The 215,179-nt window shown below is 53.7% G+C and carries 212 protein-coding genes, 1 tRNA gene, 1 rRNA gene and 1 riboswitch (1 of these 215 running past the window's edge); of the genes, 73 read left to right on the top strand and 141 right to left on the bottom strand.

Annotated elements, in window-relative coordinates; all coding sequences use genetic code 11:
- Positions 1-84: 84 nt before the first annotated feature.
- Positions 85-154: transfer RNA gene (locus tag ACLTX1_RS02955), tRNA-Arg, on the bottom strand.
- Positions 155-526: 372 nt separating this feature from the next.
- Here ACLTX1_RS02955 and ACLTX1_RS02950 point away from each other — a divergent pair.
- The 4 genes from ACLTX1_RS02950 to ACLTX1_RS02935 are packed head-to-tail and all read left to right on the top strand — an operon-like array spanning position 527 to position 5,762.
- Positions 527-1,948, top strand: a complete 1,422-nt coding sequence (locus ACLTX1_RS02950) for an MBOAT family O-acyltransferase (protein ID WP_412264952.1) — start codon at positions 527-529, stop codon at positions 1,946-1,948.
- Positions 1,949-1,966: 18 nt separating this feature from the next.
- Entirely contained in the window at positions 1,967-3,658 is a 1,692-nt protein-coding gene (locus ACLTX1_RS02945) for a DHHW family protein (RefSeq protein ID WP_412330440.1), read from the top strand.
- A gap of 13 nt (positions 3,659-3,671) precedes the next feature.
- Positions 3,672-5,468, top strand: a complete 1,797-nt coding sequence (locus tag ACLTX1_RS02940) for an HAD-IIIC family phosphatase (RefSeq protein WP_412330439.1) — start codon at positions 3,672-3,674, stop codon at positions 5,466-5,468.
- Positions 5,469-5,516: 48 nt separating this feature from the next.
- Positions 5,517-5,762, top strand: coding sequence for an acyl carrier protein (locus ACLTX1_RS02935; protein WP_176819776.1), 246 nt, complete (start codon positions 5,517-5,519; stop codon positions 5,760-5,762).
- A 69-nt stretch (positions 5,763-5,831) separates the two neighbouring features.
- Here the strand turns inward: ACLTX1_RS02935 and ACLTX1_RS02930 are convergent, their stop codons facing one another.
- From ACLTX1_RS02930 to ACLTX1_RS02890, 9 genes are all read right to left on the bottom strand, one after another.
- A complete protein-coding gene (locus ACLTX1_RS02930) occupies positions 5,832-6,824 on the bottom strand; it encodes a TPM domain-containing protein (RefSeq protein ID WP_412330438.1) in 993 nt (330 codons plus the stop codon).
- Between the two features lie 169 nt (positions 6,825-6,993).
- On the bottom strand, positions 6,994-9,363 hold the full coding sequence (locus ACLTX1_RS02925; RefSeq protein WP_412330437.1) for an endonuclease MutS2: 2,370 nt from the start codon (positions 9,361-9,363) through the stop codon (positions 6,994-6,996).
- 51 nt (positions 9,364-9,414) lie between these two features.
- The gene (gene recO, locus ACLTX1_RS02920) at positions 9,415-10,161 is read right to left on the bottom strand and encodes a DNA repair protein RecO (protein ID WP_308449844.1); all 747 of its coding nucleotides are present in this window, start codon (positions 10,159-10,161) and stop codon (positions 9,415-9,417) included.
- 257 nt (positions 10,162-10,418) lie between these two features.
- Complete coding sequence (gene era, locus ACLTX1_RS02915) at positions 10,419-11,327, bottom strand: GTPase Era (RefSeq protein WP_412330436.1); 909 nt, start codon at positions 11,325-11,327, stop codon at positions 10,419-10,421.
- A gap of 65 nt (positions 11,328-11,392) precedes the next feature.
- Positions 11,393-11,899 (bottom strand): diacylglycerol kinase family protein, encoded by a 507-nt coding sequence (locus ACLTX1_RS02910; RefSeq protein WP_316686728.1) that lies wholly within the window; start codon positions 11,897-11,899, stop codon positions 11,393-11,395.
- Position 11,900: 1 nt separating this feature from the next.
- On the bottom strand, positions 11,901-12,395 hold the full coding sequence (ybeY, locus tag ACLTX1_RS02905; RefSeq protein ID WP_176819770.1) for an rRNA maturation RNase YbeY: 495 nt from the start codon (positions 12,393-12,395) through the stop codon (positions 11,901-11,903).
- 24 nt (positions 12,396-12,419) lie between these two features.
- Positions 12,420-13,373 carry a PhoH family protein gene (locus ACLTX1_RS02900; RefSeq protein WP_176819769.1) on the bottom strand — a complete coding sequence of 318 codons (954 nt, stop codon included), beginning with the start codon at positions 13,371-13,373 and terminating at the stop codon, positions 12,420-12,422.
- A 114-nt stretch (positions 13,374-13,487) separates the two neighbouring features.
- Entirely contained in the window at positions 13,488-14,735 is a 1,248-nt protein-coding gene (locus ACLTX1_RS02895; protein WP_412330435.1) for a sporulation protein YqfD, read from the bottom strand.
- Positions 14,732-14,977 (bottom strand): YabP/YqfC family sporulation protein, encoded by a 246-nt coding sequence (locus ACLTX1_RS02890; protein ID WP_176819767.1) that lies wholly within the window; start codon positions 14,975-14,977, stop codon positions 14,732-14,734. The genes ACLTX1_RS02895 and ACLTX1_RS02890 overlap by 4 nt, the downstream gene beginning before the upstream one ends.
- 81 nt (positions 14,978-15,058) lie before the next feature.
- Here ACLTX1_RS02890 and ACLTX1_RS02885 point away from each other — a divergent pair, with 81 nt between their 5' ends.
- Genes ACLTX1_RS02885 through ACLTX1_RS02870 form a run of 4 tightly spaced genes read left to right on the top strand, consistent with a single transcriptional unit; the run spans position 15,059 to position 18,024 of the window.
- On the top strand, positions 15,059-16,237 hold the full coding sequence (locus tag ACLTX1_RS02885; RefSeq protein WP_308449847.1) for a hypothetical protein: 1,179 nt from the start codon (positions 15,059-15,061) through the stop codon (positions 16,235-16,237).
- Positions 16,238-16,278: 41 nt separating this feature from the next.
- Positions 16,279-16,503, top strand: a complete 225-nt coding sequence (locus ACLTX1_RS02880; protein ID WP_176819765.1) for a hypothetical protein — start codon at positions 16,279-16,281, stop codon at positions 16,501-16,503.
- Positions 16,500-17,603, top strand: a complete 1,104-nt coding sequence (locus ACLTX1_RS02875) for a DUF3810 domain-containing protein (protein ID WP_412330434.1) — start codon at positions 16,500-16,502, stop codon at positions 17,601-17,603. The genes ACLTX1_RS02880 and ACLTX1_RS02875 overlap by 4 nt, the downstream gene beginning before the upstream one ends.
- A gap of 25 nt (positions 17,604-17,628) precedes the next feature.
- Complete coding sequence (locus ACLTX1_RS02870) at positions 17,629-18,024, top strand: DUF3795 domain-containing protein (protein ID WP_412330433.1); 396 nt, start codon at positions 17,629-17,631, stop codon at positions 18,022-18,024.
- Between the two features lie 59 nt (positions 18,025-18,083).
- On the opposite strand, the gene ACLTX1_RS02865 is transcribed toward ACLTX1_RS02870, so the two are convergent.
- From ACLTX1_RS02865 to ACLTX1_RS02855, 3 genes are all read right to left on the bottom strand, one after another.
- Positions 18,084-18,890, bottom strand: coding sequence for a hypothetical protein (locus tag ACLTX1_RS02865; protein ID WP_412330432.1), 807 nt, complete (start codon positions 18,888-18,890; stop codon positions 18,084-18,086).
- 168 nt (positions 18,891-19,058) lie between these two features.
- Positions 19,059-20,456: a glycine--tRNA ligase gene (locus ACLTX1_RS02860; RefSeq protein ID WP_176819761.1), complete on the bottom strand. Its 1,398-nt coding sequence runs from the start codon at positions 20,454-20,456 to the stop codon at positions 19,059-19,061.
- 176 nt (positions 20,457-20,632) lie between these two features.
- Positions 20,633-21,226, bottom strand: a complete 594-nt coding sequence (locus ACLTX1_RS02855) for an energy-coupled thiamine transporter ThiT (RefSeq protein WP_308449851.1) — start codon at positions 21,224-21,226, stop codon at positions 20,633-20,635.
- 91 nt (positions 21,227-21,317) lie between these two features.
- Positions 21,318-21,427: riboswitch (TPP riboswitch) on the bottom strand.
- Between the two features lie 354 nt (positions 21,428-21,781).
- On the opposite strand from ACLTX1_RS02855, the gene rlmD reads away from it, so the two are divergent.
- The 6 genes from rlmD (at position 21,782) to ACLTX1_RS02825 (ending at position 30,178) form a co-directional block, all read left to right on the top strand.
- Positions 21,782-22,942, top strand: a complete 1,161-nt coding sequence (gene rlmD, locus ACLTX1_RS02850) for a 23S rRNA (uracil(1939)-C(5))-methyltransferase RlmD (RefSeq protein WP_308449852.1) — start codon at positions 21,782-21,784, stop codon at positions 22,940-22,942.
- A gap of 109 nt (positions 22,943-23,051) precedes the next feature.
- Positions 23,052-23,705 (top strand): hypothetical protein, encoded by a 654-nt coding sequence (locus ACLTX1_RS02845; RefSeq protein ID WP_395506904.1) that lies wholly within the window; start codon positions 23,052-23,054, stop codon positions 23,703-23,705.
- Between the two features lie 205 nt (positions 23,706-23,910).
- Positions 23,911-24,495, top strand: coding sequence for a xanthine phosphoribosyltransferase (locus ACLTX1_RS02840; RefSeq protein WP_395506905.1), 585 nt, complete (start codon positions 23,911-23,913; stop codon positions 24,493-24,495).
- 12 nt (positions 24,496-24,507) lie between these two features.
- A complete protein-coding gene (locus ACLTX1_RS02835) occupies positions 24,508-26,532 on the top strand; it encodes a clostripain-related cysteine peptidase (RefSeq protein WP_395506906.1) in 2,025 nt (674 codons plus the stop codon).
- 152 nt (positions 26,533-26,684) lie between these two features.
- Positions 26,685-28,409, top strand: a complete 1,725-nt coding sequence (locus ACLTX1_RS02830) for an ABC transporter ATP-binding protein (RefSeq protein WP_395506907.1) — start codon at positions 26,685-26,687, stop codon at positions 28,407-28,409.
- The gene (locus ACLTX1_RS02825) at positions 28,406-30,178 is read left to right on the top strand and encodes an ABC transporter ATP-binding protein (RefSeq protein ID WP_412330431.1); all 1,773 of its coding nucleotides are present in this window, start codon (positions 28,406-28,408) and stop codon (positions 30,176-30,178) included. The genes ACLTX1_RS02830 and ACLTX1_RS02825 overlap by 4 nt, the downstream gene beginning before the upstream one ends.
- A 158-nt stretch (positions 30,179-30,336) precedes the next feature.
- Here the strand turns inward: ACLTX1_RS02825 and ACLTX1_RS02820 are convergent, their stop codons facing one another.
- The gene (locus ACLTX1_RS02820) at positions 30,337-31,206 is read right to left on the bottom strand and encodes an AraC family transcriptional regulator (RefSeq protein ID WP_412330430.1); all 870 of its coding nucleotides are present in this window, start codon (positions 31,204-31,206) and stop codon (positions 30,337-30,339) included.
- A gap of 85 nt (positions 31,207-31,291) precedes the next feature.
- Here ACLTX1_RS02820 and ACLTX1_RS02815 point away from each other — a divergent pair, with 85 nt between their 5' ends.
- The 3 genes from ACLTX1_RS02815 to ACLTX1_RS02805 all read left to right on the top strand — a co-directional run bounded on the left by ACLTX1_RS02815 (position 31,292) and on the right by ACLTX1_RS02805 (position 36,383).
- A complete protein-coding gene (locus ACLTX1_RS02815) occupies positions 31,292-33,529 on the top strand; it encodes a pyruvate formate lyase family protein (protein ID WP_412330429.1) in 2,238 nt (745 codons plus the stop codon).
- 12 nt (positions 33,530-33,541) lie between these two features.
- A complete protein-coding gene (locus ACLTX1_RS02810) occupies positions 33,542-34,369 on the top strand; it encodes a glycyl-radical enzyme activating protein (RefSeq protein ID WP_308449860.1) in 828 nt (275 codons plus the stop codon).
- Positions 34,370-34,580: 211 nt separating this feature from the next.
- A complete protein-coding gene (locus ACLTX1_RS02805) occupies positions 34,581-36,383 on the top strand; it encodes a hypothetical protein (protein ID WP_412264944.1) in 1,803 nt (600 codons plus the stop codon).
- Between the two features lie 210 nt (positions 36,384-36,593).
- Here the strand turns inward: ACLTX1_RS02805 and ACLTX1_RS02800 are convergent, their stop codons facing one another.
- From ACLTX1_RS02800 to ACLTX1_RS02755, 10 genes are all read right to left on the bottom strand, one after another.
- A complete protein-coding gene (locus ACLTX1_RS02800) occupies positions 36,594-40,943 on the bottom strand; it encodes an InlB B-repeat-containing protein (RefSeq protein ID WP_412330428.1) in 4,350 nt (1,449 codons plus the stop codon).
- A 67-nt stretch (positions 40,944-41,010) separates the two neighbouring features.
- Entirely contained in the window at positions 41,011-41,364 is a 354-nt protein-coding gene (locus ACLTX1_RS02795) for a hypothetical protein (RefSeq protein WP_412330427.1), read from the bottom strand.
- A gap of 178 nt (positions 41,365-41,542) precedes the next feature.
- Complete coding sequence (locus ACLTX1_RS02790; protein WP_412330426.1) at positions 41,543-42,856, bottom strand: AfsR/SARP family transcriptional regulator; 1,314 nt, start codon at positions 42,854-42,856, stop codon at positions 41,543-41,545.
- Between the two features lie 222 nt (positions 42,857-43,078).
- Positions 43,079-44,146: a type IV pilus twitching motility protein PilT gene (locus tag ACLTX1_RS02785; RefSeq protein WP_412330425.1), complete on the bottom strand. Its 1,068-nt coding sequence runs from the start codon at positions 44,144-44,146 to the stop codon at positions 43,079-43,081.
- 15 nt (positions 44,147-44,161) lie between these two features.
- Entirely contained in the window at positions 44,162-44,545 is a 384-nt protein-coding gene (locus tag ACLTX1_RS02780; protein WP_308449403.1) for a hypothetical protein, read from the bottom strand.
- Positions 44,542-44,967, bottom strand: a complete 426-nt coding sequence (locus tag ACLTX1_RS02775; protein ID WP_308449404.1) for a hypothetical protein — start codon at positions 44,965-44,967, stop codon at positions 44,542-44,544. Before ACLTX1_RS02775 ends, ACLTX1_RS02780 begins: the two co-directional genes overlap by 4 nt.
- Entirely contained in the window at positions 44,964-45,428 is a 465-nt protein-coding gene (locus tag ACLTX1_RS02770) for a DUF4860 domain-containing protein (protein WP_412330424.1), read from the bottom strand. Before ACLTX1_RS02770 ends, ACLTX1_RS02775 begins: the two co-directional genes overlap by 4 nt.
- A gap of 9 nt (positions 45,429-45,437) precedes the next feature.
- Positions 45,438-45,749 carry a hypothetical protein gene (locus ACLTX1_RS02765; protein WP_308449406.1) on the bottom strand — a complete coding sequence of 104 codons (312 nt, stop codon included), beginning with the start codon at positions 45,747-45,749 and terminating at the stop codon, positions 45,438-45,440.
- Positions 45,750-45,768: 19 nt separating this feature from the next.
- The gene (locus ACLTX1_RS02760) at positions 45,769-46,809 is read right to left on the bottom strand and encodes a type II secretion system F family protein (protein WP_412330423.1); all 1,041 of its coding nucleotides are present in this window, start codon (positions 46,807-46,809) and stop codon (positions 45,769-45,771) included.
- Between the two features lie 24 nt (positions 46,810-46,833).
- Positions 46,834-47,769, bottom strand: coding sequence for a transglutaminase-like domain-containing protein (locus tag ACLTX1_RS02755; protein ID WP_412330422.1), 936 nt, complete (start codon positions 47,767-47,769; stop codon positions 46,834-46,836).
- A 600-nt stretch (positions 47,770-48,369) separates the two neighbouring features.
- Between ACLTX1_RS02755 and ACLTX1_RS02750 the strand changes: the two genes are divergently transcribed.
- Positions 48,370-48,801 (top strand): MerR family transcriptional regulator, encoded by a 432-nt coding sequence (locus ACLTX1_RS02750; RefSeq protein ID WP_308449409.1) that lies wholly within the window; start codon positions 48,370-48,372, stop codon positions 48,799-48,801.
- A gap of 64 nt (positions 48,802-48,865) precedes the next feature.
- On the opposite strand, the gene cysS is transcribed toward ACLTX1_RS02750, so the two are convergent.
- The 12 genes from cysS to ACLTX1_RS02690 form a co-directional block, all read right to left on the bottom strand.
- Complete coding sequence (gene cysS, locus ACLTX1_RS02745) at positions 48,866-50,305, bottom strand: cysteine--tRNA ligase (protein ID WP_412330421.1); 1,440 nt, start codon at positions 50,303-50,305, stop codon at positions 48,866-48,868.
- A gap of 19 nt (positions 50,306-50,324) precedes the next feature.
- On the bottom strand, positions 50,325-51,014 hold the full coding sequence (gene epsC, locus ACLTX1_RS02740; protein ID WP_176820403.1) for a serine O-acetyltransferase EpsC: 690 nt from the start codon (positions 51,012-51,014) through the stop codon (positions 50,325-50,327).
- 450 nt (positions 51,015-51,464) lie between these two features.
- Positions 51,465-52,637, bottom strand: a complete 1,173-nt coding sequence (locus tag ACLTX1_RS02735) for a ribose-phosphate pyrophosphokinase (RefSeq protein ID WP_308449411.1) — start codon at positions 52,635-52,637, stop codon at positions 51,465-51,467.
- A 125-nt stretch (positions 52,638-52,762) separates the two neighbouring features.
- Positions 52,763-54,829 carry a beta-galactosidase gene (locus tag ACLTX1_RS02730; protein WP_308449412.1) on the bottom strand — a complete coding sequence of 689 codons (2,067 nt, stop codon included), beginning with the start codon at positions 54,827-54,829 and terminating at the stop codon, positions 52,763-52,765.
- A gap of 201 nt (positions 54,830-55,030) precedes the next feature.
- Positions 55,031-56,413 (bottom strand): MATE family efflux transporter, encoded by a 1,383-nt coding sequence (locus tag ACLTX1_RS02725; protein ID WP_412330420.1) that lies wholly within the window; start codon positions 56,411-56,413, stop codon positions 55,031-55,033.
- 7 nt (positions 56,414-56,420) lie between these two features.
- Entirely contained in the window at positions 56,421-57,770 is a 1,350-nt protein-coding gene (locus ACLTX1_RS02720) for an MATE family efflux transporter (protein ID WP_412264932.1), read from the bottom strand.
- Positions 57,771-57,980: 210 nt separating this feature from the next.
- Positions 57,981-58,271 (bottom strand): Dabb family protein, encoded by a 291-nt coding sequence (locus ACLTX1_RS02715; protein ID WP_176820398.1) that lies wholly within the window; start codon positions 58,269-58,271, stop codon positions 57,981-57,983.
- Between the two features lie 306 nt (positions 58,272-58,577).
- Positions 58,578-59,423 carry a peptide chain release factor N(5)-glutamine methyltransferase gene (gene prmC, locus ACLTX1_RS02710; RefSeq protein ID WP_412264931.1) on the bottom strand — a complete coding sequence of 282 codons (846 nt, stop codon included), beginning with the start codon at positions 59,421-59,423 and terminating at the stop codon, positions 58,578-58,580.
- Positions 59,420-60,355: a DUF1385 domain-containing protein gene (locus ACLTX1_RS02705; protein ID WP_412264930.1), complete on the bottom strand. Its 936-nt coding sequence runs from the start codon at positions 60,353-60,355 to the stop codon at positions 59,420-59,422. Before ACLTX1_RS02705 ends, prmC begins: the two co-directional genes overlap by 4 nt.
- 28 nt (positions 60,356-60,383) lie before the next feature.
- Positions 60,384-61,874 carry a HAMP domain-containing sensor histidine kinase gene (locus tag ACLTX1_RS02700; RefSeq protein WP_308449417.1) on the bottom strand — a complete coding sequence of 497 codons (1,491 nt, stop codon included), beginning with the start codon at positions 61,872-61,874 and terminating at the stop codon, positions 60,384-60,386.
- Between the two features lie 268 nt (positions 61,875-62,142).
- Entirely contained in the window at positions 62,143-62,847 is a 705-nt protein-coding gene (locus ACLTX1_RS02695; protein ID WP_308449418.1) for a response regulator transcription factor, read from the bottom strand.
- 39 nt (positions 62,848-62,886) lie between these two features.
- The gene (locus tag ACLTX1_RS02690; protein ID WP_308449419.1) at positions 62,887-64,236 is read right to left on the bottom strand and encodes a VCBS repeat-containing protein; all 1,350 of its coding nucleotides are present in this window, start codon (positions 64,234-64,236) and stop codon (positions 62,887-62,889) included.
- 174 nt (positions 64,237-64,410) lie between these two features.
- On the opposite strand from ACLTX1_RS02690, the gene ACLTX1_RS02685 reads away from it, so the two are divergent.
- Together ACLTX1_RS02685 and ACLTX1_RS02680 are read left to right on the top strand one after the other, a co-directional pair.
- Positions 64,411-64,899 (top strand): VanZ family protein, encoded by a 489-nt coding sequence (locus ACLTX1_RS02685; protein WP_308449420.1) that lies wholly within the window; start codon positions 64,411-64,413, stop codon positions 64,897-64,899.
- A gap of 5 nt (positions 64,900-64,904) precedes the next feature.
- Positions 64,905-65,357: a hypothetical protein gene (locus ACLTX1_RS02680; protein ID WP_308449421.1), complete on the top strand. Its 453-nt coding sequence runs from the start codon at positions 64,905-64,907 to the stop codon at positions 65,355-65,357.
- A gap of 34 nt (positions 65,358-65,391) precedes the next feature.
- Here the strand turns inward: ACLTX1_RS02680 and ACLTX1_RS02675 are convergent, their stop codons facing one another.
- Positions 65,392-65,721: a hypothetical protein gene (locus ACLTX1_RS02675; RefSeq protein WP_308449422.1), complete on the bottom strand. Its 330-nt coding sequence runs from the start codon at positions 65,719-65,721 to the stop codon at positions 65,392-65,394.
- A 123-nt stretch (positions 65,722-65,844) separates the two neighbouring features.
- On the opposite strand from ACLTX1_RS02675, the gene ACLTX1_RS02670 reads away from it, so the two are divergent.
- Complete coding sequence (locus ACLTX1_RS02670; protein WP_176819663.1) at positions 65,845-65,991, top strand: MarR family transcriptional regulator; 147 nt, start codon at positions 65,845-65,847, stop codon at positions 65,989-65,991.
- Positions 65,992-66,178: 187 nt separating this feature from the next.
- Here ACLTX1_RS02670 and ACLTX1_RS02665 read toward each other — a convergent pair whose 3' ends face one another.
- Together ACLTX1_RS02665 and rlmB are read right to left on the bottom strand one after the other, a co-directional pair.
- Positions 66,179-69,253 carry a hypothetical protein gene (locus tag ACLTX1_RS02665; protein ID WP_412330419.1) on the bottom strand — a complete coding sequence of 1,025 codons (3,075 nt, stop codon included), beginning with the start codon at positions 69,251-69,253 and terminating at the stop codon, positions 66,179-66,181.
- A 25-nt stretch (positions 69,254-69,278) separates the two neighbouring features.
- The gene (gene rlmB / locus ACLTX1_RS02660) at positions 69,279-70,040 is read right to left on the bottom strand and encodes a 23S rRNA (guanosine(2251)-2'-O)-methyltransferase RlmB (RefSeq protein ID WP_308449424.1); all 762 of its coding nucleotides are present in this window, start codon (positions 70,038-70,040) and stop codon (positions 69,279-69,281) included.
- Between the two features lie 890 nt (positions 70,041-70,930).
- Here rlmB and ACLTX1_RS02655 point away from each other — a divergent pair.
- Together ACLTX1_RS02655 and ACLTX1_RS02650 are read left to right on the top strand one after the other, a co-directional pair.
- Positions 70,931-71,641: a DUF6062 family protein gene (locus ACLTX1_RS02655; RefSeq protein ID WP_308449425.1), complete on the top strand. Its 711-nt coding sequence runs from the start codon at positions 70,931-70,933 to the stop codon at positions 71,639-71,641.
- The gene (locus ACLTX1_RS02650) at positions 71,641-72,471 is read left to right on the top strand and encodes a DNA-3-methyladenine glycosylase family protein (RefSeq protein ID WP_395506928.1); all 831 of its coding nucleotides are present in this window, start codon (positions 71,641-71,643) and stop codon (positions 72,469-72,471) included. Before ACLTX1_RS02655 ends, ACLTX1_RS02650 begins: the two co-directional genes overlap by 1 nt.
- Here ACLTX1_RS02650 and ACLTX1_RS02645 read toward each other — a convergent pair.
- Complete coding sequence (locus tag ACLTX1_RS02645) at positions 72,464-73,057, bottom strand: TetR/AcrR family transcriptional regulator (RefSeq protein WP_395506929.1); 594 nt, start codon at positions 73,055-73,057, stop codon at positions 72,464-72,466. The genes ACLTX1_RS02650 and ACLTX1_RS02645 overlap by 8 nt on opposite strands.
- 138 nt (positions 73,058-73,195) lie before the next feature.
- On the opposite strand from ACLTX1_RS02645, the gene ACLTX1_RS02640 reads away from it, so the two are divergent.
- The 3 genes from ACLTX1_RS02640 to ACLTX1_RS02630 all read left to right on the top strand — a co-directional run bounded on the left by ACLTX1_RS02640 (position 73,196) and on the right by ACLTX1_RS02630 (position 78,850).
- Positions 73,196-74,569, top strand: a complete 1,374-nt coding sequence (locus ACLTX1_RS02640) for an MATE family efflux transporter (RefSeq protein WP_308449427.1) — start codon at positions 73,196-73,198, stop codon at positions 74,567-74,569.
- Between the two features lie 95 nt (positions 74,570-74,664).
- Entirely contained in the window at positions 74,665-75,369 is a 705-nt protein-coding gene (locus ACLTX1_RS02635) for an ABC transporter ATP-binding protein (RefSeq protein WP_308449428.1), read from the top strand.
- A 22-nt stretch (positions 75,370-75,391) separates the two neighbouring features.
- A complete protein-coding gene (locus ACLTX1_RS02630; protein ID WP_308449429.1) occupies positions 75,392-78,850 on the top strand; it encodes an FtsX-like permease family protein in 3,459 nt (1,152 codons plus the stop codon).
- Between the two features lie 337 nt (positions 78,851-79,187).
- Here ACLTX1_RS02630 and hemW read toward each other — a convergent pair whose 3' ends face one another.
- Complete coding sequence (gene hemW, locus ACLTX1_RS02625; protein WP_308449430.1) at positions 79,188-80,300, bottom strand: radical SAM family heme chaperone HemW; 1,113 nt, start codon at positions 80,298-80,300, stop codon at positions 79,188-79,190.
- Positions 80,293-82,095 carry a translation elongation factor 4 gene (lepA, locus tag ACLTX1_RS02620; RefSeq protein WP_176819572.1) on the bottom strand — a complete coding sequence of 601 codons (1,803 nt, stop codon included), beginning with the start codon at positions 82,093-82,095 and terminating at the stop codon, positions 80,293-80,295. The genes hemW and lepA overlap by 8 nt, the downstream gene beginning before the upstream one ends.
- Positions 82,096-82,279: 184 nt before the next feature.
- Here lepA and ACLTX1_RS02615 point away from each other — a divergent pair, with 184 nt between their 5' ends.
- Genes ACLTX1_RS02615 through ACLTX1_RS02595 form a run of 5 tightly spaced genes read left to right on the top strand, consistent with a single transcriptional unit; the run spans position 82,280 to position 85,789 of the window.
- On the top strand, positions 82,280-83,017 hold the full coding sequence (locus ACLTX1_RS02615) for a 16S rRNA (uracil(1498)-N(3))-methyltransferase (RefSeq protein ID WP_412330418.1): 738 nt from the start codon (positions 82,280-82,282) through the stop codon (positions 83,015-83,017).
- Positions 83,014-83,736: an elongation factor P 5-aminopentanone reductase gene (gene ymfI / locus ACLTX1_RS02610; RefSeq protein WP_412330417.1), complete on the top strand. Its 723-nt coding sequence runs from the start codon at positions 83,014-83,016 to the stop codon at positions 83,734-83,736. Before ACLTX1_RS02615 ends, ymfI begins: the two co-directional genes overlap by 4 nt.
- Before the next feature lie 14 nt (positions 83,737-83,750).
- Positions 83,751-84,197: a hypothetical protein gene (locus ACLTX1_RS02605; protein ID WP_412330416.1), complete on the top strand. Its 447-nt coding sequence runs from the start codon at positions 83,751-83,753 to the stop codon at positions 84,195-84,197.
- Positions 84,181-85,245, top strand: coding sequence for a 3-deoxy-7-phosphoheptulonate synthase (locus ACLTX1_RS02600; RefSeq protein WP_308449514.1), 1,065 nt, complete (start codon positions 84,181-84,183; stop codon positions 85,243-85,245). The genes ACLTX1_RS02605 and ACLTX1_RS02600 overlap by 17 nt, the downstream gene beginning before the upstream one ends.
- Positions 85,246-85,258: 13 nt before the next feature.
- Positions 85,259-85,789, top strand: coding sequence for a histidine phosphatase family protein (locus ACLTX1_RS02595; protein WP_412330415.1), 531 nt, complete (start codon positions 85,259-85,261; stop codon positions 85,787-85,789).
- A gap of 36 nt (positions 85,790-85,825) precedes the next feature.
- Here the strand turns inward: ACLTX1_RS02595 and ACLTX1_RS02590 are convergent, their stop codons facing one another.
- The 10 genes from ACLTX1_RS02590 to ACLTX1_RS02545 form a co-directional block, all read right to left on the bottom strand.
- Positions 85,826-87,208: an MATE family efflux transporter gene (locus tag ACLTX1_RS02590; protein WP_412330414.1), complete on the bottom strand. Its 1,383-nt coding sequence runs from the start codon at positions 87,206-87,208 to the stop codon at positions 85,826-85,828.
- 335 nt (positions 87,209-87,543) lie between these two features.
- A complete protein-coding gene (locus tag ACLTX1_RS02585; RefSeq protein WP_308449436.1) occupies positions 87,544-88,068 on the bottom strand; it encodes a nitroreductase family protein in 525 nt (174 codons plus the stop codon).
- A gap of 69 nt (positions 88,069-88,137) precedes the next feature.
- Positions 88,138-88,608, bottom strand: a complete 471-nt coding sequence (locus ACLTX1_RS02580; protein WP_343284483.1) for a GAF domain-containing protein — start codon at positions 88,606-88,608, stop codon at positions 88,138-88,140.
- Positions 88,598-89,554, bottom strand: a complete 957-nt coding sequence (locus tag ACLTX1_RS02575; protein WP_343284482.1) for an NAD(P)H-dependent glycerol-3-phosphate dehydrogenase — start codon at positions 89,552-89,554, stop codon at positions 88,598-88,600. Before ACLTX1_RS02575 ends, ACLTX1_RS02580 begins: the two co-directional genes overlap by 11 nt.
- Before the next feature lie 50 nt (positions 89,555-89,604).
- A complete protein-coding gene (pgsA, locus tag ACLTX1_RS02570) occupies positions 89,605-90,198 on the bottom strand; it encodes a CDP-diacylglycerol--glycerol-3-phosphate 3-phosphatidyltransferase (protein WP_343284481.1) in 594 nt (197 codons plus the stop codon).
- Between the two features lie 14 nt (positions 90,199-90,212).
- Positions 90,213-91,535, bottom strand: a complete 1,323-nt coding sequence (gene rimO, locus ACLTX1_RS02565) for a 30S ribosomal protein S12 methylthiotransferase RimO (RefSeq protein WP_412264920.1) — start codon at positions 91,533-91,535, stop codon at positions 90,213-90,215.
- Between the two features lie 248 nt (positions 91,536-91,783).
- Positions 91,784-92,395, bottom strand: a complete 612-nt coding sequence (locus ACLTX1_RS02560; protein ID WP_176819584.1) for a regulatory protein RecX — start codon at positions 92,393-92,395, stop codon at positions 91,784-91,786.
- Positions 92,395-93,567, bottom strand: coding sequence for a recombinase RecA (gene recA / locus ACLTX1_RS02555; RefSeq protein ID WP_412330413.1), 1,173 nt, complete (start codon positions 93,565-93,567; stop codon positions 92,395-92,397). The genes ACLTX1_RS02560 and recA overlap by 1 nt, the downstream gene beginning before the upstream one ends.
- A gap of 324 nt (positions 93,568-93,891) precedes the next feature.
- The gene (locus ACLTX1_RS02550) at positions 93,892-95,595 is read right to left on the bottom strand and encodes a phospho-sugar mutase (protein WP_176819586.1); all 1,704 of its coding nucleotides are present in this window, start codon (positions 95,593-95,595) and stop codon (positions 93,892-93,894) included.
- A gap of 149 nt (positions 95,596-95,744) precedes the next feature.
- On the bottom strand, positions 95,745-96,215 hold the full coding sequence (locus ACLTX1_RS02545; protein WP_412330412.1) for a YfcE family phosphodiesterase: 471 nt from the start codon (positions 96,213-96,215) through the stop codon (positions 95,745-95,747).
- A 99-nt stretch (positions 96,216-96,314) separates the two neighbouring features.
- Here ACLTX1_RS02545 and ACLTX1_RS02540 point away from each other — a divergent pair, with 99 nt between their 5' ends.
- Genes ACLTX1_RS02540 through ACLTX1_RS02530 form a run of 3 tightly spaced genes read left to right on the top strand, consistent with a single transcriptional unit; the run spans position 96,315 to position 97,288 of the window.
- The gene (locus ACLTX1_RS02540; protein ID WP_176819588.1) at positions 96,315-96,551 is read left to right on the top strand and encodes a hypothetical protein; all 237 of its coding nucleotides are present in this window, start codon (positions 96,315-96,317) and stop codon (positions 96,549-96,551) included.
- 17 nt (positions 96,552-96,568) lie between these two features.
- Positions 96,569-96,961: a hypothetical protein gene (locus ACLTX1_RS02535; protein WP_412330411.1), complete on the top strand. Its 393-nt coding sequence runs from the start codon at positions 96,569-96,571 to the stop codon at positions 96,959-96,961.
- A gap of 15 nt (positions 96,962-96,976) precedes the next feature.
- Positions 96,977-97,288 carry a hypothetical protein gene (locus ACLTX1_RS02530; protein WP_412330410.1) on the top strand — a complete coding sequence of 104 codons (312 nt, stop codon included), beginning with the start codon at positions 96,977-96,979 and terminating at the stop codon, positions 97,286-97,288.
- Here ACLTX1_RS02530 and ACLTX1_RS02525 read toward each other — a convergent pair.
- From ACLTX1_RS02525 to rpsO, 5 genes are all read right to left on the bottom strand, one after another.
- Positions 97,281-98,522: a glutamate-5-semialdehyde dehydrogenase gene (locus tag ACLTX1_RS02525; protein WP_412330409.1), complete on the bottom strand. Its 1,242-nt coding sequence runs from the start codon at positions 98,520-98,522 to the stop codon at positions 97,281-97,283. The two genes, ACLTX1_RS02530 and ACLTX1_RS02525, sit on opposite strands and share 8 nt — an antisense overlap.
- Positions 98,523-98,546: 24 nt before the next feature.
- Entirely contained in the window at positions 98,547-99,335 is a 789-nt protein-coding gene (proB, locus tag ACLTX1_RS02520) for a glutamate 5-kinase (RefSeq protein ID WP_316687368.1), read from the bottom strand.
- A 111-nt stretch (positions 99,336-99,446) separates the two neighbouring features.
- On the bottom strand, positions 99,447-100,331 hold the full coding sequence (locus tag ACLTX1_RS02515) for an MBL fold metallo-hydrolase (RefSeq protein WP_412266660.1): 885 nt from the start codon (positions 100,329-100,331) through the stop codon (positions 99,447-99,449).
- Between the two features lie 68 nt (positions 100,332-100,399).
- Complete coding sequence (locus ACLTX1_RS02510) at positions 100,400-102,598, bottom strand: polyribonucleotide nucleotidyltransferase (protein ID WP_308449449.1); 2,199 nt, start codon at positions 102,596-102,598, stop codon at positions 100,400-100,402.
- A 189-nt stretch (positions 102,599-102,787) separates the two neighbouring features.
- Entirely contained in the window at positions 102,788-103,051 is a 264-nt protein-coding gene (gene rpsO, locus ACLTX1_RS02505) for a 30S ribosomal protein S15 (protein WP_176819595.1), read from the bottom strand.
- Positions 103,052-103,477: 426 nt separating this feature from the next.
- On the opposite strand from rpsO, the gene ACLTX1_RS02500 reads away from it, so the two are divergent.
- Complete coding sequence (locus ACLTX1_RS02500; protein ID WP_176819596.1) at positions 103,478-104,332, top strand: DegV family protein; 855 nt, start codon at positions 103,478-103,480, stop codon at positions 104,330-104,332.
- Positions 104,333-104,391: 59 nt separating this feature from the next.
- Here ACLTX1_RS02500 and ACLTX1_RS02495 read toward each other — a convergent pair whose 3' ends face one another.
- The gene (locus ACLTX1_RS02495) at positions 104,392-104,826 is read right to left on the bottom strand and encodes a hypothetical protein (protein WP_308449450.1); all 435 of its coding nucleotides are present in this window, start codon (positions 104,824-104,826) and stop codon (positions 104,392-104,394) included.
- A gap of 65 nt (positions 104,827-104,891) precedes the next feature.
- On the opposite strand from ACLTX1_RS02495, the gene ACLTX1_RS02490 reads away from it, so the two are divergent.
- Complete coding sequence (locus ACLTX1_RS02490) at positions 104,892-105,452, top strand: hypothetical protein (RefSeq protein ID WP_308449451.1); 561 nt, start codon at positions 104,892-104,894, stop codon at positions 105,450-105,452.
- A gap of 47 nt (positions 105,453-105,499) precedes the next feature.
- Here ACLTX1_RS02490 and ribF read toward each other — a convergent pair whose 3' ends face one another.
- From ribF to ACLTX1_RS02415, 15 genes are all read right to left on the bottom strand, one after another.
- Positions 105,500-106,423 (bottom strand): riboflavin biosynthesis protein RibF, encoded by a 924-nt coding sequence (ribF, locus tag ACLTX1_RS02485; RefSeq protein ID WP_308449452.1) that lies wholly within the window; start codon positions 106,421-106,423, stop codon positions 105,500-105,502.
- A 14-nt stretch (positions 106,424-106,437) separates the two neighbouring features.
- Positions 106,438-107,343: a tRNA pseudouridine(55) synthase TruB gene (gene truB, locus ACLTX1_RS02480; RefSeq protein ID WP_308449453.1), complete on the bottom strand. Its 906-nt coding sequence runs from the start codon at positions 107,341-107,343 to the stop codon at positions 106,438-106,440.
- Positions 107,344-107,355: 12 nt separating this feature from the next.
- Positions 107,356-108,189, bottom strand: coding sequence for a SagB/ThcOx family dehydrogenase (locus ACLTX1_RS02475; protein WP_308449454.1), 834 nt, complete (start codon positions 108,187-108,189; stop codon positions 107,356-107,358).
- A 46-nt stretch (positions 108,190-108,235) separates the two neighbouring features.
- Complete coding sequence (locus ACLTX1_RS02470) at positions 108,236-109,192, bottom strand: DHH family phosphoesterase (RefSeq protein WP_308449455.1); 957 nt, start codon at positions 109,190-109,192, stop codon at positions 108,236-108,238.
- 70 nt (positions 109,193-109,262) lie between these two features.
- On the bottom strand, positions 109,263-109,616 hold the full coding sequence (gene rbfA / locus ACLTX1_RS02465; RefSeq protein WP_176819602.1) for a 30S ribosome-binding factor RbfA: 354 nt from the start codon (positions 109,614-109,616) through the stop codon (positions 109,263-109,265).
- A 3-nt stretch (positions 109,617-109,619) separates the two neighbouring features.
- Positions 109,620-110,765, bottom strand: coding sequence for a M20/M25/M40 family metallo-hydrolase (locus ACLTX1_RS02460; protein WP_308449456.1), 1,146 nt, complete (start codon positions 110,763-110,765; stop codon positions 109,620-109,622).
- A 60-nt stretch (positions 110,766-110,825) separates the two neighbouring features.
- Complete coding sequence (gene infB / locus ACLTX1_RS02455) at positions 110,826-113,246, bottom strand: translation initiation factor IF-2 (RefSeq protein WP_412330408.1); 2,421 nt, start codon at positions 113,244-113,246, stop codon at positions 110,826-110,828.
- Positions 113,243-113,566 carry a L7Ae/L30e/S12e/Gadd45 family ribosomal protein gene (locus tag ACLTX1_RS02450; RefSeq protein ID WP_395506951.1) on the bottom strand — a complete coding sequence of 108 codons (324 nt, stop codon included), beginning with the start codon at positions 113,564-113,566 and terminating at the stop codon, positions 113,243-113,245. The genes infB and ACLTX1_RS02450 overlap by 4 nt, the downstream gene beginning before the upstream one ends.
- Positions 113,563-113,889, bottom strand: a complete 327-nt coding sequence (rnpM, locus tag ACLTX1_RS02445) for an RNase P modulator RnpM (RefSeq protein WP_308449459.1) — start codon at positions 113,887-113,889, stop codon at positions 113,563-113,565. Before rnpM ends, ACLTX1_RS02450 begins: the two co-directional genes overlap by 4 nt.
- Positions 113,890-113,933: 44 nt before the next feature.
- Positions 113,934-115,031 carry a transcription termination factor NusA gene (gene nusA, locus ACLTX1_RS02440; protein ID WP_176819606.1) on the bottom strand — a complete coding sequence of 366 codons (1,098 nt, stop codon included), beginning with the start codon at positions 115,029-115,031 and terminating at the stop codon, positions 113,934-113,936.
- Between the two features lie 69 nt (positions 115,032-115,100).
- The gene (gene rimP, locus ACLTX1_RS02435; protein ID WP_176819607.1) at positions 115,101-115,583 is read right to left on the bottom strand and encodes a ribosome maturation factor RimP; all 483 of its coding nucleotides are present in this window, start codon (positions 115,581-115,583) and stop codon (positions 115,101-115,103) included.
- 326 nt (positions 115,584-115,909) lie between these two features.
- Positions 115,910-117,436, bottom strand: a complete 1,527-nt coding sequence (locus tag ACLTX1_RS02430; RefSeq protein ID WP_412330407.1) for a DUF4340 domain-containing protein — start codon at positions 117,434-117,436, stop codon at positions 115,910-115,912.
- A gap of 24 nt (positions 117,437-117,460) precedes the next feature.
- A complete protein-coding gene (locus ACLTX1_RS02425; RefSeq protein WP_412330406.1) occupies positions 117,461-118,972 on the bottom strand; it encodes a Gldg family protein in 1,512 nt (503 codons plus the stop codon).
- 15 nt (positions 118,973-118,987) lie between these two features.
- A complete protein-coding gene (locus ACLTX1_RS02420; protein ID WP_176819610.1) occupies positions 118,988-119,695 on the bottom strand; it encodes an ABC transporter permease in 708 nt (235 codons plus the stop codon).
- Positions 119,692-120,732, bottom strand: a complete 1,041-nt coding sequence (locus ACLTX1_RS02415) for an ABC transporter ATP-binding protein (RefSeq protein WP_308449464.1) — start codon at positions 120,730-120,732, stop codon at positions 119,692-119,694. Before ACLTX1_RS02415 ends, ACLTX1_RS02420 begins: the two co-directional genes overlap by 4 nt.
- A 71-nt stretch (positions 120,733-120,803) precedes the next feature.
- Between ACLTX1_RS02415 and ACLTX1_RS02410 the strand changes: the two genes are divergently transcribed.
- Positions 120,804-121,148, top strand: coding sequence for a hypothetical protein (locus tag ACLTX1_RS02410; RefSeq protein WP_176819612.1), 345 nt, complete (start codon positions 120,804-120,806; stop codon positions 121,146-121,148).
- A 49-nt stretch (positions 121,149-121,197) separates the two neighbouring features.
- Here ACLTX1_RS02410 and rpe read toward each other — a convergent pair whose 3' ends face one another.
- The 40 genes from rpe to ACLTX1_RS02210 form a co-directional block, all read right to left on the bottom strand.
- Positions 121,198-121,824 (bottom strand): ribulose-phosphate 3-epimerase, encoded by a 627-nt coding sequence (gene rpe / locus ACLTX1_RS02405; protein ID WP_176819613.1) that lies wholly within the window; start codon positions 121,822-121,824, stop codon positions 121,198-121,200.
- Between the two features lie 44 nt (positions 121,825-121,868).
- The gene (locus ACLTX1_RS02400) at positions 121,869-122,180 is read right to left on the bottom strand and encodes a hypothetical protein (protein ID WP_412330405.1); all 312 of its coding nucleotides are present in this window, start codon (positions 122,178-122,180) and stop codon (positions 121,869-121,871) included.
- 249 nt (positions 122,181-122,429) lie between these two features.
- On the bottom strand, positions 122,430-122,771 hold the full coding sequence (rplQ, locus tag ACLTX1_RS02395; RefSeq protein ID WP_176819615.1) for a 50S ribosomal protein L17: 342 nt from the start codon (positions 122,769-122,771) through the stop codon (positions 122,430-122,432).
- 36 nt (positions 122,772-122,807) lie between these two features.
- A complete protein-coding gene (locus tag ACLTX1_RS02390; protein ID WP_176819616.1) occupies positions 122,808-123,764 on the bottom strand; it encodes a DNA-directed RNA polymerase subunit alpha in 957 nt (318 codons plus the stop codon).
- A 68-nt stretch (positions 123,765-123,832) separates the two neighbouring features.
- Positions 123,833-124,435 (bottom strand): 30S ribosomal protein S4, encoded by a 603-nt coding sequence (gene rpsD, locus ACLTX1_RS02385; protein WP_308449467.1) that lies wholly within the window; start codon positions 124,433-124,435, stop codon positions 123,833-123,835.
- A gap of 21 nt (positions 124,436-124,456) precedes the next feature.
- On the bottom strand, positions 124,457-124,867 hold the full coding sequence (gene rpsK / locus ACLTX1_RS02380) for a 30S ribosomal protein S11 (protein WP_176819618.1): 411 nt from the start codon (positions 124,865-124,867) through the stop codon (positions 124,457-124,459).
- Positions 124,868-124,883: 16 nt separating this feature from the next.
- Positions 124,884-125,252, bottom strand: a complete 369-nt coding sequence (rpsM, locus tag ACLTX1_RS02375; protein WP_176819619.1) for a 30S ribosomal protein S13 — start codon at positions 125,250-125,252, stop codon at positions 124,884-124,886.
- Between the two features lie 32 nt (positions 125,253-125,284).
- On the bottom strand, positions 125,285-125,398 hold the full coding sequence (gene rpmJ, locus ACLTX1_RS02370; RefSeq protein WP_004824776.1) for a 50S ribosomal protein L36: 114 nt from the start codon (positions 125,396-125,398) through the stop codon (positions 125,285-125,287).
- 47 nt (positions 125,399-125,445) lie between these two features.
- A complete protein-coding gene (gene infA / locus ACLTX1_RS02365; protein WP_176819620.1) occupies positions 125,446-125,664 on the bottom strand; it encodes a translation initiation factor IF-1 in 219 nt (72 codons plus the stop codon).
- A gap of 30 nt (positions 125,665-125,694) precedes the next feature.
- Complete coding sequence (locus ACLTX1_RS02360; protein ID WP_412264912.1) at positions 125,695-125,919, bottom strand: hypothetical protein; 225 nt, start codon at positions 125,917-125,919, stop codon at positions 125,695-125,697.
- A 32-nt stretch (positions 125,920-125,951) separates the two neighbouring features.
- Positions 125,952-126,704 (bottom strand): type I methionyl aminopeptidase, encoded by a 753-nt coding sequence (gene map / locus ACLTX1_RS02355; protein WP_176819622.1) that lies wholly within the window; start codon positions 126,702-126,704, stop codon positions 125,952-125,954.
- 2 nt (positions 126,705-126,706) lie between these two features.
- Positions 126,707-127,339 carry an adenylate kinase gene (locus ACLTX1_RS02350; protein ID WP_176819623.1) on the bottom strand — a complete coding sequence of 211 codons (633 nt, stop codon included), beginning with the start codon at positions 127,337-127,339 and terminating at the stop codon, positions 126,707-126,709.
- A gap of 38 nt (positions 127,340-127,377) precedes the next feature.
- Entirely contained in the window at positions 127,378-128,685 is a 1,308-nt protein-coding gene (gene secY / locus ACLTX1_RS02345) for a preprotein translocase subunit SecY (RefSeq protein WP_395506953.1), read from the bottom strand.
- The gene (rplO, locus tag ACLTX1_RS02340) at positions 128,686-129,126 is read right to left on the bottom strand and encodes a 50S ribosomal protein L15 (protein WP_176819625.1); all 441 of its coding nucleotides are present in this window, start codon (positions 129,124-129,126) and stop codon (positions 128,686-128,688) included.
- A gap of 14 nt (positions 129,127-129,140) precedes the next feature.
- Positions 129,141-129,320, bottom strand: coding sequence for a 50S ribosomal protein L30 (gene rpmD / locus ACLTX1_RS02335; protein WP_176819626.1), 180 nt, complete (start codon positions 129,318-129,320; stop codon positions 129,141-129,143).
- 13 nt (positions 129,321-129,333) lie between these two features.
- Positions 129,334-129,828: a 30S ribosomal protein S5 gene (rpsE, locus tag ACLTX1_RS02330; protein WP_308449515.1), complete on the bottom strand. Its 495-nt coding sequence runs from the start codon at positions 129,826-129,828 to the stop codon at positions 129,334-129,336.
- A 23-nt stretch (positions 129,829-129,851) separates the two neighbouring features.
- Entirely contained in the window at positions 129,852-130,211 is a 360-nt protein-coding gene (gene rplR, locus ACLTX1_RS02325; protein WP_176819628.1) for a 50S ribosomal protein L18, read from the bottom strand.
- A gap of 21 nt (positions 130,212-130,232) precedes the next feature.
- Positions 130,233-130,775: a 50S ribosomal protein L6 gene (gene rplF, locus ACLTX1_RS02320; protein WP_395590824.1), complete on the bottom strand. Its 543-nt coding sequence runs from the start codon at positions 130,773-130,775 to the stop codon at positions 130,233-130,235.
- An 18-nt stretch (positions 130,776-130,793) separates the two neighbouring features.
- Complete coding sequence (gene rpsH / locus ACLTX1_RS02315) at positions 130,794-131,192, bottom strand: 30S ribosomal protein S8 (protein ID WP_316687334.1); 399 nt, start codon at positions 131,190-131,192, stop codon at positions 130,794-130,796.
- 25 nt (positions 131,193-131,217) lie between these two features.
- A complete protein-coding gene (locus ACLTX1_RS02310) occupies positions 131,218-131,403 on the bottom strand; it encodes a type Z 30S ribosomal protein S14 (RefSeq protein ID WP_176819631.1) in 186 nt (61 codons plus the stop codon).
- A gap of 12 nt (positions 131,404-131,415) precedes the next feature.
- The gene (gene rplE / locus ACLTX1_RS02305) at positions 131,416-131,955 is read right to left on the bottom strand and encodes a 50S ribosomal protein L5 (RefSeq protein WP_316520631.1); all 540 of its coding nucleotides are present in this window, start codon (positions 131,953-131,955) and stop codon (positions 131,416-131,418) included.
- A 15-nt stretch (positions 131,956-131,970) separates the two neighbouring features.
- Positions 131,971-132,288, bottom strand: coding sequence for a 50S ribosomal protein L24 (gene rplX / locus ACLTX1_RS02300; protein WP_176819633.1), 318 nt, complete (start codon positions 132,286-132,288; stop codon positions 131,971-131,973).
- A gap of 16 nt (positions 132,289-132,304) precedes the next feature.
- Positions 132,305-132,673 carry a 50S ribosomal protein L14 gene (rplN, locus tag ACLTX1_RS02295; protein ID WP_176819634.1) on the bottom strand — a complete coding sequence of 123 codons (369 nt, stop codon included), beginning with the start codon at positions 132,671-132,673 and terminating at the stop codon, positions 132,305-132,307.
- Positions 132,674-132,701: 28 nt separating this feature from the next.
- Positions 132,702-132,959: a 30S ribosomal protein S17 gene (gene rpsQ, locus ACLTX1_RS02290; RefSeq protein WP_176819635.1), complete on the bottom strand. Its 258-nt coding sequence runs from the start codon at positions 132,957-132,959 to the stop codon at positions 132,702-132,704.
- Positions 132,960-132,977: 18 nt separating this feature from the next.
- Positions 132,978-133,181 (bottom strand): 50S ribosomal protein L29, encoded by a 204-nt coding sequence (rpmC, locus tag ACLTX1_RS02285; protein ID WP_176819636.1) that lies wholly within the window; start codon positions 133,179-133,181, stop codon positions 132,978-132,980.
- A gap of 5 nt (positions 133,182-133,186) precedes the next feature.
- Positions 133,187-133,600: a 50S ribosomal protein L16 gene (rplP, locus tag ACLTX1_RS02280; protein WP_176819637.1), complete on the bottom strand. Its 414-nt coding sequence runs from the start codon at positions 133,598-133,600 to the stop codon at positions 133,187-133,189.
- Positions 133,600-134,277 (bottom strand): 30S ribosomal protein S3, encoded by a 678-nt coding sequence (gene rpsC, locus ACLTX1_RS02275; protein WP_176819638.1) that lies wholly within the window; start codon positions 134,275-134,277, stop codon positions 133,600-133,602. Before rpsC ends, rplP begins: the two co-directional genes overlap by 1 nt.
- Before the next feature lie 17 nt (positions 134,278-134,294).
- Positions 134,295-134,630: a 50S ribosomal protein L22 gene (gene rplV / locus ACLTX1_RS02270; protein ID WP_176819639.1), complete on the bottom strand. Its 336-nt coding sequence runs from the start codon at positions 134,628-134,630 to the stop codon at positions 134,295-134,297.
- An 18-nt stretch (positions 134,631-134,648) separates the two neighbouring features.
- The gene (rpsS, locus tag ACLTX1_RS02265; protein ID WP_176819640.1) at positions 134,649-134,921 is read right to left on the bottom strand and encodes a 30S ribosomal protein S19; all 273 of its coding nucleotides are present in this window, start codon (positions 134,919-134,921) and stop codon (positions 134,649-134,651) included.
- Between the two features lie 25 nt (positions 134,922-134,946).
- Complete coding sequence (gene rplB / locus ACLTX1_RS02260) at positions 134,947-135,780, bottom strand: 50S ribosomal protein L2 (protein WP_176819641.1); 834 nt, start codon at positions 135,778-135,780, stop codon at positions 134,947-134,949.
- Positions 135,781-135,861: 81 nt separating this feature from the next.
- Entirely contained in the window at positions 135,862-136,152 is a 291-nt protein-coding gene (gene rplW, locus ACLTX1_RS02255; RefSeq protein WP_176819642.1) for a 50S ribosomal protein L23, read from the bottom strand.
- Entirely contained in the window at positions 136,152-136,775 is a 624-nt protein-coding gene (rplD, locus tag ACLTX1_RS02250; protein ID WP_176819643.1) for a 50S ribosomal protein L4, read from the bottom strand. Before rplD ends, rplW begins: the two co-directional genes overlap by 1 nt.
- Positions 136,776-136,793: 18 nt before the next feature.
- Positions 136,794-137,426 (bottom strand): 50S ribosomal protein L3, encoded by a 633-nt coding sequence (gene rplC, locus ACLTX1_RS02245; protein WP_176819644.1) that lies wholly within the window; start codon positions 137,424-137,426, stop codon positions 136,794-136,796.
- Positions 137,427-137,511: 85 nt separating this feature from the next.
- Positions 137,512-137,823: a 30S ribosomal protein S10 gene (gene rpsJ / locus ACLTX1_RS02240; protein WP_176819645.1), complete on the bottom strand. Its 312-nt coding sequence runs from the start codon at positions 137,821-137,823 to the stop codon at positions 137,512-137,514.
- Between the two features lie 324 nt (positions 137,824-138,147).
- On the bottom strand, positions 138,148-138,360 hold the full coding sequence (locus ACLTX1_RS02235) for a hypothetical protein (protein WP_308449470.1): 213 nt from the start codon (positions 138,358-138,360) through the stop codon (positions 138,148-138,150).
- 3 nt (positions 138,361-138,363) lie between these two features.
- On the bottom strand, positions 138,364-138,858 hold the full coding sequence (locus tag ACLTX1_RS02230; protein ID WP_308449471.1) for a hypothetical protein: 495 nt from the start codon (positions 138,856-138,858) through the stop codon (positions 138,364-138,366).
- A gap of 187 nt (positions 138,859-139,045) precedes the next feature.
- Complete coding sequence (locus ACLTX1_RS02225; protein WP_308449472.1) at positions 139,046-140,446, bottom strand: ubiquitin-like domain-containing protein; 1,401 nt, start codon at positions 140,444-140,446, stop codon at positions 139,046-139,048.
- An 819-nt stretch (positions 140,447-141,265) separates the two neighbouring features.
- Positions 141,266-142,375 carry an SGNH/GDSL hydrolase family protein gene (locus ACLTX1_RS02220; RefSeq protein ID WP_412330404.1) on the bottom strand — a complete coding sequence of 370 codons (1,110 nt, stop codon included), beginning with the start codon at positions 142,373-142,375 and terminating at the stop codon, positions 141,266-141,268.
- Entirely contained in the window at positions 142,372-143,646 is a 1,275-nt protein-coding gene (locus tag ACLTX1_RS02215; protein ID WP_412330403.1) for a M28 family peptidase, read from the bottom strand. Before ACLTX1_RS02215 ends, ACLTX1_RS02220 begins: the two co-directional genes overlap by 4 nt.
- Before the next feature lie 189 nt (positions 143,647-143,835).
- On the bottom strand, positions 143,836-146,598 hold the full coding sequence (locus ACLTX1_RS02210; RefSeq protein WP_412330402.1) for a glycoside hydrolase family 3 protein: 2,763 nt from the start codon (positions 146,596-146,598) through the stop codon (positions 143,836-143,838).
- Positions 146,599-146,800: 202 nt separating this feature from the next.
- Between ACLTX1_RS02210 and ACLTX1_RS02205 the strand changes: the two genes are divergently transcribed.
- Positions 146,801-147,598 (top strand): zinc dependent phospholipase C family protein, encoded by a 798-nt coding sequence (locus ACLTX1_RS02205; protein ID WP_412330401.1) that lies wholly within the window; start codon positions 146,801-146,803, stop codon positions 147,596-147,598.
- A gap of 148 nt (positions 147,599-147,746) precedes the next feature.
- Here the strand turns inward: ACLTX1_RS02205 and ACLTX1_RS02200 are convergent, their stop codons facing one another.
- The 6 genes from ACLTX1_RS02200 to guaB all read right to left on the bottom strand — a co-directional run bounded on the left by ACLTX1_RS02200 (position 147,747) and on the right by guaB (position 155,931).
- Entirely contained in the window at positions 147,747-148,715 is a 969-nt protein-coding gene (locus ACLTX1_RS02200; RefSeq protein ID WP_176819651.1) for an ABC transporter ATP-binding protein, read from the bottom strand.
- Complete coding sequence (locus ACLTX1_RS02195; RefSeq protein ID WP_308449477.1) at positions 148,705-149,718, bottom strand: ABC transporter ATP-binding protein; 1,014 nt, start codon at positions 149,716-149,718, stop codon at positions 148,705-148,707. The genes ACLTX1_RS02200 and ACLTX1_RS02195 overlap by 11 nt, the downstream gene beginning before the upstream one ends.
- Before the next feature lie 6 nt (positions 149,719-149,724).
- A complete protein-coding gene (locus tag ACLTX1_RS02190; protein WP_412330400.1) occupies positions 149,725-150,678 on the bottom strand; it encodes an ABC transporter permease in 954 nt (317 codons plus the stop codon).
- Between the two features lie 2 nt (positions 150,679-150,680).
- Complete coding sequence (locus ACLTX1_RS02185; protein ID WP_412330399.1) at positions 150,681-151,616, bottom strand: ABC transporter permease; 936 nt, start codon at positions 151,614-151,616, stop codon at positions 150,681-150,683.
- A gap of 424 nt (positions 151,617-152,040) precedes the next feature.
- Complete coding sequence (locus ACLTX1_RS02180; RefSeq protein ID WP_412330398.1) at positions 152,041-153,798, bottom strand: peptide ABC transporter substrate-binding protein; 1,758 nt, start codon at positions 153,796-153,798, stop codon at positions 152,041-152,043.
- Positions 153,799-154,452: 654 nt separating this feature from the next.
- Positions 154,453-155,931 carry an IMP dehydrogenase gene (gene guaB, locus ACLTX1_RS02175; protein WP_176819656.1) on the bottom strand — a complete coding sequence of 493 codons (1,479 nt, stop codon included), beginning with the start codon at positions 155,929-155,931 and terminating at the stop codon, positions 154,453-154,455.
- 577 nt (positions 155,932-156,508) lie between these two features.
- Here guaB and ACLTX1_RS02170 point away from each other — a divergent pair.
- The gene (locus tag ACLTX1_RS02170; RefSeq protein ID WP_395506962.1) at positions 156,509-157,723 is read left to right on the top strand and encodes an MFS transporter; all 1,215 of its coding nucleotides are present in this window, start codon (positions 156,509-156,511) and stop codon (positions 157,721-157,723) included.
- A gap of 647 nt (positions 157,724-158,370) precedes the next feature.
- Here ACLTX1_RS02170 and serS read toward each other — a convergent pair.
- The 4 genes from serS to ACLTX1_RS02150 all read right to left on the bottom strand — a co-directional run bounded on the left by serS (position 158,371) and on the right by ACLTX1_RS02150 (position 162,668).
- On the bottom strand, positions 158,371-159,657 hold the full coding sequence (gene serS, locus ACLTX1_RS02165) for a serine--tRNA ligase (protein ID WP_412330397.1): 1,287 nt from the start codon (positions 159,655-159,657) through the stop codon (positions 158,371-158,373).
- Between the two features lie 204 nt (positions 159,658-159,861).
- Entirely contained in the window at positions 159,862-160,731 is an 870-nt protein-coding gene (locus ACLTX1_RS02160; RefSeq protein ID WP_316687877.1) for a ParB/RepB/Spo0J family partition protein, read from the bottom strand.
- 80 nt (positions 160,732-160,811) lie between these two features.
- Positions 160,812-161,576 carry a ParA family protein gene (locus ACLTX1_RS02155; protein ID WP_316687878.1) on the bottom strand — a complete coding sequence of 255 codons (765 nt, stop codon included), beginning with the start codon at positions 161,574-161,576 and terminating at the stop codon, positions 160,812-160,814.
- A gap of 288 nt (positions 161,577-161,864) precedes the next feature.
- Entirely contained in the window at positions 161,865-162,668 is an 804-nt protein-coding gene (locus tag ACLTX1_RS02150; RefSeq protein ID WP_412330396.1) for a ParB/RepB/Spo0J family partition protein, read from the bottom strand.
- A gap of 238 nt (positions 162,669-162,906) precedes the next feature.
- Here ACLTX1_RS02150 and ACLTX1_RS02145 point away from each other — a divergent pair, with 238 nt between their 5' ends.
- A complete protein-coding gene (locus ACLTX1_RS02145) occupies positions 162,907-163,455 on the top strand; it encodes an N-acetyltransferase family protein (RefSeq protein ID WP_412330395.1) in 549 nt (182 codons plus the stop codon).
- Between the two features lie 71 nt (positions 163,456-163,526).
- Here the strand turns inward: ACLTX1_RS02145 and ACLTX1_RS02140 are convergent, their stop codons facing one another.
- The 9 genes from ACLTX1_RS02140 to rpmH all read right to left on the bottom strand — a co-directional run bounded on the left by ACLTX1_RS02140 (position 163,527) and on the right by rpmH (position 171,343).
- Positions 163,527-163,964, bottom strand: coding sequence for a GNAT family N-acetyltransferase (locus ACLTX1_RS02140; RefSeq protein ID WP_412330394.1), 438 nt, complete (start codon positions 163,962-163,964; stop codon positions 163,527-163,529).
- On the bottom strand, positions 163,961-164,704 hold the full coding sequence (gene rsmG / locus ACLTX1_RS02135; RefSeq protein WP_412330393.1) for a 16S rRNA (guanine(527)-N(7))-methyltransferase RsmG: 744 nt from the start codon (positions 164,702-164,704) through the stop codon (positions 163,961-163,963). The genes ACLTX1_RS02140 and rsmG overlap by 4 nt, the downstream gene beginning before the upstream one ends.
- 104 nt (positions 164,705-164,808) lie before the next feature.
- Positions 164,809-166,683, bottom strand: a complete 1,875-nt coding sequence (gene mnmG / locus ACLTX1_RS02130) for a tRNA uridine-5-carboxymethylaminomethyl(34) synthesis enzyme MnmG (protein WP_316687883.1) — start codon at positions 166,681-166,683, stop codon at positions 164,809-164,811.
- Positions 166,684-166,755: 72 nt separating this feature from the next.
- Positions 166,756-168,120, bottom strand: a complete 1,365-nt coding sequence (mnmE, locus tag ACLTX1_RS02125; RefSeq protein ID WP_412330392.1) for a tRNA uridine-5-carboxymethylaminomethyl(34) synthesis GTPase MnmE — start codon at positions 168,118-168,120, stop codon at positions 166,756-166,758.
- Between the two features lie 170 nt (positions 168,121-168,290).
- Positions 168,291-169,118: an RNA-binding cell elongation regulator Jag/EloR gene (gene jag / locus ACLTX1_RS02120; RefSeq protein WP_412330391.1), complete on the bottom strand. Its 828-nt coding sequence runs from the start codon at positions 169,116-169,118 to the stop codon at positions 168,291-168,293.
- Positions 169,119-169,201: 83 nt separating this feature from the next.
- Entirely contained in the window at positions 169,202-170,281 is a 1,080-nt protein-coding gene (locus ACLTX1_RS02115; RefSeq protein WP_412330390.1) for a YidC/Oxa1 family membrane protein insertase, read from the bottom strand.
- A gap of 32 nt (positions 170,282-170,313) precedes the next feature.
- Positions 170,314-170,625, bottom strand: coding sequence for a membrane protein insertion efficiency factor YidD (gene yidD, locus ACLTX1_RS02110; RefSeq protein WP_395506969.1), 312 nt, complete (start codon positions 170,623-170,625; stop codon positions 170,314-170,316).
- A gap of 20 nt (positions 170,626-170,645) precedes the next feature.
- Entirely contained in the window at positions 170,646-171,092 is a 447-nt protein-coding gene (gene rnpA / locus ACLTX1_RS02105) for a ribonuclease P protein component (RefSeq protein ID WP_176820435.1), read from the bottom strand.
- A gap of 116 nt (positions 171,093-171,208) precedes the next feature.
- Positions 171,209-171,343 (bottom strand): 50S ribosomal protein L34, encoded by a 135-nt coding sequence (gene rpmH / locus ACLTX1_RS02100; RefSeq protein ID WP_176820434.1) that lies wholly within the window; start codon positions 171,341-171,343, stop codon positions 171,209-171,211.
- A gap of 571 nt (positions 171,344-171,914) precedes the next feature.
- Here rpmH and dnaA point away from each other — a divergent pair.
- The 8 genes from dnaA (at position 171,915) to gyrA (ending at position 182,259) form a co-directional block, all read left to right on the top strand.
- Entirely contained in the window at positions 171,915-173,216 is a 1,302-nt protein-coding gene (gene dnaA / locus ACLTX1_RS02095; RefSeq protein WP_308449492.1) for a chromosomal replication initiator protein DnaA, read from the top strand.
- Positions 173,217-173,789: 573 nt separating this feature from the next.
- The gene (gene dnaN / locus ACLTX1_RS02090; RefSeq protein WP_343285327.1) at positions 173,790-174,896 is read left to right on the top strand and encodes a DNA polymerase III subunit beta; all 1,107 of its coding nucleotides are present in this window, start codon (positions 173,790-173,792) and stop codon (positions 174,894-174,896) included.
- Positions 174,897-175,076: 180 nt separating this feature from the next.
- Positions 175,077-175,298 (top strand): RNA-binding S4 domain-containing protein, encoded by a 222-nt coding sequence (locus ACLTX1_RS02085; RefSeq protein ID WP_316520741.1) that lies wholly within the window; start codon positions 175,077-175,079, stop codon positions 175,296-175,298.
- Between the two features lie 4 nt (positions 175,299-175,302).
- Positions 175,303-176,469 carry a DNA replication/repair protein RecF gene (gene recF, locus ACLTX1_RS02080; protein WP_412264877.1) on the top strand — a complete coding sequence of 389 codons (1,167 nt, stop codon included), beginning with the start codon at positions 175,303-175,305 and terminating at the stop codon, positions 176,467-176,469.
- A 26-nt stretch (positions 176,470-176,495) separates the two neighbouring features.
- Positions 176,496-176,789, top strand: coding sequence for an extracellular matrix regulator RemB (remB, locus tag ACLTX1_RS02075; RefSeq protein ID WP_176820429.1), 294 nt, complete (start codon positions 176,496-176,498; stop codon positions 176,787-176,789).
- 18 nt (positions 176,790-176,807) lie between these two features.
- Complete coding sequence (locus tag ACLTX1_RS02070; protein ID WP_412264873.1) at positions 176,808-177,269, top strand: hypothetical protein; 462 nt, start codon at positions 176,808-176,810, stop codon at positions 177,267-177,269.
- Positions 177,270-177,723: 454 nt separating this feature from the next.
- Complete coding sequence (gene gyrB / locus ACLTX1_RS02065) at positions 177,724-179,673, top strand: DNA topoisomerase (ATP-hydrolyzing) subunit B (RefSeq protein ID WP_308449497.1); 1,950 nt, start codon at positions 177,724-177,726, stop codon at positions 179,671-179,673.
- Positions 179,674-179,703: 30 nt separating this feature from the next.
- Positions 179,704-182,259 carry a DNA gyrase subunit A gene (gene gyrA / locus ACLTX1_RS02060; protein ID WP_395506992.1) on the top strand — a complete coding sequence of 852 codons (2,556 nt, stop codon included), beginning with the start codon at positions 179,704-179,706 and terminating at the stop codon, positions 182,257-182,259.
- 62 nt (positions 182,260-182,321) lie between these two features.
- Here gyrA and ACLTX1_RS02055 read toward each other — a convergent pair whose 3' ends face one another.
- Positions 182,322-183,752 carry an MBL fold metallo-hydrolase gene (locus ACLTX1_RS02055; RefSeq protein WP_412330389.1) on the bottom strand — a complete coding sequence of 477 codons (1,431 nt, stop codon included), beginning with the start codon at positions 183,750-183,752 and terminating at the stop codon, positions 182,322-182,324.
- A gap of 9 nt (positions 183,753-183,761) precedes the next feature.
- A complete protein-coding gene (locus ACLTX1_RS02050; RefSeq protein ID WP_176820426.1) occupies positions 183,762-184,307 on the bottom strand; it encodes an NUDIX domain-containing protein in 546 nt (181 codons plus the stop codon).
- 208 nt (positions 184,308-184,515) lie between these two features.
- Between ACLTX1_RS02050 and ACLTX1_RS02045 the strand changes: the two genes are divergently transcribed.
- From ACLTX1_RS02045 to ACLTX1_RS02035, 3 genes are all read left to right on the top strand, one after another.
- Positions 184,516-185,148: a hypothetical protein gene (locus ACLTX1_RS02045; RefSeq protein WP_412330388.1), complete on the top strand. Its 633-nt coding sequence runs from the start codon at positions 184,516-184,518 to the stop codon at positions 185,146-185,148.
- Positions 185,149-185,174: 26 nt separating this feature from the next.
- A complete protein-coding gene (locus tag ACLTX1_RS02040; RefSeq protein ID WP_308449501.1) occupies positions 185,175-185,642 on the top strand; it encodes a hypothetical protein in 468 nt (155 codons plus the stop codon).
- A gap of 119 nt (positions 185,643-185,761) precedes the next feature.
- Complete coding sequence (locus ACLTX1_RS02035) at positions 185,762-186,382, top strand: DUF5412 family protein (protein WP_308449502.1); 621 nt, start codon at positions 185,762-185,764, stop codon at positions 186,380-186,382.
- Between the two features lie 52 nt (positions 186,383-186,434).
- Here ACLTX1_RS02035 and ACLTX1_RS02030 read toward each other — a convergent pair whose 3' ends face one another.
- The 3 genes from ACLTX1_RS02030 to ACLTX1_RS02020 form a co-directional block, all read right to left on the bottom strand.
- Positions 186,435-187,916, bottom strand: coding sequence for an L-fucose/L-arabinose isomerase family protein (locus tag ACLTX1_RS02030; RefSeq protein WP_308449503.1), 1,482 nt, complete (start codon positions 187,914-187,916; stop codon positions 186,435-186,437).
- A gap of 138 nt (positions 187,917-188,054) precedes the next feature.
- Complete coding sequence (locus ACLTX1_RS02025; RefSeq protein ID WP_308449504.1) at positions 188,055-188,900, bottom strand: glycerophosphodiester phosphodiesterase family protein; 846 nt, start codon at positions 188,898-188,900, stop codon at positions 188,055-188,057.
- Between the two features lie 27 nt (positions 188,901-188,927).
- Positions 188,928-189,881 (bottom strand): helix-turn-helix transcriptional regulator, encoded by a 954-nt coding sequence (locus ACLTX1_RS02020; protein WP_343285334.1) that lies wholly within the window; start codon positions 189,879-189,881, stop codon positions 188,928-188,930.
- Between the two features lie 116 nt (positions 189,882-189,997).
- On the opposite strand from ACLTX1_RS02020, the gene yicI reads away from it, so the two are divergent.
- Positions 189,998-192,334: an alpha-xylosidase gene (gene yicI / locus ACLTX1_RS02015; RefSeq protein WP_308449505.1), complete on the top strand. Its 2,337-nt coding sequence runs from the start codon at positions 189,998-190,000 to the stop codon at positions 192,332-192,334.
- Positions 192,335-192,472: 138 nt separating this feature from the next.
- Here the strand turns inward: yicI and ACLTX1_RS02010 are convergent, their stop codons facing one another.
- Positions 192,473-192,676 carry a DUF1858 domain-containing protein gene (locus ACLTX1_RS02010; protein ID WP_176820418.1) on the bottom strand — a complete coding sequence of 68 codons (204 nt, stop codon included), beginning with the start codon at positions 192,674-192,676 and terminating at the stop codon, positions 192,473-192,475.
- Between the two features lie 289 nt (positions 192,677-192,965).
- Here ACLTX1_RS02010 and ACLTX1_RS02005 point away from each other — a divergent pair, with 289 nt between their 5' ends.
- Positions 192,966-193,532, top strand: coding sequence for a hypothetical protein (locus ACLTX1_RS02005; RefSeq protein WP_412330387.1), 567 nt, complete (start codon positions 192,966-192,968; stop codon positions 193,530-193,532).
- A 131-nt stretch (positions 193,533-193,663) separates the two neighbouring features.
- Here the strand turns inward: ACLTX1_RS02005 and rrf are convergent.
- From rrf to xylB, 3 genes are all read right to left on the bottom strand, one after another.
- Positions 193,664-193,780, bottom strand: a 5S ribosomal RNA gene (rrf, locus tag ACLTX1_RS02000).
- A 211-nt stretch (positions 193,781-193,991) separates the two neighbouring features.
- Positions 193,992-195,026, bottom strand: a complete 1,035-nt coding sequence (locus tag ACLTX1_RS01995) for a uridine kinase (protein ID WP_412330386.1) — start codon at positions 195,024-195,026, stop codon at positions 193,992-193,994.
- A complete protein-coding gene (gene xylB / locus ACLTX1_RS01990; protein WP_412330385.1) occupies positions 195,023-196,546 on the bottom strand; it encodes a xylulokinase in 1,524 nt (507 codons plus the stop codon). The genes ACLTX1_RS01995 and xylB overlap by 4 nt, the downstream gene beginning before the upstream one ends.
- 239 nt (positions 196,547-196,785) lie before the next feature.
- Between xylB and ACLTX1_RS01985 the strand changes: the two genes are divergently transcribed.
- The 20 genes from ACLTX1_RS01985 to ACLTX1_RS01890 all read left to right on the top strand — a co-directional run.
- Positions 196,786-198,219: an NAD(P)/FAD-dependent oxidoreductase gene (locus ACLTX1_RS01985; RefSeq protein ID WP_412330384.1), complete on the top strand. Its 1,434-nt coding sequence runs from the start codon at positions 196,786-196,788 to the stop codon at positions 198,217-198,219.
- Between the two features lie 8 nt (positions 198,220-198,227).
- Entirely contained in the window at positions 198,228-199,514 is a 1,287-nt protein-coding gene (locus tag ACLTX1_RS01980) for an NAD(P)/FAD-dependent oxidoreductase (RefSeq protein WP_412330383.1), read from the top strand.
- 13 nt (positions 199,515-199,527) lie between these two features.
- A complete protein-coding gene (locus ACLTX1_RS01975; protein WP_176819811.1) occupies positions 199,528-199,893 on the top strand; it encodes a DUF1667 domain-containing protein in 366 nt (121 codons plus the stop codon).
- Positions 199,894-200,141: 248 nt separating this feature from the next.
- Entirely contained in the window at positions 200,142-200,891 is a 750-nt protein-coding gene (locus ACLTX1_RS01970; protein WP_308449511.1) for a class I SAM-dependent methyltransferase, read from the top strand.
- Between the two features lie 320 nt (positions 200,892-201,211).
- On the top strand, positions 201,212-201,640 hold the full coding sequence (gene rplM, locus ACLTX1_RS01965; protein ID WP_308449512.1) for a 50S ribosomal protein L13: 429 nt from the start codon (positions 201,212-201,214) through the stop codon (positions 201,638-201,640).
- 16 nt (positions 201,641-201,656) lie between these two features.
- A complete protein-coding gene (gene rpsI, locus ACLTX1_RS01960) occupies positions 201,657-202,058 on the top strand; it encodes a 30S ribosomal protein S9 (protein ID WP_176819814.1) in 402 nt (133 codons plus the stop codon).
- Positions 202,059-202,500: 442 nt separating this feature from the next.
- Positions 202,501-202,665, top strand: a complete 165-nt coding sequence (locus ACLTX1_RS01955; protein WP_015535538.1) for a hypothetical protein — start codon at positions 202,501-202,503, stop codon at positions 202,663-202,665.
- A 145-nt stretch (positions 202,666-202,810) separates the two neighbouring features.
- Positions 202,811-203,659 carry a ParA family protein gene (locus ACLTX1_RS01950; protein WP_105204999.1) on the top strand — a complete coding sequence of 283 codons (849 nt, stop codon included), beginning with the start codon at positions 202,811-202,813 and terminating at the stop codon, positions 203,657-203,659.
- Positions 203,613-204,584, top strand: coding sequence for a ParB/RepB/Spo0J family partition protein (locus ACLTX1_RS01945; protein WP_015535536.1), 972 nt, complete (start codon positions 203,613-203,615; stop codon positions 204,582-204,584). Before ACLTX1_RS01950 ends, ACLTX1_RS01945 begins: the two co-directional genes overlap by 47 nt.
- A gap of 283 nt (positions 204,585-204,867) precedes the next feature.
- Positions 204,868-209,097 (top strand): SpaA isopeptide-forming pilin-related protein, encoded by a 4,230-nt coding sequence (locus ACLTX1_RS01940; RefSeq protein WP_412330382.1) that lies wholly within the window; start codon positions 204,868-204,870, stop codon positions 209,095-209,097.
- Positions 209,098-209,284: 187 nt separating this feature from the next.
- Positions 209,285-209,518: a hypothetical protein gene (locus tag ACLTX1_RS01935; protein WP_243243326.1), complete on the top strand. Its 234-nt coding sequence runs from the start codon at positions 209,285-209,287 to the stop codon at positions 209,516-209,518.
- A 4-nt stretch (positions 209,519-209,522) separates the two neighbouring features.
- Positions 209,523-209,765: a hypothetical protein gene (locus ACLTX1_RS01930; protein ID WP_195396632.1), complete on the top strand. Its 243-nt coding sequence runs from the start codon at positions 209,523-209,525 to the stop codon at positions 209,763-209,765.
- Positions 209,762-210,385 (top strand): hypothetical protein, encoded by a 624-nt coding sequence (locus ACLTX1_RS01925; RefSeq protein ID WP_195396630.1) that lies wholly within the window; start codon positions 209,762-209,764, stop codon positions 210,383-210,385. The genes ACLTX1_RS01930 and ACLTX1_RS01925 overlap by 4 nt, the downstream gene beginning before the upstream one ends.
- Positions 210,382-211,020, top strand: a complete 639-nt coding sequence (locus tag ACLTX1_RS01920; protein ID WP_216881292.1) for a DUF7007 domain-containing protein — start codon at positions 210,382-210,384, stop codon at positions 211,018-211,020. The genes ACLTX1_RS01925 and ACLTX1_RS01920 overlap by 4 nt, the downstream gene beginning before the upstream one ends.
- Entirely contained in the window at positions 211,020-211,976 is a 957-nt protein-coding gene (locus ACLTX1_RS01915; protein WP_412330443.1) for a hypothetical protein, read from the top strand. The genes ACLTX1_RS01920 and ACLTX1_RS01915 overlap by 1 nt, the downstream gene beginning before the upstream one ends.
- The gene (locus tag ACLTX1_RS01910; protein WP_177674275.1) at positions 211,973-212,281 is read left to right on the top strand and encodes a hypothetical protein; all 309 of its coding nucleotides are present in this window, start codon (positions 211,973-211,975) and stop codon (positions 212,279-212,281) included. The genes ACLTX1_RS01915 and ACLTX1_RS01910 overlap by 4 nt, the downstream gene beginning before the upstream one ends.
- On the top strand, positions 212,278-212,823 hold the full coding sequence (locus ACLTX1_RS01905) for a hypothetical protein (protein ID WP_075877510.1): 546 nt from the start codon (positions 212,278-212,280) through the stop codon (positions 212,821-212,823). Before ACLTX1_RS01910 ends, ACLTX1_RS01905 begins: the two co-directional genes overlap by 4 nt.
- 10 nt (positions 212,824-212,833) lie before the next feature.
- Positions 212,834-213,142: a hypothetical protein gene (locus ACLTX1_RS01900; protein WP_015535527.1), complete on the top strand. Its 309-nt coding sequence runs from the start codon at positions 212,834-212,836 to the stop codon at positions 213,140-213,142.
- Positions 213,143-214,007: 865 nt separating this feature from the next.
- On the top strand, positions 214,008-214,361 hold the full coding sequence (locus ACLTX1_RS01895) for a TnpV protein (RefSeq protein ID WP_105205001.1): 354 nt from the start codon (positions 214,008-214,010) through the stop codon (positions 214,359-214,361).
- Positions 214,362-214,426: 65 nt separating this feature from the next.
- A protein-coding gene (locus tag ACLTX1_RS01890) for an LPD11 domain-containing protein (RefSeq protein WP_412330442.1) crosses the window boundary here: on the top strand, positions 214,427-215,179 show its 5' portion. The gene runs 7,743 nt beyond the window's last position; the window shows 753 of its 8,496 coding nt (coding positions 1-753); it begins with the start codon at positions 214,427-214,429; the stop codon falls past the right edge of the window.

Below are 215,179 nucleotides of genomic sequence, written 5' to 3'. Positions count from 1 at the left end.
AAGGAATCGAACCATCTGCCGCTTAGGAGGCGTGTGCTCTATCCAGCTGAGCTACTGAGACATTTTTAAGATTTATGCAATTTTTACTGCTCGAAGGAATCGAACCATCTGCCGCTTAGGAGGCGGACCCTCTATCCTGCTGAGGTACAAGCGCATATTTAATTTATGAGGCAATTACCCATCTATTGGGGAACACTTTTAGGTTCTCTTAGGAGCGTGACCTCTATCCAACTGAGTTGCTGAGACGTGTTAAATTGGGGTCATAAAGTGTACTGTGTTATTGTACCGCACGGCGGCGCATTTGTCAATCATATTGGATTTTCGCGCACTGAAATATACACAGAAAAAGCTTTGAAACCCCATGCAAATTTTCCGCAAAAGGTAAGGCTCTGGGTGGCTTTTGCCTTGACGCTTTTCGCTTTTTCGTCTATACTGATATATGTATGAAAACTTATGGAAACCAAACACCGCGGGCATCGGGAAATGTGCCTGCACGGAAAAAACAAAGGATTAAGGAGCCCGATACATGGTTTTTGCCGATTTGTTCTTTATCTATGTCTTTTTGCCACTGTGCCTCATCTGTTACGGCCTCGCCAAAAAGCTCAGCACCAAAAACATCGTGCTGATTGTCTTTTCACTCATCTTTTACGCTTGGGGCGAGCCGCTTTGGATTTTGCTTTTGCTGTTCAGTTCATTCTTTAACTGGTTCATCGGCATATTGATCGGCAAATTTCGGGATACCCCGCGCGCAAAGTTAGCCGTTGGCGGCGGTATTTTGGTAGATATTCTGCTTTTGCTCATCTTTAAGTACAGCGCGTTCATTGTAGAAAACCTGAACGCTGTTTCGGGCGCGGCCATTCCCGTGCCGCAGATCACGCTGCCCATCGGTATCAGCTTCTACACGTTTCAGGCTATCTCCTACATTTTGGACTGCTACTGGGAAACGGTAGACGTGCAGCCGAAATACCACAAATTTCTTTTGTACCTGTCCCTCTTCCCGCAGCTCATCGCCGGCCCGATCGTGCGGTACAGCGTTGTGGAGCAGGAGATCGACAACCGCTCCGTCAACGCGACCGACCTATGCGAAGGTGCGCTGCGCGTGATTCTCGGCCTTGCGAAAAAGGTCATCATCGCGAACAATTTGTGGTCCATCGTCAACACGTTCTTTGGCAAGGACATCACGGGACTTTCCGTGCTCGGCACATGGTACACCATCATCGTGTATTCGCTGTATGTTTACTTTGACTTCAGCGGTTATTCCGATATTGCCATCGGCCTCGGCCGCATGTTTGGCTTCCGCTTTGACGAAAACTTCCGCCATCCGTTCGCCTGCACCACCATTGCGGAGTTCTGGCAGCGCTGGCACATCTCCCTCGGCTCCTTCTTCCGCGACTACCTTTTGTACGTGCCGTTTTTCGGCAAGCCGCGCAAGTATTTCGGCCTGTTCCTTGTTTGGTTCTGCACCGGTCTTTGGCACGGTGCCGCATGGAACTTCATTTTATGGGGCCTTTACTACGGCTGCTTCATGCTGTTCGAGCAGAAAATGGGCAAAAAGCGCATGAAAAAATGGCCGATCGTGTGGAAGCATGTGTATACGAAGCTTGTCATCATCCTCGGCTTCGGCATCTTCTATTTTGAAGATCTCGGCCAGCTTAGTCAGTTTTTCCTCAATATCACGGGCATCAGCATGATTGCGAACAGCGCGCCGTTTACGGACCCCATGACGTTCTCCTCCCTGCGCAACAATATCTTTCTCATTTTGTTCGCGATTCTCGTCAGCCTGCCGGTATTGCCGAAGATCAAGAGTTATTTTCTCGAGAGCAAAAACGATACCGTTTATACCATCGGCCGCGTCGGCTCCGTTGCGGTCTGTATGGTGTTGCTCGCCGTCGTGAGTGTTCTGCTCGTTGATACCACGAACAACGTGTTCCTGTATTTCAGATTCTAAGGGGAGGTGCTCATTGACATGAACGATTTTAAAGACCTTGACCTTGATTATTTTGCTCCCCGCAAGCCCGCCGAACCGGAAGCGAAGCCGGAGAAAACCGAAGTCGGAGATGCGCCGACTGCGGATGAAAGCGCCGAACCCGCAGAGCGCCGCCGCAAGCCGAAACCGAGCCGCCGCGAGCTTTTGAACATGCGGCTTTCCGTTTTATCCGTCGGCGTTATGGTCATTCTTTTCGCCCTGATGACGCTGTATCTGCTCCTTTTCCCGCGCTCCACCGTCTCACAGATTGAAAACCGAAACCTTGCGGAATTCCCGAAATTCTCTTTTGCATCGTATTTTTCCGGCTCGTTTACGGCGGACGTCGCCACATGGTTTGACGATACCGTGCCGAACCACGACGGCTTTAAGAATATGAGCAACTCCATTAAGAACCTGTTTGGTATGAAGATGTTCGCTTCAACGGTCAGCACCGCAAAGCCCGAGACGGACAGCACAGATAACACCGATACTTCTGCCGCAAACGGTGACACCCAGACGACCACACCCGCAAACGGCACCGTGCCAAACAATACGAATCTGCTGCAATACGCCGCAGGGCGTGTGTTCCCGGCCGTGAGCGCTGCGGATGAAAAAATGGGCCGCGATTTCAGCACCGAGGATAACAGCACACTGGAATGGGTGAACAACCTGCTTGTTGTAAACTGGGATAATCACTGGCGCTGCATGGAGGCCTTCGGCGGCGGTGGCGGCACCGCTTACGCCGATGCACTCAACGACCTGCAAAGCAAGGTCGGCAGCGGTGTGACCATTTGGTCTATGCCCGCACCCACCGCTTCCGCCATCTACACCCCGAAAAACGGCATTGATTATGTTGGCGACCAGAAAGAATGCTTTGACGGCGTTGCCGAAAAGCTGAATGCCGGCATTCAGTCCGTAAACGTTGTGGACGTAATGAAAAAGCATGCGGAAGAAGATATTTACCTGCGCACCGACCACCACTGGCAGGCACGCGGCGCTTACTATGCCGCCCGCACGTTTGCCGAGGCCGCAGGCGTGCCGTTCGCAGACCTTTCCACCTACACGGAGGAATCCATTCCGGGCTATGTGGGCACCATGTACGGCTTCTCGCAGGATACGCGTATTTTAAACGACCCGGACGACTTCCACTACTTCGTGCCGGCCTCAAACTACGTGGCTTCCTACTACGATACTTCTTTTAACTACCAGTACGAAGACGACCTCTTTGCCGATGTGGACACCGCAAACGCGTACCTGAAGTTCCTCGGCGGCGACTCCTGCATCGTAAAAGTCGATACGCAGATGAAGAACGGCCGCAAGCTGCTCGTCATTAAGGACAGCTTCGGTAACGCGGAGATTCCGTTCTACACGAATTCCTTTGAGCAGATCTACGTTGCCGACATGCGCTATTTGGAGTGCAACCTCGTCAGCTTCATCAAAGATATGGGCATCACGGACGTGCTCTTTACGATGTCCGCATACTCCGTTGTGGGCGATAACGCCGACAACATTCAGAACCTCATCGCGCAGAACGCCGGTGAGACCATCACCGATTCGCACATTGTCCCGTCTGTTACGCCGAAAACGGTCATGCCGACCGCGACAAGTGCACCAACGACGACTTCCGGCACGGATATGGCCGCTAACACCACCTCGACCGGTACAGATGATACCTCTTCCGCAAAAGAATGACAAAGGAGCGCCTATGAAAGAACTGGAATATCCCTTTGACGCCGCTTACATCATCAAAAAGCGCAAATCTTTAAAGAAAGCACTGCTCGCAGACGGCACCTCGCGCATCAGAAAGAAGATTGCCGTGTTCGGCGGCTCCACCACAAGCGACATTGTAAAAACGCTGGAGCTTTTCCTCTTAGACGCCGGTATTGAGCCGGAATTTTACGAATCCGAATACGCGCAGTATTTTCAGGATGCCATGTTCCCGGATGAAACGCTTTTAAGCTTCAAGCCGGACATTGTGTTCATCCACACCACGAATCGCAACGTGACGGACTGGCCCGAGATGACCGACACCACGGAGCAAATAGACGAAAAGCTGCACACGGAAATAAACCGTTTCACGGCGATGTGGAAAAGCATTGCGGAAAAGTTTCACTGCCCCATCATTCAAAATAACTTTGAAATGCCGCTTTACCGCCTGCTCGGTAGCCGCGACGCGTGGGACATCCACGGCCGCACGAATTTCCTCACGCGCTTAAACGAAGCTTTTTACGCCTACGCACGCGAAAATGAGAGCTTTTATATTCACGACCTCAATTTTGTTTCTGCCGATTACGGCCTGAAAGAATGGTCGAACCCGCTGTTCTGGAACATGTACAAATACGCCATGTGCTTTGAGGCGATCCCGTCCTTTGCGTTCAGTGTTTCGCACATTATCAAGTCGATTTTCGGCAAGAATAAAAAGGCGCTTGCCCTTGATCTCGATAACACCCTGTGGGGCGGCGTTGTGGGCGACGACGGCGTAGACGGCATCGAGATCGGCCAGGAGACCGGCGTTTCGCAATCCTACTACGAGTTTCAGACCTACGTAAAGCAGCTTAAAAGTCTCGGCATCGTGTTGACAGTCTGCTCTAAAAATGACCATGAAAACGCCATTGCGGGGTTAAACCACCCCGAAGGTGCACTGCGCCCGGACGATTTCGTCATCATTAAGGCAAACTGGGAAAACAAAGACCGCAACATTGCCGAGACCGCCGCAGAACTGAACATTCTGCCGGATTCCATCGTTTTTGCGGACGATAACCCCGCCGAGCGCGAGATCGTGCGCACGCAGATCAAGGGCGCGGCCGTGCCGGACATGGACGGCGTGGAAAACTACATCACGACGATTGACCGCAGCGGCTTCTTTGAAGTGACAACCTTCAGCGAAGATGACTTGAAGCGCAACGAAATGTACAAGAAAAACGCCCTGCGCGCCGCGGAAATGGCGTCGTTCGGCGATTATAACGACTATTTAAAGAGCCTGGAGATGCACGCCGTCATCGATGATTTCATCCCGGTGTACCTTGCGCGCATCACACAGCTCACGAACAAGAGCAACCAGTTCAACGTGACCACCCGCCGCTATACGCCCGCCGAAATGGAAAGCGTATTTGAGGACGACAGCTATATCCGTCTGTACGGTAAGCTCATCGATAAATTCGGCGACAACGGCGTCGTTTCCGTCGTCATCGGCAGAAAAAACGGCACGGCACTCGACATTGACCTATGGCTGATGAGCTGCCGCGTGTTAAAGCGCGATATGGAATTTGCCATGTTGGACCGTCTTGTGGAGCGCTGCCGCGAAGTGGGCGTAGAGACGATTAACGGCTACTACTACCCCACCGCAAAAAACAAGATGGTCAGCGACCTTTTCGGTCGCTTCGGCTTCACGAAGACGGAGGAGCACGAGGGCGGCAGCACCGTGTGGCAGTTGCGCGTCGCGGACTACAAGCCGCAGAACCACGTAATCGAAGTGTTCGGCAACGACCACGCAGAAGCGTGATCCTCGCTAAATTAAGTATTAAATCAAATCACAGAAAGGAATTTTACCATGGACACAAGAGAAATTTTTGAAAGACTGGACCGCGTATTTCAGGATGTTTTTGACGATGACACCATTCACGTCACGCCGAAAACGACCGCAGACGACATTGAGGATTGGGACAGTCTGGAGCACATCACGCTGATCTCCGCTGTAGAGCGCGAGTTCCGCATGAAGTTCAAGATGGGCGAAATCTCCTCCATGAAGAACGTCGGCGAAATGGCTTCCATCATCGCAGCACGCGCAAAGGGCTGATCATACCGCAAAAGAAAATGCCGCAGACAACCGGGTTTTCCCGTGCCTGCGGCATTTTTATATTTACGGTTATTTATAACGGTTCATAAAGTCGAGGTAATCGTCCTCCAGCGTGCGCTTCGGTTCTTCCTTACGCGGAGCGGTGTACGGGTCAGCCGTTTCCTGCTCGGCGGCACGGCGGCGCTGTTCCGCACGTCTGCGGCGCGCTTCGCGGCGCTTTTTGCGCACGCGCTGCCCGTGGATGTACACGATAAGCAGCAACACCACAAAGACAATGACAAGCACCAAAACAAATTTCAAAATGCCGAAAATCACCGAGCCACCCTTAGGGCCGCTCGCTTCGGAGGATGCACTGCTTTCGGCCGCAGAAGATTCCGTACCGCCGGCGGTGGACTCTGCGTTGCTTGCAGTGCCCACAGTCGCCGAGTCTGTGGGGTTGCCGGATTTATACGTTTCCGCTGCCGCTGCCACGGCGTTAAAGAGCTTTAAAACACCGGCATCATATGCGCCGGTCTGAAAATCCGCTTCCAGATTATCGTGCAGCAAAGCGCTCAGCTCCGTGCCGGAGAACGCGCCGTGCAGGCCGTCACCGGCCACCGCCATATAGTCGCCGTCCGAAACGGAAAGACCTATGATAAGCCCGTTTTTGCTGTCGCCGCCAAGCTTCCACGTGTCCATGACCTTTTTAAGGTAGGCCACGCGGCCATCATAATCGGATTTTTCGCCGGGCAAAGTGTTCATGGTGAACACCGCAATCTGCACACCATACGTCGCATTGAGGTCAGCGTTTTTATCGTTGATTACCGTTTTCGTACTGGCGGAAATCACACTCGCTTCGTCATAGACATAAAGATCCGCGGGCTGCTCCGGCACTTCGGCGTCCGCTGCCGTCGCGCTTACGGTGCTGCCCGTGTCGTCTCCGTCTTCGGAAGACGAGGTGCTCGTGTCGCCGTTTCCGACTTCATCCGCAAACGCATACAGGTTGCCGGTGGAAAACACCATCAAAACCACAAGGCATATCGCCGCAAAGCGTCCCATACCCGCTTTATATAGATTTTTCATCCAATCCCTGCCTTTCGGCAGCCCGGCTGTGCCCGGCCGCGTAAAATAATACCGCACAAAACCTGTTTCGTAGTTTTATGCGGTATCGGTTCTGTTGTACCTATTTTAAGAGAATTTTTCGCTGCTGTCAAGTAAAGCCGAGACTTTGCATCTTACGATCCTCTTAAGGCTATTTCAGCTCTACAATCGTCACGCCGCTTTCGCCCTCACCATATACGCCGAGGCGAAAGGATTTCACGGCCTTGTGGCGGCGCAAATGCTGCTGAATGCCGTTTCTCAGTATACCTGTACCTTTGCCGTGGATAATCGTCAGCATGTTGAGATTGTGCATCAAAGCGTGATCGATAAACGCATCCACTTCCATGAGCGCTTCTTCCAAATTCATGCCGCGCACATCCACTTCATTGCGCGCCGGAGCGGAATCCATCTTCTTCGTCACGGTGCGGTGACCGCCTGCGGCTTTCTTCTTTTCCTTCGGCTTCTGGTCGGTCAGGCGCAGGTTTTTCAGCGGCACGCGCGTTTTGATGATGCCTGCCTGTACCAAAATCTGGTCGCCGTTTTTCGGCACATCCAAAACGGTCGCAATCTTATCGATGTCGTAAATCAGTACCGTATCGCCGACCTGTAAGGGGCGCGGCAACACATAATCTTCGTCTATACGGCGCTCGTGCACCGGGTCACTGGCCTTTTCCATATCGCGGATGCCTGCCTTCAGGCGCGCTTTCTGTTCTGCGGTCAATAATTTCTGCTTATTGCGGCGCAGGTCTTCGAGCTCGTCTAACAGGCTCTGGGCTTCGCGGCGCGTTTTCTGCACAAGCTCCGCCGCTTCCATTCTGGCGCGCTCAATTTCGTGCTTCGCGTCCTTTTCGGCGCGGTCGCGCAGCGCTTCAGCCTCTTTTTCCATGTTCTGCGCTTTCAAACGCAGCTGCTCGGCACTTTCACGCTCATCTTCCATTTTGCGGCGGCTCTCCTCCAAGCGGGAGACGACTTCCTCAAACATAGTGCTTTCATCGGAAACGAGTTCCTTTGCGTGCTCTACGATGTTCGCCGGCATACCGAGACGTGCGGAAATGGCAAATGCGTTGGAATGACCCGGTACGCCGATGAGCAGGCGATACGTCGGGCGCAGCGTCGCCACGTCAAATTCGCAGCAGGCGTTTTCAACGCCAACGGTTTGAATGGCATATGCCTTCAGCTCTGCGTAATGCGTTGTCGCCATCACGCGCGTGCCTTTGGTGCGCATGGCTTCGATGATGGAAATAGCAAGCGCGGCACCCTCGACCGGGTCGGTGCCCGCACCGAGCTCATCGATAAGGATGAGACTCTTGTCGTCCGCAATGTTGAGAATGCGGATGATATTCGTCATGTGCGCCGAGAACGTGGAGAGAGACTGCTCAATGCTCTGCTCATCGCCGATGTCCGCCAAAACGTGGTCAAAAATCGAAACTTCGCTGCCGTCCGCCGCGGGGATCATCAGGCCGCACATGGTCATCAGCGTCAAAAGGCCCGCCGTTTTCAGCGAGACGGTCTTGCCGCCGGTGTTCGGGCCGGTGACGATGAGGGCATCAAAATCACTGCCGAGGTACAGATCGGTCGGCACGACTTTATTTTTATCGATGAGCGGGTGGCGCGCCGATTTGATGGCGATGCGCCCCTCCTGATTGAGCTTCGGCACGGTCGCCTTCATTTTGTAGGCGAGCTGCCCTTTTGCGAAAATGAGATTCAGCTCCACCGCCGCGCGGTAGCTCTGGATGATGCCGTCCGCAAACTCGCCGATCTCACGGGAAAGCTCCGTCAAGATGCGGTCGATCTCGTCCTTTTCGTCCGAGCGCAACACGCGGATTTCGTTGTTCGCCTCCACAACGCCGATCGGCTCAATAAACACGGTGGCACCGCTGCCGGAGGAATCGTGAATGAGGCCCTTGACTTCATTGCGGAACTCCGCCTTAACCGGCACAACGTAGCGGCCGCCGCGTTGGGTGACAATGGCCTCCTGCAAATACTTTTGGTAGGTCTGCGAGCGGATCATTTTATCAAGCTGCTCGCGCACGCGCAGCGATGCCGCGCGGATCTTGCGACGGATAGCCGCCAAGGCGACGCTTGCGGTATCGGCAACTTCTTCCTCGCTGACGACGGTCATCGAGATGCGATCTTCGATAAACTTGTTCGGCTGCAAGGTCTCGAAGCGGTAATCGAGCGCCGTTTTGACGCTTTCGCTTTTTTTACGCCAATCCGAAACACTGCGGATGGCACGCAATGTCGCGGCAACAGACAATAATTCCGCCAGATTCAGCACGCCGCCCGCTTCTGCGCGACGCAGCGCATTCGTGACATTCGTCATGCCGTAAAACGACGGTGCGCCGTACTTTGCCATTAAAACAAACGCGTCGTCCGTTTCCTGCAAAAGGCGCTCCACGTGGCGGATGTCGGTATCCGGCTCAATTTTCTGCGCCAGCTCCGCCGCATCCGGACAAGTGGTTTCATTTGCAAGCTGAAGCAGAATTTTATCCAGCTCCAGCGCTTTATGATCTTTCAGCATTTTGTTCCTGCTTTCTTTTCGTACCCGGTTTTGCCGGGTCAATCTCCTCTGTTAATCCAAAAACGTTTTATAAAACTCCAAGGTCTTCGGTACGGTATGTAATGTATGGACAACGTAGCTTTCCGTTGCGGCGTTCAGAATTTTCAGCGCATCCTCCGGCAGCGAGAAGTTATAGAGCTTTTCAAAATCCACATACGCAATGTGTCGCATGGCGGTCAGCACGCCCGGCGGCAGCGCAACATACGGTTCATTCGCGCCGTGAAAGCACTTGTCGCACAGAATAATGCCCCTTTGCGGCAGAAAGAACATCGTTTCCGCCTCATACGCGGCGCAGTTTTCGCACGCAACTAAATTTGGCATATAGCCAGCCGACGAGAGCATACGCAGCTCTGTCACGGACTGCAACAGCCGTATCGGCCGCGTGCCCTTTGATAAAAAATGCAGGGAATTTAAGATGAGCCGCAGGTATTCCTCGGAATCCGTATCCTCCGGCACCATTAAGTACGCCAGCTCACAGAAATACTGCGCCAGCGAAAGCGCGGCGATGTCCCGCCGAATCCCGAAAAAGACCTCGATCGGCTCGGCATCGTCAATCATGTATTTTTCCCGCCCCTTAAAAATAGAAAGGCGGGAATAGCACAAAAGCTGCGTTGCGGCGCTTTTGCTGTCCTTTAAGTTTTTGGCGCGGCGGGCAAACGCACGCACCACGCCCGCGTCACGCGTCAGCACCGTGACAAGGCGGTCGCTCTCGCCCACCGTCTGCTCCCGAATGATGAGTCCCTGGGTCTTTACCTGCATCAAAGTCTCCTGCCGTAAAATCCACGTCGGCAAGCTCCCGGCGTGTAAGCTGCACGTAGCGGATGTAATCCTCCGCCTTGCCGCTTTTATAAAAGCTGTTCCACGCGGCATACGCCGCATTCTGTATCGGGGAATTTCGCATACAAACGCCTCCTAAACCGTATGGCTGTTTTTAGCTTCTGCGGTTTTTGCGGGTTTTATCCGTGGAAACGTCTGTCAATTTCTCAAAATGTGACCGTTTTCCCGAAAATCACGGTTTATTGGTACTGGTCAAAATCGTGCTCGTTAAAGCCGAGCTTTGTGAGGATCTGCGGGCGCTGGCGCCAGTCCTCCTTCACCTTTACCCAAAGGCGCAGGTTGATCTTGCAGCCGAAAAAGCGCTCCATGTCTTCTCTTGCCTTCGAGCCGATTTTTTTCAGCATTGCGCCGCCCTTGCCGATGATGATGCCCTTGTGCGTGGCGCGTTCGCAATAGATTGTCGCATCGATCTCCGTCAGGTTGCCGAGGTCGCGCATGCTTTCCGTCACGACTGCAACGCCGTGCGGAATCTCTTTATCCGTAAAGCGCAGAATTTTCTCGCGCACGATTTCGGACGCAATGACGCGCTCCGGCTGGTCTGTGAGCGTATCTTCCGAGAAGAAGTGTCCGCCCGGCTCCGCCAGTGCGATGAGCTCCTCACGCAGCGCGTCCATGCCGTTGCCGTCCTGCGCGGAGACCGGCACCACAGCTTCAAAGTCGTAGAGCGCGGAGAGCTTCGCAATCTGCTCCATCAAAACGCTTTTGTCCTGCAAAAGGTCGATTTTATTGATGGCGAGCAGCGCCGGCACACCTAAATCTTTAAAGCGGTGCACAAGCTCTTCATCTGCTTTGGAGATTTTCGTATTTGCCTCCACAACAAGCAGGCAGGCGTCCACATCTGCGACGGACGAGGTAACGCTTTTCACCATGTAATCGCCGAGGGAGTTCTTCGGCTTGATGAGGCCCGGCGTATCGATGAACACCAGCTGCGTTTCGCCTTCTGTCCACACGCCCATAATGCGCGTGCGGGTGGTCTGCGGCTTATTGGAAACGATGGCAAGCTTCGTACCGAGCAGGCGGTTCAAAATGGAGGATTTGCCCACATTCGGTCTGCCCACAATGGCGATAAACGCCGATTTTTCGTTCATGTAGTTTTCTGTATCCATAGTTTTCCCGGGGCACGCAGCCGCGGTTTCCTTTCTGATAATTTATATCACTTTTTATGAAGCTTTTCCCGCACACCGCATGGCACTTTGAAAATGAAGAAAAAGGCCAAAATGAGCGACAGAATGAAAAGCACAAGGTAAAGCGGATTTGTGACGATTGTTATCAAAAGCGCTAAGATCGCTTCTGGACGCCACAAAACGGCTATACCGACAAAAGCGGCAAAAACGGCGCACACAAGCACCGCTCCCGCCGCGATATCTTTTGTTTTGCCGATGAGCGGATTATAGCTTTTCTGCGCGTAATCACACAGCATCTCAATGGCGGTGTTGAACGCTTCCGCCGCGATAACCATTGCGATGGTCAAAAGCAGAACGCCGTATTCGCTACGCGTTACGCCCAGAAAGGGCGAAAAAAACAAAACGTATACCGCCGCTGTAAGGTGTATACGCATGTTTCGCTCCGTTTTCACGGTATGGAAAAATCCGCGCGCGGCATCGCGAAAGCTGTCCGCCTGCGTGCGGGTCTTACCGTTTGTTTTCCAATCCGGCACCATGTTAAACGGTGTAGCTGGAAGTGCCCGGCAGGCCGAGCTGCGACATAACGTACTCTTCTTTTTCACGCATGCGCACACGCTCCATGCCGCCGTTTTCGTGGTCATAGCCGAGCAGGTGCAACATAGAATGCGCCGTCAGGTAGCCGATCTCGCGCTCTAAGCTGTGGCCGTAGCGCTTTGCCTGTGCCATTGCCATTTCCACAGAGAGCACAATATCGCCGAGAATCTTCGCGCCGGTATCGTGGTTGATGTCATACACGCCGTTCTCACCCATGGGGAAAGAGAGCACGTCTGTTGCGGCATCTTTGTTGCGGTACTGCGCGTTTAGCTCGCGGATCTGCTCGTTGTCCACGAATGTCACGCTGATTTCAGCGGAATCCTCAAACTTCTCCATCCGCAGAACCGCGTGGCAACAGCGACGGATGAGCATGCGCACGCCGGTCGGCACTTTGACCGCTTTCTGGTTGTTTGTGATGATGACTCTGATTTTTTCCATATGCTAAAATCCTTTCGATAGGGGTTATTTTGCGGCGGACGCTTTTTCATACGCCCGAATGATATCCTGCACCAAGCGATGGCGCACAACGTCTTTTTCGGTAAAACGGAAAACGGAAATGTCATCCACATTGCGCAGCACACGCATCGCGTCCTTCAGGCCCGAGCGTCTGCCGTCCGGCAGATCAATCTGCGTGATGTCGCCTGTGATGACCATTTTGGAGTTGAAGCCGAGACGCGTCAGGAACATTTTCATCTGCTCGCAGGTGGTGTTCTGCGCCTCATCCAGAATGATAAAGCTGTCGTCGAGCGTTCTGCCGCGCATGTACGCAAGCGGCGCCACCTCAATGCTGCCGCGCTCCACAAGGCGGGCGTACGATTCCGCGCCGAGCATGTCGAACAGCGCATCGTAAAGCGGGCGCAGGTAGGGGTCTACCTTCTGTTGCAAATCACCGGGCAGAAAACCCAGCTTCTCGCCGGCTTCCACGGCGGGGCGCGTCAAGATGATGCGGTTCACCTGCTGCGCACGGAACGCCGTCACAGCCATGGCGACCGCAAGGTACGTTTTACCGGTGCCCGCAGGGCCGACGCCGATGGTGATGGTGTTATTGCGAATATTGTCGCAATAATTCTTCTGTCCCACCGTTTTGGGCTTTACGGGCTTGCCTTTCGCCGTGATGCAGATGCAGCCGTCCGTAAGCGGCGCCATCTGTGCTTCGCTGTCCTCCATAACCATGTCGATGCAGTAGCCGACGTTCTGGTCGTTTAGGACTTCGCCTTTTTCGACGAGCCGCAAAAGGCTTTCTGCCGCACGCACCGCACGCGAAACACCGGGTTCTTCGCCGATGACGTGGATCTGCGAATCGCGGCAGGAAAACGTTACACCGAATGCCTTTTCCAGTCGCTTTGCGTTCACGTCAAAGCTGCCGAAAAGCTCTGCCGCGTATTCTGCTTTGTCTACATGAATGCTTCTTTCCAAATCGTTCTCCTTTTGCCGCACGGCTTTAAAAAACCGTGCAGTCTAAAAAACCGAATTTCCTGTTTTATTATAGCATAAGTGTTCCCAATGTGGTTATGAAATTTTCAACGAAATTTAGCCGTTTCCCTGTACATTTCCGACAAATACCCCTATAATCTCCGAATTTTCAGGCTCTTCAGGCAGGGTGAGCGGCGCCTCCTGCGCAATGTTTTCGAGACATACGCACCGGGACGTGACGTAAACCGCGCCGTTTTTTGTCTGATATGTGATGTTTTCCGTAAGCACACGCCCGTCTTCTCCAAGCGCAAGCTTTTGCAGCTGATGCAGATTTTCAAGCGCGCGGCGCTGCGCTTCTTCCTCCGTGAACGTAACGGGCACGGTTTCCTCCTCATATACGCGCACCGTTTCCACCCACAGCGGCAACGTGTGCCCCTGCAAAACGAACGGCGTGCGGGTGTATGCCGTCTGGCCTTTCGGCGCGCCGGAAAGCGAGAGCGGCACGCGCACGCCCAAAATATACAGCGCGCGCTGTGTACCGAGGTCCGTTTCACGCACCGTTCCGGTACTAAGCGGACAGGATGCCGTGAATGTGCGCTGTGTCTCCGCCAGAATTTCCGCACGGGCGCGGGTGTAAAAACAGCGCACGGGGTTGTATTCCGGGTCATACGGGTCGCCCACCTGTGTGATGCCGGAAACAAGCACCTGCCCCGCGGCGCAGGCAGAACCGACTTTCACGAGCACCGTGCCGTTTTGCGCCGTGATTGAATGGATGAGCCCCGCGCGTGACGCGACGATGTCCCCCGTGCCGTCGTGCTCCGCGCCCTCCGCCTTTGTGACGGACGTGCGCAGCTCAAGCTGTACGGTGCACCCCTCCGTGTTGAACGATGCCCACGAAAGCTCCGGCAGCTCCTCCAAAAGCGCGACAGAGGCCAAAGCGGTATCGGTGCTTCGCGGCGCGCCGATATACACGCCAACGCGCTTTGCTGCCGCTAAAATTTCGCTTTCGGCATACGGAATATCTTCACCGGAGATCGTCATCTCCCAGTAAAAGCCGGAAAGGAACAGCATCAGCGCCACGCCGAGCGCCGTGCCAAGCAAAAGTCCCGGTCGGCGCAGCATGCGGCGGAACCGAAACGGGAAGCCGCTTTTCTCCGCAAGCTTCACCCGCGCGTGCGTGCGTTGTTTGATCTTATGCAGCTTTTTGTAGTCCTTCGCATACAAGGTGAAAAGCACGTCTTTCCCATCCTTTTGAAGTCGAATGGGGCGCAGACCCGTTTTCACCGCAATGTTTATAAACCGTGCCGTATCGCCCGAAACACGCGCCGTTGCCGTGCCGAGCACCCAATGCGTGATTTTCTTCATGCGAACCTCACCGCCTCAATATGTCCCGTGATCACCGCGCCGTCCTCTTCAAGACACAAAAGCCGTAAGCTTTTCCCCTCAACCCACACGGCGCGCCGCCCGCAGCGCAGGCCGATCTTTTCCGTTTCGTATTCGATTACGCCGTCACAACCCTCTAAAATAAGCTTCGCCGTGCCGAGAATCTCCGTGCGGATCGTGCCGTCCTGCATGGCATAGCGCAGCTTATCTGCAAGCTCACCCATGCACCCACCCTCTTTCTTTTTACTCCTCTATACGTATGTGCGGAAAAACACGCATATACTTTTTCAAAAGGAGGGTTCGCCGTGTCGAAGCATACAGAATTTATCGCTTTTTTCATTCGCCAAAAATTGCAGCTTCCGGCGCTTTATATCCGCACCGCCGCGCTTTTACTGCTCGCCTTGCTCCTGCTCAGGCACCGCACCGCTGCCGCCGCAGGCGTTGTCAGCGGCATCCACACATGCCTCGGCACGCTGATTCCCTCGCTGTTCCCGTTTATTTTACTCGCGTGCCTATGCACGAACAGCCGCGCGGCGCAGGTGCTGTTTCGCCCGCTTTCCCCCGTAATGCGTCATGTGTTCCGCCTACCCGCCTGCGCCGCTCCCGCCGTTTTGTTGGGGCTCACCGCAGGCTACCCTACCGGCGCGAAGATCACCGCAAATTTATACGCGACCGGAAAGCTCACAAGGGAACAGGCGGCGCGGCTGTTATGCTTCTGTACCGCGCCGGGCTATGCGTTTGCGGCAGCCTATACGGGCAGTTTATTATTAAGAAGCGAGCGCATCGGGCTGAATTTATTTTTTGCCTGCGCACTTGCGCCGTTACTTCTGGGACTCACCCTGTCGCGCTTTGCCGAAAAACCCGAAAAAAGCCTAAAATCGCCAGAATCTGCTCCCGGCGGCATCGTCTCCGCTGTGCAGGACGGCATTAAGGCCACCGTTTCCCTTTGCGGGTTCGTCATTGTGTTTTCCATGCTTTTGGCCGTTTTGCACGATGCCGGCATTTTTCAGTATTTATGCGGTTTTCTCTCCCGCTTTGGGCTCACCGTGCCGCTTTCCGGCGCATTGCTGACGATGGGTCTGGAGATCACCGCCGGAGTCACACAGTGCATATATTGGCACCTGCCGGTTTATTTTTTAGCGTTCGGGCTCGGCTTTTCCGGCGTTTGCATCCACTTGCAGATCTTCTCCTTTTTCCACAAAGCGGGGCTGCCGCTGTCGAAAACGAGATATGTTCTCGCACGCTTTTTAAACGGTCTGCTTTCCGCTGCATTTTATTTGCTGCTTTCCTATTTTCTCCCGGCAAGCACCTCGGTTGCCGTGGAAACCTCGCCCCTCAACACCGCGCCCATGGCGGGCAGCGCGGCATCATCCTTGGCGCTCATCGCGCTGTCTATGTTCTTTCTTCTCACGTGTATTCTCCGCAGCGGAAAAACACCGTCGAAAATTTGTGGTGGAAATTCCACCGGGAAAATGCTACAATGAGAACAACTCTAAGAGCAACCTGAAAATCGGAGGCGACGAAAGTGTTCGGACGCAAAAAGAAAAAACAAACACCCGCTCTGTTTGGCAGCCGCATTGAGCCGGACTGCGCTTACTGCGCGTTTCATGCGGACGGCGTACAGAAAAAATGTCTTGCGGGGCAGCTCGGCGGAGAGCACTGCGCAAAATTTCAATATGACCCACTGCGCCGCGAGCCGAAAAGCGAACAAAAGCTCGGGCAGTACAGCGCCGAGGAATTCAAACTATGAAAACTTATCTTAAAGCGTTTCGTTTAAAGCGCTTTTGGCTGCTGCTTTTGCTGCCTGCGGCGTTCCTTTTGGACTTCGCCGCACGGCAGAGCGCAGATTTTGCCGAGTGGTATGCCGTGACGATCTACCCCGTGTACGCGCAGTTCTTTTCCGCCATTACGGGAGTCTTCCCGTTTTCTGTCGGCGAATTTTGTCTGATCGCGCTTGTCCTTTTCATTTTAGCGTATCTCATTCACGGCGTTTATAAACTCATTCGTCATAAAGAGGGCCGTTTTGCGTACTTTGTGCGGTTTTTGTCGGTTCCTGTTCTCATCGCCACGTGCATCGCGTTTTTGTGCGTAACGAACTACGGCACGAACCACCGCCGGTACAGCTTTGCCGCCGTCAGCGGACTTACCGTGCGGGAGTCCTCCGCCGAGGAGCTTTACGATGTGTGCGCGTATTTAATCAACGAAGCGAACACATTGCGCGAAAACCTGCCCGAAGATGAAAACGGCGTATTTCAGCTTTCAAACGATGTTTTTCTCGATGCAGACGAAGCAAAATCCTCATTCAACAGCCTTCATGATACGTATTCCACGCTCTACACAAACGGCAAACCGAAGCCCGTGCTGTTCTCGGAAGTGATGTCGTACCTTGACATCAGCGGCATTTACTGTCCGTTCACGTTTGAAGCGAACGTCAACGTCCACATGAACGACGTATTGATCCCCGTGACGATGTGCCACGAGCTTTCACACCTTTCCGGCTACATGCGCGAGGACGAAGCGAATTTCATCGCATTTTTGGCATGCCTGCAAAGTGACGACCCGGAATTCCGTTACAGCGGTGTGTATTTGGCGTCCGTCCACGCGATGAATGCTTTGCTCACTGTGGACAGCGACCTGTGGAACCAGGCGGACGCTTTAAAAAGCGACGCACTGCGCCGCGACATTCGGTCAAATAATGCGTACTGGAAGCAGTACGAAACGCCCGTTTCCGAGGTCTCCGACCGCGTGAACGACGCGTATTTAAAAGCCAACGGGCAGGAAAACGGTCTGCGCTCCTACGGCAGAATGGTCGATCTGCTTCTCGCCTACTACCGCGACAAGCTGCAATAGACATAGTTTTTTTGGGGAGTTCTCTATGTGTGAAAAAATCATTGCGGCGTGTGGAAACGACTGCGCGGTATGTCCGCGCTACAACGTGCCGCCGTACAGCAAAACCGCAGAAGAACTGCACCACACCGCCGAGCTGTGGTATAAAATCGGCTACCGCGACCACGTAGTGACAAACGAGGAGATTGCCTGTACCGGCTGCAAGGAAGAAAACTGGTGCCGCTATCGCCTTGTAAAGTGCGTGAACGAAAAGCACATCGCGCATTGCGGCCAGTGTGAAAACTACCCGTGCGACGTCATGAAAGCGTGCTTCACGGTGACAGGCTCGTTCATTTCCACCTGTAAAAAAGTCTGCACACCCGAGGATTTCGAGACATTGCGCAAAGCATTTTTCGAGAAAGAAAAGAACCTGACGCAAAATTAATACGACAAAAGGCCTTTGCACCGTCCAAAACGGAGATGCAAAGGCCTTTTTATGTACGATTATTTATTCGCGTTCATCTCGCGGACTTCTCTTAAAATGTCCTCAAGGTCATATTTTTCGGGCGCTTTCGGCGCGGCAGGCTTTGCCTGTACTGTCTGTGCAGCCGGCTTCGAGGGATTTGCCGGGCGCTGCTGCACGGGCTTCGGCGCAGGTGCGGCGGGCTTTGCAGCTCTCGGTGCGGCGCTTTGCCGTGGCGCGCGATTCACTGAGGTCTGCACCGCAGCGCGGCGCACGTTCTGTGGCTGCATGGAGACCGGCGTTTCCGGCATGATGGGGCGTTCTGCGGTGTACTCCGCCGCTACCGGCATCACCGGCAGCTCGCCGGTATCTCTATCCGGGTCAAAGGACGTGGGCACGCGGGGCTCTACCTCACGGCGCGCCTGCATCTGCTCGCGGCGCATGCGCTCTTCTTCGCGTCTTCTGCGGTTGCGTCGTTCCTCCTGCTCAATCTCATCCAGCACCTCGGCGCGGTCCGCTTCGCCGCTGTCGCGGTTACGGCTTGCACGCTGCCACAAAATGATGCTGACAATTCCGCCGACACCGAGCACGATGCACACCGCACCCGCAATGAACAGCGTGCGGCCGACGCCGTTATCGGCCTTCAGCTCATTAAAGAACGATTCCGCTCCGCTGCTGTCTTCGCCTGCGGTGTCGGTCGTGCCTTCCGTGGTGTCCACCGTTTCGGTGCTGTCTGTGGTATCAGCCGTATCGGCTTCATCCGCAAAGGTAAGCGGCGCACACAGCGCAGCGCCGAGCAAAACCGCCGCTAAAACAGCAAATATACGTTTAGAAAAAGTATTTCTCATAATCCATTTCCTCTTTCGTGATAACTTTTATGTGTCACGATTTCGAATTCATTTTTATTTAGTTTAGCATATTTTGCATGGTGTTTCAACGGCAAAATAAACAAACCCGCCGCTTCTCTGCACGGTTCATGCAGTCGAAACGGCGGTGCTGTGTCTATTTATATTTCTTTAGAAATCGATCTTCTCTGCAATGTACGCTTCAAGCTCGTCGATCTTCACACGCTCCTGCTCCATGCTGTCACGGTCGCGAACGGTAACGCAGCCGTCATTTTCACTGTCAAAGTCATACGTGATGCAGAACGGCGTGCCGATCTCATCCTGGCGGCGATAGCGCTTGCCGATGGAACCCGTATCGTCAAAGTCAACGGAAAACTTCTTTGCGAGCGCATCGTAAACCTCGCCGGCCTTTTCGCTCAGCTTCTTGGAGAGCGGCAAAATCGCTGCCTTAAACGGTGCCAGTGCCGGGTGCAGACGCAGTACAACGCGCACGTCCGGCTTTTCTTCGGTGCCGAGGTTTTCTTCGTCGTAAGCGTCGCACAGGAACGCCAGCGCTACGCGGTCCGCGCCGAGAGACGGCTCGACGACATACGGCACATAGCGGGTGTTCGTCTCCGGGTCGAAATAGGAGAGGTCCTTGCCGGAATGCTCCTGATGGCGGGTGAGGTCATAGTCCGTGCGGTCTGCAATGCCCCAAAGCTCGCCCCAGCCGAACGGGAACAGATACTCAATATCCGTCGTCGCCTTGGAGTAGAAGGAGAGCTCCTTCTGGCTGTGGTCGCGCAGGCGGATGTTCGCTTCGTCCAGACCGAGGTTCAAAAGCCAGTTTTTGCAGAAATCCTTCCAGTAGTAGAACCAGTCGAGGTCCGTGCCCGGCTTGCAGAAGAATTCGCACTCCATCTGCTCAAACTCGCGAATGCGGAAAATGAAGTTGCCCGGGGTAATCTCATTTCTGAAACTCTTGCCCACCTGACAAACGCCGAACGGCACCTTCTTGCGCGTGGTGCGCTGAATGCTCGGGAAGTTGACAAAAATGCCCTGTGCAGTCTCCGGGCGGAGGTACAGCTGGCTCTTTGCGTCTTCCGTAACACCCTGGAAAGTCTTGAACATCAGGTTGAACTGGCGGATATCCGTAAAGTTGTGGCCGCCGCACTCCGGGCAGGCAATGTTGTTGTCGGCGATGAACTGCTGCATCTGCTCGTTCGTCCAGCCGTCTGCGGATTCGCCGGTGAAGTCTTCAATGAGCTTATCGGCACGGTGACGGGTCTTGCAGTCCTTGCAGTCCATCAGCGGGTCGGAGAAGCCGCCCACGTGGCCGGTTGCCACCCAGACTTCCGGGTTCATGAGGATTGCGGAATCCAGCGCCACGTTGTAGCGGCTCTCCTGCACGAACTTGCGTTTCCACGCGTTTTTTACGTTGTCCTTGAAAAGGCAGCCCAGCGGGCCGTAGTCCCAAGAGTTGGACAGGCCGCCGTAAATTTCGGAGCCGGGGTATACGTAGCCTCTGTTTTTGCAGAGCGCCACGATTTTTTCCATGGTCTTTTCTTCGGGCTTCAGAACTTTCTTCATTTGTTAAACTCCTTTCGCGCCGCTGGCTGCTGCACGGCTTCGTGCAGCTGGATGCTGCGCTTGTGATTTATCAATCATACCACGTTTTTCAAAGATACACAACTACCGCGGCGGGATTTTATGCGAAAAAAGCGGCACTCCGCAGAGCACCGCCCGAAATTTCCGCTTGCTTAGATTTATTCGCCCTCGTCCGCGATGAGCTTTTTCATCTGCGGCAGACGGAACAGAATAACCGCCGCGATAACTGTGAAGATGAGCTCCGGCAGCATGTAAGTGCCGTTGTAGCAGAAGGAGTAAAGCCACGGGTGGCCCACCCAGGAAGCGCCGAACGCCACAAACTCATCAAAGTTTGCAAAGATAATGGCGCCGGAAATGAAGTGGCACACAAAGCGCAGCGCAACAGCCAGCGCCGTGCCGCAGCAAATGCCTACATAACCCTTCTTGCGGAAAATGCCCGCAATGCCGATAACCGTGTATGCCACGATATAATCGAGCAAAATCGTGCCGATGAGAGCAGAAGGCGTCATGCCCCAGCCGAGGATGCCGTCCATCGTGATGCCGAACGCAAGCTGAACGACGGATTCCACAAAGGAAGCCGCAAAGCCCCACTTGAGGCCGTACATGATGGAAATCATGGCGCAGGGCAGCATGGAAAGCAGCGTGATGGAACCGCCAAACGGCATCTGAAGCACCTTGATCATGCTGAGCACAGCGCCCAGTGCAACCATAACCGCGCAGGCCGCAAGCTTTTTTGTATTGTTGTTCTTCATAGTTCATTCCTCCGGTTTTCTACCGAGATTTAGGGGATAAAGCGGAGAAAACAAAAACCGCGCACCCATTCGGCACGCGGCATAAAAAGCACTTAAAATAAGCGTATTTTCCTACGTCGGCATTATCCGAATCAGGTAACAGGTTTCGGCGTTCACGCCGCTCTCAGCCGACTTTATACGTCAGCACCCTTTTTTCACATTCAGTATAGCACGGAACTTTTCGCTTTTCAACTAAAATTTGTGTTTTCGGTCAGAAAACAAGGCTTTTCTTGATTTTGGAGAAACAAAATGATAGTATAAAAGAAACATAAGCCAACGGCAACGGTGGTTAAAAGTTTTGCTTAAGCTTTTTCAAGAAGCTTAAAGCGAACGTGTGCGTTCGCTTGGGTTCATTAGAGCAGCGCCCTGTGTCGTCGTCCGCAGACGACGAAACACCTTTTGCCTAACAAAAAGTAGGATGGGAACCACAATTAGGGGGTCTCCCCATGAATTTGCAAGGCAAATTCATAAAATAAAACGCTAAAACCGATTTAAACTACGGAAGGACATATAAAAATGGAAAGCACACAGAACAAAACGCGCTGTCCGCACAGCAAAAAATGCGGCGGCTGCCAACTGCAGAACCTCGATTATAAGGAACAGCTCGCGCACAAGGAGCGCACGTGCATCCGTCTGCTCGGCAAATTCTGCCGCGTAGAGCCCATCATCGGCATGGAGAACCCCTACCACTACCGCAATAAGGTACAGGCCGCATTCGGTACCACGCGTGCCGGACGCATCATCTCCGGCATTTACCAGAGCAGCACGCACAACATCGTCGCCGTGGACAGCTGCATGACGGAAGACGAAATTGCCGACCGCATCATCGTCGATATCCGCCGCCTGCTGCGCAATTTCAAAATGACAACGTATAACGAAGTCACCGGGCGCGGCTTTCTGCGCCATGTGCTCGTCAAGCGCGGCTTTCAGACCGGCGAAGTCATGGTTGTGCTCGTCACCGGTACGCCGATCTTCCCCGCGCGCAACAATTTCACCCGTGCGCTGTTAAAGCTTCACCCGGAGATTACCACGATCATTCAAAATGTCAACGACCGCTACACCTCCATGCTGCTCGGGCAGAACGAGAAAACACTCTACGGCCCCGGCTATATCACGGATATTCTCTGCGGGCTGCGCTTCCGCATTTCGGCAAAATCATTCTACCAGATCAACCCCGTGCAGACCGAGGTGCTGTACGGCAAAGCGATGGAATTTGCGGAGCTCACGGGCAAAGAAACCGTCATTGACGCGTACTGCGGCATCGGCACCATCGGCATGGTCGCCGCCAAAAAAGCCGGACAGGTCCTCGGCGTAGAAGTGAACCGCGACGCCGTGCGCGATGCCCGTGAAAACGCAAAATTAAACCGTGTGAAAAATATCCGCTTCGTCTGTGCCGATGCAGGCAACTTCATGGTAGATATGGCAAACGCCGGTGAACACTGCGACGTACTTTTCATGGATCCGCCGCGCACCGGCAGCGACACCGCGTTTCTCTCCTGCGCGCTCACACTTGCACCGAGACGCATCGTATACGTCTCTTGTAACCCTGAAACGCTCGCGCGCGACCTTAATTTTCTTACAAAGCGCGGCTATCGCGCCGAAAAAATTCAGCCCGTAGACATGTTCCCCCACACCGACCATGTAGAATGCGTCGTACGGTTGGATAAGATGAATTAAAACAAAAGAAGGCTTTCCCATGATTCGCCCCGTTACCGAAAAGGATATTCCCGCCTGCGGATATTTTCAAATGCCGCTCCCGAAAATTACGGAAGAAAGGTAAAAAAATATGGCTTCCAGTCTCATGCACTACGCAATCACGGATAAAATTTTGCAACTGTTTCCTATGCACGACGGTGCGCGGCTGCGCTTTGGCGCGGTACTGCCGGACGCTTCCGTAAACAAGCGGAAAACACATTTTCGCATTTACAATGAAAAGCTCGGCATTCGGCTTTATGATCTTGAATCGTACCGCGCGCAGTTCGGCGAGCGTATGCAAAAAGATGACCTTTATCTCGGCTACTATCTGCACCTTATCGAGGATGCTTTGTACCGCAAAACGCTGTACGATACCTTCGGCTGGAATCCCTACACGCCGGAAAGCACCGCGCGCATGCACCACGATTACACGCTTTTAAACCGTCATTTCATTCAAAAATATAATATTCGGGATGACCTTGCCGTCCCAGAAAATTTCACGCAGGAACCGATTTTCGCTTTTGAGCCGTTTGACGCCGAAGGTCTTCTGCGTTCGATTCATCAAAACTTTGTGCCCGCGCCGGCGGATGCCCCCTACTTTTTCACGGCTGCCATGGCGGACACGTACATTGAAGACGCCGTGCGGCTGTGCACCGCGGAGCTTGACCGCTTTCACTGCGGCAAAACGCTTCTTTCCGCCGAGGATTTCACCTGGACGCCGCCGGAAAACAATAAGAATTTCTGAATAAAAGCAAAAACACCCTCCCGAAGTGATGGATATGTACCCTATATAGGAAGCATATCCATGACCGACACGGGAGGGCTTCTTGATTTCTCTTTGGAAAGCAGCTTCGCGGGGCAGACGCGCTTTCCTATGCGCATTCGGAATTGACATTCCCTTTCCGCTTCGGTACAATAGAACCAACAAGAACCTCGGGGGACAAAACAGTATGAATTTTCTGGAAGAACGTATCGTAAAGGACGGCGTTGTAAAAGCCGGCAATATATTGAAAGTAGACAGCTTTTTAAACCACCAAATGGATGTACGCCTGTTTTGCCAAATGGGCGAAGAGTTCAAGCGACGTTTTGCAGATAAGTCCATCAACAAAATTCTGACGATTGAAGCCTCCGGCATCGGTATTTCATGTGTGGCGGCGGAATGCTTTGACGTGCCGGTCGTCTTCGCGAAAAAGAGCCAGAGTGTGAATATTGATGGCGACGTATACGTTTCCGAAGTGGAATCCTTCACGCATAAGCGTGTGAATCGCGTGATCGTTTCGAAAAAATTTCTCGGCCCCGAGGATCACATTCTTATCATCGATGATTTTCTTGCAAACGGCTGCGCGCTGCAGGGGCTCATCTCTATTGTAGATCAGGCGGGCGGCACGGTGGAAGGCATCGGTATCGCGATTGAAAAGGGGTTCCAGCCCGGCGGCGCGAAAATTCGTGAGATGGGCTACCCGCTCGAATCGCTCGCCATTGTGGAAAGCATGGACGACGCAACCGGTACGGTCGTTTTCCGTCCACAGCCATAAAAGGAGTTTTGTATGAAACGGTTTTTATCCCGCGTTTTGCCCCTTTTGCTCAGCTTCGGCTTGATTTTAAACTGCACAGGATGCAGCACGGTTTTGGTCTTAGCCGGTAAAGCTCGTGAAAACAGCGAAGCTTCGTCCTCCGTGATTTCGGAAAGCTCCGCGTCCTCCGGCGTCATCTCCACCCCTGTGCCGACCGAAGACGGCGACCTGCGTGCGTTTTACACGGATGTTGCAAACGCTGAAAGTGTCACGGTAATGGTGTACATGATCGGCTCCGACTTAGAGAGTGAGGACGGCTCCGCGACCGACGACCTTTTGGAAATGGCAGATGCCGCGCTTTCCGAAAACGTTCACCTTGTACTCCAGACCGGCGGCACCGAAACCTGGTGGAACGATGTCTGCACAGACGATGAAAGTGAGCGCTTTGTGATCGAAAACGGCGATATGACGCTGCTCCAAAGCCTTGGCAGCATGAATATGACGGACGCCGACACGCTCTCCGATTTCATTCGCTTCTCCGCCGAAAGCTACCCCGCAGACCGCTACGAGCTCATTTTGTGGGATCACGGCGGCGGCACCATGACAGGCTTCGGCTACGACGAGCTGTACGAAGACACCTCTTTGACGCTCTCGTCGCTCTCCACAGCACTGTATAACGGCGGCGTGCAGTTTGATTTCATCGGCTTTGACGCCTGCCTGATGGCGACGGCAGAGGTGGCCTACGCCTTGGATCCGTATGCGGATTACCTCATCGCCTCCGAAGAATCCGAACCCGGCGAGGGCTGGGCGTACAAAAACTGGCTTACGATGCTGGCGGAAGACCCCGCCGTACCCACGGCGGAGCTCGGCAAAAAGCTGGCGGACGATTTCCTTGAGGCCTATATTTTTGCCGACATGCCGACGCTTTCCGTTTTAGACCTGCGCTATGTGCCGGAATTATACGCCGCGTTGGAAAGCTACTGGGGAAGCGCCTACACCGCACTGCAAAGCGGCAGCTACGGTGCGTTTTCGCAGGTGCGCAACAACGTGCGGGAATTCGGCGACAACGAATACGACCAGGTCGATCTTTCCGACCTCGCCACGCTGACAAAGCAGAGCCTTTCCCTCGGCACCGAGGACGATGTGCAGGCCGCCGTTCAGAATATGGTAGTGTATAACGTCACCTATGAAAAGTCCGCCGCGGGCATTGCAGTCTATTTTCCGTGCCTGTGGCCGGATTATTACGGTGATACACGCTTTGAAATGACCTGCGTCGGCTTCCCGGAATCGTATTTTGAATTCTACGATAAATTCATGAACACGATGCTCTCCGGGCAGTCGCTTTCGCAGAGTGATATCGATTTTTACTCCTACTACGATTGGTTCGATTCCTCCGAGGTTGGCGGCGAAAACGTCACCACAATAAACGGCAACGATTTTGAACTCATCGACAAGGGCGACTATTATGCACTCTCTCTTTCCGATGAAGCATGGAACCTCATCACGTACATTGATATGACCGTTTACCTCGACGACGGCGAGGGATACATTGACCTTGGCAATGACAACGTGTACGAGTTTGACGACGACGGCGACCTGAAAGTCGATTTTGACTATACATGGATCTCGATCGACGGCGTGATTGTGCCGTTCTACGCCGAAACCGAGGAACAGACGGACGATTATTGGTACACAACGGGTTATGTGCCGGCCGAACTGAACGGCAGCACCGATATTGAGATCGTTCTGCGCTGGGACAGCGACCATGACAGCGGCTTTGTTGCGGGCTACCGCTTAAAGACCGAAGAGCCTACGGTAGCGGCAAAGGGTCTGCACAGCTTTACGGAGACGGATCAGATTCAGTACACCTGTTCGTATTATGATTACGATTTCAACTACGACCGGGACTACACGCTCGGCGACCCGGTAACATACACAAGTGAACCCGTCGTCAACTATGAGGAAATCGGCGAATACCGCACGGTGATCCAATACACCCTGCGCGACATCTACAACAACGAACACTTTACAGACCCGGTAGAGCTTTCCTGTGAATAAATAATTCTATAGAACATACCCTGCTGCGCTCCGTAGCAGGGTATGTTTCGATTTGACTTACACTATAATAGGCGGTATAATGAAAATTACTGACAAAAACGGAATTGTATGGAAAACTATGCCGTTTAAACTGTTCGGAAAGGACGAACGCCATGCGAAAGCTCCTCGTTTACATGAAAGACTACAAGAAAGAGTCGTTTTTAGCGCCTCTTTTCAAGCTGCTCGAAGCCACCTTTGAGCTGATTGTCCCACTCGTAATCGCGCAGATCATCGACGTGGGCATTCAGACCGGTGACACCGGCTTCATCATCTCCCGCTGTCTGCTTCTGGTTGGGTTCGGTGTGGTCGGCATGGTCAGTGCCATCACGGCGCAGTATTTTGCCGCAAAGGCTGCCGTGGGCTTTGCCACCGGGCTGCGTCACAGCTTGTTCCAAAAAATCAACGGACTCTCCTTCTCTCTTTTGGACCGTGTGGGCACTTCCACGCTGCTGACACGCATCACAAATGACGTAAATCAGGTGCAGAACGGTGTGAACCTTGTACTGCGCCTGTTTATGCGCTCGCCGTTCATTGTGTTCGGCGCATGCGTTATGGCGTTCACCATTGATCCCGGCAGCGCGCTGCTGTTCCTCATTGTGGTCGCTCTGCTCTCCGTTGTGGTATTCGGCATCATGCTGCTGACCATCAAGCGCTACAAGGCTATTCAAAACCAGCTGGATTCCGTTTTGAACACCACGCGTGAAAATCTGAACGGCGCACGTGTCATACGCGCGTTCTGCGGTGAAGACACCGAAACAGAAAAATTTATCGGCCAAAATTCGCTGCTCTCTAAGCTCCAGAAATCCACGGGCCGTATCTCCGCACTTTTGAACCCGGTTACGTTTATCCTGATTAACGTCGGCATCATTCTGCTCATCCATTACGGCGCTGTTCAAGTCAACACCGGCATTTTGACGCAGGGTCAGGTCGTGGCGCTGTATAACTACATGAGCCAGATTTTAGTTGAGCTCATCAAACTTGCAAACCTCATCATCACCGTAACAAAGTCCTTTGCAAGCGCCGCACGTATCCGCGACGTGCTCGAGCTCGACACAAACACCGTTTATTCCGACGACAAGAAAATCTACAATACCCACGCCGTCGAGTTCGACCGCGTTTCCATGCACTATAACGAAGGCGCGAAGGACGCGCTCGAAAACATCAGCTTCACCGCCGAGCCGGGCGAGATCATCGGCGTTATCGGCGGCACAGGCAGCGGCAAAACGACGCTTGTGGGGCTTATTCCCCGCTTCTACGATGCGTCCTCCGGCACCATCCGCGTGGACGGCCGCAACGTGAATTCCTATTCGCTTGAAGAACTGCGCGAAAAGGTGCACGTCGTATTGCAGCGCGCGGTCTTGTTTCGCGGCACGCTGCGCGAAAACCTGCTTTGGGGCAATAAAAATGCCAACGACGAAGAGATGCAGGCAGCCGTAAAGGCTGCGCAGGCCGCAGACTTCGTACAGAGTAAGGGCGGGCTCGATATGAAGATTACCGCCGAAGGCCGCAACCTTTCGGGCGGACAGCGCCAGCGCCTTTCCATTGCCCGCGCACTTGTGGGTAATCCCGAGATCCTCATTCTGGACGACTCCGCTTCCGCGCTCGACTATGTGACCGAAAAGGCACTGCGCGGCGCGCTTTCCGCACTGCCGAATAAGCCGACGGTGTTCATCGTCTCGCAGCGCACATCTTCGCTGCGGCACGCGGATAAGATTCTCGTCTTAGACAACGGCGCGCTTGTCGGATGCGGCACACACGATGCGCTCCTTGAGAACTGCTCCGTGTACCGCGAGATCTATGACTCTCAGTTTGGCGGAAAGGAGGCAGCTGCGAAATGAGCAAGATAAATAACAAAAACAGTACCATTAAACGTGTTCTTTTGCAAATCCGTCCGTATCTGCCGACCATCATTTTGTTGCTTGCACTTGCCGTAGTCAGCGTGCTGTGCTCGCTGTACATCCCGGTGCTCGTCGGCGAGGCCATCGACGCCATCATCGGCAAGGAACAGGTCAACTTTGCCGTTATCCTGCCTAAGCTCTTCACCTGCGCGGTGCTCATCGGCTGCGCGGCGCTCGCCCAGTGGCTGATGAATGTCTGCGGCAACAAGGTCACGTACAACACCATCCGCGATATGCGCGAGGCAGCCTTTAAAAAAATTCACCGTCTGCCGTTTTCTTACCTCGACGCACACGAAACCGGCGACATCGTTTCCCGCATCATTGCCGATGTTGATCAGTTTGCAGACGGCCTTTTGATGGGCTTCTCACAGCTGTTTACCGGCGTTGTGACGATCATCGGCACCATCGGCTTCATGCTTTCCGTCAACGTTTGGACAACGCTTGTCGTGGTACTTGTCACGCCGCTTTCCATTTTGGTGGCGCGCTTCATCGCAAAGAAAACGTTCGCCATGTTCCGCTTACAGTCCGAAACTCGCGGCCGCCAGACGGCATTCATCAATGAGATGATCACGAACCAGAAGGTCGTGCGCGCATACGGACACGAAGACGAGAACATGGAGAAATTCGACACCATCAACGAAGAGCTGCGCCGCCACACATTAAAGGCGACATTCTTCTCCTCCATCACAAACCCCGCCACGCGCTTTGTAAACTCCGTTGTGTACGCGGCGGTCGCGCTCATCGGCGCTTTTCTGGCCGTGACCGGACAGGGCTTCACCATTGGTATGCTCTCCTGCTTTTTGAGCTACGCAAACCAGTACACGAAGCCGTTTAATGAGATTTCCGGCGTTATCACCGAGCTTCAGAACGCGCTCGCCTGCGCAGACCGCCTGCTTGAATTCCTCGACAGCGAAGAAATGTCTGCCGACCCCGAACTGCTGCCGGAGCACAGCGAGACCGCAAAGGGACAGGTCACGTTCGATAACGTTTGCTTCTCCTATACAAAAGACCGCCCGCTCATCCGCAATTTCAGCTTGGATGTACCAGCAGGCTGCCGCGTCGCCATTGTAGGCCCGACGGGCTGCGGCAAAACGACGATGATCAATCTTCTCATGCGCTTCTACGACCCGGACAGCGGCAGCATCAGCGTGGACGGCACGAATACGCAGACTATCCCGCGCCGCGCACTGCGCCGTAACTTCGGCATGGTCCTGCAGGAAACATGGCTGAAAACCGGCACTGTGCTCGATAACATCCGCATGGGCCGCCCGGACGCTTCCGAAGAAGACGTTATCGCCGCCGCAAAGGCCGCGCACGCACATAGTTTTATTGAGCAGCTGCCAAACGGCTACTATACGCAGATTGGCGAAGACGGCGGCAGCCTTTCCGCCGGACAGAAACAGCTTTTGTGCATCTCGCGCATCATGCTGACGCTGCCTCCTATGCTGATTCTGGACGAAGCGACGTCTTCCATCGATACACGTACCGAGCTGCGCATTCAGCGCGCGTTTGCCAAGCTGATGCGCGGACGCACCTCGTTCGTCGTCGCACACCGCTTATCGACCATCAAGGAATCTGATGTTATCCTCGTCATGCGCGACGGCAACATCGTAGAGCAGGGCAACCATGAATCTCTGCTTGCGAAAAACGGCTTCTACGCCGAGCTGTACCGCAGCCAGTTTACGGATGAGGAACAGCCGGTGGGTTAACGCACAAAAATGCAGCTTTCTCTATTCGAGAGAGCTGCATTTTTTATTTTCTGCCATACCGCACAAAGCTGCGTTTTGCACTTTGTGCGGTATTTTTTGAATATCAATATAGTGGAAGTTTTAGTCAATGCGTTTGAGGAAATCAAACGGCAAAACGATTATGATAGAGATATAGGCGAACCTTGCCCGGACTGCGCATGCGCAAACTGCGTGCGGAACGCCTTCGGTGCACAGCCGTAGCGCTCCGTAAATAAGCGGTAAAACCGGCTTAAGCTGTTAAAGCCGCATGCACCGCAGATTTCAATGACGGGCATGTCCCCCTGCAAAAGCAGCTGCGCCGCCAAAGACAATCGCTTGCCGTTGATGTACTCCGTCGGCGTCATGCCGATGTAGCGGCGAAACGACCGCGTAAGGTGCTCCTGCGACATATTTGCAAGCGCCAAAAGACACGGAAGACCTGTGGTGTAATTTTCGCGCCGCTCCATTTTTTCAAGCAGCTCCGAAAACCACGCAGGCAAAATCGCTTCCGGCGCGGGTGCCGTAAGAAACAGCTGCACCAAATACGGAAACAGGCTTAAAATGTAGCGGCACGCCGTTTCGTTATCGGCAAAGCGGTTCGTGTTCAAAAGCTTTTCCTGCACATCCGTTAAGGTGTGGCCGGAAAGCACACAATGTAACGGCAGCTCCGGCGTATCGAATATGGCGAGGTCAAGCTGCAAATAATCGCACAAGCGCTCAAACACCGTGCACGGAATACCGATATCGAGCAGCTCGAAATCCGCGTTGTTGAAAAAATCATAGCGGTGCACGTCCCTCGGGCGCATCAAAACAAACGAGCCCTCGGAAAGCAGCTGCGAGCGTCCATTCACGGCGTGGATGGCCCCGCCGTGCGAGACGAGAAACAGCTCGTAAAAATCATGCGTGTGAATTTTATACGTCGCCGGCACACCGCACTGGTGCAGAACGCGCGCACCCTCACCGGTGTGCAGATTTTCTTCGGAAAAATGCAGAAGCTCAACGTCGCTCATTTCGGCACCCCTTTCTTCTGCTATTATAACGCGTCAAAAAAGCGGAATCAAGAAATTTTAAATATAAACTGGGGAGGATAACGGTATGTTCAAGACCGATGTTCAAAAACTGCGCAATGCGCTGGAATTCACGCGCATTTACAAAGAGAACGCAAACGACATTTACCTGCGTGAAGCCGCCTGCATGGATTTTCAGCTCCGTCATATCTTAGTGCCGATGGATGAAAACGACGGCATCGCGGGCCGCTATGAGCACGACTTTGTGGGCTTTTCCTCGCAGGTCGGCGGCATTTACACGTATTACTTTAACGAGCATGAATTTTTGAACGCATACATGGCTTGTAAGCAAAACGGTGAGATCACCGCTGCGGAGGACTACGCTTTGCAGGCTGTGCAGGCCTATTGGCACGAGGAAAACACCGCGCGCAAGGTTGAATTGGAATTTTCGAAGCGCTACGGCTATGTGCCGCCGAAAGCTTTTCCCGGTGCGGGCGTGGGCAACTGCGACTGCCGCGTGGCAGGTACAAACCTCGATTTTGAAAAGCTCATCCGTCTCGGCTTTGACGGGCTCGATCAGGAGATCGACCGTGCGGCGGAAGTGAACGGCGCGTCTTCGTTCTACACGGCTTTAAAGCTGTGGATTGAAAGCTTGCGCGGCGCATGCGAGCGTTACCGCGAACAGGCATTGGAGCTTGCCGAAAAAGCAGAGACCGAAGAAGCCAAAACGCGCTTTACAAAGCTTGCCGAAGCACTTTTAAACATTCAGCACAGCACACCGAAGACGTTCCTTGAGGGCGTGCAGCTGATGTGGATCTACGCTGTCAGCAGCGACATTATGAATTACAGCCGCATGGACGATTACCTTGGGCCGCTCTACGCCGCGGATATCGACGCGGGGCGCATCACGGAAGAAGAAGCCGTGCAGACCGTGCTGTATCTCTATAAGCACTTTAAAGAGATTAACAAGATCCATGACTGCCGCGTAATCATCGGCGGCGTGGGCAGAAAGCACCAGAAGGAAGCCGACCGCCTCGCCATCGTCATCATGGAAGCTTCCCGCCGCTTCCGCGAGACTGTGCCGCAGCTCACCCTGCGCTATTACAGCGACATGGACGAGACCGTTTTCCGCAAGGCGATGGAAGTGAATGCGGAGGGCACTACGTTCCCGATTATTTACTCCGATGAGACGAATGTACCGGCTGTGGAAAAGGTCTTTGGCGTTTCGCATGAGGAAGCCGAGCAATATGTGCCGTTCGGCTGCGGCGAATACGTCATGGTCGGTTACAGCGTAGGCACACCGAACAACGGCATCAACGTGCTGAAAGCGCTGGAAATTGCGCTGCACAACGGCCTTGATTTCTACCAGAACGTTTCCTGCGGCGAAAAGACCGGCGACCCGGCGCAGTTTGATACCTTTGAAAAGCTGTATGACGCCGTGCTTGCACAGCTCAAGCCGACCATTGACCGCTTTGCTGTACACAAATACCTCAACTATAAAATTGCAGGCGAAAACGCGCCGTATTTGCACCTCAGCCTGCTTTTGAACGACTGCATCGCGCGCGGCAAGGCGACGTTTGAAGGCGGCGTGCGTTACCTGAATGCTTCCAGCGAAATGTTCGGCATCATCAGCTGTGCAGACAGCCTGACGGCCATCAAAACGCTCGTTTACGACGAGAAGAAGCTCACTTTGCCGGAGCTCATCGATGTGCTGGATCACGATTTTGAGGGGCACGACGATATTCGCCGCATGTGCCTTTCCGCACCGAAATACGGCAACGACGACGACACGGCTGACGACATCGCAACGCGCCTTTTCACCGATATTGCCGACCTTACCATGGCGGCAGGTAAAGCTGCGGGGCTTGACCACTACAATATTGTCAGCGTCAACAACTCCATGAGCGCAGAATGGGGTAACTTCTGTGCGGCGTCTGCCTGCGGCAGAAAGGCCGGCAGCCCCATGGCAAACGCCAACGGCGCTTCCATCGGCGCAGATAAGTGCGGCATTACGGCGCTGCTCAACTCCATGTCGAAGTTTGACAATACAAAGCACGTGGGCGTTATCAACAATGTGCGCTTCACAAAGGAGCTCTTCAAGGGCTCTATGGATAAAGTAGAAGCCGTCTTGAAGGCGTTTTACGACAACGACGGCGTGCAGACGAACCTGTGCGTCATCGGCAAGGATGACCTTGAAAACGCCATGGTGCACCCGGAAAACTACCAGAACCTCCTCGTGCGTATCGGCGGCTTCTCCGCGAGATTCGTCACACTGAATCCTATTGTGCAGCGCGAGATTATTGAGCGTACGACCTACGGCGCGTAAGCGGAGGCCGATATGCGGGATCTTATTTTTGATATTCAACGTTTTTGCGTGTATGACGGGCCGGGCATTCGCACCACCGTGTTTTTCAAAGGGTGCAACATGCACTGTGCGTGGTGCCACAATCCGGAAAGCTTTTCAACCGATGCCGAGCTCTTGTTTCGCCACGAAAAATGCACGCCCTGCGGGGCATGCACTGCGGTATGTCCGAACGGAGCGCATGAAATAAAAGCAGACGGCACACATGTTTTTGACCGTGCAAAATGCGCGGCGTGCGGCAAATGTGCCGAAGTATGTCCGAACGATGTCCTGGAGCTTTCCGGGCGCGAAATGACGGTGGAAGCCGTGATGAAGCAGATCGACAAGGACGCAAAATATTACCGCTCGTCAAAAGGCGGCGTCACCTTTTCGGGCGGCGAGGCTTCTTTGCACTTTGAACTCCTGAAAAAGCTGCTTACAGCCTGCCGCGAAAAAGGGTACCACACCGCGCTGGAGACAAACGGTTTGATCTCTGCCGCACATTTAAAAGAACTGATACCGCTCACCGATCTTTTTCTGTTCGATTTTAAGCACAGCGACCCCGATGCCCTCAAAAAATGGGCAAGCGCGCCGCTTGCGCCGATCCTCGAGTCCCTGGCAGCCCTTGAGGACGCGCATGCGCATGTGTGGTTGCGCTGTCCGGTCATTCCGGGCGTGAACGACACGGACGCGCACTTTGTGAGGCGATTTGTGCGCTCAAGCATCAATATACCTGTATTGAAAAGGCCGAGATCATGGCATACCATGACATCGGCAAAACGAAATGGGACGCGCTGGGGATACCGTATTCGCTCGCCGCGCTGAAGACCGTTTCGCCGGAACAGAAACATATTTGGGAGACTAAAATAGCCGATTAGCGGCACTTTTGGGGATAAGAGAGGGAACGCTTCGTTCCCTCTCTTTGCTTTATCTCCCACATTTTTTCTAAACATTTGACAGATTTCCCGGAATATTGTATGCTATGGAAAACACCGCAAATTTTCCCTGCGGGACCACAAACATTAGGAGGTCACTTATGTTTTGTATATACTGCGGCGCCACCTTGCCGGAGGGCGCGAAAAAATGCACACTCTGCGGCAACCCCGTTTTGCGCCCGCCGGAAGCCACTGCACAACCCGTAAGCGAACCGGAGTCGGAATCTGCCCCCGCATCGGAAACGCCCACGGAGCCTGCCGTGGAAGACATCTCCTCAAATTCGACAGAGAGCCTCTCCGAAGCGGAACCGACACCCGAAGCTGAAGATACCCCTTCAAACAGTCCGGACAGCGAAGATATTTACAACCATTCCCCGATGGACTTCACGGAGGATATTTCCTCCGGCGATGCGCTCGGCGACAAACCCGAAGGCATGGAGCACGAGGGCACATTCACCGTTTCCCCCACCCCGGAGGAAATTTCAGGGCCGGAGCCGCGCGTGCAACCCATAGAATATACGTATAACGACGGCTACGCCTATGAAGAATACGACGAAAAGCCGAAGAAAAAGCGTTCTTTTAAATGGCTTTTCATCGTGCTGCCCATTCTTATCGCCATCGGCGCTACAATCGGCGGCATTTTCTGGTGGTACAATGCACCCATGCAAAAGCTCACCCGCGCGCTTGACGCTTACGATTATTCCGCTGCGGCGCAGGTACTTCCCACGCTTTCAAAGGACGAACTCGCTTCGGTCTCCGACCAAATGCAGGAATATGCCCAGACGGTCATCGACCGATACAATAAAAACGAAGCGAACTACGACAGCTCCTATGAGCTGCTCGACCGCCTGCAAAAGCTGTTCCCGAACATCGGTCTCGACGATCAGCTCGACGGCATTCAATCGCTGAAAGACTCCAAAGAGGCCTACAAAAACGGCAAAAGCCTGCAGGCACAGGGCGAAGACGGCCGCGCCATTACGGAATATCAGAAGGTCATTCACGCCGATGTGAACCACGACGACGCGCAGACGCAAATTCAAAACATCCGCACCGCGTACAAAGAAAAAGTGTTAAGCGATGCGCAGAGCCGCGCGGACGAGAAAGATTTCCTCGGTGCCGAAGCCATTTTGATGAACAGCGCCGATATCCTCGGCGATGATAAAGACATCCAGGCTAAGCTGGAAGAGATTAAGGACGCAGAGCTCAACAACTACGTGGAAACGCTGCTCAGCACCGCCAAAACGCTCGCGGATGACGGCGACCTGCCCGGCGCTGTTAACGTGCTGCAGGACGCCACACGCAACGACAAGCGCATCGACGCGCAGATTGCCACCTACAAAAACCAGTATAAGCAAAAAGTTCTCGATGCTGCCGCAAAGCAGGCCGGTGAAAGCCGCTATTATGACGCGGTGGAAACGCTGCAAAACGCCGATGACATCCTCTCCGGCGACAACGACATTGCGGCAAAAATCGAAGAATACAGGGCGCTTTACCCCGTTTCGCTGACAGATCTTTCTCCAAGCGGCGGCGAAGATTGCAGCCAGAACTGGACAGCCTATGACGCAAACGGCAATGCGTACAGCAACGGCCTTAACTTCTCGCTGTACCCTGTCATCGCAAAAACCGTCTACACCGAATACGCCCCGAACGGACAATATAAGCGCCTGACGGGAACATGGGTCGTGGAGGGCGATACCTCCGATGATTTTATCGGCACGGTTCGCATTTATGTGGACGGCAATTTGCAGTATGAAGTTTCCTCGCTCACGGTGAACAGCCCCGCAAGCGCACTGAGCCTGAGCATTTCCGACGCTTCCACCGTTCGCATTGAAGTGAAGGGCGAGTTCGCCTCGCTGCGTGCCGTCGGTTATCTGTACCTTGCAGATGCGAAATTTGAAAACTAAACCGCTATAAAAAGAGATACCGCACAGGGTAAACTCACCTTGTGCGGTATTCTTTTGCGCAAAGCCTGCCGTGCGGTCTATGCGCGTGCAGCTGATCCTTCCACAATACAGAAAAACTCTGTGGAAAACACAACGCGCATAAGAAACGGGATGTCCCTTTTTGGGGGACATCCCGTCTTACTTTGGCTTACGCCTTATGCTTTTGTTCCATCACGCGTTTGCTGCGTTCTCGTCTTCGTCGTTTTCGTCCTTCCTCTTTTTGCAGAGGACCATAACAACGACCTGTACCAGCGCGATTACAACATGGAGGATTGTCCACTTGTCGACGAAGATCATCGGCAGGGTCATGTCTTCGGTGAAGATGAAGACGATGATGGCAATCAGAGCCGGGATGATGCTGATGAGTCTCCAAAGGCCCTTCTTGTTCTTTTCGTACTCCATAACCTCTTTGCCGTTCTCATCGAGAACCACGTTGCCGTCTTCGTCTTCCAACGCCTTCTTTTTCTTGCCGATATAGCCGATGAGAAGGAGGATGGAAAGGAGGGTCGTCACGATGGTGAGGATCAGGTTGATGAGTGCCCAAGCGCCCGTGCCGAGACCTGCGAGCGGCGTTGCGTTATCTGCGATATCTTCACCGTTTGCAAGCGGTGTTTCGTTATCGTTGATCGTTTCGCCTATTTCGCCGTCATTATTGCCATCGCCTTTTCCGCCGTTATCGCTCGGCGTTGTGGAAGGTGTGGCAGTCGGTTTCGGGGTGGGTGTTGCAACCGTAGCCGGAACGACCGGAGCTACCGGCGTCGGAGTAGGTGTTGCCGGGTTCGGATTCGGGTTCGGATTTGGAGCCGGAGTAGGTGTAGACTCTTCTGTCGGAACCGGAGTAGGTGTAGACTCTTCTGTCGGAGCCGGTGTAGGTGTAGGCTCTTCTGTCGGAGCCGGAGTGGGTGTAGGCTCTTCTGTCGGAGCCGGAGTAGGTGTAGGCTCTTCTGTCGGAGCCGGCGTAGGTGTAGGCTCTTCTGTCGGAGCGGGTGTAGGTGTAGGTTCTTCCGACGGAGCCGGTGTAGGTGTCGGCTCTTCCGACGGAATCGGGGTCGGCGTGGGATTTGCTTCCCAAACAGCCTTCAGCACAACGTCCTTAGCCGGCATCGTGAACGCATCGTTCTCGATCGTAACCTCTTCGCTTCTCCAACCCGAGAACTTATAGCCCTCTCTGGTCGGGACCGTCTTTATAACCTCTACTGTTGCTTTGTACTCGTACTTGAACTCGTTGGTCGCTTCAGTCCACTCGCCGCCGTTGAGGTCGTACGTTACATTGTACTTGTTCGTGGTCTTCTCATACACTGCTACGTAAGTCTGGTTGCCCTTAACTTCCGTGTAGTCCTTATCCCAGCCCTTGAACGTGTACGTATACTGTGCATCTGCCGCCTTCGTCGGTTCAACACCTTCGAACTTCGGTATTGCTCCGTACTCGTAGTCCTTCTGGTCGATGAGCGTCGTTCCGTCTTCATCTACCCACTTTACTGTGTACTTGTTCGTGGTCTTCTCATACACTGCCACGTAAGTCTGGTTGCCCTTAACTTCCGTGTAGTCCTTATCCCAGCCCTTGAACGTGTACGTATACTGTGCATCTGCCGCCTTCGTCGGTTCAACACCTTCGAACTTCGGTATTGCTCCGTACTCGTAGTCCTTCTGGTCGATGAGCGTCGTTCCGTCTTCATCTACCCACTTTACTGTGTACTTGTTCGTGGTCTTCTCATACACTGCCACGTAAGTCTGGTTGCCCTTAACTTCCGTGTAGTCCTTATCCCAGCCCTTGAACGTGTACGTATACTGTGCATCTGCCGCCTTCGTCGGTTCAACACCTTCGAACTTCGGCATTGCTCCGTATTCGTAATCCTTCTGGTCGATGAGCGTCGTTCCGTCTTCATCTACCCACGTTACCGTGTACGTCTTCACCTGCCAAACCGCATAGAGATCGTTATCGCCGTTAGCGTCGACAAAGACCGTAGCGCCTACTTTGTATGTAACCGTATTGCTGTCCGGCGTGGTTGCCCAGCCGAGGAACTTGTAGCCTGTGGGAGCGGTGAAGCCGACATAGTCACGCGATCTTACGGTTGCGGTCGTATTCTTCGGGTGATTACCATCCTTAAAGGTAGCGTTATTGTAGTTGCCATCTTTATCTGTGAAATTATAATGATACGTAATCGTCACGGTTTGGGGCTTAATGGTGTAGACTGCCCTCAACGTGATGTTCTTTGTGACGGTAATCTTATCGCCCGGGTAGATGAGCTTGCCTTCCATTTCCCAAGCACGGAAGTTTTCGGAATTTTCCGGCGAAAGTACGCGGGCGGAGCTGCCGTTTACATACTTCTGGTTATCCATTTTTACATTCGTACCCTCAACGTATGTGACCGTGAAGCCATCCTTTGCGGAGGGGAAGAACGGGGAAATCGTAACGGAGCTGTAAAGCTCGGTATCTACATTGAACAGCGCGCCGTTGGAATCAATCCAAGCGGAGGGCTGTTCCTCCTTGAACTTTTCAAGCAGTGCCTTAAAATCTTTGGAATCCGAAAGTTTTTTGCCGTACTCAACATTGATCGTTCTTACTTCGCCGTCCGCAGAGGCCGTCAGGTAAACCTTAGCTTCAATAACCGGCGCCTGCCACTTTGCGTAGAGCGTAATGTTCTGTGCGGGCATCGTCTTGCCGTCGAAGACATATGCCGTGCCTGCGCAAAGCTCGTTATCATACCAGCCTGCAAACGTAAAGTTTGCGGGTACACCAGCCGGTTTTTCAGGTGCGTAGTTGACATTGGAAATATCCTGCTGATACTTGAGCTTAACTTCGCTATCCTTTGTACCTTTATTCATGAAAACGATACTATAGGAATTACGGGTATAGTAGAATCTTGCGTTGTTGTAACTACGTCCATTTTGCGTACCACTACTGTACGTAAAGCCAGTAATTGGATACTTATCTTCTTTTGATACTGTATAACCTCTACCAGGACTTGTATCGTGGTGATCTTCTTTATAGGTTACTCCACCGACAGTAGTTGTTCCCTTTTCGCCCGGCAGAACTTCTACATAATAGTATGCAGTCTCACTGCCTCTACCGGTTTTAGGGCCATAGAAAGTCGCACCATTCAATGGCATGGTATTAATATTGACCTGATAGGTACTACCGCCATCACTTGTGCTCCATGTGTTGCTGCCATTGTAAGTAGGCCACTTCTTACTGATGTTCGCGCCATATTTTGCCGTAATTCTAAGACTTGTATACTCCTGAGAAGGAGAATATTCCCAGCCCCAACCACTACTATAACTGTAGAACTTAACGTCGTAAATATTTCTCTTATAATAAACGTTTACGATTGTGGAACCGTCACCGGCAATGGTCTTCTGCTCAATCTTCTGTGCAGTAAAGCCCTGATAATCTTCATCTTTGCTGCTTTTTGCAGTGGCAGCTGTCTTTGCGCCAGTAGTGCCAGATTTTATTTCGATATCCTTTGAGGAATACTCGTTATCATCTGCATTTTCCTGCCAATGGATAACGGTGTATTCCGTTTTGGAATTGGTTTTCCAGCGTGCGGTGACGGTTGCTTCTGCGGAAACAGATGTTACTTTCTGACCATCGATATACCAACCGTCGAACGTGTAACCGCTGCGGGTGGGTGTGACCGCGCTCAGGTCAAGCGGCGCTCCCATCTGGAACTTCGGCGCCACGTAGTCGCCGCCGTCGGTATTGAACGTGACCCAGAAACCGGTTTTAACTACCGGGTAAACGTATGTAACGCCGGCTGCAAATGTGATGGTTTCGGGGGTATCGCTGCCCTGCGTGGTGCTCCAGCCGACAACGCCTTTATCTTTGCTCATGGTGAGCTCGACTTTTGCGGTCGCGGCGTTCAGAACGTCTTCGCCGACCGTTTCACCGGCTGTGCCCGCGGCGGTGTGGTAAACCACGGTATCGCCGTCTTCATCCAAGAAGTACACGTAGCTGTACTCCTCAAACTTCGCCGTAACGGTCACTTCCTTGCCGCTGACAGTCGCGACTTCGCCGAAGCTTAACGGGGTCTCACCGACATACCACCCAACAAAGCGTGCGTTTTCCTTTGTCGGTGCAGGCGGCTCGAGGAGCTCTTCGCCTGCGGCGACGGTCTGCTTCCACTCGGTCAGTTCCTTGCCATCTGCATCATCTGCATCATAGAAACGGTAGGTATCGACCTTGGGCTTCTCGTCGTCCGGACGCAGCATAGTCAATGCAATGCCCGTTTCCGCGCTCTGTTTCGCCGGCGCAGCTTCCTCTGCACCGGCGGCGGGGGTCGCCTGTGCTTCCACTTCAACGGGAGCCGGGGTCTCTACCGGAGTGGGAGTGGGTGTCTCCTCCGGAGATGCGGTCTCCTCGGGCGCAGGCGTCTCGTCAACGACCGGCGTTCCCCCCTGCATAACATCCCCTGTTGCAGTGTAGGTGTTCGTTTCCTCATCACTCATTGCAAACGCGCCCGTAGGACATGCCGAAACCAGCATACATGCGCTCAGCAACACGGCGATGATCTTCTTTTTCATAGTGTTTTCCTCCAATCCTGTGATTTGTCCGTTTTATAACAAATATGGATTCCTAAATTGATGTGTGTTACTGTGCCAAAACCGTTTCCATTTGGATGAGCAGCTCCAGCACACTGCGAAACGCGGCCTCTTTGCCGCCTTTTGTCCACCGCAGTCTCCCCTGCCAGCTGTAATTCTGGCGGAACAGGATGTCCAGTTCAAACGTGGGTGTTTCCGTACATTTTATGGGAGAAGCTTTCGGCGCGCCGCCTGTATCCAACTGATCTTCCAAAAGCAAGATCAGGCGTGAAAGACTTCGGAATAGGGTTTCCTCCGGAAACGTCCCGCCGGAGACCCTGCCGCGGATGACACCGTCCTCCGCTTCATCCACAAAGATACGGAAGGTCTCTGTGCCGATCGGTAGCATACGATTTTCTTTCACCTAACCCCTCCCTTTTGTCTTTTGTGATTCTATTTTACACAAAGGTGCTATGAGAACGCTATGATTAAGAAGTTTTTTCATAGAAAAATGACCCATTTTCTCATAAAAAAAGAAAATAGGTCGTAGTTTTTTTGTTAATTATGTTGTGTCAACCGGTTTATTTTTTCAGGTGACGGTTTTATGCCTTTCGTCGCTCCGTTTTCTCCGTTGCTTTTTCTTCTGCGCTCATATGTATGTGGCGCAGGTCGAGCGATTTAAAGGTGTAGGCCGCACCGCTTTTCGGGTATTCCTTTTGGAACCGATTGAACACACGGCGGGAAACGAGCCCGCCGTTTTCGCCGGTCGCACCCGGCAGCAGCACCCAAAACTGGTTTGCGCCCACCTTTGTGAACGGGTCGCCCGCGCGCAGTTCGTTTAAAAGCGTCCCTTCCATCTGCTTCATATATATAGCACGCTTTTCCGGGTCTATCGAGCGGTTTGCAAGCCGCACAATCATCAACGCCGCAGGGGTATCGTTTCGGCGCATCTCGCGCACATGCAGGTTTACAATCTCGCGGAAAACGTTGTTATCACAGCAAAACGCACCGGTTTCCTGTTCTTTTTCAAGCAGGAACGTTTGAATATCGTCTTCACTCGCCTCGCTGCCGTAAAGCTCCTGCACCGCAAGTGCCTTCTGCGCCTCCAGCTCCGCCGAAGGCGAAACACCATAGACCTCCCGGTACAGCGAAGCGATGTAATCATAGTGTTCCAGCGCTTTTTTCGGGTTTTTGTTTTTTATGAGCGCCTGCATCAAAAACACGCTGAATTCCTCTGCGGCGGGATCTAAACGGATAACGCCCGTGCAGAGCTTTTCCGCATCCGTAATGCGTCCGAGCTTCAAAAGGCGATCCACCGCCGCGCGACATAGGCGCGTATAAAGCGAGCGGTAATACGTGTTGAGGTTGATGCACCAGAACTCCGCTGCGCTTTCCGTAAGAAAATCGCCGGTGTAAAGCGCCACGGCCTCCTGCGCCAGGGCAACCGATTTTTCCATATCTTCTTCGGCAAGCGCTGCCTTTGCAAGTGTTTCAAATTGCTCCACGTCAAGCTGCGTCTCGCGGTCCGGCGCCCAGCGATAATAGCCCTTTTCGTTATGGATTATAACCTTTGCGTGCGTAAAGCCGAGCTCTGCTAGCGCAGCCCTTGCGCGGCTGACATTATTTTGCAGCGTGCTTAACGGGTTATCGTTTTCGGCTTCCGGCCACAGCAGGTCGATGAGCTCCTGTGCGGAAACACCGCGGTTTCTGTTCAGAATAAGGTATGCCGTAAGCGTCCACAATCTTCTGGAACGTCCCGTGAGGCTCACAGCGTGCGGAACCTCCATACCTTCCTGCTTTAAGGTAAACTTGCCGAACATGGTCACATCGATCTTCGGCACAACCTGTATCGTTTCACCGTTCTGTGCTTCACACGGCAGCCCGGTGGTTTCAATTTCTTTCGCTGTTCGACTCATGAACGGTTCATCTCCCTCTTTCAGAAATAACAGTTCAAAATATCACCCCGGCTATTGCGAAAAAAATAATATTCCGAACTTGTTCTTTTCATAAAGTATAGCACGCTTCACGGCATTTGTAATCCACCGAAAGGTGGAAAATGCGATTTTTCTCATAAGTATTTACTTTTTTGTCGGAGAAAATACCTTTTTTTGGCGAAAGGTCGCGCTAAAAACTATGACTTAAAGTAATTGCAGACGTTTTTGCATTGTCTCATAGTTCGTGCAGTAGTAAAGCGCCGTCTCCTCTGTGATGCGCTTTTGCCGTACAAGGTCCGCAAGCGCCATGTCCATGGTGCGCATGCCCTGCGCCGCGCCGGAAGCGATGGCGGCATCGAGCTGATGCGTTTTGCTTTCGCGGATCATATTGCGTATCGCAAGTGTGGAATACATGATTTCAAACACCGGGATGGGTGTGCCGTCTATACCGGGCACGAGCTGCTGACTGATGACCGCCTGCAAAACCATGGAAAGCTGTAAGCGGATCTGCGCCTGCTGGTTCGGCGGAAATGCGTCGATGATGCGGTCAATCGTATTCGCCGCGCCGGTGGTGTGCAGGCTCGAAAGCAATAGCTGCCCCGTTTCGGCGGCGGTCATCGCAACCTCCATTGTCTCTTTGTCGCGCATTTCGCCGAGCAAAATCACGTCCGGGCTTTCGCGCAGCGCACTGCGCAAAGCGGCGACGTAGCTCGGGCAGTCGCAGCCGATCTCACGTTGGCTCACAATGCACTTATCGTGGCGATGGATGTACTCTACCGGATCCTCGAGCGTCAGAATATGTCCCGTGCGCGTACGGTTGATCTCGTTGATGATACACGCGAGCGTTGTGGACTTACCGCTGCCCGCTGAGCCCGTAACGAGCACGATGCCTTTTTTCATCTGTGCCGCGCGCATGACCTCCGGCGGAATGTGCGCTTCTTCGGCCGTAGGCAGACCGAAGCGGATGACGCGCACCACGGCGGCAATGCTGCCGCGCTGGCGGAACAGATTCACACGGAAGCGTCCCGTACCGCTGAGCGAGAACGAAAAATCGTCATCGGTCGCACTGCCGTTTAAGCAGTGCGGCTCACGCGCGGCAAGACGATAGATTTCCGCTGCGAACGCTTCGGTCTTTTCGGGCGTGAAGGCGCCGTCCGCCGTTTCACGCTGCTGTTCGCCGCGCACCTTATACGTCAGCGGCAGGCCCGCTACCACGAAAATATCGGAAGCGCCGCGCTCCACGGCACTTTTCAAAATTTCAGTCATATTCATTGTACTCCGCCTTTCTTACCCGAGGTTCAGGGAGTCATCCGGCTGCCAGCGCGCTGTGCAGCGCCATTTTGCAATCTCATAGCTGCCGTTTATCTTATTTAAGCAGATCTCAAGCTGCATGTTGCCGCGCGTGATTTCCGTTTTGAGCGTGGTTTCGGTCTCTTCCGTGTTTTCCGGCAGATCTCCCGCACCCTTTAAATACGCATCTGCTTCGGAAAGCCAGTCTTGCCCGGCGTTTTCGCAGGCATACAGCACTTCCACGTGCTCGCCGTAACGCTCTGCGGCACGGCGATCGGATACGGCAGAGGACACCGTAAGCACGCCAAAAATGGCGACGCACAGCACAACGACCGCGAACAGCACCGCGATGCTGCCGATGCGGAATCGATTTCGGCTCATGGCGTTCCCTCCTTCGGCTGGTAGCACCGTACATTCAGCGCATAAATTTCTTTATCCTGCTCCGCCGTGTACGCCGTGATTTTCCCGGCATACAACGCTCCCGTTTCGGTCTCGGCGGCGGTCACTTCGGTTTTTATATAATAGTAAGCGTCCGCTTCCGCACAGCTTGTCATATCTTTTGTGAAATATGCCATTTCGCCGTTTTCGGGGATCTCTCCCGCGCGAAACTCCTCTGCGGCGCTGCGGCACAGCGCAATGCCTGCGCTTTCCCTCGCCGCTTCATCGCTGATGACGGCCGCGCGCAGGAACACGCACGCAATGACACCGCAGCACGCGACAAATGCCAGAACAAACACAAGCAGCGGGGTCATAAAGCCCATGCGGTGACGCGTTTCACTGCGCTTTTCCTCGTAATCTATCATGCCGCGCCACCTCCGTCACAATACGCGCCGGCGGTCATGCCGTCCGCAGTGATCGTTAAAAGCCCGCTTTCCGAAAGCTCGGCTTTAAACGTTTTAAGGTCGCACAACTTTTCGGCGTTATTGGGGTCGATCTCCGCTGTGACCCGTGAAAACTCCGTGCGCAGCGCGTTTTCATATAAATAGATGCGCGTTTCGAAGTCGCTTTCCGGCTCGCGCAGGCACACCGCCGGGCCCTCCGGGCCGTCGATCAGGCGGATGTTCCCTTTGCCGCCGCACGCTGCCGTTTGGCTTTGAATATACGAAAGCGCGCTGCGCTGCTTTGCGTGTGCGTCGCGGGCATCCATCGTATCGGAATACAGCCACGCGCCCGCAAGCGTCAACACCAAAAGCGATGCGATGAGCAATGCATACAGCAGAAGCAGCATCAGAGAAGTGCTGTTTCTCTTTTTCGGTTCCGTCATGCGCCCTCCTTATTCCTCGCCGCGCACCAGCACCTGAACGGTCGGCAGCTGGTTATCGGCGAAAACCTCGTATGTCACGATGTATTCTTTCTTATTGACCGTAAGCCCGTAGTGCTTTTCCAAATATTCAAGGCTTTCCGGGTATGCGCCCTCTAAGGTGTAGCACTCTACGGCGCTGCGCAAAACGGCTTCACGCACGGCGGCACGGCCTGTTTCGCGGATATCCTCCTGAAAAACCGGCACGCACACCGCGGTAAAAATTACCGCAAGCACCAGAATAAGCCCGACCGCGAAAAGCCGGAAGCTTACTTTTCGATTCAAAATACCCATAACTTTTCCCTCAGATTGCGCTCAAAATGCCGAGCAAGGGCAGCATGACGCTTAAAAGCGTCAAACCGACAGACGCGGTGAGAAATCCGATCAAAATCGGCTCCGTGCGGTCGATGACGCTGCACAGCCCGTTTTCCGCCTCCTGCGCCGTGCGGCGCGCGAGGTTTTCCGTCACCTGCACGAGCTCGCCGCTCTGCGCACCGCCAAGCAGCATTTTGCCGTACATGGCGGGCAATATCTTTTGGTGCGCAAACGCTGTCGCAACGCCGACGCCCATCTGTGTTTCTTCACGGCATTTTTCAAGCGCTTCGTGCAGCTTTTTGTGGCGCGTCTGCTCGATGCACAGCGCAAGCGCACTGTCTTCATCCGTACCGCTCGCAAGCAAGGCGGAGAGCGTGTCCATCACCTCGGAGACCGCCAAAAGCCACGCGGCTTTGCGCGTGAAGTGGCTCGTTTCCATAGTGTTTCTGAGCTTTTCCCGACCTTTATCGGAGCGTATACCAAACGCCAAAACAAGCAAAACGATGCCCAAAAGCCCCGCAAACACCAAGCTGATGCGCCCGATGAGCGTCGCCGCGAGCACATAGGCATAGGAAGATGAAAGCAGGCTGCCCGTTAAATTGTCGTACACGCGCTCAAACATGGGCAGCACGGCAAAAACGAGCACCGCCAGCACGCCGCACATCATCAGCATCAAAACGGCCGGGTATGTAAGGGTGCTGCGCAAACGGTCGTATAGCGCGCTTTGGCGGTCATAGTGGTCTGCAAGGCGGTCAAGCGCTTCGTCCAATCGGCCGGAAAGCTCTGCCGTGCTAAAAACGCTCAAGGCGTATTCCGGGAAAACGCCGGTCTTTTCCGCCGCTGCCGAAAACGGCTCGCCCGCCGCAACCGAAAGGCTGATCTCGGTAGAAGCCTGCCGCAAGGCGGTGTCCATGCCGTCTTCCTCAAACAGGGAAGAAACCTCCGAAAGCGACGCGCCGGAGCGCAGCAGCATTGCAAGGCTGCTGCAAAATACGCTGAGCTGTTCCTGAGTCAAAAATTTTTCTGCCATGTTCCTCGTCCTTTCGCTTTTCCTTTAATAAGTGAACCGCGTTGTGTATTCCGAATCGTTTTGAATCTCCCCGGCGGGCATGCCGCCTGCGGCAAAGGTGATGTCCACCCGCTGCCACTCATCCGCTTTTGCGCGGATCTCCACGGTGATCCACCCCTCGCTCTCCACATAAAAGCTGTTCCACGCGTGGTAGGTCTCCTCACCCACATAACCCGTGACGAGCTTGCACGGAATGCCCTCGCTGCGCAGCATGGCGGCGGCAAGGCTTGCATAATCAAAGCATATGCCCTTGCCGGTCTTTAAGGTCTCATCTGGGGAAGGCAGGTAGCCGTTTTGCACGGTCGCCGCTTTTTCCGTATCGTATTGGATATTCTTCACCATGTAGTCATACACGGCGGCAGCAATGTCCGCATCGGTGGTGCAGCTTGCGGCCAGCTCTTTCACCTTTTTGATGCAATCGGAGCTTTTGTTGTAATTCACCATCTGGTTCGGGCGCAGGTACGGCTGAAATTCATCTTTCAGCGTCACGTCGCGGTCTTCGCTCCCGATGCATGCGTATTTGCTGTCGCCCACCTGCTCCATCAGGCGGAACGTGTATGTGCCGTTTCCCATATTGAGCGGGAAAAATGTTGCAGTGCCGTCGTTCGGCAAGTCATAGTTATATTTATCCTCGCCGCAGACAATCTGCATTTTTAATCGCGTATCGCTCTGCGCTTTTACGCCGATGATGCCGCCTTCAAGCTGGGAAAGGTCAATCTCTCCGCTGCCGAACGCGGTCGCTTCATCTTCGTTGAAGACGGAATCCCGAAAAGCGGGGACCTCGTAGGGCGCGGCGTTGCTGTCCGTGACATCGCCCGCCGCCGGCTTGGCGTCGTTTGATGCCGTGCCCCGCGCCGCACAGCCGCAAAGCAGCAAAATAAGCGCCAGCGCCGCCGCTAACAGCTGAATTTTTTCTTTCATGCCGCACCCCCTGTCTTTTCTGTGTATACTAAATATTATTTTATCTTGTTTTTGTCTTATACGCAAGCCCTGTGTAAAATTCTTCTGCATGGCTTTTTCCGTCGATTTTTTCAAAAAAATGCGCTTCAAACTATTGACATTATATATATAATGTTGTAGGTATAAATTTCACCGTTTTCTGAGAAATTCCCGCATATTTCGCGGTGTTTCTCAAAAAGCAGAAGGAGTAATTTAAATGAAGGAATTCATGTCTTTCCTGCTTTCTGCACTGCTCGTTCTCTCTCTTGCGGCGTGCGAAAGTAACGGCGGTGCCGGAAGCAACGATTCCGAAAGCAGTGTGAGCAGCACGGCTTCCTCCGAAGCAGAGTCCTCTGCGCCCTCACAACGTGGAACGAGATCACGAAATCCGATACCGTTACACTTGAGTTTTAAGCTTTAACCTGTATCCGAGCGCCTTGCGGCTGTTTACACAGCCGGGCGTTCTTTTTGTTTTTCCGAAATTTTGGCGCAGGAGTTTTCCACGAACACATTGACAAACCGCGCAAAAAAACGTATGCTTATATATAGAGTTATATCTAACTTAGAAAGGAGCGCTTGCAGATGACGTACACCATTAAGGAAGCCTCGGACATCACGGGCATCCCGGCGACCACGCTGCGCTATTACGATAAAGAAGGCATCCTGCCGTTTTTGGAGCGAAAGGAATCCGGCCACAGAATGTTTTCCGAACAGGATCTTTCCATGCTGCGCATTATCGAATGTTTAAAATGCACGGGCATGTCCATTAAAGATATTCGCCAGTACGCGGTGTGGGCACAAATGGGTGACTCCACCCTGGAGCAGCGCTACAACCTGTTTCTTGAGCGCCGCGAGGCCGTTATGGCACAAATCAAGGAGCTTGAAGATCAGCTTAAAGTAATCGATTATAAGTGCAAATACTATGAGGAAGCCATTGCCGCCGGTACGGAAGACATTCACAAGCACAAAACAGGCCACTGCTGCGACGATGAAAAAGAAAACAAAGACGCGTAAGTTCCGCAAAAACCAAGGGCACGGAGTTTTAAAACTCCGTGCCCTTTTGCTTTATTTCCTTATTTTAGCCCTGCACAGACCACGTGATACCCTGCGGGGTATCCTTCACAACGATATGGCGTGCGGCAAGCGCATCGCGAATCGCGTCGGCAGTTGCCCAGTCCTTTGCCTTTCTGGCTTCCGTGCGCTTTGCGATGAGCGCTTCGATCTCCGCGGCTTCCTCGGCGGTCATGCCCTCCGGCACAGCGGACTTCTGCGCATTCTGCTCCTCGCGCAGCGCCTTTGCAGCTTTCAGCAAGCCGAGGGACAACACTTCGTCAAACTCCTTGATGAGCGCAAGCTTGTCCGCGTCGGAAAGCTTGGCTTTCAGTACGTCGTACAGCGCTGTGAGTGCCAAGGACGTGTTGAGGTCGTTTTCCAGCGCCGCGCGGAACGAGGCACGCAGCGGCTCCATGGCAGCTTTGTCGTGCTCTCCCTCATTTTTCAGCGCTGCAATGCGGGAAACGAGCTTTTTGTACGCCGTGGCGGTGTTGTCAAGGCTCTCAAACGAGAACGTCAGCGGCTTTCTGTAATGGGACTGTAAGCAGAACATGCGGTATACAAGCGGCGCGTAGCCCTTTTCCTCAAGCAGCGAGACCGTGAGAAAATCGCCCTTTGATTTGCTCATCTTGCCGCGCGCGTCCAAAAGGTGCAGCACGTGGAACCAGTATTTGCACCACGGGTGGCCGAGATACGCTTCGCTCTGTGCAATCTCGTTTGTGTGGTGCGGAAACGCGTTATCGATGCCGCCGCAGTGAATGTCGAGGTATTCGCCGAGGTACTTGATGCTGATGCCGCTGCACTCGATGTGCCAGCCCGGGTAGCCCACGCCCCACGGGGAATCCCACTTGAGCTCCTGGTCGTCAAACTTCGACTTTGTAAACCACAGTACGAAGTCGCTCTTGGAGCGCTTGTTTTCGTCCTCTTCCACACTGTCGCGCACGCCTACGGCGAGGCTCTCTTCCTCCATGTTGCCGAAAACATAATAGTTTTCGAGCTTGGAGGTATCAAAATAGACGTTGCCGCCCGCGATATACGCATAGCCCTTTTCAAGGAGCACCCCTACCATGTGGATGAATGTATCGATGCAGCTCGTCGCCGGAACGACGATCTCCGGGCGCTTGATGCCAAGCTTTTCGCAGTCACTGAAAAATGCGTCGGTATAGAACCGCGCAATCTGCATGACGGTCTTGTGCTCGCGGCGCGCGCCCTTGAGCATCTTGTCTTCGCCGGTGTCGGCATCGCTGGAAAGGTGGCCGACGTCCGTGATGTTCATGGCGCGGGTCACGTCATAGCCGAGGTAGCGCAAGGCTTTTTCCAGCATATCCTCCATGATGTACGAGCGCAGGTTGCCGATGTGCGCATAGTGGTACACGGTTGGGCCGCAGGTGTACATTTTGACTTTGCCGGCTTCGTGCGGAATAAATTCTTCTTTTTTCTGTGTTCTTGTGTTATAGAGCTGCATACAGGTGCTTCCTTTCTGCTTATTCTTCCTTATTCTTCTCCGCTTTCTGTGCGGTCAGCTTGCTTTTTTCTCTGCGGCAGCTGTTCAGCTCGCCGTGCAGGCGCTCAATCTCAAGCCGCATGCGGCACATTTCCTGCGCCACCGGGTCGGCCACGTGGATCTGATCCAGCGTGCTGTTGTCCATCACACGCTTGCCGCCCACACGCACGATGCGCGCCGGTACACCGACCGCCGTTGCGTTATCGGGCACGGCATCCAGCACCACGGCACCCGCCGCCACACGGGCGTTATCACCCACGCGGAACGGCCCCAGCACCTTTGCGCCCGCACCGACGAGCACGTCATTTCCAAGCGTCGGGTGGCGCTTGCCCTGGTCTTTGCCCGTGCCGCCGAGCGTCACACCCTGATACAGCGTGCAGTTGTCACCGATAACGGTGGTTTCGCCGATGACGACACCCATACCGTGGTCGATGAACAGATTTTTGCCGATCGTCGCGCCCGGGTGAATCTCTATACCCGTTTTGCGGCGCGCGCGCTGCGAGATATAGCGCGCGATAAATTTCATATTATGGCGGAAAAACCAGTTTGCCTTGCGGTAAGACCGCACCGCCTTGAAGCCGGAATACAGAAAATAAACCTCCGCACGGCTGCGGGCGGCAGGGTCGCGTGCCATCACGGCGTCAAGCTCCGCCTTTAACTTAGAAAACATGACGTAAACCTCTCCTTAAAAACAAAAGCCCCGAGCGCACAACATAGGCGCTCGGGGGCGAAATGTATCAAAACATTCATGATACAATAAATCCGCGGTTCCACTCCGGTTTATCACTCAAACGGCGTAACGTGCCGTACCCGTATGCGGCTCACTTTCGCTCACCGCATCCGCTCGCGAATGCACTTCGCCCGGCTCTTTTCTGCGGCGGCTTTCAGCCCATGACCTCCGCTCTCTATCGACTGTCCCCGGGGTACTCGTTCGGTCTCAGCGTTTGCTTTATGACAGTATTTTAACACAGCCCCTTTAAAAACGCAAGCCCAAAGATCACCTCTCCGCGCCATTTTATGCGGCTTTTTTCTTTTGGTTCTTTTAAAATACGCGCATGCAAAAACAGGGTACGCACTTTTTTACAGTGCATACCCTGTTTATTTAGCAATGATTCAAAAATTAGAGCTGCTCGTCGATGATCTTTGCTTTTTCAAGCGCACGCTTCTGGAGCAGTGCGTCGATCTTGGCGTGCGGGTCAAGCAGGGAGCTGATGGAAGCGTCGTGGTTCAAAGCAGAGATGAAGTAAGCGATGTACTTCGAAACGTCGACTTCATGGAACCACGGGCGGTTCTTCAGTTCCGGGTTAAGATACGTCAGGTTGCTGCCGAAGATACCGTCGATGAGACCCTCTTCATACGCTTTATCGAACTTTGCGAGGCCGTTCGTGAAGATGGCATACGTGCCGTAAGCAAAGAAGCGGCGTGCCTTGCGGGCCTTGACGTTCTCTGCAATGTCGAGCACGGACTCGCCGGAGGAGATGATGTCATCGGCAACGAACACATCCTTGCCCTCGACCGGGGTACCGAGGTACTCATGTGCGACGATCGGGTTGCGGCCGTCTACGATGCGGGAATAATCGCGGCGCTTGTAGAACATGCCCATCTCCACGCCGAGCACGGAAGCATAGTACATGTTGCGGTTCAGCGCGCCCTCGTCCGGGCTGACGATCATGAAATCTTTCTTATCGGTGGAAAGATCCGGGAAGTCCTTGAAGAGCTTCTTTAAAACCTGGTAAGTCGGCATCAGGTTATCGAAGCCCATAACCGGCACAGCGTTCTGCACGCGCGGGTCATGTGCGTCGAAAGTCAAAACGTTGGAAACGCCCATCTGCTGGAGCTCCTGCAGCATGTACGCGCAGTCCAAAGACTCGCGGTAGCTGCGGCGGTGCTGACGGCCGCCGTAAAGCAGCGGCATCACAACGTTAACGCGGTGTGCCTTACCGCTTGCCGCCTGAATGAGACGCTTCAAATCCTGATAATGGTCATCCGGGGACATGTGGTTCTCGTTGCCGAAGTAGTTGTAGGTCAGGCTGTAATTGCCTACGTCTACAACAAAGAACAGGTCATAGCCGCGCACGGTCGACTTGATAAGACCCTTGCTGTCGCCGGAAGAGAAACGCGGGCAGCTGTTTTCGATGATGAACGTGTCCACATCCATACCGGCACGCTTTGCCCAACGCACCAGATGGGCCTCAACCTTTTCGGAAAGCTCACGCGCACCGGCAAGCGGTACGATGCCAAGCGGTGCTACGCGATTCTCTGCACTGAAAAACGTCTGTGATTCCATTGCCATTTGATTACTCCTTCAAACTGCATATTCCGTTATTTGCCTGTCCGTTTTACACGAACAATGTCGGCTCTTGTCTATTTCAATATAGCACAAAATAGCGAGAATTTCCACAGCAAATACGCAAAATATTAAACTTTTGTTAAATCCGATAAGAGGGCAATGCCAAACGGAGCGAGTTTGATTGAATTTACCGTTTGATCTGTACCGTACAACTTGTAGTCGCGCGGCAATTCCACGGTTTTTCCGCTTTCCGTGTAGTTTTCTACAAAAATGATATTCTCCTTTTCGCCGTGGCGGATGTGTGCCGTTACGCCGTGCGGCAGGGCGCAATCGAGCGCTTTTTCAATGTGCAGCGTCTCAATCATTTCGCCGTACAGTACAGAAAGCATATCGCTGCCGGTACGAGCCGCAATGTAATACGCCTCTCCCTTGCCGAACTTGTTTTTCGTCAGCGCCGCTTCGCCTGCGTAGAAATCTTTTTCATATGTGCCGAGTACCTCCGCCGTCAGCGGGTGGATACGTGCACAAAGCTCCATAGCATCGTAACGGCTGCCGTTAAACGCAATGCCATTTTTCATGCCGTCCGGCAGGCTGTCGATTTCTTCGTTCCACACGCCGAACACGTCCATCATATCGCCGGGGAGGCCGCCCATTTTGCACAGGTCGGTATCGTCCACAATGCCGCTCCAGTACGTTGTGACGAGCGTGCCGCCGTTTTCGACAAATTTACGCATCTTCTTTTCAAAGCCTGCACGGTACATATAGAGCATCGGTGCAATGACAAGCTTATATTTCGAGATATCGCCGTCCATATCGACGATGTCCACCTGCACGCCCTTATCCCAGAACGGACGGTAGTGCGTCAAGAGCGTCTCTACATATTTTTCGTCTTTATCCTTGTTGCGCGGGCCCGCGGCAGCATCCAGCGCCCAGCGGTTTTCCACGTCGTACACGATAGCGACCTGCGGCTTGACTTCGGTGCCGTATACGTCGCCGCGCTCGTTCATGCTCTTAAGCTCAGCGCCGACGGACTGCACATCCTTAAACACACGGGTGTTCTCGTTCGTAACGGAGTCAAACACGCCGCCATGGCTGACATGGTCAACGACCGCACCGTGGAACTTTTCGCAGGAGCCGCGGCTTTTTCTGAACTGGAAATACTGCACAGAATTTGAGCCGTGTGCAACCGCCTGCATGGAGGAAAGCAGGTGCATGCCCGGGCGCTTCAGCATACTGATGGGCGTCCAGTTCGTCATGCTCGGCGTGCTTTCCATCAAAAGGAAGTTTTCGTGCTTGATCGAACGCATCACGTCGTGCGTCATCGCGGAAGAGACCGCAATCTCTACGTTGTCGGTCGTATGCCACTGCGGGTAGTTGTCCCAGGAAACAACATCGAGCTCCGGGCCGAACTTAAAGTAATCGAGGCCGTCGTAGAAGCCCATCAGGTTCGCCGTCACCGGGATATCCGGGTTTACTTCCTTTACGGTGTCGCGCTCCATTTTCATGAAATCGACGGTCTGGTACGTGACAAAGCGCTTCCAATCGAGCGTCAGACCGTGCACGTTCATTTCGCCGTTCGGCTGCGGCGCGTGAATCTGATCCCAGCTCGTATACGTGTGGCTCCAGAAGTCCGTCCACCACGCGTGGTTCAGGTCGTCGAGCGTCTTATACTTCTTTTTCAGCCAATCGCGGAACGCCTGTTGGCACAGCGGGCAGTAGCACTCGCCGCCGTACTCGTTAGAAAGGTGCCACAAAATGACGCCCGGGTGGTTTGCAAAGCGCTTTGCAAGGCGCTTATCCATCTCGCGGGTCTTCTCTCTGTACACGGGGGATGTATAGCAGTGGTTATGGCGTGCGCCGGAAAGGTCGCGCACACCATTATTCTGCACACGGCGAATCTCCTCATACTTTTCGCTCATCCAAAGCGGCTTTGCACCGGACGGTGTGGCCAACACGGTATAAATGCCGTTTTTGTAGAGATTGTCGATGATCTTCTCCAGCCAGTCGAAGTCGTATTCTCCCTCATTCGGCTCCAGATGTGCCCAGGAGAAAATACCGACCGACACGCAGTTGATATCCGCTTTCTTCATCAGCTCCACGTCCTGCTTGAGAATCTCGGGGTAGCGCAGCCACTGTTCGGGATTATAATCGCCGCCATGCAGCAGCTTCGGAAATTTCGGTGTAAGGGGTCTCATAATAAAATACCTCCGTCAGCGCGACTTCCCGCGCGTAATCTACACCCAGTATACAGATTGTACGGACAAACTTCAAGAGTGAATTTCACATTCTTCATTCTTTAGTCTTTGCCGTGTTCTTATGCGCATATAATAAAGAAAAGCGCACAGATTTTGTTTTCTGCACGCTTTTTAGCTTCATATTTTTCTGAAAGGCTTCTTTTATTCGCCCGCTTTACTTTGGCTTGTGTCAAGTTCTCTCGTCAGCTTATGCATTCTCACAAAATACGTCGTGACAAGCAAAATAGCCGCACCGGCCCAAGCAGTGATCTCCGCATAGAAAATACCCTCCTGCCCGATAATAAGCGGCAGAAACAACGCCACGCCAATACGCATCAAAAATTCCATGATGCCCGAAGCCATCGGCATAATGGTATCGCCAAGCCCCATCAGCGCGGAGCGGTAAATGTGCAGCATATAGAGGATAGACAGACAAATACTCATGATATTAAGATAGTGTATTGCCACCTGCGACGAGATCGACACTTCCTCCGCTGTGCCGGAAATAAACAGTGCGATGCCGTATTTTCCGAAAATCAGCACAAAAACCGTAATGACGACCGAGGTCAGCAAAGCGATCCACGTTGCGGAGTGCATACCCTTTTTCACGCGGTCTAAAAGCCCCGCGCCGAGATTCTGCCCGACATACGTCGTCACGGCGTAGCCGAACGAAACGGCGGCAATCTCCAAAATACCGTACAGCTTATTCGTTGCCGTAAAGCCCGCCACGAACAGCGTGCCGTAGCGGTTGACGACCGACTGCACCACCATGCCGCCCACGGCGATGATAACATTCTGTGCGGCGACCGGCGTACCGAGTCCCAAAAGGCGCTTTGCTATTTCCGGATTGAGCCGGAAATACTCTTTTTTCAGGTGGATGACCTTCACGTGCAGCACAGCGCGCAAACAGTAAAGCGCTGCAAAAAGCTGTGCGATGACCGTTGCGACGACCGCACCCGCAATGCCCCAGTGGAACACCATAACAAACAGCAGATCAAGCCCGATATTCAGAATAGATGCAATGACCATGGCATACAGCGGCGTTTTGCTGTCGCCGAGCGCACGCAGGATGCTTGCAAGCACGTTATACGCCATGATGATGGGTATGCCCGCAAACATGATGCGCAGGTATGTGAACGCGCCGCCGATGATCTCCTCCGGCGTGTTCATGGCGCGCAGCACAGGTGCCATGGCGACTTGGCTCAGAATGACGGTCAAGATTGAAATGACCGCCGAAAGCGAGATCGTCGCGCCGATGGCGCGATTGAGGCCCTCGTGGTCTTCTGCGCCGAAACGCTGCGCCATGTAAATGGAAAAGCCCTGCGCAAAGCCTTGGATAAGCCCCAGCACGAGCCAGTTCAGCCAGTCCGCCGCACCGAGCGCCGCCAGCGCGTTTACGCCGAGCGCCTGCCCCACAATGGCGGTATCCACCACCGTGTAGAACTGCTGAAACACGTTGCCCAGCATCAGCGGTATCGCAAAGGTGAAAATCAGCTTTGCAGGGCTGCCTTTTGTCATATTTTGAATGCGTTCTGTTTTTGCCATAAACCCCTCATGATTTCGCCGAAAGTTTTTCCGGCAATTTGTGAATACGAATGTAATATGTCACGCACAGCAGTGCCGCCGCGCCGAACCACGCGGAGACCTCTGCAATGCAGATGGAAAGAAAGCCCAGATTGAACACTTTAGAGAGCACGAGCACAACGGAAATGCGCAGAATTAGCTCCAGCGCGCCGGAGAGCATCGGCACCACCGTGTCGCCGAGACTTTGCAGGGAAAAGCGGTAGACGAACAGCAAACCCAGCACCCACATCATCGCACCGCAACACAGCAAATACGGATACGAAGCTTCGATGACCGCCTGCTCCACGCCGGAGACGAACACCGCCGTCAGCTGGCGGCCGAACAGAATCATTGTGCCGCCGATGAAGAAATCGACGATGAGCACCATCAAAATGCTGCGGCGCACGCCGACTTTAATGCGGTCAACGCGTCCCGCGCCGAGGTTCTGCCCGACATACGTGCCAAGGGATAACCCGATGATGTTGCACGGCTGTTCCGCAAGACCGAAGATTTTCGAGCCCGCCGTATATGCCGCCACAATCGTAGAACCTAAACCATTCACAATGCCCTGTAAGATCATACCGCCGATCGCCGTAATGGAATTCATAATTCCGACCGGCAAACCAAGCTTCAATAAGCCAAAAATAATAGACTTATCCATGCGCTTTTCGTCGGCTTTAAAACGCAAAACCGGCATACGGCACAACACGAAAAGACACATCAGGCCGGAAAGCAGCTGTGCCAAAACGGTCGCCCACGCAGCGCCGGCCACGCCCCATTTAAAGGCCATGACAAACAGAATGTCCAGCCCGATGTTCACTGCCGAACTGATGAGAATGATAATGAGCGGCGACATGCTGTCGCCGAGCGCTCGAAGAATACTCGAAAGCATATTGTAAAACACCGTCGTGAAAATACCGATGAAAATAATGCGGATGTACAAAAGCGCGTCGTCAAAAATATCGGTCGGCGTACCCATCAGTGTCATGAGCGGGCGCGAGAAAATGAGACTTAACGCCGTGATGACCGCAGCGCTCATAAAGCCGAGGTAGCCCGCGTTCATCACCGTGCGGCGCATGTCGCTTTCGTCGCCTGCGCCGAAGCGTTGCGAAATCAAAATGGAATACCCGTGCGTCAAACCGTTGATGAAACCCAAAACAAAAAAATGTACCGAACCCGTGGAACCCGCCGCCGCAAGCGCGTTGACGCCTACACCGCGGCCGAGCACCATAGCATCCGCCACAGAGTATAACTGCTGAAACACATTGGCAACAAGCAAAGGCAGTGCAAATGCCAACAAAAGCTTTACCGGGCTGCCCTTCGTCATATTGCGAACCACAAAATTGCTCCCTTCAAAAGACACTTTGATTACCATTATATCGGATAAAATGCTGCAATTCAATGCCTGTATGTCGTTTTCGAGGGGTGTAAACGCCGAATTTTCCTATTCTTTTTTGGCTAATTTGGCGCTATTTCGGCTTCAGCAACAAGCCGTGTAAAAAAGCAGCGCCATGCAAAAGCCGCACAGCGCCGCGTGAATTTTGTTCAATCAAACGATGTAATCGACCGCAACCGCCTTTTCGCGAACTGTCGCAACATAGGTCTTCACCGTGTTGCAGTGGTACGGGTCTTTCTGGTATTCTTCGAGCGCCTCGGGGCTCTCGAGCGTAACGGTCAGGCAAACGTCAAAGGAGCGCTCGGAGTGGAGGAAATCCGCACCGGCTTCCACGTCAAGTGCCTGCGGCACGCGGCCCTTCATCGTCATAAAAAGATCGCGCAGCTTTTCGCACTGCTCTTTGGAATTGTCCTTGAGCTTGATCATTAAAACATGCTTTACCATTTGAAAAACTTCCTTTCGGATAAAATTATTGCATAGCTAAAGAAAACCATGGTTAAAAGTTTTGCTCAAGCTTTTTTCAAAAGCTTGCAGGTTCTTAGGGCAGCGCCCTACGTCGCTTTCCGCAGAAAGCGAAATCTTTTTGCGTTCGCAAAGTCAGGAAGGGAGGACGAAACTTCCGGTGGACGTTTCGTCCGAGGGAAACCCTACTAAGGGGTTTCCCTATGAACTTGTAACACAAGTTCATAAAAATCGAACCCAGTCTTCCCCGAAAGGCGGCCAAAGCCGCCTTTAAAAAATCGACTTATTCTATCTAACCCCCGAAACCGCCCTGTCGAGCGCGCCCAAGTCCTTGTGAATCCGCACATCGCGCAGACCGGCGGCTTCAAACAGCACCTTTACCGCCTGCCCCTGCGTCTCACCGATTTCCACGGCAAGCACGCCGTTCGGGTGCAATTTTTTCGCCCAAATATCGCAGATCGCGCGGTAGAAGATGAGGCCGTCCGCGCCGCCGTCCAGCGCCGTTTTCGGCTCTTTCTGCACTTCGCGCTGCAAAAGCGGCAGCTCGCTTGTCTCAATATACGGCGGGTTCGACGCGATGAAATCGAACCCATCCGGCAGCGTCTCCGCAAACGCTTTATCTAACATGTCGCCCTTTACCGCCGTCACCGGCAGCTCCGGGTAACGCGCCAAATTCTCGTTTAAATAGTTGAATGCGCCATCGTACAGCTCCACTTCCGTCACTTCGGCGTGTGCTTCTTTCGCGATGGAAAGCCCCACCGCACCCGTGCCGGCGCAAAGGTCAAGCCCCTTCGGCAAATTCTCGGTTTTCGACAAACGCTTGCACACTGCTTCCACCAAAACAGCGGTGTCCTCGCGCGGAATCAGCACGCCCTCTCCGCAGGAAAGCGTCAGGCTCATAAAGTCCCACTCGCCAAGCAGATATTGCAGCGGCTCGCCCGTTTTGCGCTTTTCGAGCGCGGAAAGCACCGCTTGCCCCGCTTCAGACTCCGCCGGCTTATCGCCGTGCAACAATAACTCTGTGCGGTTCGCGCCGCAGAAATGCTCCAAAAGGCACGCGGCTTCAAACGTCGGGTCTTCCGTGACGGGTTCAAGCGCCGTTTTCGCTGCGCGGTACAGCTCGTTCAGCGTCATCGGATAATATCCTCGCCGTTTTCCGGGATAACCGCTTTCATCGCCGCAATAGCGGCTTCCATCATCTTGTCGGTCGGCTCTTTTACGGTCAAACGCTGAAACCACAGGCCCGGCGCCGCAATGATGCGCGTCAGCACGTTATCGTACTTGCCGCAAAGCTTGATGAGCTCATAACCGATGCTGACAACGACCGGCAAGCACAAGAGCTTACAGAATGTGCGCAGAAACGGATTGGAAAACGGAATGAAAAAGCCGATGATGATGCCGAGCAAAAGCATTAAGATCATAAAGCTGGAGCCGCAGCGCGGGTGGAAGCGCTTTTGCTTCCGCACATTTTCCACGGTGAGCGGCAGGTCGTTTTCATAGCAGAAAATCGTCTTGTGCTCCGCGCCGTGGTAGCGGAATGTGCGGTCAATCTCCGGCATTTTAGAGATGACAACAATGTACAGTACAAAAATGACGATACGTAAAAGGCCCTCAAACACCGAACGCCAACCACTGATGCCGTCGCCCGTAAGCATCATCAGCCCGTTAAAGAGCACCGCCGGCAAAAAGAAGAACAGCAGCACCGCAAGCGCCACGCCCAGCACACCGCCCACGGCGACGACCGCATTCATCACCTTGTCTCCGAATTTCTTTTCGAGCCAATTTTCAAATTTCGAGGGCTCTTCCTCTTCCTCGCCGCCCACTTTATCCGCCGAAAGCGTCAGCGCCTTCATACCGAGGCGCAGGGTATCCACCATAGAGAACACGCCGCGTATAAACGGCTTTTTCAAAATGGGGTATTTTTCGCGCAGCGACGGCGTGGAAACCTCCTCCGTTGTAATATTTCCGGCTTCGTCACAAAAAGCCGCTACGTTTTTCTTCGGGCCAACCATCAAAATGCCCTCAAGTAAGGCCTGCCCGCCGATAGATGTTACGCGTTTTGCCATTCTTTCTCCTTTTGCTTATAAACAATATTTAATCCTGTTTTCTCTCCACGACCTGCACCTGCGCGGTGGCGGTGGGAATCTGCGTTGTGTTGGAAAGCTCGGGATTCATCTCAAGCTTTTTCATGGTCGGTATCGTGATGATGACCGTGGTGCCCATGCCTTCTTCGCTGTCAATATCAAGCGAGCCGGAGTGCAGCTCCATGATCTCATTTGCGACGGCGAGGCCGATGCCGTTGCCGCGCACGTTTTGGTTTGCTTTGTAGAACTTCTTTTTGACGTTTGGCAGATGCTCCGCCGGGATGCCGCAGCCACTGTCCTTAATGATGACGCGGATAAACCCGTCGTCCTCATACGCGGAAACGCGCACCGTACCACCGGGATTCGTGTATTTCAAAGCGTTGTCGATGACGTTGATGAACACCTGCCGCAGGCGATTCACATCACCCAAAATCGGCGAAAGCATCGTATCTTCCTCATCGTAAATAAGATTTTTATGCTCCGTTCGCGCACGGTCGGTGAACATGTACACGGCCTCATCGAGCTCCGCCAAAAGATCGATTCTCTTGAGGATCAGCCGCATTCTGCCGCTTTGCATGCGGGAAAAATCCAGAAGCTCCTCCACCATGCCGGAAAGGCGTTCTGCCTCGCGCACGATGACGTTCATGCCCTTATCATACGTTTCTCGGCCGATACCGCCTGTTTGCAGCGTTTCCGCCCAACCCTTAATAGCCGTCAGCGGCGTGCGCAGCTCGTGCGAAACAGAGGAAATGAAGTCGTTTTTCATTTTTTCCGCTGTGCCAAGCTCTGCCGCCATGTCGTTGATGGAGTCGCACAGTGCGCCGAGCTCGTCGTCCTTCTCTTTCTTGACGCGCACGTCAAAATCGCCCTTTGCAATTTTTTCCGCCGTAGCATTGAGTTCCCGAATGGGCGTGATAATAGACCGCACGAAATAAATGCCCGAAAGCGTGACGAGCACCAAAATGAGCACACCGATACCAATCAGGACCAGCACGACATACGTAATCTGCCGGTCTGCGCGCTCCATAGAGACGATGTACCGCACCGCGCCGAGCACCGCGCCGTTTGCGCCGCGCGCCACGCGCGAGACGGCCATGACCTTCTCGCCGCTTGCGAGCTTGCCGATCCAATAGCCGTACCCATTTTCGCTGTGCAAGGCGCTTTCAAAATCGGGCTTGCTCTGGTTTTGGTCCGGCGCAAAGCCGGAGGATGTAGACAAAATGCTGCCCGAACGCGAGACCGCCATGACCTCCATGAGGTCTTTATCCGGGAAATTTTCGGTGTAGCTTCTGGCTGCAGCGTTAAACTCGCTTACGGTTTTCATGCTGCCGGAAAGCACGGTGGGCAGCTCGTCGCTGCGACCGATGAGCGTCATTTGTATGCCGTTATAGGCATAGCTCTGCACAACGAAAGAAAGCGCCGCAATACAGGCTGTAAATAATAAAATCATCACACCGAGGCTGTTAAACAGCCAGCGTCTTGCAATACCTTTTTTGAACACGCGCTTTCCTCCTTTCTGTGCTTCTTTTTGTAGTTACCAGTATTTTTAAATGACTTGCCCTGCAAGTCATCAGAAAACCCATGCAACTGGGTTTTCTGCGGTTCAACAGTCCACCGGACTGTTGAACCTACTTTCCTAGTTTTTTATTAGGCAAAAAGATTTCGTCGTCTGCGGACGACGCCTCAGGGCCTTGCCCCGAGACCCCATAAACTTTCTGAAGAAAGTTTAATCAAAGACTTCATTCGTTTGCTTTCACGCAACCTTTTGATTACTTATCCCACCGATAGCCGATGCCCCACACGGTGACAACATGTCTCGGGTTCGAGGGCTCGTCTTCGATCTTCATTCTCAATCTGCGAATATTCACGTCTACGATTTTTTCCTCACCGACATATCCGCTGCCCCAGACGTGCTTTAGAATTTCGGAACGTTTTAACGCCTTACCGGCATTTGAGATGAAGTATTCCATGATCTGAAACTCCACCTGTGTCAGCTCCACGGGGTTGCCGTCTTTTGTGAATGAGCGGTTGCGCAGGTTCAGCACGAAGCGGCCGGAGCGCAGCTCTTCGGAGAAATTCGGCTCTGCGGCTCTCGTAAACTGTGCCACACGGCGGTAAACGGCGTCCACGCGCGCCACGAGCTCAGAGGGGCTGAACGGCTTCGTCACGTAATCGTCCGCGCCCATCATCAGGCCCGTCACCTTGTCCATTTCCTGCGTTTTCGCCGTCAGCATGATGATGCCGATGGTCGCGTTTTTCTGTCTTAATTCCTTACATACGGCAAGGCCGTCCAGACTGCCGGGCATCATGATGTCCAGCACAGCCACGTCAAAATCGCCGCCGGCCTGCTCGTACACGCGCAAGGCTTCCTCACCGCTTGCGGCTTCCACGCAGTCGTACCCCGCGCGCTTTAAATTGATGACCACAAACTCGCGGATATTCTGCTCGTCCTCTGCCACCAATATCTTTTTCATGTTCGTTTCCCCTTTCTGTCCCCCATTTTCAGTCTATATTTATTCCAGCACTTCAAATCCGCTTTGCAGCGTTTTTTCGTCGCTTTCCGCCATGGAATCGTCCAAAATGCGCAGCACATACACGCGCCCGGCGGAGCTGCTCAACAGAATATCTTCGTCATCCTGTTCTTTTTCCGCCCAGTCTTCCTCCGTATATACCCGAATGGAGAACTTGTCCTCCCGGCCGAGGTAATTGCCGTTAAAGCCGATCTGTGTATACGTAAAGAATGTCGCTGTGCGGGTCACGGTGTCATTTTGGCAGCCGTAGTTATCCTCGCTGCTCGGCAAAAACAGGTTGTAGTTTTCCGCTGTATTCAAAATACTCGTGCACACCGGCGTCAACGTGTTGTCCTGTAAGCTATACGTGTTCCACGTGATGACATACCCGGTGGAATCCGCCGTCGTTTCGCTGCCGTTTATCGTCAACTCCGCCGTTGGAATCTCCAAAATGCCGTCTTTATTCACATCGCGCGAGACCGCTGCGGCCGCCGTTGGCCGATCCGTCGCGTTTTCTTCGTTCGACAGCGGCGAAATGAGTCTGTCCGACGCTTCGTCATACCCGATGACCTGCGTCAGCATGCGCCCGTCCGCTTTCACGCCGTCCAGCACCGCTGCGCGCCGCCAAGAATTTACCTGCGAAAAGCTTACGGAGGTGTAACGCGTCACCGCCGCATCGAGCGGCACGGTTTTGGAGACATACGGCTGGTCGCCGTCAAAGCGGTATAACCCGCCAAGCGCCATAATCTCTTCTCCGCTCGTCTGCGCCGCCTGCAAAACGAACAGCTCTTTTATATTGTCGCTGTCAAAATCTGTCAGCAGAATTTCGCTGTATGAGACCGTTGTCATGGAGAATTCGCGGATCGTGTCTCCGTCCACATAATAAACCGAAACGCTTGCCGTCGCCGTGAGCGGATCTCCCCAGCCCACGATGATCTCGTCCATACCGTCGCCCGTCAGGTCACCGAAAAACACCTTGTCCACCTGCGTTGCCGCCGAGGTAAACCGCGCCATAGAGTTCCAAACGCCGTCCGTGTTTTTCTTAAAAAATTCCAGCCGCGTGCCGCCCGCGTCGCCGTTTGCACAGAAACTCACGACCTCCGAAGTGCCGCACCCGTCTAAATCGCGCGAGATGATCGCCGAGCGGTAATCACCGCATTTCGGGTAAACAAGCGTCACGTCACCCACGCCGCCGCCCATCAGGGCATATATCGCTTCTCTGTCTGCCGTCGTCTTTGGCGGAGACATCAGCGCTTGCGCATCAAGACCCGTCAGCTCGCTGCACCCCGAAAAAGAAAGCGCCAAAAGCACGGCGAGCACCGCTGCAAAAAGTTTTTTCAGTTTTCCGCGCATCGCCGTCACCTCCTGCGCAAATTTACAATATCGGTATAAGTATAGCATATCCCCCGCACCGCCGCAAGCAGTCAGGGGCGCTTTGGCGTCATATAAAAATTAAATTTCTGTGACAGCATTGAGAAACCGGCGCGTGCGTGGTAAAATGGAGAAAATATCTCGAAAGGATTCCGCATGAAACAAACAATGCACAATACCCGCGTGCGATGGGTGCTCGGCATTCTCATTGCACTCACGCTTGCGTTCATCTGGAGCAACTCCATGCAGAGCCGCGCGGTCTCCGGCGGCATGAGCGGCTCCTTAAAAACGTGGCTCGAGCAGCTTCTGCACACAGAAATCAGCGAATTTTTGCTGCGCAAGGCGGCGCATTTTTCGGAATACGGCCTTCTGGGTGTGGAATTTTCGCTTCTGCTCGGCTTACAGCACGATAAAAACGGCAAAAATCTCCAGTGTGGGCGCAATCTTCTCGACTTTCCGCTCATCGGCATGCTGTGCGCCGTCACGGACGAGACCATTCAAATTTTCTCCGGCCGCGGTTCGCTTGTTTCCGATGTGTGGATCGACACCGCCGGCTTTTCGACCGGATTCTTTTTGACCGTTCTGCTCTTTCTTTTTATCAATCACTGTAAAAAAAGCCGGGTAACCGGCAACCGGAAAGGATAAATACCATGAAACAGCATATTTTAAAGAAGATTCCTCTCTTCGTCACCGTGTCCGTTCTGCTCGCGTGCATCGTGTTTTCCGGCTGCGCGGGCCGCACCGTCATCACAGATGCGCAATTCAAGTCCGCCTGCGAAGCTGCCGACTGCGAAGTAACGGACGTTTCCGACCAGTTTGACAGCAGCGTCATCACAAAAGCGCTGACCGTTTCGGGTGATGATTACTCCTTAGGCTTTTTCACATTCGCTTCCACGGACAGCGCCAAAACGAACTACGCGCAGATGCTTTCAAGCGTCAGGACCTCCGAGGGCAAGGCGGTCGATTCCAGCGAATACAACCGCTACACGTATAAAGGCGATGACCTCACAACGGTACTCTACCGCAACGGCACCACGATTCTTTTCGCCACCGGCGCGGATAAGGACACTGTAAATAAAGTCGTAACAGCGTTGGGACTTTAACTTTTAAAGGCTCGTCGGCAAAACCGACGAGCCTTTAAAAATACCTGGTCATGCGGGCAGCGGCGTTCGGGATGAATGTTTCCGCCCGCTCTGCTATATAAGCCGCCGTTAGCGCACCCGCGCCGACGTACTCCCCATACTCCGTAAACAGGCTGCGCGCCGCGATGCGCTCTGAAAACCGCACCGTCACGCACAGGAAAAACCGGCTGCCGATCCGCCCCAGTGCCGAAGAAAGAACATGGAGCGTGTGCACGGCACGCTCCACCGCATCCATCAAATGCCCCACGGTCTCAAAGCAAAACGTCAGCGGCACGGGCGGCGAAACGATACGAATGCCACCACCCCCTTTCCGTTCCCAAGGCACACCCGCAGGTGTATCTTAAACCAGTTTACGTCAAAGGCAGGTACACCGTGCCGATTTTTTCTTTGAAACCTTGACATTTTCTTTTTACGTTCTGATCATTACCAAAGTTAGTTATGATCTGACATCGGTGAAACGCTGAACCGGCCGCGCCCCGGTGTGACCCGTACCGTAAAGGAAATAGAGCAAAAAGACTACCTACAAAAGACCGCTTCCGAGGAAGACGGTCGCGTGACCTACATTTCCGCAACGAAAGCTTCAGCGGTAATGTAACCGGCACGCTAAACACCGGCAAAGCTTTCCGTGCTCAAAGCAGAAGCGGCAAAGTGGATGTTCCGTTCGATACCGGCGAAGGCACATGCAAAGTCAGCACACTCAGCGGCAGTATCCGCATTAAAATTGCAAAATAACGTAAAAAATCTCTCTCGGCTGCGCCGAGAGAGATTTTCAATTTCGAACCTTATTTTACTTTATTTCTGAACTTCGGTACCAACACGGTGGCGAGCACCCAGAACAACTCGTAGATAACGAGCGCAAATGCGGAAATCTGCTCCACGCCCGCAACGAATGTGAGGAACGCCACAAGCACAAAGCCAATGACGACCGCCGCGTTCTGCATGGCGACAATGAAGCTGATGTTCTTCTTTTCATCAATGCACGTGGAAACAAGGCTCATCATGGATTCCACACGACCCTTTGTGGCGGCATAGGCGTCCACGCGGTCCGCAGTGTCGTTCACAAGGTGGTCTGCCGGGCCGTCTTGGCCTGCGCCGATGACATTCACCGCCGTGGCGTCAATGCCGAACAGGCGCGAAATGAACTGCGGCGTAAGGTTCGGGTCTGCCGAACGCAGAATGAGCGAAACGCCGTTCATTTCCATGTTCTGCAGCTCCGCTTTCTTCTTTCGGTCTGCGTTATAGGTCAGGATGAACATGGCGTAAAGCTCGCCGCCCATTGCAACGTACAAGATCTGTCGGCTGCCCGTCGTGTACTGACTCTCCACATTTTGCTCCGGCGCTTCCACACCGTGCGCAGTCAAAAGCGTACGGGAGCCGATGAGCACCTCTTTGCCGTCCACCGTGCCCACAACGCCGTTTCCGGCCTCAAATGCGGCCTTTTCGACCTCCGGAAGCTCGCCCTCATGCTCGCTGAACACCTGCTCGAACACGCCGCAAAGCGGGCCGCCGAGCTGCTGCACCAACGTGCCGGCAGCCAAAACGGCTTCTTCAAGGCCCTCCTGCTTAAACGGCTTCACCCCGTTCAAAACGACCGTGCCGCGCGGGAAAAGCTCTGTGGAATCAACCAGAACGGCATTTACGGCGCTCATGCGCTTGATACCTTCATAGCCGGAGACCATCGCGCCGCGGCGGCGCAGGCGGTGGGAAAGACGGCTCACCGGCAGGTTTACGGCCAGCATATTCATCACCGCTACACACACGCAGCAGGAAGCCGCCAAAGCCGTAATGGCAAGGGACGCATCTTTCGTGATGACAAGCGCCACCACGCACAGAAGCAGCGAGGAGATGAGGCCCACCGGCGCCAAAACCTGCGAAGAGGTCTCTGCCGGGTCCGGCTCATAGGAAATTTGTAAGAAGCGCTTTAAGAAGCCCGCTTTCTGCTGATATGCGATTGCAGGCTGCGAAATGACGGAGGAACCCGCCATTTTTAAAGACGTGTTGTAATCGTCAAATACGCGCACCGCATATTTCTGCTCGCGGGAAGACACAAAGCGGAAATTCGAGTGGATGCGGCGCAGCATCGTCAGCTTGCCGACGGTATTCAGGAACAGAATACCTGCCGCAATACCGGCGTAAAGGTGGATTTTACCCATGCTGAGCGCAGCCGGCGCAAACAGCGTGCAGAGCGTCTGCACAAAAACCGCCACACAAGCTACCGCAGCGGCAGAATCCGAATTCGCGCGGAACTCAAACAGTGCCTTCAGACCGTTTAAAATCGTTTTCGCGCAGAAGCCGATGGACACTAGCAGCAGCACAAGCGATAAGATGGTGTAGCCCACTGCACCGGCGGTCTCCGTGTTATTGGCATTGAAGCCGGATTCCGCAATGAGCGACGCCAAAATGAGCACTGCCGTGCTCACGCCCGTTGCAAGCATGCGGATTGTCAGCTCGCGCATCGTCGTGCGCAGGTCGTGCGCCACGCTCTTTGCGTCTGCCGGGCCGGTGTAATCGTCGATGAGCTCGTCGCTGTTTTCGGCGGCTTCCGTGTTTTCGGGCGCTTCGTCCGGCTTTTCCGCAAAGCGAATTTTAAAGCGGTGCGCACCGGCCGCACTGACGTTCTCGTCGTCGGAATACACGCGTGCTTCGCTCAGCAGTGCACTTTGCAAAACATCCGCGTTAATGATGTGCACCGGCAAGTCGCGCTTTCTGTACTGCGTCACGTCCGTTACCGGCACGGAGATCTTCTGCTGCGCAGGCTCTGCCGCTTCTTCGCCGGCGTTCTCGGCGCTTTCCGCAGCCTGCACATTTTCCGCTTTCGGCGCTTGTGCTTCGGGCAGCTGCTCGCCGGAAGCAATGTCCATGCCTTCTTCCGCCTGCGGCTCTTCCTCCGGCTCCGGGCCATTGCTTGAAATATCCTTAAACGCCATCTCGGGCGCGTCACTTTCTTCCGTTTTCGGCGCTGCCGCAGCCTGCTGCTCGGTATTTTGCACCTGTGCAGCCTGCTTTGCCGCGTTTTCCGCCTGCACAGATTCCAGAATGCGGCGCACGGAATCCTCGCTTACCTCCGGCACCACCATTGCCTGCTGCAAACCAAACGTCTCATTTTCAAGGTCAAGCTTAATCTCCATCGTGTGCGTCTGCGCGTCCTGCAGCATCGCCGTCTGGAAATTCTGCACCTTGTCCTTCGTCTTTTTGTTTTCCGGCACCACAGCGTTCGGGTCATTCATCGCAACGGAGACCGGCACCGGGGCCACAATGCCCAGCTCGTCTTCCACAGCGGAAAGATCCACACCGGCCGTCTCTACGGCCTCGGCCACACGACGGCGACGCTCTTTCTGCAGGCGCTCAAAGTCCTTTGCCACTTCGTCGTCAAGCTCCGCGGTGTTCTCGTCAAACAGCTTGCGGTATCCCTCGTCCTGCGTGGAAATCTCACCTGTGGCATCAAACCCGCGGGTGTATTCGTCAATCGGTTTTAACTGGATGCCGTAGTACATGTCTTCGGCTTCGTTAAAAACCTCTTTCTGCTTCTTTTCGCGGCGGCGCGCCCAAAAACCTTTTTTCTCTTTCTTCTCTTTTTTGTTCTTCTTTTTCTTTCCGGGCTCTTCTTCCTCCTCGTAGGTATCCCACGGGGAGTCTTCTTGCACCTCCACCGGCTGCGGTTCCGCTTCCGGCGCGGGCTGTGCTACCTCTGCCGAGGCTTCCTCTACGGGCTGCTCCGTTTCAGGCTCCGTCACAGCGTCGGGTTCTTCCGTCACCCCGGGCGTTGTTTTTTCCGACTCTTCCGGCGCGCCGTTGGCTTTCGCCTTGCGCTCCGCTTCCAATATCTCGTCCACCGAGAATTTGTTCTCATCGTTCATGGTTTTGGGTCCTTTCTTTTTCGCCTCAGCCCTTGGCCTTGATGCCCGCGCGCTGCCGCGCAATCTCATAGCAAAGCACGCCGCAGGCCACCGAAGCGTTCAGCGAATTGATTCTGCCCTTCATCGGCAGAGAAACGATAAAATCCGATTTTTCTTTCACAAGTCTGGACACGCCGAAGCCTTCGGAGCCGACAACAAGCGCTGCCGGGCCGGAGAAATCGGTTTGGCACCAATCCGTGCCGTCCATATCCGCGGCGTATACCCAAACGCCGCGCGCTTTGATCTCCTCAAGAAATACCGCAATATTCGTCACACGCGCCACGGGGACGTATTCCACCGCGCCCGCAGAAGCCTTGCCGACCGCCGCCGTAAGGCCAACGCTGCGGCGCTTCGGGATAACAACGCCGTGTGCGCCCGCACATTCCGCCGTTCTGAGGATCGCGCCGAGGTTATGCGGGTCCGCAATCTCGTCGCACACAAGGATAAACGGCGGCTCGTTTCGGCTTTCCGCCAGCGCAAAAATATCCTCTACCTCGGAGAACGCGTGCACCGCCGCCATAGCGATGATACCCTGGTGGTTTTCGCCGCCGCACATGCCGTCCAGCTTACGGGAATCCACTTCCTTTACCGGGATGCCCGCCTGCTTTGCCATGCGGAGAATGGACGATACCGAACCGTTTTTCTCCCCGCGCCGCACAAGGATGCTGTCGATGGGTCTGCCCGCTTTAAGCGCCTCCGTAACGGCATTGCGCCCTGCTATGACATCTCTTTCTCTCTCGTTTTCCATGAACAAACCTATTCCTTTCCGCGGCTTCAGAACACGTCTGCGGCCGAAATTCGCAATACTATCGCAGTATATAGTAGATTATAACATACTTATATTTGCCATTGCAACCGAAACGCGCAATTTAGCGCGGTTTTTGCAGGCGGTTTTTGCGCCTAAAACCGCCGTGTTTTTGGGCAGTTTTTTCGCCGCGCTCTTTTCGTCATTTTGACGGTGCTTTTGCGTGTTCATTTTGCTCGGCATAATTATTCATTCGGGTTGCATATCTTCTCACATCTTGCTGTATATGAGCTGGCCTTTACATTTATACAATCTGTAATATGCACGGCAGAAGTATACACACAGCGAGCTTTCCACAGCGTTTTCCGTTTAAGCTGTGGAAAACTCTGTGGAAAGTGTTAAAAACCCGCTTTCGGTGCTCTTTTTACTTTCCACAGCTTTTCACAATGTAAAATATTATGTAAACTATTCCGTCGAAAATGCCGCTTTTTACCGTTTTTTCACAGAATACTCACTATAAACCGTGTGTAAAATTTGCGTGAAAAGCCTTGTGTTTGCCCGAAAAAATGTCCCTATATATGGTGTTTTTGCGAAAAACAGCGTTTTTATTCCAAATTAGAACGATTTAGGCGAAATCCTAGGCGGCGAGATTTTCCGTTTAAGCACATTTTGTGAAAAAAAGCAAGGCGGCAAGCTTTACACGGTTGTTTTTTCACCTAAAATCGTGTAAAATGAAAATAGCGAGCAGAAAGACACCGGAAAGCTGCGCACTTTTTAGACGTGTCCCACAAAAAAGCGGGGCCGCACAAACCGTAAGCCACGGCAATTAAAACAAAAGACATTTTTCGGATAAACATGCACTGTATACAACTATAAGAAAAGAGGAACCCAAAATGCGTGAAGACATTTGCTCTATACCGATCAGTGAAATTTTCGAGCCGAAGGACGGCTGCCCGTTCTGCCGCATGCGCGACATGCTCGAGGACCGCATGGCCACCTACATTACCGGCGCGGCCATGATGGAGCCCGACGTGCGCGTGGAAACGAACCGCCTCGGCTTCTGCCACCAACATTTTGAGCAGATCTTACAGCGCGGCAGCCGCCTGTCCGTCGCCCTTATTCTCGAAAGTCTCTTAGACGAAGCCGGCAAAGAGATCCTGCCCGAGGACGACAAGCTCGCGCCGAAAAAAATTCTCGCCGCCGCAGATCGCCGTGCGCACAGCTGCTTTGTCTGCGAAAACGTTGAGAAAAACATGCAGCACCTCAGCGCCACGGTTATCAAGCTCTGGCAGAGTGAGCCGGAGTTCCGCACACTGTACAGCGAGCAGACGCACATCTGCCTGCCGCATTACAGCTTCATTTTGGCTGCTGCGCAGAAAATGCCGCGTAAAAACTTTCAGCCGTTTGCGGCAGAAACCAAGCGCCTTGCGAAAAACTATCTCGATACCGTCAAGGCCGACACCACCCATTTCTGCCGCATGTTCGATTACCGCAATGCGGGCGGCGACTGGGGCAATTCCCGCGATGCCATTGAGCGTGCCATCACGTATCTGACGAGCCGAGAGCCCACCGTCACCACCAAAACGGAAGGCAAAAACCGTTGATGCGCTTCACCCCGCCCGATGGCGTTTTAAACCTCGCCCAAACGCTCGACTGTGGGCAGTCGTTCCGCTTTTATCCCGTCACACTTGAAAACAACATTCCCGCATGGCGCGGTGTGGCATTTTCCCGCGGGCTGACCGTCTATCAAGATGAAAATAACGACCTCGTTTTAGACTGCACCGAGCAGGAATTTCGTGACATTTGGTTTGATTATTTCGATTTTAACACAGATTACAAAAAGTCCCGCGAAGTGCTTTCCGCTCTGCACCCCGCGCTGAAAGAAGCCGCCGAATTCGCGGGCGGCATCCGCATTTTAAAGCAGGAGCCGTTTGAGGCGCTGTGCTCGTTCATCATCTCGCAGAACAACAACATTCCGCGCATCAAGGGCATTATAGAGCGCTTGTGTCTGCATTTCGGCGAGCCGTTTCTTTATCATAACGAGACCCGCTACGCATTCCCGGCACCGAAAAAATTGGCCTCCTGCACGCCGGAAGACCTCGCTCCGCTGCGCGCGGGCTTTCGCGCGAAATATCTCATCGATGCCGCAAAGCGCATCGCTTCCGGCGAGATCGATTTAGAAGCCGTGCGCAAAATGCCGCTTCCCGATGCCAAAGCAAAATTGCAGACGATTTCAGGCGTCGGCCCAAAAGTCGCGGACTGCGCTTTGCTCTACGGTCTGCACCGCACGGAGTGCTTCCCGATGGACGTGTGGATGAAGCGCGCCGTATTGCTTTTGCCGAGGCTTTCCCCCGCAGATTTCGGTGAAAACGCCGGCATCGCGCAGCAGTACTTATTCCACTATGTGCGCATGCACCCCGAGCTTTTCAAATAAAGAATTCGTCCGGGACCGGCGGCAGGTCATCGGGTATCGCCGCCATACTTCTTTTTATGATCTTCGCCATTTCTTCCGGCGTTTCCGGGCAGCCGTACAAAAGCCACTTGCGCGTCACGGCAAAGTACCCCGCTTTCACAAATTCAAAATGATATTCCATGCAGTGCTCGCTCTCGATGCCGAGCCGCCGAAAAAAAGGCTTGAAGACGTTTTCAAACAGCGTCTGATAGCCTTTTTCCAGTTCTGCCGTGCCGAATTTCTCAAAATACGCCCGGTAAAACGCCCTGTCGCGCTTTGCCTCGCGCAGCGTCGCCGCCACATATGCTTCGGAGAAGATATTCGGGTCGCCGTGCATCTCTTCGTGTATCCGCTCTACGGACTCCGTCCATTTCTCCTCTACGATCGCTGTTATCAGCGCGGGTATGTCCGCATAGTGCAGGTAAAACGATGAGCGGTTGATGCCCGTCGCCTCACAAATTTCCCGCACGGAAATTTGATTTGTTTTTTTATTGAGCACCATTTTCGTAAACGCCTTGCGGATGCGCCGGTCGGTCTCCGCAAATCGCTCGTTTTTCTTTGTGTTCATTTTGCCCTCCATTAACACAACACTCATCGTGTTTTAGCGGTTGTTTTCCAAATCTCCACGTGTTATGCTTGTATTAACAGAACAAGTGTTGACTTTATAGTAGCGCATTGCAAACATAAAATCAAGGAGGAATTTTTCGTGAAAACCGAAGAACTTTTTGAGCGCGCACCCGTGTGGAAATCCATTTTCAAGATGTGCCTGCCCACCGTTGTCGTTATGCTCGTCATGACCGTCTACAACATGGCCGATATGGTGTTCGTCGGGCAAACCGGCATCGCGGCACAGGTCGCCGCCGTTTCGCTCGCGTCGCCGTTTTTTTTATTGCAGATGACGCTCGGCACATGGATCGGCGGTGGCGGCTGCACCGTGATTTCGACAGCGCTCGGCGCAAAAGACACCGAAAAAGCCAAATCCGCAAGCGCCGCATGTACGCTTTTAAGCCTTGCTTCCGGCGTCCTGCTCGGCGGCGCCGCGCTCCTTTTCCCGAACGCCTTCCTGCACTTTTTCGGCGCCGATGCCGCCACGTGGGACTACACCGCGCAGTACCTTCAGATTCTGGCGCTCGGCACGCCCGTGGTGGTCTTTTCCAATGTATTCGCAAACCTTGTCCGCGCCGAAGGTGCCGTGCAGGTTGCCGTCATGCTCAATATGCTCGGCACTGTCACCAATATTATACTTGACCCACTTTTCATCTCCGGCCTGAACCTCGGCGTGCAGGGTGCCGCCATCGCAACGGTTCTCGGCAATGTTTTAACCGCGCTCGGCCTGCTTTTTTATCTTCGCCGCCGCAATACCATTTTAACGCTCAACATGCGCAAAGCATTCCACATGCCGCATGTCTTCCGTGAAATTTTTACGCTCGGCATTCCGGGCTCTGTCAGCAACCTTTTGATGAGTGCCGTCAACACGATCACAAATCGCATTGTCATCGCCTATGGGGCCGATACTGTCGCCGAAATGGGCGCGGGCGGCAAAGCGGGCATGATCGTCGCCATGGTCGTCATGGCCATTGCCCTCGGCGTGCAGCCCATGTTCGCATATCTTTACGGCGCGGGCAACACTGCCCGCCTGCGCGAGACCTTCCGCAAAAGCGGCATTTTGGCGGTCTCTCTCGGCATCGTGTTAAGCGTCGTCTGCTTCATTTTCCGCTTTCCTATCTGCGGCCTGTTCTTAAAGGACGAAGCTCTCGTCGCTTCCGCCGCGCACATCACGGCGCTCGGTCTCCTCGGCATGCCGCTTATCGGTATATATTATCTTGCGGTCAATTACCTCCAGTCCGTCGGCAAAGCGGTGCAGGCTTCCGTGCTTTCCGTTCTGCGGCAGGGTGCCGTTTATGTACCGCTTCTGCTTTCTCTCCATGGTATGTTCGGTCTTTTCGGCGTGTTTTACGCCGCACCCGCCGCCGATATTTTCTCCACACTTTTAGCCATCTTACTCCTTTACCGCGCCATAAAGAAAGATCTCGTCTCCGCAAAGCCGCATTCGCCCGCAAAAGCCAAAAATACCTTCTAAAAATCAACTGAATTTTCATATTCTGTCCATGACTTTTTCCCGCGCTTCTGTTATACTTTAATATAGAAACCAATGCAGTATAAGGAGACGGTACGATGGGCGCATTTGTAGAATTTGAAAATGTATCGAAAATTTATAAAACCGGCGATGTAGAGGTGCACGCCTTAACCGATGCAAGCTTTGAAATTCAAAAGGGCGAATTCTGCGTCATCGTCGGTGAATCCGGCGCGGGAAAAACGACGCTTTTAAATATCCTCGGCGGCATGGATACGCTGTCTAAAGGCACCGTCCGCATGGACGGACGCGACATCAGCCACTTTAACCGCACCCAGCTTGAAAACTACCGCCGCTATGACATCGGCTTCGTCTTCCAATTTTATAACCTTATCCCGAATTTAACGGCGCTCGAAAACGTGGAAATTGCGGCACAGCTGTGCACCGATGCCATCCCCGCCGAAGACGTGCTCCGCGCCGTCGGTCTCCATGACCGCATGCAGAACTTTCCCGCACAGCTCTCGGGCGGTGAACAGCAGCGTGTTTCCATTGCCCGCGCACTCGCCAAAAAGCCGAAGCTCCTTCTGTGCGACGAGCCCACCGGCGCACTCGATTACGAGACCGGCAAATCTATTTTAAAGCTTTTGCAGGATACCTGCCGCCGCGACGGCATGACCGTCGTCATCATCACGCACAATGCGGCGCTTGCCGCCATGGCAGACCGCATCATCCGCGTAAAAAGCGGCCACATTTACTCCGTTCGCATGAACGAGCACATCACGCCCGTGGAACAGCTTGAATGGTAACGCGAAGGGAGCCGGAAAACGCATGACAAAAGCACTCAGAAAAAACACGCGGCGCAGCATTTCGGGCAGCCTTGGGCGATATATCGCTATCCTGCTCATCATTATGCTGGGCGTGGCGTTTCTCACGGGTCTGCGAGATACCCGTCCCATCATGTCCGCCACCGAGACCGCCTATATAAAAAACACGAAGCTCTACGATCTTCGCCTCATCTCCACCATCGGCTTTGATGCGGACGACGTTGCCGCCGTGCAGAAAGCCGACGGTGTGGTTGCCGCCGCAGGCAGTGTGAATGCCGATTTCATCTGGCAGCACGACAGCAAAGAGCGCGTTTACCGTGCACATATGCTGACAGATAACATCAACGAGCCTGTGCTCACTGCCGGACGTATGCCTGAAAACGGCAGTGAGTGCCTTATAGATTCCAGTCGCTTTTCGGAAGACATGATTGGACAAACGATCGAAATTTCCGACTCCAACGACGAAGATACGAAGAAAAGCTTCAAATACAGCACCTACACCGTGGTCGGCCTTGCAGATTCTCCGCTGTACATCCACACGCTGCGCGGCACCACGTCGCTTGGCGACGGCACGCTGCAGGGCTTCGTTCTCATCCCGGAGGACGGCTTCGATTTCGAGTATTACACAGAATTATACGTTACCTGCACCGATGAATTCCCGCTATACAGCGACGATTACGACGATTACATCGATACGTTCTCCGATACTGTCGAAGCCGCCGCCACCGCTTCCGTCAACGCGCGTTTTGATCGTCTCACGTCCGACGGCAAAGCCGAAATTTCAGACGCCGAGAACGAACTGAACGACAAAAAAGCCGAAGCCGAAACGGAGCTTGACGACGCCAAAGCACAGCTTGACGATGCAAAAGAGACCATCACCTCCGGCGAAGCGAAACTTTTCGACGCGAAAAAGCAATTGGACGATGCCAAAGCACAGTTGGATGCAGGCGCAGAGCAAATTCAGCCCGACTTCACTTCGTGGGAAAGCGCCCTGCAAAGCGGCTTTGACGCATATTACAGCGGCAAGCAGCAATTAGAGGATGCCCTTGCGGAGAGTCAGGCGCAGATCGACGCCGGTTACGCGCAGCTGCAGGAAAACGAAAAGCTCTACACTGAAAAATATGCCGAATTCACATCCGGCAAAGAGCAGTATGAAGCGGGTCTTACCGCCGCAAAGGACGCCCGCACACAAATTGACGCCGCACGCGCCGACTTAAACGAGAAAAAAGCGCAGCTCACGGCGGGCTTTGCCGCACTCGACGAAGCGCAGGCGCAGCTTGATGCCGTAAAAGATACGCTCGACCCGGCAGAAGCCGAAGCGCAGCAAACGGCGCTCGATATGCAGCGCGCCGCTTTGAATCAAAATCAGACGCAGCTCGACGATGCCGAAGCCGTATTAAACGAACAGGATGCCGCCCTCACCGCGCAGGAAGCGCAGCTCACAGAGACCGGCGAGCAGCTCGATGAAGCCGAAACCGCCCTCTCGCAAATGCGCACGCTGCTCGATGTCGGCCAAAACGATTACACCGACGGCATAGCACAACTTGAATATCAGAGAAAAACGCAAACTGCAAAGCTTGACGAAGCGTATGCTTCGCTCATCACGTTTCAAAACGGCATCAAAGAATACAACGAGGGCCTCGCTTCATACAACGACGGCGTAAAAGAGCTCGCCGACGGCAAAGCCGAATACGAAGACGGCCTTAAAGACTACGAGGACGGCAAAAAGGAATTTGACGAGCAAATCTCCGACGCCAAACAGAAAATCGCCGACGCCAAACAAGAGCTCGCCGATTTAAAGAAGCCGGAGCTCTACGTTTTAACACGTGACACAAACGCCGGCTACGTCTCGTTTGAAAGCGATTCCACCATCGTCGAAAAGCTCTCGGGGGTCTTCCCCATTTTCTTCTTTCTCATCGCGGCGCTCGTCTGCTCCACCACCATGACCCGTATGATCGACGATGAACGTACACAGATCGGCACGCTCCGCGCACTCGGGTACAGCCGCGGCTCCATCCTCGCAAAATACCTGCTCTATTCCGGCAGCGCCGCCGCACTCGGCTGTGTCATCGGCTATTTTGCGGGCGGTTATGTTTTCCCGTTCGTCATCTGGACAGCCTACGGCATGCTGTATCGCATTCCGGGTTTCGTCCTACTGTATGACCCCGTGCTGTTTGTCATCGCGCTTGCGGCGTCGCTTTTATGCTCGGCGGGCACCACATATTTAGCCCTGCGCATCGAGATGCAGAACATGCCCGCAAACCTCATCCGCCCGAAGACCCCGGCCGTCGGCAAGCGCATTTTTCTCGAGCGCATCACGCCGCTGTGGAAGCGCCTGAAATTCTTGCACAAGGTCTCCCTGCGCAACATTTTCCGCTTTAAAAAGCGCATGATCATGATGATTCTCGGCATTGCGGGCTGCACCGCGCTGGTGCTCACCGGCTTCGGTATCCATGATTCCGTCGCGAACATTGCAAACTTCCAGTTTGATGATATTCAAAAATACGATGTCAGCGCCCAGTTCTCCGATACGCTGACCGAAGATAAAATCAACGAAGTCGAAAGCGACCACAAATCGGAACTTGACGCCGCCACCGCCGTGCAGATGACCTCCGGTGACGTCACAGGCGGCAGCATCACAAAATCCGCTTACATCGTCGCGTCCGACGATCCCGCCATCACCGACATTTTCGATCTGCATATCGATGGCGAGACCGTACCCTACCCCGGCAAAGGCGAAGTGCTGCTCACCGAAAAACTCGCCGAGCTCACCGATATCAAAACCGGCGATACCGTCACCGTTTCCGTTTCGGACACGGAAAAAGCCGAGCTCAAGGTCGCGGGTTTAGTTGAAAACTACGTGCAAAATTACCTCTACATGACGGGCGAAACGTACGCCATGATCGCCGATAAGGGCTACGAGCCGAAAACGCTCCTGCTGCGCGTAAACGACAGCGCAGACGAATATGCGCTTTCCGCTGCACTCTCCAAAACGGACGGCGTATCCTCCGTTTCCGTCGTCACCGATACGCGCAATATGATTGACCAAATGATGCAGAGCCTAAACTATGTCGTTGCGCTCGTGCTCATTTCCGCCGGCGCACTCGCGTTCATCGTCCTGTTTAACCTCGGCAACATCAATCTGACCGAACGCGTCAGGGAAATTGCCACCATCAAGGTGCTCGGCTTCCATTCCAGGGAAACCGGCGCGTATGTGTTCCGTGAAAATATCATTTTGTCCATGATGGGCATCGTCGTCGGCCTGCCGCTCGGCGTTCTGCTGCACACATTTGTGCTCATGCAGATCCGCGTCGATATGGTCTCTTTCAAAGCTGTCATCGCACCCGTCAGCTTCCTTTTGACCGTTGTCATGGTCGTGCTGTTCACGGTTATCACCGACCTCGTCATGCGCAAGAAAATTACCAAAATCGACATGGCGGAATCCTTAAAATCGATCGAATAAACAAAAGCTCTGCCGCACCCCGTTGCCGCAGAGCTTTTGTTGTGCCATAATCCAAACGATAAATAAAGTTGGTCGCGTTTCGCCGGAATTCAAGACCGCCACGGACGACCTGTGCTGCTTCATGAGCCTGATTGCGACCATGCTTTTTAAAGACACCCACACTTTCGGCACGTTTATTCAGACATGGGGCATGAACTTCCCGTGCGCCGTGCTGTGGCAAATGTTTTACTGTAGCCCGCTCGTCCGCCTGATTTTTCGCTTGATTTTCAGGGAAAAGAAAAGTAAATAAGCATAGAAAAAATTCTCCCTCGGCTCCGCAGCCAAAGGAGAATTTTCTTTATCCCGGCAAAATTTCCGCCAAAATCGCGTTGGAGACCAAAAAGCCTTCCGCGGTCAGCGAAATTCGCTCGTAATCTGCATGTATCAGATTTTTCGGCAAGTGCTTACAACCTTCCAGAACCCCGTCAAACAGCGCACCGCCGTTTTCAAATCGTGTCTCGCAAATCTTTCTTTGCAGCCCCTCGGTCAGCCGAAGCGACAGCATCGCAAACTCCGAAAAACCGCCGCCCGCGCCGTCGTCTGTGGGCACATTGCCGTTTAAAAAGCCCTCTAAATCGCGTGGGAAATAAAATCGCCTGCCCTCCATAAAGGAGTGCGCCGCGGGACCGAGTCCCAAATATTCCCCGCACCGCCAATACTGCAAATTGTGTCGGCTCTCTTTGCCCGGCCGCGCAAAATTGCTGATCTCATACTGGGCGTACCCGTGCTTTTTAAGCTCGTTTACGGCAAACAAATACTGGTCTGCCGTGCCGTCTTCATCGGGCAGATTAAGCTCTTGCTTTGCAAACGGCGTACCGGGCTCTATCTTTAAAATATACGCGGAAACATGGTCGGCCTCGAGTGCCGCGCAAAAATCGATCGAGCTTTTCAGTGTCTCCAAGTTCGAGTTCGGCAGGCCGAGCATCAAATCGACCGAAACATTGTCGATGCTCGCTTCTCTCGCCGCTTCCACCGCTTCCCGCACGGTTTCCGCCGTGTGCCTGCGGCCGAGAATTTTCAATTCCGCCTCGTTTGCGGACTGCATACCCATTGAAATACGGTTGAACCCGCCGCGTTTCAGCGTTTCAAAAAATGAAACGTCTACATCCGCCGGGTTGCACTCCGTCGTGATTTCCGCGTTTTCGGCAACATTAAACTGCTCTTTCACTTTTTCGAGCACGCGGCACAGTCTTTTCGCACCGAACACACTCGGCGTGCCGCCGCCAAAATATACCGTATGCAGCAGCCGTTCGCCGTATTTTTCACCGTACACTGCAAGCCGCGCACACAGCGCCGCTAAATAGCGGTCAAATACGTCGTCTTCTTCCGGCCGCGCGGAGTAGAAATCGCAATACGGGCACTTGCTTTTGCAAAACGGAATGTGGATATACAGCGAAAACGGTTTATTCATCGAGCTTCAGAACCGCCATAAACGCCTCCTGCGGTACTTCTACCGTGCCCAGCTGGCGCATGCGCTTCTTGCCTTCCTTCTGTTTTTCCAGCAGCTTCTTTTTACGGGTGATGTCACCGCCGTAGCACTTCGCCAAAACGTCCTTGCGCATCGCTTTAACGGTCTCACGCGCGATGATCTTGCCGCCGATGCACGCCTGCACCGGCACCTCAAACAACTGGCGCGGAATTTTCTCCTTCAGCTTTTCCACCATCTTGCGGGCGCGCGGGTACGCCTTTTCCGCGTGGATGATAAATGAAAGCGCGTCCACCACTTCGCCGTTCAGCATAATATCCAGCTTCACAAGCTCGCTCTTGCGGTAGCCGATGAGCTCATAGTCAAACGACGCATAGCCGCGCGTGCGGGATTTCAGCGCGTCGAAGAAATCGTAGATAATTTCATTGAGCGGCAGCTCGTAGTGAATATCCACACGGTCGGTGTCAATGTATTTCATATCCTTGAAAATGCCGCGTCTGTCCTGACAAAGCTCCATGATGTTACCCACAAATTCTGTCGGGGAGTAAATGTGCGCGTTCGCAATCGGCTCCTCCGCCAGTGCAATGTGCGAGGGATCAGGGTAATTCGTCGGGTTATCGATGGAAAGCTTTGTGCCGTCCGTCTTTGTAATGTGGTACACAACGCTCGGCGCGGTTGTGATGAGGTCAAGGTTATATTCTCTCTCCAGACGCTCCTGAATGATCTCCATGTGCAGCAGTCCCAAAAAGCCGCAGCGGAAGCCGAAGCCGAGCGCCACGGAGGTCTCCGGCTCAAACGTCAGCGCCGCGTCGTTCAGCTGCAATTTTTCGAGCGCATCTCTAAGGTCTGCATAGTGTGCACCGTCTGCCGGGTACACGCCACAGAAAACCATCGGCTGCACCGCACGGTAGCCGGGCAGCGGCTCTGCCGCCGGTCTGTCCGCCAGCGTAATGGTGTCGCCCACGCGCGCCTCGCGCACGTTTTTGATCGATGCCGTAATGTAGCCGACTTCGCCCGCGGAAAGGCTCTTTGCGGGCTCCAAAGACGTCGCGCGCAGAATGCCGCACTCCACCACGGTGAACTCACTGCCCACCGCCATCATGCGGATGGTGTCACCGGGGTGCACCGTCCCCTCTTTAATACGCACATACGCGATAACGCCGCGGTATGCGTCATAGTAGGAGTCGAAAATCAGTGCGCGCAGCGGCATGTCCGGGTCGCCCTGCGGTGCGGGAATATCCGTCACGATTTTCTCCATAACGGCTTTGATGTTGAGGCCCGTTTTCGCGCTGATGCGCGGCGCGTCCTCTGCCGGAATACCGATGACGTCCTCAATCTCCGCCGCAACCTTGTCCGGGTCCGCGGAAATCAGATCGATCTTGTTCAATACCGGTACGACCTCAAGGCCTGCGTCCACCGCAAGGTACGTGTTTGCAAGCGTCTGCGCCTCAATGCCCTGAGAAGCGTCCACCACCAGCACCGCGCCCTCACAGGCCGCAAGTGAGCGGGAAACCTCGTAGTTAAAGTCCACGTGACCCGGGGTATCGATAAGGTTGAACGTATATGCCTCACCGTCGTTCGCGCGGTAGACGAGCGTCACAGCATGCGCCTTGATGGTGATGCCGCGCTCGCGCTCCAGATCCATGTTGTCGAGGATCTGGTCTTCCATGTCGCGCTTCGCGACCGCCTCGGTCTGCTCCAAAATGCGGTCGGCAAGCGTGCTTTTGCCGTGGTCAATATGTGCAATGATGCTGAAATTGCGAATTTTACTCTGTTCCAAGCGTGATTCTCCTCTTTAGAAGTATACATAGTTAAGTATAGCATTTTCACGGCGTTTGCGCAATGACTGCTTTTGAAAAAGTCCGCATTTTAAGGTGCTTCACACCTTGCGCTTTTCTGCCTAAACGTGGTATCATAGAAAAGACAAAACCACGCGTATACGTGGTTCCATAAGGAGAACCGATATGCCGAGATTTTTTACATCTGCCGTGCAGTTTGACGAAGCCGCGTCCGTAGGCTCTGCCGTCATAGACGGTGAAGACGGCCGCCACATCGCCCGCTCCCTGCGCATGCACACGGGCGACGCCCTCACGCTTTCGGACGGTGCCGGCACCGACTACACAGGCGAAATTGAAAGCATCACGGGCGATACCGTCATGGTGCGCCTTACCGATAAGTTTAAAAACAGAAGCGAGCCCACCCTGCGCGTCACGCTGTACCCCGGTATGCCGAAGGCCGATAAACTGGAGCCCATCACGCAAAAAGCCGTAGAGCTCGGCGTCACGAAGATTGTGCCCGTTTTGACTTCCCGCAGCGTTTCCCGGCCGGATGCAAAATCCGTTTCAAAAAAACAAGAGCGTTTGCAGCGTATCGCGCTTGAAGCCGCAAAGCAGAGCGGCCGCGGCATCATCCCGGAAATCGGTAAAATGACCGATTTAGAGTCCGCGCTCAAAACCGCACCCGGCAAAAAGATTTTATTCTACGAAGGCGGCGGCGAAGCACTCGGCGCGCTCGTCTCCCCCAATGAGGCCGAAGTTTCCGTCTTCATCGGCCCGGAGGGCGGCTTTGACGCTGCCGAAGTGCAGCTCGCTAAACAATACGGCGCTACACCCGCCACGCTCGGCCCACGCATTTTAAGAACTGAAACCGCACCGCTTGCGGCGCTTTCCGTTTTAATGTACATCACGGGGAATATGCAATGAAAACAGTTTTAGTCACCGGCGCGTCGGGTGAGATCGGCGCTGCCATCGCAAAAGAATTCGCCGCCGCAGGTTACGCCCTCGTGCTCCACGGCGCAAAGCACATTGAAAATGTAAATCAACTTGCCGAAACTTTCAAATCAAACGGCATCGAAGCCTATCCCGTCTGCGGCGACCTTTCCGATCCCGCCGCATGCGAGCGCGTGTGGGCGGACACCGAAAAAAAACTCGGGCATATTGACGTTCTCGTCAACGCCGCCGGCATCTCGCTCGTCGATTTTTTCGACACCATGACGCCCGCACAGTGGAAAACTTTGTGCGACACGAATCTGTCCTCCGCCGTTTACCTCTCTCAATGCGCGTCCCGCTCCATGATCCGCCAAAAATCCGGCGCTATCGTCAATGTCTCGTCCATTTGGGGCGTGAGCGGCGCGGCAATGGAAGTCGCATATTCCGCCGCCAAGGCCGGTATGCTCGGGCTCACCCGCGCACTGGCCTTGGAGCTCGCCCCGTCGAACATCACCGTCAATGCCGTCGCACCCGGCTATATCGATACCAAAATGAACGCCCATTTGTCCGAAGACGAGAAAAAAGCGCTGTGCGAGGAGATTCCCCTCGGGCGCGCAGGCACCCCGGCAGAGGTCGCCGCAGGCGTCAGATTTTTAGCCGAAAGCCCGTACATCACCGGTGAAACGCTCGTCATTTCGGGCGGCTGGCGTTAAGGAGAAGATTTACCATGTCCAAACAAATCGATGCTTATTCCTTCGCACTCGGTGTGTGCGAGGCATTCTGCGAGGTTGTCCGTGCCGGCGTAAAGCGCATCGCGCTCAGCCACCCGTTCACAGAAGACGAACTTCAAAACGCACTCGGCGCAGATTTTCTCCCCGCGTGTGAAGCAGTCGCCCGAAAGTACGGCTGCAAAGCGTATTATTTAAAAGAACCGCTCATCACCGACCTTTTCCCGGTCTCGTTGAACCGCGACAAGCAAAACATCGTTTTCTACCGCGAAGACCGTGACCTTAAAGAATTTTTGAGCATTCAACACGATAAACAAACCCTCATCGCCGAAAACAACTATACGGGCGAAAACCGCCGCCAAATCGCCGTGCGTTACGGGCATCTGCTCTCGTACAGCGACGAAGCCATCGCCCGCTATTTAGCGCAAAATACAGAACTCGAGTAATCAAAGGAGCACCCCTATGTCCATGACCATTAACAAAGAGCTGCCGAACCCGGCGGCCCTCAAAGCCGAATTTCCCGTCCCGGAGCACATCAAAGAAATCAAAGCCGCGCGCGATAAAGAGATTGCCGCCGTGTTCCGCGGAGAGTCCGATAAATTTCTCGTCATCGTCGGCCCCTGTTCGGCGGATAACGAAGAAAGCGTCTGCGAATACACCCGTCGCCTTGCCCGTGTGAACGAGCAGGTGAAAGACCGCCTCATTCTGATTCCACGCATCTACACCAATAAGCCCCGCACCACGGGCGAGGGCTATAAGGGCATGCTGCACCAGCCGGACCCCGATAAAGCCCCTGACCTGCTCGGCGGCATCATCGCCATCCGCAAAATGCACATGCGCGCCATTGAGGAGACCGGCCTCACATGCGCAGACGAAATGCTGTACCCCGAAAACCGCAGCTATTTGGATGACCTTCTGTCCTATGAAGCCATCGGCGCGCGCTCGGTCGAAAACCAGCAGCACCGTCTGACTGCAAGCTCCATGGATATCCCCGCCGGCATGAAAAACCCTACCTCCGGCGATCTTGCCGTCATGATGAACTCCATCAAAGCCGCCCAAAGCGCGCACAACTTCATCTATCGCGGGTGCGATGTCACCACCACCGGCAACCCGCTCGCCCACGCCATTTTGCGCGGCGGCGTTGATAAATACGGCACAACTATCCCGAACTACCACTACGAGGATTTAAAACGTCTCGCTTCCCTCTACGAAGAAAGCGGGCTCGAAAATCCCGCCTGCGTCGTGGATGTCAACCACTCGAATTCCGGCAAAAAGTTCAAAGAGCAGATCCGCATCGTCAGCGAAGTGCTGCACAGCCGTTCCTACGACCCCGCCATACACAAGCTCGTCAAGGGCGTCATGATTGAAAGCTACCTCTTCGAGGGCGCGCAGAAGATTTGCCCGGAGATGATCCACGGCAAATCCATCACAGACCCCTGCCTCGGCTGGGAAGACACCGAAAAGCTGCTTTACAGCATCGCGGAAAAAGCGTAAAGGGAGCTGTAAGATGAAACTGTACATCACACGCCACGGCGAAACACCCATGAACGCTGCACACCGCGTCTGCGGCCTCACGAATATCGACCTCACCGAAAAAGGCATCGCGCAGGCAAAAGAAGCCGGGCGCAGCCTCCAAGATAAAGGCATCAAGCGCATCATCGCCTCCCCACTCCTGCGCGCCCAACACACCGCAAGGCTCATCGCAGACGAGATCGGCATAGATACCATCGAGACCGAACAACAGCTCATCGAGCAAAACTACGGCATCTACGAAAATACCGACTGGGACGGCGAAACGTTCAACGCAAATAAGCGCGAGTTCGCCGTACGCTACCCCGGCGGCGAATCCATGCTGGACTTAGCCGGTCGGCTCTACCCGCTTTTAAACAAGCTGAAAGCCGAAAACGGCCCCACCACGCTCCTCGTCTGCCACGGCGGTATCTGCCGCATGATCCGCACCTACTTCTTAGATGTCAAAAACACCGACTACGCCGCCTTCAAGCTTCCAAACTGCGGCATCATGGAGTTTGATCTGTAAAAAAAGCATCTCGGCTAAGCCGAGATGCTTTTTGCTTTACGCTTCCGTCGCAGTGCCATGCTGCGGGTCGTGCTCGCGTTTGATGCAGCGGTCAAGCCACTTGCCTCGCAAATAATAAATAACGAAGATCACCGCCGTGATAACCCATGATACCGGGTAGTTCATCGCGACCATCTGCATCGTGTGCCAATATGGAACCACAAGCAATATCCACACTACGCGCAGACCGCATACGCCGATGCAGGTGATGAGCATCGGCTGCAAAGCCTCGCCGGCACCGCGAATCGCGCCGGACAAAATCTCGATAAAAACAAACGTAAAGTAGGACGGCGCCAATACCAAACAGAACTGCGCACCGATATTCACAACCTCCGCATCGCCCGTAAAGAACATCAAAAGCTGATAGCGGAAAATAAACAGCAGCGCGGAAAGCGCGATGATCGTGCCAAGGCACATGCCAAGCCCCACACGCGTGCAGCGCTTCATGCGGTCATACTGGCGTGCGCCGAAGTTCTGCCCGGCAAATGTCGTCACCGCAATGCCAAACGCGTTCATCACCATCCAGATAAAGCCGTCAATCTTGCCGATGGCCGCCCAAGCCGCGATAGCTGTCGTGCCAAAGCTGTTGATGCTTGCCTGAATGAGGATATTCGAGAATGAATACATCACAGACTGCAAGCCGGCCGGCAAGCCGATGCGGACCACATTCTTTAGAATGTCCTTGTGAAAGCGAATTTTGCGCAGCTCCACACGGTATGCTTCCTGCGTGCCCATCAGGCGGATCATCAAAAGCACGGCGCTGATCAGCTGCGATAGAATCGTCGCAAACGCTACACCGAACACATCCCAGTGAAACACCACCACGAACAATAAATCGAGTACCACGTTTGCAAGGCAGCACACAATCAAAACGTACAGCGGCATACGGCTGTCGCCGATGGCGCGCAGAACACCTGTGCCGATATTATAAATCAGGTTGCCGATGATGCCAAGATAATATACGTTCATGTACAAAACCGCGTCATCCATGATGTCGTCCGGCACACCCATCGCCAGCATTGTCGGGCGCGCCGTCACAATGCCGAAGACCATAATGACAACGCCGCCCGCCACCGCCAGCGCCATGGACGTGTGGACAGATTTAGAAAGATTTTCGCGGTCGTTTGCGCCGAAATATTGCGAAATAATGACCGTCGCGCCGGAAGCTACGCCGACAAAAAAACCTACAAGCAGGTTGATGACCGTGCCCGTCGTGCCCACAGCCGCCAACGCCTCGGTGCCGACAAACTGACCGACAATGATCGTGTCAACCGTGTTATACAACTGCTGAAAAAAAGTGCCGATCAAGATCGGAAAGAAGAAAAGCAAAAGCTGTTTCCAAATAACACCTTCCGTGATCCCGTTTTTTGTTTTTTCCAAACGTCCTCCCCCTTTGATACCCTATAACGCCTATTCTTAAACCGCGCTCCAAACACGCATACGCCCATTCTAACACCTTTTCTCCCATTTTTCAAGCGGTTACAAAAATAAAAGTACGAAATAGGATTTTAATTTGACATCTCAGGAGATAGCCGCACCCGTTTCCCGGCGCGTATATTTCAATCCTACCGTACGCAAAGCTTTTCGCGTGTGGTTCATCGAAAATTCCGCCGCCGGAAAGCTGTTCGGTGAATGGAACGACAAAGGCAAACTTTTTAGCCACTAAAAAGCGCCCGCAGGGTCAAACCTTGCAGGCGCTTTCACTTTACTTTTCTTTACTCCACATACGTAACGGGGAATTTCTTCTCCTTCACAGGCGTTTCTGCTGCCGCATAACCGATGGCCGCAATGCCGAATACCTTGTGGTTCTCCGGCACGCCGAACTCCGTCAAAACGGCGCGCACCTCAGGCACGTCGCACGTGTCAGAAAGCTGGTTGATCCACACAGTACCAAGCCCCATGGAATGCGCCGCGAGGAAGATATTTTCAAGCGCGCAAGCGTTGTCCCAGGACGTGATACCCGTGTCGCCAATCAGCTCGTTCGACGGAATGATAAGCGCGGCGGGCTTATACATGTCATACTTCTCGTTGCCGAGCGCCTTGCCCACAGCCACCGCAAGCTTCGCGATTTTCTCGCGATTTAAAACAGCAGAAAAATGCCATGTCTGGCGGTTCATCGCGCTCGGTGCATGCACAGCGCACTGCAAAAGCGTGTCGATCTTTTCTCTCTCCACCGGGCGGTCGTCATACGCGCGGACACTGCAGCGGGTCAAAATGTTCTGAATCACTTCATTCGTCATAAAAACGCTTCCTCTCTTTGATTTTTCGGGTATGTACCCTTATTTTTAAGCGGTCATCCGCTTATTGACTCAAAATTTTTCCGCCAAAAGCGCGGCGATTTTCTCTAAAAATGCCTCATCTTCTGCGGTAAAACGATCTTCAAACGGGCTGTCCACATCCAAAACAGCATAGACTTTTCCATCTTTCATCACCGGCACCACAATCTCCGCACGACTCGCGCTGTCGCAGGCAATATGCCCCGGGAACGCGTGCACGTCCGCTACGCGCAGCGTTTTCTTCTCCGCAAGCGCTGTGCCGCACACACCGCGCCCCGCTTTGATGCGGATGCACGCCGGTTTACCCTGAAACGGCCCCAACAGCAAATTGCCGTCCGGCTGCACCGTGTAAAAGCCCACCCAGTTGATGTTTTTCAGTGTTAGATTCAACAGTGCCGAAAGGTTTGCCATGTTCGGCACAAGCTCCGGCTCGTCTTCAATGAGTGCCTTCGCCTGCAAAACGACATCTTCATACGTCCCGCTGCCTTGAAGCTCAAAACTCATTTTTTATACTCCTTGTAAACAAAGCGTTGACTTCATCGTGTGCATTTTCGCCTTTATACAACACATTGTATACCGCGCGGCAAATCGGCAAATCGGCCGAAACCATCTTGCCAAGGCGCAAAAGCGCGTCCACGGCGTAATAGCCCTCCGCCAAATCGGTGTACGGCTCGTTTTTCACAAACTTCTCGCCGAACATGCGGTTGTGCGAATACGGCGAAAACAGCGTCGCTTCGTAGTCGCCGAGGTGACAAAGCCCGTAAGCCGAAAGCTCGTTGCCGCCTAAAGCGTCAATCAACCGCGCAATCTCACGCGTGCCGCGCGCCATCAAAGCGCCTTTTAACGTCGAAAGCCCGAGGCCGTCCAGCATACCGGCAGCAATGCCGACGACATTCTTCGCCGCCGCACCGATCTCATTGCCGATGAGGTCCTGTCCGTAGTAAAAGCGAATGAGGTCGCTGCCGAATGATTCCACCAGCGTCTTTTTTGCGTCTTCGCTGTCGCTGTCAATGACCATGCAGTTCGGCACACCGGCCGCAAACTCCTGTACATGGCCGGGTCCAACCCAAACGGCGACCGCGTTTGAGCTGTCACACTCCGCGGCACACACCTGGGAAAGCCGCATGCCGGTTTCAATCTCCACGCCTTTCATGCACAGCACGAAAATTTTATTTTTCAGCTCAAACGGCTGAAGCTCGCGCATCAGGCCGCGCAGGCCCTGCGAGTTGACGGAGATTACAATCACGTCGCTGTCTTTCACAGCGTCCAAAGAATTTGTCAAATGTAAGGTTTCGGGCAGCTCTACAAGCCCGTTTGTGCGGGTCTCGATGAGCTTTTGCATATGGGCAGAGCTTTTCCGCCCGTAAAGGGAAACACTGTGGCCGATCTTATCGAGGTACCACGCGATAAACGTGCCCCAACGGCCGCAGCCGATAACGGTAATTTTCATAGGGAATGCTAAGGTCCTTCCAAAGGGGTAATGTAAGCGCGAAATTCAAATCACAGCTCTGTAAATAAATCTTTTGCGTCTTTGGCGTAAATGATGCCGGAAACAACGGCGAGCAAGGTTGCAATCGCCATCACGACAAAATTCACCCATGTAAATATCGGAGAAAGCGTCTCCGTCGGCAAAGCCAAAATGCCGTATGCGCCAAGGTCGAGAATATACTGCGTCAACAGCACGATGCAGATTGCGACGATCTGCGACACGGTTTTCGCCTTGCCCCAGTTGTTCGCCGGAATCACCCTGCCCTGCTCCACCGCAATAAGGCGGATGGACGTCACAGCAAATTCGCGGACCATAATAAGGAGCACAAATACCGTGTTTGTCATGCCGTTCGCCACAAAGCAGACAAGCGCCGACATCACCATGATCTTATCGGCCAAGGGGTCCATCAGCTTGCCGAAATTTGTGATGAGGTGATCGCGCCGCGCGATTTTGCCGTCCAAGTGGTCGGTGTACGACGCAATGCCGAAAATTGCCAGCGCCACTAAATTGTGGTGCGGGAATATGTCGCCGGAAAGCAGCATGAAAAGCACAAAAAACGGTACTAAGATGATGCGCAGTATCGTCAGTTTATTCGGTAAATTCATAGCGGTTCTCCCGTCTAGACGCGCGTACCGAACAGGTCGCCGTCAATGGCCTCGTCCACGTGCACCGTTACCATTTCACCGTAGTACGGCTTCGTTTCCGCAGAGAAAAACACCTTGCCGTCAATGTCCGGCGCGTCCATGGCGCTGCGGCCGAACCAGCATTCGGCGTAGCGGTCAAAGCCCTCCGTCAACACGGTGATGTCCCCCCCAACCTGCTTTTCGCCAAGGCGGTCCATAATGTTCATCTGTGATTCCATGATGATCTCCGCGCGGTGGTTCTTCACCTCGTCGTCGATCTGGTCGGGAATCAAAGCCGCCGGCGTGCCCTCCTCCTGCGAGTAGGCAAAGCAGCCGAGGCGCTCAAATTCAATGTCTTTCACAAATTCCGCAAGCTCGGTGAATTCCTCCTCCGTCTCGCCCGGGAAACCCGTAATAAGCGTTGTGCGCAGCGTCACGCCCGGAATCTTCTCGCGGATCTTCTTCATCAGCGCCGTCAGGCTCTCACGGTCTCCGGTGCGGTTCATGCGCTTTAAAACGCGTGCGGAAGCGTGCTGCAGCGGCAGATCGATATACTTCACAATCTTCTCTTCCTCCGCCATCGTCTCCAAAAGCTCATCCGTCAAAGCGTCCGGGTAACAATAGAGCACGCGCAGCCACTTGAGGCCATCAATTTTGCACAGGCGGCGCATCAGCTTTGCAAGGGAATATTCGCCGTACAGGTCAATGCCGTAGCGGGTCGTGTCCTGCGCAATGAGGATGAGCTCCTTCGCGCCGTTTTCAACGAGACCGCGCGCTTCTTCCTCGATGCTCTCCATCGTGCGGCTGCGGTAGCCGCCGCGGATCATCGGAATCGCGCAGTAAGTACATTTGTTGTCGCAGCCCTCTGCAATCTTGATGTACGCAAAATAGCTCGGGGTCGAAAGCTCGCGCTCGCCGCACAGCGGCATTTTGCTCTTTTCGGGAAAGCTCTCCGTAAAATCATTCATTGCACTTTCAATGCACGCCGCAATGTCCGCGTTCGCGCCGATGCCGAACACGCCGTCCACCTCGGGCAGCTCTTTGTGAATTTCCTCGCGGTAGCGCTCCGCAAGACATCCCGTCACCACAATCTTCTTGATGCGGCCCTCTTTTTTCAGCGTCGTAAGCTCCAGAATTTCATCGATGGATTCCTGCTTCGCGCTGTCGATAAAGCCGCAGGTGTTCACGATTGCAACGTCCGCAAGCGCAGCGTCATCGCACAGCTCAAAGCCCGCGTTTTTCAGGTTCGCCATCAGCATTTCGCCGTCCACCTGGTTTTTGGCACAGCCAAGGCTGACCATTCCCACTTTAATTGCCATGTATATAACCCTTTCTCGGTGCATATCCAAGCCTTAGACATGCCCTTATATAATTTCTGTTCTGCCGCTACCTATTTTAGCAGAAAACGAGCGGCTTTTCAATCGAAATGCCGCCCGTTCACAAAAATCATACAATTATACGCGCAAAAACACGCTTGCCGCCCGGAAATCATGCCTTTTTTGCACACCCTGTCCGTCTCGCGCAACGCACAAAACGGCCCTGCAACCAAAGCAGCGCCGTTTTACGGTCATTCTTCTGAATTTAAGACAGAGAAGATCTCGTCAAAGCCGTAGCCATAGCGCTGCAAGGCGGCTACGGCACGGCGGCGCACTTTTTCGTCTTCGCGCGCCATGGGATACTTTCGCTCCAAAATGGCGCGGATGTTTTCCTCTGTTTCCGAACGTTCTGTGGAAAACTCGTCCATCACCGCGGCGATGAGCGCATCGTCAATGCCCTTTTGGCGCAGCTCCTGCTTTACGCGGCGCGCGCCGAATTTTTTGCGTGTGAAAAGCTCGTTTGCAAGGCGGCGGGCGTAGTCCTCGTCATTTAGTAAGCCCAGCTCTTCCATGTGCTCCACGGCGCTTCGGGCAGCCTCGCGGTCAAATTCCGCGCGGGTGATCTTGTTTTCCAGCTCTTTTTTGGAGTGGGCGCGGTGCTCCAAAAGGTACAGCGCCTTTTCCTCGGCGCGGTGCTTTGCGGATGCCTGCAAAAGCGCGTGCAGCTCCTCGTCGTCGAGCTCGTCGCCGATGGCAATGCCGCGGCGCAAAAGCGTTTCCGTGTCCACCTTCACCGCCGCTTCGCCGTCAATATAAAGCTGTGAAAGCCTGTGGCGGCGCGGGGCGATGTCCGTGATCTTCATTATTCGTCGTCATCGACCGTGATGTCGATGTCTGCCTGCACGTTCTTACGGGTGTTCTCCGCCTGCTCGGGGGATTCTTCCTCCTCGGCCTTTTCAACGGGCTTCGGCGCACTGCCGCCCTTGATGGACTTTGCGTAGAGCTTATCCGCATTCTGACGGACGAGCTCGGAAATTTCCTCAAAAATATCCGGGTTGTCGCGCAGGAAGTTCTTCGCATTGTCGCGGCCCTGACCGATACGCGTGCCGTTATACGAGAACCACGCGCCGCTCTTCTGCACGATCTCGAGTCTTTCGGCAAGGTCAAGCAGGTCGCCGACCTTCGAGATGCCCTGCCCGTACATGATGTCGAATTCGACCTCACGGAACGGCGGCGCAACCTTGTTTTTCACAACCTTGACCTTTGTGCGGGAGCCGATGATGTCGGTACCGCTCTTCAAAACCTCCTTCTTGCGCACATCGAGACGCACGGAGGAGTAGAATTTCAGCGCGCGGCCGCCCGGCGTGACCTCCGGGTTGCCGTAGACAACGCCGACTTTTTCGCGCAGCTGGTTGATGAAAATGGCGACGCAGTTTGACTTCGAGATGGCACCGGCAAGCTTTCTTAACGCCTGCGACATCAAACGCGCCTGCAAGCCGACGTGGCTGTCGCCCATTTCGCCCTCGATCTCCGCGCGCGGAACGAGCGCCGCCACAGAGTCCACAACGATAACATCGATGGCGTTGGAGCGCACGAGCGCCTCGGTAATCTCGAGCGCCTGTTCGCCGTTGTCCGGCTGCGAAACGAGCAGAGAATCCACGTCTACGCCGAGCGCGGACGCATAGACCGGGTCAAGCGCGTGCTCCACGTCGATAAACGCCGCGTTGCCGCCCATTTTCTGGCCTTCGGCGACGCAGTGGAGCGCCAAGGTGGTCTTACCGGAGGATTCCGGGCCGTAGATCTCAATGATTCTGCCGCGCGGCAGACCGCCGATACCGAGCGCGAGGTCCAGCGAAAGAGAGCCGGTGGAGATCGCATCCACGTGCATGCCGTTGTTCTGGCCAAGACGCATAACAGCGCCCTCGCCGAACTGCTTTTTAATCTGCGTCAACGCAGTCTCAAGCGCTTTGCGCTTGTCTTCGGGCTTGATGTCCTCCGCTTTTTTGCTTACGGGGCTTTTATTTTCCTTCGCCATGGTTATATCCTCACTTCTTTTGAAATTTGGGTTATGGTTCCTGATTGATTGTGTTTCCGTCGAGCGTGGTTAAAGTTTTTGCCAACCTTTTTCAAAAGGCTGCGGTTTCCAAAGGTGAAACTCTTTTTTTACTGCCTCTATTATACTAAATCCGTTGAAAAAAAGCAACGGTTTTCTCGAACATATTTTCTTTTTTTGCTGAGGTGAGCGAAAAAGCGACAGTTAAGAGGACATCACAGGACATCGGCAGACATCTTTTTGCGCAAAAAGGGCAGAACCCCGAAGAAAACCGGAACTCTGCCCCTTTTTTAGCTTATGTAGAAATTACAGACCGAGCAGTTCGGTTGCCGCTTTCTCCATTTTTGCGATGATCTCATCGGACTCTGCGGCAGTTTTACCCTTGCCGGAGAGGTAAATTTTGATCTTCGGCTCTGTGCCGGACGGGCGGACGATGAGCTTGCTGCCGTTCTCTAGACGATACTCGAGCACGTTGGACTTCGGAAGCGTGATCTCCGTCTTCTCCGCGCCCTCTGTGCGCACGGAAAGCTGATAGTCGCTGTCGCCGACGACCTTGAAGCCGGCAATCTCTGCCGGAGCGTTGTGGCGCAGATGATCCATGATGGAATTCATCTTCTTCATGCCGTCTTCGCCCTCAAACGCGAAGTTGCACAGGGCGTTCTTGTAGTAGCCATACTTTTCGTACAGAACATTGATGGCATCGACGAGCGTCATGCCCTTTTCTTTGTAGTAGGAAGCCATTTCGCAGATGATCATGCTGCCGTCCACGGCGTCCTTATCGCGCACATAGCCGCCGGAGAGGTAGCCGTAGCTCTCTTCAAAGCCGAGCAGGTAGCGCTCCGGGTGGCCTTCGCTCTCAAGCAAAGCGATCTGGTCGCCGATATACTTGAAGCCGGTGAGGGTACGGCGAATTTCAATGCCGTAATCCTTCGCGATGCCGTTGACCATATCGGTGGAAACAATCGTCGTGACCGCGACCGGGTCCTTCGGCATGGTGCCGAGCTCCGTTTTGCACTGTGCAATAAAGTTCAGGAGCAGAATGCCCACTTCGTTGCCGGTCATGAGCACATACTCGCCATGCTGGTTGACGGCGATGCCTACGCGGTCACAGTCCGGATCGGTCGCGAGCAGCAGGTCGGGCTTTACGGTCTTGCAGAGATCAAGGCCCTTCTGGAGTGCTTCGCGGATTTCCGGATTCGGGTACGGGCAGGTGGGGAAGTTGCCGTCCGGCTCGCTCTGCTCCGGCACAACGGTGATATCCTTCACGCCGATGCGGTCGAGGATGCGCAGCACGCACATTTTGCCGCTACCGTTGAGCGGGGTGTAGACGAGCTTGAGGTTATCCGCCGGCTTACCGAGGATGCTCACGCCGTAAACCGCGTCGATGAACGCGTTGACGGTCTCTTCGCCAATATATTCCGCCTTGCCGGAAGCGAGCGCCTCCTCAAACGGGATTTTCTTCACGTCCGCGAAAATATCGAGCGCTTCGATCTCCGCCATAATGCCGTCTGCCATGCCTTCCGTTACCTGACAGCCGTCGTTTCCGTAGGCCTTATAGCCGTTGTACTTTGCCGGGTTGTGGCTTGCGGTAACGCAGATGCCTGCATCACAGTGCAGGTGACGCACAGCGAAGGACAGTGCCGGGGTCGGCATGAGCTGCGGGTAGAGGTACGCCTTGATGCCGTTTGCGGCGAGCACCGCTGCGGACTCTTTGGAGAACAGCACGCCCTTGTTGCGGCTGTCGTGTGCAATGGCAACGGAAAGGGGCTTACCCTCCGTGTTGTGCTTATTCAGGTAGTTTGCAAGGCCCTGTGTCGCCTTGCGCACCGTGTAGACGTTCATGCGATTCGTGCCTGCGCCAATGACACCGCGAAGGCCGCCGGTGCCGAAGGCAAGGTCTCTGTAAAAACGGTCGTTTATCTCCTCGGGCTGATCCTTAACGGAAAGCAGCTCTTCTTTCAAGTCTGGATCGTCCAGTTCGACGCTAAGCCATCTTTCATACTCGGTCATACTCTATTCTTCCTTCCATGGTTTAAATTTTCGGCAGTGCGAAAAAACGTATCTGCCTTATGTTAAATGCGGATGACCCGCACCTACACGCTATAATTAGATTACCATTTTATCTGTGCAATGTCAATGACAAGTTGCGTCGCTCCATGTCAATTTATGTGTAAAATATTTGTTAGTATCCCGGCGGGCGAAATATCAACCAGTCCGCAGGTCGCGCGAAAGCCCGAGCAGGAGCCGGGGTTTAAGATATACAGTCCGTCGTCGTAGGTCTCGAGCGCCTCGTGCGTGTGGCCGAACAGCAAAAGATTCGCACCCGCCTCCCTTGCGGCGCACACAACGGTATAGAGCCCTGATTTCACATGGTAAAGGTGCCCGTGTGTGCAGAAAATTTTAGCGCCGTCAAGGTCTAAAATTTCGCGTACCGGCATGTCTGCGCAGCCGAGGTCACAGTTGCCGCGCACGGAGTAAAATGCGATATTCGGGAACAGAGCGCGCATCATTTGAAAATCGTTTTGCCCGTCGCCGAGGAAAATGACGGCATCCACGTCTCTGTGCTTCTCGAGCGTTTCGCGCATATAGAGCGGCATGCCGTGGGAATCCGAAAAAACCAGCAGTTTCATGAAAATTCTCCTTCTTTTGAATTTAACGCAGATGAGGTCTCATTTTTTCGCGCCGCGCATAAACTGTAAACGGAAGTTTCCCTAAAGGGAGGGTTTACCATGAACGAACGTGAAATGCAATCGCTTTTGGCTTTGGCGGCGAAACGGCTGCACACCACGCCGGAAGCGCTGCGCGCCGCCGCCGAAAACGGCGACCTGCAGAACATTACGGGCGGTCAAAATAACGCGGCGGCTTCGCAGCTAAACCGCGTTTTAAGCGACCCGGAGGCCGCGAAAAAGCTGCTTTCCACACCTGCCGCGCAGAAACTATTTGAGGCTCTCGGCGGCAAAAAATAGAAAGGAGGTGAGCGGCGGTGGAAGACCTGGCCGCAGCCGTACAATCCATTTTAAACGACCCGCAAAGCATGGCGCAGCTGCAGGGCGTGATGAACTCGCTTGGCATGAATCCGCCGCAAGCCCCTGCCCCGGCTACGCCGCCGGTGCAGCAAAAACCGGCGGCCACCGCGCCGCTCAATTTGCTGAACACTCTAAACAACAGCGATCCGATGACGGCGATGCTTTTGCGCGCCGCGCCGCTTTTGGCAAGCGCAAACCGCGAAGATGACTCCACGCGATTGCTTGCGGCGCTGCGCCCTTTGCTCGGCGAAGCACGGCAGAAAAAGCTGGATGAAGCCTCGAAAATTTTGAAGCTCTTGCGCCTTTTGCCGCTTTTGAAAGAGAGCGGCGTTTTACAGAATATTCTTTGAGAAAGGCGGGGTAAAATGCCGAGTAACATGCCGGACGCACGCGCCGTGGAAGAAGCCTTGCGCCGCGCGCGGGAAATGCAGGGGCGCTCGGCGCATAACGCGCCGTCTCCGCCGGAAAAGCCAACGGAGGAATCAACGCCGGGAAATGCGGAAACGTCAGCTGAAATACCGAAGGAATTTCAGGCTGCTCCGAATAGGCCTCTTTCTCCTCTCGATACGCTGCTAAAAGACAAGGAGCGCACGCTTTTGCTTGCACTCCTCCTTTTGCTTTACAACGAAGGCGGCAGTGCGGAGCTTTTGTTCGCGCTCTTTTATCTGCTTATCTGATCTGACCGTCGCCGCGGATGATGAATTTGTAGGAAACGAGCTCATTCAAGCCCATGGGGCCTCTGGCGTGCAGCTTCTGCGTGGAGATGCCGATCTCTGCGCCGAGCCCAAGCTCGCCGCCATCCGTGAAGCGCGTGGACGCGTTTACATAGACCGCCGCCGCATCGACCTGTGCCGTGAACCGCTCCGCCGCACGGAGGTTCTCGGTGACGATACACTCGCTGTGGCCGGTAGAATACTGCGCAATGTGCGCGATAGCCGCGTCAAGGCTGTCTACGACGCGCACAGCCAGAATATAATCGAGGTATTCCGTTGCCCAGTCCGCTTCGGTCGCGGGTTTGGCTTCGGGCAGAAGTTCGCATGTGCGCTTATCGCCGCGCAGCTCTACGTTTTTCTCTTTGAGCTTATTTGAGATGACGGACAGCGCCGCTTCGGCAATGTCCTTGTGCACCAAGATCGTTTCGATGGCGTTGCAGACGGACGGACGGGAGGTTTTCGCGTTGAAAATGATATTCGCCGCCATTTCGATGTCTGCGTCTTTGTCGACATACACGTGGCAGTTGCCGACGCCGGTCTCGATGACCGGTACCTTGGCGTTTTCCACCACGGCGCGGATAAGCCCTGCGCCGCCGCGCGGAATGAGCAAATCGAGGTACTCCGTCATGCCCATGAGCTCCACGCTGGACGCGCGGGAGGTATCCTGTACAAGCTGAACGCTGTCGCGCGGGAGGCCGGCGGATCCTATCGCATCGCGCAGAACTTCGGCGATGGCATTATTGGAGCGGAACGCTTCCTTGCCGCCGCGCAGAATGACGGCACTGCCCGCCATAAGGCACAGCGCAGCCGCGTCGCTCGTCACGTTCGGACGCGCTTCGTAAATGATGCCGATAACACCCATCGGCACCGTGATCTTCTCTACTTTAAGCCCTTTGGGGTTCGTTTCGCCGCTTAAAATGCGGCCCACGGGGTCGCGTTGGGCGGATACGTCTTCCACGCCCTTTGCCATGCCCTCAATGCGGGCAGGCGTGAGCGCCAAGCGGTCGAGCATGGCTTCGCTCATGCCGTTTTCTTTTGCGGCTTTAATGTCTTCTTCGTTCGCGGCAAGAATTTCTGCCTGACGCGCGCGCAGGGCAGCCGCGGCGGCGTTTAATGCCGTGCGCTTTTTTTCGCCTGCGGTGCGCAGAACGGCGGCGGCTTTTTGGGCTGCGGCACCCATTTTTTGAAGTTCTGTCATACGCGTTGTGTTCCTTTCTGTAAATTACGGCATGAACACCGTGCCGATGTCCTCACCGTCGAAAATGCGGTAGAGGTTCTCCGGATCTTCGCCGGAGAGGATATATGTCGGGATATTTGCACGCCCTGCAATCTCTGCGGCACGAATTTTCGTCGCCATGCCGCCTGTACCGCGTGCGGAGCCTGCCCCGCCCGCCATGGCACGCACCTCGTCGTCGATCTTCTCGATGACGCTGAGACGCTTTGCGTCGGGGTAGGCCTTCGGGTTTTTGTCGTATACGCCGTCGATGTCCGTTAAGATCATCAGCACGTCTGCGTTGATAATGCTTGCGACGATGGCGGAAAGCGTATCGTTATCGCCGAAATTGCGACCCTCGAGCTCATCGACCGCAACGGTATCGTTTTCGTTGACGATCGGAATGACGTTCATATCGAGCAGCTCACGGAATGTATTTTCCACGTTGCGGCGGCTGATGGGCTGCGAGGTAACATCTGCCGTGAGCAAGACCTGCGCGACGTTCTGATGATATTCGCCGAAGAATTTATCGTAGGCAAACATCAGCTCGCACTGGCCGATGGCGGCAAGCGCCTGCTTTTTGGCGGTGTCGTCCGGGCGCTCCGGCAGACCGAGCTTGCCCATGCCCACGCCAATGGCGCCGGACGTAACGAGCACGATGCGACGGCCGCCGTTTTGCAGGTCGCACAGCGTGCGGCAGAGCTTATCGATGCGGCGCAGGTTCATTTTGCCGTTTTCGTATGTCAAGGTTGAGGTGCCGATTTTCACCACAACGGTTTTTACTGTATTTAAATCCATGATTTTATTTGTTTTCACCGCAAATTCGCGGCAAAAACGTCCTTTCCCTATTCTCTTTTCTGCTCCATTATACATGGAAACAGCGCAAAAAGAAAGCCTTTTTGCAAAAACTCAGGCGTTAAAAACGTCTAAGTCTTCGCCGTTTACGACCTTGCCCGTGTAGCCCGCATCGCGGATCTCCTGCAAAATGAGGTCGCTGCGGCGGCGCGTTTCAGCTTCGACATCAATGGCGTTATCCTGAATATTCATGTGGTAAATGCGGTGGTAGGTGACGAGCAGCTTCGGCTGCGCTTTTTTCGCAACCTCAGCTAAGTCCGTGCTGAGCGTATGCACCTCGCGGTGATATTTCTGCCACTTCGGTTCGCGCGCGGCAATGCCGGCGGCATACTCGACCTCGTGCAGCAGAATATCGCAGTTTTTGGCCTTTTCCGCGATGATGTCGAGCGGGGCGGTATCGCCGCTGATGACAACGGTCTTCCCGTCTTTTGTTGTGAACTTATAGCCGTAGCTTTCGAGTGTGCCGTGGCTGACGGTGAACGCCTCCACGGTAACACGCTCGTCTTCGTAAATAACGCCCGGTTCAATCTCCGTCGCTTCCACCTTATAGCCGTTTTCGTTCGCGCGCTCAAAGCCGTGCAGGCGAAAATCGATATCGACCGCATAGGCAGAGAGCAGATGCTGCGCCATATTTCGGATTCCCTTCGGGCCGAAGACCCCCAGCGGTTTTTCCCGTTCCAGCACCCACGGGGTGAAAATGAGGTCCGCAAACCCGGCGGTATGGTCGGTATGCAAATGCGTACAGAACGCGGTATCGAGCAGATCGGGTCTAAGGGCATCTTCGCCGCGGCGGTACGCTTCCGCTGCGCGTCTTACGACGCCGGGGCCAAAATCGACGAGGTACGCATGGCCGTCGACAACGACGGCGGAAGCCGGGCCGCTCGCCCACGGGCAGGCGTTCGGTGTTCCCGTACCGAGTAAAACAAGTTTCGTTTTCATGTTTATCATGCCTTTCCGGTTTAGAAAACAAAAAGGGACAAGCCTCGGCTTGTCCCCCGTTATCGAACTTAGTGTCTGTCGTTTCTGTCGCGGCGCGGACGATCTCCACGCGGGCGGTCGCTGCGCTCACGGCGCGGCTGCTTCTCCGGCAGGACGTTCTCCGGCACGGCACCGTCAAGGTCGATCAGCGCTTCGCGGCGGGAGAGGTTCAGTCTGCCCTTATCGTCGATTTCAAGCACCTTGACTTTCACGATATCGCCGACATTGACGACATCCGTGACGTTCTCCGTGCGCTTGATGTCGAGCTGAGAGATATGCACAAGGCCTTCCTTGCCCGGGGCAATCTCCACAAACGCGCCGAAGTCCATGATTCTCGTCACGCGGCCGCTGTAATAGGAGCCCGGCTCCGGGTCGTTGACGATGGTATCGATGATGTCCATAGCGCGGCGGCACTTTTCAATGTCTATGCCCGCAACATAGCAGTGGCCGTCATCCTCGATATCGATGGTAACGTCGCACTCGGCGCAGATCTTCTGAATGACCTTGCCGCCGGAGCCGATGACCTCGCGGATCTTATCGACCGGCACAATGGTGGACAGCATCTTCGGTGCATATTTGGAAAGCTCGGGACGCGGCTCTGCGATAACCGGCAGCATAACTTCGTCCAGAATGTAATTTCTTGCTTTGTGCGTCTTCGCAAACGCTTCCTTGATGATCTCCGGCGTGAGACCGTGAATCTTCAGGTCCATCTGAATGGCGGTGATGCCCTTCTTTGTACCGGCAACCTTAAAGTCCATATCGCCGAAGAAATCCTCAAGACCCTGAATATCGACCATGGTCATCCAGCGGCTGCCCTCGGTGATGAGGCCGCAGGAAATACCGGCGACCGGCGCTTTAATCGGCACACCTGCGTCCATCAACGCCAGCGTAGAGCCGCAGATGGAGCCCTGAGACGTGGAACCGTTAGAGGAAAGCACCTCGGAAACCAGACGGATGGTATACGGGAACTCCTCGACCGGCGGGATAACCGGCACAAGTGCGCGCTCTGCCAGTGCGCCGTGACCGACTTCACGTCTGCCCGGGCCTCTGGAGGGCTTCGTCTCGCCTACGGAGTAGGACGGGAAGTTGTAGTGGTGGATGTAACGCTTGGACTCTTCGTCGTCGATGCCGTCGAGAAGCTGGTTGTCACGCGTGGAGCCGAGCGTTGCAACGGTAAGCACCTGCGTCTGGCCGCGGGTGAACATGCCGGAGCCGTGTACGCGCGGCAGCAGACCGACTTCTGCGGCAAGCGGACGGATCTCATCCATACCTCTGCCGTCAACACGCTTCTGCTCGTCGAGCAGCCAACGGCGCACGACGAACTTCTGCGTCAAATACATGCACTCGTCGATCTTTGCCGCCTGATCGGGGTAAATTTCGTCGAAGTGCTCGTGCACTTTTTCGTAAACAGGCTTGAGTCTCTCGTCGCGAACGGTCTTGTCGTCCGTATCGAGTGCGGCCTTCACGTCATCAATGGCGAAATCGCGGATTTCTTCGAACATCTCCGGATCCGGCTTATTGGACGGGTAAGAGAACTTCTCTTTGCCGATCTCCCTCTGGATACCCTTGATGAACTCAATGATTTTCTGGTTTTCCGCATGGCCTGCCATAATGCCGTTGAACATGTCCTCGTCGGACACTTCGTTTGCACCGGCTTCGATCATTGCGATGCGCTCATCGGTGGAAGCGACGGTAACAGCCATCTGGGAGAGCTTTCTCTGCTCTGCCGTCGGGTTGATGATGAACTCGCCGTCGATGAGGCCGACGGAAACGCCGCTGATGGGGCCGTCCCACGGAATGTCGGAGATGGACAGCGCGACGCTGGTGCCGACGAGTGCGGCAATCTCCGGGGAGCAATCCGGGTCAACGGACATGACGGTGCAGACGATGGAAACATCGTTGCGCATGTCCTTCGGGAACAGCGGGCGGATGGGGCGGTCGATCATACGGCAGACAAGAATCGCCTTATCGGTCGGGCGACCCTCACGCTTTAAGAAAGAGCCCGGGATCTTGCCGACGGAGTAGAGCTTTTCCTCGAAGTCAACGGAAAGCGGGAAAAAGTCGATGCCGTCACGCGGCTTTGCGGCAGCGGTGGCTGCCACGTGGATGGTGGTCTCACCGTAACGGACAAGGCACTCGCCGTTTGCAAGCTGTGCCATTTTACCGGTTTCGATCTTCAGCGGGCGTCCGGCAAATTCCGTTTCAAATACTCTGAAATTTTCAAACATAAAGGTTATTTTCCTTCCCCCCGAAAGCCGGGATTTTCCGACTCCGCAGACCGTTTAACAATTAAACCGACGCACACGTGTTTTACGACCTGTATGCGCCCGTTTCACTGCTAAACAGCCCTTGGAATCATTTTGTGCAGATATTAAATCAGCTGCGCGGGTCGCGCGCAGCTGAAAAAAGGCAAAAAATTACTTACGGATACCGAGTTCTGCAATGATTGCTCTGTAACGCTCGATGTCAACCTTAATGAGGTAATTGAGAAGGCTTCTTCTCTGGCCGACCATCTTCAGCAGGCCGCGGCGGGAGTGATGATCCTTCTGGTTGGTACGGAGGTGCTCGGTGAGGTCGTTGATCCTCTTGGTGAGAACGGCGATCTGAACTTCCGGGGAACCCGTGTCACCCTCATGGCGTGCGTACTTCTTGATGATCTCTGTCTTTTCGCTCTTCAGCATTGTGTTTTCCACCTTTTCTAAAATATTTGCCGCGCTCACAGGTCTGGGTCGGTGTTATCCCTGCGGAGATGTCTCCCAAAAGGGTTAGTCCCTGATCCGAGGACGGGCACTTTGAAAGTATAGCATAATTCTTCAAAGTTTGCAAGCGGTTTTTCCTCTGCGGCGCAGATTTTTCGTTCCGTGCAAAATAGCGAAAACGTCCGGCCCAAAACCGACTTTTTCACAGCTCTTCCTGCCTTTTTTGCGAAACTCGTACATTTTCGACATTGTGCATCTTGACAAGCTTTTGAAATCCGTATACTATTAAACAGTTAATTATCGAAACGACCGTGCAAAAGCAAGTTTACCCGTGAAAGGCTGAACACAAACGATGCGAAAAGGCGTTATGGGCGCGGAAGTTTTTCCGCCGGAGAAAGGATATTTTTAATGAGCAAAATTGCAGTTGTTACCGATACAAACAGCGGCATCACCCGCGAGGAAGCGAAAAAGCTGGGCGTTTATCTTCTGCCCATGCCGTTCATCGTAGACGGCACGGAGTATTTTGAGGGCGTCACCTGCACGTATGAGCACTTCTTTGAAATGCTGGAAGCCGGCGCAGAGGTCTCCACCTCTCAGCCCTCGCCGGAATCCCTCACGGCGATGTGGGAGGAGGCGCTCGCGACGCACGATTCCGTTGTGCACATTCCGATGTCTTCGGCGCTGAGCGGCTCTTGCGACACTGCAAAGGCACTCGCCGCGGAATACAACGGCCGCGTATGCGTTGTGGACAACAAGCGCATTTCCATCACGCAGCGCGAATCCGTTCTGGACGCGCTGACGCTGGCCGAAAAGGGTCTGACCGCTGCCGAAATCTGCGTGCAGCTTGAAAACACCGCGTATAACGCGAGCATTTACCTTGCTGTAAATACACTGGAGCTCTTAAAAAAGAGCGGCCGTGTGACGCCGGCCGGGGCGGCGCTCGCGACGCTGCTGGGCCTCAAGCCCGTTTTGCAGATTCAGGGCGGCAAGCTGGACGCTTACGCGAAGGTGCGCGGCATGGCAAACGCCGAAAAAACGATGCTGAAGGCGCTCGAAAAAGACCTGCAAACGCGTTTTGCGGGCAAAAAGGTGCACATTGCGGCGGCGTACTCCGGCGACATCAAGCCCGCGCTCGAGTGGCGCAAGACAATACGCAAGTATTTTGATGACAACAGCATTGAGCTTTACAAACTCCCCATCAGCATTTGCTGCCACGTCAGCTCCGGCGTAAAAGCGCTCGGCTGCTTTGAATATTTTGAGTGATTTTTGCGTTTACATACAAAACCCTCGCTGTGTTCGTTTGAAGCACAGCGAGGGTTTTCTTATTTATGTTCAAGCATTTCAATGCTTGCGGCACGGTTATGGAGGCTGCCAAGCAGGCCTTTGAGGCTTAAAATGCGGAAAAGCAGCTGTTCGCGCTCGGTGAGCGGCGTTTGAAACGCGGCTTTGACGTCTTCGGTCGTTTTGCCGCAGTACCGCTCGAACGCTTCCGGCGTGATACCCAGCATTTCAATGAGGGCGTCGATGTCGTCAACGACGGTTTTTACATCGGCGTTTTTGCCGCTCTGCGCCAAAGAGAGGTACTCCATGAGCCAATCGAAATACATGGTTCCCTTTATGCTGCCCGACGCGGCTTCCAAAAGCGCATCGAGCGTTTCGGCATCGCAATGCGTGACGGTTTTGAATGTTTCAAACCCGAGTCCTGTTTTTTCGCGGCAGGTTTTTTCCCATTCTTTCATGTCGATTGGGGTGAGCATATTTTTACCTCTCTTTCTTTTGATGTGTCAATTATAACATATACTTTCAAAAAAGTAAATATCTATTGACAATTATTTCATATTATGCTATATTATTGGTGAAAGAAATTCACACAACTCTTTCACAAATAAATATTATTAAAGGAGTGTTTTTAATGTTCAAAACCAGAAAAAAGGCAATTTCACTATTACTAGTATTTTCCTTAATCTTTTCTTCTTTGATTTTCTGCACCCCTTATGCTTCCGCAAAAAACGCGGACGAACTAGGAACTGAACTTAATCCTTACGTCTTGTCACCCGGTGAAAAAATTACTGTAACCATCGACGGCTCTAAAGATTCTGATATATCTACATTAGCTGATGAAACTTTCCCGAGCTGTATTCTTACAACCTGGTATGATGGTACATATTTTCATTGGTCTGTAAAGCCCATGTTTACTGGTGCAAATTTTAGTGGAAGCACAAATGTAATGAGAAATGGAATTTTCCAAGGAGAGGTTTATTTTAGCGGATTCTCTGGACAAAGAAGGGTGTATAAAGATGAAATGATACGATTAAGTGGTACATTAACTCAACATTTTTTGGAACCTACTCATATACTTCGGTGTTACTACATTCAAGGCTAACTACACAGTAAAAAGAAGGAAGTTCTCACATGAGAACTTCCTTCTTTTTACTTCTTTTCAAACGCTTCAAACAGCGTTCTTGCGGTTTTTTCGTTCAGGCTGATCTCCGCTTTCAGCGCGTCTAAATCGGGAAACTTTTTTTCGTCCCTGACAAAGCTCAAAAGCTCCAGACGCAGTGTTCTGCCGTACAGGTCGCCGCCTGTGAAATCAGGCATCCAGGTTTCAGAAAGCGCGTGGTCGGAGCCGACGGTGGGCTTTACGCCGACATTCGTCACGCCGCAGTAGGTTTTGCCGTCCACATACACGGCGGAGGCGTACACGCCGAAGCGCGGCAGCACGAAGCGCGGCGGGAAATTCTGGTTAATGGTCGGCGTGCCGATGGTATGACCGATGTGGTTGCCGTGCACGACCTCAAAGCAGAAGCCGAACGGTCTGCCCAGCATGGCGGTGACGTCTTCCATCTCGCCGTTTTCAATCGCTTTACGGATGCGCGTGGCGCTGACCCGCTCGCCTTTATATTCCACTGTGGGCACGACGTGCATTTCGCCGCCGTGGGCTTCGCAGAGCTTTTTCAGCCACTCCGTGTCGCCCGCCGCGAACTTACCGAAACGGAAATCCGCGCCACAGGCGATGCGCTTCACGTTCAAACCGAAGCGCAGAAGGTTTGAAAAGCGCTCCGCGGGCCACTCTGCGACCTGTGCAAAATCCGGCATGATGACATACTCCACGCCCCAGCTTTCCAAAATGCGCATGCGCTCCTCAACGGTGGTGAGATAGCAGCAGGTGCCTGTAAGGTACTCCGCAGGATTATCCCGAAACGTGAAAACAACGGGTGTGAGTCCGCTTTCCACCGCCGTGCGAATGACCTTATAGTGCCCGATATGCAGGCCGTCAAACGCGCCGAGCGCGACCGCCGTTTTTTTCTCGCCGATGAACTTTCGTATTTCTTCCGTATTGCGAATGACGTGCATGTGCCGATTCCCTCTCATTTTTTTGAAAATGACTTAACGTATTTGAATTCTCCGTTTTCCGCGCGAGCAAGTCCCAAGAACTTCTCGCCGTCTTCGTACAGCGCGACCTGCGTGCCCTCCGGCATGGCGATCTTCGGTGCACGGCAGCGCGAAATTGTGAGTGCACCGCCGTTTAAATATCTTTGTGCCTGCGCCGGTGTGACAGACACGGCAGTGAGCATCGAAAAGAGCTTTTCCACGGGGCGAAGAATTTCATCAAAGCTTTCCCCGTTTTCTTTCATCGCCTTTAATGTATCAAGCGAGACGGCGTCTGCGAGCGTAAAGCCGCACGCTGCTGTTCTTCTGAGCGCCGTCATGGCACCGACCGTGCCGCATTTTTGGGCAATGTCTTCGATCAGCGTGCGGATATACGTGCCTTTCGAGCACGTGACGTGCAGCTTGCCGGTTTTTTCATTCTCGTTATATTCGAGCAGCGTGAGCTCCGCAATATGTACGGGCCGCGCTTCGCGCTCTATTTCGATGCCCTGCCGCGCGAGCTTATATAATCTCTGTCCGTTGACGGAGACAGCGGAATACATAGGCGGCACCTGTAAAATATCGCCGCGAAAAGAATCCAGTGCAGTTTCGAGCGCAGCTCTTAAAACGGGGGTTTCATCCGTTTTGATGACTTCGCCGGTCACGTCGCCGGTGGTATACGCTTCGCCAAACCGAAAAGACGCTTCGTAGGTCTTTGCGGTTTCCGGCAGAAGCGACACGGCTTTTGTAGCGCGGCCGAGCAAAAGCGGCAGAACGCCTGTTGCCATGGGGTCTAATGTGCCCGTGTGGCCGATGCGCCTTTCGCGCGTCAACCCGCGCACGACCGCCACGGCGTCAAACGACGTGAAGTCCTGCGGTTTATCCAAAACGATGATGCCTTCCATGCTGCCTCCGTATTACCAGCCCGCCTCTTCCACGAATTTGTAGAAGTCCTTTTCCGCGTCTTTGTCTTCTGCGCGGATGGTGCCGACGGTCTCGGTATAAATGATGTATTCCTCTTCGCCGTCCAAATCAAACAGCGTATCGCACAAATTCTGGTCGTATGCGCCGATACCGCAGGTGCCGAGATTTAAAGCACTGCACGCAAGATACAGGTTTTCGCCCACGTGGCCCATATCAACAAGGGAACCTCTGTGGCTGAAAATGCCGTATCGCCACTCAGTGCGGTACGGAACGAACGACCAATAGAACACAACGCTCGACTTTTTCACCCAGTGCTGATCGCACAGGGACTTGTCGATGACGTCTTCGATGTTTTCCACCTCACCGAGATACTCGAGCTGATTTTCGAGCGGCAGATAGTGGTATTTGCCGGGCTTTAAGCCCTCTACACGGCGCACGAGCAGGTATGTTTCAAACGGATGTCTTGCGCCGCCGCACGGCACGGTACGCAGCGTTGCATACTTTTTGCCGCGGATACCCTTTACGCCCTGCGTTGCCCAAAGCAAAAACGAAAGCTCCAAAAGGGACAGGTTCTCTTCCGTATAAACGCGGGAGGAGCAGCGGTTGAAAATGACATTTAAGAGGTCTTTTTCGAGGCCAAGCGGCTTAAAATCGCGCGGCAGATCGATACGCGTATCGCTCACCGGCGCTTTCGTCAGCGGCGGCTGCGGCAGCATTTTCTGCTGGTCGGTCTTGTAGCCCTCCGGCTCGTCGCTTGCATCTTGCTTTAAAAAGCCACGTCGGCTTTCTGTGATGGCGCGAATTTCTTCGGGTGTTAATTCTTTCATGTGAACTCCTCCCATCTGATTTACAGCTGAATTAAATTGCCGATTTTCACTTATTTTCGAGCGCTTTGATGGCTTCGCCGCAGGCGGCTACCACGCGCGCTTTTACGTCTTCAAGCCCGCCCGTAAGGGAGCAGCCTGCCGCACCCTTGTGCCCACCGCCGCCGAATTTGGCGCAGACGACGGACGCGTCCGCGGGGTTCGTGGCACGCATGGAGACCTTCCAAACGCCCCCTTCGCGCTCGCGCAGCGTAAAGCCCAGCAGAACCCCCTCCACCTGGCGCACCATGGCGGAAACGCCGTCGAGATCGTCTTCGGAAGCGCCGGTCTCTGCGATGACGTCACTCGTCAGGCAAAACACCGCGCATTTACCGTCACAGTGGAACTCCATGTTGCCGTACAGGCGTTTCAGCAGCGCTACGGCAGCGCGGCTTTTGGTATCAAACATTAGGCGGTTGATCTCCGCGGCGTTCGCACCGTGCTCCAAAAGGTCCGCCGCGATGCGGTACGTGTTTGCGGAAGCGTTCGGGTAGCGGAAGCAGCCCGTATCGGTGGAAATGCCCGTATAAAGGCAGTCCGCGATCTTCGGCGTGATCTCCGCGCCGAGCGCCGGAATCAAACGCGCGATGAGCTCGCATGCCGCGCCTGCGGTGCCTTCTACCCACGTTTCTTTGGCAAACGGGCGGCAGGACGCGTGGTGGTCGATGGCAAAATCCGTTTTGTCGCCGTAGGGCTCCAAAGAGCCGAGCAGCGTTTTATCGGCCACATCAACCGTCACGATATGCTCCGGCTCGAACTCGCCGTATTCGATGCCCTCAAAAAGATATGTGAATTTCGGCGGCACGGGGTCTGCACAGCGGAACATGACCGATTTGCCGAGCGCGATGAGTGCGCGGCTGAGCGCCGAAGCGCAGCCGAGCGTATCGCCGTCCGGCGAGCGGTGGCTGAGGATCAAAATTTTGTCTGCGCCGCGCAGGAAATGTGCGGCATCCTCCAGATTTGCCATAAGCGTGACCAAGCTTTCGGGCGGAATTTACACCCAAAAGCACTCCTTTCTTTGAATCTTTACGGGAAGCTTATTTTTTCTCGTTTTCAAGGTCGTGCAGAATGCGCGAAATGTTGGCGCTGTACTCAATGGAATCCGTTGCCTTAAAGATCATTTCCGGCACATGGCGCAGCTTTAAGCGGTTTCCGAGCTCGCGGCGTACATAGCCCGCGGCGCTTTTAAGACCCTTAACGGCATTTTCCGCCGTCTCCATGCCCTCCATGGCGCTGACATACACTGTGCAGTAGGAAAGGTCGTTTGTGACCTCCACACGCACCACACTCAGCATGCAGCCGCTGACGCGCGGATCCTTGAGTTCTCTTAAAATAGCGGAAACCTCACGGCGGATATCCTCCGTGGTTCTGCCCAATTTATAACTCGGCATCGTTTATTCTCCTTTCTCTTCCGGCAGGAAGCGCGCGGAAATGAGCTCCGCTGCAACTTTAAAGCCCGCCTTCAGACTTTCTGTTTCAATCCACTCGCCGCGTGTGTGCTCACCGGCACCGACGCAAAGGCCGATTGCCGCGGCAGGAACGCCGTTTGCAAGCGGGATGTTGCAGTCTGTGGAGCCGGCATACACGCCCGGGCGCGTGCCGAAATGGTTTTCCACCGCATCCGCGCACTGTGTTAAAAGTGCGGTCTGACGCGGGTCGTGATTTTCTTTGTTGCCGCAAGGGCGCTCGCCGAGCAACTCTGCCGTGACGTCTACGCCCTCTGCTTTAAATTCTTCCAGTATTTTCTCAAAATATGCCTTGGCATCCATAAGGCACGCGTAATCGTCCGAGCGCATTTCGTACAGCATTTCCGCCTGTGCCGCGATGCTGTTGACGGTCGTGCCGCCCGAGATCGTACCGACGTTGAATGTCGTTTTCGCGCTGCCTGCGGGAATTTTGTATTGATAGAGCTCCGTGATGATGGCAGAAAGGCGCTCAATGGCGTTTACGTTTCCGAAATCGGCAAACGAGTGACCGCCCGTGGTCTTCACTGTGACCTTGTAGCGCAGAGAGCCGACCGCCATGCCGACGATGCCGTCAAGGTAGCCGTCAAATGAAATGACCTGCTCTATGCGCTTGCCGTACCGTGCGTTTAAAGCGCGGCTGCCTTTTAAGTTACCGAGACCCTCCTCGCACGAGTTCATGACAAATACAATGCCGCCGTTCGTTTTCGGCTTTTCGTTTGCGACATAAGCCGCCATGAGCATAAGCAAAGCGACGTTCGCGGTGTCGTCACCCACAGCGGGGCAGAACCACTTGCCGTCCTTTTCGGTCAGTTCAAGGGGCACAGACTCCGGGAAAACCGTGTCGATATGCGCCATGAAAATTGCGACGGGCACATCGTTTTCGGCGTTATATTCGTAAATGACGTTTTTCGCTTCATCGATAAAAGCGTTTTCCGCGCCATGATCCATAAGCCATGCTTTGCAGAATGCGGCACGCTTTTCTTCGTGGTGGCTCGGCGACGGGATCAAGCACAGCGTGCGCAGCAGCTCCAGCGCCGTTTGGTGATTCGCGAGAACGTATTCGTTCAAATTCATAGGGAATGCCTTTCTAAAGCAAAGCCGCGTCCCGCGATGGGGACGCGGCTGAACCGACTTTTAGTCTCTGTACTCTTCCATTTCGTAGGCTTCGAGGATGTCGCCCAGCTTGATGTCGCTGAAGCGCTCCAGCGTGATGCCGCAGTCGTAGCCGTCCTGCACTTCCTTCACGTCGTCCTTGAAGCGGCGCAGGGAAGCAATCTTATCATCGGCAACGATGATGCCGTCACGCACAAGGCGCACCTGCGCGCCGCGCACGATCTTACCGGAGGTGACGTGACCGCCGATGACCATGCCGACGTTCGTGATCTTGTAGACCTCGCGGCACTCTGCCTTGCCGAGGAACACTTCGCGGTACTTCGGTGCGAGCATGCCCTTCATAGCGGATTCGATCTCTTCGATGCAGTCGTAGATGATACGGTAGAGGCGCATATCGACACCGTCGCGCTTTGCGTTCTCTTCCGCGACCGGGTCCGGGCGGACATTGAAGCCGACGATGATGGCGTTCGAGGCGTTTGCCAACATGACGTCGCTTTCGCTGATTGCACCGACCGCGCCGTGGATGACATGCACGCGCACTTCGTCGTTGGAGAGCTTCTCGAGGGACTGACGGACAGCTTCAACAGAGCCCTGCACGTCGGCCTTGACGATGACCTTGAGTTCCTTCATCTCGCCTTCCTTCATCTGCTCGAAGAGGTTATCCAGCGTAACCTTCGTCTGGGAGTTGAACATCTCTTCCTTCTGCTCGGTAAGACGCTGCTCAACGAGCTCACGTGCCAGACGCTCGTCGGAAACGGCGTTGAACGTATCGCCGCCGACCGGCACTTCGTTGAGACCCGTGACCTCAACCGGCACGGACGGGCCTGCGCTCTTTACGCGCTCGCCACGCTCGTTCATCATGGCGCGAATACGGCCGACCGTGGTACCTGCGACCACGATGTCGCCGGTATGCAGCGTACCGTTCTGCACGAGGACGGTCGCAACCGGGCCACGACCCTTATCGAGGCGCGCCTCAATGACGGTGCCCTTTGCGGCACGGTCCGGGTTCGCCTTGAGCTCCTTCATTTCCGCAACGAGCAGAATCATTTCAAGGAGATCATCGATACCCATTTTGGTGTGTGCGGAAACCGGGATGCACGGCACGTCGCCGCCCCACTCTTCCGGCACGAGCTCGTATTCGGTGAGCTGCTGCTTGACGAGATCCGGGTTTGCGGCCGGTTTATCCATTTTGTTGATGGCAACGATGATGGAAACGCCCGCTGCCTTAGCGTGGTTGATGGCTTCTACCGTCTGCGGCATGATGCCGTCATCGGCTGCGACGACCAGCACGGCGATATCCGTAACCATGGCGCCTCTTGCACGCATGGTGGTGAAGGCGGCGTGACCCGGCGTATCAAGGAACGTAATGTCCTTGCCGTCGATATTGACGCGGTATGCGCCGATGTGCTGCGTGATGCCGCCGGCTTCGCCCGCGGTAACGTTTGCGTGGCGGATGGCGTCCAGAATGGAGGTCTTGCCGTGGTCAACGTGGCCCATGACAACGACGACCGGTGCGCGCGGCACAAGGTTTGCATCGTCGTCTTCGCTGTCGTCGATGATGCGGTCTTCGATGGTGACGACGACCTCTTTTTCGACCTTTGCGTGGAACTCATCGGCAATGAGTACGGCGGTATCAAAATCGATGGTGTCGTTGATGGTAGCGAAAACGCCGTTTGCCATGAGCTTCTTGATGACTTCGGCGCTCGTTGCCTTCAGGCGGAGAGCAAACTCGCCGACGGTAATCTCATCCGGCACGGTGATGGTGATGGCCTTTGCCTTGCGTTCCGCCGCGATGCGGTTGAGTCTTTCTGCTTCCGTCTCGCGCTTTGCGCTGCGCGGCTTGCCGCGGCGCTGGCTCTTCTGGTTGATCTTCTGTTTTGCGGCAACGGTGTCGTTTTTCACCTTGTCGTACGCCAGACGGTCGTACTTTTCGTTGTACTTGTCGATGTTGACGTTGACCGTTCTGGTATCGACCACGCGGCGGCGCGGAGCTTCGCTTGCGGACTCCTGTGCCGGAGTGTTGTTGCTCGGCTGGTTGTTCTGCGCAGGACGCTGCGGCTTATTCTGCTGCGCGTTCTGGTTTCTGTTATTGCCGTTATTGTTGCGGCGATCGTTATTTTTGTTGCGATTATTATTGCTATTCACGTTCTGCTTCTTCGGCTCCTGCGTGTTCTTAGCGGTTTTTTCGCTCGGTTTTTCCGCTGTTTTCTCGGCCGGCTTCTCTTCGGTCTTTGCCGCATTGCGCGTTGCAAAGTACGCGTCAAAGTTCTGTGCGGCATGATCCTGCGTGAAGCGGTCAAAAACGATATCGAGCTCGTTTTCTTCTAACGCCGTCATGTGCTTTTTCGGCTCTTTTACGTACTTGCCGAGGATATCCAGCACTTCTTTGTTCGGCACATCCAGATCCTTTGCCACATCATGCACTCTGTATTTAATCATCATATACGCATTTCCTCTCTTTCTCCGTCTGCGATGAGCTGCTTCAGTTTTTCCGCAAATCCGCGGTCACACACGGCAAGCACACCGGCCTTTTTGCCGATGGCTGCGGAAATTTCTTCCATGTTAAACGCAGGCTCCAAAACGGATACATGATACTTTTCCGCTTCAAAGCGCACGTTCTTCTTCGTTTTGTCCGAAAGGTCTGCGGCAAGAATCACAACGCCGCACGCGCCGCTGCGCATGGCTTCCACGGCGGTATCAAAGCCCCAGTTGAGCTTTCCCGCACGTCTTGCAAGGCCCAAAGCGGACAGTGCTCTGTTCATTTTTGCGCCTCGCCCGCCTTTCCTTTCACATCTGTACACAGCTCCTGATACATGGCGTCATACACGGCGTCTTCAATTTTGCAGGAGAACGCGCGTTCAAAGCGCCGCGCCTTCTGTGCCTTTTTCAGACACTCGGGGTCCCTGCAAACGTACGCGCCGCGGCCGGGCTTGCGGCCTGTAAGGTCCAAAGAGACCTCGCCGCCTGTCTGCACACCGTTCTCATCTTCCTTAACGGGGGCGCGCACCACGCGCACCAGTTCCTTTTTCGGCTTCATTTCACCGCATCCCGCACACATACGGAGCGGTATTTTCTTTTGTTTCACGCTGTATCACGTTCCTTTCTGCGAGATGCAAGTTTCAAAAGAGCTTACGCTTCCTCTTCTTCGCCGAAGAAGCCGCTTTCCGGCTTAATGTCGATCTTCCAGCCGGTCAGCTTGGCCGCAAGGCGGGCGTTCTGGCCCTTGTTGCCGATGGCGAGGGAAAGCTGGCTGTCCGGCACGGTAACCTTGCAAACGTGGGAACCGTCCTCTGCCGTTTCAACGGAAAGCACGGTCGCCGGTGCAAGCGCTGCTGCAATGAACTTTGCCGGGTCTTCACTGTAGTCGACAATGTCCATCTTCTCGCCGCCAAGCTCGTTGACGATGTCGGAAACACGCGTGCCGCGTGTACCGATGCAGGCACCCACAGCGTCTACGTCCGGGTTATGGGACATAACGGCGATCTTCGTTCTGGAGCCGGCCTCGCGGGCAACGGCTTTGATTTCTACGGTGCCGTCGAAAATTTCCGGCACTTCCTTTTCAAACAGGCGGCGGATAAGATCCGGGTGCGTGCGGGAGATGATGGCCTTCGGGCCCTTTTCGGTCTCCTTAACGTCTACAACGTAGACCTGTACGTGGTCGCCTTCCTTGACGTTTTCGGTGCCGACCTGCTCTCCCTTCGGCAAAATGGCTTCTGCCTTGCCGATCTTCAGGGACAGCGCACCGGTCTTCGGGTCTACGCGCTCTACAAGGGCGCTGACAAGCTCTTGATGGCGACCCTTGAATTCCTGCATCATCTGGTCGCGCTCGCTGTCACGGATGCCCTGACGGATGATGTTTCTTGCGGTCTGCGCTGCCACACGGCCAAACTGTTTTGTATCGAGACGGTGGCGCACAAAACCGCCGATCTCCGCGCGCGGGTCGTACTGCTTGACGATCTCAAGTGCAATCTCGCGGTTCGGGTTTTCCACTTCTTCTACAATCTCCTTGCGCAGGAACACGTCAAACTTGCCGCTTTCCGGATCCATGTCGATGACAACGTCCTCGTTGCCGTAGCTGTTCTTGCAGGCGGTGGCAATGGCCTTCTTAATCTTATCGATCATGAAATCGACCGGGATGCCTTTTTCCGCTTCAAGGAGCTTCAGAGCCTCAAACAGCTCCTTGCCGTCATTGTTCACTTCTTTTTTCTGCGCTGCTTTTCTTGCCATTTTTCAAATTACCTGCCTTCCGGTATTATTCTTTCAAATTTTTGTATTATAAACGGGAGCCTTCCCGGATCAGTCATAATCTTCGATGAGGTTGACGCTGGCACATTCTTTTCTGGTGAACGTGACCGTGGTGTCTTCCTCGGTGATGACCTCAAAGTCGCCGTTTTCGGCAACGTCGATGAGAATGCCCTCAAGCTCGCGCACGCCGTTTTCAAGCGGGCGAATGAGCTTTACGCGCACCGGCGCTTCAAGGAAAGCCTCAAAGTGCTCCGGGCGGGTGAGCTTGCGGTTGATGCCGGGCGAGGAGACCTCCAAGGTATATTCCTGCGGAATGGGGTCTTCGCTGTCCAGCACGGGATTGATGGCGCGGGTGAGGTCTACGCAGTCGTCGATGCCTACGCCGCCTTCCTTGTCAATAAAAATGCGCAGATACCAATCCGCGCCCTCTTTCGTGAACGTAACGTCCCAGATTATGAGCCCAAGCTCCTTTGCGAGCGGCTCTGCCAGCGCGCGCACGATCTCCGTGGTGCTGCCTTTCTTTTTCTCTGCCATACGCAGCTTCCTTTCTCCGCCCGCTTTTCGGCGGCTGTGTCTGTTTGGGATATACACCCTAATACAAACAAAAGAGCGGGTCGCCCCACTCTTTCATCATCCTACTATCTTACCGTAAAGATTATACCACAGCGCCGCTTTTTTTGCAAGGAGAAAAACAAAGTTTTCCGCACAAATACGGGTGTGTTTTTACGTTTTGGCACGGCATTTTTCACAGGCTGTATGCCCCTGCCGCGCAAAACAACGTCCGTGCGCTTTATTTCCCGAAAAACACAAAAAACGGACGCGCCGCCTTTTTGCGGTCACGTCCGTCGTTTGTGCTTATTTTATTCCGCTGCGGATTCAAGCTCGGAGGTCGTGCTCTCTTCCTCATCGCCCTTTACGGGCTTATTCTGCGCGATGACTTCCTTTGCTTCCAGAACCTTCTGGATATCGCTCATGCGCACGGAGCCGGTCGGCTGATCGTTCAGTGTGGCAACGGCGCGGCGTTCGGATGCCGGATCTGCGTAGAACTTAATCTCCTCGCTCTTTCTGCCGTCGAAGAAATCATACTTGATTGTGAGGATCGGGTCGCCCTGCGGCTCCTGAATGTCCTCGTTCAAAACGGAGATGGCGAGCAACATCTGGTAGAACGGCTGGTAGTAATCGTAGTTGATTTCCTTGCCGTCCTTCGAGACTTCCAAATCGTAGAATGTGTTCGTCTCGGTGGATTTCTCCTCGTTCTCGATGCGGGTTACGTCGTAGACATCCGTACCGGTGGACGAGGTGAGGGTCACGCGGGAAACGCTCTTGATGTACGGCAGGCGCACAAAGCCGTCGCGCAGGGAATACACTTCAATATTCACCCAAGAGGTCACGGCGCTGTCCGTGATGGTGTAGATCGTTGTGTCGTCGTCCACCATCATGCTGTACAGGTCGCCGGTCTTATCGCCGAGCTTAATGACATGGTGCTCATCGTTCATCGTGTAATCGCACACAGCGACCGGGTTATCCAGACCGTACTTTGCGATGTCTTCTTCCGTAGCGTGTACGGCGAGGACACCGGCAGCCGTCACGTTTTGCAGCTGCTTCACAAAGTCGTCGATCTTGCCGGAGTTCATGCCGGCGTAGATCGGCTCTGTAATGTCGTACGCGAGCACTTCGTCATCGGAAAGGCCGAACTGAATTTCTTCCGGATAGTTCTGGCCGGAAAGGTGCAGGCTGTTGATTTCGCTTGTGCTGTCCGTCTCGGTACCGTCCGTCGCGGTGATGGTCGGCGTCGGAATTGCGATGAGAGACTTATTGAGGAAGTCGTACTTAGACTGCTTCAAATACGTGGAAACGGGCACGATGTACACTTCGTCCTCATACAGCATGTAAGAGCCGGAGGATTCACCGGCTTTATTGCCGATGGTGAACGTCTGGGACGTGCCGTCCGTGTAGTTCATGGTGATCTTGTAGCCTTCGCCGCTGCCGAGACCGTACTCGGAGAGGTCCTCTACCTCACCGACCTTCTTCGTCGGCGTGATGGAGTATAGGCGGTCTGCAAGGCTCTTTACGTTCGAGTAGAGCACATCAAGGTCGTCCCAGCCTTCAATGGTGAACGTCTGCTCGGTGTCGCCGCTCGAGGTGGTCGTTTCCGTCGGGATGATCGTATAGCTGTCGTCCGCGGCGAGGTCTTCAATGCCGATGTTCTTCACGTCTTCGGCGGTCTTATCGATCAGTGCGGGCTCCGTGCTCTCGGAAACGGTGCTGGAACTGTTTGCGTCGTCTTCACTGTCCTTCGGAGACGTGAGGATCAGCGCTGCGGCAGCCGCGCCCAGCACGATGAGCACAACGAGCGTGATGATAATGTATTTTGTGGTTTTCTTCATGGAAAGCAGGTTCCTTTCTTCGACTTACAGATGTCTTCTTCTGAGGAAGATGACAAGGCCGATGACAAGGACGGCAACCGGCACCACAATGGTGAACAACATCATACCAATGCTCCAAGTTACAGCAGAGGAAGCATTAATATCCATTGTATTCGTTTGTGTCTGGTTAACAGTAAGACCTACGCGGGTGTCCGTCGTTCCTGTAAGGTTCTTAATGAGGTCCAACGTAACATCCTTATTGCCAAAGGTGGAGTTGCCCAATAAACTACTTCCATCATAGAAATCCGCTGCACAACCATCAACAACTACATTTGCGCATATCTTACCCTGATTATCCATATAGCGCTGTGCAAATGCAAGAATAGTATATGTGTCCGTTTCCGGTGTTTCGAGAACCTTTTCATCGTTGGAAAGGTAAGCAGTATCACTGGTTTCAATCACAGAATAAGTACTGATATCGTTGTTTGCTGTAAACAAACGCTTTACGGGAGCAGCCTGTACCTTTACAACATTATCATAAGTTTTGCTAAGTACACTATCTGTAACATTTGCAAAAATTGCATACGGCATATTATAAAGAGTGTTATTGGTGTTGCTCTCCAATACCTCCTGAGACTGAGGCTCCATACCCCACTCAGCTAAGAAAGAAGAAAGATTTGGCATAGAACTCCAGCCAGCATTCGGCGCTGTCATTACATACAGCGTTCTGGAAGAAGCCATTTTCTCGTCACCAAGATAGGCTTCAAGCTTAGAAAGCTCGTCGGATGTATAATCGGTAGTCGGCATACCAAGTACAACGATAGATGCGTCTTCCGGAATTTCGTCTGTCAGCATGTTGAACTCTTTGACTTCAAAGTTATTGTCATTTAACAATCCTGTGAAACTCGTAGATGTTGAGGTTGTAATAGCTTCGCTATGACCCGTTGCGAATGCGACGACCGGAACGGTATCGAGGTTAACGAGGTACAGGGCGTTTGCAAGTGCGCCGTCTACCTTGGAGTAGTAGTTATACTGGCCGGTGGAAGAATCCTGCTGGATGCTGAACAGGTCGGTAACGGCGAGCGTCTTGTGGCGCTTATCCGTCTTGACCATGACCTTGCCGGTCGTAAGGGAGTCACCGGCATAATCGCTGATGAACTGCGGGTTCATGTCCGGGTCGATGTACTCGACTTTGATCTTGTCGTTCAGCTCATGCAGACGGTCTGCGAGGTTCGCGACCTGACTGTACTTTAAGCTGTAATTGGAATAGACCTCATCGCCGCGGATCGCGTCCTCGGAGCCGATGATGTAAATGGTCGTTTCGTTGACGATCTCCTTTGCCACGTCCGTTGCTTCATCGCTCAGGGTATTGAGGCCCTCTTTCGTGAGGTCGAAGTTCATGGACGGAAAACGCGTGGTCAGCGCAGAGACCAGAACGTTGATGACGATAATCACGGCGATAAACACAACCGTGAACACAACGGCCAAAGAGCCGTGCTTGAATTTTTCTTTATGCACCGCGGTCTTTACTGCGGAAAGGTTCGGTTTCTTACTCATCTCTATGCTCCTCCCTTAGTTCCAGCGGCGGCTTTCCACTCTGCGGGCGGTCAGGAACACAAACACAGCCGCCACGCTGATGAAGTACACGCAGCTTGAAACGCTGAATATGCCCTGCGTGAAGGTATCATATCGCGAGGTGAACGAGATCCATGTGAGGATGGTGCCGATGAAGTTGCCGGAGAGCGCAGACGCAATCTGGTCGACGAACATCAGGAAAACGGCAATGACGAACGTGCCGATAGCCGCGATGACCTGGCTGATGGTGAGGCCGGAAATGAACACACCGATGGAGATCATAGCCGCGCCGTACAGCAGCGTGCCGATGTAGTTGCCAAAGAGAATGCCCCACGGGAACGCGGAGGAGAAAAAGCCCATCGTGATGGCCGGCAGCAGTGCCAGGGTGTTCGCGATGAAATACACGCCGAACGCCGCGAGGAACTTGCCCATAACGATGCCCGTCACGCTGACCGGCGCCGTGATGAGCGCCTGGTCGGTCTTATTCTTGCGATCATCGCTCATGCTGCGCATCGTGATGATCGGCATGATCATCATGCTGAACATAAACATGGTGCTGAACACCTGCGTGATGTACGAGCTGGAGCCGATGGCCATAACCTGATAATAGAAGAAGCCGTAAAGCGCAAGCAGCGCCGCCACGACGACATAGCCGACCGGGGAAGCGAAGTACGCTCTCATCTCTCTTTTGAATATTGCTCTCATTTCTCTGCATCCTCCTTCGTTTCAGCCTCTTCGGGCTCAGATGCTTCGGTATTTTCGGGTTCTGTTTCCACTTCAACCGCAGGCTCTGCCGGAGCAGCGTGGGAAGCATCGCCGCTTGTAAGCTGCAGGAAGACTTCCTCCAGCGTGAGGTCTGTGTTTCTCAAAGCCAGCAGCGGCCAGCCCTTGCGGGTGAGCAGTGCAAACAGGTTGCGGCGCAGGTCGTAGTTCGGCTCGCCCTCGATGGAAATCTCGAAGACGCCCTTTTCCTTCTCGCCGAGGGAGTAAACCTCCACAATGTGCTCCATGCCGCGGATGGCCTGCAGAATTTCGCTTTCCGGGCCGTCAATGCGCGCAATGATGCGGTGCTCTGCGGAAAGGTCGTGCGCCAACGTATCCGTTGCGCCGTCCGCCACAAGGCAGCCGTTGTTCATGACAATCACGCGCTCGCACACGGCCTGCACTTCGGGCAGGATGTGGGAGGACAGAATAATCGTGTGGTTTCTGCCGAGGCTCTTGATGAGGTTGCGGATCTCGATGATCTGCTTCGGGTCAAGACCGACGGTGGGCTCGTCCAGAATGAGGACAGGCGGGTTGCCGAGCAGAGCCTGCGCAATGCCGACACGCTGCTTGTAGCCCTTAGACAGGTTGCCGATGAGACGAGTGTAGACGTTGTCAATCTTCGTCAGGCGGCAGATCTCGCCGATATGCTGCTTGCGGTCGAGCTTGACGCCCTTCAGCTCATACATGAAGTTGAGGTACTCTTTGACCGTCATATCCATGTAAAGCGGCGGAAGCTCCGGCAGGTAGCCGATGAGCTTTTTCACTTCGTTCGGGTTTTCCAGGGTATTTTTGCCCTGTACCGTGACCGAACCGCTCGTGGCGGAAAGGTACCCGGTGATGATATTCATGGTTGTGGATTTACCTGCACCGTTCGGCCCGAGGAAGCCGACGATGGTGCCCTCTTCAACCGTGAAGCTGACATTGTTCAGCGCGGTATTTGTACCGTAGCGCTTCGTGAGGTTTTTGACCTCGATCATGTTTGATGACCATCCTTTCTCTGCGGGACGGAAATATGTACCCGGGAAATTCCCGTGCAAAGTCCTCCCCAATGGCGCCCGCGCAGCTGCGCGTCGCTCGAAACGGTTTTGAACATGCGGTGAACCTTTTGTGGAAAAAGGGAGACCGCTTCCGGAACCGTTTAGATCCTCTGTTTTGGGTTTCCGCGCCCCTATGCAGGGCAGCGGAAGCGCACAAATTATCATACCGCAGTTTTCGCCGTTTTGCAATAGCCATGCCGTATTTCGGGCAAAAAATTAAGTCAACACTGCATAAAGAACGTGCTTTGCGCAGTGTTGACTTAACAAAACAAACGATAACTTTAGTTATCCGCATTATAGCGGCTTTCTGTGACGGCTATGTGAAAAAACAATTCGCAAGTATGAACAAAATGTGAACTCCTCACAAACCGTACACTGTCTGTACACATGCGGTATCTCAAAAAATCATTCGCCGCGCAGCAATGCGATCTCGGCGGGGATGTTCTCCGCGCGGAACACGGCTGTGCCTGCCACGGCAACGTCTGCACCGTTTTCGCGGCAGATGGGCGCGGTTTCACGGTTCACGCCGCCGTCCACCTCTAAGATGAGCTCCGGGCGTTTTGCACGCAGCGCGCGCAGCTTTTCCATTTGATCAGCCATGAACTTCTGGCCGCCGAAGCCCGGCTCCACCGTCATGACGAGCACCATATAAAGGCGGTCGAGGTACGGGTACAGGCACTCAACGGGCGTGCCCGGCTTTAAAGACAACGCCGGCTTTACGCCGTACTTTTCAATTTCGGTAATGGTTTCATCAATGTCGTCGTCGCACTCCACATGGAACGTGATGATCTCTGCGCCGGCCTCCGCAAACTGGCGGATATACTGCTTCGGGTGCGAGATCATGAGGTGCACGTCAAACGTAAGGTCGCTTAACGGACGCAGTGCCTTGACGACATCCGGGCCAAAGCTGATGTTCGGCACGAAATGACCGTCCATAATATCGAGGTGCAGCCAATCGGCCGCGCTGACGGACTTTGCGCACTCGCCCATGCGGGTAAAGTCGCTTGCGAGCATAGAAGGTGCAATTTTCATTTTTACCACTTCTTTCTACGAGAAGAAATTTACGGATTTTGCGGTTAAAAGTTATCTTTTTCGTCGTCCTTTTCCTGCATTTTATTCATGGCGGCTTCCGCTTTCCAGCCTCTGCGGTTCAGAATAAAGAACACGATTGCCAGCACAACGAGAACGACGAACGTGAGCACTTTTAATACGGCGCCCGGTGTGCCCTGAAACACTTTCCAATCCGGGAAAAGCGAATCCAAAAGCCACCACACGCCAAGCACAAGGAAAAATCCGCCTGCAACGTAGAATATCTTATTCTCTTTCGACAGACGGAAAATCAAGATCAGTCCTGCAATAAGCCACATGGCAGCATATACATAACCCATGGTATCCTATCCTTTCTAAAGACATACGCCTTATCTTCTCTTTGTTGACCTGCTTTATTATAACGGATAGTGCCCCAAAATACAAGGAAATCCGCAGAAAATACACAAAATATCGAAATTCTCACATTTTATAACCGAAAATTTTCCCTTCTTCTCCTTTTGCGGAGTAATGAAGAATTTACGCTCCCCGCAAAACGCAAAAAGGCTGCCGGCAAAAGCCGACAGCCAATTTCACTGATTATATTGAGATCAGATCAGCTCAATGATCGCCATCTCAGCTGCGTCGCCGCGGCGCGGCCCGAGCTTCGTGATGCGGGTGTAGCCGCCGTTACGGTCAGCATACTTCGGAGCGATTTCCTTGAACAGCTTGTTCGTGACGCTTTCCTTGGTGATGAAAGCCATGACGTTTCTTCTGTTTGCAAGGGTATCTTCCTTCGCGATTGTGATCATCTTTTCAGCAAGAGCGCGGACTTCCTGTGCTCTTGTTGCAGTTGTCTCGATCTTTCCGTTCTCGAAGAAGAACGTAACGAGGCCGCGCAGCATAGCCAGTCTATGTGCAGTGTCTCTTCCGAGTTTTCTTGTTCCCGGCATGATTGTCACTCCTATCGTTTGGTAATGGTAATTAAATTATTCATCGTCCTTGCGGAGGCTGTAGCCGAGCTGCGCAAGCTTCCAGATGACTTCTTCAAGCGACTTGCGGCCCAGGTTTCTGACCTTCATCATGTCTTCTTCGGACTTTGAAACAAGGTCTTCCACCGTGTTGATGCCGGCGCGCTTTAAGCAGTTGAAGGAACGGACGGAAAGGTCCAGCTCTTCAATCGTCATCTTGAGCACCTGTGCATCATCGCTGCCGCTCTTCTCTACGATGGTATCCATCGCCTTACCCTTTTCGGAAAGGTCAACGAAGAGGTTCAGCTGGTCTGTAAGGATCTTGGCAGCGAGCGACACCGCCTCTTGTGCGGTAATAACTCCGTTTGTCCATACCTCAAGGGTCAGCTTGTCGAAATCGATGCGCTGGCCTACACGGGCAGGCTCTACGTTAAAGTTAACCTTTAACACCGGTGTGTAAATAGAATCAACTGCCAATTCACCGATCACGCCCTGCGGCATATTCTGCTTGTTGCGTTCACCGGAAACATAGCCGCGGCCCTCATCGAGCACGATCTCCATGTACAGCTTTGCGCCTTCACCAAGCGTTGCAATGTGCAGGTCCGGGTTCAGGATCTCTACTTCGCTGTCGCACTTGATGGAATCTGCCGTTACGATGCAGGGGCCTTCAGCAGAAATCTCCACGGTTTTCGGGCCTTCGCAGTGCAACTTGGCAATGAGACCCTTGATGTTCAGAACGATTTCGGTGACATCTTCCTTAACACCCGGAATGGTGGAGAACTCGTGTACGACGCCGTCGATCTTGATCGACTTCGGGGCTACACCCGGCAGGCTGGAAAGAAGCACACGGCGCAGGCTGTTGCCCAGCGTAGTGCCGAAGCCGCGCTCCAGCGGCTCTACCATAAACCGGCCGTAAGTGTTATCGTTGGATAATTCCTCGGTCTCTATTCTCGGTCTTTGTATCATCTCAATCATTTGCGATCCTCCTTTACACATTTGACGTAATTCGTAAAACCCATAAAATAATGTTAAGTTTTACTGGATTACTTGGAGTACAACTCAACGATGAGATGCTCTTCTACCTCAAATTCAATGTCGCTGCGCTCCGGCATGCGAAGGATCTTGCCCTCAAGGGCTTCCTTGTTGCGCTCCATCCACTCGGGAGTGGTGACGAGCGGTGCGTCTGCGCCGGTGAGCTTGGAGAACTTCACGCTGCTACGGCTAGCTTCACGCACAGCAATGACGTCGCCCGGCTTCACAAGGTAAGACGGAATGTTGACCTTCTTGCCGTTCACGGTGAAGTGACCGTGGTTGACAAGCTGGCGTGCGTCGCGGCGGGTGGAAGCAAAGCCGAGACGGAACACGACGTTATCGAGACGACGCTCCAGCAGACGAAGCAGGTTTTCGCCCGTCATGCCGGTCTGACGCTCAGCCATATCAAAATAGCTTGCAAACTGGTGCTCCAGAACGCCGTAAATAAACTTCAGTTTCTGCTTCTCCTTGAGCTGAGTTGCATATTCAGACTGCTTTCTGCGCATACCGTTGCCCGGATTGCGGATGGTGGTCTTCTTGCTGTAACCCATAACGGCCGGAGAAATGCCCAGCGCTTTGCAGCGCTTTGCAATGGGCTGTCTGTTCTTAGCCATATTCTGTAACCTCCTAATCTGTTATACGCGTCTTCTCTTCGGCGGGCGGCATCCGTTGTGCGGGATCGGCGTTACGTCTTTGATCATGCTGACCTCAAGACCTGCCGACTGCAGTGCACGGATAGCGGCTTCACGGCCTGCGCCCGGGCCCTTAACATAGACTTCTACGCTCTTCATGCCATGCTCCATAGCAATCTTAGCCGCGGTCTCCGCAGCGGTCTGTGCTGCGAACGGCGTGGACTTTCTGGAACCACGGAAACCGAGCTCGCCGGCGCTTGCCCAGGATACCGCATTGCCCTGCGTATCAGTGATGGTTACGATCGTGTTGTTGAAGGTGGACTGGATATGTGCAGCGCCACGCTCAATATTCTTGCGCTCACGGCGTCTGCGGACTGCGGTTACTGCTTTCTTTCCGCCTTTTGTAGCTGCCATTTAAAATCCCTCCCGATTACTTCTTCTTGTTGGCCATGGTCTTTCTCGGACCCTTGCGCGTTCTTGCGTTGGTCTTAGAGCGCTGGCCTCTTACCGGCAGGCCCTTGCGGTGACGGACACCGCGGTAGCAGCCGATTTCAACGAGTCTCTTGATATCGAACGCAACATTACGGCGGAGGTCGCCCTCAACGGTGTAGTGGTGGTCGATATATTCTCTCAACTTTGTAGCGTCATCTTCAGAAAGATCTCTTACGCGGATGTCCGGATCAACGCCCGTAGCAGCGCAGATGTCCGACGCTGTCTTGCGGCCGATGCCGAAGATGTAGGTAAGAGCAATCTCGATTCTTTTGTCTCTGGGTAAATCAATACCAGCAATACGAGCCATGCTTATTGCACCTCCATAAATATTTCAGAGCCTCAGCCCTGGCGCTGCTTGTGCTTCGGGTTTTCACAGATGACCATGACTTTACCCTTGCGCTTGATGATCTTGCATTTTTCACACATCTTCTTAACAGAAGGTCTGACTTTCATTTGTGTGCCCTCCTTATGCGTTGTGGGGTCTTCAAATCTATTTTATCTTACTTGGAACGCCACGTAATGCGTCCCTTTGTCAGATCGTACGGGCTCATTTCCAGTGTGACCTTATCGCCCGGAAGGATGCGGATGAAATTCATGCGCAGCTTGCCGGAGATGTGAGCCAGGATCATATGCCCGCCTGGGATCTCTACCTGGAACGTCGCGTTCGGCAGAGCTTCCTTTACGATTCCTTCTACTTCAATTACGTCCTGCTTTGACATTCTTGTCTCACCAATCCTTACATTTAAATGTTACGTTGTGTGCGCTCTGTATGCTGTGAGCGCCGTGCGTATTTGTCGATTGGTCGAAAGGCTCTCTTCGCTGAGCACCGTCGCCGTCGGGGCTAAATGCATCAGCTTTTTCTTTTTCGGTGCTTCCATCCTGCGACGTTTGCCGTCTGCCATGTAGGCATACACGCCGTCCGTTTTCAGCACCACCTGAAAATCGCCTTTATCATGACCTTTAAGCGACCGCATAATCTGTCCGCGTACACAGTCCATCTGACACCTCAATCCAGTGATGTGAGAATCACAGGGCCGTCGGGTGTAATGGCTATACTGTGTTCAAAGTGGGCGGCAAGCTTGCCGTCCTTCGTCACGGTGGTCCAGCCGTCTTTGAGAATTTTAACCTCGCAGCTGCCCTGCGTGACCATGGGCTCGATCGCGATCGTCATGCCCGGTAACAGGCGTACACCCCTGCCGGGGGTGCCGTAATTTGGAACACTGGGGTCTTCATGCAGCTTCGCACCTACGCCGTGGCCGACAAATTCCCGTACCACCGAGTAATTGCGAGCTTCGACATACTGCTGCACTGCGGAGCCGATATCGCCGATGCGGTTGCCCGGCACAGCCTTTTCAATCGCAAGGAACAGGCTCTCTCGGGTCGCATCCATCAGCTTCTGTGCTTCTTCGGAAACTTTGCCGCACGGGAAGGTCCATGCGTTGTCTCCGTTGAATCCCTCATAGATTGCGCCAACGTCAATGGAAACGATATCGCCCTCTTTGAGAATTTCGTGTGCTGAAGGTATGCCGTGGATAACCACATTATTTACCGAAATGCAGGCGCTCGCCGGAAAACCGCCATAACCGAGAAAGCTGGGCACGGCGCCCGCCTTCTCGATTGTTCTTCTGACGATCTTGTCCAGTTCGAGTGTAGAAACACCCGGACGGACCGCTTCACCGGCCTTCAGCAATGCTTCCTGCGAAATCTTTCCCGCGTCACGCATATAACGCAGTTCACGGGTCGTTTTCAGGTTAATCATGCTTACGCCTCTAATGCTTTGAGTGTGAGGGCGGTCGTATCGGCGACCTCCTCCTGACCTTCTACGATGTGCAGCTTGCCCTGCTTCTCGTAGTATTCCTTTAAGGGCTCGGTCTGCTCGTGATAGACGCGCAGGCGGTCCTTAACGGTATCCGGGTGGTCATCCTTGCGCTGAACAAGGGTGCCGCCGCAGTTCGTGCAGACGCCTTCCACTGCCGGCTTCTTGTAAAGCAGGTGGTAGGAAGAGCCGCACTTTTCGCAGACACGGCGTCCGGACATTCTCGTGACGATCTTCTCGTCGGGCACTTCGATATCGATGACCCGATCGATCACAACGCCGGAAGCGTCCAGAGCCTCGGCCTGCGGAATGGTTCTCGGGAAACCGTCGAGGATAAAACCGTTTTTGCAGTCTTCCTCTGCCAGACGGTCCTTGATGATACCGATGACGATCTCATCCGGGACAAGCTGGCCGGCATCCATAAAGGCTTTCGCCTTGAGGCCCATTTCCGTGCCGCTTTTCAGCGCCTCTCTCAGAATATTGCCCGTAGAAATGGCGGGTATTCCGAGATGTTTGCAGATAACTTCTGCCTGGGTGCCTTTACCGGCACCCGGTGCACCTAAAAGGATCAGCTTCATTGTTCATGACTCCTTTCGTATCTTATGCGCCCGGGGGCTTAATCAAGGAAGCCCTTGTAGTGACGCATCATCATCTGAGATTCGATCTGCTTTACAGTCTCCAGCGCAACGCCGACCATGATGATGACGGACGTGCCGCCCATGGAAAGGCCATACATGCCGGTGAGGTTGCTGTAAAGGATCGGCAGGATCGCAACGAACGCGAGGAAGATCGCGCCGATGAGCGTTATCTTGGAAAGGATCTTGCTGATGAACTCCGCCGTCGGACGGCCCGGACGGATGCCGGGGATCGTACCGTTATTGGTGCGGAGGTTGTTCGCCATTTCAATCGGGTTGTACTGGATCGTCATGTAGAAGTAAGCAAACACAACGATGAGCAGCAGGTACAGAACACTGTACAGCCAGCCGGTGGAGGAGAAGGCATTGAAGAAGCCCTTCCAGAAGCCGGTCGGTTCGCCGACAAAGAGGCGAATGGTGCTCGGAATGGAGAGGATCGCAGACGCGAAGATGACCGGCATAACACCGCTCATGGTCACTTTGATCGGCAGGAACGTGCTCTGACCGCCGTAAACCTTTCTGCCAACGACCTTCTTAGCATACTGCACCGGAATGCGGCGCTCGGAATCGTTCATGAAAACGATGACCCAAATGACCGCGAGGAAAAGGATGATGAACAGCGGTGCAAAGACAAAGTACTTACCGTAGCTCTCCGGAGACTGCATTGCAGCCGAGAAGTAGCTCCAGATCTGACCCATCGTAACCGGAAGACGTGCGACGATACCGGCAAACAAGATGATGGAAATGCCGTTGCCTACGCCCTTCTGGTTGATCTGCTCACCCATCCACATGATCAGCGCCGTGCCGGCGGTGAACGTGAGAACAATAATGATTGCAGTAAATACTGCGGAGAAACCTTCCTTGTACAGGGTAATGTTATTGTTTCTCAGGTAGAAATAATAAGCGGTACCCTGAATGAGGCCGAGACCCACCGTGGTGTATCTCGTAATGGCAGCAATTTTCTTTCTGCCTTCTTCGCCTTCCTTCGCCATGCGCTCCAAGGCGGGAATCGCCACCGTGAGGAGCTGAATGATGATGGAAGAGTTGATGTACGGGGTGATACCCATTGCAAACAGCGTTGCATTTGCGAACGCGCCGCCCGTTAACATATTGATATAACCCAGTGCAGTTTCATTGGCGCTTGCCATCAGCGTGTTGAGCGCGGAAACGTTCAGGAACGGTACCGGCACAACAGAGCCGAAACGGAAAGCAATGATGATCAAAAGCGTATACAGGAGTTTCTTACGGAGATCCGGGATCCTCCAAGCGTTTTTGAGTGTATTAAACACTTAGATCACCTCGGCCTTCCCACCTGCAGCCTCAATTTTCGCCTTGGCTGCTTCGGAGAAAGCGTTAGCCTTAACGGTAACCTTTTTGGTCAGCGCGCCATTGGAAAGAACCTTAACACCGTCGCATGCAGACTTGATGATGCCTGCTTCAACGAGTGCTGCCTGATCGACGACTGCGCCGTCTTCAAAGGCGTTGAGGGCGTTCAGGTTGATCGCAACGATCTCCTTAGCGAAGATATTGTTGAAACCTCTCTTCGGGATTCTTCTCTGCAGCGGCATCTGACCGCCTTCAAAACCGGGGCGGAAACCGTGGCCCGCTCTTGCCTTCTGACCTTTGTGGCCCTTACCGGCTGTTTTACCGTTGCCGGAGCCATGACCTCTGCCGATGCGCTTTGCGTCCTGCATTGCGCCCGGGGTAGCTCTGAGTTCATTGAGCTTCATTCAAACACACCTCCTTAGCCTTTGATAACCTCGACCAAATGAATGATCTTCTTGATTTTGCCCTCTGTTTGTGCATTATCGGGCTGAGTGGTTGTATCGCCGACCTTATGCAGGCCGAGCGCCTCGGCGGTTGCAATCTGGGGCTTTTTGCAGCCGATGAGGCTCTTTTTCAACGTAATCTTTACGTCTGCCATATTGCAAACCTCCTTACAGAATTTCACTTACGGACTTGCCGCGAACAGCTGCAACCTCTTCTGCAGTTCTCAGCTCAGAGAGACCTGCGAGGGTTGCGCGTACAACGTTGCACGGGTTGTTGGAACGCAGTGCCTTTGTACGGATGTCCTTGATGCCAACGCTTTCAACAACGGCACGAACCGGGCCGCCTGCGATAACGCCGGTACCGGGTGCTGCCGGCTTTAAGAGAACACGGCCTGCGCCGAATTCGCCGACGATCTCGTGCGGGATGGTGGAGCCGCGCAGAGCAACCTTCTGCAGGTTCTTCTTAGCGTCTTCAATGCCCTTGCGGATCGCGTCCGGAACTTCGCCGGACTTGCCGATGCCAAAGCCTACGATGCCGTTGCCGTCACCGACAACAACAAGAGCGGCAAACTTAAAGATACGGCCGCCTTTAACGGTCTTGGAAACGCGGTTGATAGCAACTACGCGCTCCTTCAGATCGAGTGTGGATGCGTCAATTTTCATAGCCAAAACAATATTCCTCCTTCTTAGAAGTTGAGGCCGCCCTCGCGGGCGCCGTCGGCCAGCTCTTTGACGCGGCCGTGGAAGATATAGCCGCCGCGGTCGAAGACCACATCGGTGATACCCTTTTCTGCTGCTCTTTCTGCGATCAGCTTGCCTACTGCGTGTGCTGCTTCTTTGTTTCCGCCGTTGCCGGTAAACGCCTTCTCAACCGAGGATGCTGCGCACAGTGTAACACCGTTCACATCATCGATGATCTGAGCGTAAATATGCATATTGGAGCGGAAAACATCGAGGCGCGGTCTTTCCGGTGTGCCGCTGATCTTGCCGCGAACTCTCTTGTGGCGGCGCAGTCTGGCTACGTTCTTATCTGCCTTACTAACCATTTTTATCTCACTCCTAACCTATTATTTACCCTTACCGGTCTTGCCTTCCTTGCGGCGAACAATCTCATCAATGTACTTGATGCCCTTGCCCTTGTACGGCTCCGGCGGTCTCTTCTCGCGGACTTCCGCTGCGAACTGGCCGACCTTCTGCTTGTCGATGCCATTGATGATGATCTTGTTCGGAGCCGGAACTTCGATCTTGATCTCGTCCGTTTCCGGAACGATGACCTGATGCGAGAAACCGAGGTTCATAACCAGGTTTGTGCCCTGCTTCTGAACACGGTAGCCAACACCGTTGACTTCGAGCTCTTTCTTAAAGCCTTCCGTTACACCCACGATCATGTTGTGGATAAGGGTACGGGTGAGGCCGTGCAGAGAACGGTTCTCTTTGTCGTCGTTCGGACGTGTAACAACAATCTCAGCGCCCTCCACAGCGATGTTCATGCTCGGCTGGAACTTCTGAGTCAGCGTGCCCTTCGGGCCCTTGACCGTTACGCAGCTACCGTCTACCTTAACCTCGACGCCTGCGGGAATATTTATCGGTTTTCTTCCAATTCTGGACATGTTATTGCACCTCCCTGATTACCAAATGAACGCGAGAACTTCGCCGCCGATGTTCATCTTTCTTGCCTCGCGGTCGGTCATAACGCCCTTAGAGGTGGAGATGATGGCGGTGCCGAGGCCCTTCATGACCTTCGGCAGCTCTGCTGCGTTGGAATAGATGCGGAGACCCGGCTTAGAGACTCTCTTGAGGCCCTTGATTGCCGGCACGCCGCCTTCAACATACTTCAGTGTTACGGTGATGACGCCCTGTTTGCCGTCCTCGGTAACCGTAAAGCTCTTGACATAACCTTCGTCAACAAGAATCTGGCAAATAGCCTTCTTCATGTTAGAAGCAGGGATGTCAACAGTGTCATGCTTCGCAGACTGAGCGTTGCGGATACGGGTAAGCAGGTCAGCGATTGTATCTGTAATCTGCATGATTTATTAACCTCCTATAAAGCTTTTACCAGCTTGCTTTCTTAACACCCGGGATCTGGCCCTTATAAGCCAGCTCACGGAAGCAGATACGGCAGATGCCGAACTTGCGAAGGTAGGCATGCGGCCTGCCACAGATCTTGCATCTGTTATATTCGCGCGTAGAGAACTTCTGCTCTCTCTGCTGCTTGAGTTTCATTGAAGTCTTGGCCACAGTATTCCCTCCTTACTTTTCAAACGGAGCGCCCATGAGCTTCAGGAGCTCGCGGCCCTCTTCATCGGTATTTGCCGTCGTAACGAAGCACACATCCATGCCGCGGACCTTGTCGATCTTATCGTACTCGATCTCAGGGAAGATGAGCTGCTCTTTGATACCCATGCTGTAATTGCCTCTGCCGTCGAAGGAGTTGGGGTTGATGCCGCGGAAGTCACGCACGCGCGGAAGCGCTACGTTGAACAGGCGGTCCATGAACTCCCACATCTTCTCGCCGCGCAGCGTTACCTTAACGCCGATCGGCATGCCTTCACGGAGCTTGAAGTTTGCAACGGACTTCTTAGCTCTGCAAACGATGGGCTTCTGGCCGGTGATCTTCGCGAGGTCGCCGGAAATGGAATCGATGACCTTCGCGTTGTCTTTTGCCTCGCCGGCGCCGACATTGATCACAATTTTATCGAGCTTCGGGATCTGCATAACGCTCTTGTAGCCGAACTTCGTCATGAGAGCGGGTGCGACCTCTGCTTTGTAAAAATCATTCAGTCTTGCCATTTTATTCCCTCCAGATTAAAGCGACTCGCCGCATTTTTTGCAAATGCGCTCTTTTGTGCCATCCTCAAGCACTTTGTGGGTGACACGGGTCGGCTTGCCGCAGCGGGGGCAAACAACCTGGACCTTGCAGGCGTAGATCGCGGACTCTGCCTTGATGATGCCGCCGGCCTCGCCCATCTTGCGGGGCTTTACGTGCTTAGAGACAATGTTGGCATTCTCTACGATGACCTTGCCCTCTTTCGGGGAAACAGCCATGATCTTGCCCTTCTTGCCGCGGTCTTTACCGCTGAGGATAACGACGGTGTCACCGGTTTTAACATGAACTTTACTCATTTCAGGACACCTCCAATTAAAGAACTTCCGGGGCGAGGGACAGAATCTTCATGTATTCCTTGTCGCGCAGTTCGCGAGCGACCGGCCCGAAGATACGTGTGCCTCTGGGGTTTTTATCATCACGGATGATGACGGCTGCGTTTTCGTCGAAACGAATGTAGGTGCCGTCTTCGCGGCGAACGCCGGATGCGGATCTTACGATAACCGCCTTAACTACGTCGCCCTTCTTAACAACTCCGCCGGGTGCTGCTTTTTTAACAGATGCTACCACGACGTCGCCGATATTTGCATACCTCCGGCCTGTACCACCGAGAACGCGGATGCACATAAGCTCCTTCGCTCCTGTGTTGTCGGCCACCTTGAGGTAAGTCTGCTGCTGAATCACAGTAAATTCCTCCTTCTGCTAAAGCCGATTATTTGGCTTTCTCGATAATCTCAACCAGGCGCCATCTCTTATCCTTAGAGAGGGGACGAGTTTCCATAATACGCACTCTGTCGCCGATGCCGCAGACGTTCTCTTCGTCATGGGCTTTTCTCTTAACGGTACGCTTGATGATCTTGTTGTAAAGCGGATGTCTGTAACTGTCCTCAACAGCAACAACGATTGTCTTATCCATCTTATTGCTGACGACCTTGCCGACAGTTGTCTTTCTCATGTTTCTTTCGCTCACGTCTAATCCTCCCTTCCCTTATGCGTTCTCTTTGCTAAGCTCATTCGCACGGATAACTGTCTTAACACGAGCGATGTCCTTCTTAACCGCCGAGATGCGCATCGGGTTTTCGAGCTGGTTAATAGCGAGCTGGAATCTGAGGTTAAAGAGCTCAGCCTTGAGGTCATTCAGTTTTGTGTTCAGCTCTTCTGCTGTGAGCTGTCTGATTTCAGAAGCTTTCATTACTCTTAGCCCTCCTCTTTTGCTACAAACTTGCACTTAATCGGAAGCTTGTTGCTTGCAAGGCGAAGTGCCTCACGTGCAGTCTCTTCCGAAACACCGCCGAGCTCGAACATAACTCTGCCGGGCTTAACGACGGCTACCCAGTACTCCGGGGAACCTTTACCGGAACCCATTCGGGTTTCAGCCGGCTTCTGTGTGATCGGCTTGTCCGGGAAAATTTTGATCCAAACTTTACCGAAACGCTTGCAGTAACGCGTCATAGCAACACGGGCTGCTTCGATCTGGTTGGAGGTGATCCATGCGGGCTCAAGAGCCTGAAGGCCGAAGTCGCCGTATGTCACCTTATTGCCGCGATATGCCTTACCGGTCAGGCGACCTCTGTGCACTCTGCGGTATTTAACTCTCTTAGGCAGTAACATTACGCACGTCCTCCTTCTCTCTTATTGTTTCTGCGGGTGTTGTTGCTCTCGTTGAGCACTTCGCCCTTGTACAGCCAAACCTTAACGCCGATGCGGCCGTAGGTGGTAGCTGCTTCTGCAAAGCCGTAATCGATGTCCGCACGGATGGTCTGCAGCGGAATGGTACCGTCATGATACTGCTCGCTTCTTGCGATTTCCGCACCGTTCAAACGGCCGGAGCACATGATTTTGATACCCTTTGCGCCGAGCTTCATGGAGCGGCCGATGCACTGCTTCATCGCACGTCTGAATGCGATTCTCTTTTCGAGCTGCTGTGCAACGTTCTCTGCTACGAGCTGTGCGTCGAGGTCCGGGCGCTTAACTTCAACAATGTTGATGACGACCGGCTTGCCGAGCTGCTTCTCGCACTGTGCGCGGAGCTTCTCGATTTCTGCGCCGCCCTTACCGATGACCATACCGGGCTTTGCGCAGTGAATGTGAATGCGAACCTTGGAGGCATCGCGCTCAATTTCAATCTTCGGAACACCTGCGAGGTAGAGCTGCTTCTTCAGCGTTTTGCGGAGGTTGTAGTCCTCAACGAGCGTATCGCCGAAATCAGCTTTCTTTGCGAACCAGCGGGAATCCCAGTCTTTGATGACGCCCACGCGTAAGCCGTGGGGATTAACTTTCTGACCCATTTATGTGACCTCCTCGCTTATTCCTTCTCTTTCACAACGAGTGTGACATGAGAGGTTCTCTTCAAAATTCTGTAAGCTCTTCCCTGAGCTCTCGGGCGGATTCTCTTGAGCATCGGACCCGGGCAAACGTAGCACTCGGAAACATAGAGGTTGTTTCTGTCCATGTTGAAGTTGTTCTCTGCGTTTGCGATCGCGCTCTTGAGGAGCTTCTCGAGATCTTCGCACGCCGCCTTCGGGGTGTGCTTCAGGATTGCCATTGCGAGGTCAACGGGCTTGTTTCTGATGAGGTCCAGAACGATCTCAACCTTGCGGGGAGAAATTCGGGTATACTTCAGAACTGCTTTTGCTTCCATCTTATACTCTCCTTTCTCTTAGCGGCTGGTCTTGGAACCGGCGTGACCCTTGAAGGTGCGGGTCGGGGCGAACTCGCCGAGCTTGTGACCGACCATATCTTCTGTCACGTAAACCGGAACGTGCTTGCGGCCGTCATGGACGGCGATTGTGTGACCGACGAAATCCGGGAAGATCATGGAAGCGCGGCTCCATGTCTTGACGATCTTCTTTTCGCCGTTCTCATTCATTGCCTGAATCCTTTTAAGCAGTGCGGGCTGACAAAAAGGACCCTTTTTTAAGCTTCTGCTCATGTTCTTTTAAGCTCCTTTCCGTGCCTTACTTACCGTTTCTGCGCTTAACGATGAACTTGTTGCTTGCCTTCTTCTTGGAACGAGTCTTATAACCAAGAGCCGGCTTGCCCCACGGTGTAACCGGGCCCGGGCGACCAACAGGGCTCTTGCCCTCACCGCCGCCGTGCGGGTGGTCATTCGGGTTCATGACGGAACCTCTGACGGTCGGTCTCCAACCCATGTTTCTCTTACGGCCGGCCTTACCGATCTTCACGTTCTCGTGGTCGATATTGGAAACCTGGCCGACGGTTGCCATGCAGGCATCCGGAACATTTCTCAGCTCGCCGGACGGGAGTCTCAGCAGAGCCATGCCGTTTTCCTTAGCCATCAGCTGAGCCATGATGCCGGCTGCACGGGCAAGCTGTGCGCCCTTGCCGGGATAAAGCTCAACGTTGTGGACAAAGGTACCGGTGGGGATATTTGCGAGCGGCAGTGCGTTGCCGGGCTTAATATCTGCATCCTTACCGGAGAATACCTGATCGCCGACCTTCAGGCCGTTCGGTGCGATGATGTATCTCTTCTCGCCGTCTTCGTACTGCACGAGTGCGATGAAAGCGGAACGGTTCGGGTCGTACTCGAGGGTAAGGACCGTAGCAGCCATGTCGTTCTTCTGGCGCTTGAAGTCGATCACACGGTACTTCTTGCGGTTGCCGCCGCCTCTGTGGCGAACGGTGATTCTGCCGTAGCTGTTGCGGCCGGCAGCTTTATTCTTCGGAGCCAGCAGGCTCTTCTCCGGACCCGTCTTGCTCAATGCGCTGAAGTCCGTGGTGGACATGTTGCGGCGAGCATTCGTAGTCGGCTTATAGTTAATGATTGCCATTGTGTTTCACTCCTTGTTTGGCTTTGCGGGATCGGGCAAATTCCCATTCATGCCCTTGGGGTTCGAATTACTCGAGCCGAATTAAACCATGGACTCGAAGAACTCGATGGACTTGCTGCCCTCGGTGAGGGTTACAACAGCCTTTTTCCAAGCTCTGGTGTAGCCTTCATATCTGCCCTGGCGGCGGAACTTGCCGCGAACGTTCAGGGTGTTGACCTTCTGAACCTTGACGCCGAACAGCTCTTCAACCGCCTTAGCGATTTCAATCTTGTTTGCATCCTGGCAGACTTCAAATGTGTACTTCTTATTCGCAACGCCGGTCATGGATTTCTCCGTGATGATGGGGCGAATGACGATGTCCTGCGCTTTCATTATGCGTACACCTCCTCAATTTTGGAGACGGCATCCTTTACAACGATGAACTTGTCCGCGTTGAGGATGTCATATACGTTCAGCGTGTTGACCTGTGCGGTCTTAACGCCCGGGATGTTCGCTGCGGAAGCGATGACCTGTGCATCGACCTCGGAGAGAACGATGAGCGCCTTCTTCTCGCTGCCGAGCGCCTTGAGCATCTCAGCAATCTTCTTCGTCTTGTAACCCTCGGTTGCGATGGAATCGACAACGATCATTTCGTTATCCTGGACCTTGCTGGAGAGTGCGGACTTCATAGCGAGACGCTTCACCTTCTTGTTGAGGGTGACGGTGTAATCTCTCGGCTTCGGTGCGAACACGATGCCGCCGTGTGTCCACTGCGGAGCTCTGGTGGAGCCCTGTCTTGCACGGCCTGTGCCCTTCTGTCTCCACGGCTTTCTGCCGCCGCCGGAAACTTCGGAACGGGTGAGGGCGGACTGTGTGCCCTGTCTCTGGTTTGCGAGATACGCCTTGACCATATCATTCATGACGGAAACGTTCGGCTCAATACCGAAAACGCCTTCTGCAAGCTCGATCTTTTCGACCTCTTTGCCTGCCATGTTCAAAACTGCTACTGTAGGCATTCTTTATTCCTCCTTCCCTTACGCTTTCACGCTGTCGCGCAGAACAACGGTGCCGCCGTTCGGGCCCGGAATAGCGCCCTTAACTGCGATGAGATTGTTTTCTGCGTCTACCTTGACAACAGCGAGGTTCTGGACTGTGACCTTCTCTGCGCCGAGGTGACCAGCCATCTTCAGGCCCTTCCAAACTCTGGACGGGCTGGAGCAAGCACCGTTGGAACCGCCGTGGCGTGCAACCGGGCCGGAACCGTGGGTCTCTTTAAGTCTCTGGAAGTTCCAGCGCTTGATGACGCCGGCGTAACCCTTACCTTTGCTGGTGCCCGTTACGTCAACCTTGTCGCCGTTTGCGAACACGTCAGCCTTGATGAGGTCGCCTACGTTGTAAGCGCCGCAATCGCTGAATCTGAATTCCTTCAGGGTCTTCTTCGGGGCAACGTCGCCCTTCTTGAAGTGGCCGGTGAGCGGCTTGCTCACGCGCTGCGGCTTCTGATCGCCGAAGCCAACCTGAACTGCATCGTAGCCGTCGTTTTCAACAGTCTTCTTCTGTGTGACAACACACGGACCGGCTTCAACAACTGTTACGGGCACGACTCTGCCCTTTTCGTCGAAGATCTGCGTCATGCCGATCTTCTTGCCGATGATTGCTTTCTGCATTTTGTATCCTCCTTTAGGTTATTGGTCGGATCTCTCCGACATGACCCTCCTGCCTGTAGGTTGAGCGGTTATCTGTCGAACGAAATCAGAGCTTGATTTCGATCTCAACACCGGCGGGGAGCTCTAAGCCCATCAACGCCTCAACGGTTTTGTTGCTGGGTCTCAGGATGTCGATAAGTCTCTTATGGGTTCTCATCTCGAACTGCTCACGGCTGTCCTTGTACTTATGAACAGCGCGCAGAATCGTGACGATCTGCTTCTCTGTCGGCAGCGGTACCGGGCCGGAAACTCTTGCGCCCGTGCGCTTTGCGGTCTGCACGATCTTTTCAGCTGCCTGATCGACAACCTGATGATCGTAACCCTTAATTCTAATCCTGATCTTTTCTTTGACTGCCACTTAAATCGCCTCCTGTTAAATTTTAGTTGGCGGGCGGGGGTTTTTATGAACACTGGCCCGGGTGTTTCACCAAGAAGCCATATAAAAACCGGATATTCACTTTTGTGAAATCCGGGATGCTTTTGGGTCGGTGTAAAATCACAAAACCCTCATAAAAAAACCATTGATCTGCCTTTTTGTCCGGCCTGTGCGCCTTAGAAATCAACGCATGGTTCCGCGCGCCACTCCCGTAGGAGCCGCTCAGCGTATCAAATTGTGTCGCCCGGTTTGAAATCGGACATACTCCACGGAAAAACCGGCATGTCTCAGCCGCAACCTCCCGCTTCATCGCATATCTGTCGCAGTCACGCAAGTATTATTATAACAGGCAAAGTATGAAATTGCAACCCCTTTTTTCGAAAAATTTTTCAGCTTTTCTGCGGCTTTTTCCGTTTTTTCAATTTGCGCCGTATCTTGTGCTTTCACCCGCGCGGCATACAACCGACGAAGCAAAAAACGGGACGGCCCGACCGCCCCGTCTTTCTTTTTATCGCACACTTTCTATGCATCTACAGGCTCTACGCGCAGGAAATCCATCGTTTCCGCCGGCTCACGCCCGTCTGCAGAGAACACGAACTGCTTATCCTGCCCATCGTCCATGACTTCGAAAAAGGCGGTCGTGCCGTCGGCACCGTACACAAAGCGCAGCGTCTCAATTGCGTTTGACGCGGGATCATACCAGCCGCCGTCCGCATGGCGGATCGGCCCGTCCGGAAACGTCAGCTCCCACAGGCAATCCACCGGCTCGTAGATTTTCGTTCCCTGCGCCGTCTCCACCGTAAACGACGCCCGCAGCTCCGTCCTACGCAGGAACCGGCACAGCCGCCAGCCCTTGGCCTCCAGCGCGGCGGGCTCCGCCGCCGTACTGTCCTCCACCCGCACGCCGGAGAGGGAAATATGGAACGGCAGGGGCAGCGGCATAAGCCAGAGCACAAGCGCGAGCAGCACGATGCCCACGCAGACCCGCCCGATAATTTTCCGGTTTAATTTCTTCACAGTAATACTCCTATCATAAGAAACTAGCGGTTTAATGTACGGGTAATCTTCACTTCCGATCCATATCTATACCGCACCGGACCTGTTGTATCCTATCCATTATTGTCAACAGTTCATTAATATTTTTGAAATATTATTTAACCCCCCTTGATAACATGTCTCTTGTTATCAAGGGGGGTAACTTTATTTACCAGCCTGCGCGCACAACGTAGACGATCATATCACGTCTGCCGAATGCGGTGCAGTCTTCCAGCGTATCGTAGTAGAGGTCTGCCACGATGTCGCCGCACATGGCCGCTCCGCCGGTGTCCATGGCGTAGCAGTAGCCATATGTCCACGAGCCGTCCACCGCGGTGATGTACAGCAGCGAACCGTACGGGATGCGGTTTGGGTCTACGGCGACATAACCGACCTGCGGTGTAGCGCCGATGGATGTGACGGCGCCTGCCGGTGCATAGTATGCAGTGCAGGAGCCCGTAAGGCTATACTCAAAGGAGGACGGTGCGCCGGAAGCATCCGTGAAGACGTTCTGCTTCTCTTTTGTACCGCGCAGCACGACCGCGCTCTTCGCTTCCTTTAAAACTTCTTTCGTCTTGACGACGCGGTTTTCTTCCTCGCCGTCCGCATACGTGACCGTGTAGGTAACTTTGGCTTCACCTTCCACGCCCTCGGTCTTCGTCTCCGTTTCGCCCTCATAGAGCTCTTCGGTATCTTCGTATACCGTGCTGTACGCGACAGCTTCGTTCTCGGTGATCTCTTCGGTGTGGATGCGCACAACGCGGATCACATCGCCGCTCGATACGTTATCCTCTGCCTTCACCTGCTTTTCACCCTCTGCGGTCGCGACCAGAATGCGGTCGTTCTCGCCGAGCGTAATACCCATGGCTTCTACGGCATCGCTGTAATTTTCAGCGGCAACGCTCTTCTCGGTCGTTTTGCCGTCTGCCGTAACGGTGAGGTCAAGGTAACGCTGCACGCGGATGCGCATACCGTTTGTAAGTGCGGTATCCATGGCCGGTGTGACGGTGTCGTTTTCGCCGAGCGTGATGTCGGCGGCTTTCAGCGCGTCTTCTACGGTGCCCTCGTTGAGGTCTTCCATGCGGCGCTTGCCGTCTGCCGAAACAAACACACGCTTTGCACGGGTGATCTGCACGGCGATGTCTGCCGTAAGCGCAGCGGTGAGATCGGCATCTGCCGTATCTCTTGCGCCGAGCGTAATCTCGTTTTCCGCAAACACGTCGGAAAGCGTTTTGCCTTTCGGGGCTAAAATCATCTGGGAGGCGTTATCCTCCTTGACGGAAACGCGCACAAAGCGCTGCACGGTGAGCGTGCCGTTCTCCGGGGAGAAGTCGTAGGTATCGATATCCGAAACGGGCGCCATGCCCTCGGTCTGTGCGCGGGAAAGAATATCCTGCGGGTTCTGACCGATCATACTGAATCTGTATGTTTCGGAGCCGTCATATACGGTGATATCGGCGGTATTTGCCATAACCGTAACAACGGAAGAGATGCTGAGCGCTGCAACCAGAACGACGATCAGAAGGATCTTCGGCATCAGGCTCTTTTGCTGTTTTCTAACATGCCGCATAGCTCTTGCTCCTTTCAAAAAACTGTGAAGCGTTTTGCGCTTCGATTTGGCAAAGCTTCGGCGGCCACCCCGCCCTCTTGCTTTGCGTCCACTACCTTTTCTGACCTTTGAAATACGGGTACAAAATGCCCTTTCCAAAAGTCATTTGAGAGTATAATGTGAAAATGATAGTCTGTCAAGTTTTTCGAAAGGTTATTTTTGTGCAATATGCTGAGTTACGCATGGCGTTTTAATTTACATAACAACTCATTTGATATTTTTGAAAGCGATTATTTGCCTTTTTTACGGAACTTTTTTGCGGCGCTCTGTGCAATTTGCAAAAATTTTGCAAAAGCAAAAACATCGAACAAATTTTCTTATGCCTTAATATTGTATATTCTTGCATATCCATTTCGATGAATTTCGCGAACTTTCTGTGTTTTCCCGTTTTATATCGTATATTGTTCCGAATTTAATACATTCCATGTGCTGTGCGGCACTTTTCCTTTACAGCAGAAATTTTCAAAAAACCGCGGTCAAAAGGCAGGTATATTTCATAAAAAGCGTGCGGTATTTTGGGCAGCTCTCCGAAAAAATCGCATGTGCGGCTTTTGGAAGCGGGATGTCCGTTTCAATCGGGCCGATTTTGTGTCGAAATGCGTCTCACCGTGTCCGCAGAAAAAATTATCGTCAACCGATGTATAGAATACACATGTTAAGTTTACATAACCCGCGTTTTACATAGAGTTTTGTTTCCGTGCCGCGCACGTTTTTAATTTGCTTCTTATATATAATAGAACATCACGGGCAGCTTTTTAGGGCCGACCGTGATGCTTTATCTCATGCGTTCTGTTTCTTTATATAAGCAATAAGCTCGTTTGCCGCGGTGCGGTGTGCGCCCACACCGGGGTGGTCACGGCAGCCGCGATTTTTGAGGTCATCCGTCAGCGACAGAAATTCCGCGTTCGTGTCGCCCGTTTCCGCTTTGTAATCGTCTATGGCCTTTTGCAGCGCCGGGACAAGCTCCAAGCCGAGCATACCGTAGATCCACACAAGACGGGCGTTGGGGTAATACCCACGCAATTGCTTTAAAAACGCGGTCACGCCGTGCGCAAAACGCGCTTCGTCTTCGGGGTTCAGCTTACCGTCTTCCGTACGGCGGTTCTGAAACGTCTCGCCGGTTGTTTCATCTGTCCAGGCAGGCTGTGAAAACGCACCGCAGTCGTTTGTACCGAGGTTGATGAAGACGTAATTCGGCTGCCATTTTGTGAAATCATACGGCTCTTTCGCGCCGAGGGCAATGTTTTTTTCGCCGCTCAAAAGGCCGCAAAGCTGCCCGTAGATGGGCGGAATGGCGCTGTTTGGGTCGTTGTTCCAGCCGCAGCACACGCCCCAGCCACTCTGCGATGAGACACGGATATCGGCGTTTAAAGCACGGGACACCATGACAGCGTAGTTATTCTCCGCGCTGAAGAACATGGAAATCCAGTCTGTTTCCGCTTTCGCGCCGATGTCGCCCTCGCCGCTCGTGATGCTGTCGCCGATGAATTCGATCTTTAAATTGCGCTCCGGCACGGGCAGGAATTCGCCGTCTGTTTCGACGGCGTTAATCTGCAAAACACTCTCCGGGTCGGCGTTCATGGCCTGCGTATCTTTAAAGATGCGCACGTTCTTGACCTTTTCGGGGTCCATGCCGCGGAACACGCACACGCGCTCCGTGCCCTTCTGCGCCATGCGGCGGGAGAAGAACTCGCCATTCACCATAAAGCTGTACCACGGCTCGTGGATGTCCCAATCCGCCGTAAATTCCACCCACAGCTCGCTGCCGCGCACATTAAGTTCTAAGCCCGCCGCCGTCCAGAACAGCGTGAGCGGCGTTAACGAGCCGTTTGTGCGCCCGTGCACAAGGTGCGGAACTTCGGGTAAGGTATATCGCTTGACTTCGCTCATTTTGCCTCCGCCTCGGCAAGCTCTTTCTTATAAAGATACTTGTCAATGTCTTCCTTGATATTGTCCGGAATTTTCTTTTCCACCGGGAATACCGCCGCATTGATCAGCGTATCGGCATACGTGAGCACAATCTCCAGCGTTTTGCCGAGTGCCTCTGCAGAAAGGAACTCCATGGTATCAAAACGGTTGTGGATATACGCCGCACCTTTTGCACCGTCGCGGGAGAAGTTGATTGCCGGAATGCCGTTATCCGCAAACGGGATGGAATCAGAAGAATAAATGCTCTGGCGCGTCACAGCGGAGAGGCCGTTGATTTTGAGCATGTAATCGGTGTAGTGTACGAGGGATTCCTCGCCTGTGACAGCCGCCGTGTTATAGCCGAGGATCGGCGCACCGACGTCAACGTTAATCATGAAGACGTGATCTTTCAGCTCATCCTTGTGGTCGCGCACGAATGCCTTACTGCCCTCAAGTCCAATCTCCTCGCTGCCGTACCAGCAGAACTTTACGGTACGCTTCGGCGGGTGCTGCGCGAACCAACGCGCCGCTTCCATGTTGATAACGGAGCCTGCGCCGTTATCGTATACGCCTTTGGAAAATTCAACGGAGTCATAATGTGCGCCGAAGGAGATAATCTGCTCCGGGTGCTCGGTGCCCTTGATCTCCGCAATCACATTGTGCGACGTGAGTGTAATGTTCTTGTTCTGTACAGTAACCTTTGCGCGGGATGCACCTTTGTTGACAATCTCCATAGCGTCCACGGTGCGCAGCTGTACTGCCGGTGCATTGCCGAACGTACGCAGCGCACTGCGCAGCTTGCGCTGATGAAGGTCGGTATTCTCGAGGTCATCGTGAATATCGCCGTCCATGGTGACGACAGCTGCGGCGCCCGCTTCCATCAGGCTGCGGTACAGCGGCACGCGCAGGAAGCCGTTGACGAGCACAATCTTGCCCTTGACATTCAACAGGTCGACCGGAAGCGCGTTTTCCACGTAGACAAAATCCGCCGTAAGGCCGTCTGCGGCGGTGCTTTCCGCGCACTGGTAACCGCGCACGGTGTAGCTCTTGCGGTACGGCTCCAGAATCTCGAAGGTCGCTTCCACTTCGGCGGATTCGATCTCAAACGGCTCAATCACGGCGGACAGACCGAAGCTTTCACACTCCGCTTTCAGGATTTCCGCGGCTTTTAATTCTTCTGAGGAGCCGGCCACGCGCGTAAAGCCGATTTTATCGAGCAGTGCGAACGCACGGTTTTCGTCATATTTTTTCAATGTAAACAACTGCCTTTCTCTTTGATTTTATACGGTATTTATTCCTATTATATAGTATATTATATAGTATACAAAATAAATTGCAAGCGATTTTGCGCTAAAATGAAAGTGTACGGCTTTAAAAATGCAAAAAGCAGGGTCATTCCCTGCTTTTAGAGAATAATCCTGCAATTTTGCATATGAATTCACTTAAAATGCTTGTGTGCAGACGAATTTAATCTCTTCGATCTCCATACCGGTCTGGCCGAAGTAGAGCTTGAGATAATTCGTGCCGCCGAACAGCACGCCGATGTCCTGCTCTGCGGTAACGACCTCGCCGTTCGTGCCGTTGATCATGACCATGCCGCGCAGGTTACCGTCGATGAAGATAGACATCGGAATCTGCGCCACTTCATTGGCGTTTGCTTTTACGCGCATGACAAACTTATAGAGGCCGTTTTTCTTATAGCGGATGCCGAGAACGGTGGAAGCGCCTTTTTCCGTATTGACTGCGGAAATGTCGAGCGGAGCTTCGTCATCGATGAACTGATACTCGCCGTTGAAATCGACGTAATCTTCGCTCGTCTTCTCCGCTTCTGCGGCTTCACGCTCCTCATCGCTCATGCGGCCGAGGCTGCGCTCCATCACAGGCGAGTTCATCACGGTGCGGCAGATATTCATCGCAGAGCGCACGAGCGCGTCACGCGTCAGTCTGCCGTCTGCAAGGGCGTCGTCCAAATTATCGTGTTGGCTGTTCGAGGCGGCGTCCGCGTTAACCATGTTGAGGTCATTCTGCGCGCGCACCTGTGCGGCGACGTTCTCGCGGGTGGCTTCTTCGCCCTCGCGATCGTTGCCCTTTGCCCACCAGTCGGTCATAACGGTACCTATGAAGCCCCACTCGTCGCGCAAGATGGTCGTGAGCAGGTCGAAGTTGCTGGCCGTCCAAATGCCGTTCAGACCACCGTAGGTGGACATGACAGAGTATGCGCCGCCCTCTTTTACGGCCGTTTCAAACGCGCGCAGGTAAATTTCACGCAGTGCGCGCTCGGAAAGGACGGAATCGATCTCGGTTCTCTTAAACTCCTGGTTGTTGCAGGCAAAGTGCTTGATGGTGCCGGTGACACCGAAGCGGCGCATACCGCGCAGCTGTGCGGCGGCGAGCTTGCCGGTGAGCAGCGGGTCCTCCGAGAAATACTCGAAGTTTCTGCCGTTTAAGGGGCTGCGGTGGATATTGAGACCCGGGCCGAGAAGTGTATCGATGCGGTTTTTGCGTTGCTCTTTGCCTTGCATGGCGAAAAGCTCTTCATTCAGCTTCTCATTAAAGGTGCAGGCGAGCAAGGTGCCGTTCGGCAGGCTGAACGCGATGGTGCCGCAGTCCATACGAATGCCGGAGGGGCCGTCTGCACAGCAAGCTGTGGGAATACCGAAGTTGACGAGGTTTTCCGTGACGCCGCCGAACGCGCCTGCGGTGCCCGCTGTGACCTTCGGAGAGTTCATGCCCTCGCCGCGCATAAGGCAGATGAGGTCTTCGTCGGAAAGCTGCGCTACAAAGTCTTCCAGCTCCGCTTTGCCGTCGAATACATCGCCGAGCTTGATGCCCTTGTCGCCCGTATACGGCTTTGCAGGCTTTAATGCCGCCGCGCTGCGGGCCGCCATATCGTATTCGCGCTGCGGTGCGGGCTCGAATGCGATTGTGTTATTGTGATTCACCATGCGGTCAAACTTCGTGACCGGCGCGCACGCCTGCACACACGTGCGGGTAACGGTATCTTCTTTCACTTCAAAGCTGCCGGAGAGCTTTGCGCCGCGCACGCAGCCGCCCGTGTAGACGTTATACGCGCCGCTTTCAAGCACATAGCAGAATCTGTGTCCCGTAACGCCGCTGTCGTCGTAGGACGCAAGATTTGCGATTGGGAACGTGAGCGTAAGCGTTTCGCTTTCGCCCGGCTGCAGGGTTTCGGTCTTTGCGAATGCGGCGAGGCTTCTTACGGCCTTGCCGAGCTTGCCCTGCGGTGCTTCAACGAAGACGGTGACAACCTCTTTGCCCTGCACGTCGCCGGTGTTTTTCACAGTGACTTTCTCTGTAACGGTCTCGCCGTCGAAATCGAAGCTTTCAACCGTGCGGGTGAAGGTCGTGTAGCTGAGACCGTAGCCGAACGGATACAGCACACAGTCTTTTGCGAACGTCTCAAAGTAGCGGTAGCCGACGTAGATGTCTTCTTTATAAATGACCCGTGTGGGATCACCGAAGCCCTCTGTGGACGGATAATCGCTGATGTCAAGCGCGATGGTGTCGCTCAGCTTGCCGCACGGCGTGACAGTGCCTGTGAGAACATCTGCAGCGCCTGCGCCGCCCTCCTGGCCGCCCTGCCAGACGTACAGCACAGCGGCGGGATCGTATTCTTTCACCCACTTCATATCCATGATATTGCCGACGTTCAGCAGAACCGCAACACGCTTGAACGCGCCGCAAACCTCTTTTAACATCTGATGTTCGGCGGCCGTCAAGAGATAGCTGCCCTCTGCGGCGCTGTTGTCCTTATCTTCACCCGCGGTGCGGCCGATGATGACAACGGCGATATCGGACTTTGCAGCAGCCTGCTCGGCGAGCTCTTTCGTGACGGGCATTTCCTCCTGGCACCACGGCTCCTGTGCCCAGCCCATGCCCTTTTCAAACGGATGGTCCTTCAGCCAGTCACGGTAGGTCTGCTCCAGCTCCTCGTTGACGGAAATGTCTTTGTTTTCTTTTAAAGCGTCCAGAATGTTCGTGACATAGCGGGTATTAACTGCACCGCCGGAGCCTGTGCCGCTCTTATAATAGTCGAACTGAATTCTGCCGAACACGGAAACGCGCTCACCCTTTCGGATTGGCAGCGCGTTGTCGTCATTTTTCAGCAGCACGCAGCCTTCCGCCACGGCCTGCCGCGCCAGCGCGGCATACTCGTTCCAATCGATCTTATACGGATTGCTCATTTTATTTTTCCTTTCTACATGATCTATGCCGTTTACGGTGTATTCTCTTTGTTATAATGATAAACGATTTTGTGGATTTTATCAAGCCGCACAGTTAAGTTTCTGTGAAAAAATCACGTGAACGAAAATTTTCGTTGTAAAACGCTTTAAAAACGGTTATGATACATATAAATAGAAACCCTTTACGGAAGGAGTTACCGTTATGCCTGCTTTTTATACCCATTATCGCTTTGGCTGCGATGTTTTAAAACAGCTGCCGGAGGACATCCGCAGCATTTGCACCGCGCACCGCGGGCTTTTTGACATTGGCTTACACGGACCGGACATCTACTTTTTCTATCGACCCGTTCTGCCGAACAAGGTGAACCGCATCGGCTATGCGGCACACAAGCGCTCCGGGCGCTACTTTTTACAGCGCGCACAGAAGGTCATTGCGTCTGCGCAGGACAAAGATGCTGCCCGCGCGTATTTCTACGGGCTTTTGTGCCACTTTACGCTGGATTCTATCTGCCACCCGTACATCCACACGGCGATGAAAGAATTCAACGTCACGCACGCGGCGACGGAGACCGCTTTCGACCGCGCTTTGTTACTCAAAGACGGTAAAGACCCACAGCACTTTGACCCGTGCGGTCATTTTGAAGTGAACACGCGCAACGCCGCCGTGATTACGCCCTTCTACACGCCGGAAGCTACTGTGGCGCTGACCGAAAAGAGCATCTCCTCCATGGTATTCTACGGCCGTGTGCTGTTCACGCCGAACAAGGCGCTGCGCCGCGCCATTGACACCGGGCTTTACATCACGTTCCACCACGACGCCATTGCCGATATGATGATGACCACGCAGGACGTGCCGAGCTGCAAGCTGTGCACGGAGCACCTTATCGAACTGTACGGCAAAGCACTGGAGCTTGCGAAAACGCTTTTCCCGGCTGCGCAAAAGCTGCTCCAAAACGAAAAAGTCTCCTGTCCGGAGCTTGACCGCACATTTGACGGCTGATTTCAATTTTTTACCAAAATGCCCGCCATGCAGGAATCAAGAGGTTCTGCACGGCAGGCATTTTATTTCCCGGGTTTTACCCTATAGCAAAAGCTCCCGTTCACGAAAGCCTGTGAACGGGAGCTTTGATTTTCACTTACAGATCCAATCAGATTTCCGGCTCTACCAGATGGCAGGCGCAGAAATGACCCGGACGAATTTCACGCAACTGCGGCTTCGACTCTCTGCACTTGTCGCAGGCGACCGGGCAACGGCCGGCAAAGTTGCAGCCTTTCGGCGTGTTGATCGGGCTCGGCACGTCACCGGAAAGAATCTGGCGGTGCTTCTGCGCTTCTGCACTCGGGTCCGGAATCGGCACTGCAGAAAGCAGAGCCTTGGAGTACGGATGCAGCGTGTGCGCATACAGATCGTCGGAAGAAGCGAGCTCAACGACATTGCCGAGGTACATAACGGCGATACGGTCGCTGATGTACTTGACGATGTTGAGGTCATGCGCAATGAAGAGGAACGTCAGTCCGAGCTGCTGCTGCAGGTCGTGCAGCAGGTTGATGATCTGGGACTGGATGGAAACGTCCAGTGCTGAGATCGGCTCATCGCACACGATGAATTCCGGCTCGATAGCGAGCGCACGGGCAATGCCGATACGCTGGCGCTGACCGCCGGAGAACTCATGCGGGAAGCGGTTGGCGTGCTCTTTGTTCAGGCCGACCAGCTCGAGGAGCTCGTATACGCGCTCCTGACGGCGCTTTGCGTCGTACATGCCGTGGATGACCATACCCTCTTCAATGATGGAGGAAACGGTCATACGCGGATCCAGAGAAGCGTACGGATCCTGGAAAATGATCTGCGCTTTTTTTGCATACTTGAAACGCGTTGCGGCGTTTTTCAGATTCAGCTCTTCGCCGGCATAGTAGAGCTTGCCGGACGTTGCGGGATAAATGCCCATGGCCACACGGCCGAGCGTGGACTTGCCGCAGCCGGACTCGCCGACAAGGCCGAGCGTTTCGCCCTTATAAATATCGAGAGAAATGTGGTCGACGGCCTTCAGCATACCGCCGGAAACCTTAAAGTGCTTGCATACGTCGTCCAGAACGATCAGTTTTTCATTACTGCTCATCCGGCTCACCCCTTTCTGCTACGCTCGGGCAATCGGGATGGAGCAGCCAGCATGCTGCCTCATGACCCTCGCCCACCTTGAATACCGGCGGCTGCTCCTCATGACAAATCTTCATGCAGTGTGTGCAGCGGGCACCGAAACCGCAGCCCTTCGGCGGGTTCAGCAAATCCGGCGGTGTGCCGGGGATGGAAACAAGACGCTGGGTCTTGTTCATATCCACGGACGGCAGGCTCTTTAATAATGCCTGCGTGTACGGGTGCGCATTGCGGTAGAAAATATCCTCGCAGGTGCCGGTCTCTACAACCTTACCTGCATACATGACCGCCACGCGGTCTGCCATGGACGCCACGACGCCGAGGTCGTGCGTGATGAGGATAATCGCGGTGCTGGTCTTCTCTTTGATCTCGGCGAGCAGATCCATAATCTGCGCCTGAATGGTCACGTCCAGTGCGGTGGTCGGCTCATCGGCAATGAGGAGCTTCGGGTTGCAGGAAAGTGCCATTGCGATCATGGCACGCTGACGCATGCCGCCGGAGAATTCGTGCGGATACTGCTTTGCACGCTCTTCCGGGTTCGGAATGTTAACAAGGGAGAGATACTTAATGGCTTCCGCCTTCGCCTCTGCCTTGGAAAGATGACGGTGGTGCTGAATGGCCTCGACAATCTGCTTGCCGACGGGCTTTGTCGGGTTCAGGCAGGTCATCGGGTCCTGGAAGATCATGGAAACTTCCTTGCCGCGAATCTTCTGCATTTCTTTTTCGTTCGCGGCTACGATGTCGTGCTCGCCGAGCTGCACGCTGCCCTCTTTAATTCTTGCGGGCGGCATGGGGTTCAGCTTCATGATGGTCTGCGCCGTGACGCTCTTGCCGCAGCCGGACTCACCGACGATGGCGAGCACTTCGCCCTCGCTCAGCGAGAATGTGACGCCGCGGACAGCCTTGACCTCACCGGCGTAGGTATCGAAGGAAACGTGCAGGTTCTGCACATCTAATACTTTATTCATGTTGAATTACCTCCTCAAGCGCGGGTCAAATGCATCGCGCAGGCCGTCGCCCAACAGGTTGAAGGAAAGCATTGTAAGGCTGATGGCAACTGCCGGCACAACAAGCTGGTACGGATACGTCATGAACACATCTTGACCGCCCTTTGCCAGAACGCCCCAAGACGGCTGCGGAACCGGAACACCGAGACCGATGTAGGAAAGGAATGCCTCGGTGAAAATCGCGCTCGGAATTGCGAGGGTGACGTTGATGATGATAACGGAAAGTGCATTCGGAATGAGGTGCTTTGCAATGATTCTGGAGCTCTTTGCGCCCATGGCTTCTGCCGCCACGATATACTCCTGACTCTTGAGCTGGAGCACCTGACCACGCACAAGACGTGCCATGCCGGTCCAGCCGGTGATGCCGTAGGCGACGACCATGGTGAAGATGCCCTTCGGGAGCACCATCATCAAAAGGATAACGACGATGAGGTACGGAATACCGTTGACGATCTCCACGATACGCATCATGATGGTATCAACCGCGCCGCCGATGTAACCGGAAATACCGCCGTAGATCAGGCCGACGATGAGGTTGACAAACACGGCTGCGAACGCGATCATCAGAGAGACGCGGCCGCCTTCAAAGGCGCGCAGGAAAAGGTCACGGCCGAGGTTATCGGTGCCGAAATAGTGTACATGGTGCTGTCCCTCATAACGGGGATCTGTACAAACTGTCATGAAGCCCTTGTTGACTTCGCCAAGGTGCTGTTCGCGGCTCTCAAACGGAGAGAAGAACGGCACGATGATGCAGGAAAGGATGAGAAGCACGATGATGAAGAAACACACAACGGCAACTTTGTTTTTCATCAGCCTGCCGATGGCGTCTTTCCAGAAGGTCGTGCTCGGGCGGGAAATGCCCTCGCGGCGAGCGGAGTCGGAACCGATCCACTCAAAACGGCTTTTATCTATCTGTGTCATACTCAGCCCTCCAATTTCACGCGCGGATCAATGAGACCATACGCAATATCGACTACGAGGTTCGCAATAATAAGGAACGCGCCGTAGAAAACCGTGGTGCCGCAGATCATGGTGTAATCGAAGCCCTGAATGCTCTGCACGAAATACTTGCCGAGGCCCGGGATACCGAAAACGCTTTCTACAACGAAGCCGCCGGTGAGGATGCCTGCCGTGATCGGGCCGAGGACCGTGACGACCGGCATGATGGCGTTGCGCATTGCATGCTTAAAGATGATGCCGCTCTGGGAAAGGCCCTTTGCCTTAGCGGTCTTGATGTAATCCTGACCGAGAACGTCCAGCATGCTGGTACGCATCAGACGGGAAATCGTTGCGAGAGAACCGAAGCCGAGTGCGATAACCGGGAGAATGTGGCTGTTGAAGCCTTCCCAGCCGGTAATAGCGAAAATACGCATGCCCGTTGCCATATACAGCTTGAGGCCGAGGAAATACTGCAAAACAGAGGCCACAACGAACGACGGAACGGAAACACCGAGCAGTGCAATAATCATGGCAACTGTGTCGGCTGCCTTGCCGCGCTTGATGGCTGCGAGTGTGCCGAGCAGTACGCCGCCGATGAAGGCGAAGCAAATGGAACGGATACCGACGTCAAACGAAATGGCAAATGCTTCGGTGATCATCAATGTGACCGCACGGTTATAGGTAAGGGAAACGCCAAGGTCGCCCTGCACAACATTACCGATATAAATGAAGAACTGCTGCCATACGGGCTTATCAAGACCGTATTTCGCATAAAGCGCTTCCATCTGTGCCGCAGGAAGCTGCTTTTCACCGGTGAACGGGTCGCCCGGAAGAAGCTGCATCATGAAAAATGTGATCGCGACCAACAGGAACAGGGTAACAATGGAATAGCCCACGCGCTTTAAGATGTACTTAGTCATGTGCAATCCACCTCTCTTTGATAGTTTAATAGAATGATTAAAGGTTATGCGGACAAAGCCGCCGACGTTTTTGGGAACGATGCCGCCAAAGCGTCCGCGGCCTTGTCCGATAAACGACAATATGACAATATAACAAAAAATGTGCGCAAAAGCTCGGAAACTATTCTGCCGCCTTTGGCACATCAATTTTGTGAACTTAGCGAATGCAGCTTGTATTGCCGTTCGCGGAAATCCCCAAAATTTCGGGGAAACAAGGCTTTACTCACCCAACACAGTGATGCGTATATCACCTAAAAGTGTTGAAGTAAAAGATTAAAAGAATAAATACAGTTCGGTGCGGCGTACCTTTTTGAGATACACCGCAAGCCGTAACCGTATTTGAATTTCTTTTAAGTATCCGGGTCAGCGCCCGTAAGGTTTTCGATTAGGAAAGCTTTACGTAAACAGCGTTGATATCCTGGAACGTAGATCTGTGCATACCGCCCTTGATCTTATCGGAGCAAGCATAGGACGGAGCTCTCCAGAAGGCCGGGCCGATCGGGAGCTGATCCGCAATGATCTGCTCGCACTCGATGAAGTAGGACTCACGCTTTTCGAGGTCTGTCTCCTTGGCTGCGAGGTCGATGAGCTCATCGTATCTCTCGTTGGAGAAGCCGGTCTGGTTGTTGCCGCCATCGGTGACCCACAGGTCAAGGAAGGTGTTCGGGTCGTTGTAGTCCGGGCCCCAACCGGTGATGGACATGACATAGTTGCCGGTCTTACGGTTCTGAGAACCCTGCTTGGTGATCATGGAGTTAACGGTAACCTCGATGCCGAGAACCTGTCTCCACTGCTCCTGATAGAAGGAAGCTTCTGCAATAGACGTTGCGGAGTCGCCGCAGTCGATGGAGAGGTGAGCGGAGAGCTCGTCTACCGTGCAGCCGAGCTCGGAGAGAGCCGTTGCAAGGTATTCCTTAGCCTTTTCCTGGTCACGGGACGGCGCATACAGCTCGCCGACCTTACCTGCAAAGGAGGTGCCGTCAGTAGCGGAAACACCGGGCGCCGTGAAGGAAGTCATCGGCTCGTTATCGTTCTGCCAAACCGTGTCAATTTCCTTCTGCTCGTCAATTGCATTGAACAGTGCACGACGGAGATTTACATTGGAGAGATACTGGTCATTATTGTTGAAGTAAATGTAGAATGAGGTACCATCCGTATAAGACTGAATCGTAGCACCTGCTGCTTCAGCCTGCTTGATGAGTTCGCCGGTGTCGAGACCGACCATATCCAGGTCGCCTGCGAGGAAGGAGGAGAGAGCTGCGTTGGCATCGATGATGATCTTCCAATCGATCTCTTCAACTTCTACGTCTGCTGCGCCGTGCCATGCATCGTTTTTCTGCATAACGATCTTATCGTTGTGGCTCCACTCAGTAAGAGCGAACGGGCCGTTCGTGCAGAAGTACTGCGCTTCGGTGGAGTAGAGGTCTGCGCCTACAGCCTCATAGAATCTCTGGTTGATCGGAGCAAGGGTGCCGAAGGAGAACAGGAACAGTGCGTACGGAGTCGGCTGCTCCATGGTAACCTCAAGGGTATAATCATCGACAACCTTTACACCAACTTCGTCCCAAGCAACTTCACCGTTGAAATACTTTTCAGCGTTCTTGATGAAGTAGAGGAAGTAAGCGTAATCAGAAGCAACATCCGGGTTCAAAGCCTGACTCCAAGCAAACTCGAAGTCTTTCGCCGTAACCGGGTCGCCGTTTGTCCAAACGCCGTCCTTACGGAGGTGGAAGGTGTAGGTGAGGGTATCCTCATCGTAGTCCCAGCTCTCAGCTGCGCCCGGGACTGTGTTGTCGTCATCGTCGAGGGTGACGAGGTTCTCATACATGTGCTTGAACAAGGAGAACTCGATAGCGTATGTGGAGGTCAGGGTGTTCAGGCCTGTCGGCTCCATACCTGCGTTCAGGCTGATGGTCTTTGCCGCGTCTACGGTCTTCGGGGTGAAGATTGCCGTAGCGTCACCGGATGCAGCCGGGGTGGAATCTCCGGAGGCGGTGGACTCGGTGGATTCTGCGCTGCTTTCAGAAGCTGCGATGCTCTCGGTAGATGTCGTGGAGCTGGAGCTCTTGCCGCCGCACCCAGCGAATGCGGAAACAACCAACGCCGCGGACAGAACCAGAGCTAAAACCTTTTTCAGTTTCATTTCTTGTTCCTCCTAATGTGATAGGTGATAGAATTATGAAATTTTCGTTCAAAGAAAATTCATATTGCATACATAATACAGCATAAAGCGCTAAATCGCAAGTGGCAAAACTATGGAAATCCTGTCCTAATTTTCGTGTATTTTTGTGAATTATGACCTTGAGGCATATACACACCGTGCAGTTTTTCATGATAGTATTGCAATTTTGTAATTAAATCCGCCCAAAATCCGCCAAAAAAAGCCGCATCAGGGGCGTGTCCTCTACAAAAATACAAGTTTCCGTGTATTGTGCACGAACGACGGATAGAAACCGAATTCCTGCATTTTACGGCGAAATCCGACAAGTTTTCTCCTGTTTTTGAAAGAGAACGCGCAAAAATGCAGTTTACCCGGAAAATATGTTGGACATTTTCGAAGTTTTGTCCACCTGCCTCTCCCCTATGTGCGCTGTTTTCTATGCGTTTTTTGCTGCAATGCCATCCTATATATAATAGTATATGATATTCCAATATCGATATAGAATACGGATTTTTGCTTTAGTTTGCATCAGATGTCCTTCACTATGCATGCTTACCGGTTTTTGTGCAACTGCGGAAAACAAAACGGAACCCCTTCGCCGTGCAGACGAAGAGGTTCCGTAATGCAAATTTAAAATCAGCCGTGGATAGAGTAGTTCGGGGCTTCCTTCGTAATCTGAATATCGTGCGGATGGCTTTCCTTCAAACCCGCACCCGTAATGCGCACGAACTGTGCCTTCTCGTGCATTTCCGGGATATTTGCGCAACCCACATAACCCATGCCGGAGCGCAGACCGCCGACCATCTGATAAATGGTATCTGCGAGCGGTCCCTTATAAGGCACGCGGCCCTCAACGCCTTCCGGAACGTACTTCTTGTTGTTTGCCTGGAAGTAGCGATCGCTGGAGCCCTTACCCATAGCGCCCAGAGAGCCCATGCCGCGGTAGACCTTGAACTGTCTGCCCTGATAGAGCTCGTACTCGCCCGGGGTCTCCTTGCAGCCTGCAACAAGGGAGCCGAGCATAACAACGCTTGCACCTGCTGCGAGCGCCTTGACGATATCACCGCTGTACTTGATGCCGCCGTCTGCGATAACCGGAACGCCGTATTCCGCCGCCGCGCATGCTGCGTCATACACAGCCGTGACCTGCGGCACGCCGATGCCGGCAACCACACGGGTGGTGCAGATGGAGCCCGGGCCGATGCCGATCTTTACGCAGTCTGCGCCGGCTTCGATAAGCGCACGGGTGCCCTCTGCCGTTGCAACGTTACCCGCAATGAGCTGGAGGTCCGGGTATGCTTTCTTGACCTTTTTCACTGCTTCGATGATGCCGCTGTTGTGACCGTGTGCAGAATCGAGCACGACAACATCGACCTGTGCTTCCACAAGGGCAGCAACGCGGTCCAAAACGTCAGCCGTAGCGCCGATAGCCGCGCCGCAGAGCAGACGGCCGCCTTCGTCTCTTGCAGAGTTCGGGTACTGCACAGCTTTTTCAATATCTTTAATCGTGATGAGGCCCTTCAGATAGCCCTTTTCATCGACAATCGGAAGCTTTTCGATTCTGTGGTGGCGCAGGATCTCCTGTGCATCCTTGAGGGTGGTACCGACCGGCGCGGTGACGAGGTGATCCTTCGTCATGACGTTTTCGATCTTCTGGTCGAAATCGGAGCCGGACATGAAGCGCAGGTCGCGGTTCGTGATGATGCCGACGAGCTTGCCGTTTTCGCAGATCGGCACGCCGGAGATCTTGTAGCGGCCCATGAGGTTATCCGCCTCGCGCACGGTGTTCTCCGGCGCAAGGAAGAACGGATCAACGATAACGCCGTTCTCGGAGCGCTTGACCATATCGACCTGATCGGCCTGACGCTCAATGGACATGTTCTTGTGAATGATGCCGATGCCGCCCTCACGCGCAATGGCAATGGCCATATCCGCTTCCGTGACGGTATCCATAGCCGCCGTCATAATGGGGGTGTTCAGCTTGATCTTCTTTGTGAGATGAGTGGAAATGTCTACCTGACTGGGCAGTACGTGTGATTCTGCCGGGATCAGAAGAACGTCGTCAAAGGTGAGCCCCTCTTTGACAAACTTAGAGGTGAATTCTGTGTTCAGCATACCGTCAACCATCCTTTCGCCTTGTGCACCGTGTTTTGTTGTCTTTATGCGGTAATTTCCGCATACCGCATAGGAAAAATTTCCCGGCAAGCCGGGGGAAATATATTATTTGATATTAGATTGTACCACTTTCGCGGTACATTTTCAACTGTTTTGTCCTCGAAAAAACAGAGATACCCGCTGAGCGTTCTATGCGCTTTTTAGGGAAAAGCCACAAAAAGCGGTTTTATGTGGCTAACTCCCGGACTTTGGGACGATTTTTGCAGGATTTTGACGGACTGAACTTCTAAAAAGCACTCCTCAAGGCCTCATCCACTTCCTCGAAAAAGGCTGACTGAAAGCCTTATTCGTTCTTGCTCCGATAGCACTCCTTTTTATAATATATTAGAAAGTGCTCCCTTTGTAAAAAACTTTATACGGAAATTACAAAATGTCTTGACACTCCGTCCTGTTTGATATACCCTAAAACTACTATATCAAAAGCATATCTCCCGTACCCGACACATTCGGCGCACGGCATATTTTCCGCGCTCCCCCTATTACACTCGGCCCTATTGGGCTAAAAGGATGGTTTTTCATGAACAAGCTTCGCAGATTGCGCTCCCTCTCCCCGGAGATGGCGGAAACGCTACGCCTTGCCGGCGTGCAGGGCATTTTTTGGGCGGCCATGGCGGTAGGCAATTATCAAACAGTCTACCTGCAAAGCATCGGCTTTCCCGCTACGGATTTCGGCTTATTAAACGCCATTGCCTGTGCCGTCGCTATTTTCGCCATGACGTTTTGGGGCACGGTGAGCGATCGTATCGGCAGCGTGCGCAAAATTGTCATTTTAACGCTGACGCTCGGCTGCGGCCTTTTCATTTTTGTGCCGCTCATTCCGACGGGGCAATCCTACTCAACGCTATTATTTCTAATCTTGATCCCGATCATCAACTTTTTCCGCGTACCGATGTCGCCGTTTGTCGATAACCTTACGGTGCGCAACTGTGCGGAGCATCGACTGAATTACGGCATGGTACGCAGCAGCGGCTCGCTTTTATTTGCCATTGCCGGTGTTATCACGGTAAACGCGCTCATTCCTGCGGCGGGTGTGCCTTCGACGTTCTGGGTGATGGGCATTGTGATGATTCCTGCCATTGTTCTGACGTATTTCTGCTTTGAGCCGCAGAGCGGCAAGCGTGTAAAAAAGAGCGCAACGGGTGCCGGCGTACTGCTGAAAAACTACGCATACATGGCGTTTCTCATTTTTGCATTCTTCTTCCAGATGGCCGTGGCGTTTGAAGGGAGCTTCTTGACGTATTACATGGCGGATATTCAGATCGATACCGTCAATCTTGGGCTCATTCTCTCCGTGCGTGCTATGATGGAAATCCCGTTTCTGTTCTTCATCGGCCGCCTGCGCCGCCATATCAAGATGAAATACCTCATCATGCTTTCTGCAATTTTGATGGCGACGGAGTGTCTGTGCTTCTGCTTCCTTGTGAATTCGCTGCCGACTATGTTGGTATTTGCCGCGTTTTACGGCCTTGGCAACGGTGCATTTCTCGGCACGGGCACGAACTATATCTATGAGCTTGCACCCGTGGAGCTGCGTGCCACGGCGCACAGCCTGTTCATTTCCGTGGCGCAAATCTCCGGCATTCTCGGCAACCTGCTCGGCGGCGTTCTGTTTGACACCATCGGCGGCAAAGCGTTCTATGGCGTAACAGCCTGCATGTTTCTCGTTTCCGTTGCGATCTTCGCCGCAAGCTTTCTCTTCCACCGCAATAAAAAAGAAACGGCTGCGGCATGACCTTCAAATACTCTGTGCTCTTAAAGGCTCGCTTCGGCGGGCCTTTTGTTTTGTCTGAAAACACACGCCTTTTTTGTATATGTCGAAATAACGTTTCCAATCCATTTTACGCTGCTTTTTAGCGTACCCGCACGCAACATGTCGTAAAAATGAATGCGTAAAGTATATTGCCTTTCCATATATAGCCGATACCTTGTGAAAAACTTAGTTTCCCCCACTATACCGTGTGCTTTTCCACACTTTCCACCGAGTTTTCCACACCGTAATTTTGCAGAATTATGCATATTTATACACAACTTCGTTCTGCGATTGTATGGTTGTTTGTTCTCGCATCGTGGACACATCTGTGTATATCTGTCGAAATGTGTCCGTAATCGGAGATACATACGTTCGAAACTGTTGAATATTCTTTCACTCCTTTAAGTTGAAAATCTGTTTTCCACATATCCTCAGAAAAAGTTTTACACAAGACGATGGCGAAAACTGTTGCCTTTTGAAAGTTCGTGTTCTTTCGTTCCGCTTTGCATCATTTCTCCTATTTTTTAATACGGTCATCAGAGCAAGTCTTTCTATAAGCAGACGGCAAAAGAGGCACATGCATTTTACTTTGCATGTGCCTCTTTTGTCACCTATTTAATTTGCAAAAATCACTTTTTCGGGACGATAACTTCCTTGCCGCCCATGTACGGACGCAGAGCTTCCGGGATGCGAACGCTGCCGTCTGCCTGGAGGTTATTCTCAAGGAATGCGATGAGCATACGCGGCGGTGCAACAACGGTGTTGTTCAGCGTGTGGGCAAGGTACTTGCCGTTTTCGCCGTTTACGCGGATGCGCAGACGGCGCGCCTGTGCGTCACCGAGGTTGGAGCAGCTGCCGACCTCAAAGTACTTTTTCTGGCGCGGGGACCACGCTTCAACGTCCACAGACTTAACCTTAAGATCTGCGAGGTCGCCCGAGCAGCACTCGAGCGTGCGGACCGGGATATCCATGCTGCGGAACAGGTCTACGGTGTTCTTCCAGAGCTTATCATACCACTTCATGGAGTCTTCCGGCTTGCAGACGACAATCATTTCCTGCTTTTCAAACTGGTGAATACGGTAAACGCCGCGCTCCTCGATGCCGTGTGCACCTTTTTCCTTACGGAAGCACGGAGAATAGCTGGTCAGCGTGAGCGGCAGTTCGGCTTCCGGCAGGATCTGGTCGATGAATTTACCGATCATGGAGTGCTCGCTGGTACCGACGAGATACAGGTCTTCACCCTCGATCTTGTACATCATGGAATCCATTTCCGCAAAGCTCATAACGCCGGTAACGACGTCGCTGCGAATCATATACGGCGGGATAACATACGTGAAGCCGCGGTCAATCATAAAATCGCGCGCATACGCGATAACGGCAGAGTGCAGACGCGCGATGTCGCCCATCAGATAATAGAAGCCGTTACCCGCAACGCGGCGTGCAGCGTCCAGATCGATACCGTTGAAGCTTTCCATGATCTCCGTGTGGTACGGAATCGGGAAATCCGGAACGACCGGCTCGCCGAAACGCTCAACCTCGACGTTTTCGCTGTCGTCTTTGCCGACCGGCACGCTGGCGTCGATGATATTCGGGATCGTCATCATGATCTTGAGGATCTTCTCGTCGAGCTCCTTTTCCTTCGCTTCTGCGGCGATGAGCTCATCGGACTGTGCTTTGACCTGTGCCTTGACCTCCTCAGCCTCGGCCTTCTTACCCTGACCCATCAGTGCACCGATCTGCTTGGAGAGCTTATTTCTGGAAGCGCGCAGGCTGTCGGCCTTCTGCTGCGTAGCGCGTTTTTCGGCGTCCAGCTCGATGACTTCATCGACAAGCGGAAGCTTCGCGTCTTGGAACTTTTTCTTGATATTCTCGCGGACAATGTCCGGATTTTCTCTCAAAAACTTAATATCGATCATTTTTGAACATTCCTTTCGGTTATTTGTGGCTTTTTAAGCGTTCTTCTTGGTTCTTGGGCTGGTTTCGCATCGCGAAACTCCAATAGGCAAAAAAGTATTTCGAGCTCTGCGGAGCTCGACCAAGGAGTTTACTCTTGGAACCCACAGCCTTTTGAAAAAGGCTGGCGAAAACTTTATTTGCCCCGTTCACTTTAGCTTTGTGCTTTACTCGCCCGTTTTATCGGTCAATTTCAAATCATACAGCAGGTTCTTGAGGTCTTCCTCGCCATAAAACTCGATTGTCAGCGCCGCTTTTTTCTTTGTGCCGGAGATATGCACCACACGGTTTAAAACGTCACGAAGTGCAAGCTCGGCCTCGTCATAGTAACGGATGCGGCGCTTTGCGGGTTTATCTGCCTTTTCCGGCTTCTCCTCGTTTGCGCGCTTTGCCATTTTTTCCAGCTCACGCACGGAGATGCCCTCCATGGTCACGCGTCTTGCCGCCGCTTTCATCTGGTCTTCATTTTTGAAGCTCAGCAGCGTTCTGGCATGGCCTGCAGTCATTTCGCCGCGCTCCAGCATGTTCTGCATATCCTCCGGCAGATTCAAAAGCCGCAGTGCATTCGTGATCGCCGGGCGGGATTTGCCCACTGTTTTTGCAATCTCCTCCTGCGTGAACTCGAAGTTATCCATCAGCATCTTGTAGCCGTTTGCTTCTTCCAGCGGCTTCAAATCCTCACGCTGCAAGTTCTCAATCAGCGCCAGCTGCATCACTTCGCTGTCCGTCAGGTCGCGGATAACCGCCGGTACGGTCGTCAGTCCTGCCATGCGAGAAGCACGCCAGCGTCGTTCACCCGCAACGATCTGATAGCCGCCGGAAAGCAGTGGGCGCACCAAGATCGGTTGCAAAACGCCGTGCTGCGCAATAGAATCCGCCAGCTCGGTCATCGCGCCGTCATCAAAGCTCTGGCGCGGCTGCGTACGGTTCGGCTCTAAGTCGTTTATGCTGAGCTCCACCGCGCCGGCATCATCCTCACGCGCATTGTCATAGAAAATTGCGTCCAGCCCCTTGCCGAGGCCTCCTTTTTTTGCCATTGCGAAAGACCATCTCCTTCTTGTCGCATTTATACCGATACCACACGATTTTGCGCATGGAACCGGTTTTTCCGCCGAAATCAGCGGTTTTTCTTCAAAATTTCGTCCACAAGCGCACCGTATGCGATGCAGCCTTTATTGGATTTATCGTAGTACAAGATCGGCTGTCCGTAGCTCGGCGCCTCGGAAAGACGCACTGTGCGCGGAATGACTGTTGCAAACACCTTGCGCGGGAAATACTTTTTAATTTCCGTCACAACCTGCTGCGTCAGGTTCAGTCTGCCGTCATACATCGTCAGCAAAACACCTTCCAGCTCTAAACGGTCGTTGTAACGGCGCTTTACAGCCTGCACAGAGCTCATCAGCTGCGAAAGGCCCTCCAACGCGTAGTATTCGCACTGTACCGGGATCAAAACAGAGTCCGAAGCATTCAGCGCGTTCGTTGTGATAAGCCCCAGCGACGGCGGGCAATCGATGATGATATAGTCAAATTCTGTGCGCAGTGGCGCCAAAGCCTTCTTTAAAACGGACTCGCGCCCGTTCAAATCCGCAAGCTCAATCTCTGCCGCAGCCAGATCGGCCTTGGAAGGAATGACAGAAAGCTTTTCAAATTTTGTTTCGAGAACGGCATCTTCGCCCTTTGCCCCGTTGATGAGAATATCATACGAGGTCGTTTTCAGCGTTCGGCGATCAAAACCTACGCCGCTCGTGGAGTTGCCCTGCGGGTCAATATCGACCAAAAGCGTCTTTTTCCCTTTTGCTCCGAGCCATGCGGCAATATTTACTGCGCTGGTTGTCTTGCCCACGCCGCCTTTTTGGTTCGCCACGGCAATTACCTTGCTCATGTACCGCGCCCCTTTCCTTCTTCTTTCTATTATATAGGATATTGTAGCACATATCCGGCACAGAATAAAGAGAAAAGTTCATTTTTTTGCAATGTTTCATGTGAAACGGCCGGATTTTATCGCGTTTTGGCAAATTTTGATGTTTCATGTGAAACATTTGCAGTTTTAAACCGAAAAAAGCATTAAAAACACAGAAGGACTGCCGGCATTTGCAGACAATCCTTCTGTGTTGTGGGAAATGAATAAGGGAATGGGTTTACCTCGTACTCGATATTAAGTTCTGGCGCATCAGCTTGCCTTGTGTGCAGCTGATTTTGGGATGCGGACGACGCATTCGTAATACTCATTCGTTTCCTTACGCTGAAAAGCCGCGCCGATGCCGGCCTCTTTCATGGTTTGGACAGCATGGTCGATCGTGTTGAGGAACAGGCGAACATCTTTCGCAATGAATGTCCTCTTCGGCCTTTTCGCCTGTCCCTCCTGCTCCAAAAGTGATTTGATATACGTATCCGTCTGCGCCACGTTCATTTTGCGCTCTATAACGGTCTTCAACGCTGCCATGCGCTTTTCCGGATCTTCCATTCTAAGCAAAGCACGCGCGTGACGCTCCGTAAGGTGGTTTTCCAGCACCATGCGCTGCTCTTCGCCGGAAAGCCGCAGCAAACGGATCTTGTTTGCAAGCGACGGCTGGCTCATGCCGAGCCTACGTGCGGTCTCCTCCTGCGTCATAGCGCGATCCTGCATCAAAGCATAGATTGCAGCAGCTTCCTCAAAAAAATTCAGATCACTGCGCTGCATGTTTTCAATAAGCGCCAACACCGCGCCGTCCTGCGGAGAAAGCTCCTGCACAATGGCCGGGATGGTTTTGAGCCCCGCCATACGCGAAGCACGCCAGCGGCGCTCCCCTGCCACCAAAACGTAGCGGTCGCGATCTCTGCGCACAAGAATCGGCTGCAAAACGCCGTTTTGACGAATGCTTTCTGCGAGCTGCAAAAGCTCGTCCTGCGGAAAATCCAATCGCGGCTGTGCAGGATTTGGCACAATCTTATCCGGTGAAAGCTCCAAAAGCCTTTTCTTTTCCGCAAATGCCATACGCCGCACCTCCTGCTTGAATTTCCAGTGTAAGAAGTTGTCCTTTGTGAGGGCTTGTTCTCTTTACAGGAAATAGCTTACCACAATGAAAAGGCAGATTTTGCCGCAATCTGTCACCGTACAAAAAGTTTTTCTTGCTTTTTCAAAACGCGGTGCTATAATAATAGAAATATTCAAACGGAAAAGCGTCGAAAAGGCGCATATTCCCGCCATTTTTAGAGAAAAGGAGCGAAAGAACATGATCTATGCAGAAACCGAAATCAAGCTGAAAAACGGGTGTACCGCCGTCGTACGCAATGCGCGCCCTGAAGATGCCAAGCAAACGATTGAATACCTGCGCACCGTTTCGGGCGAATCTCCGTTTTTACTGCGTGAGCCGGATGAGGTGAATTTCACCGTCGAAAAAGAACGCGCAATTTTGCAAAACAAAGCGGAAAGTCCAAACGAGATCATGCTCACCGCTTATGTAAACGGCGAGCTTGCCGGCAACTGTTCGCTGGCGTCACAAGGTGATAAGCGCCGCATGAAGCACCGCTGCTGTGTTTCCATCGCGTTATATGAAAAATATTGCAATCTTGGACTTGGGCGTGTATTATTAAACACACTTTTGGAGCTTGCAAAGCAATGCGGATACACACAAGCGGAGTTGGGTGTGATTGAAGGCAACGAGCGTGCAAAGCATGTTTACGAAAGCCTCGGATTTAAAGAATACGGCTTTTTACCAAATTCTCTGCGCTATTCCGACGGCACCGCGCGCGGCGAATACTTCATGGTGAAAGAGTTATAAGTTCCACGTGAAACAAAAAGGGCAGCTATGCGAATTACCTCTGCATAGCTGCCCTTAAATTTCGAGTGCTTTTACAAATATTTCTTAAAGCCCTTCACTTCACTGTAGCCGATGGCATCATAGAATTTATGCGCGCCGGTACGCTGCAGGCCGGAGACCAAAATGCAGTAGTGGCACTCTTTCTCTCTGCCCCACGTCTCAATGGCTTCAAACATGCCGCGTCCAATGCCTTTTCCGCGGTACTTTTCGTCCGTAACAACATTTTCAACGAGTAAAATCGGCTTGCAGGTATCACAAATATCTTCAAATACAACACCAATCAAAGAGCCACAAAGGTCGCCGTTTTCCGTATTTTCAGCTACAAGCAAGTAGTTATCCTCGTTTTTTGCGATTTTTTTCATCTTTTCCGCCATTTTCTGCGGATCTGCCATCGCATCGGAAAGCTGCGCCAAAAGCGGGTTCAGCTTCGGAATGTCACTCAATTCGGCTTTGCGGTAAATAATACTCATTTTGCTTCCCCTTTCTGCTCTAAAAATAACGGTTTTTTGGTGATCGTGCCGCCGTGACGCGGATACATTTTCGGTGTAAAGCGCAGTTTGCGCATTACAGCAACAAAGCGCTCGCTCTGTTCCTCATCCGGCAGAATGAAAGGAACCGTTTTTACAACATCGCATCCAAGCGAAGAGATTGCTTTTCGGGCATATTCCAGTTCATCCGGTAAGCTCGGACCTTTCATCGCGGCAAAATAGCCCTTCATTTTGATGAGCGGAATACAATATTCCGCCAAAATATTCATGTTTGCGACCGCACGAGCCGTTGCAACGTCAAAGCTTTCACGTAGCTTAGTATCTTTTCCGGCTTCTTCTGCGCGTTTATGAATCGTCTCGGCTTCAATGCCAATGGCATCACACACTTCGCGCAGAAAAACAAGCCGCTTATTCAAAGAATCCAACAGCGTCAGTTCAATGTCCGGGCACATGATCTTGAGCGGAATGCCGGGAAAGCCCGCACCGGTGCCTACGTCGATAACTTTCGCATTCTTTTTAATTTCAAGCGCTTTCAGCAGCGTCAAGCTATCCACAAAATGTTTTATGACTGCCTCTTCCGGGTCGGTGATGGCCGTGAGGTTCATCACGGTGTTGCGCTCCAAAAGCAGATCAAGATAGATCTGGAACTGCTCCGCCTGTGCAGGCGAAACCTTTACGCCAATCTCTTTTGCTTTTGAAATCAGCAGATTTTTAATATCCATAATCAAAATTTCAGCCTGCCTAAAGCAAAGCTGTCCTTTCAGTTTTGTTTTATAAATATTATAGTAATTAAACTCAATTCATTACATGTTAAATGTAGTGGACATCACTTTTCTTCATTGTGTGCAGAGAGCCAAATCAACAGCACGGAAATATCCGCCGGGGAAACGCCGGAAATACGCCCTGCCTGTCCCACGTTTTCCGGGCGCACGCGATTGAGTTTTTCCTGTGCCTCAAGTCGCAGACCCGAAATCTCTGCGTAGTTGATCTCTTTTGGCAGCAGCTTCTTTTCCAACCGGCGCATTTCGGCAATGTCCTGCAGCTGGCGCTTGATGTAGCCCTCATATTTAAGCGCCGTCTCCACGCTTTCAAAAATCTCACGCGGGTAATTCGGGCGTTCGATGTCAATAGGTGTCAGGTCCGCATAGGTCACCTGCGGGCGGCGCAGCAGCTCAGAAAGGCGCACACCCGTCGTGACCGGCGATGTTTCACATGAAACCAGCACTTCGTTCAGCGCGTCCGTCGGCGAAAACACCGTTTTCTCCGCGCGCTTCATCTCCGCTTCTTTCTGCGCCTGCTTCTTTTCAAACTTCGCCCAACGGCGGTCATCGATGAGCCCCAGCTCGCGGCCGATTGGCGTCAGTCGCTCATCGGCGTTATCCTGCCGAAGCACAAGACGGTATTCGGAGCGCGAGGTCATCATGCGGTACGGGTCGGTGACGCCTTTCGTGATGAGATCGTCGATGAGCGTGCCGATGTACGAGCCCGCGCGATCCAAAATAAGCGGGTCACGATTTAAGACTTTCAGCGCAGCATTTGCACCTGCCACAAAACCCTGCGCGGCGGCTTCTTCATAGCCGGAACTGCCGTTGAACTGCCCCGCGCCGTAAAGTCCCGGATAATCGCGAAATTCCAGCGTGGCGTTCAGTTGCAGCGGGTCGCAGCAATCATATTCGATCGCATACGCGTTTCGCATGATTTCTACGTGCTCAAGCCCCTTGATCGTGCGGTAAAACGCAATCTGCACTTCTTCCGGTAGTGAAGAGCTCATACCCTGCAAGTACATCTCCTCGGTTTCCGCGCCGCACGGTTCAATAAAAAGCTGATGGCGCGGCTTTTCGGAAAAGCGCATGATCTTATCTTCAATGCTCGGGCAGTAGCGCGGGCCAACGCCTTCGATCATGCCCGCATACAGCGGCGAACGGTGAATATTATCGAGAATGACCTGCTTCGTGCGGTCATTTGTCCAGCTCACGTAGCACACAGCCGAGTTTTTCGGTGGCATTTCCGCATCAAATGAGAACGGCGTGACAGGTTCATCGCCCTTTTGAACCTCGAGGTCGGTAAAATCGATGGATGAGCGCAGCACGCGCGCCGGGGTGCCGGTTTTAAAGCGGCGCAACGAAATGCCAAGCTCTTTTAAAGAACCCGCAAGCTCCGTCGCCGGGAACATGCCATCCGGGCCGCCCGCATACGAAACCTCACCCACGAAGATGCGCCCGCCGAGAAATGTGCCGGTCGCCAGCACAACCGCGCGGCACGTGTAAACCGCGCCGAGGCGTGTCGTCAGCAGCCAGTTTTCGCCGTCTCGCTCAATGTCGATGACCTCCGCCTGGCGCATCACGAGGTTTTCGCACTGCTCAAGCTTATGCTTCATCACGCGCGCGTACTTGTTACGGTCGATCTGCGCGCGCAGCGAGTGCACCGCAGGGCCTTTACCAAGGTTCAGCATGCGGCTTTGCAGCGTACATTCGTCCGCCGTTTTGCCCATTTCGCCGCCGAGCGCGTCCACTTCGCGCACAAGGTGGCCCTTTGCTGTGCCGCCGATGCTCGGGTTACACGGGCAGTTGCCCACAGCGTCCATATTTATTGTGAAGATCACCGTGCGGCAGCCGAGACGCGCCGAGGCCAAAGCCGCCTCAATTCCCGCGTGTCCCGCGCCGATCACGGCAACATCGTATTTTCCTGCATCATAGCTCATAATTTAACTTCTTTTCCGATTTATTCTGAAATACTGCCTATTTTAAAGATAAAATATAACAATTCTGATATATTATTTTCCCACGCAGAACTTTTCAAATACCTGATCGACCACCGCATCCGAAACACGCTCGCCGGTCAGTTCATTCAAAGCTGCAATGGCACCCTCCAGCGAGACCGTCACCGCGTCCCACGTCATGCCTATAAGCAAAGCGTTTTCCGCTTCCTCCAACGCCGTGAGCGCCTTTTGTACGTCCGCGCGTTGGCGCTCCGTATAGAGAATGCCGTCGTTCGGGTTCAGCTCAGCGGTTTTCAGTGCGCGTGCGGCCGCGTTTTGCAGCGCAGGCAGTCCCTCTCCGGAAAGCGCCGAGACCGTCACGACCTCTTTGAAATGCTTATCGATCTCCGCACGGTCGATCTTCGGCGCGAGGTCGGATTTATTGATGACCGCCACGGCCGGTGTATCGCCTATGGCATCCATCAACGCGCGGTCGTCGTCGTTCAACTCTTCACTCGCATCAAACACCGCCAGCACAAACTGTGCCGTTTTGACGCGATCCAAAGCCATGCGCACACCGATCTGCTCCACGCGGTCTTCCGTATCGCGAATGCCGGCGGTGTCGGCAAGGCGCAGCGGAATTTCACCGAGCAGTACAGTCTCCTCCACCACGTCACGCGTCGTGCCCGCAAGATCGGTCACAATGGAACGCTCGCAACCCGCAAGCAGGTTCATCAGCGTGGATTTGCCGGCGTTCGGGCGGCCTGCAATGACCGTCACCACACCTTCGCGCAGAATGCGCCCGCCGTCAAAGCCGGAGAGCAAGTCTTTCAGCGCCGTTTTTCCGGCGGCAAGGCGCGTCTTCAGCATCGTCTCATCCACCTGTGGAATGTCGTCGTCCGGGTAATCCGCCCATGCGGCAAGGTGCGCACCGATGTCCGTCAGATCCGAACGCAGCTTTTCAATGCGGCGGGAAAGTGCGCCGTCGTGTCCCGCCTGCGCCGCTTTCATCGCTTCGCGCCCCTGCGCGGAGATGATCTGCATGACAGCTTCCGCCTGCGCAAGGTCCATTTTGCCGTTTAAAAACGCGCGGCGCGTAAATTCGCCCGGCGCCGCAGAGACCGCACCGGCAGCAAAAACCGCCTGCAAAACCGCTTTTAAAACGAACAATCCGCCGTGGCAGGAAAGCTCCACCACGTCTTCACCCGTAAAGCTGTGCGGTGCGGCAAAAACGGTCGCAACGCACTCATCGAGGCGCTCGCCGTCCGGCGCATACACGTGTCCGAAGCGGCACGTGTAACCCGCCATATCACAGAGCTTCGCGCCGGAAACCGACTTAAAAACACGGTCGCCGACCGCGCGGGCCTCATCGCCCGAAATGCGAATGACTCCGATGCCGCCCGGCGCCGCCGCCGTGGAGATTGCTGCAATGGTCTTCATAGTTTATCCCTTCTTCTCGTTCGCTGCACATGCAACACTTTCTCATTTTGTATTATACCACGCGGCGAAAAGATTGTCACGCAGAATGTCGGAAAACGCAGGAAAATCACAGAGAAAGCGCAAAAACCTCCGCATACGCAAAGTATACGGAGGTTCTCTGTTTTAAAGTTTTAGTTTTTGGAAATCTTGCCGTACGGCGTGGAAACGTCGTCCAGAACACGCGGTGCTGCGGGAGCGGTGCGATTTTGTGCCGGACGGCTGTCACGGTTATCTCTGCGCGGAGCGCGAGCACCGCGATTATCGCGGTTGTAGCCGCCGTTTCTGCCGCGGTTATTGCCGCCGCGACGGTTATCGCGTCTTACGTAGCGCTCGCCGCCCTCAGGGCCGATCACAACGTGGCGGGCAAGGTCTTCACCCTCGCTCCAGGACTTCGCACCCTCAACCTCCTGCACGGCGGTGTGGATGATGCGGCGCTCATACGGATTCATCGGCTCCAAGGAGGCATTGCGACCGGTCTTTACGGCGCGGGCAGCCATCTTTCTGCCGAGATTTTCAAGCGTTTCCTTGCGCTTTTCGCGGTAATTGCCCACGTCCAGCGTAATGCGGTAATAAGACTCGTCCACATGGTTTGCAACGAGAGACGCAAGATACTGGAGGGAATCCAGTGTTTCGCCGCGGTGGCCGATGATGAAGCCGATATTTTCGCCGGTGAGCACAAGCTCTGCGCCTGCCTCTTCCTCGCGGATCTCAATATTTACGTCGCCGAGGCCCATGCCGGAAAGAACGTTGCGCAGATACTCTGCTGCGGCGTCTGCCGGTGTGGAACGGATGAACGCGCGCACCTTTGCCGGTCTGCCGCCGAAAAGGCCGAAGCGCTTTTTCTCTTCCGTTTCGAGAACTTCAAACTCTGCGTCTGCGGGGTCTACGCCCAGCATTGCGCATGCTTTTTCATACGCTTCTTCTGTGGTTGCGCCTGTTGCGATTGCTTCTTTTACCATGGCTTTCTTCTTCCTTTCTTCTTTTCAATACTCTATCTTTATCCCGTTTCGGAGTGAAAGGAGGTGGGGATAACAGCCTTTATTTATTTCTTGCTTCCGAGATAATCGGTAGAATTGCCTTTGTTTTTCTGCGCATTTCCGCCCTTTTTACCGGCCGCTTTCTTTTCCTTCTGCGCGGCCTGGCGCTCTGCCTGCGCCTGGTTCTTCGCCTCAATCTTATCGGCGATCTGCTTTTGCAGGTTTGCGGGCAGCGGCTTTACCTTCCGATCCGCCTGTAAAAGCGTCACATAGCGGCTCGCTTCCGACTTTGCGGAGACCTGCTCCGGCGAAAAATACTTGTGCGTGATGAGCGTCTGTGCAAAACCGACCAACGCGGAAATAATCCAATAGAAACCGACAGCTGCCGGCATGATGTATGCCCAGTATGCGGACAGAAGCGGCATGCCGTACATCATGACCTTCATGCAGCCCTGACCTGCGCCCTGCTGCTGTGTGGGCTGCAGCTTCTGCATGACAAAGGACTGGCCCCAGTAGGTCACAAGTGCCAGCACCGGGATGATCCACAGCATAGAAGCGAACGAGCTCGTGTTCGGGGACGCGAGCAGGTCAAGACCGAAGCACTTGAATCCCTTGCCGAAAAACTCAATCTTCTGCACATCGTCCGCGGAGAACATCGTCAGGTGGTCCTTCAGTGCGTCGAAATTCTTAACGATCTCAAGCTCTACATACTGGTTCGTGCTTGCAATGCCCGGAATCTTAGAAACGAATTCCGTAGCCTGCGAAATGGTGTCCTTTGCAATATGCAGGGTGTTTGAGAGCGGATAAATAACGGAGTAATAAATGCTGAGCATGATCGGGAACGGAAGCAGCGTCGTCAGACAGCCGCCGCCGGGATTCACACCCTCTTTTTCGTAGAGCTTCTGCAGCTCTTCGTTATACTTCATCTGGTCCTTGGCGTACTTCTTCTGCAGCTCCTGCTGCTTGCTTGCCAATCTGGACTGCGCCGCCATGCTCTTCTGCGATTTAATCGAGAACGGGAACATCAGCGCCTTTACGATGATCGTGAACAGGATGATCGCGATACCGTAGTTTTTGAAAACGGTGTACAGGAACCACAGCAGATAGCCGAGTACGCTGCCGAAGAAATTAAAAATAGACATCATAGTAGTTGACCAAATCCTTCCCGGATCAAAACTTATTCTTTTTTTCGCTTTTCCGGCACGGGGTCATAGCCACCGCGGGAAAACGGATTACACCGCAGAATGCGCCAAAGCGCAAGCACGCCGCCGAGTAAGGCGCCATACCGCTCCACGGCTTCTTCCCCGTACTGTGAGCAGGTGGGGATATACTTGCAGCAGCCGCGCGTTGCACGCGGTCTCAGCTTCCGATAGAGATGGATGAGCCCAATGACGGCGCGGCGCGGCCAATACCGCACACCCTTTTTCGCCGAAATGCGTCCGCCTTTATATTGTATCGCAGCGGACACAGGCTCTTTCTGTTTTCTCATACTGCTTTTCTGATCTGTCGTTATGACAATTCTTCTTTCGTTACACTTGCGGTTTCTTCGCCCGTCTCCGACGTCCTTTCGGAGTCATTTTCCGCCGTTTTTGCGGAGTTATTTTTATCTTTGGGTAGGGCAACAAGCACGCCGAGTTCCTCAAGCGCGCTTTTTAACTGCGAAGATACGATTTGATAGTTTGCGAACGGCGTTCTGCCGCGGCTGACGAGGACAAGGTCATACCCCGGCTTCAGCTGCGGATACAGCGCACGGATGCTTTCACGCAGAAGGCGCCGCGCACGGTTCCGCTTGACCGCGTTGCCGATCTTTTTGCTGGCCGTAATGCCCACGCGCGCCTGCTTCACCTTTTTATTGCGCAGGCAATACAGCACAAGCGCCGGGCGCACCGCGCTTTTTCCGCGGGCGTAAACGCGCTTATACTCGTGGTTTTCAGTCAGCGGCACAAGGATGTCCATGGGTAAGCCTCCAAAGCCGTTCGGTAAGGCCAAAGCTGCGTATAGCAGAGCCTTGCCGCCGAAAAAATCAGGCAAAACAAAGAAAGGTCACGCAGCGGTGACCCTCAAAGCATACATTAATAGGTTAAACGTGCTCTGCCCTTTGCTCTGCGACGCGCCAGAACTTTACGTCCGTTGCGTGTAGACATTCTCTTTCTGAAGCCGTGCTCCTTCTTTCTGTGGAGCTTCTTCGGCTGATAGGTTCTCAGCATATCAAAAACCCTCCTTTCACGAGGTTACTTATCAAAATGCGGTCTGCAAATAACAGTCCGTTATAGATAAGCATTATACCTTAAAACCGTAGAAGCTGTCAACCTTTTTTCGGGTTTTTACGGAAAAAAACTTGGAATGAAGCGCTGCAAAGGTAAAAGCAGAGGAAAATAGAAGGCCTACATGTTTTTTTCAGCCTGAAAAAACACAAAGCAACGTGCGCAATGCTAAATGTTTTTAATCGATCTTTTTTCAAGAAAGGTTATGGGAGCTCGGGGCAAAATTTCCCATTCCTGCGTCAAAAATCTGCCTTCGCGCTCCCTTTTTCCACCCTTTCTGCATATAAATTGCCGAAAACACGTTTCTTTCCCGCTTTTTGCCTGTGAAGTCCGTCAGATTTTTCAACATTCCACAGGTTTTCTGTGGACAACTTTGCGGTTTTGTGCTACACTATATATTAGTATTTTAGCGTCAAAATGCACTTTCAATGCCGCTTCTTCGGTCATCATGACCGCTGCGGCGCGGCTATGGGCGCATACCGATACCAAAACCTAAAAGAAAGGGAATAAGGAAATGGAATCATTCTTAGAAGCATGGGACCTCATTTGCGACTACTGCAAAAAGCAGGTCACCGACGTGAGCTATGAAACCTGGTTCAGCAAGCTCGTCCCCATCTCGCTCGATTTCGGAGCAGGCGTTGCAATCATTCAAGCGCCGAACGAATTTAACAAATCCACCATCGAGCGCGGCTTTCACAAGTGCTTGAACGACGCCGTACAAAGCGTTTTCGGCGAAGCTTTCACCTATAAGCTCATCACCCCGATGGAGAAAAAAGAAAAAGAGCGCGTGCCGGACGATGACGAATACGAGTACACGTTTGAAACGTTCATCGAGGGCAGCTCCAATAAATTTGCCTGCGCAGCCTGCCGCTATGTTGCAAAAGAGCCGGCCAAAAACTACAATCCCCTCTTTATCTACGGCAACTCCGGCCTCGGCAAAACGCACCTGCTCAATGCCATCGGTCACGAGCTCAAAAAGAATTTCCCGGATAAGGATATCATTTACGTCAAGGGCGACCAGTTTGCAAACGAGCTGATCGAGGCCATCCGCGCCGGTACCACCGTGAGTTTCCGCGAAAAGTACCGCAAGGCCGACGCACTCCTCATCGACGATATTCAGTTCATCGCCGGCAAGGAATCCACGCAGGAAGAGTTCTTCCACACATTCAATACATTATACGAATCCAAAAAGCAGATCGTTTTAACAAGCGACCGTCCCCCGCGCGACATCGCTACCTTGGAAGATCGTCTGAAGACCCGCTTTGAATGGGGCCTTACCGCCGATGTGCAGCCGCCGGACTTTGAGACCCGCATGGCAATCATCAAGCGCAAAGCCGAGCTTGTCGGTCTCAGTGTGCCGGACAACGTCTGTGAATTTATCGCACAGAAGCTCAAGAGCAACATCCGCCAGCTGGAAGGCACGGTCAAAAAGCTCAACGCCATCCATCTTGTGGAAGGCGCCACCCCCACTATCAGCACGGCACAGCGCGCCATCAGCGACATCGTAAACAACGAGCAGCCTGCGCCTGTCACCGTCAGCAAAATCATTGAAGAAGTCGGCCGCACCTACGGCGTTTCCCCGGAAGATATCAAGTCCTCCAAGCGCAACGCAAATGTTTCCTTTGCGCGCCAGATCTCCATGTATGTCGTGCGCGAGATTACACAGATGCCTATGGTCGAGATCGGCAAGGAATTCGGCGGCAGAGACCACTCCACCGTCGTTTACGCCATCCAGCAAATCGAAGAAAAATCTGCGCGCGATCCCGTGACGAAGGCCACCGTCAGCGACATCATCAAAAATATTCGCGACCGCTGATCTTCTTTCACCCCTAAAGTGCTCCATTTCCCTTATTCTTTCCTATATACTGGAATACAGGCAAATTCGCTGTACTTTTAAAAATATCAAATACAGAGCATTTCCTATAACGTTCTGTATAATTGTCGTAGACTTTCTTGTGGCTATCTTTGAAGCACAACCACAAGATATAGGGTATGATCTCCAGTGTCCTTACACACGAAAGTCAAAATAAAATCAACGAGTTTTCAACATTTCACACAGAGTTTTCAACTGCTCTGTGGACGAAATCAAATTTTCCACACTCTCCACAATCCCTCCACATCCATTTTCGCAAAACTTTCGCGCGATTTTCACCTGTCCAAAGCCACTTTTTGAAGTTTCCAACTTTTTCACACCCTCTACGACTACTGCTATAACTTATACTTAAAATAAATATAAAAAAGGACCGCAAGCTTACTCCTTCCACATCTCCACACCCAAAAACACATAGAAATGTAAAAAACCAAAATGCGCGGTAAAACTTCCGCGGTCCAAAATGCTAAACAAAAGGCCAAAACCACAAAACCGCGCAGAAAGGAAGAACTTATCCACATGAAATTCACCGTAGAAAAAAGATTGTTGAACGAAGCCGTAACCAATCTGCAAAGAGCGGTTTCCTCCAAAACTTCTATTCCGGCGCTCGAAGGCATCCTCATCCGCAGCGAAGAAAACCGCCTCATTTTAACCGCTTACGATCTTGAAATCGGCATGCAAACCGAGCTACCCGCCATCATTTCCGCGCCGGGCGCGATCATCCTCACCGCAAAGCTGTTCGCCGAGATCGTCCGCCGTTCGCCGGACGAGGACATCACCATTGACGTGGACGACCGCAACACCGCCACCATCACCTCCGGCGTGAGCTGCTTCACCATCATCGGTATGGATTCGGCAGAATTCCCGGAGCTGCCGAAAATCACCGACGCCGATACAATCAAAATGCCGCAGGAACTCTTAAAAAGTATGATTCGCCAGACGCTTTTTGCCGTCGCGGACAGCACCGCAAAGCCGATCCATCAGGGCAGTTTGTTCAAAATTGAAAACGGAAATTTAGATGTTGTGTCGGTTGACGGCTACCGGTTGGCCCTGCGCCGCGAGGCGATTAACTACGCGAACAACACCGAATTTGTCGTTCCTGGAAAGACACTTTCCGAAGTACTCAAGCTCTTAAAGGACAGCGAGGGCGAAGTGGAGATTTGTCCGAGCCGCCGCCACATTTTGTTCCGCATCGATAATTATACGGTTATTTCTGCTTTGCTCGAGGGCGAATTCCTCGATTATAAATCGGCACTGCCGAAGGATAAAAAAACCGAAGTTACGGTTTCCACTCGTACGATGATCGAAAGTGTCGAGCGCGTTTCGCTTCTCATCACCGACCGCCTGAAAAGCCCGGTGCGCTGCGTGATTGGCGAAGACACCGTCAAGCTTTTCTGCACCACCACCATGGGCCGTGCCACCGACCAGATTTCAGCGGAAATTTCCGGAGACCAGCTTGAAATCGGTTTCAATAACAAATATTTACTCGATGCACTCCGCGCGGCGGAGACCGACGAAGTTCGACTGCAGCTCGGCGGCCCGATCAGCCCGATGCTCGTTCTGCCGAAGGAGGGCGACGCGTTTTCGTTCCTCGTCCTGCCGGTACGCCTGCGCAGCGAAATGTGATCGATGTTTCACGCGCTGTCCGCCATTCACGGACAAGTGTTACGACTTTCGTGAAACATTAACTTGTGAAGCTTTGACACCAAAATCTAAAGTATAAATTCCGTACAACTTTAATGTGCGAACAAACGCGAAGATTCGTACATTAAATTTATCTTTATTTTATAAAGGATCGAATATATTATGAAAAATGAGATCATCACGATCACAACGGAGTTCATCCGTCTGGATGCACTTTTAAAGCTTGGCGGCGCGTTGGATACCGGCGGACAGGCCAAATTCGTCATTCAAAACGGCGAAGTCGAAGTAAATGGCGAAGTCTGCACCATGCGTGGAAAGAAAATGCGCGACGGCGACTATGCCGAATATAACGGCGGCCGCTATACGGTAAAAGTGGAGGAATGAGCCGGTGAACGTACTGCGCCTCGGCTTTGAAAATTTCCGAAATTTGTGCCCGGGCGAAATTTTTCCGGGCGAAACCATCAATGTCATTCACGGCAGCAATGCCCAGGGCAAAACGAATTTGCTTGAGGCCATCTGGCTTTTTACGGGCGGACATTCGTTTCGCGGCACAAAGGATAGTGAGTTGCCGGTTTTAAAAGACGGCAAAAATGCGCCTGCGGCCTCACTTTCCATGACGCTGTTTACAGAAGGACGCGAGCAGGAGCTAAGGCTCGAACTGCGCGACGGTCGGCGCTCCAGTGTCATCAACGGCGTGGAGAAAAAGACCGGCTCGGCGCTTGTGGGCAAGTTCTGCGCCGTCATTTTTTCGCCGGAGCATCTTTTGCTCGTCAAAGAAGGCCCTTCGCGCCGCCGCGCGTTTTTAGACGGTGCGTTGTGCCAGTCCCGCCCGGCATTTACGCGCGTTTTGGCGCATTATAATAAAGCTCTCATGCAGCGCAATGCGCTTTTAAAGGATATTCCGCGTCACCCGGAGCTTATCGATACGCTTGATGTTTGGGACGAGCGCCTTATTCTGTTCGGCACGGAGGTCGTACAGGAGCGCGCTGCGTTCTGCAAAGATCTGGAGCCGCGTGCGGCGGAAATTTACCGGGGTATCGCGAAAAACAGGGAGGAAATCACGCTTTCTTACGCGCCGTTTGGCGGTGCGGAGACAAAAACGGAGATTGCCGAGCGGTTTTCCGAAGCGCTGAAAAACGCCAGAAATGCCGATGCTCGCGCGGGGTTTACGTCCGTCGGCCCGCACAGAGATGATTTGATGCTCACCATAGACGGACTTTCCGCCAGAACGTTCGGTTCGCAGGGGCAGCAGCGCAGCATCGTGCTGGCGTTAAAGCTTGCGGAAGCCGATATTCTGTACCGAAAAACCGGCGAGCGCCCGGTTATCTTGCTCGATGACGTGATGAGTGAGCTTGATATGAGCCGCCGCGATTATCTTTTGAATCACCTTGACGGGCGGCAGGTGTTCATCACGTGTTGCGACCCGGAAACTGTGCGCCTGATGGAAACGGGACGCGGGTTCTATGTGGAAAAAGGCACGGTGCGGCAGGATACGGACGAAAAAGCAGGGGAAGTGCACGCGGAAAACGAAACGCCGACTTGCGAAAGCGAGTAAACCTGTGGTATGATAAGGAGCATGGTATGTATATTCACCTTGGTATGGGCGTTGTAGTGCGCGAAGAAGACGTCGTGGGCATTTTCGATATGGAAAACACCACGGTCTCCGGCGCAACGCGCGATTTTTTGAAGCGCGCCCAAAAAGAGAACCTTGTGGAAGACGTGTGCTATGACCTGCCGCGTTCCATTGTGGTTTGCAGAGACTATATCGGCGGCGAGCGCGTGTATATCACGCAGATTGCTCCGGCCACGCTTTTAAAACGCTCCCGCGCGGAGATCGGCGGCATTGCGCTGAGACCGCACGCCAAGGGACTGTAACAGAAAGGATCTTCATTTATGCAGTATTTCGGCATTCCTACCTGTCCGTATTGCAAAAAGCATGTCAACCTTGTTCGCACGTGGAGATTGAAGCGTGAGGGCGAGTATAAATGCCCGCGCTGCGGCGGTATTTCCAATATCTATCTTTCTCCGCTCGTGTATGTGTTTGCCGTGCTGGCTATCTGCGCCGGCGTGTGCATCTATTTCTTCCATAAATTCGTTTTGGATGACATCAAGCTGTTCACTTGCCTGCAAATTTTCATCCCGTTTGCGATTTTCTTCTTTTTAAGCCTTTTCACGGTGTATTTAAAGCGCCCTGTCATCCGCAGAGTACAACGCGAAGCCCCGCGACAGGCTCCGCAGCGCAATGCGGAACCGGAAAGACGTGCTCCGAGCCGTGACGATACGTTTACGGAGATGAATACGGGCAGATACAGAGAAAATAACGAGCCGGAGCGCAGAGTGAACCGACGCGTCTGAATTCTGACGGCAAATAAAATGTAAAGGTCTTTGATTAAACTTTCTTCAGAAAGCTTATAGAGCCTCGGGGCAAAGCCCTGAAAAACAGAAAATCCACACGGAAAAGAGCTGCCGAATTGTAATTTGCGGGCGGCTCTTTTTGCGTTCTTACCGACCGAAAAACCGCAGGAAATAGGGGAAAGCGGTGTGCATTTTCAAATATACATGCTTTTGTATGTTTATGCACAAAAAACCGCAGAAAATCTAAGCTTTCAGCCGACATTTTTCAAAAATGACCTTGTAAATTTTACCGTTTTGTACTATACTATTATATAAAGATAACCGCCTGCGGAACTGTACAAATGAAACAGGCGGCGTTTCTCTTTGAATAGATAACGAATGAATGTCTTTTATTTCAAAGGCACAAAAACACATTCGGCGTTTTCGTGCCGAAGAAAGGAAAATGAGAGTTAATATGGATATTAACGAAATGACGCATGTGGATACGAATTACGATTCGGATCAAATACAGGTCCTTGAAGGTCTGGAAGCCGTCCGCAAGCGCCCGGGCATGTACATCGGCTCTACCGGTCCGCGCGGCCTGCACCACCTTGTTTACGAAATCGTAGATAACGCCATCGATGAAGCGCTTGCAGGCTATTGCGACCGCATCGATGTGCGCATCCTGCCCGGCGACATCATCTGCGTACAGGATAACGGCCGCGGCGTGCCGGTCGGCGTGCAGCACCAGACGGGGCTGCCGGCTGTGACGGTTGTGTACACCATTTTGCACGCCGGCGGCAAATTCGGCGGCGGCAGCTATAAGGTTTCCGGCGGTCTGCACGGCGTTGGCGCTTCCGTCGTCAATGCGCTTTCCTCGTGGCTGGAGGTCGAGGTGCGCCAGGGCGGTCACCTGTACCGCCAGCGCTTCTCACGCGGCAACGCGGAATATGACCTGCAGGATCTCGGCCCCATCGAAAACCCGGAGCAGACAGGTACCATGGTTACGTTTAAGGCTGACCCCGAGATATTCAAAGAAACCACCGTTTATGATTTTGCCACGCTCGAAACGCGTCTGCGCGAGCAGGCATTTTTGAACGCCGGCGTCAACATCATCCTCACCGATGAGCGTGACCCGGAGAACATCAAAAGCGACCGTTTTCACTACGAGGGCGGCGTAGCAAGCTTTGTGGAGTACTTGAACCGCAAAAAAGCAGTGGAGGTCATCCACCCGGATGTAATTTATTTCTCCGCGACCGCGCCGGACAACAACTCTACCTGCGAAATCGCCATGCAGTATACGGACAGCTTTAACGAGCTGATTTTGTCCTTTGCAAACAACATTCACACGGTGGACGGCGGTACGCACGAAGACGGCTTCAAGCGCGCCTTAACGCGCGTGATGAACGATTACGCAAGAAAGTACAACATCTTAAAGGAAGCCGATAAAAACCTTTCCGGCGAGGATGTACGCGAGGGCCTCACGTGCGTCATCAGCGTAAAGGTGAAGGAGGCACAGTTCGAGGGCCAGACGAAGGGCAAGCTCGGCAATACGGAAATCAGCGGCCTTGTCAGCAATCTGATGAGCGACAAGCTGATGACGTTCCTTGAAGAGAACCCCGCCGTGGCACGCGCCATTTTCGACAAAGCCATGGCGGCCTCCCGCGCAAGAGAAGCGGCGAGAAAGGCAAGAGACCTTGTGCGCCGCAAATCTGCGCTTGAAAACGCAACACTGCCCGGCAAGCTCGCAGACTGCCAGTCCCGCAACCCGGAAGAGACCGAAATTTACATCGTCGAGGGCGATTCCGCAGGCGGCTCCGCAAAGGGCGGCAGAGACCGCAAATTTCAGGCGATCCTCCCCTTGTGGGGTAAAATGCTGAACGTTGAGAAGGCACGCTTAGACCGCGTTTACGGCAACGATAAGCTCATGCCGGTCATTACGGCGCTCGGTACGGGCATCGGCGAAGAGTTCGATTTGAATAAGCTCCGTTACGGCCGCGTCATCATCATGGCCGATGCCGATGTCGACGGTTCGCACATCCGCACTTTGCTTTTGACGTTCTTCTACCGCTATATGCGCCCGCTTGTCGAAGAGGGACACGTGTACATCGCACAGCCGCCGTTGTTCCGCATCACGAAGAATAAGCGCCACTATTACGCGTATTCCGATAACGAGCGCGACGAGATCATGACGCAGCTGCAGAGCGGCTACGATATTCAGCGCTACAAAGGCCTTGGTGAAATGGACTCCGAGCAGCTTTGGGAGACGACCATGAACCCGGAGACCCGCGTCATGCTGCAGGTCACGCCGAGCGATGCCGCACAGGCGGACGAAATCTTCACCATTTTGATGGGTGATAAGGTAGAGCCGCGCCGCGAGTTCATTGAGCGCAACGCAAAGTACGTAAAGAATCTGGACATTTAAGCGCGAAAGGATCAGCAAGCAATGGATAATATGGAAGAAAAGAAGGAAAACCTCATACAGGTGGACCTCAGAGAGATCATGGAGACGTCGTTCCTCGATTACTCCATGTCCGTTATCGTGCAGCGTGCGCTGCCGGACGTGCGCGACGGCTTAAAGCCGGTCCACCGTCGTATTCTCTACACCATGTATGAAAACGCTCTGTGGCCGGAAAAGGCTTACAGAAAGTGCGCGGATACCGTCGGTTCCGTACTGGGCCGCTACCATCCGCACGGCGATGCTTCGGTTTATGACGCGCTGGTGCGTCTTGCGCAGGATTTTTCCATGCGCTATATGCTCATTGACGGCCACGGCAACTTCGGTTCCGTAGACGGCGATCCGCCTGCTGCATACCGTTACACGGAAGCCCGCATGAGTAAGCTTTCTGTGGAAATGCTGAAGGATATTGAGAAGGACACGGTCGATTTCTCCCCGAACTACGACGACCGTTTGAAAGAGCCGAACGTGCTGCCCTCTCATTTCCCGAATATCCTCGTAAACGGTTCCACCGGTATCGCCGTCGGTATGGCGACGAACATTCCGCCGCACAACATGGGCGAAGTGCTTGATGGCGTGTGCGCTATGGTGGATAACCCCGATATCGACCTTGACGGCCTCATGCAGTACATTAAAGGGCCGGATTTCCCGACCGGCGGCATCATTATGGGCCGCAGCGGTATCCGCGCCGCATACGGCACCGGCCGCGGCAGAATTTACGTGCGTGCCCGCGCAGAGATCGTGGAAAAGCCGAACGGCCGCTACCAGATCGTCGTCACCGAGCTGCCGTATCAGGTCAACAAAGCAAGACTCATCGAAAACATCGCAGAGCTTGTCAAGGATAAGCGCATCGACGGCATCTCCAATATCGACGATCATTCCGACCGCAACGGTATGCACATTGCCATCGACATCAAGCGCGAAGCTTCCCCGCAGCTCGTTTTGAACCACCTGTATTCGCTTACGCAGATGCAGATCACGTTCGGCGTCATTATGCTGGCCATTGTAGACGGTCAGCCGAAGCTGCTCACCCTGCGCGATATTCTGCAGGAATACATCAAGTTCCAGAGTGAAGTTGTGCTGCGCCGCACGCAGTTCGACCTTAAAAAGGCGCAGGAGCGCGCCCACATTCTGGAAGGCCTCATGATCGCGCTCGACTTCATCGATGAAGTCATCGCCATCTTGAGAAATTCCAAGTCTATCCCGGAAGGCAAAGTCGCCCTCATGGAGCGCTTCGGCCTTGACGATGTGCAGGCACAGGCCATCGTGCAGATGCGCCTTGGCCAGCTGACCGGCCTTGAGAGAACAAAGCTCGAGGAAGAGCTTGCCGCACTGCGCCTGAAGATTGCGGATTTCCTCGACATCATCGCAAGCGAAGCGCGCCGCTACGGCATCATCAAGGATGAAGCCATGGAGATGAAGAAGCGCTTCAGCGACGAGCGCCGCACGGAGATCGCCGCCATTTCCGGCGAAATGGACGTGGAAGACCTCATCCCGGAGGAAGACTGCGTCTTGACACTGACGAACTTCGGCTACGTAAAGCGCCAGACGCTCGACACGTACCGCACACAGCGCCGCGGCGGACGCGGCATCTCCGGCATGAGCCGCCGCGAAGAAGACGTTGCGAGCGAGCTGTTCATTGCAAATTCGCATGACTTCGTACTGTTCTTCTCCGACAGAGGGCGCGTGTACCGCTTAAAGTGCTACGAGATTCCGGAGGGCTCCCGCACAAGCCGCGGCATGAACATCACAAATCTGCTGCCGCTTGAGCCCGAGGAGCGCATCACCTCTATGCTGCGCGTCACAAAGTCCGAGGAGGAAGACCACTTCCTCACCATGGTCACAAAGAACGCCGTCATCAAGCGCGTTGCGCTCTCTGCGTTCCGCAATGTGCGCAAAAACGGTCTTATCGCACTCGATCTCGCCGAGGATGACGAGCTCAGCTGGGTGCGCCTGACGAGCGGCAGCGATGATCTGCTCGTTGCAACGCGCTTCGGCAAGGCCATTCGTTTCCACGAGGCCGACGTGCGCGAAATGGGCCGTCAGGCCCGCGGCGTGCGCGCCATCCGTCTTGCAGAGGGTGACGTTGTGGTCGGCATGAGCGTCCTGCGCGAAAACGGTCTCGTGCTTACGGTTTCCGAGACCGGCTACGGCCGCCTCTCGAACCCCGAGGATTACCGCCTGCAGCATCGCGGCGGCATGGGTATCCTCAACTACCACGTTGAAAAATACGGCAATGTCGCGGCCATTAAGGTCGTTGATCTCAATGACGACATCATTCTCATCGCAGATGACGGTGTGATTATCCGTATCGAAGCCGGTTCCATTCGCATCTGTGCACGTCCCAGCAAGGGTGTTCGCGTGATGAAGGTCAACGAGGGCAGCAAGGTTATCACTATGGCCCGCGCCCCGCATGACGACGAGGAAGAAATCAGCGCCGTAGAAGACGACGGCACCGCCGAAGAGGGCGAAGATGAGCCCGTAACGGAAGCGGAAGACGTCATCCGTGACGATGAACCCGCAGAAGAAACAGAAGAAACCACGGAAGAGTAATTTTCCGGGCAATAAAAAAGAGCGTTGGTCAGAAGACCGGCGCTCTTTTTGCAATTTTTCAATTACGCGTTCGGATCCATAATGGCGCCGTGACCGCAGCAGTAGGTGTACACGTCCGTCGGGAACAGGCTCTGCAAATATTTGCGCTCCGCGGCGGCGCGGCGGGAATCGAGGTTCACGGTGGTCATTAAATACGGTGCAAGCAGGTTAAAATCATACTGCTCTTTTGAAAAGCCCTTGATGTTCACCATGATGTCGCCGCTGAAAACAATGCGGTGCGCGTCATCCACAAGCACGATCTCGCCCTTAAAGTGCCCGCCGTTGCCGTCGAAAACGCGCAGGGTAAGGCCCTCAAACTCCAGCGTGCCGCGCGGGGAGACGGGTGCGTCGCTTGCAGGCTCTGTGTGCTCAATAACGCGCAGCGTGTGCATATCGGGTGGCGTGTAGCCCGTCATCAGCTTGCAGATGCGGTTATACGGCGCACAAATGCGGTTCTGCTCGCGCAGATCGGGCAGACCGTTGTTCTGCAAGGCGAAATTCAGCCGCGTTTCCTCGTTCACATAGAATGTGTCGAACAGGTCGTGCAGGCCGCAATGGTCGATGTCCGCATGCGTGACGATAAGCGTGCGCTCCATATTGTCAAAGTTCGGGAACAGGCTGCGAAAAATCTTCAGCATCTCGTCCTTGTAGCATGGGAAGCCGCAGTCGATGAACAGCAGCTTGCGGTTTTTCTCCAGAATATACGTGTTGCCCCCGCACGGCGGCTCGATGATGTGCATTGTAAACCCGCCGAACAGACTGCGCTGCGAAATGCGCGCGCGGAAGTTTTCGCCCTTAAAGCTGTGCAGCATTTCGGCGATTTTGCCGATGTACGAAAACGTCTTGTGCGGCGCTTCGCCGTTTTCGTCAAGGTGCTGCATCAAAAGGTTGGAGTCTGCAATGAGCGCGTCCATATCTTCCTGCGGCAGGTGCAGGGTAGAAGCCAGCTGGTGCGCAAACGAAAGGTAAAACACCGTGTTGTCGAGCACCTTTTGGCTTTTGTCGTAGTTTAAAACACGCATTTCGCACAGCTTTGCGGCGCGGTCTAAAAAAGCTTTCGTCTGTGCGGGATCCTGAATATAAATGCCGACCTTTAAATCCTGATGGTCGGTGTCGTTTTCCTGCCCGCTCATGTACGTGATGTTAAAATTAAAGCTGTCGATGAGCTCCAAAACGGGCAGCACGGCGCTCGGTACGTTCGGCAGGTGGAATTCCAGCAAAATCGTTCTGCCGGGGTTATCCTCGTTTAAAATGTAGCCTACGTCGTTTAAACGCACAGCGATGGTATCAAGCTGCGCCTGCGAGCCGCTGACCTCCAAAAACAGCACGTGCAGGTCAACGGCTTTATTGTAGCTGACGCGCGTGATGTTCGCGCCGGACTGCGCCACAATGCGCGTAGCCTTCAAAAACGCACCGGCCTTGTTCGGTAGTCGCGTGATGAATGTTCTTCTCATGCGCGCCTCTTAAAGCTTGCCGGCCTTTACGAGCGCGGCGGTCTTCAAAATGCCCACCTGCGTTTTGGAATCGGGGATTTCATTGTTTAACACCATTTCAACGGCTTTGTCGAGCGGAATGCGCTCCACTTCAAGGAACTCATCCTCGTCTAAGTGCATTTCGCCTTTTTGGGCCACACGGCACGCCCAGATGCGGATGATCTCGCCGCAGTAGCCGGGAGAGGGGTACAGATTGCCGAGCGAAATGTAGTTTTCGCCCGTGGTGCCGGTTTCCTCCATCTGCTCGCGCTTTACGGCCTCAAACGGGTCTTCACCCTTTTCCAGTTTGCCGGCGGGCAGCTCCAGCAGCACTTCCTTGTACGGATAACGGAATTGGCGCACAAGCAGCACTTCGTTTTGTTCGGTCAGCGCCGCCACGCACACGCCGCCGTTGTGGCACACAACCTCTCTTGCACTCGTTTTGCCGTTTTCCAGCTCCACGGTGTCGCGCAGCACCTTGATGATGCGGCCCTCAAACTTTGTTTCGCTTGTCAGTGTTTTTTCAAAGAGCTTCATAAACTGTCGTTCCTTTCTCTTTATGATAAAAACTGCTTGATTTTCTCGGGGATATTACCCTACTATTATATAAACATTTTCTTAATTTCGCAAGGCACGGGCGGGATTCTCTTGCATAAATCCCGCGAATGTGGTACATTTTATCAGAACCAAAAATTTCTCGCGGCGGTGCCGCGTGCCATATCCCATTTTTGAAAGGAACATGAACATGAAAACCTGCATTCGTTTGCTGTGCGCCGTTTGCTGCGCCGCGATGCTGCTCACCATGACCGCCTGCTCGGGCGGCAATAAAAATACGTCTTCCGCCACGGCAGAAGCGACCCCTGCGCCGGAGATCACTCCTGCGCCGGAAGCAACAGCGGCCCCCGAAGAAGAACCCACCCCTGCGCCCGAAGGCAACACGTCCTCCGAAACGGGCGAAAATCGCCACACAAGCACCTTGCCGGTACCGGAAACGGGCAGCGAGGAATTCCGCGCCGCGTTTGAAAACAACCCCATCGATACGCAGTATGCGGACGATATGGAAACGGCGGGCTCTGTTGCGGGCATGATTACTGCGTGCAACACGGCTTCCGACAGCTGGAAAGAGCAGATTGATTCCGTCTACACGCAGATTTTGGAGTATGGCGACGATAAAACGGTCGAAACCGTCAAAGAGGAGCAGTCCCACTGGGTGAACGAGCAAAGCACCGCTTTGCAGGACATCCGCGATTCCGTATCGGAGGATGACCCCCTTAGGGCCATCACTGTGGCGGAGAGCATCATGGTCTATTACCGCACAAGGGCCATCGACCTTTGCGCCGTATTATACGATATTAACGGCACGTTGGCGTTCGGCTAAAATCTAAAAATACAGAGGATTTGTGTATGAAAAAAGCATTCGGCGCAATTTTGATCGCGGTTATTCTCATTGTCTGCGTTGTTACCCTCACAGTGCAGCGCGGCGAAAACGCCATGCTGGAGTTCCCGGAGCGCCCCGCAGAGGGCTGCACGGTGATGTCTCTTGAAATCACCGACGGCAAAGCGCAGACCGAAGTCATCGGCACGTACAACGTAAATGAAAATGTGCTGACGATGAACACCTCGGCGCTTGAAAACGCAGAGCCTGCCGAAAGCGGTGAAAACTACACATATACGCTGCCGGAAAGCATCCCGAATTTTTATTTCAGCGACACCACGCAGGGCCTTTTGCTCTACAAGGGCTATTTATACGTGGTGACGGCGACGACGAGCGGCCAGACGCTGGAAATCATAAATCTGAAAACCGGCACCCTCGGCGGCAAAATCTACTATTCGCAGTTTTTGAAGGAAGAAATGTCCTCCGCGGCGGAATAAAGCATTTTTACGAACTTAAACATCCACCGGACGCTTTTTTGGCGTAGAAAGCCCAGTCGCAGGAGTTTCCTGAAAAGCGAGTAAAGCAAGTTTTGGAAAAACAAAAAAGGTGACACACTATGGAAAAGACCCGAAAAACGCGTAAAAACCCGGTGTATTCGCTGTTTCAAAAAATCCCGTCTTTCGGAAAACTTGTTTTGGTTTTAGCAATGCTTTTTGCGAATATCCCGCTGTATCGGTTTTATTCTGCGGCTGGAACGGTTCTTCCGCAGCTTGTCACGAATTTTGTGTTCGTCCTTTATATTGCGCTGTTTGTAAATGTGCTGTATTATGCCGTGCTGACGTCTTATATCGTGCAGAAAAGCGATGAGACGAAAAGCCACAGCTGCACGGTCGTGTCTGCAGGGTCGGCCGTCAGCGTGATCGTCCTTTCCATCGGCATCACGCTGTTTGGCACCTTTGTGCAGCAAAATGATTTAGATACCCTGCTCCGGCATAGCGACTCCCCGAATGAGAACTACACGGTCGAGGTGCGTGGAAACCGAAAAGACCCGTACAGCGGGTACGACGCGGACGTGTATTTGATTGATAACAAAACGAACACGCGCGAGTATATCAACGCACTCACCGACGAGCAGCACATTTACATTAAATGGACATCGGAAACAGAATTTTATATCGGCATGACGGATTATATGATCACCGATAAAGGCGTGACATATCAAAGACATCAAAATTAGAACAAGAAAGGCAGCCTGCATGCACATGCAGACTGCCTTTCTTTACGAAAAATTACTTATTAAACGGGTTCTCGGACGGATAGGGCAGGGACTTCGGCTGGTTGTAGCCGATGTCTGCTACGCCGAGGTACTTGAAGACCTCAAACAGCGCCTTGCCGTAGTGACCGAACGCCACTGCGCCGTGGTGCGGGAAGTTCTTTTCGATGAGCACATGGCGGTAGAAGCGGCCCATTTCCGGGATGGCGAATACACCGATGGAACCGAAGGAGTGGGACGGTACGTTCAGCACTTCACCCTCTGCAACGTATGCGCGCAGCTGGGTGTCGGCCGTGCTCTGGAGACGGAAGAACGTGATGTCGCCCGGGGCAATGTCGCCTTCGAGCGTGCCCTGCGTAACCTCAATCGGCAGGGAGCGCGCCATAATCTTCTGGTACTTCATGGAGCAGAACGCCAGCTTCTTGGAGCAGGTGTTGCCGCAGTGGAAGCCCATGAAGGTATCCTTCTGCGTGTACGTGGTCTTGCCCTTGATGTCGCTGTTGTAGAGGTCTGCCGGGACGGTGTTGTTGATGTCGAGCAGCGTGACGGCATCGAGGCTGACGCAGGTGCCGATGAACTCGGAAAGCGCGCCGTAGATGTCCACTTCGCAGGAAACCGGGATGCCCATGCCGGTGAGGCGGCTGTTGACATAGCACGGAACAAAGCCGAACTGCGTCTGGAATGCCGGCCAGCACTTGCCTGCAATGGCGACATACTCGCGGTAGCCGCGGTGATCCTCTACCCAGTCGAGCAGGGTGATCTCATACTGTGCGAGCTTCGGCAGAATCTCGGGCTTCATGTTGCCCTTGCCGAGCTCTTTTTCCATGTCTTCGACGACCTTCGGGATACGCGGGTCGCCCTCGTGCTTATTGAACGCCTCAAAGAGGTCGAGCTCGGAGTTTTCTTCAATCTCAACACCGAGGTCGTAAAGCGGTTTAATGGGCGCGTTGCAGGCGAGGAAGTTCAGCGGGCGCGGGCCGAAGCTGATGATCTTGAGGCTCTTCAGGCCGATGATCGTTCTTGCAATCGGCATGAACTCGTGAATCATGTCCGCGCACTCGTCAGCGGTGCCGACCGGGTATTCCGGAATGTAAACCTTTACATTGCGCAGCTTCAGGTTGTAGCTGGCGTTCAGCATGCCGCAATATGCGTCGCCGCGGCCGTCCATGAGGTCTTCTGCGGATTCTTCCGCGGCCGCACAGAACATAACGGGGCCGTCAAAGTGCTTTGCAAGCAGCGTCTCGGAAATTTCCGGACCGAAGTTGCCAAGGTAAACGACAAGCGCGTTGCAGCCTGCGTTCTTTACGTCTTCAAGCGCCTGTACCATGTGGATTTCGCTCTCCACGATACATACGGGGCACTCATAAATTTCGGTAGCACCGAACTTCTTTGTGTAAGCGTCGATCAGTGCCTTTCTGCGGTTGACAGAAAGGGATTCCGGGAAGCAGTCACGGCTGACGGCAACAATGCCAACCTTGACCTGGGGAATGTTGTTCATAAAGTGATTCCTCCTGTAAATAAACGGGTGTGTATGTGTTTTGTGCCGAAAAAACGGCGCAAACGATTTGTATGTACAACTCATACACGGCTATTGTAGCGCATCGCGCGGAAAAAATCAACAGGAAAAACGGGGTTATTATTCGTCTTCGTCTGTAATCTCCGGGCGGATGAACTCAAAAATGCACAGGGCGCCGGCGTTTTTGCATACTTTGTACTCCTCTGCCGTGCGCAGCGTCCAATTCACTTCCTGCATCTTCATTTTGTCGCAGGCAATGCGGTGGCTGATGTTGTTCCTGAAATGCACGTCATACGCTTCAAAGTGCGGGCGGGTGAGGACATTCGTCCACAAGTTTCTCCAGAACAGCGCGCGGAAAAAGCCCTTGCACTCCTCGTCCTTGCCTTCAAAGTGACCCATCAGCTGACCGCGCAGCACATACGGGTGGTTCTTCCTGAACCACCGCACAATGTACGGGTCAAATGATTCTACGCAGTACGGGCCTTTATAGTTGCGCAGCAGCTCCCACACGAGCGGGCACAGCAGATCGGCATCGTCGTAGTGCTTCAGTTCAATGATGAGCGGCGTTCTGCCGTCCACAAGCGCCAGCACGTCGCTGAAAAGCGGTACGCGCTCCTCGGTGTTCTGCAAACGGTACTGCTGTAATTCCTTATACGTCAGGTCGCCGATGGAAACATCCGCGCCGCAGACGCGCTTTAAGCTGCGGTCGTGGTGCACAACGACCTTCTTGTCCTTTGTCAGCTGCAGGTCAAACTCTATGCCGTAGCCCGCTTCCACAGCCGCCTTAAAGCCTGCCATGGAGTTTTCCGGCACGGAAAGATCTTTTTCGTGCAGGCCGCGGTGGGCATAGTCATATTTTTTCATCTCGGCAAAATCGCCGCGCGGCGAAGCCGGCGCAATGCAGAAAAGCCACGCCAGAAAGCCCAGACATACAACAATCAGTACGATCAAAATTCCCCAAATCATTTTTACCCTCTACTTTACTTTTTAAGTTTATTTCGGCACCTTGATTTCTTCCAGCTTTTTGCGGTACTGCAAAGGCGTAGCGTCGTATTCGGTGCGGAATACTTCGATGAAATAGCTCATGGAGTTAAAGCCACAGTCCATGGCAATGTCGAGCACGCGCAGATTTGTGGCGGTGAGCAGCTCCAGCGCGTGGCTTAAACGCACGCCGTTGATGAATTGCACCGGCGTTTTCAGTGTATACTGTTTGAACACGCGGCAGAAATGTCCCTCGCTCATGCCGGCGGCGTGCGCAAGCTGCTGTACGGAGACGGCAGACCGGTAATTTTCCTGTATAAACGCAATGGCGGCCTTGATGCTGTCCGCTGCGGCGCGCTTAGAAGCGCTGATGCGCGCCGACACGCCGTTTTGCACCAGTGCGCCGAACGCCGAAAGCATGGCGGCTTTTACGGGAAACTCAAAAAACGGCGGGCGGTTTTCCAGCATTGTGTACGCGGTCTGGAACGCGGCGGAAACGCTTTCGTGCAAATTTGTTCCGGCTCTGATCAGCCGCGGCACGGTCAGCTCGCCGTCCAAAACGGGCTGTATGTACTTTACGCGAATGATGTCATTTGCGGTGCTGCACAGCAAATCGGGGCTGAACACGATGGCTTCAAAGTAAAGCTCCTCGCCGGCTTCCACCGGCACGGCGGCGTGCAGCTCTCCGCTGTTGAAAAACACAATGTCTCCGGCGTGGGCCTCAAACAGATCGGTGCCGCACTGCACGGTCAGCGTGCCCTGCATCACACGGAAAAGCTCCATTTCGCTGTGCCAGTGACAATCAAGCGCGTGAAAGCGGTCTTCGCGTCGAATGCAGTAGTTCATCACGGGCATCAGCGCGTCGCCGTGGCGGCGGGCCTCCCGCATGCGGTCAAATTGATTTTTGTCCGTAAAACGCACCTCCTTTTTAGGCTCAGTGGTCAGGATTGTTATAAAAGCGGACAAATTAGCGGTAGACTTTCCAAAGCATATCGCTTATACTTATGATAGAGCAGGCGCGCGAAAAGCGCAAGTGCCAATAACGGAATTTTTGAATTTTTTTGAAAGGCAGTGAGCTGAATATGAAATTTACGAAAGGCTACTGGATGAACCTTCCCGGCGTGACGAACACGGACGCCGTGCAGGTTCGCGAAGTCAAGGTAGAAAACGATCGCGTTTACCTCTACACCGTGCCGTACCACGCAGACATGCGCGCCATGGGCGGCCCGCTTCTGGAAATGTACATTTCCTCTCCGCAGCCGGATATCATCCGCACGGAAGCGTACCACTTTATGGGCAGCAACCAGAAAATGCCGGCGTTCGAGCTGAACGACGCACACTGCGCACTGGAGGTCGAGAACACCGAAACGACCGTGACGATCAAGAGCGGCAACACAAAGCTCGTCATCGGCAAGAACCCGTGCAGCTTTGATTACTACTATAAGGACAAGAAGCTGACAAGCATCGGCAACCGCTTCGGCAACGCGATGATCAGCACCATCTCCACCCCGGACGGCAACTACATGCGCGCCCAGATGAACCTTGACATCGGCGAAAAGGTCTACGGCCTCGGCGAGCGCTTCACCCCGTATGTGAAGAACGGCCAGACCGTGGAGACCTGGAACGAAGACGGCGGCACCTGCACCGAAATTTCTTACAAGAGCATTCCGTTCTACATCACGAACCGCAACTACGGCGTGCTCGTGAACGACCCGGGCCCGGTCTCCTATGAGATCTGCTCCGAGCATGTCACGCGCGTACAGTTCTCCGTGCCGGGCGAAAAGCTCGACTTCATGGTCGTTGGCGGCGACAGCATGAAAAACGTGCTTGAAAACTACACCACGCTTTCCGGCAAGCCCGCACTGCCGCCGGCATGGACATTCGGCCTGTGGCTCACCTCCTCCTTCACAACGAAGTACGACGAAGAGACCGTCATGGGCTTCGTAAACGGCATGAAAGAGCGCCACATTCCGCTGCACGTGTTCCACTTCGATTGCTACTGGATGAAGGAAAACGAATGGTGCAACTTCGACTGGGATCGGGCCATGTTCCCGGATATCGAGCACCAGCTGCAGGTGATGAAGCACGAAAACAACCTCAAGATCTGCGTTTGGATCAACACCTATATCGGCCAGAAGTCTCCGTTGTTTAAGGAAGCGAAGGAGCTTGGCTACCTTCTCAAAAAGCCGAACGGCGACGTTTGGCAGTGGGATCTGTGGCAGGCCGGCATGGGTATCGTGGACTTCACGAACCCGGGTGCATGGAAGTGGTATCAGTCCAAGCTGCGCCACCTGCTCGACCAGGGCGTCGATTGCTTCAAGACCGACTTCGGTGAGAGAATCCCGACCGATGTTGTCTACTACGACGGCAGCGATCCGCTCCGTATGCACAACTATTACACCTACCTTTACAATAAGTGCGTTTGGGAAGTGCTTGAAGAGTACAAGGGCAAGAACGAGGCATGCCTCTTTGCAAGAAGCGCCACGGTCGGCGGACAGAAGTTCCCGGTACACTGGGGCGGCGACTGCTCGTCGAACTACTCCTCCATGTCCGAATCCCTGCGCGGCGGCCTTTCCCTGTGCCTTTCCGGCTTCGGCTTCTGGAGCCACGACATGAGCGGTTTCGAGGGCAAGGCTCCGGCGGACGTTTACAAGCGCTGGGCGGCGTTCGGCCTGCTCTCCACGCATTCCAGACTGCACGGCTCCGATTCCTACCGTGTGCCGTGGCTGTTCAGCAAGGAGGGTGAAGAGAACGGCGAGGAATCCGTAGCCGTTGTCCGCAAATTCTCCGAGCTCAAGTGCACCCTGATGCCGTACATGTTCTCCACTGCGGTCAATACACATAAAACGGGCGTGCCGACCATGCGCGCCATGGTTCTGGAATTCCCGGATGACATCCCGTGCGAAGACCTCGACCGCCAGTATATGCTCGGCGACAGCCTGATGGTCGCGCCGGTCTTCACGAAGGAAGGCGACGTCACGTACTACCTGCCGGAGGGCAAGTGGACGCACCTGCTCTCGAACGAAAAGCGCGAGGGCGGTCACTGGCTGCGCGAGAACTACGATTTCTTCTCTCTGCCGCTCTTTGCGAGAGAAAACTCCATCGTTGCCATCGGCGCGAACAACCAGCAGCCGGATTACGATTACGGCAAGGACCTCACCCTGCACGTTTTCGAGCTTTCCGATAAGGCGAGCGCAAAGGTTTGCGACAGCAAGGGCAACGATATGCTCAGCGTTTCCGCAGTGAACGAGAACGGCGTTATTACCTTCAAGTTCGACGGCAAGGCAGAGAACCTCAGCGTGCTGCTGCGCAACGTGGAGAACGTGAAGAACGTCTCCGGCGCAGAAGTCGAGCAAAATGAGCTCGGCACTGTCCTGAAGGTAAACGCAGACCTCAGCGACGTTGTTGTAACGCTCTGATAAAATTAATCCAACACCCGCAGAACGGCATGAAAAACCGCCCTGCGGGTGTTTTTCTGCAACGCTTTATGCGATCAAAAAGAAAGCGCAGAGCACGGGGAAAACCCACGCTCTGCGCTTATCTTTATCTTAGAAAAATTACTTCTTGCTGTTCAGATATTCCTGAATGGCAGAAAAGACCTTGTCAACATCCAGGCCGTGTACGGCACATGCGTCCTCAAGGGACTCGTGGATGGAGGACGGGCAGCCTACGCAGTGCATGCCGGACTGCATCAGCACATAAGCGATGCCGCGGTCATAATCCAGCATTTCGCCCATAGTGGTCTGCTTTGTGATTTCCATCTGAAAACATCCTTTCTTGGTATAGCATCCCATCGGGTCGCCCCGATCTATCCGTATAAATCAAATTCCCGCAAACTTCGCGTGAACTCTAATCTACACGAATTTAGTATACAATAGGATGTGCCAAAAAGCAAGTGTTTTTGCAGATTTTTGGCATATCCCTTAAATTGGAAGAAACAACAAAACAGGGTGGGAAAATTCAGCCAACTTGCGCCTTGACGCTGCTGCGCATTTTCCTTTATAATCAAGATAGAAAAATATTACCATTTTCAGAAAGGCGGATGATTTTATGAAAAAACGAATGACCGTAATGCTTTCTTTGTGCCTTAGTTTGCTCCTGCTTTTGTCCGCCTGCGCTTCGGGCGGCAGCACGGCAAAAAATGCGGAAAAAGCTGCGGCCGCGTTGGCGGAAAGCATGCTGAACGCGCCGAGTGAGCCTATGCAGCGCTTCGGCAGTATTTTGGAAAACGGCGAAGAAAGCGCCCTTACGGCGTACAAAAATGCTTGGGAAGACGAAAAAGCGCTGTGCAGCGAAAAAGGCTTTACGAGCTTCATTGAAGAAGTACTGACCATGCAGCTTATGGCGGACGAAATGAACGAGACTGTGAAGGCGACCGCCGTCAAGACCGAGCCTTACGAAGAAAAAGACCGCGTGGTGCGCTTTACGGCCGATGTCACTGTGAACGATACGGAAAACATGACGGTTAACGGCAAATGTCAGTTCGATGAAGACGGCAAAGTCTCGTTCATCGAGCTCGATACAAACGAACTTGAGATGGCGCTCATCGCAAACGATAACGCCGACCCCACGCAAAAGCCGCCCGCAAACGGCAACGCCATCACGTTAAATGAGTAAGCAAAAGCCCGCAAAAAACTGCGGGCTTCATCTTTTGAATTCGGCATGCGCGGCACATAAAACCGCCTGCAAGCCGAATTTCTGTTTTTAAACATAAAAAAACGAACATCCTATTGGATGTCCGCTTTAAGTGTTGGCGCCAACCTATCGTCCCGGGCCGTTGCCAGCCGAGTATTTTCAGCACAAACGAGCTTAACTTCTGTGTTCGGTATGGGAACAGGTGGACCCTCGTTGTAATCAACACCAACTATTCTGTTTGCCGTTTCATCTGACGGCTTTGTTATAATACCACATCCATTCTGAAATTGCAAGCCTTTTTTCAAAAAAAATTCAAAAAGTTTTGAGAAACCTATATATAGTTAAAATTCAACTAATTTCTCTAAATATAGAAACTGAAAACACAAAAATATCCGTATGCACGCGGTGGTACATACGGATATGAAAAAACTTTTTTGAAATTTACGTCGTAAAAACAAGGTCACATTGCTTTTCAACGGGGTAGGAAGTGAAGTAGAGGTTCTCGAGCGGGATCCATTTTTCCACGAACATCTTGTGCCGCGCGGGGCCGTTGCGTTTTAAAATGCGTGCGCTCTGTGTCTCCGGCGAGGTCTTGAGAAAAATTTTGAGATCGTAGCGCCCGATGAGCTCCGGGTGCGTAGAGTACGAGCCCTCTAAAATGTTCAGCGTCTTCGGCGTGACCTGCACCGCATCGCCGAGGTCCATAACGCCGCAATCGAACACGCGGTAGGAAAACGACTCGTTTTTCGGAATCTTCTCCAGAATATCCGACAAAATACGCTCCCAGTGCACATTGCCGCCCGGGGTGGCGTAGCGCTCCGGCGTGCGCATGGGCATCGGCAGGTAAAAATCATCGGCGTGGAACAGGTTGCAGTCGTAAACGCTCTGCAAAAGTGCCGCAAACGTCGTTTTACCCGAGCCGCACAGCCCGTCGATTGCAACCGTCACCGGGGCTTTTTCCGCCGTCAACTTATCGATCGCGATGAATGCCGGCAGAAAATCCGCATACGCCTTTTTCACCACGCGGTACGCCGGGTGATACGCACGGCGGTACGCTTCGCTGTGGTGCACGGCAGGGCAGCCCGCCGCGCGGTACGATTTCAAAAACGCCGTTTTCTCGGCTTTGTCAAACAAATCGGCGTTTTCAAGCTCGTCCAAAAGTGATAAAAACGCCGTTTTGTCCGTGGGCGTGTCTTCGGAAGACGCTTTAAACATAGCAAAAAGTGTTTTCGGTGAAAGCTCCTGTAACGCGCTCAAGTTGATGCGCGCGTACTGCTCGCCGAGGGCTTCCGTGTACGGTGCATCAAGGTTGGCGGTCTCCGCTTCCTTTAATAAATATAGATACGCGCCGTCGGGGTCGCTCAAAAAGTGGCCGCCGCCAAAGCTCGCCTGGTACAAAAACTTCACCGCGTCCTGCACTTCGGCTTCGGGATGCGTTTTCAGGTGGGCGCACAGCGCTTCAAACACGCGGCTCACAGCGCAGCAAGCTCCTTGTAGCAGTCCTTCAGCGCCGGGTACAGCTTCGTGTACATACGGTAGAACGCCTCGTACTTCGGCACGTTTTCCTCAATCGGCTCCTGCGGGGCGTTGAGGCGAATAACGCGGCGGCAGCCCTCCTGCACGGATGGGTACAGCCCTGCGCCCACACCGGCGAGGATGGCAACGCCCAGCGCCGGGCCTTCCTTGGAAACGACCGTGCGCACGGCGCAGTTATACGTATCGGCAAGCATCTGACGCCACAGCTTCGAGGAACCGCCGCCGCCGCAGGCGAGCATGCCGTCAATGGAAACGCCCATGGTTTTCAGCACCTCCACGCTGTCGCGCTGGGAGTATGTTACGCCCTCCATCACGGCGCGGAGCATGTCGTACTTCGTGTGCATGGCGGAAAGACCAATGAACGCGCCGCGGCAGTCCGGGTCAAGGTGCGGAGTGCGCTCGCCCATGAGATACGGCAGATAAAGCAGACGGTTGCAGCCGATCGGCGAACGCGCCGCCTGCTGATCCATCAGATAATACGGGTCTACGCCCATGCCGGCTGCGGTCTCTTTTTCCGCGCCGCAGAAGTTATCGCGGAACCACTTAAGGGACAGACCCGCGCCCTGCGTCACGCCCATCACGTGCCATGCGCCCGGTACGGCGCAGCAGAACGTGTGCACGCGGCCCTTCGGATCAATGGAAATATTATCCGTGTGCGCAAACACAACGCCGGAGGTGCCGATGGTTGTAAACGCCTTGCCGTCCTCCACAACGCCGGTACCCACGGCTGCTGCCGCATTATCGCCCGCGCCGCCGACCACGATGGTGCCCGCCGCAAGGCCGGTGCGCTTTGCGGCTTCTTCGGAGATGACACCCGTCACTTCCGGGGATTCGTATACCTTCGGCAAGAGTGCCTTGTCAATATCAAGCTTTTCAAGCACTTCGTCGCTCCAGCAGCGATTCGGCACGTCTAAAAGCTGCATGCCGGAAGCATCGGAGACCTCTGTTGCAAAGTCGCCCGTCAGCATGTAGCGCACGTAGTCCTTCGGCAGCAGAATGTGCGCGCACTTTGCATAAATTTCCGGCTGGTTGTTGCGCACCCAAAGGATTTTAGATGCCGTAAAGCCCGTCAAAGCCGGGTTTGCGGTAATCTCAATCAGGCGCTCTGCGCCGACGCGTGCGGTGATCTCCTCGCACTCCTTTGCCGTGCGCTGGTCGCACCAGATGATGGAGCGGCGCAGCACGTTGCCGTCCTTATCCAGCATGACAAGGCCGTGCATCTGGCCGGAAATGCCGAGTCCCCTGATGTCTTTGTTATCGACGCCGCTTTCGGTGATCACGGCGTGAATGGTATCCGCCGCCGCATTCCACCAATCGAGCGGCTCCTGCTCTGCCCAGCCGTTTTTTTCCTGATACAGCGGGTATTCTACCGTTTTGCTCGCGACTACATTGCCGTCTTCGTCAAAAAGCACGGTTTTTGTGCCGCTGGTGCCAAGATCTACACCTAAAAGGTAATTCATATTAACGTCCTTTCTTTTCGAAAAAATGGTTTCAAATATATAGGGCATTCTGCCTCCGTTTTATTTTGAAGCATTTTCCCATTTGTGTCAAGCTTTTTTTGTTGAAATTATGCAGACTATTTTAATTGAAACGCGCGGTTTTGTATGATACAATAAAAAACAAGAGCTTCGTCGGCGATTTATAGGGGAAAAGCCGTTTGAAGCGGTCTTTTGGTGTATTTGAAAGGATTGAAACAAAAATGGAGAAAAAACGATATGACGCCGTCGTGATCGGCGCGGGCGTTACGGGCAGCGCCATCGCCCGTGAGCTTTCGCGGTATCAGGCAGAAATATGCGTACTGGAAAAGGGCGAAGACGTCTGCACCGGCACCTCAAAGGCGAACAGCGCCATCGTGCACGGCGGCTTTGATGCCAAAACGGGCTCGCTGAAAGCCAAGATGAACGTCCTCGGCAACCGCATGATGACGCAGGTCGCGGAAGAACTGGATGTTCCGTTCCGCAGAAACGGCGCGTTCGTGCTGTGCTTTGACGAAAACGACATGCCTGCGTTAAAGGAGCTTTATGAGCGCGGTGTGACAAACGGAGTAGAAAACCTCAAAATTCTTACCGGCGACGAAGCGAGAGAAATGGAGCCTGCGCTCAGCGACACGGTCGTCGCGGCGCTGTTCTGTCCGTCCTCCGGCATCGTATGCCCGTTTGAATTGACCTTGGGCTTTGCCGAAAACGCCGAGAAAAACGGTGTTGAATTCAAATTTGAGTGCGGCGTGCAGAATATCCGCTGCGAAAACGACCTCTATATTCTCGAAACCGAACAGGGCGAGATCGAAACGCGCGCCGTCATCAACGCGGCGGGTGTGCACGCCGATGAAATTCACGATATGCTGCTGCCGCACGCGTTCACCATCACCCCGCGCCGCGGCGAATACTGCCTGTGCGACAAAAACGCGGGCAATTTGGTTGATAAAACCATCTTCCAGCTGCCGACAAAGCTCGGCAAGGGCATTCTTGTCACACCCACCGTGCACGGCAATCTGCTGCTCGGCCCCACCGCCGAGAATATCGAAGGCCGCGAGGACACGGCCACAACGCAGAGCGGCCTTGCATTCGTTTTGGAAAAAGCCGGTATGAGCGTGAAAAACGTGCCGAGCCGACAGATCATCACATCGTTCTCCGGCCTGCGCGCCTGCGCGGACAGAGGCGACTTCATTTTGGAGGAAAGCGCGCCGAACTTCTTTGAAGCCGCGGGCATCGAATCCCCGGGCCTCACAAGCGCGCCTGCCATCGGCGTTTATATGGCGGAAATGGCGGCGAAAGCGCTTGGCCTTACGAAAAAAGAAAGCTTCAACCCCGTTCGTCACGGTGTCGTGCACCTCAATTCGCTCAGCGTCGAAGAACGCGCCGAGAAAATCCGTGAAAACCCGCTCTACGGCAGTATTGTCTGCCGCTGCGAGACGATCTCCGAGGGCGAGATTGTGGACGCCATCCGCCGTCCGCTCGGCGCGAAAACGCTGGACGGCGTAAAGCGCAGAACCAGAGCCGGCATGGGCCGGTGCCAGGCAGGCTTCTGCTCCCCGCGCGTCATGGATATTCTCGCAAGAGAACTTAACTTGCCGCTGACAGCCATCCGAAAGAACGAAAAAGGCTCCGAAATCGTGTTCGGGAAGACGAAATGAGGTTTATTATGGAAAATAAAATCACAAAATCGCTTGTCATCATCGGCGGCGGGCCTGCGGGGCTTGCGGCGGCGGTCGCCGCGGCGGAAAACGGGCTTCCGGCTGAAGACATCTTAATTTTAGAAAGAGACGGGCGTCTCGGCGGCATCTTAAACCAGTGCATCCACAACGGCTTCGGTCTGCACACGTTTAAAGAGGAGCTCACGGGTCCGGAGTACGCCGCGCGCTTTGAAGAACGCGCAAAGGCTTTGCATATCCCGTACAAGCTCGGCGCAATGGTACTGAGTATTTCCCCGGAAAAGGTCGTCACGGCGGTCAGCCGCGAAGACGGTCTGTTCACCGTGGAAGCGGGCGCGGTCATTTTAGCCATGGGCTGCCGCGAGCGTTCCCGCGGCGCGCTGAATATCCCCGGCTTTCGCCCGGCGGGCGTGTTCTCCGCCGGCACGGCGCAGCGCCTTGTCAATATGGAGGGTTATATGCCCGGACGCGAGGTCGTCATTCTCGGCTCCGGCGATATCGGTCTCATCATGGCGCGCCGCATGACGTTAGAGGGCGCGAAAGTACACGTCGTCGCGGAACTCCAGCCGTACTCCGGCGGCCTCAAGCGCAATATCGTCCAGTGTCTCGATGACTTCGGCATCCCGCTGAAGCTTAGCCACACCGTGACGGAAATTCACGGCAAAGACCGCGTGACGGGCGTCACCATCAGCGCCGTGGACGACAAATTAAAGCCCATCCCGGGCACGGAAGAATATTATTCCTGCGATACGCTGCTTCTGTCCGTCGGTCTGATCCCGGAAAACGAGCTCACCCTCGGCGCGGGCGCACCGCTCTCCCGCGTGACGAACGGCCCCGTTGTCAACGAAAGCCTCGAGACCGGCGTGCCGGGCATCTTCGCGTGCGGCAACGTGCTGCATGTGCACGACCTTGTGGACTATGTTTCCGAAGAAGCCGCGCAGGCAGGTCGTGCCGCCGCAAAGTACGTGCAGGGCGGCAACAAAGAAACCGCAGAGCCGCTTTCGGGCGGCATCAAGCTCGAAGCCAAGGGCGGTGTGCGCTACACTGTGCCGAGCATCATTCACCCCGAAAATGTGCCGGATACGCTCACGGTGCGCTTCCGCGTGGGCGGCATCTATAAAAATTCGTTCATCAGTGTCTATTTCGGCGATCAGCGCGTGCAGCACCGCAAAAAGACCGTTATGGCACCGGGCGAAATGGAGCAGGTATTGCTGAAAAAAGCAGACCTTCAAAATATTGATTTTGATACCGTCACCGTCACGGTGGAAGCGGAATAAGGAGGGCATTACTATGGAAACGAAATCGTTTATCTGCATCAACTGCCCCTTGGGCTGCCCGCTGACCGTCACTGTTGAAAACGGCGAGGTGAAAAGCGTTACAGGCAATACGTGTAAGCGCGGCGAGCTCTACGCCGTGAAGGAAGTTACCGCGCCCGCCCGTACCGTCACGTCTACCGTTCGCGTTTTAAACGGTGAACGCCCGGTTGTCGCCGTGCGCACGAAAACGGACATCCCGAAGGGTAAAATTTTCGACTGCATGAAAGCCATCAACGCAGCGGAGATCACCGCCCCCGTCCATATCGGCGACATCGTCATCGAAAATGTTTGCGGCACCGGCGTAAACGTCGTCGCATCCGCGGACGACGAGTTGGGTTAAAAGTCTTTGATTAAACTTTCTTCAGAAAGTTTATAGGGTCTCGGGGCAAAGCCCTGAGGCGCGCTCCGCAGAGCGCGAAATCCTTTTGCTTACCCCAAAATCAGGACTGGGAGAAACCAATGCTTCGCATTGCTATAAAACAATCCAGTGAATTGTTCGTCCGAGGGAGACCCTATTAAGGGGTCTCCCTATGAATTTGCACGGCAAATTCATAAAAGATAAAACTTTTAGAAAGAGAGAATAAACGTATGAACTACACCGACATCAACGCCAAAACCGTGGACAGCTGGGTGCAAAACGGCTGGGAGTGGGGCAGGCCCATCAGCCACGAAACGTTTGAAAAAGCGAAAAACGGCGAATGGGGCGTCTATCTCACACCGACAAAAATCGTGCCGCACGAATGGTTCGGCGAGATGCGCGGCAAGAAAATTCTGGGTTTAGCCAGCGGCGGCGGGCAGCAGATTCCCGTTTTCACGGCGCTCGGCGCAGACTGCACCGTGCTGGATTATTCCACGGAGCAGCTAAAGCGCGAAGAAGAGGTCGGCAAGCGGGAGGGATACACGCCAAAGTGCGTCCGCGCCGATATGACAAAGCCGCTGCCGTTTGCAGACGAGAGCTTCGACCTTATCTTTAACCCTGTCTCCAACTGCTACATCGAGGAATTAGAGCCTGTCTGGCGTGAGTGTGCCCGCGTGTTAAAGCCGGGCGGCGTTTTGCTTGTCGGGTTTGATAACGGCATCAATTACCTTTTTGATGACGACGAAACAAAGATTACGAACACGCTGCCGTATAATCCCTTAAAAGACGAAGTACTCTATAAAAAGTCGCTGGAGCTCGATTACGGCGTGCAGTTTTCGCACACACTGGACGAAGAAATCGGTGGCCAGCTGCGCGCGGGATTTATGCTGACGGATATTTATGAAGATACAAACGGCGGAGGCTTTCTGCACGAGCACGGCGTGCCCTGCTTTGTCGCAACGCGCTGTGTGAAAAAGTAATAGCTGAATAAAAACCGTAAAAAGCACGGCTTTCCCGAAAAACGGCGGAAAAGCTGTGCTTTTTAAATTTTGCCGCAAAAATATTTTTTGAAATCGCACATTCAAAAATAAGAGCATAAATGAGAAAAACAAAGAATAAGCGAGATTGGAATTCGCAGCTTAAAAAACCGCAAAAAAGCGCTTGACAAGCCGTTTTTCGTGTGGTACTATCATTTAGCGCCCATGGGAAAGCTATGGGCATTTTCAGAGATTTCGTATCGCAGCGCACAAAGCGTTTGCCGGTACCGAGATAATTTAAATCAATTTTGGAGGTAAACGCTATGTCCACTTATATGGCCAAGGCTGGTCAGGTTGACCGCAAATGGTATGTAATTGACGCTGCAGGCAAGCCGCTCGGCCGCGTTGCAGCACAGGCCGCAGTTCTTCTCCGCGGCAAGCACAAGCCCACCTTTACCCCGCACGTTGACTGCGGTGACCACGTCATCATCATCAACTGCGCTGAGGCTGTCCTCACCGGCGGTAAGGCTGAAAAGAAGTATTATTATCATCACACGGGTTATATCGGCCACCTCAAGGCTGTCCGTTATGACACCCTGATGCGTACAAAGCCGGAAAAGGCGATGGAGCTTGCTGTTCACGGCATGATCCCCTCGAACACCATCGGCAGAGCTGCAGAAGCAAGACTTCGTGTCTACGCCGGCAGCGAGCACAAGCACAAGGCGCAGAAGCCGACGGCTTGGGAACTTTAATAGGAGGTAAACGAATATGTACGATAAGGCACCTTATTTCTACGGCACCGGCAGAAGAAAAAGCTCCGTTGCACGTGTAAGAATTTACCAGGGCACCGGTAAGGTTACGATCAACGACCGCGATATCGACGATTATTTCGGCCTTGATACCCTCAAGACGATCGTTCGTCAGCCGCTCGTTCTCACCGGTACCGAAGAGAAGTTCGACATCGTTTGCCGCGTTGCAGGCGGCGGTGTTACCGGTCAGGCCGGTGCTATCCGCCACGGTATCTCCAGAGCTCTGCTCCAGTACGATTCCGAGAACCTCCGCGCTACGCTGAAGAAGGCCGGTTTCCTCACCCGTGACCCGAGAATGAAGGAAAGAAAGAAATACGGTCTCAAAGCTGCCCGTCGTGCGCCTCAGTTCTCCAAGAGATAACAGGCCCGACAAACCAATTCAAAAATGCTCAAAAAGCCCGGAACCATGCGGTTTTCCGGGCTTTTTCCTTTCCAAAAAGTCTGTTGTCCTTTGTCCGATTTTGGAAGGATTTGACCTTGCCTGACCCGGTTTTTCTTGATTAATAATGGGGCAACAGGCCCTTTTTGACCCCGTTATGATTAAAAAATGGGGCAACTGCGAGCCGAAATCGGGGTGTTTTAGAGGGCATTTTCCCCGTCATTTTTTCGATTCCATGACGGCCTTTGTGAACGGTTTTTCTTTTGAAGGGGATGTCCTGATTTGTCAGGATTTGACCAAACCGAATCCAGTTTATCTTGTCCTTCTGAGTTGCCGCTGCTGTGTTTCAAGTGGATGAACTCTCGCACATTTGCGGCGCAGTGTTCCTTCCATATATACTGAAAGCGTAAAGGAGGAACGCCCTATGAAAAAACGGAAATTCAAGATATACCTCACCCCCGCCGAAAACAGCATTGTGATCCAGAGCCTTAATCACCTGCGCAATACTATGCTCCGTGAAAACCGGGACACCGGCTGCCTGGATGAACTTCTGCTCAAAGCCATGTGCGCCCCGGTGAAGAAGATGTAAAATTACATATCGCTGCCAGATGAGCCGCTTATTCTTTTCAGAAAGAGTAAGCGGCTTTTTTCATGTCCATCTTTCGGATTTTCTCATACATAGCCGTCCGTCTTGCCAACGGGCGGCTAAATCTAAGAAGAAGGAGGACATGAAAATGCCGGAACAAAGAAGCCGCCCCAGGGATGGCCGCGTGATCGCGCTGGCCAACCAGAAAGGCGGCACAGGCAAAACCACCACGACGGTGAACCTGGGCATTGGTTTAGCCCGTCTGGGGAAAAAGGTACTGCTCATTGACGCAGACCCACAGGGCGACCTCACCACCTGCCTAGGCTGGCAAGACCAAGACAGCCTGCCCACCACCCTGGCCACCGTTATGGAAAAAGTGATCCGGGATGAGCCATTCACCACGGATGAGGGCATTTTGCACCACAGCGAGGGCGTAGACCTTATGCCCGCCAACATTGAGCTGTCCGCGCTGGAAATGAGCCTGGTCAACGCCATGAGCCGGGAGTTTACTTTGCGGACCTATGTCAATGAAGCCAAGAAGCACTATGACGTGGTTCTCATTGACTGTATGCCGTCCCTGGGTATGATTACGATCAACGCCCTGGCTGCGGCGGACAGCGTGATTATCCCGGTGCAGGCCCACTATCTCCCCGCCAAGGGCATGACCCAGCTTATGAAAACCATCAATAAGGTGAAACGGCAGATCAACCCGGCTCTGAAGGTGGACGGGGTGCTGCTCACTCTGGTGGATGGGCGCACAAACCTTGCCAGACAGACAGCAGATACACTGCGGCAGAGTTACGGGAGCGTGTTGAAAATTTATCGTTCCGAGATTCCCGTAGCCATCAAAGCCGCAGAAATCAGCGCCGCAGGCAAGAGTATTTACGCCTACGACAAGGGGAGCAAGGTGGCCCAGGCTTATGCGGATTTTTCAAAGGAGGTGCTGGCGGATGGCGAAAAGCAACGGGCTAAACTTCAATCTTCCCTCAGTCGATGACCTGTTTTCCACGGAGGAAGAGCGGGCTGAGGCACGGCTTGAAAAAGTTGTCAATCTTTCGCCCACGGAAATCAGCGACTTCCCGAACCACCCGTTTAAGGTGCGGATGGACGCAGCTATGCAGGAAATGACGGAAAGCGTGAAGCAGTACGGCGTATTGGTCCCTGCCCTGGTGCGCCCCAAACCGGAGGGCGGCTATGAAATGGTGGCCGGACACCGCAGGAAAAAGGCGGCGGATTTAGCGGGGCTTGCGAAAATCCCCTGTATTGTGCGGCAGCTCACCGATGATGAAGCCACGATTATCATGGTGGACTCCAACTTGCAGCGGGAGCAGATTCTGCCCTCGGAGAAGGCGTTTGCCTACAAAATGAAGCTGGACGCATTAAAACGACAGGGTCAGCGGACGGATTTAACTTCTTCTCCACTGGATAATAAGTTAAAAGGCGTTACAGCAGCCCAGCAGATCAGCAGGGATAGCGGAGATAGTCAACCTCAGATTTATAGGTATATCCGCCTTACCCACCTTATCCCGGAAATTCTGGAGCTGGTAGATAACTCAGTCCTTAAAGACCAGGAAATGCTCCAGATTGCCATGCGCCCTGCGGTGGAGCTGTCCTACCTGCGAAAAGAAGAACAGGCCGACTTGTTCGCTATCATGGACGAGATGGACTGCACCCCGTCCCACGCCCAAGCCATCAAAATGCGACAGATGTCCGAAGCCAAGACTGGAGGGGAACGGCTGGCCAAAGACGCCCTTGTTTCCATTATGAAGGAGGAAAAGCCCAATCAAAAAGAACAGTTCAAAATCCCAAAAGAAAAAATCAGCCGGTTTTTTGCGCCGGGGACGCCCACGCAGAAGATCGAGGACACCATTGTCAAGGCGCTGGAACTTTACCGCAAACGCCAGCGCAGTTTAGAGAGATAGCCCACTCACAAGGGGGAAGTGCGCCCATTTGCAGGGAAACGGCAGCTTGTGCCGGTTCCCCCTCTCCACACCTCACCCCTTCCAAACAACCTAAACAGCCTAAAAAAAGAAGATATTTGGGGAGCCTGGATGTATATAGAAAGCTCCGGCCTCTTTTCCACAGGCAGACATCGGGCTGCGAGGAAAACCGGGCGGGCCTCTCTTTTTTAGACAGTAACCAACACAAGCCGCAGCACATCGGAAACGGTGTGCTTTTTTGCGGCCATTTCAAGGAGGTAACACGATGAAAGCATTGAGAAAGCCCCTGTCCCTGTTCATGGCCATGCTCATGTGCCTGGGCATATTCGCAGGGACGGGAACCACAGCGTTTGCCGCAGGGGAAACCATGACGACGTATATGGTGGAGTTCCCCCGTGCCAGCGACCCCAACAAGGCAGGCTGGGGACATTCCGCTATGAATTTCTTGGGCGGATGGTCTACCGGCGAAAATAACGGTTTTACCATCCACACGCAGGATTCCTTTAACGGGAAAGTCATCTACTGTATCGAACCCGGCGTCAGCGTTCATTCCGGCGACCAGTTTACTGGCCGGGGCGAGGATTTCTGGGATGATTACCCGTCCGATCTGAACCCCACTATCCCACCGGACACCATCAAGGAATATATCGGGCGGATTATGACCTATGGATGGCAGGGCAACGCCAGCACCTCATGGATGACCGATGACCCGGAGGACGCCAGCAAGATGGCCGGGGCAATCGCCACCCAGCTTCTTGTCTGGGAAACCGTCGTAGGCGAGCGCGACAGCCAGTTTAACCATGTGGACGCCAACGCCCAGGGCAAGAACAATATCGCGGAATATACCAGCCCGGAGAATCCCCTTTACAGCGAGATCTTCAGCCAGTATTCCGCTATTGAGAGCGCGGTAAAACGCCATACCATGCTGCCCAGCTTTTTCAGCAGCACCGCAGACGCCGGGGCCTACGAGCTGAAATGGGACGGCCAGCAGTATTCCCTCACTCTCACGGATACCAACGGCGTGCTGGGAGATTACACCTTTACCAGCAATATTACCGGCCTGAACTTCTCTGTGGACGGAAACCAGCTCACCATCACTTCCAGCCAGGCCATCAAAGGCTCTGTAACGGTAAAAGCAGAAAAAATCTCCGCCCAGCGCAGCGGCGTAGTGGTATGGACGGATGGGATTATCGGCGGCGGCAAGCAGGACTTTGCCACCTACGGGGAAACCGTGTCCGATTATATGGTGGGCTATCTGAACCTGGAAGTAAAAACCGGCAATATGAAGCTGGTCAAGACTTCCGAGGATGGACAGGTAGCCGGGATCAGCTTCACCATTACCGGCGAAGGATACAGCGCCACCAAGACCACCAATGAGGCGGGCGAGATCGACATCTCCGACCTCAATCCCGGCGTTTATACCGTAACCGAGCAGTCGATTGACAAATACGAACCCCAGGAAAGCCAGCGCGTGACCATCGTCAGCGGCCAGACCGCCACCGTGACTTTTAGCAACGTGCTCAAACGCGGCAGCCTGGAAGTGACGAAAACCAGCGAGGACGGGCTGGTGGAGGGCATGACCTTCCATCTGTACGGCACATCCCTCTCCGGGCAGCCGGTGGATGAGTATGCGGTGACAGACGGAAACGGTGTGGCGCGCTTTGAAAACGTGCTCATCGGCACGGGCTATGTACTGGAGGAGGTGGATACCCCCATCCGTTATGTGGTGCCGGATTCCCAGACAGCCACCATCGAGTGGAATGAAGTGACCCACAAGAGCGTGAACAATGTCCTCAAAAAGTTCCGTGTCACTGTCACCAAGAGCGATGTGGAAACGGGCGCGCCCCAGGGCGACGGTTCTCTTGCCGGAGCAACCTATGGGTTGTATAAGGGAGATACACTCATCGACAGCTATACCACCGATGAGAACGGCCAGTTCACCACCGGATATTACGTCTGCGATTCGGACTGGACAATCCGTGAAATCAACCCCAGCGAGGGCTACCTGCTGGATTCCTCTATCCACAAGGTAGGCGCGGAACCGGAATTGTATGAGATTGAGCTGAACGACACCGCCAACGATGTGACGGAGCAGGTCATCAAGGGCGACATTGCCATAATCAAGCATACCGACGACGGGGAAACCCAGATCGAAACCCCGGAATCCGGCGCGGAATTCCAGGTGTTTTTGAAATCAGCCGGCAGCTATGAAAATGCCAAGGAATCTGAGCGCGATGTCCTCGTCTGCGATGAGAACGGCTTTGCACAGTCGAAGAAGCTGCCCTACGGCACCTATATCGTCCGTCAGACCAAGGGCTGGGAAGGCCGCGAGCTGATGGACGATTTTGAAGTGTATATCGCTCAGGACGGCCAGACCTACCGTTATCTCATCAACAACGCCAACTTTGAGAGCTTCATCAAGGTGGTCAAGGTGGACGCGGAAACCGGCGTCACCATCCCCTATGCGGGGGCCGGGTTCCAGATTTACCGTCCCGATGGCAGCAAGGTGGAAATGACCTTCACTTACCCGACGCCGACCACCATTGATACGTTCTACACCAATTCCGAGGGCTATCTGGTAACGCCTGAAAAGCTGGAATACGGCGCGGGATATTCCCTGGTTGAAGTACAGGCCCCCTACGGCTATGTGCTGGACAGCACCCCGGTTTACTTTGATGTGACCGAGGACAATTCCAGCGTGGAAGGCGGCGTGACGGTGATTGAAGTCACCAAGCCCAACATGGCCCAGAAAGGAATCATCAAAGTCAGCAAGACCGGCGAGGTATTTTCCTCTGTGACAGAAAACGAGGGCGTTTACCAGCCGGTGTATGAGGTGCAGGGCCTGCCCGGTGCGGTGTTTGAAATCACCGCCCTGGAGGACGTCTACACCCTGGACGGCACCCTGCGCTACTCTGCGGGCGAGGTAGTGGACACCATCACCACCGGCGAGGACGGGACAGCCCAGAGCCAGCCCCTCTACCTGGGCAAGTTCCAGGTGAAGGAAATCCAGTTCCCTCACGGCATGGTGGATACCGGCGAGAACGTCACCAACGTGGAGCTGGTGTACGCAGGCCAGGAGGTGGAAGTCACCGAAACCTCTGCCAGCTTCTACAACCAGCGCCAGAAAGCCCTTGTGACGCTTGACAAGGTGCTGGAGCAGGATGAAACCTTTGGCATTGGCATGAATGGCGAGATCTCCGCCGTGACCTTTGGCCTCTATGCCCAGGAGGACATCACCGCAGCAGACGGTTCCGTGATCCCGGCAGACGGGCTTCTGGAGATCGTTTCTGTGAATGAGAACGGCCAGGCCGTTTGCAGCACCGACCTGCCTTTCGGCAGCTTCTACCTGAAGGAGCTTTCCACTGACAGCCATTACCTGCTGAATGGCGAAACCTTCCCGTTCACCTTTGAGTACGGCGGGCCTTCTGTTGCCGTGGTAGAGATTTCCGCTAATGATGGCGAGGCTGTCACAAACGAGCTGATCCGCGGCGAAATCAAGGGCCTCAAAACCGATGAGAACGGCACGGGCCTGGGCGGGGCTGTAATCGGTCTGTTTAAGTCCGATGAAACCGAGTTTACCGCCGAAAACGCCCTTGCCACCACTACCTCAGCGGACGACGGCAGCTTTTCTTTCACCAATGTGCCTTACGGTGATTGGGTGCTGAAAGAACTGGAAAGCCCGGAAGGGTTCATCCTCTCCGATGAAGTGATTCCCGTTACTGTGGAGGAAGATGGACAGGTTGTAGAGATTTCCCTTGCCAATGAGCGTGTGTATGGTGATCTGCGGCTCACCAAGGTGGATAAGGATTATCCCGATAACAAATTGACGGGCGCTGAATTTGAAGTGTACCGCGATACCAACGGCAACAAAGAGCTGGACGAGGGTGACGAGCTGCTGGGCAAGCTGGAGGAAACCAGCACCGGCATTTACGAGATGTCCCACATCCTCTACGGCGGCGTGTTCGTAAGGGAAACCAAAGCGCCGGAGGGCTTCCTGCTGGATGAAAACGCCTACTATGTGGAGATCACCGAGAACGGCAAAATCTACGAGGTAGAGAACGAGGCCGGGGTTGGCTTCACCAACATGGCCCAGACTGGCTCCCTGCGGATTGAAAAAACGTCCAGCGACGGCAAGGTGGAGGGCTTCTCCTTCCGCGTGACCGGGGCCAACGGCTACGACCAGACCTTCAAAACCGATAAAAACGGCGAAATCTTCATCGAGGGCCTGCGCGTAGGCGATTACACCGTGTCCGAGGTATCGGATGGGGCCAGCGCCAACTATGTGCTGCCTGCGGATAAAAAGGTGACGATTCTGGCGGATAAGACCACTGTGGCGCAAATGCACAATGAGCTGCGCGATACCCCGAAAACCGGCGATGACAGCAAGCCCTGGCTGTGGGCGGCCCTGATGGGCGTATCCGCTATGGGCGCTGCCGCCCTGGGCGTTGCGGCCTATGTAGGTAAGCGCAAGAAGGGCAAAAACACCGTGAAATAACTGCGGCTTGATTCTGTGTTAGGAGGAATGATTTCATGGAACTGAAAACGATCATTGCCATTGCGCTGGTAGTATTCATCATCGGCGGCTTGATTTTCCTGAAAATCAGAAGCCGGAAGAAGTAACCAGCCAGGGGCGGCCATGCGGGGGCCGCCCCTTTTACATACCAAAAAAGAAAGGAGCGTTGATGATGAAAGAACGATTTGAACAGCGGCTGTTCCGTATCTTTGCCCAGGCTGGCTACTCCCCGGTGCAGCTTCTCACCGTCACCCCGGAGGAAATGGTGGAGATTCCCGGCATTACCGTCCCCAACATCCGGGCGGTGCTGTGCGTCCAGAACAAGGTGCTGGCGGACCGCAACAAAGTCCGCAGCGGCAGGCTGATGGGGGAACTGCTGAAAGAAGCCGGGGAAAGCAGGTGAAGCCATGAGTGAATTGCACCTGCTGGATATACTGGCGGCCCGGCATGGCTGCTTTATCTCCGACTTAAACCTCACCCCCTTCCTGCGCAGGGCAGCCCTGGCCGATTTGTGCGGGATGGAGGAAAGCGCCCATCCCCTCTATCAATGGCAGGACGCGGTGCGTTACCTTACCGGGGATGAACGGGATTTTGCCAGTGTAAAGGAAATCAAAGCATTTATCAAAAAGGATATGGAGGCAGAGGGATGAACGATGATTCCACAGAAAAACGCATGGCCGGTGATTATGAGATTATCCAGGCGGTGCAGATTGGCGACCGGGAGGTTGTCCTGGGGGAAAATCCACAGGATGAAACCGGCATGAAGTATATGTGCGCCTTTTGCCGGCAGAACGCTTTGTTTGCAGAATACAGCGAAGTGATGGCCAGTGATGATTTCCCGGAGATTGTGGAGCTGTTCGGCCAGAGGATTGCCGAGCAAGCGCAGAAAACCCACATAGAGCTGAACAAGCCCCGCATACAGGGCATAGACGATCACCCCATCACGGCGGAGGGCTGCATCCCCATTTCCCATGAGGATGATCTACACGGGAAAATCGTGGTGATAAAGCCGGAGGTGCTGCGCCGGGAATACCGCAGGGCTACCCGCCAGCTCAAGCTCTGTCTGGGCGGCTTTGGGGCTTCTCCACACAGCCGGGGGTCCGCCTGTTACTGCGTTGACCTCTATACCGGAAAAGAAAGCCGCTATGAGCGCATGGACGTGCTGGGAACGATACAGCCGGAGGACCTTCCCGGTTGGGCCAAGCATGGCCTTACTGCGATCCAGCAGGAACAGGCCAAAAAGAAAACGACGAAGGAGCGTGAACGATGATGGATTACAGAGAAAACGCCGGATATATCATTACGGATTCCTGTCATGTGGGCGACAGCGAATTTGTGTTGGGCGTTCATTTGACAGCGCCCCAGCAGTTTGTCACCTGGAAATGCAGTAACCGGACGGACTACGATTGGGGCCACTATTTCAGCGACCTGTTTTCCGCGCAGAAGGATTTGGTGGCGCGGGCGCAGGAGGAGGTGCAGTGCCTGGAGGATCAGCGGCAAAACACTATTGTGCCGGAGACCCCTTTCTATTCCCCGTGGGGCAATATCCAGGAATGTGAAACGCTCTGCCCCGGCGTTTATTCCGTTTCCACCCCAGGGCATGGCGGAATTATGGTGCGCCGGGAACTGGCGGAAAAGATATTCCGAAAAGAAGCGATGGGCTGCGGCTTTGTTGAGGGCGGCTACCTCTGCTTTGAGGAGGACTGCGACGCGCAGGTGGCTCTCCGGGAGCTGATGGATAAAAAGATGATCCAGGCTCCGGTGAACGAGTACTTTGGCCCCGGTGCGTATGAGGCTGTTATCAATAGTAGTGTGCAAATTCACCACCCCGAATATTGGCAGGCAAGGGAAAAAGCCATATCGGAGCAAAACCGACAAGCGAAAAAGAAAGGACGTGAACGATGATGGAGCTGAAAATCACCAGCATGACCCCGGCGGATCGCCTGTATGCGTACAACCAGAGCAGCCAGCTTGAAGGGCAAACCGGCTGTATCGGCCATCTGCGCGGGGATTTTGGCTGCGGCCAGGAATTTTACACTTCCTGGTTCGACCATCGGAGGGAATACAAGACGGACGAGTTTAAGGCGGAGTTTGATGAAGTGGTCAACACTCTGCGGGAAAAGGACGGGCTGCTCTGCACCCGTGGCAGCATGACCAGGTTTTGCTATCAGAACCCGGAGGCTGAGTTTGAGGGAAACTACTGCGCCGAGTACGGTTTTAAGGTGCAGACGCCCCAACACACCTATATGCTCCGGTGCAACCCCAATTATGGAGACTACAACTTTTACCTCTACGCCTACGTTTCCCGATTTCTGGAACACCACATGGAAAAGGCCAAACAGGGCATCCGGTTTATCACGCCCGGCTACAAGGAGCTGTTCCGTATCCCCGATGGCGACCACATCCGCATTTTCACGGGCGGTGGAGGAACCCGCGACCGCACCTGCCGGTTTATCGACGAAACCCATTTTGAAACCAGCGGAGGGTATTCCAGCGCCCTTTATCATATCTGCGAATTTGCAGAGCGTTTGGAGCAAACTCACGGGAGCGTGATCCCGCTGCGTTCTTCTCTGCCTGTACAGTGCTTTAGTACGCTGCCCTCATCCGGGGAGCTGATTCTTCTGACCAGGGGCGAAAAAGGATACAGCCCCTGTCCTGAATTTTCAGCGGCGGACGCCGGAGAAAATCGCAGATTTGCAGAGGACAGCAATGGAAAAAACGGCGTTACCAAAGCGCAGGAGGCCGCTATGCTGGCCGGCTCCATGTTTGGGTGGCAGACCCCCGCCGCCGATCCCCAAAACTATGACGAGCAGGGGCAGCCCATCAGGCCTAGGCAGAAAGACCGAGGTGAAGCCCGATGAAGAATAGGCATAATCAAATCTGGGCGCGGATAGGTATGACATTTTCTCTTACGCCGGATGAAATGGAGCTGCTTGTTTCTGGAAACGACTTGGACAAACGAAAATGTCTTTCCCGGATTTTCACGGAGGGCAGAGCCGTGGTTAATGGTGACAGCTATATTCCAGATTCTATTATGGAGAAGTATAACGAAACCTATGGAACGCATTATGACTGCGGGGACGTTGATTTAGATACAGAAGAACTCTCCGGGAAAACTGTGTGTTTGGGTAAATTCCCTTTAAGAAATCGAGGTGAAGCCCGATGAAGGAAGAAAGACACGTTATCTGGAGCAATTATGGTCTGGACTATGAGGACTGGCGGGACGATCTGGAGGCAGAATACCCGGATTTATCCGAAGATGAGCGCATTTCCCTGATGTATGAGATCAATGGGGATTACCTGGATGATGAACGCGCTAACCTCAATGTACAGCTTTCCCAGCCGATTTTGGTTGTAGGCGACCTGGGCCTGTGGAATGGTCGGCGCATGGGATATAAGGAAATCCCCAGCGGCAATATCCGGGACTGCCTGTATTCCGATACGGATTATTCCACCTGGTATGTGGACCGGCTGGGTGATCTGCGGTGCGACGCCATCCACCATGATGGCACGAACTTTTATCTTTACCGCGTTTACAAGGACAGCGCCAGCCCTTCTCAAATTGAACTGCTGAAAGAAAAACTATATCGCGGCATTGCAACCCGCGCCGATATTACGAGAGTGACCCGCAGGCTGGGCGACGACATCGCCAAAGTCTACGGGTTTTCCATTCCCCGGCAGCGGCAGGCCGCCGCCATGGAAAGATGAGGTGATAAAAATGGCGTCTTTACCGCCCGTAAAACTGGATACGCATGAGGACTGGTTCAACTTGCTGATGACGGTTCTCCATCAGCAGGCGGAACAGAACCCCTATGAAGAATACCGGGAGATGGCTCAAAAGCTGATCGACCAGTTTATGCGCTATGGGAGGCCCTTTGTTGACAGTGACCATGCGCCCTGCGTGGCGCTTCGGATGTACCCGAAGGAGGCCGGAAATACCATCTGGCTGTTGCTGCTCTCCCTGTGCAATCAATATGACCCGGATAAGGATTACAGCGCAGAACTGAAAGCTGCGAAAAAAGAATAAGAAAAGGAGGGGCAACCGATGGCGATACGATATAAAGCCTTGACGGAGCTGTACCAGGAAACGCAGCGCAGCGTGACAGCTCCTGACCAGTGGCGAGCGTTTCTGGCTTCTGCCTGCCGCAACTACCGGCTTTCTTTCGATGAACAACTGCTTGTCTACGCCCAGCGCCCAGACGCCACCGCCGTCCTGGAGATCGAGCGATGGAACCGGCAATTTGGGCGCTGGGTAAACCGGGGCGCAAACGGCATTGCCGTTTTTGATGGGGAACACAATGGAAAACCCCGACTGAAATACTACTTTGACATTTCCGATACCCATGAAGCTCGGTTCCCCCGGCCCGTCCCCCTTTGGACGGTGCGGGAGGAATACGCGCCGGACATCATTGAAACGCTGGAAAACAGCTTTGGAGAACTGGAGCACAAGGAGGATTTGGGCGAAGCCCTGCTCTCTGCGGCGAAGAACGCCGTGGAGGATAATATGCCCGACTATCTTTCTGAATTGAAAACCCTCACGGAAGGCAGCTTTCTGGAAGAACTGGACGAGCTGAACCTGGAGGTGGAATACCGCAGGGCGGTGCAAAACAGCATTGGATATATGCTGCTGGTGCGCTGCGGCCTCGACCCGTCTGAATACTTTGAGGATGAGGATTTTCGGGATGTGCTGAATTTCAACACTCCACAGACCCTGAACGCTTTGGGCGTGGCCACCGGGGACATCTCCCAGATGTGCCTTTCCGCCATTTCCCGCACGGTCCTTGCCCTGCAAAGACAGCCCCAAAAAGAAAATCGCACATTTGAACCCCAGCAGAAAAACCAGTATGCTGTAACTGAACAGGAAAACACACAGCCGGAAAGGAGTTTTGAATATGACCGAGATCACTTACACCAGACAGGGCGACTACAATCTGCCGAACCTTCTGCCGCCCCAGGAGGAGCCGGTTCCCCATGGGAAATACGCATTGCTTCGGAAGAAATTCCTCAAGGAGCACCGCAGGGTGACGTACACCAACCTGCTGACCAGCGGCAAGCTGAACAGCCATCTGGCGGAGATCCAGCAGACCGCCCAGCGCCGGATGGAGCAGATCGTGGCGCAGATGGCCAAGAACCAGGGCGTGACAGAGGAACTGAAAGCCAGCGACCAGATGAAGTGGGTGCAGATGATGAGCAACCTGCAGAACGCGGCGGAGGAAACGGTGCTGGCGGAGCTGATTTACAGCTAATTGATGAACCGGAAGAAAGCGCAGGTGGCGAACAGCTCCCTGCGCTTTTGGATGAAAAGCAGATCATGGCCATCATCGCCAACAAAGATGATGACCTGAAATATAAGAAAAATCAGATCGAGCTTTTCTTTTCGGTTCACAGCGACGTTCAGGAACGGGCCGACTACCTGAAATCCGCTTATCAGGACCGGTACACTGAGATCATCGCTGACGGGCAGCGCCTGGGATATAAGCCCCAGGAGAATGGCCTGCTCATGTGGGAAGGCTCTTACCCATCCCGCACCAAGGAATCCGTTTTTTCCTGGGATATTGTGGCCCAGTGGACTGCCCAGCTCATTGACAAAAAAGAATATTTCATTCAGACGGACATCCCGCAGCTCCTTACCCAGGAGAGCCAGCAGATGTCCCTTTTTGATTTTGCGGCGTTTCAGCAGCCAGCCCAGGCCGAGGGTACGGCCCAACCATCCATTTTCCCTCACCCGGCTCTGCCTCAGCAGGTAATCGACGAGGCGCTGTGCATTGGTGCTAACGACCAGAACAGCCGCCTCATCATCTGCGCCTATTTCAAAAAGGATAAGCCGGACAATGCTAGGTTCCTGGCAGAGCACTATGGAGAGAACGGCGCTGGCTTTTATCTGGATGGCCGACAGTATGCCATCTGGTACAACGCCGAGGGAATCCGCATTGCCCAGGGCGAAAGCGCCCAGCGTTCCAGCGCCACCCTCATCCCCTGGGAACAGGCGGCGGCCCGTATCCGGGAACTGCTGGACTTGGGCCGGTATATGCCCCAGAGCGAGCTGGACCGGGTGGACGGGTAT

It is taken from the genome of Hominenteromicrobium sp. (genome assembly GCF_046974225.1).
Classification (GTDB): Bacteria; Bacillota; Clostridia; order Oscillospirales; family Acutalibacteraceae; genus Hominenteromicrobium; species Hominenteromicrobium mulieris.
The sequence above is the reverse complement of the archived record's forward strand: the minus strand, read 5'-3'. Positions and strand labels throughout refer to the sequence as shown.

Coding starts and splice junctions, on each gene's coding strand:
- ACLTX1_RS02695 (WP_308449418.1), bottom strand. CDS start 62,847: ATGAAAAAGATATTGGTGGCAGAGGACGAGCAGAATATCCGCGAGTTT.
- rpmC (WP_176819636.1), bottom strand. CDS start 133,181: ATGAAAGCTTCTGAAATCAGACAGCTCACAGCAGAAGAGCTGAACACA.
- ACLTX1_RS02540 (WP_176819588.1), top strand. CDS start 96,315: ATGAACGAACGTGAAATGCAATCGCTTTTGGCTTTGGCGGCGAAACGG.
- ACLTX1_RS02890 (WP_176819767.1), bottom strand. CDS start 14,977: ATGGGTGAGCTTGCAGATAAGCTGCGCTATGCCATGCAGGACGGCACG.
- infA (WP_176819620.1), bottom strand. CDS start 125,664: ATGTCAAAGCAGGACGTAATTGAAGTAGAAGGAATCGTAAAGGAAGCT.
- ACLTX1_RS02910 (WP_316686728.1), bottom strand. CDS start 11,899: ATGGTGCCGGATTGGAAAACAAACGGTAAGACCCGCACGCAGGCGGAC.
- ACLTX1_RS01930 (WP_195396632.1), top strand. CDS start 209,523: ATGAGTGAATTGCACCTGCTGGATATACTGGCGGCCCGGCATGGCTGC.
- ACLTX1_RS02525 (WP_412330409.1), bottom strand. CDS start 98,522: ATGACAGAACTTCAAAAAATGGGTGCCGCAGCCCAAAAAGCCGCCGCC.
- rbfA (WP_176819602.1), bottom strand. CDS start 109,616: ATGCCGAGTTATAAATTGGGCAGAACCACGGAGGATATCCGCCGTGAG.
- ACLTX1_RS02360 (WP_412264912.1), bottom strand. CDS start 125,919: ATGCGGTCGCTTAAAGGTCATGATAAAGGCGATTTTCAGGTGGTGCTG.
- rpsM (WP_176819619.1), bottom strand. CDS start 125,252: ATGGCTCGTATTGCTGGTATTGATTTACCCAGAGACAAAAGAATCGAG.
- rplQ (WP_176819615.1), bottom strand. CDS start 122,771: ATGCCGGGAACAAGAAAACTCGGAAGAGACACTGCACATAGACTGGCT.
- ACLTX1_RS02210 (WP_412330402.1), bottom strand. CDS start 146,598: ATGAGCAATCCGTATAAGATCGATTGGAACGAGTATGCCGCGCTGGCG.
- recO (WP_308449844.1), bottom strand. CDS start 10,161: ATGCAGGTAAAGACCCAGGGACTCATCATTCGGGAGCAGACGGTGGGC.
- ACLTX1_RS01950 (WP_105204999.1), top strand. CDS start 202,811: ATGCCGGAACAAAGAAGCCGCCCCAGGGATGGCCGCGTGATCGCGCTG.
- ACLTX1_RS02055 (WP_412330389.1), bottom strand. CDS start 183,752: ATGAGAAGAACATTCATCACGCGACTACCGAACAAGGCCGGTGCGTTT.
- ACLTX1_RS02550 (WP_176819586.1), bottom strand. CDS start 95,595: ATGACCGAGTATGAAAGATGGCTTAGCGTCGAACTGGACGATCCAGAC.
- ymfI (WP_412330417.1), top strand. CDS start 83,014: ATGAAAACAGTTTTAGTCACCGGCGCGTCGGGTGAGATCGGCGCTGCC.
- ACLTX1_RS02495 (WP_308449450.1), bottom strand. CDS start 104,826: ATGCTCACCCCAATCGACATGAAAGAATGGGAAAAAACCTGCCGCGAA.
- mnmG (WP_316687883.1), bottom strand. CDS start 166,683: ATGAGCTATGATGCAGGAAAATACGATGTTGCCGTGATCGGCGCGGGA.
- ACLTX1_RS02475 (WP_308449454.1), bottom strand. CDS start 108,189: ATGAAAGAATTAACACCCGAAGAAATTCGCGCCATCACAGAAAGCCGA.
- infB (WP_412330408.1), bottom strand. CDS start 113,246: ATGATGATTAAATACAGAGTGCATGATGTGGCAAAGGATCTGGATGTG.
- ACLTX1_RS02500 (WP_176819596.1), top strand. CDS start 103,478: ATGAGCAAAATTGCAGTTGTTACCGATACAAACAGCGGCATCACCCGC.
- hemW (WP_308449430.1), bottom strand. CDS start 80,300: ATGAATAAACCGTTTTCGCTGTATATCCACATTCCGTTTTGCAAAAGC.
- ACLTX1_RS02030 (WP_308449503.1), bottom strand. CDS start 187,916: ATGAACAACATTCCCCAGGTCAAGGTTGGCATTGTTGCCGTCAGCCGT.
- ACLTX1_RS02170 (WP_395506962.1), top strand. CDS start 156,509: ATGAACAAGCTTCGCAGATTGCGCTCCCTCTCCCCGGAGATGGCGGAA.
- ACLTX1_RS02875 (WP_412330434.1), top strand. CDS start 16,500: ATGAAAACTTATCTTAAAGCGTTTCGTTTAAAGCGCTTTTGGCTGCTG.
- jag (WP_412330391.1), bottom strand. CDS start 169,118: ATGGTAAAAGAAGCAATCGCAACAGGCGCAACCACAGAAGAAGCGTAT.
- rplM (WP_308449512.1), top strand. CDS start 201,212: ATGTCCACTTATATGGCCAAGGCTGGTCAGGTTGACCGCAAATGGTAT.
- ACLTX1_RS02140 (WP_412330394.1), bottom strand. CDS start 163,964: ATGAGTATTATTTACCGCAAAGCCGAATTGAGTGACATTCCGAAGCTG.
- ACLTX1_RS02665 (WP_412330419.1), bottom strand. CDS start 69,253: ATGAACGATGAGAACAAATTCTCGGTGGACGAGATATTGGAAGCGGAG.
- ACLTX1_RS02400 (WP_412330405.1), bottom strand. CDS start 122,180: ATGGGTTATGTATATGCTGCCATGTGGCTTATTGCAGGACTGATCTTG.
- rplE (WP_316520631.1), bottom strand. CDS start 131,955: ATGGCAAGACTGAATGATTTTTACAAAGCAGAGGTCGCACCCGCTCTC.
- ACLTX1_RS02730 (WP_308449412.1), bottom strand. CDS start 54,829: ATGAGACCCCTTACACCGAAATTTCCGAAGCTGCTGCATGGCGGCGAT.
- ACLTX1_RS02195 (WP_308449477.1), bottom strand. CDS start 149,718: ATGAATAAAGTATTAGATGTGCAGAACCTGCACGTTTCCTTCGATACC.
- rnpA (WP_176820435.1), bottom strand. CDS start 171,092: ATGGACATCCTTGTGCCGCTGACTGAAAACCACGAGTATAAGCGCGTT.
- ACLTX1_RS02840 (WP_395506905.1), top strand. CDS start 23,911: ATGAATTTTCTGGAAGAACGTATCGTAAAGGACGGCGTTGTAAAAGCC.
- ACLTX1_RS02180 (WP_412330398.1), bottom strand. CDS start 153,798: ATGAAACTGAAAAAGGTTTTAGCTCTGGTTCTGTCCGCGGCGTTGGTT.
- guaB (WP_176819656.1), bottom strand. CDS start 155,931: ATGCTGAACACAGAATTCACCTCTAAGTTTGTCAAAGAGGGGCTCACC.
- rlmD (WP_308449852.1), top strand. CDS start 21,782: ATGGAAAGCACACAGAACAAAACGCGCTGTCCGCACAGCAAAAAATGC.
- rpsS (WP_176819640.1), bottom strand. CDS start 134,921: ATGAGCAGAAGCTTAAAAAAGGGTCCTTTTTGTCAGCCCGCACTGCTT.
- ACLTX1_RS02085 (WP_316520741.1), top strand. CDS start 175,077: ATGAAAAATGAGATCATCACGATCACAACGGAGTTCATCCGTCTGGAT.
- rpsH (WP_316687334.1), bottom strand. CDS start 131,192: ATGCAGATTACAGATACAATCGCTGACCTGCTTACCCGTATCCGCAAC.
- remB (WP_176820429.1), top strand. CDS start 176,496: ATGTATATTCACCTTGGTATGGGCGTTGTAGTGCGCGAAGAAGACGTC.
- ACLTX1_RS02415 (WP_308449464.1), bottom strand. CDS start 120,732: ATGATCGAGGTCAAAAACCTCACGAAGCGCTACGGTACAAATACCGCG.
- rpmJ (WP_004824776.1), bottom strand. CDS start 125,398: ATGAAAGTCAGACCTTCTGTTAAGAAGATGTGTGAAAAATGCAAGATC.
- ACLTX1_RS02655 (WP_308449425.1), top strand. CDS start 70,931: ATGCGTGAAGACATTTGCTCTATACCGATCAGTGAAATTTTCGAGCCG.
- gyrA (WP_395506992.1), top strand. CDS start 179,704: ATGGAAGAAAAGAAGGAAAACCTCATACAGGTGGACCTCAGAGAGATC.
- ACLTX1_RS02820 (WP_412330430.1), bottom strand. CDS start 31,206: ATGAGCGACGTTGAGCTTCTGCATTTTTCCGAAGAAAATCTGCACACC.
- ACLTX1_RS02425 (WP_412330406.1), bottom strand. CDS start 118,972: ATGAGTAAGAAACCGAACCTTTCCGCAGTAAAGACCGCGGTGCATAAA.
- rpe (WP_176819613.1), bottom strand. CDS start 121,824: ATGAAAATTGCACCTTCTATGCTCGCAAGCGACTTTACCCGCATGGGC.
- ACLTX1_RS02185 (WP_412330399.1), bottom strand. CDS start 151,616: ATGACTAAGTACATCTTAAAGCGCGTGGGCTATTCCATTGTTACCCTG.
- rplF (WP_395590824.1), bottom strand. CDS start 130,775: ATGTCCAGAATTGGAAGAAAACCGATAAATATTCCCGCAGGCGTCGAG.
- rplR (WP_176819628.1), bottom strand. CDS start 130,211: ATGGTTAGTAAGGCAGATAAGAACGTAGCCAGACTGCGCCGCCACAAG.
- cysS (WP_412330421.1), bottom strand. CDS start 50,305: ATGCAGCTCTATAACACAAGAACACAGAAAAAAGAAGAATTTATTCCG.
- ACLTX1_RS02005 (WP_412330387.1), top strand. CDS start 192,966: ATGAAAAAACGAATGACCGTAATGCTTTCTTTGTGCCTTAGTTTGCTC.
- ACLTX1_RS01945 (WP_015535536.1), top strand. CDS start 203,613: ATGGCGAAAAGCAACGGGCTAAACTTCAATCTTCCCTCAGTCGATGAC.
- proB (WP_316687368.1), bottom strand. CDS start 99,335: ATGGATTTAAATACAGTAAAAACCGTTGTGGTGAAAATCGGCACCTCA.
- ACLTX1_RS02680 (WP_308449421.1), top strand. CDS start 64,905: ATGAAACAGCATATTTTAAAGAAGATTCCTCTCTTCGTCACCGTGTCC.
- rplV (WP_176819639.1), bottom strand. CDS start 134,630: ATGGAAGCAAAAGCAGTTCTGAAGTATACCCGAATTTCTCCCCGCAAG.
- ACLTX1_RS02635 (WP_308449428.1), top strand. CDS start 74,665: ATGGGCGCATTTGTAGAATTTGAAAATGTATCGAAAATTTATAAAACC.
- ACLTX1_RS02760 (WP_412330423.1), bottom strand. CDS start 46,809: ATGGCAGAAAAATTTTTGACTCAGGAACAGCTCAGCGTATTTTGCAGC.
- ACLTX1_RS01985 (WP_412330384.1), top strand. CDS start 196,786: ATGGAGAAAAAACGATATGACGCCGTCGTGATCGGCGCGGGCGTTACG.
- ACLTX1_RS01900 (WP_015535527.1), top strand. CDS start 212,834: ATGGCGTCTTTACCGCCCGTAAAACTGGATACGCATGAGGACTGGTTC.
- ACLTX1_RS02735 (WP_308449411.1), bottom strand. CDS start 52,637: ATGGCAATGGAATCACAGACGTTTTTCAGTGCAGAGAATCGCGTAGCA.
- ACLTX1_RS02035 (WP_308449502.1), top strand. CDS start 185,762: ATGGAAAAGACCCGAAAAACGCGTAAAAACCCGGTGTATTCGCTGTTT.
- ACLTX1_RS02930 (WP_412330438.1), bottom strand. CDS start 6,824: ATGAAAAATCTATATAAAGCGGGTATGGGACGCTTTGCGGCGATATGC.
- ACLTX1_RS01940 (WP_412330382.1), top strand. CDS start 204,868: ATGAAAGCATTGAGAAAGCCCCTGTCCCTGTTCATGGCCATGCTCATG.
- ACLTX1_RS02050 (WP_176820426.1), bottom strand. CDS start 184,307: ATGAAGCTCTTTGAAAAAACACTGACAAGCGAAACAAAGTTTGAGGGC.
- rplO (WP_176819625.1), bottom strand. CDS start 129,126: ATGAAGCTCAATGAACTCAGAGCTACCCCGGGCGCAATGCAGGACGCA.
- ACLTX1_RS02515 (WP_412266660.1), bottom strand. CDS start 100,331: ATGAAAACGAAACTTGTTTTACTCGGTACGGGAACACCGAACGCCTGC.
- rpsI (WP_176819814.1), top strand. CDS start 201,657: ATGTACGATAAGGCACCTTATTTCTACGGCACCGGCAGAAGAAAAAGC.
- ACLTX1_RS01895 (WP_105205001.1), top strand. CDS start 214,008: ATGACCGAGATCACTTACACCAGACAGGGCGACTACAATCTGCCGAAC.
- ACLTX1_RS02775 (WP_308449404.1), bottom strand. CDS start 44,967: ATGATAGATTACGAGGAAAAGCGCAGTGAAACGCGTCACCGCATGGGC.
- ACLTX1_RS02860 (WP_176819761.1), bottom strand. CDS start 20,456: ATGAAGAAAGTTCTGAAGCCCGAAGAAAAGACCATGGAAAAAATCGTG.
- ACLTX1_RS02855 (WP_308449851.1), bottom strand. CDS start 21,226: ATGAAGAACAACAATACAAAAAAGCTTGCGGCCTGCGCGGTTATGGTT.
- ACLTX1_RS02560 (WP_176819584.1), bottom strand. CDS start 92,395: ATGAAGATCACGGACATCGCCCCGCGCCGCCACAGGCTTTCACAGCTT.
- ACLTX1_RS02835 (WP_395506906.1), top strand. CDS start 24,508: ATGAAACGGTTTTTATCCCGCGTTTTGCCCCTTTTGCTCAGCTTCGGC.
- ACLTX1_RS02615 (WP_412330418.1), top strand. CDS start 82,280: ATGCCGAGATTTTTTACATCTGCCGTGCAGTTTGACGAAGCCGCGTCC.
- ACLTX1_RS02785 (WP_412330425.1), bottom strand. CDS start 44,146: ATGAATATGACTGAAATTTTGAAAAGTGCCGTGGAGCGCGGCGCTTCC.
- epsC (WP_176820403.1), bottom strand. CDS start 51,014: ATGTTTTCTAAGTTAAAGGCGGAGCTTGACGCCGTGATGGCACGCGAC.
- ACLTX1_RS01905 (WP_075877510.1), top strand. CDS start 212,278: ATGAAGGAAGAAAGACACGTTATCTGGAGCAATTATGGTCTGGACTAT.
- ACLTX1_RS02645 (WP_395506929.1), bottom strand. CDS start 73,057: ATGAACACAAAGAAAAACGAGCGATTTGCGGAGACCGACCGGCGCATC.
- rplC (WP_176819644.1), bottom strand. CDS start 137,426: ATGCAGAAAGCAATCATCGGCAAGAAGATCGGCATGACGCAGATCTTC.
- ACLTX1_RS02845 (WP_395506904.1), top strand. CDS start 23,052: ATGGCTTCCAGTCTCATGCACTACGCAATCACGGATAAAATTTTGCAA.
- ACLTX1_RS02945 (WP_412330440.1), top strand. CDS start 1,967: ATGAACGATTTTAAAGACCTTGACCTTGATTATTTTGCTCCCCGCAAG.
- ACLTX1_RS02725 (WP_412330420.1), bottom strand. CDS start 56,413: ATGGCAAAAACAGAACGCATTCAAAATATGACAAAAGGCAGCCCTGCA.
- rpsE (WP_308449515.1), bottom strand. CDS start 129,828: ATGAAAATTGACGCATCCACACTCGATCTGAAGGAGCGCGTAGTTGCT.
- nusA (WP_176819606.1), bottom strand. CDS start 115,031: ATGGCAAGAAAAGCAGCGCAGAAAAAAGAAGTGAACAATGACGGCAAG.
- rplB (WP_176819641.1), bottom strand. CDS start 135,780: ATGGCAATCATTAACTATAAGCCGACTACGAATGCTCGCCGCAACATG.
- ACLTX1_RS02115 (WP_412330390.1), bottom strand. CDS start 170,281: ATGATGTCTATTTTTAATTTCTTCGGCAGCGTACTCGGCTATCTGCTG.
- ACLTX1_RS01980 (WP_412330383.1), top strand. CDS start 198,228: ATGGAAAATAAAATCACAAAATCGCTTGTCATCATCGGCGGCGGGCCT.
- ACLTX1_RS02605 (WP_412330416.1), top strand. CDS start 83,751: ATGTCCAAACAAATCGATGCTTATTCCTTCGCACTCGGTGTGTGCGAG.
- ACLTX1_RS02595 (WP_412330415.1), top strand. CDS start 85,259: ATGAAACTGTACATCACACGCCACGGCGAAACACCCATGAACGCTGCA.
- rplX (WP_176819633.1), bottom strand. CDS start 132,288: ATGAGTAAAGTTCATGTTAAAACCGGTGACACCGTCGTTATCCTCAGC.
- rlmB (WP_308449424.1), bottom strand. CDS start 70,040: ATGGAAAACGAGAGAGAAAGAGATGTCATAGCAGGGCGCAATGCCGTT.
- ACLTX1_RS02530 (WP_412330410.1), top strand. CDS start 96,977: ATGCCGAGTAACATGCCGGACGCACGCGCCGTGGAAGAAGCCTTGCGC.
- rpmD (WP_176819626.1), bottom strand. CDS start 129,320: ATGGCAGACGTAAAGATTACGTTGAAAAAGAGCCTCATCGGCTGCAAA.
- ACLTX1_RS02470 (WP_308449455.1), bottom strand. CDS start 109,192: ATGGCAAATCTGGAGGATGCCGCACATTTCCTGCGCGGCGCAGACAAA.
- ACLTX1_RS02935 (WP_176819776.1), top strand. CDS start 5,517: ATGGACACAAGAGAAATTTTTGAAAGACTGGACCGCGTATTTCAGGAT.
- ACLTX1_RS02790 (WP_412330426.1), bottom strand. CDS start 42,856: ATGAGTCGAACAGCGAAAGAAATTGAAACCACCGGGCTGCCGTGTGAA.
- ACLTX1_RS02770 (WP_412330424.1), bottom strand. CDS start 45,428: ATGACGGAACCGAAAAAGAGAAACAGCACTTCTCTGATGCTGCTTCTG.
- era (WP_412330436.1), bottom strand. CDS start 11,327: ATGAACGAAAAATCGGCGTTTATCGCCATTGTGGGCAGACCGAATGTG.
- ACLTX1_RS01970 (WP_308449511.1), top strand. CDS start 200,142: ATGAACTACACCGACATCAACGCCAAAACCGTGGACAGCTGGGTGCAA.
- yicI (WP_308449505.1), top strand. CDS start 189,998: ATGAAATTTACGAAAGGCTACTGGATGAACCTTCCCGGCGTGACGAAC.
- ACLTX1_RS02715 (WP_176820398.1), bottom strand. CDS start 58,271: ATGGTAAAGCATGTTTTAATGATCAAGCTCAAGGACAATTCCAAAGAG.
- rimO (WP_412264920.1), bottom strand. CDS start 91,535: ATGGCAATTAAAGTGGGAATGGTCAGCCTTGGCTGTGCCAAAAACCAG.
- rimP (WP_176819607.1), bottom strand. CDS start 115,583: ATGGCAGAGAAAAAGAAAGGCAGCACCACGGAGATCGTGCGCGCGCTG.
- ACLTX1_RS02940 (WP_412330439.1), top strand. CDS start 3,672: ATGAAAGAACTGGAATATCCCTTTGACGCCGCTTACATCATCAAAAAG.
- pgsA (WP_343284481.1), bottom strand. CDS start 90,198: ATGAATTTACCGAATAAACTGACGATACTGCGCATCATCTTAGTACCG.
- ACLTX1_RS02825 (WP_412330431.1), top strand. CDS start 28,406: ATGAGCAAGATAAATAACAAAAACAGTACCATTAAACGTGTTCTTTTG.
- recA (WP_412330413.1), bottom strand. CDS start 93,567: ATGGCGAAGGAAAATAAAAGCCCCGTAAGCAAAAAAGCGGAGGACATC.
- ACLTX1_RS02815 (WP_412330429.1), top strand. CDS start 31,292: ATGTTCAAGACCGATGTTCAAAAACTGCGCAATGCGCTGGAATTCACG.
- dnaN (WP_343285327.1), top strand. CDS start 173,790: ATGAAATTCACCGTAGAAAAAAGATTGTTGAACGAAGCCGTAACCAAT.
- ACLTX1_RS02690 (WP_308449419.1), bottom strand. CDS start 64,236: ATGCGCGGAAAACTGAAAAAACTTTTTGCAGCGGTGCTCGCCGTGCTT.
- ACLTX1_RS02025 (WP_308449504.1), bottom strand. CDS start 188,900: ATGATTTGGGGAATTTTGATCGTACTGATTGTTGTATGTCTGGGCTTT.
- rplP (WP_176819637.1), bottom strand. CDS start 133,600: ATGTTACTGCCTAAGAGAGTTAAATACCGCAGAGTGCACAGAGGTCGC.
- ACLTX1_RS01910 (WP_177674275.1), top strand. CDS start 211,973: ATGAAGAATAGGCATAATCAAATCTGGGCGCGGATAGGTATGACATTT.
- ACLTX1_RS01925 (WP_195396630.1), top strand. CDS start 209,762: ATGAACGATGATTCCACAGAAAAACGCATGGCCGGTGATTATGAGATT.
- rpsK (WP_176819618.1), bottom strand. CDS start 124,867: ATGGCAGCTACAAAAGGCGGAAAGAAAGCAGTAACCGCAGTCCGCAGA.
- ACLTX1_RS02575 (WP_343284482.1), bottom strand. CDS start 89,554: ATGAAAATTACCGTTATCGGCTGCGGCCGTTGGGGCACGTTTATCGCG.
- ACLTX1_RS01955 (WP_015535538.1), top strand. CDS start 202,501: ATGAAAAAACGGAAATTCAAGATATACCTCACCCCCGCCGAAAACAGC.
- rpsO (WP_176819595.1), bottom strand. CDS start 103,051: ATGCTGAAGAGCGAAAAGACAGAGATCATCAAGAAGTACGCACGCCAT.
- rpsD (WP_308449467.1), bottom strand. CDS start 124,435: ATGGCTAAGAACAGACAGCCCATTGCAAAGCGCTGCAAAGCGCTGGGC.
- ACLTX1_RS02070 (WP_412264873.1), top strand. CDS start 176,808: ATGCAGTATTTCGGCATTCCTACCTGTCCGTATTGCAAAAAGCATGTC.
- rpmH (WP_176820434.1), bottom strand. CDS start 171,343: ATGCTGAGAACCTATCAGCCGAAGAAGCTCCACAGAAAGAAGGAGCAC.
- ACLTX1_RS02450 (WP_395506951.1), bottom strand. CDS start 113,566: ATGAACAGAGCACTGTCCGCTTTGGGCCTTGCAAGACGTGCGGGAAAG.
- ACLTX1_RS01975 (WP_176819811.1), top strand. CDS start 199,528: ATGGAAACGAAATCGTTTATCTGCATCAACTGCCCCTTGGGCTGCCCG.
- ACLTX1_RS02585 (WP_308449436.1), bottom strand. CDS start 88,068: ATGACGAATGAAGTGATTCAGAACATTTTGACCCGCTGCAGTGTCCGC.
- ACLTX1_RS02420 (WP_176819610.1), bottom strand. CDS start 119,695: ATGAGAGCAATATTCAAAAGAGAGATGAGAGCGTACTTCGCTTCCCCG.
- ACLTX1_RS02045 (WP_412330388.1), top strand. CDS start 184,516: ATGAAAACCTGCATTCGTTTGCTGTGCGCCGTTTGCTGCGCCGCGATG.
- ACLTX1_RS02430 (WP_412330407.1), bottom strand. CDS start 117,436: ATGAAGAAAACCACAAAATACATTATCATCACGCTCGTTGTGCTCATC.
- ACLTX1_RS02145 (WP_412330395.1), top strand. CDS start 162,907: ATGATCTATGCAGAAACCGAAATCAAGCTGAAAAACGGGTGTACCGCC.
- ribF (WP_308449452.1), bottom strand. CDS start 106,423: ATGCACGTCATTCGCAATACGGAAGAAATACGAAAGTTCATCGGCGAG.
- ACLTX1_RS02220 (WP_412330404.1), bottom strand. CDS start 142,375: ATGAGCGAAGTCAAGCGATATACCTTACCCGAAGTTCCGCACCTTGTG.
- ACLTX1_RS02950 (WP_412264952.1), top strand. CDS start 527: ATGGTTTTTGCCGATTTGTTCTTTATCTATGTCTTTTTGCCACTGTGC.
- rplD (WP_176819643.1), bottom strand. CDS start 136,775: ATGCCTACAGTAGCAGTTTTGAACATGGCAGGCAAAGAGGTCGAAAAG.
- yidD (WP_395506969.1), bottom strand. CDS start 170,625: ATGAGAAAACAGAAAGAGCCTGTGTCCGCTGCGATACAATATAAAGGC.
- ACLTX1_RS02205 (WP_412330401.1), top strand. CDS start 146,801: ATGCCTGCTTTTTATACCCATTATCGCTTTGGCTGCGATGTTTTAAAA.
- ACLTX1_RS02865 (WP_412330432.1), bottom strand. CDS start 18,890: ATGAGAAATACTTTTTCTAAACGTATATTTGCTGTTTTAGCGGCGGTT.
- ACLTX1_RS02350 (WP_176819623.1), bottom strand. CDS start 127,339: ATGAAGCTGATCCTTTTAGGTGCACCGGGTGCCGGTAAAGGCACCCAG.
- serS (WP_412330397.1), bottom strand. CDS start 159,657: ATGATCGATATTAAGTTTTTGAGAGAAAATCCGGACATTGTCCGCGAG.
- xylB (WP_412330385.1), bottom strand. CDS start 196,546: ATGAATTACCTTTTAGGTGTAGATCTTGGCACCAGCGGCACAAAAACC.
- prmC (WP_412264931.1), bottom strand. CDS start 59,423: ATGACGCTGAACGAGCTGTACCGCGCAGCGAAAACGGCGCTTGAACCC.
- ACLTX1_RS02705 (WP_412264930.1), bottom strand. CDS start 60,355: ATGGCAAAACGCGTAACATCTATCGGCGGGCAGGCCTTACTTGAGGGC.
- ACLTX1_RS02460 (WP_308449456.1), bottom strand. CDS start 110,765: ATGAATTTGAACGAATACGTTCTCGCGAATCACCAAACGGCGCTGGAG.
- ACLTX1_RS02390 (WP_176819616.1), bottom strand. CDS start 123,764: ATGATTGAGATGATACAAAGACCGAGAATAGAGACCGAGGAATTATCC.
- ACLTX1_RS02630 (WP_308449429.1), top strand. CDS start 75,392: ATGACAAAAGCACTCAGAAAAAACACGCGGCGCAGCATTTCGGGCAGC.
- rsmG (WP_412330393.1), bottom strand. CDS start 164,704: ATGGATATTAAAAATCTGCTGATTTCAAAAGCAAAAGAGATTGGCGTA.
- ACLTX1_RS02225 (WP_308449472.1), bottom strand. CDS start 140,446: ATGCGGCATGTTAGAAAACAGCAAAAGAGCCTGATGCCGAAGATCCTT.
- ACLTX1_RS02800 (WP_412330428.1), bottom strand. CDS start 40,943: ATGAAAAAGAAGATCATCGCCGTGTTGCTGAGCGCATGTATGCTGGTT.
- ACLTX1_RS02810 (WP_308449860.1), top strand. CDS start 33,542: ATGCGGGATCTTATTTTTGATATTCAACGTTTTTGCGTGTATGACGGG.
- ACLTX1_RS02650 (WP_395506928.1), top strand. CDS start 71,641: ATGCGCTTCACCCCGCCCGATGGCGTTTTAAACCTCGCCCAAACGCTC.
- ACLTX1_RS02755 (WP_412330422.1), bottom strand. CDS start 47,769: ATGAAAGAAAAAATTCAGCTGTTAGCGGCGGCGCTGGCGCTTATTTTG.
- mnmE (WP_412330392.1), bottom strand. CDS start 168,120: ATGAAGACCATTGCAGCAATCTCCACGGCGGCGGCGCCGGGCGGCATC.
- gyrB (WP_308449497.1), top strand. CDS start 177,724: ATGGATATTAACGAAATGACGCATGTGGATACGAATTACGATTCGGAT.
- rpsC (WP_176819638.1), bottom strand. CDS start 134,277: ATGGGTCAGAAAGTTAATCCCCACGGCTTACGCGTGGGCGTCATCAAA.
- ACLTX1_RS02870 (WP_412330433.1), top strand. CDS start 17,629: ATGTGTGAAAAAATCATTGCGGCGTGTGGAAACGACTGCGCGGTATGT.
- truB (WP_308449453.1), bottom strand. CDS start 107,343: ATGGAAGGCATCATCGTTTTGGATAAACCGCAGGACTTCACGTCGTTT.
- ACLTX1_RS02150 (WP_412330396.1), bottom strand. CDS start 162,668: ATGGCATTTGCGGAAAAGAAAAGGCTTTTGGAGCTTTCACCGGATAAG.
- ACLTX1_RS02510 (WP_308449449.1), bottom strand. CDS start 102,598: ATGTTTGAAAATTTCAGAGTATTTGAAACGGAATTTGCCGGACGCCCG.
- ACLTX1_RS02200 (WP_176819651.1), bottom strand. CDS start 148,715: ATGAGCAGTAATGAAAAACTGATCGTTCTGGACGACGTATGCAAGCAC.
- ACLTX1_RS02190 (WP_412330400.1), bottom strand. CDS start 150,678: ATGACACAGATAGATAAAAGCCGTTTTGAGTGGATCGGTTCCGACTCC.
- ACLTX1_RS02155 (WP_316687878.1), bottom strand. CDS start 161,576: ATGAGCAAGGTAATTGCCGTGGCGAACCAAAAAGGCGGCGTGGGCAAG.
- dnaA (WP_308449492.1), top strand. CDS start 171,915: ATGGAATCATTCTTAGAAGCATGGGACCTCATTTGCGACTACTGCAAA.
- ACLTX1_RS01935 (WP_243243326.1), top strand. CDS start 209,285: ATGATGAAAGAACGATTTGAACAGCGGCTGTTCCGTATCTTTGCCCAG.
- ACLTX1_RS02780 (WP_308449403.1), bottom strand. CDS start 44,545: ATGAGCCGAAATCGATTCCGCATCGGCAGCATCGCGGTGCTGTTCGCG.
- ACLTX1_RS02545 (WP_412330412.1), bottom strand. CDS start 96,215: ATGAAACTGCTGGTTTTTTCGGATTCCCACGGCATGCCGCTCTATATG.
- rplW (WP_176819642.1), bottom strand. CDS start 136,152: ATGAAAGCGCAGGACATCGTCATTCGCCCCATCATCACGGAGAAATCC.
- ACLTX1_RS02925 (WP_412330437.1), bottom strand. CDS start 9,363: ATGCTGAAAGATCATAAAGCGCTGGAGCTGGATAAAATTCTGCTTCAG.
- map (WP_176819622.1), bottom strand. CDS start 126,704: ATGATTAACCTGAAAACGACCCGTGAACTGCGTTATATGCGTGACGCG.
- ACLTX1_RS01915 (WP_412330443.1), top strand. CDS start 211,020: ATGGAGCTGAAAATCACCAGCATGACCCCGGCGGATCGCCTGTATGCG.
- ACLTX1_RS02895 (WP_412330435.1), bottom strand. CDS start 14,735: ATGAAGAAAATCACGCATTGGGTGCTCGGCACGGCAACGGCGCGTGTT.
- ACLTX1_RS02805 (WP_412264944.1), top strand. CDS start 34,581: ATGTTTTGTATATACTGCGGCGCCACCTTGCCGGAGGGCGCGAAAAAA.
- ACLTX1_RS02410 (WP_176819612.1), top strand. CDS start 120,804: ATGGCGCCCGCGCAGCTGCGCGTCGCTCGAAACGGTTTTGAACATGCG.
- ACLTX1_RS02010 (WP_176820418.1), bottom strand. CDS start 192,676: ATGGAAATCACAAAGCAGACCACTATGGGCGAAATGCTGGATTATGAC.
- ybeY (WP_176819770.1), bottom strand. CDS start 12,395: ATGGAAAAAATCAGAGTCATCATCACAAACAACCAGAAAGCGGTCAAA.
- ACLTX1_RS02580 (WP_343284483.1), bottom strand. CDS start 88,608: ATGAGTTTTGAGCTTCAAGGCAGCGGGACGTATGAAGATGTCGTTTTG.
- ACLTX1_RS02685 (WP_308449420.1), top strand. CDS start 64,411: ATGAAACAAACAATGCACAATACCCGCGTGCGATGGGTGCTCGGCATT.
- ACLTX1_RS02160 (WP_316687877.1), bottom strand. CDS start 160,731: ATGGCAAAAAAAGGAGGCCTCGGCAAGGGGCTGGACGCAATTTTCTAT.
- ACLTX1_RS02830 (WP_395506907.1), top strand. CDS start 26,685: ATGCGAAAGCTCCTCGTTTACATGAAAGACTACAAGAAAGAGTCGTTT.
- ACLTX1_RS01920 (WP_216881292.1), top strand. CDS start 210,382: ATGATGGATTACAGAGAAAACGCCGGATATATCATTACGGATTCCTGT.
- ACLTX1_RS02040 (WP_308449501.1), top strand. CDS start 185,175: ATGAAAAAAGCATTCGGCGCAATTTTGATCGCGGTTATTCTCATTGTC.
- ACLTX1_RS02750 (WP_308449409.1), top strand. CDS start 48,370: ATGACGTACACCATTAAGGAAGCCTCGGACATCACGGGCATCCCGGCG.